The 230,686-nt window shown below is 37.3% G+C and carries 194 protein-coding genes, 5 tRNA genes and 1 pseudogene; 133 read left to right on the top strand and 67 right to left on the bottom strand.

All coding sequences use genetic code 11. The features are described 5' to 3' along the window. Positions 1–56: 56 nt before the first annotated feature. The 11 genes from BXY58_RS10400 (at position 57) to BXY58_RS17085 (ending at position 16,660) form a co-directional block, all read left to right on the top strand. Positions 57–2,822, top strand: coding sequence for a substrate-binding domain-containing protein (locus BXY58_RS10400; protein ID WP_120213788.1), 2,766 nt, complete (start codon positions 57–59; stop codon positions 2,820–2,822). Between the two features lie 448 nt (positions 2,823–3,270). After that, a complete protein-coding gene (locus tag BXY58_RS10395; RefSeq protein ID WP_120213787.1) occupies positions 3,271–4,584 on the top strand; it encodes a sugar porter family MFS transporter in 1,314 nt (437 codons plus the stop codon). Between the two features lie 33 nt (positions 4,585–4,617). Beyond that, positions 4,618–6,168, top strand: coding sequence for a glycoside hydrolase family 32 protein (locus tag BXY58_RS10390; RefSeq protein WP_120213786.1), 1,551 nt, complete (start codon positions 4,618–4,620; stop codon positions 6,166–6,168). A 56-nt stretch (positions 6,169–6,224) separates the two neighbouring features. Next, a complete protein-coding gene (locus BXY58_RS10385; protein ID WP_120213785.1) occupies positions 6,225–9,326 on the top strand; it encodes a SusC/RagA family TonB-linked outer membrane protein in 3,102 nt (1,033 codons plus the stop codon). 101 nt (positions 9,327–9,427) lie between these two features. Next, positions 9,428–11,125, top strand: coding sequence for a RagB/SusD family nutrient uptake outer membrane protein (locus BXY58_RS10380; RefSeq protein WP_120213812.1), 1,698 nt, complete (start codon positions 9,428–9,430; stop codon positions 11,123–11,125). 12 nt (positions 11,126–11,137) lie between these two features. After that, positions 11,138–12,532 (top strand): DUF4960 domain-containing protein, encoded by a 1,395-nt coding sequence (locus BXY58_RS10375; RefSeq protein WP_120213784.1) that lies wholly within the window; start codon positions 11,138–11,140, stop codon positions 12,530–12,532. Positions 12,533–12,543: 11 nt separating this feature from the next. Then, positions 12,544–14,085: a glycoside hydrolase family 32 protein gene (locus BXY58_RS10370; RefSeq protein ID WP_120213783.1), complete on the top strand. Its 1,542-nt coding sequence runs from the start codon at positions 12,544–12,546 to the stop codon at positions 14,083–14,085. A gap of 3 nt (positions 14,086–14,088) precedes the next feature. Beyond that, a complete protein-coding gene (locus BXY58_RS10365; protein WP_120213782.1) occupies positions 14,089–15,000 on the top strand; it encodes a carbohydrate kinase family protein in 912 nt (303 codons plus the stop codon). A gap of 627 nt (positions 15,001–15,627) precedes the next feature. Continuing rightward, on the top strand, positions 15,628–16,041 hold the full coding sequence (locus BXY58_RS10360; protein ID WP_120213781.1) for a MarR family winged helix-turn-helix transcriptional regulator: 414 nt from the start codon (positions 15,628–15,630) through the stop codon (positions 16,039–16,041). Positions 16,042–16,056: 15 nt separating this feature from the next. Beyond that, entirely contained in the window at positions 16,057–16,401 is a 345-nt protein-coding gene (locus BXY58_RS10355) for a GIY-YIG nuclease family protein (RefSeq protein ID WP_120213780.1), read from the top strand. 1 nt (position 16,402) lies between these two features. Beyond that, positions 16,403–16,660, top strand: coding sequence for a hypothetical protein (locus BXY58_RS17085; protein WP_229728429.1), 258 nt, complete (start codon positions 16,403–16,405; stop codon positions 16,658–16,660). Positions 16,661–17,165: 505 nt separating this feature from the next. Here BXY58_RS17085 and BXY58_RS10345 read toward each other — a convergent pair. Continuing rightward, positions 17,166–17,615: a PA2169 family four-helix-bundle protein gene (locus BXY58_RS10345; RefSeq protein WP_120213779.1), complete on the bottom strand. Its 450-nt coding sequence runs from the start codon at positions 17,613–17,615 to the stop codon at positions 17,166–17,168. Between the two features lie 203 nt (positions 17,616–17,818). Between BXY58_RS10345 and BXY58_RS10340 the strand changes: the two genes are divergently transcribed. Then, entirely contained in the window at positions 17,819–21,427 is a 3,609-nt protein-coding gene (locus tag BXY58_RS10340; protein WP_120213778.1) for a T9SS type A sorting domain-containing protein, read from the top strand. A gap of 56 nt (positions 21,428–21,483) precedes the next feature. Here BXY58_RS10340 and BXY58_RS10335 read toward each other — a convergent pair whose 3' ends face one another. Together BXY58_RS10335 and BXY58_RS10330 are read right to left on the bottom strand one after the other, a co-directional pair. Further along, on the bottom strand, positions 21,484–22,293 hold the full coding sequence (locus BXY58_RS10335) for an anti-sigma factor (protein WP_120213777.1): 810 nt from the start codon (positions 22,291–22,293) through the stop codon (positions 21,484–21,486). Between the two features lies 1 nt (position 22,294). Continuing rightward, the gene (locus tag BXY58_RS10330; RefSeq protein ID WP_120213776.1) at positions 22,295–22,771 is read right to left on the bottom strand and encodes an RNA polymerase sigma factor; all 477 of its coding nucleotides are present in this window, start codon (positions 22,769–22,771) and stop codon (positions 22,295–22,297) included. A 333-nt stretch (positions 22,772–23,104) separates the two neighbouring features. Between BXY58_RS10330 and BXY58_RS10325 the strand changes: the two genes are divergently transcribed. The 4 genes from BXY58_RS10325 to BXY58_RS10310 all read left to right on the top strand — a co-directional run bounded on the left by BXY58_RS10325 (position 23,105) and on the right by BXY58_RS10310 (position 26,212). After that, positions 23,105–23,674, top strand: coding sequence for a fasciclin domain-containing protein (locus BXY58_RS10325; protein ID WP_120213775.1), 570 nt, complete (start codon positions 23,105–23,107; stop codon positions 23,672–23,674). 78 nt (positions 23,675–23,752) lie between these two features. Beyond that, positions 23,753–24,469, top strand: a complete 717-nt coding sequence (locus BXY58_RS10320; protein WP_120213774.1) for a ferritin-like domain-containing protein — start codon at positions 23,753–23,755, stop codon at positions 24,467–24,469. Positions 24,470–24,496: 27 nt separating this feature from the next. Beyond that, positions 24,497–25,309, top strand: a complete 813-nt coding sequence (locus BXY58_RS10315; protein WP_120213773.1) for a ferritin-like domain-containing protein — start codon at positions 24,497–24,499, stop codon at positions 25,307–25,309. A gap of 375 nt (positions 25,310–25,684) precedes the next feature. After that, a complete protein-coding gene (locus BXY58_RS10310) occupies positions 25,685–26,212 on the top strand; it encodes a DUF421 domain-containing protein (RefSeq protein ID WP_120213772.1) in 528 nt (175 codons plus the stop codon). Positions 26,213–26,240: 28 nt separating this feature from the next. Here the strand turns inward: BXY58_RS10310 and BXY58_RS10305 are convergent, their stop codons facing one another. After that, a complete protein-coding gene (locus BXY58_RS10305; protein WP_120213771.1) occupies positions 26,241–26,876 on the bottom strand; it encodes a CPBP family intramembrane glutamic endopeptidase in 636 nt (211 codons plus the stop codon). 552 nt (positions 26,877–27,428) lie between these two features. Here BXY58_RS10305 and BXY58_RS10300 point away from each other — a divergent pair. Next, on the top strand, positions 27,429–28,001 hold the full coding sequence (locus BXY58_RS10300; protein WP_120213770.1) for an HD domain-containing protein: 573 nt from the start codon (positions 27,429–27,431) through the stop codon (positions 27,999–28,001). A gap of 25 nt (positions 28,002–28,026) precedes the next feature. Here the strand turns inward: BXY58_RS10300 and BXY58_RS10295 are convergent, their stop codons facing one another. The 3 genes from BXY58_RS10295 to BXY58_RS10285 form a co-directional block, all read right to left on the bottom strand. Beyond that, entirely contained in the window at positions 28,027–28,461 is a 435-nt protein-coding gene (locus tag BXY58_RS10295; RefSeq protein ID WP_120213769.1) for a hypothetical protein, read from the bottom strand. Positions 28,462–28,646: 185 nt separating this feature from the next. Then, complete coding sequence (locus BXY58_RS10290) at positions 28,647–29,540, bottom strand: cation diffusion facilitator family transporter (RefSeq protein WP_120213768.1); 894 nt, start codon at positions 29,538–29,540, stop codon at positions 28,647–28,649. Positions 29,541–29,628: 88 nt separating this feature from the next. Continuing rightward, entirely contained in the window at positions 29,629–31,428 is a 1,800-nt protein-coding gene (locus BXY58_RS10285) for a sensor histidine kinase (protein ID WP_120213767.1), read from the bottom strand. Between the two features lie 596 nt (positions 31,429–32,024). On the opposite strand from BXY58_RS10285, the gene BXY58_RS10280 reads away from it, so the two are divergent. Then, positions 32,025–34,574 carry a T9SS type A sorting domain-containing protein gene (locus BXY58_RS10280; RefSeq protein ID WP_120213766.1) on the top strand — a complete coding sequence of 850 codons (2,550 nt, stop codon included), beginning with the start codon at positions 32,025–32,027 and terminating at the stop codon, positions 34,572–34,574. 108 nt (positions 34,575–34,682) lie between these two features. On the opposite strand, the gene BXY58_RS10275 is transcribed toward BXY58_RS10280, so the two are convergent. The 4 genes from BXY58_RS10275 to ccoN form a co-directional block, all read right to left on the bottom strand. Then, a complete protein-coding gene (locus BXY58_RS10275) occupies positions 34,683–35,636 on the bottom strand; it encodes an SDR family oxidoreductase (RefSeq protein WP_120213765.1) in 954 nt (317 codons plus the stop codon). Between the two features lie 233 nt (positions 35,637–35,869). Next, positions 35,870–37,657 (bottom strand): hypothetical protein, encoded by a 1,788-nt coding sequence (locus BXY58_RS10270; RefSeq protein ID WP_120213764.1) that lies wholly within the window; start codon positions 37,655–37,657, stop codon positions 35,870–35,872. Between the two features lie 56 nt (positions 37,658–37,713). Continuing rightward, entirely contained in the window at positions 37,714–38,589 is an 876-nt protein-coding gene (locus tag BXY58_RS10265; RefSeq protein WP_120213763.1) for a cytochrome c, read from the bottom strand. A 23-nt stretch (positions 38,590–38,612) separates the two neighbouring features. Then, the gene (gene ccoN / locus BXY58_RS10260) at positions 38,613–40,892 is read right to left on the bottom strand and encodes a cytochrome-c oxidase, cbb3-type subunit I (RefSeq protein WP_120213762.1); all 2,280 of its coding nucleotides are present in this window, start codon (positions 40,890–40,892) and stop codon (positions 38,613–38,615) included. Positions 40,893–41,069: 177 nt separating this feature from the next. Here ccoN and BXY58_RS10255 point away from each other — a divergent pair, with 177 nt between their 5' ends. Continuing rightward, positions 41,070–41,360 carry a helix-turn-helix domain-containing protein gene (locus tag BXY58_RS10255; RefSeq protein ID WP_120213761.1) on the top strand — a complete coding sequence of 97 codons (291 nt, stop codon included), beginning with the start codon at positions 41,070–41,072 and terminating at the stop codon, positions 41,358–41,360. Between the two features lie 355 nt (positions 41,361–41,715). Here the strand turns inward: BXY58_RS10255 and BXY58_RS10250 are convergent, their stop codons facing one another. The 4 genes from BXY58_RS10250 to BXY58_RS10235 all read right to left on the bottom strand — a co-directional run bounded on the left by BXY58_RS10250 (position 41,716) and on the right by BXY58_RS10235 (position 46,355). Then, a complete protein-coding gene (locus BXY58_RS10250) occupies positions 41,716–44,706 on the bottom strand; it encodes a LamG-like jellyroll fold domain-containing protein (protein ID WP_120213760.1) in 2,991 nt (996 codons plus the stop codon). Positions 44,707–45,192: 486 nt separating this feature from the next. Continuing rightward, a complete protein-coding gene (locus BXY58_RS10245) occupies positions 45,193–45,414 on the bottom strand; it encodes a hypothetical protein (RefSeq protein ID WP_120213759.1) in 222 nt (73 codons plus the stop codon). A gap of 159 nt (positions 45,415–45,573) precedes the next feature. Further along, positions 45,574–45,876, bottom strand: coding sequence for a hypothetical protein (locus BXY58_RS10240; protein WP_120213758.1), 303 nt, complete (start codon positions 45,874–45,876; stop codon positions 45,574–45,576). A gap of 152 nt (positions 45,877–46,028) precedes the next feature. After that, positions 46,029–46,355, bottom strand: coding sequence for a hypothetical protein (locus tag BXY58_RS10235; RefSeq protein WP_147366833.1), 327 nt, complete (start codon positions 46,353–46,355; stop codon positions 46,029–46,031). Positions 46,356–46,521: 166 nt separating this feature from the next. Here BXY58_RS10235 and BXY58_RS10230 point away from each other — a divergent pair, with 166 nt between their 5' ends. Then, positions 46,522–46,878: a nitroreductase family protein gene (locus tag BXY58_RS10230; RefSeq protein WP_221408292.1), complete on the top strand. Its 357-nt coding sequence runs from the start codon at positions 46,522–46,524 to the stop codon at positions 46,876–46,878. A 219-nt stretch (positions 46,879–47,097) separates the two neighbouring features. Here the strand turns inward: BXY58_RS10230 and BXY58_RS10225 are convergent, their stop codons facing one another. The 5 genes and pseudogenes from BXY58_RS10225 to BXY58_RS10205 form a co-directional block, all read right to left on the bottom strand. Further along, entirely contained in the window at positions 47,098–47,997 is a 900-nt protein-coding gene (locus tag BXY58_RS10225) for a S41 family peptidase (protein ID WP_170144219.1), read from the bottom strand. 313 nt (positions 47,998–48,310) lie between these two features. Beyond that, positions 48,311–49,042, bottom strand: coding sequence for a helix-turn-helix domain-containing protein (locus tag BXY58_RS10220; protein ID WP_229728428.1), 732 nt, complete (start codon positions 49,040–49,042; stop codon positions 48,311–48,313). A gap of 39 nt (positions 49,043–49,081) precedes the next feature. Next, positions 49,082–49,834, bottom strand: a pseudogene (locus BXY58_RS10215) (integrase core domain-containing protein); the annotation flags it as partial. A gap of 496 nt (positions 49,835–50,330) precedes the next feature. Next, positions 50,331–50,657, bottom strand: a complete 327-nt coding sequence (locus tag BXY58_RS10210) for a hypothetical protein (RefSeq protein ID WP_185140469.1) — start codon at positions 50,655–50,657, stop codon at positions 50,331–50,333. A gap of 24 nt (positions 50,658–50,681) precedes the next feature. After that, a complete protein-coding gene (locus tag BXY58_RS10205; protein ID WP_120213754.1) occupies positions 50,682–50,948 on the bottom strand; it encodes a helix-turn-helix domain-containing protein in 267 nt (88 codons plus the stop codon). Positions 50,949–51,322: 374 nt separating this feature from the next. Between BXY58_RS10205 and BXY58_RS10200 the strand changes: the two genes are divergently transcribed. From BXY58_RS10200 to BXY58_RS10175, 6 genes are all read left to right on the top strand, one after another. Further along, positions 51,323–51,730 (top strand): Crp/Fnr family transcriptional regulator, encoded by a 408-nt coding sequence (locus BXY58_RS10200; RefSeq protein ID WP_120213753.1) that lies wholly within the window; start codon positions 51,323–51,325, stop codon positions 51,728–51,730. Between the two features lie 21 nt (positions 51,731–51,751). Next, positions 51,752–51,919, top strand: a complete 168-nt coding sequence (locus BXY58_RS17220; protein ID WP_120213752.1) for a helix-turn-helix domain-containing protein — start codon at positions 51,752–51,754, stop codon at positions 51,917–51,919. Between the two features lie 184 nt (positions 51,920–52,103). Continuing rightward, positions 52,104–52,451, top strand: a complete 348-nt coding sequence (locus tag BXY58_RS10190) for a nuclear transport factor 2 family protein (protein WP_120213751.1) — start codon at positions 52,104–52,106, stop codon at positions 52,449–52,451. 400 nt (positions 52,452–52,851) lie between these two features. Further along, positions 52,852–53,058 carry a hypothetical protein gene (locus BXY58_RS10185; RefSeq protein ID WP_147366832.1) on the top strand — a complete coding sequence of 69 codons (207 nt, stop codon included), beginning with the start codon at positions 52,852–52,854 and terminating at the stop codon, positions 53,056–53,058. Next, positions 53,016–53,159 carry a helix-turn-helix domain-containing protein gene (locus BXY58_RS17215; protein ID WP_120213810.1) on the top strand — a complete coding sequence of 48 codons (144 nt, stop codon included), beginning with the start codon at positions 53,016–53,018 and terminating at the stop codon, positions 53,157–53,159. Before BXY58_RS10185 ends, BXY58_RS17215 begins: the two co-directional genes overlap by 43 nt. A gap of 236 nt (positions 53,160–53,395) precedes the next feature. Further along, positions 53,396–54,103 (top strand): hypothetical protein, encoded by a 708-nt coding sequence (locus BXY58_RS10175; RefSeq protein WP_120213749.1) that lies wholly within the window; start codon positions 53,396–53,398, stop codon positions 54,101–54,103. A 300-nt stretch (positions 54,104–54,403) separates the two neighbouring features. On the opposite strand, the gene BXY58_RS10170 is transcribed toward BXY58_RS10175, so the two are convergent. Continuing rightward, entirely contained in the window at positions 54,404–54,967 is a 564-nt protein-coding gene (locus BXY58_RS10170; protein ID WP_120213748.1) for a Crp/Fnr family transcriptional regulator, read from the bottom strand. Positions 54,968–55,044: 77 nt separating this feature from the next. On the opposite strand from BXY58_RS10170, the gene BXY58_RS10165 reads away from it, so the two are divergent. The 5 genes from BXY58_RS10165 (at position 55,045) to BXY58_RS10145 (ending at position 58,478) form a co-directional block, all read left to right on the top strand. Then, positions 55,045–55,734, top strand: coding sequence for an HAD family hydrolase (locus BXY58_RS10165; protein ID WP_120213809.1), 690 nt, complete (start codon positions 55,045–55,047; stop codon positions 55,732–55,734). A gap of 154 nt (positions 55,735–55,888) precedes the next feature. Beyond that, on the top strand, positions 55,889–56,356 hold the full coding sequence (locus BXY58_RS10160) for a YbaK/EbsC family protein (RefSeq protein WP_120213747.1): 468 nt from the start codon (positions 55,889–55,891) through the stop codon (positions 56,354–56,356). 118 nt (positions 56,357–56,474) lie between these two features. Next, a complete protein-coding gene (gene catB, locus BXY58_RS10155) occupies positions 56,475–57,119 on the top strand; it encodes a type B chloramphenicol O-acetyltransferase (protein ID WP_120213746.1) in 645 nt (214 codons plus the stop codon). A gap of 48 nt (positions 57,120–57,167) precedes the next feature. Further along, positions 57,168–57,809: an alanine--tRNA ligase-related protein gene (locus BXY58_RS10150; RefSeq protein WP_120213745.1), complete on the top strand. Its 642-nt coding sequence runs from the start codon at positions 57,168–57,170 to the stop codon at positions 57,807–57,809. 45 nt (positions 57,810–57,854) lie between these two features. Then, on the top strand, positions 57,855–58,478 hold the full coding sequence (locus tag BXY58_RS10145; RefSeq protein WP_120213744.1) for a histidine phosphatase family protein: 624 nt from the start codon (positions 57,855–57,857) through the stop codon (positions 58,476–58,478). Positions 58,479–58,492: 14 nt separating this feature from the next. Here BXY58_RS10145 and BXY58_RS10140 read toward each other — a convergent pair whose 3' ends face one another. After that, entirely contained in the window at positions 58,493–58,927 is a 435-nt protein-coding gene (locus BXY58_RS10140) for an Lrp/AsnC family transcriptional regulator (RefSeq protein ID WP_120213743.1), read from the bottom strand. 110 nt (positions 58,928–59,037) lie between these two features. Here BXY58_RS10140 and BXY58_RS10135 point away from each other — a divergent pair, with 110 nt between their 5' ends. From BXY58_RS10135 to BXY58_RS10120, 4 genes are all read left to right on the top strand, one after another. Further along, positions 59,038–59,490: a carboxymuconolactone decarboxylase family protein gene (locus BXY58_RS10135; protein ID WP_120213742.1), complete on the top strand. Its 453-nt coding sequence runs from the start codon at positions 59,038–59,040 to the stop codon at positions 59,488–59,490. Then, the gene (locus BXY58_RS10130; RefSeq protein WP_120213741.1) at positions 59,490–59,924 is read left to right on the top strand and encodes a GNAT family N-acetyltransferase; all 435 of its coding nucleotides are present in this window, start codon (positions 59,490–59,492) and stop codon (positions 59,922–59,924) included. Before BXY58_RS10135 ends, BXY58_RS10130 begins: the two co-directional genes overlap by 1 nt. Before the next feature lie 174 nt (positions 59,925–60,098). Further along, positions 60,099–60,935 (top strand): sigma-70 family RNA polymerase sigma factor, encoded by an 837-nt coding sequence (locus BXY58_RS10125; protein ID WP_120213740.1) that lies wholly within the window; start codon positions 60,099–60,101, stop codon positions 60,933–60,935. A gap of 71 nt (positions 60,936–61,006) precedes the next feature. Further along, on the top strand, positions 61,007–61,351 hold the full coding sequence (locus tag BXY58_RS10120) for a YciI family protein (protein ID WP_120213739.1): 345 nt from the start codon (positions 61,007–61,009) through the stop codon (positions 61,349–61,351). 196 nt (positions 61,352–61,547) lie between these two features. Here BXY58_RS10120 and BXY58_RS10115 read toward each other — a convergent pair whose 3' ends face one another. Then, complete coding sequence (locus BXY58_RS10115) at positions 61,548–62,072, bottom strand: LytR/AlgR family response regulator transcription factor (RefSeq protein ID WP_120213738.1); 525 nt, start codon at positions 62,070–62,072, stop codon at positions 61,548–61,550. 276 nt (positions 62,073–62,348) lie between these two features. On the opposite strand from BXY58_RS10115, the gene BXY58_RS10110 reads away from it, so the two are divergent. The 6 genes from BXY58_RS10110 to BXY58_RS10085 all read left to right on the top strand — a co-directional run bounded on the left by BXY58_RS10110 (position 62,349) and on the right by BXY58_RS10085 (position 70,767). Then, positions 62,349–63,137, top strand: a complete 789-nt coding sequence (locus BXY58_RS10110; RefSeq protein ID WP_120213737.1) for a hypothetical protein — start codon at positions 62,349–62,351, stop codon at positions 63,135–63,137. A 50-nt stretch (positions 63,138–63,187) separates the two neighbouring features. Continuing rightward, on the top strand, positions 63,188–64,945 hold the full coding sequence (locus BXY58_RS10105) for a serine hydrolase domain-containing protein (RefSeq protein WP_120213736.1): 1,758 nt from the start codon (positions 63,188–63,190) through the stop codon (positions 64,943–64,945). Positions 64,946–65,043: 98 nt separating this feature from the next. Next, positions 65,044–66,120 carry a PDDEXK nuclease domain-containing protein gene (locus tag BXY58_RS10100; protein ID WP_120213735.1) on the top strand — a complete coding sequence of 359 codons (1,077 nt, stop codon included), beginning with the start codon at positions 65,044–65,046 and terminating at the stop codon, positions 66,118–66,120. 533 nt (positions 66,121–66,653) lie between these two features. Continuing rightward, a complete protein-coding gene (locus BXY58_RS10095; RefSeq protein WP_120213734.1) occupies positions 66,654–67,658 on the top strand; it encodes an SDR family oxidoreductase in 1,005 nt (334 codons plus the stop codon). A 392-nt stretch (positions 67,659–68,050) separates the two neighbouring features. Continuing rightward, positions 68,051–69,115: a serine hydrolase domain-containing protein gene (locus tag BXY58_RS10090; protein ID WP_120213733.1), complete on the top strand. Its 1,065-nt coding sequence runs from the start codon at positions 68,051–68,053 to the stop codon at positions 69,113–69,115. A gap of 17 nt (positions 69,116–69,132) precedes the next feature. After that, positions 69,133–70,767, top strand: a complete 1,635-nt coding sequence (locus BXY58_RS10085) for a M1 family metallopeptidase (protein WP_120213732.1) — start codon at positions 69,133–69,135, stop codon at positions 70,765–70,767. 595 nt (positions 70,768–71,362) lie between these two features. Here the strand turns inward: BXY58_RS10085 and BXY58_RS10080 are convergent. The 5 genes from BXY58_RS10080 to BXY58_RS17075 form a co-directional block, all read right to left on the bottom strand. After that, positions 71,363–72,037, bottom strand: coding sequence for a peroxiredoxin-like family protein (locus BXY58_RS10080; RefSeq protein WP_120213731.1), 675 nt, complete (start codon positions 72,035–72,037; stop codon positions 71,363–71,365). 22 nt (positions 72,038–72,059) lie between these two features. Continuing rightward, the gene (locus BXY58_RS10075) at positions 72,060–72,608 is read right to left on the bottom strand and encodes a carboxymuconolactone decarboxylase family protein (protein WP_100375168.1); all 549 of its coding nucleotides are present in this window, start codon (positions 72,606–72,608) and stop codon (positions 72,060–72,062) included. 129 nt (positions 72,609–72,737) lie between these two features. Continuing rightward, positions 72,738–73,328 (bottom strand): Crp/Fnr family transcriptional regulator, encoded by a 591-nt coding sequence (locus BXY58_RS10070; RefSeq protein WP_120213730.1) that lies wholly within the window; start codon positions 73,326–73,328, stop codon positions 72,738–72,740. Between the two features lie 167 nt (positions 73,329–73,495). Continuing rightward, a complete protein-coding gene (locus BXY58_RS17080) occupies positions 73,496–73,678 on the bottom strand; it encodes a cyclic nucleotide-binding domain-containing protein (RefSeq protein ID WP_229728426.1) in 183 nt (60 codons plus the stop codon). A 14-nt stretch (positions 73,679–73,692) separates the two neighbouring features. Then, positions 73,693–74,019 (bottom strand): Crp/Fnr family transcriptional regulator, encoded by a 327-nt coding sequence (locus BXY58_RS17075; RefSeq protein ID WP_229728425.1) that lies wholly within the window; start codon positions 74,017–74,019, stop codon positions 73,693–73,695. A 171-nt stretch (positions 74,020–74,190) separates the two neighbouring features. Between BXY58_RS17075 and BXY58_RS10060 the strand changes: the two genes are divergently transcribed. The 3 genes from BXY58_RS10060 to BXY58_RS10050 all read left to right on the top strand — a co-directional run bounded on the left by BXY58_RS10060 (position 74,191) and on the right by BXY58_RS10050 (position 76,386). Then, the gene (locus BXY58_RS10060; RefSeq protein ID WP_100375170.1) at positions 74,191–75,066 is read left to right on the top strand and encodes an AraC family transcriptional regulator; all 876 of its coding nucleotides are present in this window, start codon (positions 74,191–74,193) and stop codon (positions 75,064–75,066) included. Between the two features lie 112 nt (positions 75,067–75,178). Beyond that, positions 75,179–75,604: a YybH family protein gene (locus BXY58_RS10055; RefSeq protein WP_100375171.1), complete on the top strand. Its 426-nt coding sequence runs from the start codon at positions 75,179–75,181 to the stop codon at positions 75,602–75,604. A gap of 29 nt (positions 75,605–75,633) precedes the next feature. Next, on the top strand, positions 75,634–76,386 hold the full coding sequence (locus BXY58_RS10050; RefSeq protein ID WP_120213729.1) for an SDR family oxidoreductase: 753 nt from the start codon (positions 75,634–75,636) through the stop codon (positions 76,384–76,386). A gap of 47 nt (positions 76,387–76,433) precedes the next feature. On the opposite strand, the gene BXY58_RS10045 is transcribed toward BXY58_RS10050, so the two are convergent. Continuing rightward, the gene (locus BXY58_RS10045; RefSeq protein WP_120213728.1) at positions 76,434–77,024 is read right to left on the bottom strand and encodes a Crp/Fnr family transcriptional regulator; all 591 of its coding nucleotides are present in this window, start codon (positions 77,022–77,024) and stop codon (positions 76,434–76,436) included. A gap of 196 nt (positions 77,025–77,220) precedes the next feature. Here BXY58_RS10045 and BXY58_RS10040 point away from each other — a divergent pair, with 196 nt between their 5' ends. Continuing rightward, positions 77,221–77,733, top strand: coding sequence for a YceI family protein (locus tag BXY58_RS10040; protein WP_100375174.1), 513 nt, complete (start codon positions 77,221–77,223; stop codon positions 77,731–77,733). A 64-nt stretch (positions 77,734–77,797) separates the two neighbouring features. On the opposite strand, the gene BXY58_RS10035 is transcribed toward BXY58_RS10040, so the two are convergent. Both BXY58_RS10035 and BXY58_RS10030 read right to left on the bottom strand, forming a co-directional pair. Next, complete coding sequence (locus tag BXY58_RS10035) at positions 77,798–78,526, bottom strand: pirin family protein (protein ID WP_120213727.1); 729 nt, start codon at positions 78,524–78,526, stop codon at positions 77,798–77,800. A 75-nt stretch (positions 78,527–78,601) separates the two neighbouring features. Next, positions 78,602–79,177 (bottom strand): isochorismatase family protein, encoded by a 576-nt coding sequence (locus tag BXY58_RS10030; RefSeq protein WP_120213726.1) that lies wholly within the window; start codon positions 79,175–79,177, stop codon positions 78,602–78,604. A 300-nt stretch (positions 79,178–79,477) separates the two neighbouring features. On the opposite strand from BXY58_RS10030, the gene BXY58_RS10025 reads away from it, so the two are divergent. The 4 genes from BXY58_RS10025 to BXY58_RS10010 all read left to right on the top strand — a co-directional run bounded on the left by BXY58_RS10025 (position 79,478) and on the right by BXY58_RS10010 (position 83,874). Further along, complete coding sequence (locus BXY58_RS10025; RefSeq protein WP_120213725.1) at positions 79,478–80,056, top strand: Crp/Fnr family transcriptional regulator; 579 nt, start codon at positions 79,478–79,480, stop codon at positions 80,054–80,056. Positions 80,057–80,150: 94 nt separating this feature from the next. Continuing rightward, positions 80,151–80,642: a cupin domain-containing protein gene (locus BXY58_RS10020; protein WP_120213724.1), complete on the top strand. Its 492-nt coding sequence runs from the start codon at positions 80,151–80,153 to the stop codon at positions 80,640–80,642. A 941-nt stretch (positions 80,643–81,583) separates the two neighbouring features. Next, positions 81,584–82,186 carry a helix-turn-helix transcriptional regulator gene (locus tag BXY58_RS10015; RefSeq protein WP_170144218.1) on the top strand — a complete coding sequence of 201 codons (603 nt, stop codon included), beginning with the start codon at positions 81,584–81,586 and terminating at the stop codon, positions 82,184–82,186. A gap of 251 nt (positions 82,187–82,437) precedes the next feature. Further along, positions 82,438–83,874, top strand: coding sequence for a serine hydrolase (locus BXY58_RS10010; protein WP_120213722.1), 1,437 nt, complete (start codon positions 82,438–82,440; stop codon positions 83,872–83,874). Between the two features lie 109 nt (positions 83,875–83,983). Here BXY58_RS10010 and BXY58_RS10005 read toward each other — a convergent pair whose 3' ends face one another. Beyond that, positions 83,984–84,682, bottom strand: coding sequence for a DUF1826 domain-containing protein (locus tag BXY58_RS10005; RefSeq protein WP_120213721.1), 699 nt, complete (start codon positions 84,680–84,682; stop codon positions 83,984–83,986). 12 nt (positions 84,683–84,694) lie between these two features. After that, positions 84,695–85,198 (bottom strand): DUF6702 family protein, encoded by a 504-nt coding sequence (locus tag BXY58_RS10000; RefSeq protein ID WP_120213808.1) that lies wholly within the window; start codon positions 85,196–85,198, stop codon positions 84,695–84,697. A 60-nt stretch (positions 85,199–85,258) separates the two neighbouring features. Between BXY58_RS10000 and BXY58_RS09995 the strand changes: the two genes are divergently transcribed. Together BXY58_RS09995 and BXY58_RS09990 are read left to right on the top strand one after the other, a co-directional pair. Continuing rightward, positions 85,259–85,837, top strand: a complete 579-nt coding sequence (locus BXY58_RS09995; protein ID WP_120213720.1) for a HupE/UreJ family protein — start codon at positions 85,259–85,261, stop codon at positions 85,835–85,837. Positions 85,838–86,079: 242 nt separating this feature from the next. Continuing rightward, positions 86,080–88,452 (top strand): M1 family metallopeptidase, encoded by a 2,373-nt coding sequence (locus BXY58_RS09990; protein ID WP_120213719.1) that lies wholly within the window; start codon positions 86,080–86,082, stop codon positions 88,450–88,452. Positions 88,453–88,558: 106 nt separating this feature from the next. Here the strand turns inward: BXY58_RS09990 and BXY58_RS09985 are convergent, their stop codons facing one another. The 4 genes from BXY58_RS09985 to BXY58_RS09970 all read right to left on the bottom strand — a co-directional run bounded on the left by BXY58_RS09985 (position 88,559) and on the right by BXY58_RS09970 (position 95,372). Continuing rightward, on the bottom strand, positions 88,559–89,980 hold the full coding sequence (locus BXY58_RS09985) for an efflux transporter outer membrane subunit (RefSeq protein ID WP_229728424.1): 1,422 nt from the start codon (positions 89,978–89,980) through the stop codon (positions 88,559–88,561). A gap of 141 nt (positions 89,981–90,121) precedes the next feature. Further along, positions 90,122–93,292 (bottom strand): efflux RND transporter permease subunit, encoded by a 3,171-nt coding sequence (locus BXY58_RS09980; RefSeq protein ID WP_120213718.1) that lies wholly within the window; start codon positions 93,290–93,292, stop codon positions 90,122–90,124. Positions 93,293–93,324: 32 nt separating this feature from the next. Next, positions 93,325–94,485, bottom strand: a complete 1,161-nt coding sequence (locus BXY58_RS09975) for an efflux RND transporter periplasmic adaptor subunit (protein ID WP_120213717.1) — start codon at positions 94,483–94,485, stop codon at positions 93,325–93,327. Positions 94,486–94,775: 290 nt separating this feature from the next. Continuing rightward, entirely contained in the window at positions 94,776–95,372 is a 597-nt protein-coding gene (locus tag BXY58_RS09970) for a TetR/AcrR family transcriptional regulator (RefSeq protein ID WP_120213716.1), read from the bottom strand. A gap of 172 nt (positions 95,373–95,544) precedes the next feature. On the opposite strand from BXY58_RS09970, the gene BXY58_RS16855 reads away from it, so the two are divergent. The 4 genes from BXY58_RS16855 (at position 95,545) to BXY58_RS09950 (ending at position 99,775) form a co-directional block, all read left to right on the top strand. After that, positions 95,545–95,790 (top strand): hypothetical protein, encoded by a 246-nt coding sequence (locus BXY58_RS16855; RefSeq protein WP_147366831.1) that lies wholly within the window; start codon positions 95,545–95,547, stop codon positions 95,788–95,790. Between the two features lie 176 nt (positions 95,791–95,966). Next, a complete protein-coding gene (locus BXY58_RS09960; protein ID WP_120213714.1) occupies positions 95,967–98,111 on the top strand; it encodes a catalase in 2,145 nt (714 codons plus the stop codon). Positions 98,112–98,121: 10 nt separating this feature from the next. After that, positions 98,122–98,574 carry a low affinity iron permease family protein gene (locus BXY58_RS09955; protein ID WP_120213806.1) on the top strand — a complete coding sequence of 151 codons (453 nt, stop codon included), beginning with the start codon at positions 98,122–98,124 and terminating at the stop codon, positions 98,572–98,574. Positions 98,575–98,608: 34 nt separating this feature from the next. After that, positions 98,609–99,775, top strand: a complete 1,167-nt coding sequence (locus tag BXY58_RS09950) for a zinc-dependent alcohol dehydrogenase (protein ID WP_120213805.1) — start codon at positions 98,609–98,611, stop codon at positions 99,773–99,775. A 60-nt stretch (positions 99,776–99,835) separates the two neighbouring features. Here the strand turns inward: BXY58_RS09950 and BXY58_RS09945 are convergent, their stop codons facing one another. Beyond that, complete coding sequence (locus tag BXY58_RS09945; protein ID WP_120213713.1) at positions 99,836–100,291, bottom strand: PA2169 family four-helix-bundle protein; 456 nt, start codon at positions 100,289–100,291, stop codon at positions 99,836–99,838. A gap of 401 nt (positions 100,292–100,692) precedes the next feature. Between BXY58_RS09945 and BXY58_RS17035 the strand changes: the two genes are divergently transcribed. The 4 genes from BXY58_RS17035 to BXY58_RS09920 all read left to right on the top strand — a co-directional run bounded on the left by BXY58_RS17035 (position 100,693) and on the right by BXY58_RS09920 (position 104,360). After that, positions 100,693–101,733 carry a KGG domain-containing protein gene (locus BXY58_RS17035; protein ID WP_229728423.1) on the top strand — a complete coding sequence of 347 codons (1,041 nt, stop codon included), beginning with the start codon at positions 100,693–100,695 and terminating at the stop codon, positions 101,731–101,733. Positions 101,734–101,814: 81 nt separating this feature from the next. Then, entirely contained in the window at positions 101,815–102,423 is a 609-nt protein-coding gene (locus tag BXY58_RS09930) for a YciE/YciF ferroxidase family protein (protein ID WP_120213710.1), read from the top strand. Between the two features lie 88 nt (positions 102,424–102,511). Continuing rightward, positions 102,512–103,345, top strand: a complete 834-nt coding sequence (locus BXY58_RS09925) for a cyanophycinase (RefSeq protein WP_120213709.1) — start codon at positions 102,512–102,514, stop codon at positions 103,343–103,345. Positions 103,346–103,763: 418 nt separating this feature from the next. Further along, on the top strand, positions 103,764–104,360 hold the full coding sequence (locus tag BXY58_RS09920) for a Crp/Fnr family transcriptional regulator (protein WP_120213708.1): 597 nt from the start codon (positions 103,764–103,766) through the stop codon (positions 104,358–104,360). 13 nt (positions 104,361–104,373) lie between these two features. Here the strand turns inward: BXY58_RS09920 and BXY58_RS09915 are convergent, their stop codons facing one another. Beyond that, positions 104,374–104,970 (bottom strand): Crp/Fnr family transcriptional regulator, encoded by a 597-nt coding sequence (locus BXY58_RS09915; protein WP_120213707.1) that lies wholly within the window; start codon positions 104,968–104,970, stop codon positions 104,374–104,376. Between the two features lie 418 nt (positions 104,971–105,388). On the opposite strand from BXY58_RS09915, the gene BXY58_RS09910 reads away from it, so the two are divergent. The 13 genes from BXY58_RS09910 (at position 105,389) to BXY58_RS09850 (ending at position 114,867) form a co-directional block, all read left to right on the top strand. Continuing rightward, positions 105,389–105,694 carry a hypothetical protein gene (locus tag BXY58_RS09910; RefSeq protein WP_120213706.1) on the top strand — a complete coding sequence of 102 codons (306 nt, stop codon included), beginning with the start codon at positions 105,389–105,391 and terminating at the stop codon, positions 105,692–105,694. A gap of 71 nt (positions 105,695–105,765) precedes the next feature. After that, a complete protein-coding gene (locus BXY58_RS09905) occupies positions 105,766–106,272 on the top strand; it encodes a CinA family protein (protein WP_120213705.1) in 507 nt (168 codons plus the stop codon). Between the two features lie 12 nt (positions 106,273–106,284). Continuing rightward, a complete protein-coding gene (locus BXY58_RS09900; RefSeq protein ID WP_120213704.1) occupies positions 106,285–107,076 on the top strand; it encodes an SDR family NAD(P)-dependent oxidoreductase in 792 nt (263 codons plus the stop codon). Between the two features lie 6 nt (positions 107,077–107,082). Further along, positions 107,083–107,844 carry an SDR family oxidoreductase gene (locus BXY58_RS09895; protein WP_120213703.1) on the top strand — a complete coding sequence of 254 codons (762 nt, stop codon included), beginning with the start codon at positions 107,083–107,085 and terminating at the stop codon, positions 107,842–107,844. Between the two features lie 17 nt (positions 107,845–107,861). Then, positions 107,862–109,349 carry an alpha-amylase gene (locus tag BXY58_RS09890; protein WP_120213702.1) on the top strand — a complete coding sequence of 496 codons (1,488 nt, stop codon included), beginning with the start codon at positions 107,862–107,864 and terminating at the stop codon, positions 109,347–109,349. 13 nt (positions 109,350–109,362) lie between these two features. After that, positions 109,363–110,880, top strand: a complete 1,518-nt coding sequence (locus BXY58_RS09885; protein ID WP_120213701.1) for an FAD-dependent oxidoreductase — start codon at positions 109,363–109,365, stop codon at positions 110,878–110,880. Between the two features lie 15 nt (positions 110,881–110,895). After that, complete coding sequence (locus BXY58_RS09880; protein WP_120213700.1) at positions 110,896–111,552, top strand: DUF6766 family protein; 657 nt, start codon at positions 110,896–110,898, stop codon at positions 111,550–111,552. A gap of 195 nt (positions 111,553–111,747) precedes the next feature. Then, the gene (locus BXY58_RS09875; protein ID WP_120213699.1) at positions 111,748–112,326 is read left to right on the top strand and encodes a YciE/YciF ferroxidase family protein; all 579 of its coding nucleotides are present in this window, start codon (positions 111,748–111,750) and stop codon (positions 112,324–112,326) included. A gap of 47 nt (positions 112,327–112,373) precedes the next feature. After that, positions 112,374–112,769: a hypothetical protein gene (locus BXY58_RS09870; RefSeq protein WP_120213698.1), complete on the top strand. Its 396-nt coding sequence runs from the start codon at positions 112,374–112,376 to the stop codon at positions 112,767–112,769. A gap of 89 nt (positions 112,770–112,858) precedes the next feature. After that, a complete protein-coding gene (locus BXY58_RS09865) occupies positions 112,859–113,056 on the top strand; it encodes a hypothetical protein (protein ID WP_120213697.1) in 198 nt (65 codons plus the stop codon). 8 nt (positions 113,057–113,064) lie between these two features. Further along, a complete protein-coding gene (locus BXY58_RS09860; protein ID WP_120213696.1) occupies positions 113,065–113,682 on the top strand; it encodes a hypothetical protein in 618 nt (205 codons plus the stop codon). A gap of 30 nt (positions 113,683–113,712) precedes the next feature. Then, on the top strand, positions 113,713–114,243 hold the full coding sequence (locus tag BXY58_RS09855; protein ID WP_120213695.1) for a hypothetical protein: 531 nt from the start codon (positions 113,713–113,715) through the stop codon (positions 114,241–114,243). A gap of 108 nt (positions 114,244–114,351) precedes the next feature. Then, the gene (locus BXY58_RS09850; RefSeq protein ID WP_120213694.1) at positions 114,352–114,867 is read left to right on the top strand and encodes a hypothetical protein; all 516 of its coding nucleotides are present in this window, start codon (positions 114,352–114,354) and stop codon (positions 114,865–114,867) included. A 67-nt stretch (positions 114,868–114,934) separates the two neighbouring features. Here the strand turns inward: BXY58_RS09850 and BXY58_RS09845 are convergent, their stop codons facing one another. Continuing rightward, the gene (locus BXY58_RS09845; RefSeq protein WP_120213693.1) at positions 114,935–116,362 is read right to left on the bottom strand and encodes a sigma 54-interacting transcriptional regulator; all 1,428 of its coding nucleotides are present in this window, start codon (positions 116,360–116,362) and stop codon (positions 114,935–114,937) included. 8 nt (positions 116,363–116,370) lie between these two features. Continuing rightward, positions 116,371–117,513, bottom strand: a complete 1,143-nt coding sequence (locus BXY58_RS09840) for a vWA domain-containing protein (RefSeq protein ID WP_120213692.1) — start codon at positions 117,511–117,513, stop codon at positions 116,371–116,373. A 255-nt stretch (positions 117,514–117,768) separates the two neighbouring features. Here BXY58_RS09840 and BXY58_RS09835 point away from each other — a divergent pair, with 255 nt between their 5' ends. After that, the gene (locus tag BXY58_RS09835; RefSeq protein ID WP_120213691.1) at positions 117,769–118,647 is read left to right on the top strand and encodes an AraC family transcriptional regulator; all 879 of its coding nucleotides are present in this window, start codon (positions 117,769–117,771) and stop codon (positions 118,645–118,647) included. Here the strand turns inward: BXY58_RS09835 and ccoG are convergent. Beyond that, positions 118,644–120,083 (bottom strand): cytochrome c oxidase accessory protein CcoG, encoded by a 1,440-nt coding sequence (ccoG, locus tag BXY58_RS09830; protein ID WP_120213690.1) that lies wholly within the window; start codon positions 120,081–120,083, stop codon positions 118,644–118,646. The two genes, BXY58_RS09835 and ccoG, sit on opposite strands and share 4 nt — an antisense overlap. A gap of 262 nt (positions 120,084–120,345) precedes the next feature. Here ccoG and BXY58_RS09825 point away from each other — a divergent pair, with 262 nt between their 5' ends. The 7 genes from BXY58_RS09825 to tamL all read left to right on the top strand — a co-directional run bounded on the left by BXY58_RS09825 (position 120,346) and on the right by tamL (position 131,138). Beyond that, positions 120,346–120,579: a hypothetical protein gene (locus tag BXY58_RS09825; protein ID WP_120213689.1), complete on the top strand. Its 234-nt coding sequence runs from the start codon at positions 120,346–120,348 to the stop codon at positions 120,577–120,579. Between the two features lie 23 nt (positions 120,580–120,602). Continuing rightward, positions 120,603–121,100 (top strand): CinA family protein, encoded by a 498-nt coding sequence (locus BXY58_RS09820; protein WP_120213688.1) that lies wholly within the window; start codon positions 120,603–120,605, stop codon positions 121,098–121,100. A 15-nt stretch (positions 121,101–121,115) separates the two neighbouring features. Continuing rightward, complete coding sequence (locus BXY58_RS17145; protein WP_262891351.1) at positions 121,116–121,238, top strand: hypothetical protein; 123 nt, start codon at positions 121,116–121,118, stop codon at positions 121,236–121,238. Between the two features lie 221 nt (positions 121,239–121,459). Next, positions 121,460–122,062, top strand: a complete 603-nt coding sequence (locus BXY58_RS09815) for a Crp/Fnr family transcriptional regulator (protein ID WP_120213687.1) — start codon at positions 121,460–121,462, stop codon at positions 122,060–122,062. Positions 122,063–122,120: 58 nt separating this feature from the next. Continuing rightward, positions 122,121–123,392: an NAD(P)/FAD-dependent oxidoreductase gene (locus BXY58_RS09810; protein ID WP_120213686.1), complete on the top strand. Its 1,272-nt coding sequence runs from the start codon at positions 122,121–122,123 to the stop codon at positions 123,390–123,392. Positions 123,393–123,738: 346 nt separating this feature from the next. Next, a complete protein-coding gene (locus BXY58_RS09805; protein WP_120213685.1) occupies positions 123,739–128,769 on the top strand; it encodes a translocation/assembly module TamB domain-containing protein in 5,031 nt (1,676 codons plus the stop codon). A 2-nt stretch (positions 128,770–128,771) separates the two neighbouring features. Continuing rightward, positions 128,772–131,138 (top strand): translocation and assembly module lipoprotein TamL, encoded by a 2,367-nt coding sequence (gene tamL / locus BXY58_RS09800; RefSeq protein ID WP_120213804.1) that lies wholly within the window; start codon positions 128,772–128,774, stop codon positions 131,136–131,138. A 21-nt stretch (positions 131,139–131,159) separates the two neighbouring features. Here tamL and BXY58_RS09795 read toward each other — a convergent pair whose 3' ends face one another. Continuing rightward, positions 131,160–131,756, bottom strand: a complete 597-nt coding sequence (locus tag BXY58_RS09795; RefSeq protein WP_120213684.1) for a Crp/Fnr family transcriptional regulator — start codon at positions 131,754–131,756, stop codon at positions 131,160–131,162. A gap of 149 nt (positions 131,757–131,905) precedes the next feature. Between BXY58_RS09795 and BXY58_RS09790 the strand changes: the two genes are divergently transcribed. The 10 genes from BXY58_RS09790 (at position 131,906) to BXY58_RS09750 (ending at position 136,435) form a co-directional block, all read left to right on the top strand. Further along, the gene (locus BXY58_RS09790; protein ID WP_120213683.1) at positions 131,906–132,103 is read left to right on the top strand and encodes a hypothetical protein; all 198 of its coding nucleotides are present in this window, start codon (positions 131,906–131,908) and stop codon (positions 132,101–132,103) included. 71 nt (positions 132,104–132,174) lie between these two features. Next, a complete protein-coding gene (locus BXY58_RS16925; protein WP_170144217.1) occupies positions 132,175–132,345 on the top strand; it encodes a hypothetical protein in 171 nt (56 codons plus the stop codon). 783 nt (positions 132,346–133,128) lie between these two features. Then, a tRNA-His gene (locus BXY58_RS09775) sits at positions 133,129–133,201 on the top strand. A 69-nt stretch (positions 133,202–133,270) separates the two neighbouring features. Next, positions 133,271–133,342, top strand: a tRNA-Pro gene (locus BXY58_RS16920). Between the two features lie 5 nt (positions 133,343–133,347). After that, positions 133,348–133,419, top strand: a tRNA-Glu gene (locus tag BXY58_RS09770). Positions 133,420–133,584: 165 nt separating this feature from the next. After that, positions 133,585–133,666, top strand: a tRNA-Cys gene (locus BXY58_RS16915). A 141-nt stretch (positions 133,667–133,807) separates the two neighbouring features. After that, positions 133,808–133,881, top strand: a tRNA-Leu gene (locus tag BXY58_RS09765). Between the two features lie 61 nt (positions 133,882–133,942). Continuing rightward, positions 133,943–134,428, top strand: a complete 486-nt coding sequence (locus BXY58_RS09760) for a ribonuclease H-like YkuK family protein (protein WP_120213680.1) — start codon at positions 133,943–133,945, stop codon at positions 134,426–134,428. 118 nt (positions 134,429–134,546) lie between these two features. Beyond that, on the top strand, positions 134,547–136,064 hold the full coding sequence (locus BXY58_RS09755; RefSeq protein ID WP_120213679.1) for a TROVE domain-containing protein: 1,518 nt from the start codon (positions 134,547–134,549) through the stop codon (positions 136,062–136,064). Positions 136,065–136,102: 38 nt separating this feature from the next. Then, positions 136,103–136,435 (top strand): hypothetical protein, encoded by a 333-nt coding sequence (locus BXY58_RS09750; RefSeq protein WP_120213678.1) that lies wholly within the window; start codon positions 136,103–136,105, stop codon positions 136,433–136,435. 611 nt (positions 136,436–137,046) lie between these two features. Here the strand turns inward: BXY58_RS09750 and BXY58_RS09745 are convergent. The 3 genes from BXY58_RS09745 to BXY58_RS17070 form a co-directional block, all read right to left on the bottom strand. Then, positions 137,047–137,247, bottom strand: coding sequence for a hypervirulence associated TUDOR domain-containing protein (locus BXY58_RS09745; protein WP_170144216.1), 201 nt, complete (start codon positions 137,245–137,247; stop codon positions 137,047–137,049). A 78-nt stretch (positions 137,248–137,325) separates the two neighbouring features. Continuing rightward, entirely contained in the window at positions 137,326–139,182 is a 1,857-nt protein-coding gene (locus BXY58_RS09740) for a glycoside hydrolase family 13 protein (RefSeq protein ID WP_120213676.1), read from the bottom strand. Between the two features lie 21 nt (positions 139,183–139,203). After that, positions 139,204–141,201, bottom strand: a complete 1,998-nt coding sequence (locus tag BXY58_RS17070; RefSeq protein WP_229728422.1) for an alpha/beta hydrolase — start codon at positions 141,199–141,201, stop codon at positions 139,204–139,206. 144 nt (positions 141,202–141,345) lie between these two features. Here BXY58_RS17070 and BXY58_RS09730 point away from each other — a divergent pair, with 144 nt between their 5' ends. Further along, complete coding sequence (locus BXY58_RS09730; RefSeq protein WP_120213675.1) at positions 141,346–142,206, top strand: LytR/AlgR family response regulator transcription factor; 861 nt, start codon at positions 141,346–141,348, stop codon at positions 142,204–142,206. Between the two features lie 3 nt (positions 142,207–142,209). Here BXY58_RS09730 and BXY58_RS09725 read toward each other — a convergent pair whose 3' ends face one another. Then, complete coding sequence (locus BXY58_RS09725) at positions 142,210–143,535, bottom strand: alpha-amylase family glycosyl hydrolase (protein WP_120213674.1); 1,326 nt, start codon at positions 143,533–143,535, stop codon at positions 142,210–142,212. Positions 143,536–143,733: 198 nt separating this feature from the next. Here BXY58_RS09725 and BXY58_RS09720 point away from each other — a divergent pair, with 198 nt between their 5' ends. Both BXY58_RS09720 and BXY58_RS09715 read left to right on the top strand, forming a co-directional pair. Next, on the top strand, positions 143,734–144,534 hold the full coding sequence (locus BXY58_RS09720) for a glycosyltransferase family 32 protein (protein WP_120213673.1): 801 nt from the start codon (positions 143,734–143,736) through the stop codon (positions 144,532–144,534). Positions 144,535–144,835: 301 nt separating this feature from the next. Further along, positions 144,836–145,333 carry an SRPBCC family protein gene (locus BXY58_RS09715; protein WP_120213672.1) on the top strand — a complete coding sequence of 166 codons (498 nt, stop codon included), beginning with the start codon at positions 144,836–144,838 and terminating at the stop codon, positions 145,331–145,333. 82 nt (positions 145,334–145,415) lie between these two features. Here the strand turns inward: BXY58_RS09715 and BXY58_RS09710 are convergent, their stop codons facing one another. The 9 genes from BXY58_RS09710 to BXY58_RS09670 form a co-directional block, all read right to left on the bottom strand. Beyond that, on the bottom strand, positions 145,416–146,843 hold the full coding sequence (locus tag BXY58_RS09710; RefSeq protein ID WP_120213671.1) for an SDR family oxidoreductase: 1,428 nt from the start codon (positions 146,841–146,843) through the stop codon (positions 145,416–145,418). A 16-nt stretch (positions 146,844–146,859) separates the two neighbouring features. Beyond that, positions 146,860–147,234 carry a response regulator gene (locus BXY58_RS09705; RefSeq protein WP_120213670.1) on the bottom strand — a complete coding sequence of 125 codons (375 nt, stop codon included), beginning with the start codon at positions 147,232–147,234 and terminating at the stop codon, positions 146,860–146,862. Continuing rightward, positions 147,224–148,768 carry a sensor histidine kinase gene (locus BXY58_RS09700; protein ID WP_221408291.1) on the bottom strand — a complete coding sequence of 515 codons (1,545 nt, stop codon included), beginning with the start codon at positions 148,766–148,768 and terminating at the stop codon, positions 147,224–147,226. The genes BXY58_RS09705 and BXY58_RS09700 overlap by 11 nt, the downstream gene beginning before the upstream one ends. 257 nt (positions 148,769–149,025) lie before the next feature. After that, positions 149,026–149,673, bottom strand: a complete 648-nt coding sequence (locus BXY58_RS09695; RefSeq protein WP_120213668.1) for an alpha/beta hydrolase — start codon at positions 149,671–149,673, stop codon at positions 149,026–149,028. Positions 149,674–149,720: 47 nt separating this feature from the next. After that, a complete protein-coding gene (locus tag BXY58_RS09690) occupies positions 149,721–150,542 on the bottom strand; it encodes a class I SAM-dependent methyltransferase (protein ID WP_120213667.1) in 822 nt (273 codons plus the stop codon). 9 nt (positions 150,543–150,551) lie between these two features. After that, positions 150,552–151,007 (bottom strand): VOC family protein, encoded by a 456-nt coding sequence (locus BXY58_RS09685; RefSeq protein ID WP_120213666.1) that lies wholly within the window; start codon positions 151,005–151,007, stop codon positions 150,552–150,554. A gap of 53 nt (positions 151,008–151,060) precedes the next feature. Continuing rightward, entirely contained in the window at positions 151,061–151,495 is a 435-nt protein-coding gene (locus BXY58_RS09680) for a GNAT family N-acetyltransferase (protein ID WP_120213665.1), read from the bottom strand. 30 nt (positions 151,496–151,525) lie between these two features. Then, entirely contained in the window at positions 151,526–152,929 is a 1,404-nt protein-coding gene (lpdA, locus tag BXY58_RS09675) for a dihydrolipoyl dehydrogenase (RefSeq protein WP_120213664.1), read from the bottom strand. Positions 152,930–152,995: 66 nt separating this feature from the next. Then, positions 152,996–153,592, bottom strand: a complete 597-nt coding sequence (locus tag BXY58_RS09670) for a TetR/AcrR family transcriptional regulator (RefSeq protein WP_229728421.1) — start codon at positions 153,590–153,592, stop codon at positions 152,996–152,998. 160 nt (positions 153,593–153,752) lie between these two features. Between BXY58_RS09670 and BXY58_RS09665 the strand changes: the two genes are divergently transcribed. The 12 genes from BXY58_RS09665 (at position 153,753) to BXY58_RS09610 (ending at position 167,991) form a co-directional block, all read left to right on the top strand. Next, a complete protein-coding gene (locus BXY58_RS09665; RefSeq protein WP_120213662.1) occupies positions 153,753–154,583 on the top strand; it encodes a GLPGLI family protein in 831 nt (276 codons plus the stop codon). A gap of 113 nt (positions 154,584–154,696) precedes the next feature. Continuing rightward, complete coding sequence (locus BXY58_RS09660; RefSeq protein WP_120213661.1) at positions 154,697–155,278, top strand: Crp/Fnr family transcriptional regulator; 582 nt, start codon at positions 154,697–154,699, stop codon at positions 155,276–155,278. Between the two features lie 69 nt (positions 155,279–155,347). Further along, on the top strand, positions 155,348–156,034 hold the full coding sequence (locus BXY58_RS09655; protein ID WP_170144215.1) for a CPBP family intramembrane glutamic endopeptidase: 687 nt from the start codon (positions 155,348–155,350) through the stop codon (positions 156,032–156,034). Positions 156,035–156,051: 17 nt separating this feature from the next. Then, positions 156,052–157,575, top strand: a complete 1,524-nt coding sequence (locus tag BXY58_RS09650; protein WP_120213659.1) for a serine hydrolase domain-containing protein — start codon at positions 156,052–156,054, stop codon at positions 157,573–157,575. A 67-nt stretch (positions 157,576–157,642) separates the two neighbouring features. Next, the gene (locus BXY58_RS09645) at positions 157,643–158,185 is read left to right on the top strand and encodes a helix-turn-helix domain-containing protein (protein ID WP_120213658.1); all 543 of its coding nucleotides are present in this window, start codon (positions 157,643–157,645) and stop codon (positions 158,183–158,185) included. Between the two features lie 100 nt (positions 158,186–158,285). Continuing rightward, complete coding sequence (locus BXY58_RS09640) at positions 158,286–159,482, top strand: retropepsin-like aspartic protease (protein ID WP_120213657.1); 1,197 nt, start codon at positions 158,286–158,288, stop codon at positions 159,480–159,482. 101 nt (positions 159,483–159,583) lie between these two features. Further along, positions 159,584–160,606: a helix-turn-helix domain-containing protein gene (locus BXY58_RS09635; RefSeq protein ID WP_120213656.1), complete on the top strand. Its 1,023-nt coding sequence runs from the start codon at positions 159,584–159,586 to the stop codon at positions 160,604–160,606. 96 nt (positions 160,607–160,702) lie between these two features. Beyond that, complete coding sequence (locus BXY58_RS09630; RefSeq protein WP_120213655.1) at positions 160,703–161,845, top strand: nuclear transport factor 2 family protein; 1,143 nt, start codon at positions 160,703–160,705, stop codon at positions 161,843–161,845. A 269-nt stretch (positions 161,846–162,114) separates the two neighbouring features. Then, on the top strand, positions 162,115–163,554 hold the full coding sequence (locus BXY58_RS09625) for a serine hydrolase (RefSeq protein ID WP_120213654.1): 1,440 nt from the start codon (positions 162,115–162,117) through the stop codon (positions 163,552–163,554). Between the two features lie 2 nt (positions 163,555–163,556). Further along, a complete protein-coding gene (locus BXY58_RS09620) occupies positions 163,557–165,005 on the top strand; it encodes a S41 family peptidase (protein ID WP_120213653.1) in 1,449 nt (482 codons plus the stop codon). A gap of 148 nt (positions 165,006–165,153) precedes the next feature. Beyond that, a complete protein-coding gene (locus tag BXY58_RS09615; protein ID WP_120213652.1) occupies positions 165,154–166,170 on the top strand; it encodes a serine hydrolase domain-containing protein in 1,017 nt (338 codons plus the stop codon). 75 nt (positions 166,171–166,245) lie between these two features. Beyond that, on the top strand, positions 166,246–167,991 hold the full coding sequence (locus BXY58_RS09610) for a CocE/NonD family hydrolase (RefSeq protein ID WP_120213651.1): 1,746 nt from the start codon (positions 166,246–166,248) through the stop codon (positions 167,989–167,991). Positions 167,992–168,089: 98 nt separating this feature from the next. Here the strand turns inward: BXY58_RS09610 and BXY58_RS09605 are convergent, their stop codons facing one another. Then, complete coding sequence (locus BXY58_RS09605; protein ID WP_120213650.1) at positions 168,090–169,778, bottom strand: helix-turn-helix domain-containing protein; 1,689 nt, start codon at positions 169,776–169,778, stop codon at positions 168,090–168,092. A 192-nt stretch (positions 169,779–169,970) separates the two neighbouring features. On the opposite strand from BXY58_RS09605, the gene BXY58_RS09600 reads away from it, so the two are divergent. Then, positions 169,971–172,286 carry an outer membrane beta-barrel family protein gene (locus BXY58_RS09600; RefSeq protein WP_120213649.1) on the top strand — a complete coding sequence of 772 codons (2,316 nt, stop codon included), beginning with the start codon at positions 169,971–169,973 and terminating at the stop codon, positions 172,284–172,286. Between the two features lie 93 nt (positions 172,287–172,379). Here the strand turns inward: BXY58_RS09600 and BXY58_RS09595 are convergent, their stop codons facing one another. Then, positions 172,380–174,062 carry a T9SS type A sorting domain-containing protein gene (locus tag BXY58_RS09595; protein WP_120213648.1) on the bottom strand — a complete coding sequence of 561 codons (1,683 nt, stop codon included), beginning with the start codon at positions 174,060–174,062 and terminating at the stop codon, positions 172,380–172,382. Between the two features lie 192 nt (positions 174,063–174,254). Here BXY58_RS09595 and BXY58_RS09590 point away from each other — a divergent pair, with 192 nt between their 5' ends. The 17 genes from BXY58_RS09590 (at position 174,255) to BXY58_RS09510 (ending at position 205,410) form a co-directional block, all read left to right on the top strand. Next, complete coding sequence (locus BXY58_RS09590) at positions 174,255–176,207, top strand: tetratricopeptide repeat-containing sensor histidine kinase (RefSeq protein WP_120213647.1); 1,953 nt, start codon at positions 174,255–174,257, stop codon at positions 176,205–176,207. Positions 176,208–176,210: 3 nt separating this feature from the next. Continuing rightward, the gene (locus BXY58_RS09585) at positions 176,211–176,876 is read left to right on the top strand and encodes a response regulator (RefSeq protein ID WP_120213646.1); all 666 of its coding nucleotides are present in this window, start codon (positions 176,211–176,213) and stop codon (positions 176,874–176,876) included. 309 nt (positions 176,877–177,185) lie between these two features. Further along, positions 177,186–178,559 (top strand): rhamnogalacturonidase, encoded by a 1,374-nt coding sequence (locus BXY58_RS09580; protein WP_120213645.1) that lies wholly within the window; start codon positions 177,186–177,188, stop codon positions 178,557–178,559. Next, a complete protein-coding gene (locus BXY58_RS09575) occupies positions 178,559–181,414 on the top strand; it encodes a glycoside hydrolase family 2 protein (protein WP_120213644.1) in 2,856 nt (951 codons plus the stop codon). Before BXY58_RS09580 ends, BXY58_RS09575 begins: the two co-directional genes overlap by 1 nt. 2 nt (positions 181,415–181,416) lie before the next feature. Then, complete coding sequence (locus tag BXY58_RS09570; protein WP_120213643.1) at positions 181,417–182,739, top strand: rhamnogalacturonan acetylesterase; 1,323 nt, start codon at positions 181,417–181,419, stop codon at positions 182,737–182,739. Between the two features lie 285 nt (positions 182,740–183,024). Continuing rightward, the gene (locus BXY58_RS09565; RefSeq protein ID WP_120213642.1) at positions 183,025–185,796 is read left to right on the top strand and encodes a glycosyl hydrolase; all 2,772 of its coding nucleotides are present in this window, start codon (positions 183,025–183,027) and stop codon (positions 185,794–185,796) included. Positions 185,797–185,951: 155 nt separating this feature from the next. Continuing rightward, entirely contained in the window at positions 185,952–186,755 is an 804-nt protein-coding gene (locus BXY58_RS09560; RefSeq protein WP_229728420.1) for a DUF4350 domain-containing protein, read from the top strand. Positions 186,756–187,027: 272 nt separating this feature from the next. Next, positions 187,028–188,905, top strand: coding sequence for a rhamnogalacturonan lyase (locus tag BXY58_RS09555; RefSeq protein WP_120213640.1), 1,878 nt, complete (start codon positions 187,028–187,030; stop codon positions 188,903–188,905). A gap of 45 nt (positions 188,906–188,950) precedes the next feature. Continuing rightward, positions 188,951–190,111 carry a glycoside hydrolase family 88/105 protein gene (locus tag BXY58_RS09550; RefSeq protein WP_120213639.1) on the top strand — a complete coding sequence of 387 codons (1,161 nt, stop codon included), beginning with the start codon at positions 188,951–188,953 and terminating at the stop codon, positions 190,109–190,111. A 299-nt stretch (positions 190,112–190,410) separates the two neighbouring features. Next, positions 190,411–192,084 carry a hypothetical protein gene (locus BXY58_RS09545; protein ID WP_147366830.1) on the top strand — a complete coding sequence of 558 codons (1,674 nt, stop codon included), beginning with the start codon at positions 190,411–190,413 and terminating at the stop codon, positions 192,082–192,084. Positions 192,085–192,207: 123 nt separating this feature from the next. Beyond that, complete coding sequence (rhaT, locus tag BXY58_RS09540) at positions 192,208–193,296, top strand: L-rhamnose/proton symporter RhaT (protein ID WP_120213637.1); 1,089 nt, start codon at positions 192,208–192,210, stop codon at positions 193,294–193,296. Between the two features lie 371 nt (positions 193,297–193,667). Continuing rightward, entirely contained in the window at positions 193,668–196,712 is a 3,045-nt protein-coding gene (locus BXY58_RS09535; protein WP_120213636.1) for a SusC/RagA family TonB-linked outer membrane protein, read from the top strand. Positions 196,713–196,732: 20 nt separating this feature from the next. Beyond that, the gene (locus BXY58_RS09530; protein WP_120213635.1) at positions 196,733–198,802 is read left to right on the top strand and encodes a RagB/SusD family nutrient uptake outer membrane protein; all 2,070 of its coding nucleotides are present in this window, start codon (positions 196,733–196,735) and stop codon (positions 198,800–198,802) included. A gap of 161 nt (positions 198,803–198,963) precedes the next feature. Then, entirely contained in the window at positions 198,964–201,066 is a 2,103-nt protein-coding gene (locus BXY58_RS09525) for a bifunctional aldolase/short-chain dehydrogenase (RefSeq protein WP_120213802.1), read from the top strand. A 221-nt stretch (positions 201,067–201,287) separates the two neighbouring features. Beyond that, complete coding sequence (locus BXY58_RS09520; protein WP_120213801.1) at positions 201,288–202,568, top strand: sugar isomerase; 1,281 nt, start codon at positions 201,288–201,290, stop codon at positions 202,566–202,568. A gap of 223 nt (positions 202,569–202,791) precedes the next feature. Then, a complete protein-coding gene (locus tag BXY58_RS09515; protein WP_120213634.1) occupies positions 202,792–204,177 on the top strand; it encodes an FGGY-family carbohydrate kinase in 1,386 nt (461 codons plus the stop codon). A gap of 81 nt (positions 204,178–204,258) precedes the next feature. Further along, positions 204,259–205,410, top strand: coding sequence for an alpha-hydroxy acid oxidase (locus BXY58_RS09510; protein WP_120213800.1), 1,152 nt, complete (start codon positions 204,259–204,261; stop codon positions 205,408–205,410). A 125-nt stretch (positions 205,411–205,535) separates the two neighbouring features. Here the strand turns inward: BXY58_RS09510 and BXY58_RS09505 are convergent, their stop codons facing one another. From BXY58_RS09505 to BXY58_RS09470, 8 genes are all read right to left on the bottom strand, one after another. Then, complete coding sequence (locus tag BXY58_RS09505) at positions 205,536–206,582, bottom strand: GntR family transcriptional regulator (RefSeq protein WP_120213633.1); 1,047 nt, start codon at positions 206,580–206,582, stop codon at positions 205,536–205,538. Positions 206,583–206,700: 118 nt separating this feature from the next. Next, positions 206,701–208,089 (bottom strand): pectate lyase family protein, encoded by a 1,389-nt coding sequence (locus BXY58_RS09500; protein WP_120213632.1) that lies wholly within the window; start codon positions 208,087–208,089, stop codon positions 206,701–206,703. 128 nt (positions 208,090–208,217) lie between these two features. Next, positions 208,218–210,353 carry a hypothetical protein gene (locus tag BXY58_RS09495; protein WP_120213631.1) on the bottom strand — a complete coding sequence of 712 codons (2,136 nt, stop codon included), beginning with the start codon at positions 210,351–210,353 and terminating at the stop codon, positions 208,218–208,220. 239 nt (positions 210,354–210,592) lie between these two features. Then, a complete protein-coding gene (locus BXY58_RS09490) occupies positions 210,593–214,201 on the bottom strand; it encodes a DUF4450 domain-containing protein (RefSeq protein ID WP_120213630.1) in 3,609 nt (1,202 codons plus the stop codon). Positions 214,202–214,438: 237 nt separating this feature from the next. Then, on the bottom strand, positions 214,439–215,842 hold the full coding sequence (locus BXY58_RS09485; protein ID WP_120213629.1) for a glycoside hydrolase family 28 protein: 1,404 nt from the start codon (positions 215,840–215,842) through the stop codon (positions 214,439–214,441). 92 nt (positions 215,843–215,934) lie between these two features. Then, a complete protein-coding gene (locus tag BXY58_RS09480) occupies positions 215,935–216,840 on the bottom strand; it encodes an alpha/beta hydrolase (RefSeq protein WP_120213628.1) in 906 nt (301 codons plus the stop codon). Positions 216,841–216,865: 25 nt separating this feature from the next. Next, entirely contained in the window at positions 216,866–217,600 is a 735-nt protein-coding gene (locus BXY58_RS09475) for a rhamnogalacturonan acetylesterase (RefSeq protein ID WP_120213799.1), read from the bottom strand. A gap of 127 nt (positions 217,601–217,727) precedes the next feature. Continuing rightward, entirely contained in the window at positions 217,728–218,981 is a 1,254-nt protein-coding gene (locus BXY58_RS09470; protein ID WP_120213627.1) for a glycoside hydrolase family 88/105 protein, read from the bottom strand. 184 nt (positions 218,982–219,165) lie between these two features. Between BXY58_RS09470 and BXY58_RS09465 the strand changes: the two genes are divergently transcribed. From BXY58_RS09465 to BXY58_RS09425, 10 genes are all read left to right on the top strand, one after another. Beyond that, positions 219,166–220,515, top strand: a complete 1,350-nt coding sequence (locus BXY58_RS09465) for a sigma-54-dependent transcriptional regulator (RefSeq protein WP_120213626.1) — start codon at positions 219,166–219,168, stop codon at positions 220,513–220,515. 158 nt (positions 220,516–220,673) lie between these two features. Then, a complete protein-coding gene (locus BXY58_RS09460) occupies positions 220,674–221,033 on the top strand; it encodes a DUF7674 family protein (protein WP_120213625.1) in 360 nt (119 codons plus the stop codon). An 11-nt stretch (positions 221,034–221,044) separates the two neighbouring features. Next, positions 221,045–221,179, top strand: coding sequence for a hypothetical protein (locus tag BXY58_RS17140; protein WP_262891350.1), 135 nt, complete (start codon positions 221,045–221,047; stop codon positions 221,177–221,179). Positions 221,180–221,265: 86 nt separating this feature from the next. Next, entirely contained in the window at positions 221,266–221,343 is a 78-nt protein-coding gene (locus BXY58_RS09455; RefSeq protein ID WP_120213798.1) for a potassium-transporting ATPase subunit F, read from the top strand. A 94-nt stretch (positions 221,344–221,437) separates the two neighbouring features. Beyond that, positions 221,438–223,135, top strand: a complete 1,698-nt coding sequence (kdpA, locus tag BXY58_RS09450) for a potassium-transporting ATPase subunit KdpA (RefSeq protein ID WP_120213624.1) — start codon at positions 221,438–221,440, stop codon at positions 223,133–223,135. A 12-nt stretch (positions 223,136–223,147) separates the two neighbouring features. Beyond that, entirely contained in the window at positions 223,148–225,208 is a 2,061-nt protein-coding gene (kdpB, locus tag BXY58_RS09445; protein WP_120213623.1) for a potassium-transporting ATPase subunit KdpB, read from the top strand. 150 nt (positions 225,209–225,358) lie between these two features. Further along, the gene (locus BXY58_RS09440; protein ID WP_120213622.1) at positions 225,359–225,919 is read left to right on the top strand and encodes a K(+)-transporting ATPase subunit C; all 561 of its coding nucleotides are present in this window, start codon (positions 225,359–225,361) and stop codon (positions 225,917–225,919) included. 17 nt (positions 225,920–225,936) lie between these two features. Continuing rightward, positions 225,937–227,016 (top strand): porin, encoded by a 1,080-nt coding sequence (locus BXY58_RS09435; protein WP_120213621.1) that lies wholly within the window; start codon positions 225,937–225,939, stop codon positions 227,014–227,016. 74 nt (positions 227,017–227,090) lie between these two features. Continuing rightward, positions 227,091–228,212 (top strand): sensor protein KdpD, encoded by a 1,122-nt coding sequence (locus BXY58_RS09430; RefSeq protein WP_120213620.1) that lies wholly within the window; start codon positions 227,091–227,093, stop codon positions 228,210–228,212. Continuing rightward, a complete protein-coding gene (locus BXY58_RS09425) occupies positions 228,212–229,960 on the top strand; it encodes an ATP-binding protein (protein ID WP_120213619.1) in 1,749 nt (582 codons plus the stop codon). The genes BXY58_RS09430 and BXY58_RS09425 overlap by 1 nt, the downstream gene beginning before the upstream one ends. 196 nt (positions 229,961–230,156) lie before the next feature. On the opposite strand, the gene BXY58_RS09420 is transcribed toward BXY58_RS09425, so the two are convergent. Beyond that, positions 230,157–230,686, bottom strand: a 530-nt coding sequence (locus tag BXY58_RS09420) for an integrase core domain-containing protein (protein ID WP_147366829.1), incomplete at its 5' end; no start/stop codon positions are given.

The following is a 230,686-nucleotide window of genomic DNA, read 5'->3' as shown; positions in this document are numbered from 1 at the left end:
AAATACTCTCACCAAAAATTGTAGGTGTAAAACATCTTTATTAATATTGTGTTCATATGTCCACAAAAAAAGCTTTTAGAACGTTTGGTTTTCCCAAGGTTAGTACCGTTTTATTTTTGTTGCTGATGATTTTGCATGGTTGCAAGGATGCTTCAACAAAGTCGGATAAAATAAATATCGGCTTCTCGCAAGGTTTGGGAAATCATCCCTGGAGACAGGCCATGAATCATTCCATGGAGATTCAGGCGTCTTTGCATTCTGTGGTTCAGCTAAGCATTAGCAAAGCAGAAGGTTCGGTTCAGAAACAGATCGGTGATATTCAGAAGATGATAGATAATGAAGCGGATATCATCATTATTTCACCTATTGATCCGAATTCGCTGGTTCCTGTGGTGGAAAAAGCCTTTGCAAAAAAGATTCCCGTGATTTTGGTGGATAGAAAAATCAATTCTGATAAATATGCCACTTATATCGGTGCTGATAATATAGAGATTGGCAAAGAGGCAGCGCAGTATATTATTTCGGATTCTAAAAATTTAAAAAAAGTCATTGAAATAAAAGGCGATGATAATTCTTCACCCACAACAGAAAGGAGTGTGGGATTCCGGCAAACTATTAAAAATAATTCCAATACAGAACTGATAAAAACCTTCAAAGGTCTTCCCGCTGAAGCATTCAGAAAAACTCTGGATTCATTGGGAAATCAGGCTCTTTATGTTTTTGCTTTCAATGACCAACTCGCAACGCAAGCATGGCAAATAGCGAGAAACGCCGGTGTGGAAAATCAAATTAAATTCATCGGTGTGGATGGTCTGAATACCAAAGATGGTGGAATCCAGATGGTTCTGGATGGTAAATTGAATGCCACTTTGCTTTATCCTACCGGCGGAACGGAAGCCATTGAAACTGCTATTAAAATCTACAACGGACAAATTCCACTGAAACGAATCAAGCTCAGTACAACCATTATCGACAGGCTGAATGCTGAAATTATGCGTAACCAGTTCGATAAAATCATCGAACAGCAGGGAGTAATTGAAAATCAGGTGAATGCCGTGAAAAAGCAGACCGAACTCTATTCTTCCCAAAGAGAATTGTTCCGGTGGTCAGTTGTCCTTCTAATTATGATGTTTTGCCTGATTGCCTATGCTATTTACCTGATTTATACCATTAAAATTAAAAATAAACAGCTTACCCTCACCAACGAACGTGTGACGATTCAGCGGAATCAGATTGAAACCATTGCCAATGAACTCAAGGAAAGTAATGAAGCAAGAGTAAACTTTTTCACGGGTTTGTCCCACGAATTCAAAACACCGATAACCCTCATTTTAAGTTCTTTGGAATCATTGAAAAATACTTTTAAAAGTAAGGGTGCAAAGCCGTCTTATGAGCTGGAACTGATTAATAAAAATTCAAACCGTTTGCTAAGGTTGGTAGATAATCTTTTGGATTTCAGGAAAATAGAAAATAAAACCTTCAATCTAAGGGTTTCCAAAACCAATATCTACGATTTCACTTATGGCATTTTCAGGGATTTTGAAAATGAAGCCAAAAAAAGGAATATTAAGTTTGAAATTCATTCCGCAAACAAAAATCTGGAACTGTATATTGACAGAAACCTGATGGATAAAGTATATTTTAACCTTTTGTCAAATGCTTTTAAGTTCACGCCGGACAATGGAAAAATTGAAATTACAATTCAGGAAAAAGGAAATCAGGCGGTTATCAGCTTCAAAGACAATGGTATAGGAATCCCGGAAAAAGAGATCAGCAACGTTTTCGAACCCTATTTTAAAGGTTCCAACAACCGGAAAAACAGTTCAGGAATCGGGCTTCATCTCAGCCGTCAGTTTGTGGAGCTTCATCTCGGGAAAATCGAGGTGAGTTCTTTTCAGGGAACGGAATTTATCATCAGTCTTTACAAAGGAAACAAGCATTTCAATGAAGATCAGATGATAAAAGAACCGAGTGTTATGGATGCGGAAACGCTGGCAAAAGATAGTGTTTTTGGCGTGGTGGAAGAAGGAAGTTTTATGCAAAATCAGGAAAATTCTGGTGATCGGTATTCTTTGCTTTTGGTGGAGGATAATTCGGATTTGTCGTTTTTCCTCAGCAATAAGCTTCAGACGGAATTTGATGTAATGGTTTCCGACGGTACGGATGCAATTGATAAGGCGCTAAGCGAAATTCCCGACATCATTGTGTGCGATGTGAATCTTCCTGAAAAAAACGGATTTGAAATTTGCGAAATTCTTAAAAATGACCTTAGAACATCTCATATTCCGGTCATTCTTCTCACAGCTTTGGATAATAAGGAATCTTATCTTCAGGGACTGAAATCCGGGGTTGATCTTTACCTTACGAAGCCATTCAGCTATCCGATTCTGACACAGTCGTTGCGTTCATTGCTTTACAACCGCGAAAAGCTACGTTATTATTACACCAACAACATCGGAAGAATTGTGGACAGCAAATCCTTCGGAAGTATGGAGCAGACGTTCGTGAACAAATTGAATCAGATCATCAACACCAATATTGACAATCCCGATTTTTCAGTGGAAAATCTTGCAGATTTACTGAATATTTCAAGAATCCAGCTTTACAGAAAAATAAAGGCAATGTTTGACGTGAATGTAAGCGACTACATCAATAATATCCGTCTGGAACAGGCAAAATCAATGCTGCAAAATCCAGGACTGACGATTTCCGAAATTGCTTATAAAACCGGCTTCTCTTCCCCGAATTATTTCTCCACAGTATTCAAAAATAAGTTTGGGGTTTCTCCAAACGTGTTTAGGAGGAGTAGTGGTGAGGAATAATAATTAATCCCTATATATTTTTTTTCCTTTCTTTTCCGAATAAAGAGTAGCAATATCCGTGCGAACTAGATATCGTTGTCAGCACTAATAAGACCTCTTTGTTCGGGTGAACAATGATGTATTGCTTACTCGAAGTATATATCTTATAAAAACTAGAGCCGTCGCTTCCGAAACCCGACCTCAAATTTCGGTCAATCTTCTCATACTAACATTCGTTCATCCTTATAAAAATTCTCCTAATCTACGTAACATTTTTATAGAATGGTGTTACATTTTTGAAACATCATTATCATATTTTGAAATCGCATCAATTTTAAAATCTTAATTTTCAGTTAATTAAAATAAGTTAACAAATAATTAACCTTGACGAAATATTTTGTTACATAATTAGACCTGTGCATTCCTGTCACGGGATATATTAGCCACAAACAAATTAATAATTCTATATATGAATAAAATTTTGATGTGGTCTGTCACTGCGGCTTTGGCAGGATTTCTTTTCGGGTTTGATGTGGTGGTGATTTCCGGAGCCGACAAAAAACTACAGGCGCTTTGGCAGAGTTCAGACGCATTCCACGGTGCGGTAGTAATGGGAATGGCATTGTGGGGAACTGTTATCGGCGCCATCTTTGGTGGAATCCCGACCAATACATTCGGGCGTAAAAAAACACTTTTGGCAATAGGTGTCTTATACGCACTTTCAGCAATCGGAACAGCGCTTTCCAATGATCCTTATATCTTCGCATTCTTCAGATTTATAGGCGGCTTAGGCGTTGGAGCATCTACTATCGCTGCACCGGCTTATATTTCCGAAATCGCTCCTGCAAAAGACCGCGGAAGATTGGTTTCCTTGTATCAGTTCAATATTGTGCTGGGGATTTTGGTTGCCTTTTTATCCAATTATCTACTCAGCGGAATCGGAGATAACGACTGGAGATGGATGCTTGGTGTTCAGGCAATTCCGGCAACTATCTACACCTTATGTGTACTTATAATTCCGGAAAGCCCGAGATGGCTCGTTTCCAAAGGCAGAATAAATGAAGCCAAAAATGTAGTTAAAATCGTAAACCCGGATCAGGATTCTGACCTACTCATTTCTCAGATGGAAGACGATCACGCCGAAGCACCAAAGGAAAATATCTTTATGAAAAAATATCGTTTTCCGCTGATGCTCGCTTTCCTTGTCGCATTTTTCAATCAGATGTCGGGCATCAATGCATTCTTATATTATGCACCGAGAATTTTTGGTGAGGCTGGATTGGGCGAGAAAACCGCACTTCTCAGCAGTATCGGAATTGGAGTTGTTAATATGGTTTTCACGTTGGTTGGCGTTAATCTTATCGACAAAGTTGGCAGAAGAACTTTGATGTACATTGGTTCCATCGGTTATATCATTTCGTTGGGGCTCGTTTCTATGGCTTTTTATTTCCATTGGTCGGGCTTGGCGATTCCTGTGTTTTTATTCCTGTTTATCGCTTCTCACGCCATCGGACAGGGAACGGTGATCTGGGTTTTTATCTCCGAGATTTTTCCGAACCATCTCCGTGCATCAGGACAGGCATTCGGGAGTTCTACGCATTGGGTTTTGGCAGCTATCATTCCATCCCTTATTCCGACATTATTTTCTACGATTGGCGCCGGAACGGTATTTCTGGTATTTACGATCGCAATGGTATTCCAGCTGTTATTTGTGATTTTTATGATGCCGGAAACAAAAGGAGTCTCACTGGAAAAATTAAGCAAAACACTTACAAAAGAATAAACCCTTCAAAAATCTTCGAGAAAAAATAATTCAATGAAAAAAATAATATCAAGTTTAATTGTCGCTTCTATCTTTTTTTCGAATCTCAACGCTCAGTCGGATTCTAAGGAAGAACAGCTTTACCGTCCCAATTTCCATTTTAGCCCCAAAAAAGGATGGATGAATGATCCGAACGGACTCTATTACAAAGACGGTGTTTATCACCTGTTCTTCCAGCATTATCCCGATGGAAACAAATGGGGACCGATGCATTGGGGACACGCCACAAGCAAAGACCTTGTCAAGTGGGAAGAGCAGCCGATTGCACTTTACCCGGATGATTTGGGATATATTTTCTCAGGAAGTGCGGTGGTCGATAAAAACAATACTTCAGGTTTCGGAGATTCCAAAAATAATCCTGTCGTTGCGGTGTACACGTATCACAATCCCAATCGGGAAAAAGACGGAAAAATAGATGTAGAATCTCAGGGAATTGCTTACTCTTTGGATAATAGCAAAACTTGGACAAAATATAGTTCAAATCCAGTTCTTAAAAACCCGGGAATCCGTGATTTTCGTGACCCAAAGGTGTTTTGGGACAGCAAAAGACAGCAATGGATTATGGTTTTGGCGGCTCAGGACAGAACGCACTTTTACGCCTCAAAAAACCTGAAAGAATGGGCGTTCCAATCCGAATTTGGAAAAGATCTGGGCGGTCACGGCGGCGTTTGGGAATGCCCTGATCTATTTCCGTTAAAAGTAGAAGGCTCCAACGAAGAAAAGTGGGTTCTGATCGTCAATATCAATCCGGGAGGACCGAATAATGGCTCTGCAGGACAATATTTTGTCGGCGATTTTGACGGAAAAACATTTAAGATTGATGAACTTTTCACAAAACAGCTTCAGAAAGAAAAAGCAGCCTGGCTCGATTGGGGAAAAGACAATTATGCCAGTGTTTCATTTGATAATGTTCCGCAGGGAAAACGGGTGGTTATCGGCTGGATGAGCAATTGGGAATATGCACAGGAAGTTCCTACGGAAGCGTGGAGAAGCAGTACGACAATGGCGAGGGAAGTTTCACTTAAAAAAACAAAAGAGGGCTATATCCTTAAAAATATTCCGGTTGCCGGACTGAAAAATTATCAAGGAAAATCTATCTGGAAAAAAATCGATCTGAAAAGTGAAAATAAATTAATAGATAAATCAGAAATTGACCTGACTAAAGCCGTTCTTGATTTAAATTTAAAGAAGATGACTGCCGGAACTTATAGCTTTTCTCTGAAAAATTCTTTGGGAGAAGAAGTCGTTTTTGGAATTGATAATAAAACAAAAGAATTGTTTGTCGATCGTTCCAAATCAGGAAAAACAGGCTTTGGAAACCATTACGCCACGCCGGTTACCAAAGCGCCTTTGAATCAGATCTATTCCGAAGCCAAAATGAAACTGGTCATCGATAAGACCTCCATTGAAATCTTCTTCAACGACGGCGAAAAAGTACTGACCGAAATCTTCTTCCCGAACGAACATCTCTCAGAACTGACCTTATCAACAGACACGAAAGGAAGTTCATTAAATATCAATGCACATCAGCTTAATATTAAATAAACAATATCTGTGTAGAACATTCCGTAGACAATTAATTAAAATTAAAACTATATGATATGAAGAAATATAAAATTGCAGTCGCCTTTTGCCTTCTTCCGTTTTCCTACCTTTTTGCGCAGGAAATTGTGAAAGGAAAGGTGCTGTCTCCCAATCAGAAACCGTTGAGCGGCGTGACTGTCACTGTTTCCGAAACGGGAGTTACTACAACGACTGATAACAGCGGAACATTTCAGATCAATGATTTGAAGAAAGGAAACACGCTGGTTTTTACCTATCCCGATTATACTACAAAAGAAGTGGTGGTGGATGAGAAAACTGTCCTCAACATCGTTTTGGCAGCCGATAAGGTGAAGAACATTGACGAAGTTGTGGTGACCGGATATACCAAGCAGAAAAAAGCCGACATCACCGGAGCAGTTTCCATTGTTGATATGAAAGATCTTAACAAACAGGCGGAACCGAATCCCATCAAATCACTACAGGGAAGAGTAGCTGGGGTGAATATCTCCGCCGATGGCTCGCCTTCAGGAGGAAGTACCAAAGTTCTGATTCGTGGTGTCGGGACACTGAACAATACCGACCCGCTTTATGTCATAGACGGTGTACCAACAAAAGCAGGAATGCACGAGCTGAATCCGGGTGACATCGAAACGATGCAGGTACTGAAAGATGCTTCCTCCGCAAGTATCTATGGTTCCAGAGCGGCAAACGGTGTGATTATCATTACCACCAAAAAAGGAAAAAAAGGCAAGATGAGAATCGACCTGAATTATTACACGGCTTTTTCCCAATATGCGAAAAAAACGCCTGTTCTCAATGCAAAACAATTTGGGCAGGTGCTTTGGCAGGCTAATATCAATGACGGTCTGAATCCGAACAATAATAACCTGAGCTACAGCTTCGACTGGGGCGTTCAGAACGGAATTCCGACCTTGTACAACAGCTACGTTCCGGAATATCTGGATGCGGCAAAAACCATCAAATCTGCCAATACCAATTGGTATGATGAGGTTTCCCAGACCGGCGTTGCCAATTCTTTGGATGTGGCGGCTTCAAGCGCGTCAGACAAAGGTTCTTATTATTTCTCGATGGGGTATTATGACAATGACGGTATCGTAAAGCTGACCAATTTCAAGAGACTATCTGCCCGTGTGAATACATCTTATAATTTTTTCGATGGTAAGTTGAAAATCGGGGAAAATTTTACATATAATAAAACCAACGAATTGATGGATCCGGGTGTTCTTGATCCGGCTTTGAGAGCGTTGCCGATTATTCCTGTTCATACTGTGGATGGAATCGGGTGGGGTGGTCCGGTTGGCGGGATGAATGACCGTCAGAATCCTGTCCGTCTTTTGGAATATAACAAAGACAACGGCTACCGTTACCAGCGTCTTTTCGGAAACGTCTATGCCGAATTACAACCTGTGAAAAATTTGACATTGAAATCAAGTTTTGGTGTAGATTTTTCCAACTATTATAAAAGAATCTTACAGAGAAGCTATGTTTCCGGCTATCTTCAGAATAAAACCAACGCCGTGAACATCGACCAGTCCGATACGGAAAAATGGACCTGGACCAATACAGCTCAATACACAGCCAAAGCAGGAAATCACCACTTCGATTTACTTGGCGGGATGGAAATGTATAAAGATACCTACAACAATACATGGCTAAGAAAAGAAGGCTTCCTGATTGAAACTCCCGATTATATGTATCCTGATGCCGGGACGGGAGATGCATTCAACGGTGGAAGCTCTACCTATTACAGCTTGTTGTCATACTTCGGAAAATTCTCTTATGATTATGACAACCGTTACCTGTTCTCTGCAACAGTGCGCTATGACGGCTCTTCAAGATTTGGGAAAAACAACCGTTTCGGAACATTCCCGGCATTTTCGGCTGGATGGAGAATCAACAAAGAAGATTTTGCAGAGAAATGGATTCCGTTTTTCTCAGATTTGAGGCTGAGAGCAGGTTGGGGACAGACCGGAAACCAGGAAATCAGCAACTCGGCAGTATATTCTCTTTACATTGCTAATTATGCAGGCGGAAATCCGACCTGGGCAACTTCCTACGGAACGGCTTATGATATTTCTGGAGTGGGAAGCGGTTTATTGCCTTCAGGATTCATTGCAACACAAACTAAAAATGATGATCTGAAATGGGAAACTACCACGCAAACCAACCTAGGTCTGGATTTCGGATTTTTTAATCAGAAACTGACGGGAAGCGTGGATATTTATAAAAAAGCAACCAAAGATATTCTCGTTTTACCTCCCTATCTGGGCGTAATTGGCGAAGGTGGAAACCGCTGGATCAACGGCGCATCTATGGAAAATAAAGGGATTGAAGTCGCTTTGGGTTATCAGGATAAAACTTCCGGCGGATTCGGATACGAGATTTCAGGAAATTTCTCAATGAACCGGAACAAAATCACGGAATTACCACAATCCGTTATCAACAATTATGGCGGAAACGGAACCACGGATAATATTCTCGGAAGACCGATCAATTCAATGTATGGATATGTTGCCGACGGACTTTTCAGAACGCAGGCTGAAGTAGATAATTCCGCTACTCAACCGGGCAAAGGATTGGGAAGGATTCGTTATGCCGATTTAAATAATGATGGAATTATTGATGACAAAGACAGAACATGGATCGGAAATCCGAATCCGGGATTTATGTATGGCGTTAATCTTAACTTTTCATATAAAAACTTCGATTTGTCGACATTCTGGCAAGGTATAGGCGATGTGGATGTCATCAATGTCAAAAAATACCAGACCGATTTCTGGAGCGTAGACGATATTGGTTCCAACAAAGGAACAAGATTGCTCAATGCCTGGTCGCCGCAGAACCCGAATTCCGATATTCCGGCGCTTACAACGGTGGACAGCAACGGGGAGAGTAGATTTTCATCTTATTATGTAGAGAACGGAAGTTATCTGAAACTAAGGGTTTTACAGCTAGGTTACAGCATTCCCAAAAATCTATTGGAGCAGTATAAAATTACCAATTTTAGAATCTATATCAGCGCACAGAATCTTCTGACTATCAAATCCAAAAGCTTCACGGGCATCGATCCGGAAACGCCTGCTTTTGGTTATCCGCTACCACTGACGTTTAATTTTGGAGTCAATTTATCATTATAAGATTTAAATAAACCTCGCGCAAATTTTAACGGATTAAAAATAAAATCAGCTTGATTAGCGGAATCAGCGAGAGATTAAACTTTAAAAATAATATTAAAACAATGAAAAAATATATACTATTAACAGTTGCCTGTTCATTTCTGTTGGGAACAACTTCCTGCAACGATTTTCTGGACAATGAGCCAAGAGGCGTGCTTTCCGAAGCCGATGTTGTAACGCCTGAGAATGTGGACGGTTTTGTGATTGCAGCTTATGCAGCACTTGGAAATGACCATTATGACACCCCTTTCAGCCTTTGGCCATACGGAAATGTACGTTCGGATGATGCTTACAAAGGTGGAAGCGGAACTAATGATATTCAGGCATTCCATTTTTTTGAAATTTCCAACAATATCCGTTCGGATTTTGGTGAATTGGACCGTCTCTGGTATCTGCATTATGTGGGAATCGGAAGATGCAACAAAGCAATTGCAGCGCTTAACCAGCTTTCTGAAGCGCAATACCCAAACAAGAAAAAACGTATTGCCGAGATGAAATTCGTGAGAGGACATTTTTATTTTATGTTGAAAATCCTTTTCAAATATGTGCCTTACGTAGATGAAAATACACCGATTGATGATTACCCGAAAATCTCCAACCGTGCGAAAACCGACCAGCAACTGTGGGACGCCATCGCTTCCAATTTTGAAGATGCTGCTGCCAATTTGCCGTCAACGCAATCCGAAGTCGGAAGGCCAAAGAAAAGTGCGGCTTATGCATATTTGGCAAAAGTGAGATTGTATCAGGCTTATGAGCAGGACGACAATTATACGGTGACTCAGATTAATCCGGCAACGCTTCAGAAATCCATTGACGCAGCTAATCAGGTGATCGGAAATTATACTCTGGAATCAGATTTCGGGTACAATTTTCTTCCGGGAACGCACGAGAATGGTCCGGAATCGGTTTTCTCAATTCAATATTCCGACAATGACGGAACGCTTTTCGGAAGACTGAATTACGGGGATGTGCTTTCTCTGCCGCAAGGTTTGGGATGCTGCGATTTCCACAAACCAAGTCAGAATCTGGTGAACGCTTTCAAGACAACGCCACAAGGTTTGCCAATGTTTGATACGTATAATGATACGGATTTGAATTACAATCAGCTCAATAATTACAAAGTAGATCCAAGACTTTACCACACGGTTGCTTTGCCGGGATTGCCTTGGAAATACGAGGAAAACAAAATCTATCAGGAAAGCTGGAACAGGAGCCCGGGAACGTATGGTTATTATGCTTCGTTAAAGGAAAATGTACCCGTAGGATGTGGTTGTACGGTGAATGTAGACCCGTTTTATGCCAATTCTAAAAACAGGATCATTATCCGTTATTCCGATGTATTGTTGATGAAGGCAGAAGCTTTAATAGAGCTTGGACAGATCAACGAGGCGTTGCCTTTAATTAATCAGGTGAGACAACGTGCGGCGAACAGTACCGTTTTGACCGGAAGTTATACTTCAAACAACCTTATCAGCAAATATGAACCGGGTGTGAACTGTACTTGGAATCAGGATTTTGCAAGAAAAGCCTTGAGATGGGAGCGCAGAATGGAATTTGCAATGGAAGGCAGCCGTTTCTTCGACCTTGTGAGATGGGGAACCGCAGCAGGTACGATGAATACCTATTATTCCGGAGAAAAAACGAAAAGATCTTACTACTCTCAGGCAGGATTTGACCACGGAATTGAAGAATACTGCCCGATTCCATTGGCTCAGATCAATTTCAGCCAGGGATTGTACAAGCAAAATAACGGTTATTAAAACTAAAGATTTATGAAAACAATATTTAATAAACTCCCAATATTTTTTCTGCTGTTGGTTTCGACAATGTTGATCTGGTCTTGCGACAACAATATGGAAGACAGTCTGGTAACAGATGTTTCGGTGAATGTTTCTTCCTTTAAAGTAAACGGCGTTTCTGGAGACATTGATAATAAAAATGATAAAATCACGGTAACGTTGCCTTACGGAACGAGCGTGAAAGCTTTATCGCCAATAATAGAAATTCCGCAAGGTGCAGTGATTTCCCCGGCTTCGGGAACTGTAATTGATTTTTCGCAGCCTGTCAAATTCAGAGTAAAGAATGGTAATATTTATAAAGATTATCAGGTGACGGTTCAGGCCCAGGTTCCGATTATCAGTTTTAAAATCAACGGATTATCGGCAACCATCAACCATTCCAGCAAAACGATTTCACTCACAATGCCGGAAGGAACGAATCTTACTGCATTGCAGCCTGTGATAGAAATGGCAAGCGGTGTGAGTATCAATCCTGCATCAGGAACTATGATTAATTTCAGTAGCCCTGTACAGTTTACTGTTTCCAATGCGAATCTGACTGAAATCTATACGGCAAAAGTAACCACTCCGGTTTCTGGACCAACAGTGGCATTCCTCGGAACGGCAGCAACCAGAACAGGTCTAACCAATCCTGATGAAATTGCAGCTTCTGACTGGCTTTTTGGAAAATTTTCCGGAGCGGTTTATGTTTCAATGGCAGATGTGGCGAGTGGTGCAGCTAACCTGACGGGCATCAATGTGATTTGGTGGCATTTTGATTCGGCTACCGCTTTGCCTGGTGAAGCATTGAATACGAATGTTACTTCCAAAATCAAAACCTATCTGAATGCTGGCGGAAATATTCTTTTAACGGGATTTGCTGCTCAATATGTGGATGCTTTGGGAATTGTGCCTTCGGGAAAAGGTCCGAACAATGTTTTCGGGGATTTCTTACCGAATGGGTTTGTAGATGCAAACAACGATTGGGGAATTTCCTTCAAAGGTAATGAAGCACATCCTGTTTTTGATGGGCTACAGACCTACGAATCCGGGAAAGCTAATTTTCTTCAGAAAGGAACCTTTCGATTAAATCATACGGCGTGGTGGTTCTTGCCGGATTGGGGCGGCTATGTGAACGGAGCTGGATGGAGAACGCAGACAGGAGGAAATAATCTTGCTAGTGAAGCCTGGGACAATACTTTGGACGGACGTGTTGCTGTGGCAGAATTTCCGGGAGGAACTGCCAATAAAATTTGTATCACTATCTCAATGGGTGCTTACGACTGGTACAACGAAACCGCGAACGGAACACCAAGCCAGCCGAACGGATTTTTGGATAACATCAAAAAAATCACGGAGAACAGCCTTAATTATCTTGTAACGAATTAATATCATAATCAATGACAATCAGAAAAATATATTTAGCCGCTGTGATGGCTTTGGCAACTTATTCCTGCCAGAATCATGATTCGGTGGCCGATGTGAATCCGGAAGATATTTTCAGACAGACGAACATCTTTCCGCAACCGCCTAGTCAATGGATGGGAAGCACTAATCCATATTATACTGCCGGTTATGTGGGTGATGTGATGCCTTATTATGAAAACGGAAAATTCCATCTTTTTTTCCTGCATGATGCTAAAACCAAACCTGCAGGCGAAGGATTTCACGACATTCACAGCTTTGAGACGACTAATTTTAAGGATTTTACTTATCAAGGGAGACAAATTCCCTACGGAACGGCTTCCGAACCAGATTTTGGTGTAGGAACGGGAAGCCTAGTGAAAGTCGGAAATACTTATTATTACTATTACACCGGCCACAATGAAATTGCTTCGTTTTTGTCTAATAATCCGAGAGAAAGTGTGCTTTTGGCGACCAGTACCGATATGAAAAACTGGACGAAGGTCAAAAATTTTAAAATCACGGCTCCGGCAGGGTATTATGATTATGAATTCCGTGATCCGCATGTTTTCTTTAATGCGGAGGATGGAAAATATTGGATGCTGGTTTCTGCACAAACTTCAGCCAAAAAAGCTGTTGTTCTTAAATTTACCACAACTAATCCTGCAAGCGGAAATTGGGCGGTTGAAAACCCGATTTACACGACAACTTCGTCAGAAAATTACATTATGCTGGAATGTCCCGACCTTTTCAAAATGGGCAATTACTGGTATCTTGTTTTCTCTGAAAACTGGAGCAACAACAGCGGAACACATTACAGAATAGCTAGTTCACCAAACGGACCTTGGACAACGCCAGCTAATGACCGATTGGACGGCTCTTATCTCTATGCTGCAAAAACCGTTTCAGACAATGCCAACCGTTATCTGGTGGGTTGGACTGCAAGAAAAGTCCCTGAAAGCAACACCGGTGGAAAAGACTGGGCGGGAAATCTTGTAACACATCAATTAGTTCAGAATCCGGATGGGACTTTGGCGGTAAAACCTGTTTCTACCTTGCAATCTGTATTCGGGCAAAATGCTCCGCTTTCCGTAGATAATATTACAGGAAATGCTTCTCAGAACGGGAATAGCTTTAACCTTTCTGCGAATTCCCAGGTAATGTTCGGGAAGCTTCAGAAGGCCAATCAGATCAGCTTTACGTTGAACGCCTCTGCTAACGGGAAATCAGGATTGATTCTGGCGCAGGATAATGACGGGAAAAATGGTTTTAAAATTTCATTCGAACCTTCCTCCAAAAGAATAGCAAGTTATGTAATGAACAGCGGAAGTGAGGATTTTGCCAATGCCTATTCTTTGTCCGGAATCTCGGGAACTAGCTATAATGTAACGGTTTTCATCAGCAATGATGTTTGTGTGGTTTATGTGAATGATAAGTTGGCGTTCAGCAATCGTGTATATGATGTTGTTAACAAAAAATGGAGTATTTTTGGTACTGCAGACAGTTCATTCAGTAATATTAATGTCAAAAATCCTTAATTAATGTTCCTTAATAAAAAAATAAATGCAGTCAGTTTCGGAGAGGTGCTCTTCGATGTGTTTGGTGAAGAAAAGAAAATTGGCGGTGCTCCGCTCAATCTGGCACTCAGAACGGCGTCTTTCGGATTTCCGGTAGCGATGATAAGTGCCGTTGGGAATGATGAGGACGGAAAAATTATTTGCGATTATGTCAAGGAAAATCAGCTTGATACCAGCGGAATTATTACGACAGAAGATTATGATACGGGTATTGTCCAGGTAACACTGAATGAGCGTGGTTCTGCAACTTATGAAATCAAATTTCCGTCTGCCTGGGATTTTATTGAAACCAATAATGATACTTTGAATATCGTTAAAAATGCCGATGTCTTTTTTTACGGAAGCCTTGTTTGCAGGAATGATGCTTCAAGAAATACACTTTTCAGGCTACTGGATTTCAACCCTGGAATGTTCAAGGTTTTTGATGTGAATTTGAGAAAACCTTTCTACCACATTGGGCTTCTGGAAGAATTGATGAATATAGCCGATTTTATTAAATTTAATGATGAAGAAATCCTGGAAATTGCTGCTGAGCTAGGTTTTAAATCAGATGATTTGGAAGAAAATATCCGTTACATTTCAGAAAAAACAAATACAGGTTCTGTCTGTGTCACGTTGGGAAAACACGGCTCATTACTATTATGGGAAAATAAAATCTATCAACACGGCGGTTATCCGGTAAAAGTTGCTGACACCGTTGGTGCAGGTGATTCGTTTCTGGCAAGTTTGATCGCCTACTTGTTATCGAATAGAAAACCGGACGAGGCTATGAATTTTGCCAGCGCTGTGGGAGCTATTGTAGCAAGTAAATCAGGCGCAAATCCCATAATTACTTCATCTGATATTGATATGTGTACAGGAAAGATCTTTTCGTGATCTTAATTTTGTTCCATTGATGATTGAATATAATGTCCGTTGACTGCAAGGTAGCTTTGAACAATAAAATAAAAAATTCGCATAAAAGCAGTCTATCATTTGACATCGAATTATGAAGTGTTCCTGTACAAATTCAGATGAGGTTTTATTACTCTAAAAAGGACTAATCTAACACAAAAAACAAAAAAATGGCTCAATTTGGATTCAATTGGAGCCATTTGGATGTTTGTGAACTTGACTCTATTCAAATCATTTATTAGCTGATATTGAAAATATTTTGGAGGTTTTAAATGATGTGTAGAGGACAAAAAGAAAATTTAATATAGCAGATATTAAAATGTGCCAGATGTGGGGATAAGTTAAGAAGATATTATTTTTAATAATAGATAAAGCAGGTACCATTAAAGTTAGGAACCAACATTTTTATTTTTTGATTTAGTACATTTGATATATAGTTGCCTAAATAAGTTGTTATAACTGCTTCTAAAAATTATGTGTGATTATTATGTGCCACTATCAAAGCTTTCTCAAAATGTATTCTAAAAGATGTCCATTTTTTTGTTTTTAAAAGAAGATGTATTATATTTGCAAAATACTTGATCATTCAAGTATTTTGCAAATTAAATTATGGAAATAGAAATCATACTGAACATTTTAAAAGTACAGTCTGTTATTGCGAAAAAGTTCGATGGCCTGAGCCTGCATGGAATAAGTCTTACCGATTTTATGATCCTGCAAATTTTAAGTAATGTCCCGGGTAAGCGATTAAAGAGAATAGATTTGGCTGAAAGCACAGGATTGACGGCATCAGGTATTACCAGGATTATTTTACCGATGGAAAAAATGGGTCTTGTGGTAAAAGAGAGTAATGATAGAGATGCAAGGGTGAGTTATGTAAAGATAACAGATGCGGGTCAACGGGTGTTTAAAGAAGCAACTGTTACAGCGAGTTACATTTCTAAAAATCTGTTAGACGGGATAACTACAGATGAATTGAAAGCGTTTGCTTCTAAGTTGAAAGTTTTGGGAGGCGATATTTGATTTAAAAACATGCATATGGACAAAAATTATAAAAAACAATTAAGAGCGCAGTTCTTAGAAAATAAGCCTTTGATGGGAGTCTTGACGATTCTCAATAAAGCAGAAAATAAAATATATATTGCTGAAAGCATGCATTTAACTGCTCTTTCAAATAAAATAAAATTCGTTTTAGGAAGCGGGCAATTTGATAATAAGATTTTACAGGAAGATTGGAACCGATTGGGAAAGGACAATTTTGTGTTTGAAAATGCCATAGTTATTCCATTCGAAGAGAATAAGATGATCGACTATAAAAAGCAGATATTGAAGACCGGAAATGATTTGAAAAAAGAGTTAAGCAAAACAGTAATTTTATACTGATATGTCAGAGAAAACTTATTTATACCCTACTTATGAGACTGGGCGAGATCTGGTTTTAAAAAAAATTGAAGGGCCGATTGTAAATCTGAATCTGATCCGGCTAAAAGAATTTGCCGATTATTCCGATTTTCACGATATAGCACCGGAAACATCAATTTCCGGATCTGATGCCTTTATGAATATGTACACTTTGCCAAACCATTTTTGGCGCAGAATGGAGGAGAAATACATTTTATCGGAAAGAGAGACCGTTTTCTGATAGGTCCGGAAAATGAGCAGTGGGATATCTGCATGTTGGTCAGACAAAGAAGTGTATCAGACTTTTTCGCTTTCGAGAAGAACGCGGATTATATGAAAATTACGCAACATCGTGCCGCTGCCATCTTGGATTCCAGAATTTTGCCATTAGAAATGACATCACTTTAAATAATTGATGGGCTATATTAAACTAAAAATTCATATACTATGAAATATACGGCACAGAAAATAAGGGTACCATTGTACTGGTCAATGGGCTGGATACCCAAATGGCGATATTGGAAGTTTCATTCTTTAAGATGCTTGCAGACGAAAGGTTTCGTGTGATTTTGTTTGATAACCGGGAAGTTCAGCTTTTTTTGTGATGTTAATATTCTTGTTATAGGTTCGATAACCTATGTTTTTCATAAATTGTTTTTAGTGATTCTCTGTTTAATATTATGAATTATATTCTTACTGAATTCAAAAAAAAGAGAGTCAATTTTGACTCTCTTTTTTAACATCAATCAACTGCGATTTTCAAGATGTTCAAATTTAGAATGTGAAGCTTTTAGATGATGCAGGTGGTCTAACACAACCTGAGAGCTTTCAGGACAGAGATCTCCACTGTCTAATGCATTTTGATAGGCTTTAATTGCAGCATTTTCTCCAAATACTACATTTTCAAGTGTTGCCTCGTCATTATCAAAAGACAATTCGTTTTTAACATCAATCCAGGCACGGTGTATCGCACCCGCTGTGCTTCCTGTATTGTCCGGCTGACCACCGCGTTCAGTAATGAGTCTGATGAGATCGTTTTTCATGTCCTGCGATCTTGATACCATTTGATCATAATCATTTCTTAAAGTAGGATGGGTCTCCCATACCTTATCTTCAACTTTAGAGAAACCTTGAATTCTGTCGTTTGTAATGTTCAGCAAATCGTTTAGAGCTGATACTGTTTTTTCGTTATTCATAATAAAAAATTGTTTGGTGAGCGAGGTATGTTGCAATAAATATGCCTCGACCTTTTAATTGGATTAAGATCGATCGAAAGATGCAGATTAATTTTCCATACTATTATTTATGGTCAGAATTAATTATGATATTGTTATTCATAATTAATTAATTTAAAATTATTTGCACATATTTTGTAATATGAATAATAAAATATTCAGCTATGTTTAAAATATACAACTTATTTATGTTTTTTTGTACTGTATTTTTTTACGGACAAAAGCCTGATCTTCAGCATAGAGTTGCTATTGTAGATTCAGGTTTGATAACATCTTTTTTTGCATCTGATATTGGGTTTTACAGTACCGAACTTAATTCCGATCAAAAAAAGCAAATCACATATCATGTAAATCATAATACGCAGAAAGCAGAAGGTGATTATACACGTGCTCCTAATAGCTATATTTTTTACAAAGATGGAGTCCTGCCGGATGGCACGAGGACCGATGGGTTGTATATACCTGTTGCAAAAGCGTATCAAATGTGGAAAAAGGGCAGATATATGCAAAATGATACTGGTTCGTTCACACCAATCAGTGAAAATGGGCAGCAGACTGCAACTGTATATTGGGAAGATGTCAATGGATTAGTAACTTCAGCTTCCATCGTCGGAACGGGCGAGGATGCTAAAATTAAAGTTTTAATTGATAAAACAAAAGGTGAAGGTAATGCAAGTATAGCTTTTAAGGTTAATAATGTAATCTACTGGACCTGGCATATTTGGGTTACAGATAATCCTGAGGACGGTGCTCTTTATGGGCAAGGTTTTGAAACCAATGTTCAGAATCAGGCATTCACTCCTAAATATATGGATCGTAATCTTGGCGCAACCAACGCTCACTTTCTTGGTCATAATTGGAACAAATCGGGAGGTTTAATGTACCAGTGGGGCAGAAAGGATCCGGTTCCTCCACTGCAATATAAGGATGGAACATTTTATGAAATCACAGGCGATGTGGGAAGCAGAAGACATGCTTATGCAACTCTGCAATCTGCGCCAATATCTGTAAAGCAAAGAGGTATAGATACCGGTACCAATAATATCAATGGAAATATAAGATATTCCATTAATAATCCTATCGACATTATCAGCCATGCTACTAACGATGGCACTTGGTTTTCAAGCCAGGAATACAGAGTCAGTAATTCTAGTCCTGATCTGATAGAAACCTGGGATTTATGGAGCGATAACAGAAAAGGGCTGCACAGTAATGCATCCAGTGGGAATACGACTGTTGCAACAGATAGTAAATCCTATGAACTCAAATCAGAGTTTGATCCTTGCCCCAATGGATGGCGGATTTCTTCTCACTACGGAAGGAATACCGTTAATAATAATCTTAATCCTTTAGGAAGAAAAAACAGTGGTTTTAATGATGATACAAATACTGCCTATAGTCAAATATTACCGAACTCAATTAATGAAGCATTGATAGGAGTCAAAGTCTATCCTGGCAGAGGGATAGATTTTAACGGAACCGATAACAGAAAGATAGGATTGATGCCAACTAGCGGAAACTATATTTATTATCAATCAAATGTTGGTACACCTACATCGGTTGTTTACCAGGATCCGGCATCTGATGCTTTTTTACTGATTGGCACTTATGGTATTGGCGGTAATAGAGGAACGATTATCCGGAGTGATCCTCAAAGAGCAGATGTCTCTACTACTGGCTGGAATGGGATCTATGTTAATCAAACCTTTAAAACAAATGCTTTGGGAGCGGTAAGATGTATGAAAGATCCGAACCTGGCATTATTACCAGCATTTTATAATACGGAATATATCTTATCAACCGATAGTGATAACACCGATTATAAAGCCTGGATAAAAGAACCCAATAGTTTTGTAGTAATGACCGGTGAAGTTAGTGATCCGGTTTCGCAAGACAAAGAGCTGTTGATAAGTCTTAAAAAAGCTTACGCAATGCACAAGCTTTACCTCTCCGATAATAAACAACTTCCGTCTGGTAATATCAATACTGGGAGTGTAGTATGGACCGATAACCCGGATTTGATTAGAAAAATTCAAATTGTCGGTACGTATCCGGATCAACAAATGAAAGTTACGATAGCTGCGAAGAAAAAAGGCAATGCAGTCATTGCTTTTCATAAAGGTAATAATGGCGTTTGGGGGACATCCAATCCTGATAAAATACTATGGAGCTGGCACATCTGGGCACCGGTTACGAACCCATTGTCTGAGGAAAATCAAATAACTTATACAACCGAATCGATTCAGAATGGTGGCATCATTCCTACAACAAATGGTCAAATAATTTTTCCTGCTAAAGGTGGTACAGCTATGACCACCACTTTTATGGACAGAAATCTTGGCGCATTGCAGGCTTTGCCATCATCATTGATCAGACCTGATTTAGCCACTGAATTACGATCCAAAACGCAAGTTCAACAGTCTGGCGGACTTCATTATCAATGGGGAAGAAAAGATCCCTTGCCAACATTCCATAATCCAGGCGGAACTCAATATATTGCCGCCCACGCTAATAGTGTTCAAGTTGCCGCCACATATAGTGTTTACAAGCAGACAGGTGTGGACGCTAACGGAAATGTTGTTTTAGGAATATCAAATCCTATCACGGATGAAATCTTCTCTTCAACAGACAATGCTTCCGGATACTCCAGAGAATGGAATGTTTACAGATCATCTGCAGGCATTGCAGCTTCTGATCCTAAAAATGAAAAAATCAGAAAAATAATAAAATATGCTACTGAGAATCCGCTGTATTTCTTTTTCAGATCTAAAACGGGGCAGGAATTAGCAATAGAAGATGCAGGAACATTACTCGCAAAATCTTTACAAGTAAAAGATTGGATCTCTGATGAAAACGGACTTGCTCAAGACAGATGGGGACATGCTACAGAAAAATCAGTTTATGATCCTTGCCCGGCAGGATGGAGAGTTCCCGATACTGCGAACGCCAATTTATTTGCTGCAGGTAACAACGGCACTTATGCGAAGGGATCATCTCCGTGGTTTTATAATGGATATAACACCACCGGCAGTTTTGCAAATTACGGTGTGGTTCAAAGTACAGTTGCAGATTTAACAGCGGCGGCAATTAACAATGCTGTAAATGTCAGACAATATCCGGGTTTCACACTTTCAATTACCTCAGAAAGTGCAACGCCTGGCAGTAGGTCCGGTTGGGTATTCAATTTCCCCGATTCCAAATATAATATAGGAAACATTCCGGCAACCGGCATACGGGGAATTCTTGGTGGGAATGATTGGAAAAATATCAGAAGCGGATCGCCTGATACCGATAATTACAAGTACCAAACAGGACTATGGACTAGTTCTCCTGCAGATTTCTATACCGGCTATGCCATTGGGCTTAACCTTAGCAGCGTATCTGGCTATGGAGGTAAACTTGCATCTGGTACTGGCTTTTATCCGCAGGCAGCTATGGGAGTAAGGTGCTCAAGGGATACTGAGAGATATATGGGAGATTTACCATATACAGTTAACCCAGATGGAACAACCCTAAGTTCCGTTATTACCATTAAGGATTATAATAATGATGATATTCGAATTCATCCAAATCCCGTCAAAGATGTTCTTCACATTGTTTCAAAAAATAATGACTGGGTAGATCCCGCATTTGTAATCTATAATACTGGCGGAGGTATTGTTCAGCAAGGCTATTTTAATAATGGTAGCATTAATATTTCAAAATTACCTTCTGGTGTTTATATGCTAAAAGTTGAAAATTCTGAGAAAGCCTTTAAAATCATTAAAAAGTAATGTCCTTCAAAAGTGTGCTTGGTAATGATCTCATTTATATCTTGAAAGAAGGAGTATCATATATTTCCAATCACAAGCATATTTTCCATTGTAGGAACAGCACTTCCGCCTTCCTTTTCAAGCGTTATGGCAAACGCCTGAGCATTCGGAATATTGGATAGTGCAATTTTGCTGTCTTTATCTTCAGAATATAGTCCCGCACTTACAGGTTTTCCATCTACAATGGCCCAAAGCTGATACTGTGTACCGTCTTTTGTTTTCGGTAGGCTATTTGCGCTGAGATAAACATCTTTAGACGTTTTGTCCCAATAGACAATAGCCTTGGATTCAGGGTGTTTTTCAACGCCAGCCAATACAATTTTGATCATATTAGGGTTGGAAGAAATATCTAATCTCTGCTCCAGATCCTTCATCGCCAGATTCTGAGATTCTTTCTGGGATTGGAGTTCAGCGATCTGTTGTTCATTTTTGGACTGAATATTTATCCAGAAAACATTAGCTGCCAAACTGAAAAGTAATAGAAGCGATGCTGCGATAGTGATAATCTTCCAGCTGTTGATATTTCTGATTTTACGGTCTGGCTCATTTCTGACCTCATTGATATCTGTTGGGATTCCGGAAAGATTGGATTCAATAGTTTGTTCTTGTTGAATTTTGTTCCAAATCTTCGATTTCAAATCATCAGGAGGTTTTACAGCCTGAGCGGTTGCAAGATCTTCCAATGTTTTTTGTGCTTCTTCGAAAGCCGCTTTTACTTCAGCATTGTTCTTCATCACACACTCCAAAATACCTGCTTCCTCGGTAGAAGCAAAACCTAGAATATAAGATTCTATAATTCCGGATGATATGTATTCTTTAGTGTTCAATTTATTGATAATCTTTTAGCAAGTCCTTTAATTTCATCAGTGCGTTCCTCATTTTGGTTTTTACAGTGCCGAGAGGTATTTTTAGCTTTTCAGATATTTCGTTTTGAGTGAATCCTTGATAATAGGCTAAATTAATCAATTCCTGCTTATCTGTTTCAAGAGTTTCCAACACATTTTTAATTCCGATAAAATCAGATTCTTCATTAGTTGTTGAAAGTTCTGCAGTGTTATATACGAAATCCGGCAGAGGTTGGTTTTTGAGTTCATTCTGAAATCCTTTAGACTTCAGATAATCAATTGCTGTATTTCGGGCGATATTGATCATCCAGGTATAAAAACGACCTTTCGAAGCATCATATTGATGAATCGAATTCCAAATTTTCACAAAAACTTCCTGGATGACATCTTCAGTATATTCTTTAGAGCAGACGATCCGGAGGATAACACCATACAAAGCACCCGAATAGTGATCATACAAATGATGAAAACCATTTTCGTTTTTCTCTCTTAGTAAGACGAGAAGTTGCTCTTCCGAATAGTTTGTTTTGATAAATGACGATTTAGTAATTCAAATGTAACAAAATAAAAGCCAACATAAATAAAATGTGAAAATATTTTTAAATCATTAATTATAATCTATATCTATTCAAAATTTTTTAAAGAAAATATGAATGTGTTTTGAATTGATTTAAAAATAATTGACTGATTAACAATGATTTAAAATAAAATATGAAAATTTTTAAATCCAAAAGATCATCGCTGTCGTAAATCATTTTATCAGTGAATAATATTAATCAAAAAATAAACTAAAATGAACAAACAATCAAAAATCGCAGTGCTGGGAATGATGGCTTTATCATTCGCCTTTAGTGGAAATCTTACTGCACAGACAATGAAGGAAAAAACAGTAATGGTGGGCGGAGCAGCAATGTATCCTTCCAAAAACATTATAGAAAACGCAATGAATTCTAAAGACCACAAGACTTTGGTAGCTGCTGTAAAAGCAGCGGGTTTGGCAGAAACATTGGAAGGCAAAGGACCATTTACGGTTTTGGCACCAACAGATGAAGCGTTCGCAAAATTACCAAAAGGAACGGTTGAAAATCTGGTCAAGCCCGAAAATAAAACGATGTTAAAAAAAATCCTGACTTATCACGTACTGTCAGGAAAATACAATGCGAAACAAATCTGGGCTGCTGTAAAAGCAGGTAACGGAAAAGCAATGATGAAAACAGTAGAAGGACAGGATGTTACTTTTTGGACAAAAGGTAAAGATCTCTATGTGCGGGATGCTAAAGGTATGGACGCGAAAGTGACTATTGCTGATGTTAACCAGTCCAATGGTGTGATCCATGTGATTGATACGGTTTTGATGCCGTAAGTAGTTGATAAGGCGGCGTAATATTTATGCTGCCTTTTCTGATTTCTTAATAGATACCAAATACTAAAAAATAATATTATGAGAAAAACGATTAATGTATCCAATCAGGGAGCAACCCTAGATACAGGAAGAAGAAACTTTTTAAAATTAAGTGGTGTAGGATTAGCTATTGCTGGACTTACGCTTGTAGGTTGTAACGATGATGATATGATCATTGGTGGAAACAACGGTAATGTTTTCGACCTTGGAAAAGGCGATGTCGGAGTTCTTAATTATGCTTATGCTTTGGAACAGCTGGAAGCAGATTTTTATACCAAGGTGGTAAATAATTTTTACTCAGGGATATCCAGTGTAGAAAAGGAACTTTTCACAGATTTATACCATCATGAGGTAATTCACAGAGATTTTTTCAAAGCGGCAATTGGTGGTGCTGCTCCGAACAGTATACTTCCAACTCTGGAATTCCAATATCCGAACGTCAACTTTAGTGATAGAAATTCGGTGTTGGCAACAGCAAAAGCTTTAGAAGATACAGGTGTAGCGGCTTATAATGGTGCCGGCAAATATATTACCAATGCAGATTATCTTGTGATTGCAGGTAAAATTGTTTCTGTGGAAGCAAGACACGCTTCGGCCATCAGAAACCTGATTAATCCTGGTTCTGCAGATTTCTCAGGAGACGATGTAATCGATGCTAACGGATTGGATTTGGCAAAAGAACCAAAAGATATTGTGATGGCTGCGGGCGGATTCATCAAAACACCATTTACCTGGAAAGAAAGAAACATCGGTTAATTTATTCATCTTTTAAATTCAATTATTATGAACATTCTTAAAATACTAGATAAGCTTTCTGATGACAAATTCTTTACTACAGAAGCTTCAAGATTAGATACAATTACTAATATTACTAACTTTGGGAAAAAAGCGGCAGTGGCTGCAATTCCTTTGGGGTTAGGCACCTTAATGACAACACCTGTAAAAGGCGAAACCACAAAAGCTGAAAATTCTATGGCTTTCAAAAGTACATTAACAGATGCTTTGCAACTGGCCTTGATTTTGGAATATCTTGAGGACGAGTACTACAGAATGGGATTGGGAACTTCGGGGCTAATCCCAAATGTCGACAGAACTGTTTTTATGCAGATCTCAAAACACGAGACGGCTCACGTTGCATTTTTGAAAACGGCTTTAACATCCTTAGGGCAAACTCCTGGTGCCAAACCAACTTTTGATTTTACAGCTAAAGGCAATTTCTCGCCGTTTACAGATTACAACCAGTTTTTGATTTTGGCTCAGGCTTTCGAAGATACGGGAGTGAGAGCTTACAAAGGCCAGGCTGGAAATGTGATGTCGAACAAAGATGTGTTGACCGCCGCTTTGCAAATCCACTCTGTGGAGGCAAGACACGCTTCTCAGGTCAGAAGAATGAGAGCGAATAAAGGTTGGATAGAATTGGCTAATGGTGGCAATATGCCCTCTGCTACCAATCCAGTCTATGCCGGGGAACAAAATACCAATCAGGCTGGCTTCAATACAGCTACTGCTTTTGGTGCTGAGGCAGGTTCTGCATCTTATGATGAACCAATGAGCGGCAGTGATGCGCAGACTATTGCATCTTTATTTATTGCGTAAACTTCCATAATAGTTATTTTTTCAAAATCATTTTTCAGTTTTGGCTGAGAAATGATTTTTTTGTTTTATTATTTAAACTGGTAATACACTTGCTTAAAATATTGATTATCAAAAACAAAAAAGCTTCTGTCTGCGGCTAGTAGTGTGACTTTTCTTTGAATATCTTACAAGAAAGAAAATGATGTCGTTTTCTATAACAACTTCTGACGAAATTACGAGCACAAGACATTATAATATGCACCACAAATACAAACCTATCCCTTTCTGGAATGCCTACTGTCTCGCCCGGCGAGGATTTTTTGTTATCAGCACCGTTACCATATCAAGCCTAATTGCTTCTGGCATTATTTTGTCAATAACTAGGAAAAGATAAAAATGAAAGCATTGCTATTTGATAACTGGGAAAAAATAGGACAAGTTGCATTAATGACAGTTACTTCGTTTGTCATACTGTTCTTATTCATTCGAATTTCGGGTAAACGGACCTTAGCAAAATTTAATGCATTTGATTTTGTGGTAACAGTAGCGCTGGGGTCAACCTTATCTTATATGATGCTCGCTATGGTACCACTGCTGGAGGGCGTATTGGTCTTGCTATTAATTATCGCCCTCCAATACTTCTTCGCAAAATTAGCCAGCACTTCCGATAGGATGGAGCACTTGATTAATTCCTCACCTCGTTTACTCTTCTATAAAGGGCACTACATTAAGGAAAACATGAGCAAAGAAGCCATCACAGTTGACGAAATCTATGCTGTCGTACGCCAATCCGGCATCGAAAAATTAGATGATGTTCTGGCAGTCGTTATAGAGTTAAATGGCGAAATCAGTGTTATTAAAAAATCTAATATTTCAGGAGGAACAAGTTCATTAAAGGATCTGTCAGTTCCTGACCAGAAATGAATAAGTTTGCCGCCGTGATATAGTGCGTTCAGTGACCAGCTTTAAAAAGATTCAGAAATGCCGGTGCTGAAAGGTTGAGAAAATCCACCAAAAAATGGGAGAGTATAACCCATCTCAGGCTGTTTGTTTTTCTGTATGTGACAGCCCATACGATACCCATTACAAAGGTTGAAACGAGCACTTCAAAACCACGGAACAATTCTGAATTGATACCGAAAACAACATGATTAGCAGCAAACAGCACACTTGCATAAATGATGGAATCCACTGTCTTCCAATTTGCTGTAACATCGGCCAGCAGCCCCCGCCAGTAGAACTCTTCAAGAAATGGATTAATGACAGCTAAGGTGATCCACGGTAGCCCAATCTGCCAATTATCCAACAGGCTATAATGCTTGACAAAAATAGGAAGAGGCAGCAGCCCTGCTAACAGCGATATAATGGGCCAAAGCCGATTTTTAACCGGTTTTTCCAACCAGGCGCGCATTAAATCTGTTCCGCCATTAAGGTATATAAAGTATAAGAACATCAACCATTCAACAAGAATTATAGGAATAAATGCCCATTTTCCTACAAAGTGCCCAAATACTACAGCAGTAACTACATTAATAGCAATAATAATAAACGGGGAAAATACCGCAATGCGGTCATAATTTTTTTTCATCAATAGTAATAGTTAATAAAGATAAATAAATATGATTGAATTTTTTATAAAATCTACAATGTCCTGCTATTTTTTTTCATTCAGTCTTTATTATGCTTACCACTTCATATAAAAGATGCCAGCTTATGAGCTTTTTCATAATCTATTCTTATCTAACCTGCAGCAGTCCTTACCGTAACCTCTTCAATAAATCGTGTGAACCATGCAGTAAATTGATACGAACAATCCCAAAGCAATTCAGTTCCTAAACACTGAGTCGACTTATGATTCAGTAAAAAGAGATTAAGCGCTTGATATACGATTAAAACTACAGGCTAACTCGTAGTCATCAAAGTGGAATATTTTTTGTTTTTCCGTAGCAGATCATTGTCTTAAGGTATTTCAAATCAATAATGAGAATCGGAGACATTATTAAACTTTAATACTGCAAGCAGTATCAACGCAAACACAAGTGCATTTATAGCCTTTTGGCATGATCCTGCCGGAGAGGTCCGGTCTATAATAATGTTTCTGTGAGGAGGCGATGCCTCCTTTTTTAATCCCAGTCATTTAATGGAACAGTTAGGGGTCTTAAATACGGTATTAGATTTCGCAAGGAAGGCGCACGGTGGTCAGATGAGAAAATACAGCCCTGACCCTTATATCGTTCATCCAATCAGAGTGATGGAAATTTGTAAGCAATTCACCGGGAATCTCTCAGTATTGTCTGCTGCATTGCTTCACGATGTCTTAGAAGATACAGAATATACAGCAACCGAATTAAGTATATTTCTTTCAAATTATATGAGTAAAGATGAGATGCTGCTGACGCTCCAGCTGGTCACGGAACTGACTGATGTTTATGATAGGAAGAATTATCCAGAGCTCAACCGGTTCACCAGAAAAAAGAAAGAGTTGCAACGTCTTAGCACGATAAGTCCGTTAGCTCAGACCATCAAATATGCCGATATCGTTGACAATGCTGGTGAGATATTCCTTAGTGACCCTGATTTTGCACCACGTTATCTTCAGGAATGCTTAGATATTGTCACTGCTTTGCAAGGTGGGCATCCCATTCTTAGAACACAAGCCATAGCCATAATCGAAATGGAACAGCAGAAAATAAAACGTACGAGCCAGTCTTGATTATAAGGGTTTACGATAGCACAGCTTATTCAACATTCCCTTTATATTTCTGAACACCGTTGATGTACAGTACAGAGTGTTTGTTATCGTATTTGTAATTAGCGTATGCGTAAGTATCCTTATCAAGCTGGTTTAGTATCATCTGACCGGAATCATTGCCATCAGGCAGAAAAAGTTCAATCCTGGACAGGTCGTCACTAAAAATGACAAAGGCACTGATAACGGTCTGACCACTCGCCGGTTCGATGGGATTTAATCTAAACCCGATGTTAAAAACCTGTATGCAGTCTTGTTTCAGTTCGCTCCAACGCTCCCCTGCGGAAGAAAGGCATCCGGGATTATTTTTTTCACCACCTGAGACAGGCCGATTACTATGAGTCTCCGTATGAGAAGGGCCTGCAGATTTATTGCAAGCGACAATTGTGGCAATACAAAATACATCGAACAGAAGTCTTTTCATATCAGTTTGATTTATAGAGTATAGTTAAACAATAGAAGTGCCATGGATTGCAATGCTTTTCTACCTGCTTACAGCAAACTGCTTATGATGGGTAGTAGCAAGATCAAAAATGGACAAATAAAAGCCCAATATCAACAGAATCCTTTTTTAGGGATGAACAAAAAACTACTTAATCGATTATCTTATTACTCGGGTTGAATTATCACAAAGCGCACTAATGGAAACAGTTGCTTTATAACCGCCCGGATGCGTTGTATGGCATCGGTAATCTCCTCCGTGTCAAGATGGTCTTCAAAATCGATAATGAGCATTAATACAACTTCTTCAGGCGACTGATAAGTGGATAATATATTTTTTGTTTTAAGCACGGCAGGATCACTTTCAGCCAATTCAACTATTTTTTGTTTTGTTTCCGGAGCGATACCTTCACCCATCAACAGGCTTCTGCTTTCCCTAGCGAGGATGAAAGAAACAAAAACCAGGATCAGTCCTACGATAACAGAAGCTAATCCGTCTAGCTCGGGAATCTGGAGTGAATGACTCATCCCCATAAGTATCATCACTACCAGAAGTCCTGCCACGGCAGCGCCATCTTCAAAAACGACCAGAAAGCTGGAAGGATCTTTACTTTTAATGATGGCATCCCACCAATTCAATCCCTGCCGTGTTTTATTAAATTCTTTCACAGCAATAAACAAAGAAGAACCCTCGAAGATTAAAGAAAGTATTAAGACAATGTAATTCCAGAGCGGATCTCTCATTACTTCGGGCTCTATCATATGCTTAATGCCCTGATAAATTGATAAAGCACCACCCAATGCAAAAATTAATATCGAAACCACAAAAGACCAGAAGTAGAGTTCTTTCCCGTAGCCAAAAGGATGAGACTCATCAGGCGCTTTTTTGCTCCTTTTCAAACCATATAATAGCAGCAGTTGGTTGGTTGTGTCGACTGTGGAGTGGATTCCTTCGGATATCATAGAAGCACTATTGGTAAAACCGCCTGCAATAAACTTGGTTAATGCGATCAGCAGGTTGGCAACCAGTGCACTGTAAATTGATTTGCGGTTATTGGCCATTGACTGTAATGATTATTGTACTGTTAAAGCGAATTTATAACCAATCAATACCAAATTGTTTGCCTTTCAAATTGATTTAATCATTTTCTTAACCTTCCAACGGTAAAAAGAATCTGAATACGGTGCCTTTATCCGGAATACTTTGGACTTCTATAGTGCCACTGTGTAATTCAACGATTTCTCTAGAGAGATATAAGCCTATTCCAAAACCTGCTATGGAAGCACTGTTGCCGTCTTTCACTCTGTAATAGCGTTCAAATATCCGCTTTTGATCTTCCGGGGAGATACCTTTGCCTTGATCCTCGACAGTAATTTGTAAACTGTGATTCTGAACAATACTATAACTGATTACAATGGAACTGCCATTAGGTGAATATTTAACCGAATTGCCAATCAGGTTGTAAAGGACCTGTGATATTTTTTCCCGATCAGCACAAACTGATATCTGTCCAGATCCCTTAAATATAAACTGATGGGTTGATACCGTTGACCGCATTTCCTCCTCAACTTCCGAAAATAATACCTTAAAATCAAAAGTCGTTTTTTCCAAATGAAGTTGTCCCGAATCCAGCCTCGAAACATTAAGAAAACCGTTGATCATCCCCGTCATATGATCTACTTGCTTTAAGGATTTCTCAAGGGTATTTTGCTGGAAGATATTGTCTGCTTTGACAGCCTCCCGCTGCAAAAGCTGCAGGTAGATTTTGAGTGAGGTGATAGGGGTTTTAAGTTCATGGCTTACCATACCCATAAAATCATCTTTACGCTGTTCCTCTTTTTTCTGCTGCGTAATATCCCTCAACGTACCATTTAGACTCAAAGGATTGCCTTTCTGGTCATAAAAAACCCTGCCATTGGCCTGAAGCAGCCTTGGCTTTTGGTCTGTACTGTTTTGAATTTGGTATTCAACAAAATAGTGGCCATCAGATTCTTTTTTAAGCACGGACGAAATCGCTTGAACCACCCGATCCCGATCTTCAGGAACAATCACCGATAATGCCAAAGATAAGTCCAGATTTTCTTCTGATGATAATCCAAACCACGTTTTAAGCAGTGGGTTTCCTGAAAATAGATTGGTGGCGGGCTGATAATAAAAGTTTGCGAGTTCCCCTGCATCGATAGCCAGTGCCAGCATCTGCTGACTGTTTTCATGCCTTCTCCTTGCAAGCACCTGTTCGGTAATCTCTTCCAATATAACCAAAACACCATTAATATTACCATCTTCAGAAAATATAGGCTGATAAATTGAATTGACGATAGCTTCTCTCAGGCCTTCCTTTTGACGCAGCTTCACTGCGAATTCTTTATTGATCTTCGGTTTGCCACTAAAATATACATCCCTAAGCCAACGATTGACGGGCTGGCCTATCAGTTCAGGGCGAGCCATCTCATGCGCAAAGCCGATTACTTCAAACTCTTTACGTCCCCATATCTTCAGGATCATTGGATTAGCGATTTCTATGATATGGTCATGTCCTTTCAGCATCGCAATACCAACAGGAGCCTGCTCAATAATTGTTCGAATATATTCTCTGCTTTGTGCCAGCTGAGTCAGGGATCTGCTCAGCTCTTCATTGGTGTCAGTCAGTTCCTCCAGTGTAGCGGCCATCGCTTCATTGAGTGAACTTTCCCGTTCCTCTTTCTCTTTAATCTGATCCAGAAATTCCAGGCGCGCAGTCACATTCAATGCTGTATTAAGAATAGCCCAGGTCTTACCATGCTGATCAACCAGTGCTTTGTATTCATAATCAAAATAATCAAGCGTTTCCTTTCCATTTTTAATCAATTTTGCAGGGGCCGCTGAAATTGAAAAGCTTTTGCCGGTACGCCAGACTTCCTGTAACAAACCGAAAAAAGGCTGCCCTTCCAGTTCAGGAATCGCCTCCATTAGTGGTTTTCCTATCGCGGAGGCCTCTTTTCGACTTAACTGCTATATTGCAGCGGACTAAAAACAGTTAATTTTTTTTATTTTACTTGCTAATAAGAAATTCATTGCTTGCAAGTAAGCCAATAATGTCTCACCTAGTGATCACATAAAGACTATCTCCTATAGGTATACAATTACATGTTCCAAACTTTTAGGATGAACTGCAGTGTCGCATGTATTTCTATTTAATCAAAACAGAGTGTCTCAATTAACTGTCTGTGTATATTAATATGATCAGTAAATATTTCCAAAGTATAAGTCGCATATTCTATTATTATTCAAAGAAATTTAGTTGCTGATGCTTATGCTTTAGATTGATTTGGCGGTCAGGACTGAAATATAGCACGGTATAATAATCATTAATTAAATATTTCTGGTAAAATCTTTTTAAAAAATCGTCAATCATAATGTAATTAATTATCATTAATTGTATTCATAATAGAATATTATCGATATTTTATAATTATCAGCGTATTTTTTTTAGATTTGCAAAAAAGCTGAACATCTTAAATTCTTAAAAAAGATGTTTATAAAATCCATGAATAAAGGTTAAACTTATGAGAAAATTCTACCCCAGTCCCTCTGATACATTAAAGCTGTCAGAGCTACAATTCCAAAGGAAGTTTTTGCTTGATTACATCAAGTCATCCATTAATTCGATAAAAAGAGCAAGTTTTATATTGATTCTGCTTATTTTATTCTTCACAAATTTCGCAAAGTCACAGACTATTCTGTCACCAGGAGATATTTTAATTACGTCATTTGATGCTTCAAAACCTGTTGCTGATGACAAATTTTCATTTGTTTCATTGAAAGATCTGCAACCTAACACCGTGATTTACTTCACGGACAGGGGATACTATGGTGGTTCCAGTTGGCAAGCTGCTAATGGAAGCACAGAAGGCGCTATTGAATGGCATTTAGGTAGTGATATTGTTGCTGCCGGTACAGAAGTAGTCATTCAAGGTCTATCTGCGAAGGTAAACGGTGCTGCGAAAGGGACAGTATCTTCTGTGCCAGGAAGTAACGTTTCCGGACTTTCTCTCTCTCAGCCGTCAGGAGATCAAATCATCATTTTCCAAGGTGGTGGGGGAAATCCTGCGGCTGGAACGATGGTTGGTGGTTTTCACTATAATTACTGTCCTAACGGCTATTATGCATCTTTTACCACTGACAACGGCTGGGATAATATTGGTTCAGGTAGTAGCTGCTCGCAAAGTCCCAGTTCTTCCAATATGCCTCCTGGCTTAACCTCTGAGAGTACATTTTGGATTGGGTTTTATAAACCTACAGCACCACAACAAGATATTATGAGTTACACAAGGGGCCAATTCAATGGAAATGGTGCGCCTTTCACTTCACTAGCAGCTCTAAAAGCGGCTATACAAAATAGAAATAACTGGATAGCGACGAAAGCGACAGATTTATCTACACCTATTAATGTTCCTACTGGCATATCTTACTATACATCTTGTACAGCACCTACCTTTACTTTTCAGCCGAGTAACGGTACAATCTGCTCAGGAAGTAATACTGGGTTCACAGCAACAGCAAGCAATGCGACAGGTTATCAATGGCAGGTCAATACAGGGGCTGGTTTTAATAATATTTCAGACAACGCAACTTATTCAGGCGCAACAACTACAACCTTAATTATTACCGGTGCAACATCTGCAATGAATGGATACTTGTATAGAGTGGTAGCAACAGGAGCTTGTACGCCCAATGCGACCTCTACCAGTGCTTCATTAACCGTGAATGCTTCACCGGCAATCACTTCTCAGCCAGGTGCAGCTACCATTTGTTCTGGAGCTAATACAACCTTTACAGCAACAGCAAGCAATGCGACAGGCTATCGATGGCAGGTAGACCAGGGCGCTGGTTTTAATAATATTTCAAACAATGCAACTTATTCAGGCTCAACAACTGCAACCTTAACCATCACAGGTGCAACATCTGCAATGAATGGTTACTTGTATAGAGTTGTAGCAACAGGTGCTTGTACGCCTAATGCGACCTCTACCAGTGCTTCATTAACTGTGAATGCTTCACCGGCAATCACTTCTCAGCCAGGTGCAGCTACCATCTGTGCGGGAGCTAATACAACCTTTACAGCAACAGCAAGCAATGCGACAGGTTACCAATGGCAGGTAGACCAGGGTGCTGGTTTTACAAATATTAGCAATGGCGGTTTTTATTCAGGCGCAACAACTGCAATCTTAACCATCACAGGTGCAACGTCTGCAATGAATGGATACTTGTATAGAGTGGTAGCAACAGGAGTTTGTACGCCTAATGCGACCTCTACCAGTGCTTCATTAACTGTGAATGCTTCACCGGCAATCACTTCTCAGCCAGGTGCAGCTACCATTTGTGCCGGAGCTAATACAACCTTTACAGCAACAGCAAGCAATGCGACAGGTTACCAATGGCAGGTAGACCAGGGCGCTGGTTTTAATAATATTTCAAACAATGCAACTTATTCAGGCTCAACAACTGCAACCTTAACCATCACAGGTGCAACATCTGCAATGAATGGTTATTTGTATAGAGTTGTAGTAAGCGGAGCTTGCACTCCTGCGGTAACATCGAATGCTGCTTCATTAGCAATAAGTACTACTCAGGCCCCAACTGGTGCTTCGGTTCAAAGTTTTGAAGCAGGTGATGCATTAAATGTTTTGGTCGTTAACGGTCAAAATATCAAATGGTATGCGACTGAGAACAATGCAGCTACCCATACAGATCCATTGCCATCAACTACGTCAATAGTTAATAACACTATTTACTACGCTACACAGACATTCAATGGTTGTGAATCTTCAGCAGCATTAGCAATAAAAGCATATAACGAAACTTTAGGAGCTAATGATATTAAAAAGTCTGTAACAATCAATATTTATCCAAACCCTGCAAAAGAAGTATTACACTTTAGCGGAAAAGATAAAATCAATAAAATTGTTATTTTATCGATTGATGGCAAGAAAGTATCTGAGAAAACTATGAATAGTGAAAGAAAATTAAATATTCATACACTGATTCAGGGAACCTACCTTCTTAATATCTTCACAGATAATGGTGTACAGACAATTAAGTTTATTAAGAATTAACCAAAAGTTAATTTAATTTAAAGAGCCATCGCAATTTTCTGCGATGGCTTTTATTTGTAATTAAAGAGCCATTCATTATCAATGGCTGTTTTAAGGATAATTATTAATTTACGGCTGGCCGCTGCCACCTGCAGAACCATAAATCTGCCCGGTCGCGAAACTGCCGCTGTTATCTGCCAGCTGAACAAATATCGATGCTAATTCAGCAGGCTGTCCCGGTCTTCCCAAAGGCGTGTCTTCTCCAAACTTGACCAGATTTTCCTGCGTTTGTCCTCCGCTGACTTCCAAAGCGGTCCAAACTGGTCCTGGTGCAACACCATTGACCCGAATGCCTTTAGGACCCAATTGTTTAGCTAACGATTTCACATAGCTGGTGGTTGCCGCTTTAGTCTGTGCATAATCATACAAATCTGCTGAAGGGTCGTAAGCCTGTACTGAAGACAAGCCAATGATGCTAGACCCGGGTTTTAAATAGGGGAGTGCAGCCTTGATAATCCAGAAGGGCGCATAGATGTTAGTTTTCATCGTCCGGTCAAATGCCTCCGTCGAAATATCCAGGATGGATTCATTACTCTTTTGGTGGCCTGCATTATTAACCAGAATGTCTATACCACCCAGCCTGGAAACCGCCTCAGAAACCAGCTTTTGACAGAAGGACTCGTCTCTGATATCACCAGGAATTGCAGCAGCAATCCTTCCTTCGTCTTCTATCAGTTTAATCACCTCTTTAGCATCTTCCTCTTCTTCCGGAAGATAATTAATCGCCACATCAGCACCTTCTCTTGCAAAAGCAATAGCAGCCGCCCTACCTATCCCGGAGTCCCCGCCAGTCACCAATGCTTTCCTACCTTTTAATCTCCCAGAGCCGACATAACTCGTTTCCCCGTGGTCCGGCACGGGTTCCATCTTTCCTGCCAGACCCGGAAAAGGTTGAAACTGCTTATTAAATGGCGGTTTAGGATGTTTTGTTGTAGGATCTTCTAAGTGATTATGATCTTCTGATGTAATAATGTGAGCCAATTTATCGATGGCTTCTCTTCTGTTCATTTTGTTATCTTCCATAATGTAATATTTTAGTGGTTTGGTATGAATCCGTACCACTGCAATCTGTATTCCAACTTAAAATACCATAAAGAAAACTTCATGCGATATAAAAGAAAAGGTATTTAATAAACGCTCATTATCAAGACATTTATAAGCATTGTTGAATACGCCTTCAAATGATTTAAACTATTTAAAGACTTGCTTCAAATATATTTTGTAAGCAAATTCAATGATAATTCTTTTCAAATTCATTAACTCTTGCAAAGTCTATCACTGGTTAAAATGAATTCAAATTCTTTTTTAATTGCTTTGACTTCATCTAAAGTCTGGTGTTTACCGTTAAACAATTTTTCATAGTAGGCAATTCCCGTAAAAATGTTTTGCTTGAAGTTCTGCCATTTCTTTTGGTCCGATAAGCTCATCTCGATATTCTTCTCCGGAGCTTTATGTTTATAGTAATCAATATACATTCTGAGCTCATTAATAAACAGATGAGATCTTTGTTTTGAAATCACATTTCTGTAACCGTAAATATGCTGTACCATTTCAGCAAGGGAGAGCACCTGGTCAAAGTAGGCCAGGTTAGGACCAGGGCAAATAACCACGCCCTGCTGTTCTCCTTTGATTTCCATATTGTGCTCCAGATAGGTTGCGTTAGCAAGACCAACACATAAACAGGCTTTTTGAATAATCTTTTCTCTATTTCTAACGACTTTATCATCAGTCATAGTGTAGCTCTGGTCACTAAGTTCGTTCAGTTTTAATTTCTGGTATTTACTGGAAGCAGTACATAAACCCTGAGCTGAATATCCTTTATGGAGAGCCAGAAGCTTTTTAGGGCAGGAACTGCCGCTTCTACCGTTAGCATCTCTTAATTGACGTATAGCTTCATTCGTGGTGCCCTTGATGGTGTTAAATTCAATTCCCAAAGGTGAAATGTCGCTAAGATAAAAATCATCCCCGGATGACTTCTGAAGTAGCATTCTGGTGTCAATATCAACAGATGTTGCCTCTGGCACCAGTAGAAATGGAGAACCCCATCCAATGCTGTTGAGCTGGTAATTAGAAAGTAAAAATTCATGCTCTTCAGAAGTTCCGACACCGCCCTGAACTGTAATTTTAAGTTCGGGGGCATCTTTTGGAATTGGTCTGGATTTAGATTGAAGCGCTTTCTTAAATAAATCATAGGCTGAGTCAAGCAATTCAGATCTTCTATGTTTAAATTCGGACAAAACAGTACCTAATAAAATGCCTTCAGTAGCAAACGCGTGCCCACCGCAATTTAAGCCAGATTCTATACGATATTCGGATACCCATAATCCTTTTTTTGCCAGAAAGTTTCCCTGAATCATTGCAGAGCGGAAATCACTGACTTTTAAAATAATTTTTTTCTTAATGTAGCTATTCGCATCCGGATAAAAGTCTTCAAACTCTTCGATATAACTATAGAGTTTTGGATTCATTCCTGCAGAAAAAACCACAGATGAAGAAAGTTGGCTTTTTGCAAAGCCGCGTAAAGATGCATGGGCATCATTATGAATAACCGGGAGCTTTTTTTTATTTTTAAAATTTTCCTTATCCACCTTGGTCATGATATTGACATCAATTGAGCCTGGAAAAAAATGTTGATCCAAAAAATGTTTCAGTTCCGAACCAATTGATTTAAGCGAAGAAAACCGCTTTAGTTCTTTCCTTAAAAAAGAATGACTGGGAAGCATTTCAATAAATTTCAGGAGCGTCTCTCTGGTTGTGGATAATTCTTTTTTAAAACCAATGAAATTACGATTGACGATCTCATCCATCATATCCAGATACGCGGTAATCCTTCTGGATCGGTAATCATCGGCTTTGACCGATATGGCGGTATAGTTAAAATTAAATTTTCTGCTGTAAAGCTCCCGCATTCGTTCTATGAGGTCATCGTCAATAATAGAGATCACTGATGAAATACCATAATGCGCCACACGTATTGGTGTATCTATTGTGTATGCCAGTCCCATCACGGGAATATGAAAATTATGAATGGTCTTATTGGTCATTTTAGAAGATAATATTGTAGATTTTAATTAATGAAAAGCAAGACAAATTTGATCAATTACTCGTCCCAGGTTGCTTCAGTACCCTGTGGTGCAGCGCCTCCCTCAGCTACAGTAATAGTTGATTTCTCCTGATTGATATGGTAGATGTATGCGGCAAGTTTTTCAGCATCTCTTCCTGTAATGATCCCGTCCTTGATAAAGGGCCTCATGGTCGGATTGTTCGGAGAACCATTCTCCAGCATCCAAAACACATTTCTAAAAAGCGTTTTTTGCTTAATATTAATCCACTTGTTATCAGTTAAATTAGGTCCTATTCCGCCCTTTCCGTTATCAGAATGGCAAGATATGCAGTTGGTTTTAAAAATTTGTTCCCCCTCGATGATATTATCCTGAGAATAAACAGCTGTTTCCAGATCTACAGAAGGGGCAGTTTTTTCATACTCTTTAATCGAAGCTATTTGAATTCTAGATTCTTCCAGATACTCAACGTCGGGATGGGCATAATCCGTAAATGTAAATGCAATCAGATAAGCCAGACAGTAAATAATTGTCACGTAAAAAAGACCGATCCACCATTTTGGTAGCGCATTATCGAGCTCCGTGATACCATCAAAGCCATGATCGATCAGAAGACTTTTTTCCTCGCTAGGTGTTTGTTTTTTAAATGCAGATTCCCATAGTCTTTTCCAATAGGGTGTACCTTTACTTTTTAGGTAGGTCTGTTTATCCTCATCTGACAAATTGATAAAACGGGCATTTTCGACAAGGTCACCGATGGCATGGCTGATTAAAAGAAGGAGGATCTGGATGATCAATAAGCCCCAGAAATAAAGTGTCGTGTAATATCTGGTCTCGCCAAACATCTGAAAGGCGGCTATGGTTCCGGCTATTGCAGCGGTTAAGTATAAGGTGAGTGGGATTCGGGTTTTCATCTTTGTAATGCTTCAAATTGTTTTTACTTAATACTTGCGGTCTTAACATCAGTTGTTCTGATGTCGGTTCCCAATCTTTGCAGATAGGCAATCATAGCTATAATTTCACGTTGTTCGAATGGTATAAACTCGGTCCCCTTCGCCTTTTTTTCCTGCTCCATCTGATCTTTCAAATCAGATGCTTCATCAAAAATGCGCTTGACGATGGCCGCTGACTGATGATCGGCCCATTGATCGGCAGAATCAATTTCAGCTTTTGTGTACGGTATATCAAAAGCGTTTTTCATTAGTTTTAATTTTGCGGTCATCTGTGATCGATCCAGTCTGTTGCTGATCAGCCAGGGAAAACGTGGCATAATAGACCCTGCCGAAGTAATCCGTGGATTGTACATATGTTTGAAGTGCCAGGAATCCGGATTTTTCATGCCTTCGCGCTGAAGATCAGGCCCGGTTCTCTTGGAACCCCACAAGAAAGGTCTGTCATAAGTAAATTCGCCTGCTTTTGAATATTGACCATTCTTTCCATCAAATCGCATGACTTCGTCCCGGAAAGGCCTGATCATTTGGGAATGGCAAGCATTGCATCCCTCTCTGATATATAGATCCCTACCTTCCAGTTCCAGTGGTGAATAAGGTTTTACCGCAGATATCTGCGGGACATTGGACTTTATCAGCAATGTTGGCACGATTTCAACAATTCCGCCTATAGCAATAGCAATAAAAGCCATCACAGACAATAGATGAGGCATCCTTTCCAGCCACAGATGAAATGTTTCTCCCTGTTTTCTCGACGATTTTACAGCACTTAAAGCTGGTGCTTCTGCGGCGACATTCCTATGAAATGATCCGGCACTGATGGTTTTGTATATATTAATCACCATTAAAACAGCGCCGCCGAAATAAAGAATGCCTCCTAAAAATCTCATTTTAAAATAGGGCAGAATCGCCGTTACCGTATCCAGCCAATTTTTATAGACCAATGTTCCGTCAGGATTAAATTGTTTCCACATCAGACCTTGGGTAAATCCCGCAATATACATGGGAACTGCATAAAATATGATGCCTAGTGTCCCCAACCAGAAATGCCAGTTGGCTAGTTTTTTTGACCATAGTTCGCTCTTCCACATTACAGGAACCAGATAATATACTACTCCAAATGCCATAAAACCGTTCCATCCTAAAGCACCAAGATGCACGTGACCAATCACCCAATCTGTATAGTGACCAATCTTGTTTAAAGATTTAGTTGCCAAGAGCGGCCCTTCAAAGGTCGCCATACCATAACAGGTAACAGCCACCACAAAAAACTTAAGGATAGGATTTTCCCTTACTTTGTCCCAAGCACCTCTTAAAGTCAAAAGGCCATTCAGCATTCCTCCCCAAGAGGGTGCAATCAACATTATAGAAAACCCGGTACCGACAGCCTGCGCCCAGCCGGGCAGCGCAGTATATTGAAGATGATGAGGACCAGCCCACAAGTATACAAAGATGAGCGACCAAAAGTGAATAATTGATAATTTGTAGGAAAATACCGGACGTTCTGCAGCTTTGGGCAAAAAGTAATACATCAGACCCAGTACAGGCGTTGTCAGTACAAATGCCACCGCATTATGACCGTACCACCATTGAACCAGGGCATCCTTAACACCGGCATAAGCCGAATATGATTTCCATCCGGTAAATGATAAGGGAATTTCCAGATTATTAAAGACATGGAGCATCGCTACGGCAATCCAGGTACCGATATAAAACCAAATAGCGACATAAAGGTGCCTTACTCTTCTTTTAAGAATAGTTCCGAACATATTAATTCCAAAAACAACCCAGGAAAAAGTGATAAGTATATCAATTGGCCATTCGTGTTCAGCATATTCTTTAGAAGTATTGATGCCCATCAGGAAGGTTATGACCACTGTAAGAATCATGAGCTGCCATGTCCAGAAATGGATCCAGGAAAGGATGTCACTGTACATCCTTGTCTTTAAAAGTCTCTGCATACTGTAATAGGCGCCACAAAAAAACGAATTACACACAAATGCAAAAATAACAGCGCTGGTATGAAGCATTCTGATTCTTCCAAATCCCATTGCACCTTGAGAGTTAATCAATCCCTGAATATTGCCGCTTCTTAAACTCTGAATGGTTGTATCATCAGTTCCCAGCAAAAATTCAGGAAGTTCAGGGTAGAAAAGCATAAGAGCCGCTGTAATTCCCAGGATAAAACCAATTAATCCGAAAATAACAGTAGCGTAGAGGAAAGCTCTGACAATAGTATTGTCATAATAAAATTTTTCTGTCGTCATATACAGGGATTGAGTAAAAACTGATTCTATTTCCGAAAATGGCTGTCAGATTACCTTTGCGTTCATTTAGAAATATCATATTGCAGTTTTTATGTTTTGACAAAGGTATTTTGTAGCTTTGTGTACTGCTAATAGATTTCCTTCTAAAATATACCGAAAACTACTAAACATTGAGCAATGGAATTATGTGGAAAAAATATCAGAAAAATACGAAGAGATCGTGATCTGACCCAGGAATACATGGCCTTTGAAATGGGAATTTCACAGAAAGCTTACTCGGACATAGAAAATTCCAAGGTTAAGATCAATCTTGAAATATTAAACAAGATTTCTGCAATCCTATCAATCAAACCATCTGAAGTTTGCAGTATTGCCGACCAGTGCGGTGATGGTGTTTATAAGACTAAATATGAAGAGCTTATTGGGTATTTGAATAAGCATAATATCAACATTCCTTCCGAGCTATAATAACCTTTACGCGTAGTCAGCTTCATCTCTGTTACATTGCTTCGTATGGACCACTGTTGTTGGTACGGAATGGTTGGTACGGATTACAGATCCGCGGCATCTTGAGAACCTCCTTATTGCGCGGGATGAAAAGCAGATCAGGCAAAGCATTCGATGCTTATATTGTAGTGAACAGCAATGCTGAAAGCAATTTTTGAATTTCCAAAGCCTGTTGAGTTTGCTCATTAGATCCATTATATCGTTGTACACAAAAGTTGGTTATGGCTCAATTAAATAAGTTAGGCTCAGATAAAAAGACCCAAGCCTAATTTTTTAATGCTGATAGTTAGTGATACAGGATCTGTAGTCAGAAATTTTACTCTATAATAACTTTAAAACTACTATTCAGGTTTTCTCCCGAAACGTTTAAGATGTAAGTTCCTGATGATTTTCTATTCTTAATATTCAAAATGAAAATTCCTTTTTCGTTAGAATTTAGCTCTTCACTGAAAACAATCTTTCCTGACATATCCCGTAATATTGCAGTTACATTAGATTTTTTATAATCACTAAGCTGTATTGAGATCTGGTCTTTTACAGGATTTGGATAGATAATCCCTTTTTTAGAAAGGAATTGATCAGTACCTAAAGTTGCCTGGCTGTATAAAGCCTGTACTTCGGAAAGTGATAATGCATAGTTGAACATCTTTAGTTCATCAAATGCACCTTTGAAGGGCGCCGGAGCTGTGGTTGACATCAATTCCAGTTCACCAATGTTGCCAATGATCAGATCACTGGCTTCTCCAATTCCGGTAACAGCGGTCTCATCGCCTTCTGCACTCAAAACACCATTGGTATAAATTCTCATTTTATGGGCAACAATGTCTCTCATAATTACAACATTTACCCAATCTCCTGTAAAATAATTGGCAATAGGAGAGACGATCTCTTTTTTGGTTTTATCATCATCTATGGCAAAACGTAATTGTCCGCCTTTAATCTCTATATTATAACGTTTTCCTGTCGCTCCCGTCGTTGTATTTTTCGTAAATGAGCCTTTACAAAGTACATAAAGACTTGTAGATGATGAAGAAGGAATCATACTTGCAGGAGCTTTCATCCAAAAAGAAACGGTGAAGGAGTTTTTATCAAAGAAGATATGGTCTTGATTTGGTACGCTTGCTATATATGTATTGCCAGGTGAGGTCGCTAAATCAAGAGCGTAATTTTCCTTTCCTTGGATTCTGACATTAGAATTATCATAGGCAATATCCAGTATTCCGTCATTTTCATAATCGGTTACATCGGCAATTTTTTCTCCTTCAAAAGGCGCTTCTTTGAAAGGCCAATGTCCAACGAGAGTGGGGGTCAATGTATAAAAGTTCCAAATATCACCGGTGGCAGTTCCTTTTTCGTTTGAGGCATCGATTCTCCAGTAATAAATGGTTGCTGGACTCAATCCTGTCAATTGGTAGGATGACGAAGTTGAATAATTAACATCCGCAATTTTACTTAGGTTTGAAGCATTTGTGCCAAAATAAAGTGAATATTTTGATGTATTTGTACTTCCGGCCCATTTCACTGTCAAGCTTCCGTTAGACAATTCTACATTGGTATTTCCCGTTGTTGGATTAGGATTTGTAGCTTTAGTCGGAGCTGAAGGAACCGGCGGCGTTATAATGGATCCAACAGAAGTATAAACGGAAGATTCTGTGGCGTTAATGGCTTTAACTCTATAATAGTATTGAGTGTTGGGAGTTAAACCCGTTTCATTATAACTTACAATATTGGCTCCCAATGTTGCTATTTCTGAAAAATTAGCTCCATCTGTCGAACGTTCCAAAATAAAGTTGGTTTCGTTTGTTGAATTGTCACTCCAATTAACTGTGAAAGAACTTGCTGGCGGAACTTCTGTTGTCGCAACATTCGTGAAATTGACATCTGTTGGTGGAATAATAAAATCCGGCGGAGTTTGAGAGGGCAAGCTGTTGATATAGACTTCAATATTTAAATAGGGAGCATTTGTATTGCTTACATTTAATGCATCAGGCGTATATTTATCCAATCCGTTTGCATCTTCCCAGACATCTGGCATCCCGTCATTATCCGAATCCAATGGAGCCGGAGCACCATAAACATGTCCCGCGCCGCCATTGGTAAAACCAAATTGAGATGTAAGGTCAGATTGAACATAAACATAAGTCGCTGTTGTTCCTTTTGACTGCAAATCAGAAATCATCAGATTCTCGACCTGGTCACGTCTAGGATAGGATGCACCAACATTTAAAATCGCTTTGTCATAGGCCTGTTGAGCTGTCAAAGTTGGATTTTTCATTGGATAATCATAAGGCTCTGATTTGATGGAATTAATATCACCAGTAGGAAAACCTGTCAAATCCGAAGGTACCAAAGTTCCGTTCAGGATTCCATCTTTGTTATTATCCAAATAATTTCCAGAACCGTACAAAGAAAAATTGTCATTTCCTCTGTTGAAAGGTGTTGTAACCGTATTGCTTGTATTTGGTCCGCCAATAAAATAATTATTAATGATATTCACATCCGAAGTTCCTGCTGAATCTCCGCCCATAATGTAAGCGTCGCCCGATTCTGTATGACCGTACGTATTGCCATAATTTCCCCAATTGTAAACAATGTTATTGACGAATTCGTTGATTCCTTTTACTTTGTTGTTTCGGGTTTTGTTGCAGATATACAAGTTTCCAATTAAACTGATTTTCCCGCCAGAAGGCTGCATCAATCCTCCGGCCGAATGATTATGACGATGCAAACCTTGCCCAATAATAGAATTCTGAATCGTTATGTTATCCGGGCTTTCACCTTTGTTATCCCAATTTATAGAGAAAACTTCGTCTGTCCCCCAAGTAAAGGACATATGATCGAGGATGATATTCGCACCATTAGACAGACCTGATGTATCCTGACCTTGTGTTGTATTTCCGTAGCGGATACGCACATAACGGGCAATCGTATTACTAGCACCGGTGAAGGTAACTTTTGCCCCTAATAAGACAATGCCTTCTCCCGGAGCCGTTTGCCCTGCAATAGTCGTGTTTTTTGCAATTACGATTTGGGATTGAGTGTTTATAATACCTCCAACTTTGAATATAACAAATCGTCCTTCTTTGCTAACAGCATCACGAAAAGAACCAGGTCCGCTGTCATTTAGATTGGTTACTAAGTAAATCTCAGGATTGGCAGACCCTCTTGCGCCTGTTGTATATCTTCCAAAACCGGTAGCTTCCGGAAAGGCCAATGTTTGCGCATCAAGATGAGTAGTTATCGAAATTGCTGCACAAAACATATAAAACTTGAGCACTTGCTTAATAGGTAGAATTTTTTCTTTCATAATAATTCTGATTAATTAGAAATAGGGCTTTTTGATGTGACGGAAAATTAGAAACAACCCCCAAGACGACTGTCCTGTCGAATCCTGTTAATTATCAGTTTGTTATGATGTGTTGTAATAAATATATTAATTGAATGTAAACAAATATTCAGATTTAATCAGTAATTGAAGATAATTGATATGGTCTTCGAAAAATAGTTTTTGAGGTTAAAATTTAACATTTTGTATGATAAATGTTTGTATTTTACATTCATTCATATTTTATTGAAAAGATATAGATGTACAAATCGTAATGTAGGAGTGACTTCTTTGCAATGCTGCGGCATTGGTCATTCCCACAACCATATAAAGATAGTTTATTGCTCTTATCAATGGAAAGACTGTTTCGGCGTATTTGAAGAAAACCTCGTTCAGCCTTGCGTAACCAAAGCAGGCACTAATAATCTGGTAAAAAAGCTTCAGAGTAACTATACCCTGAAGCTTTTTTCAGAAATTAATCCTAATATCTTCAGGATTTTTCATCTTAATCGTGACTTTATCCCTGTCATCTACCAGTTCATAATCTGCTTCTTCCAGCTGATCACCCTCTGTTTTTTTATGTACACTGACTGTTCCAAATCCTATTTCATCCTTTGGAACTTCCAGCAAATAAGAATTGGTATTTTCATCTTTCGTAAAATGTTCTTTTTTAAAATCGATAAACTGCATAATAATTTGTTTTGGTGAAATTAAAAATGAACAAATTTTATGCAATTCTGATAAAAGACTTCGCAACTATATTGGTTAGCATCTAAATAACTGTAGAGTTCCTTTTTTCTGAATTAAAAATACTAATTCTAAATCGTGATTTGTAAACAGTTATATTATTTAATACATTGTTACAATTACTCCTGTGCCAATGACGTTCGAATTAATCACCATTTCGAAATCAATGCCTTCATAAAGCCTCTCTATAATCTGATCTGCATTGACTAATTGCATATCAACATTAGCAATGTCTCCCGAAAAAATGAGTTGGCCATCAGGAAATATTTGTATTCCTATAAATTCCTGGCTGTCAAAAGGGAATCTAATTCCAGTTCGATAGCCTGGAGAAACCGGCGTCACGAGACCCCCTTCTTCTGAACTATAGTAATTAAGGAGGGCTTTGAAATGAGGCTTCCTCTTCATACAGCAAACTTACTAATATTTACTTAATATTGTTTCTTACAACAAAAATCCCCTCACTCATTAAAGTGTGGGGGATTTATTTCATATATAGAGTGTGATTTGGCAATTGCTTACATTCAAATGTTGTGCCGCTAAGGCTTAACATTTGAATATTACTTAATTTGGTCATAGATGAGCTTGGTCACCAAAGCTCCAAAAAGATAATAACCTATGGTCATCATTTTCTTCCTGGTATTTTCCGCAACAGGAGCATCGTCTAAACCTATTTTGCCCGGGATCAATACCGTTCCCACGCCCATAGCCAGACCTGAAAGCAGTCCCGCATTATTGGTAGCAGTTCCTGCGTAATAGATGCCGTTGCCTAACACATCTCCGGCTAATGTCGCCGCATAAAGCTTATCAGGGTTGTCAATGGCTGCATCAAAATGATCAAGTGCCTTTTCAAGTGCTTCCTCACCCAGTTTATTGACCTCCGGCACATTACTGCAATTTTTTCTGACGGTTTCGTGCAGTATAGTCAGGGCTATTGCGCCTCCGAGACCTGCAATGAATCTTTTATACATAACAAATATTTTTTTGGTGAGTCAAAGCTTGTACAGAAATTAAGCCACGATAGTATTGAGCAATAAATCCCTTTGGATCTTTTTGTCATCATGCGTTTCATATATAGACACGTCAAATAATATTGTCGTACGAAGACAAAGAAATTTTGCCAAACAATTCTTTGGAAATATGAGTCTGGATGAGAATTTTCATCACGCAGCAAAGCAGGCGAACATTGCTTTAGGTTTGGCAATTACTGCCGCCGCATCATTGGAAATCGACACCACACCAATGGAAGGTTTTGATGCTGCAGCTTTGGATCAATTTCTAAATCTTCATGCCAAAGGTCTTAGAAGTTCGATGCTTTTGGCAGTGGGTTACCGTGACACGGAAAATGACTGGAACCTCAAGAATGAAAAGGTATGCAAACCAACGGAGGAATTTATTACTTTTCTATAATTATCAAATTAAATCAATCAAAATGAAAAATACCATAAAGACAAGAACGTCCAATAACCATGACAAAACACAGAAAACAGAAATCAAGCAAAACCGAAAAATACATCAAGCATTTTCTAAAACATACTAATAAAAAAATAAATCCCAACGAAGTTGGGATTTAGATATATATTCATAAAGTCTCAAGACAATACTAATACTAAAATTAAAGATACACCTTTAATTATTAAGCATTTCCAAAGCTTTTATGATTTTTCTGTCTTTCATTAAAGCTTCCAGATTGTCACCTTCCAAAATCACAAAGTCAGGCTGGATATTGTTTTTATAGACTTTAAGATTCCTGTCCACTACATAATCCGTTGACAGATTAATTCCGGCATCTGCATTAATTTTGTAACCCTGAACTGCCGTCGTGTAATCTGCTGTTGGTTCTCCAACAACATAAGTATTCTTTCTTCCAATCAATGATATAGCGGTCATTTCACCTGCACTGGCTGTATAACAGCTGGTCAGAATAACAATTGGTATATCCTTTTTAACTGGTGCTTTTAGCTGCACCTGCCTAACCAGCTCAATCCCATCAATCAGCATTTTACCATCTTTGATTTCCCATTGCCCTGACGATTCACCTTTAGAATTTCTAAAGCCACCAAATACAACATTGTCACTTCCGATAAATTCTTTCAAGCCCAGTAAAATCGGATACATATTACCGCCTGTATTCGTTCTCAGGTCTATAATCCAGGCATTAACCTTAGCCGAATTAATCCCATTAATATGTGTAGTAATATCATTGGCAATACTGTCCACTTTCTTAAAAGCAAAATCAGTGTTACCAGGAATCCTGATATACCCAATCTTTTTATTAATCAATTGACTGACGACCTTTTTCTCCGACTTTAACTGAGATTTTAGATAAGCATTACCGGCACCAAGCGGTTTATTCCATCCATAAGATTTGCCTTTATACTTCAAACCACCGTGATAATCGCCCAACAGTTCAAACACTTCAGCATACAATGGAGCTAGCTCAGAAACGTTAGCAAGATTCTGTCCCTTGCTGTACAGGTCATTTCTGATGATATCTATCTTAGACGTATCAACCGCATTTGTTTTCATCAGATCAATGGATTTATCAACAAATACTTTAACACTGTCATTTTTAAAATTCTGAGAAAATACAGTACTAGAAAAGAATAGAAAGACTAATAAGAAAGAAGCTTTGCACATAAATAAAATACCAATTCTCAAATATAATCAATAATTCACGAACTGCTACTTAGAGCATATTCCCAAGCATTTTTATGATCATAAATTTCTATATAAAATAATACCATAGTATCACCAGCAAATACACTAACAAGCTTATAAAAATAATCTGTCAAACAATTAGAGCGAGTACCAAAGTTATAGTTTCTTATAAGAACCGATATCATTCAAACGAGTTACGAAATTCCACAGGCGACAGACCCGTCCTTACCCTAAACATCTTGCTTAAAGACTGCGGGTGTTCAAAGCCTAATTCATAAGCAATCTCGGCCACCGTCAGGTCGGTATTGGTTAATCGCTCTTTCGCTTTTTCGATGATCTTGTTTCGTATATACTGCTGTGCATTCTGACCAATGAGTGATCGTAGCAGATCGCTCAGGTATCCGGCTGAGATTTTAAGCTGATCCGCAATATATTGTACTGTCGGCAGACCGTGCTGCAATGACAGCTGATTATTAAGATAATCATCAAGGATACTTTCAGTTCTTTGTAGTATATCATTACTAACCACTTTTCTTGTTATAAACTGCCTTTTATAAAACCTGTTGACATAGCGCAGCAATAATTCCAATTGGGCAATTACCACTTCCTGACTGAACTCATCGACACGGCTGTTCAATTCCTGCTCCATAATTCCATAAACTGACTGGATGATCGCCCTTTCACTTTCTGATAGATGGAGCGCCTCATTGGAAGCATAAGAAAAGTAGCCGTATTGCTTTATTTTTCGTGCGATAGGATGACCCAGCAGGAAATCAGGATGAATCAGTAAAATATAGCAATAGGTCTCGCTGTTATAATCTGTGCTTCCTACCAGCTGGTCAGGTGCCAGGAACAACATACTGCCTTCATCATAGTCATAATAGTTCCTGCCATATTTGAGTGTAATAGCCACGACTTTATCTGACAGTTAGGGTTAAAAAATAATTGTCAGTTATTCAATACTGTCCTTACTTCCAAAAGTAAGGATTTTTTGTTCCTCTGCAAGAGTTTCCAATAATTTCTCTTTTGCCATAGGCTTACTGTCCAAAAACGTCTGCATCGGTGTTTTACCGTAACAATGTTTTCCTGTATGCGTTCTTTCATTGTTGTAATATGACAGCCAGCTGTTCAGGTCTAATTGCAGTTCCTCAATGCTTCTGTAAATTTTCTTTCTGAAAGCTATGGCATAAAATTCTTCCTGAATCGTTCTGTGAAAGCGTTCACAGATGCCATTGGTCTGGGGACTTTTAGCCTTGCTCTTTGTGTGATCGATATCTTCAATGGCCAAATAGAGCTGGTATTCATGCTGCTCTCTTATTCCACAGTACTCAGTTCCCCGGTCTGTCAAAATTCTGAGTAAACGAAGTTCATGCTGCTCAAAGAAAGGAACCACCTGATCATTAAGCATATCGGCAGCAATAAGGGCATTTTTACGGTCATACAGCTTTGCAAATACTACTTTAGAATATGTGTCAATAAAAGTTTGCTGATAAATAGGTCCGACTCCTTTGATATTGCCTACATAATAAGTGTCCTGAGCTCCTAAATATCCAGGATGATGAGTTTCAATTTCTCCATGAGCTTTTTTCTCCTCCTTAGCCTTCTCTAATGCTGAAAGCTGAGATTCGGTAAGAACTATACCATCTTGAGCTGATTTTGCTTCCAGAGCTTTTAATCTTAGTTTAAATGTATGTAGTGAGGATTTTGTACCCATTTCTCATCGCTTTATGGATAAGATTTTCGCTGTAACATCTCTGTGAATGGCCTCAAATAGGACATTGGCAAAAAAGTGGTAAAATCCTAATTTAAATTTTACGTAGTAAAAGTAAAAATTTTTGCTGAAATCTGCAAGTAAAAAAAGATCAAAAATTGAACAGGTTATGTTAATGTTCAATCTCTACAAATAATTAAAATCGAATTAAAATTAAATTTTGTGAAAACTATGAACTTCAAAAAATACGCTACACTATTTAAGTTTGTACACAATTCAAATAAGTCTATAAAGAGATATAAATTATTATAATTTTATTACAACTTTTATCTGTTGAATTTATATATGAGAACAGTTTTAGGCTAATTACATTAATCGAATCTTAAAATAGAACTCAGCATTGATTTAACTTAAGGTTTTATTTGAGAAATCCCAATCACTGTTTGGGATTTTCTATTTAAGAAAAGCTAATAAATTAATTTTTTATTTTTTATTTTTTATTTCTTTTTCCGGTAGCCTTCAACTCCCTGCCAAAATCCAACATCACCACCTTACTTCCCTGAAACGGATTATAGGACGGCTGATAATCAATATAGCCCGAAGAGTGAAGATTCTTCAGGCATTTATGATAGGTGGCTTTTGAACGGATTTTACTGATACGCATCACTTCATCGCGGGAAATATTGACCGGATTACGGAAACGGCTGAAATTCCAGAACTGGAATAAGGCTAAATAGAGGCTAATGTGTGATGGATTAAGCGTATTATCCTGAGCCACCTTTTCATAGAAAGCTGTAAGATGTTTAATATAATTCATAAATTACAGTGGTGTTTTGGATTATCATTGTTTATCCTTCTTCTTCAGCATTTCTTCGATGTCTTCGTAGTTGTAATATAGCGTTCCGCCAACACGTGTATAATTTAATTTGCCCTCGTTTCGTAAATTTTGCAATGTTCCAGACGAGATATTTAGAAGTTCTTTAACCTCTGAAGATCTTAGCCACAATTTTTGCTCAGAAATCTTAATATTAAACAAATTTTTAATGTCTTTTAGCAGATCGTCTTTAAATTCCTGAAGATCTTCTTTAGTGATGATGTTTACTATCATGGTATTGCTGTAGTTTATTTGATAAAATTTTCCTGTAAAATTGAAAAATTAATATTCCAAAATCAATAGTCTATAGAATCGGAAAAATAAATACGATTAATTACTAATATTTTAGATAACATACACACTGTTAAATACTAAAAGAAATAATTTAAGAAAGATTATAGTTAATTTTCTTAGTAGGTATTCAAAAAGTGACAAGTTTGAGATTTCTTTACTCTGTACACTAAAACGTGATAGAAGTGTTGGTACTTTCATCGTATCCTAGCACGATGTGCTATTGAGTGATAATTAATAATTATTGTCTTAATACCTATTTAAGCTATTGACCTAGATCATAAATTCGTAATGCTTTGTAACAATAACTTTAGGAAATGGTAATAAACGAAAGCGTTCTTATGCAAAATGGTGGCGAGATAGTTGAATATCAGTCCAATGAATCTATTTTTCTTCAAGATACCCATGCAAAGCATTACTTACAGGTTAAAAGCGGAACGACAAAGATGGTCTCTTACAATCTTGACGGCAAAGAATTTCTATATGGCTTACCCTATGATGGTCACTGCATTGTAGAATCTTATCTATTCAGTGGCAAGAAGTATCCTTTTAATGCTAGTGCAGTTTCGAGGTGTGAGATAATAAAGCTTGAAAAGTCAAAATTTATTGATCTTATGGAAATGACTCCGAAACTCCTGCTGGATTTGTTTGCATATACTTCCGAAAGAATACATTACAAGAATATAATGCTTGGATGCCTAGGCATTATAAGTTCTGTGGAATGATTGACAATTCTACTGGATTACATGAAAGAATTTTATATGCTTGGAAATGATAAACCTTTTATAGTTCCATATACTCGACAACAACTTGCATGTCTAACGGGGATGACTGTAGAAACGGTCATTAGAACGGTTAAAAAAATGGAATCAGACGAACTCCTTATCATATTTAAGGGGAAAATTATGTACTAATCAGCCATTACACCTTTGCTCGCTAAGCATTGTTTGATATTGTCAATGTACCTAATGCTCAAATTTCTTCCGAAGGCGAGAAGAGGTAAAAATTGAGTTTTTTTTGATTTAGTCAAATAATTTATATTTGTTTAGAACATGCAATGCGAATACAGTGTCAGAAATGATCAATTAAATAATAGAAATGAGAAATACAACAATCCTGCATGAAGCCAATGAATTTGTGAAAAATGGCGACTATGAAAAATTTTTAGCTTATTGTACCTCAGATACAAAATGGGTGTTTGTTGGCGACCGTATCCTTAATGGGAAAGAAGAAGTGCGGACTTATATGAAAGAATTCTATTTGGAGCCACCGGTGTTCAATGTCGAAAAGGCAATTGAAGAAGGTGATTTTGTAATGGTGACAGGGGAAATCCGATTAAAATCTGCGGAAGGAAAGTATGAACACTTTGATTATTGTGATATCTGGCGATTTGAGAATGGCAAAATTGCAGAGTTGAAAGCATTTGTTATTCAGAAGGAGCCTTAACCTACAGTTTTGACTCGGTACAATAAAAGAATGTAGCGACTACTTTTGCTTTTAAAAATGAATAATAAATACTGACATATATAAAATCAGTATTATTATTGAAATTATAAACTATGATTATTTCAAATGATATTCTTTTGTCAAAAGGAGCAGAAATTGTCTGTTTTAACACCGACGAAAAGATATTTGAAGAGGGATCTATTGCCTTAAATTATTACCAAATCCTTGCGGGACTGTGAAACTAAACAACTGTTTTGATGTTGGTAAAGAGTTTATTCATGGTTTCCCTTTCCAGGGGCATTGCTTTGGATAAAGATAGATGTTTTGCGAAAATTCATATGCTGTCAATACAATTGCTACTAATAATTGTAAAATTTACAAACTTTCAAAAAGTAAGTTTATGAATTTAATGAGAGAAAACCCGGATCTGCATTTTGCTATTAATGAGTATAGCGTGGAAAGACTGCACTTCAGATTCATCATTTCGTCAGTCCTGGCAATTTCTGATCCTACTGTCAAAACTCTGAAACTTCTGGAGCATTTAAAAGGTATTTTAAATCATCTATCAACTTTGATTTTGAGATTCCTTACACCAGAAAACAACTAGCTGCATTAATAGGTTTAAGGGTCGAAACTATAATCCGAGCAATTAAGAGTTTGGAGAGTCAAAATAAACTCTTAATAGTTGGAGGAAAAATATATGTATAGCAAACATAAATCAGAAAATATCAAAAAGGATAAAATTTCTTCTCCATAAGCCTTATTTTGCTAGTATGATAATGGCAAACCAGAAAATAGTTGAATGTATAAAGAACAACTGCTTTACTCCTTTGGATTACACAGTACATTTGCAACCGAACACAATCTTGACGGAAAACTGTTCGTTTTATTTAAAGGAGATCACTCTTATCAAATAAGATAGAATTTAAACAAACTACATCGTAATGGCAAAAGAAATTTGGAATCCAAAAGGTCGGGAAGCATTAAGAAAAGAGAGATTGCTTGCGAGAAAAGTTTTAAAAGCTATTGACAAAGTTGATTTTAAACCTGAAACTTCAGCAAAGTGGACCAATATCACAAAGCATTGGAACGGTGCACTTCGAGTACAGATTCAACATCAGGATATGGTAGGGGTTAGCCCGAAAATGTTGAAATGGTGGTTTGAGAATTTAGGACAGAAGACCACATGGAATGGTATTGATTTTAGTGGAGAGGAAGTCAGTTTTTACCATTTGTGGCATCACAGGGACCATATCTCTGTTACTCCATTAACCCAGCCTCAAAATGGGATCAATAGAGGATTTGCTGTCGGAGCATACAGTAAAATTCATGAGCAGTTCAATGATTATAACGAAGTGATTAATAATACGATGCTGACAACGGTCCTTGACGAAACAGAATTTTCTTTTTTAATTAAAGTCGGAAGTCTGACCGTAGGTAGGATCAATCACTATTATGAACCAACAGAAACCGGATCAACATTTTATGCGGAAACATATCTTGGTGTAGATATTCCAATTATAGGATGGTTTATCAATTGGATAATACTACCCATGTTTTTCTCCAAAACAACTGCGATGCACTGGATCAGACATAATATAGAAGAGACCGGGCAAACTGATAAGATATTACTTATTATACAATTTTTATAATGGATAGTTGTTATCATCTTCTAAATTCTATGTAGTGTTAAACAAGCAATAAAGATGACGATATAATTGTAGGCAACTATACTTTAGTGTACCAAATCAAAAAAATAAAATTCTACATGCCAAAATTCAATATAAATTGTTTATATCTCGTCTTAAACGTGATGTTTCAGATAAAAGTTATAGCTGGTACATTTAAGTAAATTATCACCTAAAGAAAATATGCTTTACATGGTATGTTAATTAGGTTTTCTAACTCCAAAATACTAGAATCCAAATAACCAATACTAATGCATTCATTTATTAGACATGTTTTTTCAATATCCTGTTAAGACTTCTCACGGTAACCCCAAGATAGGAGGCCATATCTTCTTTTGAAATATAAATTTCCTGTTTGGATTGAAGGTCTAAAAGCTTAGTCAGACTGTGTTCAATAGTGTAGACCTGCTGATAGGAAGCTCTGCTTGACGTATCGATAATACGTTTGGCAAATACATCCAGCAACAGTTTGTTCAGTTGAAGACTGTTATTAATAAGCTGTGAAAAATAAGCGGTACTGATGGCATAAACCGTGACGTCTGTTACCGCTTCAATGCTGCATAAGCATGCGATCTGCCGGATAAGCTCAATTTCACCGATGATCTCGCCAGTGCCTAAAAATTCGACGATATATTCCTTATCGTTATGTTCCGTAAAAAAACATTTGGTAATGCCATCTCTGATGACCATTATCTTTGTTGCGTTTTCATTTTGAGAAAACAACCTCTGTCCTTTGGCATATTGCCTTATCATAATATTTTCCTTACGTACCTGCTGTTCGTAAAGTTCCTGGACATAGGTCAAAAAAGATTGGTTGGTTCGTAACATATCGGTCGGGACAAATGTCCTTTTTTCAGGTTATTGCTTTTCTGAATTTTGCTTTTTCAAAATACAAAAATAAAGAAATGAAAAACAAGATTAAAACGATCGCTTTTGATGCAGATGATACATTGTGGATCAATGAACCCTATTTTCAGGAAGCTGAGAAACAATTCTGCAGATTACTGGAAGACTATTTGCCTCAACATTCCGTGTCGCAGGAACTGTTTAAAACTGAAATGAAAAACCTGCACCTTTACGGCTATGGTGTGAAAGGATTTATTCTGTGCATGATCGAGACTGCAAGCAGAATTTCCAACGCTACGATTCCGGTGAAATTAATTGATGAAATCGTCTCTATAGGACATGAATTATTGCAGAAACCCATCGAATTGCTATCCGGCGTATCTGAAACTCTGGATAAGCTGAAAGGCAATTACAGGTTAATCGTAGCTACTAAAGGTGATCTGCTGGATCAGGAACGAAAACTGAAAAACTCGGGACTAGAAGGTTATTTTCATCATATCGAAATCATGAGTGATAAAAAAGTAGGCGATTACCAGAAATTATTAAAACATCTCGACTGCAAACCGGAAAATTTTCTGATGCTGGGGAATTCCATTAAATCCGACATATTGCCTGTTATGGAGTTGGGTGGCTATGCAGCACATATTCCTTACCACGTCACCTGGGCTCACGAGCGGCATGAACCTGTTTTGAAGCACGAAAATTTTATGGAGTTGAAAAGTATTGCCGATATTCTAAGTTATTTATAGAAAATGGGAATTTATAAGACAAATTAAGAAATATCATGGCAGGTTCGGCTGGTTTTCAAAAATCGTTTTTTTATTTTTGTTTAATCAGCATACTTAGCAATCTGGAACAATGCTTTATTTAACAAAAAGGAAAAATTAAAATTCGATCAAAGCAATGAGCATAGAAACTGCAAAAGAGCATTTAAGTAAATGGAAGAAAGATAACGATATCATAATCCTTGATCAGTCAAGTGCAACCGTCGAACTTGCTGCTAAAGCATTGGGAGTGATAGGCAGCGAAATTGCAAAGTCGGTCAGCTTTTATGATAAAAGCGGCGGTGTTATCCTGATCGTTACTTCCGGCACAGCCAGAATAGACGGCAGGAAGTTTAAAGATGAGTTTGGGCTAAAGGCAAAAATGCTTTCCTCCGAAGATGTAGAGCCATTGGTAGGGCATCCTGTCGGCGGCGTTTGTCCTTTTGGCGTAAAGCAGGGAGTCAATGTTTATCTTGACGATTCTCTAAAGCATTTTGAATGGGTCTATCCTGCTTGCGGCAGTGGCAATTCTGCTATAAAACTTTCAATTGCAGAGCTGGAACAGAGTTCTGAATATGTAAGATGGGTCAACGTTACCAAAGAATGATAAATTTAACTGGCCAAACCATTGGAAATGGAATATAGCATTGACTTATGGAAGCGGTCCGGCAGGATGGATTTTTTGTTTTTGTAAATTTGCATAACTACAATAAAGCGATCTCATCATGGAAAATGTCTTCGAGAGTCCTTTCAAGGGAAAAATCATCAAGGATCATATTAAAAACCCGAATATCATCGCAGGTAAATATTCTTACTATTCGGGATACTACCACGGTCATTCCTTTGATGATTGTGCAAGATATCTGATTCCCGACCGGGACGATGTGGACAAGCTCATTATAGGCTCCTTTTGTTCGATAGGCAGCGGTGCCAGTTTTATCATGGCCGGAAACCAGGGACACCGGCACGATTGGATCTCAACATTCCCGTTTTTCTATATGTCAGAAGAAGATTTTAGAAATGCTGCTGACGGATTTCAAAGAACGGGAGATACCGTCATCGGAAATGATGTGTGGATCGGAGGTGAGGCCATGATCATGCCTGGTATAACGGTCGGAGATGGGGCCGTTATCGGCAGCAGGGCCTTAGTAACCAAAGATGTTGAAGCTTATGCGATCGTCGGTGGAAATCCCGCAAAACAGATCAAGAAAAGATTTTCCGAGGAACATATTGATAAGCTCCTGGAGATGCAATGGTGGCATTGGGATGAAGAGCTTCTGAAAAAAGCAATACCTTTGCTATGTGATAGCAATATCGACGGCCTGTATGATTTTTATAAAATGCATTTTAGTGCGCGAGAGATTTTTTAATACTTGGAAACAGATGTATTTTAATCAACTTTAATAAAGAATCTAACAATGACGGCACGAAAAATATTCTGGGAAGATCCCTACCAGACTGAGCTGACAACAAGTGTAGCCGGAATATCCGGTAATGTGGTAACATTAAAGGAGACCATCGCGTATGCATTTTCCGGTGGACAACAGTCAGACGACGGGACGATCAACGGCTTTAAAATCGTTAAGGCTCAAAAATCCGACAAAGAAATCTTCTACACAATCGAAGAAAGGCATAATCTGAAACCTGGCGATATTGTAGAAGTAAAAATAGACTGGGACAAGCGTTATAAAATTATGAAGCTTCATTTTGCTGCGGAACTCGTTTTGGAACTTGTCAATCAGCACTTCGACAGCCCTCAGAAAATAGGCGCAAACATAACGTCAGAAAAATCGAGGATCGACTTTATATGGCCCAATAATATCTCCGGGATGTTTCCGGTATTGGAACAAAAATTAGAAGAGATCATTCTCGCAGATAAGGTCATCATAAGTGCGTTCAGTGACGAAGCGGAAGAAAGGCGATACTGGAAAATTGAAGGTTTTGGCCAGGTAGCCTGTGGTGGAACGCATATCAAAAAGACCGGTGAGCTTGGTTCTTTAAAATTAAAGAGGAGCGGGCAGGGAAAGAATAAAGAACGGATCGAAATTTATCTGGCCTGAAAATTTGCATATAGTTCTAATTTTGTTTTAAACGGCAATAGATCAATGCTATTAAATAAAAATATAATCACGATCCAACACCCTGAATCCATCCATCATACAAATGGTATGATCGGTTCATGGACTGACTGGGAACTGACTGAAATGGGAATCGTTCAGGCGGAAAACATCGCACGCAATATCAGGAAAGAATTTCCGGACATCAGGTTTGCAATCTATTCATCACCTCTCAAAAGAACAAGACAAACAGCCGAGATTCTTGGCAGGGAGATACACAGCATGCCCAAGCTGAGAGATGAACTAAAAGAGAGAAGCCTCGGCAAGGCTATCGGAAGGTCTGTCCAATGGCTGAGAGAGAATATTGAGAACGAAGAAAAAACAATCTACGATAAGTGCTTCAGCGATGCGGAATCCAGATTTGATGCCTGGAACAGACTCTTTCCTTTCTTCAATGAGATCATGTCAAGTGACAATGAAAATATCATCATTGTTTCGCACGGCGATACGCTGAGCATCTTTAATGTGATGTGGTTAGGCTTGGATCCGGAAATGCTCAATGATATTGACCTATCCGGAGTGAGCGGTGGTGTTTCTTTCCTATACCGAAAGTCAAGTGGCAAGAAAATCATTAAAAGGTTGAGCGATACTTCATATATGCTGCCTTTGTAGTCTTTTCTTCGGTTTTAAATTTTCTGCCGGTTTATTTCTGAAAGTTGAATGGATGTCGTTGGGATCCCATAGGGAATTAGCCTGTCTATAAGGTTTTCAAGGTGAGAACTGTCCCGTAAGATACATTCGGTAATCAGGCAATATTCGCCCGTAACTCTTTTGCAGTTCAGAACTTCCGGAAATTTCTCCAGATCTGCAGTAAATTTTCTGAAATCATCATTTTTAAATTTCATACTGATCAGTACCTTCAGATCATAACCTAACTTCTGATGGTCTATCTCCACGCTGAACTGGCGTATGATCCCATTATCTACCAAATTCATCACGCGCTCTTTGGTTGCAGATTGTGACAGCGAAATTAGTCTTCCTATTTCGGCATAACTAAGCCTTGAATTCTGGCTTAAAATCTGAAGAATCTTTTGGTCAAAATCATCTAAAGTTATTTTCATTTTAAAATTAAATATTGACAATTAAATCAATCAAAATTACGAAATAATTCCATTAATTCCGCTTCATCACGTATGATTAAATTTTGAAATTTGTGATATAAATAAAAAATATGACAAGAATAAAATTTTCGAACAATGGAAACACTCCATTTGAAAAACTCATAGGACACAACGCCGATTTTCTGAAAAAGTGGAATGATCTGGAGGACACCTTATGGAAGAAAACGTTGCTGGACCAGGATTTGTTAGAGCAGGTTCGAAGAACAATGGCTTTTGGAAATGGTTGTGAATACTGCATGGTAAAAGGCGGAAAACCTGATTTTGCCGAATCCCAGATAAAGATCTCTACAGCGGCTTCTTTTGCCGAATTATTTTGCATAGACCACCGTTCTATCTCGGATGCACATTTTGAGATGCTCCAGGAATATTTTTCGGATGAAGAAATTTCGGAATTATGTGTTTTCATTACCTTTATAAATGCGTCACAAAAGCTGGGGAAAACGCTGAACCTAACAGAGGACCTACAAGCAGAAGCAGTTGTAAAATTAAAAGATATAGAATAATGCAGATCATCGTTTTAAATAAAATCAGTCTCAACGCAAATGTCCAGCCTCAGGTTTATGAGCTATTTAAACAACTGAGTCCTGACAAAGAACAGCTTAAACTGGATGAAATTTTAATGGAGAACAACCCAGTGACATTGCTTGGATGTTTCATAGAGGATAGAATCGTGGGAATTGCTTCCATGGCCATCTATAAGGTAATATCGGGTAATAAAGGTTGGATCGAAGATGTGATCGTGGATGAGAATTATCGTGGAATGGGAATCGGGATGAGGCTCATCGAAAAACTGCTGTTAATTTCCAACGAGCAGCAGCTGAGTGAAGTATTCCTCTTTACCGAAGAGCACCGAACTCCGGCCATCAGTTTGTATGAAAGGATGGGCTTCATTAGAAAGGAAAGCAATATTTATACACTCAGAAAACATAGGAACTAAAGGTTTTTGTTAATGAGAAAAGGATATATGGTAGCAATCATATTGTCTGCTATATTTGATAGTTGGGTTCTGCTTAACTGTTCTTAATTCCTGATTTGGCAAAGATTTCTGTAGATTTACCTCAAAATCTGTCACGTTATTACCTTTCAAATTGTCTAACTCTAAAATCAAAAAATGGACGATTTAGTATCATTGAATAAAAAATTATTTCCTTACGCGTACAACATTTTGGGAAATATTGACGACAGTCAAGACGTAATTCAGGACGTTTTGATAAAATTCAATGAAAAAGATATTAGTTCAATTTCCAATCAAAATGCGTATTTGATAAAATCGGTTATCAACCAATCCATAAACTTAAAAAAGAAAAACGACAGAGAAAGGCAACAAAAAATAACATTGCCCGAGCCAATCGTTACCAATCAAGGCGAAAGTAAAATTGAGTTAGACGAAATACTTAACTATTCAATGTTCGTTTTGCTCGACACCTTGAATACCAAAGAAAGAGCTGTATTCCTGCTAAAAGAAGCGTTTGATTACGAACACGATGAAATTGCTGAAATATTAGAAATTTCCGTAGAAAATTCCCGACAACTACTCACAAGAGCCAAAAAGAAACTGAAATTACGGAAACTCGAAATCGCAACTTCTTCCACAAAAGATAGAAAATATTTAGAAAAATATTTGAACGTAATCCGTAAAGGCGATGTCAAAGCTTTGGAGCAAATGCTGTCTGACGAAGTTCAAGTTTTGGCAGATGCCGGAAATAAATTACAGGTAATTGCTGAACTGACTTCGGGAATTGAGAATACAATTAGATTGATGACCTATGTTTATGAAAATCATCAAAAAGACCTTGATATCAAAATCGAGGAAATCAATCATCAATGTGCATTACTGTTCTACAGAGATACAACGTTGATAAACTGTCAGATATTTGAGCTAACTCCGGACGGAAAGATCACAAGTATCTTTTCTGTCGTTGATCCGGATAAATTGATGAAAATTTGAAATTTTTTCTACTTTCTGTCACGTTGCCTGATCTGAAATTGTCTTGTAAAAACAATTAAATTTTATAAACAATGAAAGATTTCGTATTGATTTTCAGATTAAAAGGCATTTCCGATTTCAGATCAACACCTGAACAAATGCAGGAACGTATGAATTGGTTGGCAGGAATTGCTTCACAAAACAGATTGACGGACAAAGGTAACACGCTCTTGCCATTTGAAGGAAGTGCAAAAACCTTAAACTCCAACAAGGAAGTAACTGACGGAGTTTACACCGAGAATAAAGAATTTGTTAGTGGTTATGTTGTGGTAAAAGCCGAAACCATTGATGAAGCGGTAGAGATCGCAAAAGCTAATCCTATTTTTGACCAGTTTGTCGGAAACATTGAAATAAGGGAAGTTTTGAAAAGAGATTAGCATCTAACAAAGCCTTGTAATAGAAATTATTGCAAGGCTTTGTTTTTTATTTATGGGTACAGGAAAAACGATAGAATATAATATCCAACCAATAAAATCAAAAACGGTCAAGAATACTGATTCTATGGAATAGTAATTATAAAGATCCTTACTGATGTGGCTATCTCATATAGTAGTATCTCACAAACTGTGTAAGTTAAAAATCTACTCTGGAAATTTCTTTAATGACTTTTTCCTTACAGCTTCTGGAAATTGGGATATGGTTTTTACCAACAAATAATTGATTGCCTTCTACAGACCTTATATGCTGGATGTTGACAACAAAAGACCTGTGTACCTGTAGGAAAAGTTTTTCCGGCAGTGAATTCAGCATCTGCTTCAATGTGGTGTATATAATTTCCCGGGTGTTCAACATGTGGATGATCACATAATTTTCCATGCTTTCTATAAAAAGAAGCTCCTGCATATTGATCTTTTTCAACTGCTTTCCCGATTTCACAAAGAAATAATCTTTCTCATCAGTCCTTTTTTCCTGTTCAAAAATATGGTGTACCTTATTGACTGATTTTAAGAACCTGTCAAAGGAAACCGGCTTAATGAGATAATCGACTACATTGTATTCATAGCCTTTCAGGGCATATTGTTCATAAGCAGAGACAATGACCACTTTCGGTGGGTCTTTTATGGTGTTGAGCCAATCTATCCCTGTGACCTCCGGCATTTCAATGGAAACTGGACCTTTCCTTCATTTTTGCCCGCACTTCTAAAAATAGTTAACTGAGCAAAAAATTGACGATGGGTAATTTCGTACGTGTTAATTCACTTTTTCCCTATTCGGCTTCTTTAAATAACTATATTTGAGTTTGAAACCTTCAAAAACAAATAGTTATGAGAATAATAATGTTGATTTGAATGCTCATCGGAAGTCTCTTTCTGGCACTTTGTTAATTCTTTTTCCATTATCTGCAAGCTAATACAAATTCTATACACATCTGAAATGATAAGATCGATCAGCTTTTTGAGTCTAATACTATTACTGAACTCCTGCATTTCATCTAAAGGTATTTTTATTGAGAATCCACAAAATAATGAAAATGAAAACCCATATAATTACGATAATAAAATATATTTATCCAATAGAGAATACTTTTATACTTATCAGATAGTTAAAGGAAATGATACATTGAAGTATAAAATTGACAACGACAGTATTTTTTCGTTAATAAAGGATAATTCAAAAGATGATAAAGCAATTGATCTATTGAGTATCAAAACACTGAAAACAAAAGGTCCGATATTCCAAGACCACCCGGATTATAGCCAAACAGAAATTATTTTATCTCATTTAAATTCTGATCAAAAAGCAATAACCAGTGAACTTACCGGTGTTATAGAAAATAAGACAAATGTCTGGTTGCATCCTTTCCGAATGAATGCTTTCCAAATATTACAATTTTCGCCATTTCCATACGTAAAACCTAATGAGTCTAAAAAATACAAATGGAATTTAAAAATTGGTGAACATTGGAAAGAATTAAATGACATTACCTGGAAAGGTGAATTGATCCTGAAATGTGTTTATGAAAACACGTTAAAAGATAAAAAGATCATATTACCATTTGGTACCATAAATACAATTGAGACAAAATCGAGTTGTTCCTCAAAAATTGGAAAAACTTTTTTAACATCGTATTTCAATGAACAATTGGGATTTGTACGTTTACAATATTTACTTCCTAAAGATGAAAAAATTATAATTAGCTTGGAAAAAATTGAGAATAAATAAAGCCTTTAGCTAATGAGAGTTATTATAAAACCGCTGAAACCTGAATAAAGATGGCATTCAAAAAATTAAGTAGATCATCAATTATACTTTTTGTGTTTTTTATTTTTTCAAAGGCTGAAGCACAGATAGATAGCAGCGTCAGTATTAGGAAACTCGTGCAATCATCTGACGAATTCTTTAATAAGAATCTACAGCAAAACAAAAATATCGTTGGTATAAGTGCTGCGATCATCGTCAATGATTCAGTGATCTGGTCAAACGGATTTGGATACGCAGACAAATTTAACAACGTACCCATGACAACCAATACGATTGTCAATATGGGCTCAATAACCAAAACATTTACTTCGTTAAGCGTGATGCAGCTTCAGCAAAGAGGATCATTAAATATAAACGATCCATTAAACAGCTATCTCACTGATTTCAGACCTAAAACAAAAAATATTGACATAAAGGATATTACGGTAAGATCCGTTCTTACCCACACATCAGGTATTCAACCCGACATCTGGAAGAATTCAGATCTGAAATCTGGAAAGTACACAGACGTATTAGGTTATATCAATGATACCTATATTACCTATCCACCAGGTATGGTAGGCCTATATTCAAATGCAGGTTATAATATTTTAGGAACTTTGGTGAAAACGGTTAGCAAACAAGATTATGCGGCCTATGTCCATCAAAATATTTTTGCTCCACTTGGCATGAGCCAATCCGGATTTGCAATGGATGGCTTAAAATATCGTTCGAAGATCTATCTGGGTGGAAATGAAGTGGAAGAATATGAATTGCGGGATATTGCATCCGGCGGAATTTATACCAATATCAATGACTTTTCCAAATATGCGATCGAACTGATGAAAGCCTATAACGGGGAAAGTTCTTCGATAATAGATTCCCCAACTATTCGTGAAATGTTTTCACTGCAAAACCAGAATGTACCTATTGAAAGTAATAAGAAAGGTCTAGGCTGGTTTATGTTTAAGAATGATTCCAATTTTGCTGTTTATCACGCGGGAAGTGCCGGATTTGCACAAGCAAAACTGCTATTGATCCCCAAAAGCAAATTTGCGGTAATTGTAATGACAAATTCAGCAGAAGGTGGCGCTATCGCAGAAGAATTTTGTTTCAGTTTCCTGAAAAAGTACCAATTGAGTATCACCGACCTGTTTCCTGCTCCCATAACAGGAAAGATCCATAGTTCTTCAACTCCTATCAAATTATCCCGACACAGCCTGAAAAGGTATCTAGGTAATTATGCCCAAGAAGAAGGTTATATAAAGGTCATTTTAGAAAAAGACCGTCTTAGGCTTATTGATGGGGAAAGACAATATTTTCTCACTCCTTTATCCAGGGATGAATTTCTACCTACTGAAATATTTCCAAATGATAGCTTAGCGGAAAGGAGCAACAAAAGATTTGTATTTAAGAAAATTAACAACGAAAATTTTTTATTTCAAAGAATTGGAGATCGTGAGTACGAATCCGGACTAAAACTCAAAAACGTTGATCGCTCTGTGTGGGAGAACAAAACTGGTAAATACAGGCATTTCGGATATCAAATGCTGATTGGGGATACAAAATTCAAAGAAGCTGAAATTTATATATCGGAAGACAACGTTTTGATGATGAAGCTTACAACATTTGGTAGTGTAAGACATATACCTTTACGTATAATAACACATGATCATGCTGTTACTTGTGGCATAAATGCGGGTTTCGGAGGATTTAATGTTAGCTTCTTTGAAAAAGATGATCAAAAAGTAGTTGACTTTGCGGGTTTAACATTTAGAAAGGATAGATGAAACATCAATAGCTATCATTGTATTGGTTCACACAGAGTCGGAAAAACAACTATAGCGGTAAGTTTATTTTGTATTTTTGTAAATATATTCACAATTGTATGGAACAACGTTTTGCAGGCATAATAGATTTAATTAAGGAGTCCCGTAATAACGCAATAAAAAGCGTTAATAAGGAATTGATTAATTTATACTGGAATGTTGGGGGCTATATTAGGCAAAAATTATCAGCATCCGAATGGGGTGATAAAACCGTTGATGAATTAGCTATCTATATTAAGAATAATAATCCTGAACTTAAGGGATTTGATCGCAGAGGATTGTATAGAATGATGCAGTTTTATGAGACTTACGCTTCACAGTCAATAGTGTCCTCAGCGAGGACATATATACATGGTGTTGATAATCAATCTGATAAAATTGTGTCCTCACTGGGGACACAATTTGAAATACAAGATATAAGAAACACTATTTTAACACAACTGAGCTGGACACATCACCGCACAATCTTCTCACGTTGCAAAACTGACGAGGAACGTGAGTTTTACTTAAAGATAAGCATCAAGGAAAATTATACTGTGCGCGAACTGGAAAGGCAGATCTCAGCCGGCCTTTTCGAGCGTACAATGATTGGAAATACAACTTTATCTACAACGCTGAAAGAGATTCATTCAGACATCAATAAAACATTTAAAGATAATTACATTTTTGAATTCCTGAATTTACCTGAGCCGCACAATGAGAGCGATCTTCAAAAAGGGCTGATCAAGCAGATCAAAAAATTTATTCTTGAATTGGGTAAGGACTTTCTTTTTATTGATGAAGAATATAAGATTCAGGTTGGTAACAGTGATTTTTTTGTAGATCTATTATTTTACCATCGTGGTTTGCAATGCCTGGTCGTTTTTGAATTAAAAGCAGATAAGTTTAAGCCGGAACACTTGGGACAACTTAATTTTTATTTAGAAGCGCTAGATCGCACCGTTAAAAAAGAGAATGAAAAGCCTAGTATCGGGATTTTGCTGTGTAAGGATAAGGATAATGAAGTAGTGGAGTATGCTTTAAGCAGAAGCCTTTCGCCAACAATGGTTTCAGAGTACAAATTGCAACTACCTGATAAAGATATGCTGCAGCGTAAACTCCATGAAATTTTCGCGAATGAGAGTAGCAATCAATAACAGCTCTTGTTGATTGCAATAGAAACTTAGCCCTGCATCATTGTCTAAAAATGAAAATAGCGGGATTTCGAAAAGAATAGATTCGTAAGTCAATAGGAAAAGATATACCCTGTGAGTGAACATAGCCGCTGGTCATAGCCGCTACTCATAATTAATCACTAAATTGACGGTGCTATTAATCAATCACACTTTTTCTTATTTTCCGGTGCTCTTGGAAAAAATGGCAAAACTTAAAATTAGTAATATTACTAGTCAAGCATCCTAAAACAATTATCATTTATATCACAAATATATTTCAGGATTTACCGGCAGCATTTTGCTAGGAACAAGTTACTTCCGCTTTCCATCTAATTAAATTATATTACCACTGATTTGCTTGAACAACTTTCAGATAGGTTTTAAACTTCAATCTTAAGAGAGTCATTGAATTATGATTTGTATCATAAAACCTTTGTTGAGTAGTCCACTAATTTTACATATGGTACCCATTTTACAAATTACAGAATTCTAAAACACCAAATAAGCATATTGATATGGAAAGTAAAATAACAAGGAGAGATGCTATCGGAAAGATAGCTGCAACCGTTGCCATAGCAGCGGTTGCTCCAGGCGCTTTAGCGCAGTCACAGAACAGCAATACAGGTAAAGCGAATGCAAAGGAGCTCACTGATCCGCGTAACAAATATCCCAAACCACCCTTTAATAAACAGTCGCAACCTTTTCCGGGATTGGCAGGCAAAATGACGCCGGTGCCTGACCATGGAGAGAAAAGCTATATAGGTTCAGGAAGATTACAAGGAAGAAAAGCATTAATCACCGGTGGTGATTCAGGTATCGGCCGGGCTGCTGCCATTGCCTATGCAAGAGAAGGAGCAGATGTAGCCATTAATTACCTTCCTGATGAAGAAGAAGATGCCAAACAGGTGATCGACCTCATCAGAAAGGAAGGCCGTAAAGGAATAGCTATTCCGGGGGATATTCGTAGCGAAGCCTTCTGCAAGCAATTGGTTAGTCAGGCTGTGCAGCAACTCGGAGGGCTGGATATTCTGATCAATAATGCAGGGCATCAGAAAGCGAATGAATCTATACTTGATCTCAGTTCCAACGACTTCGACTGGACCATGAAAACAAATATCTATGCGCCTTTTTGGATCACAAAAGCAGCTTTGCCTCATATGAAGCCTGGATCTTCTATTATTGGATTGTCCTCCATTCAGGCCTATGATCCCTCTGCTGATCTTTATGATTATGCACAAACGAAGGCAGCAACGACTAACTATGTGAAATCTCTTGCCAAGCAGCTCGGTCCGAAGGGCATACGAGTTAATGGTGTTGCACCCGGACCTGTCTGGACACCTCTTCAGGTAAGCGGAGGCCAGACACAGGAAAACCTGCAAAAATTTGGCGGTGATACGCCTCTTGGAAGACCGGGACAGCCCGCAGAACTAGCTTCTATATTTGTTCAGTTAGCCGCTGATGATGCGAGTTTTGCAACAGGACAGATTTACGGAGCAGCCGGTGGTAACGGACAACCGTAATACTTAACAATAATAGGAAAATGAGAATTCTTTTTTGGAAGTAAGATCGTTTTACAGTAACTCAAAGAATAATGAGTGCGTTTTATAGCTAAAGCGCACTTATTTTGATAAAGATAGATAAGCGAACAAAAAATTGACGATGGGTAATTTCGTACCTGTCAGTGCACTTTTTCATTATTCAGTTTTCTATAAATAATTATATTTGAATTTAAAAAGTCTTTTTCCGACTCACAAATACATTTGAAAATCAATAAAAACGAAACCAAATTTTATGGAAGAAATCTAAGTAATTATATTGTCAATAAGCTTTAGAGTTTAACTAGACCTTAAGTCAAATAAAAAGAGTATTAAATAGTATTTCCTTCTTTAACACAGATTGCATTTTTAAGCAAATGAAAGTAAAACTTCAATTCATTTTGACCTTCCTGATAGCCTGTAGTTTAAATGCCCAAACTATTTCAGATAAGATTGACAGTATCAGAATTAGATACCAAATTCCCGCTTTGGAAATTGCCGTAATATCTTCTGATTCAATCTTAATGAAAGCTTTAGGAACAAATAAAGTTAATTCTAATGTAAAGGTTACTCTACAAAATAGATTTCATTTGGGTTCAAATACAAAAGCAATTACATCATTTATTGCTGCTGATCTGGTATTACAAGGAAAAATTAACTGGAATACTGATTTTTTTAATCTGTTTCCGGAATTGAAAACAAAGCAAAATCATGGTAAAGATTTAACACTACTTAATCTTCTGAACTTTAAAGCGCCACTTGCTTCGTTTTCTTATGATACGCATATCCCTGAATCTGTAGTAATCACGGGAACCAATCAGGAACAACGGTATAATATAGTAAGATATTTACTCACCCAAAAAGCGGTTGAGAAAAATAAGGATGATTTGTACTTAACAAACCTTGGCTATGTTTTAGCTGGACTTATGTTAGAAAAAGTTAGCAATAAAAATTATAATGAATTGGTCAACGATCTCAATAAAAAATTAAATATTGATTTCAGATTTGGTAGTCCAAATATCCAAGATGAACAACAGACTTACGGACATAATGAAAAATTAATTCCACTTACAGAAGAGAATATAAAATTAAGTTGGTTGCTGTCAGCGGGTAATATAAACATCACTTTACCCGATTATTCATTATATATTCAAAATTATTTAAAAGGATTAGAAGGAAATGGAAAACCATTTCAGAAAAAAACTTTTGAACAGCTTCTCTTTGAATTTCCCACTTTTTCTTTTGGTTGGTTCAACAAAATCGGAAAAAATGGAAACAATTATATAAATAATTTTGGAAATGCTAATGGTTATATGTCCTCTGTATCAATATTTAAAGAGAAAAAAATTGCTATCATTATTTTCAGCAATTTATCTTCAGAGTCAGCAAATGAAGGCATAGAACTGATCCTTGAAATGTTGGCGAAAAAATACTGTGACTAGATCGTTGTGAAATCAATATGAATGCGTTAAAATTTATTTTTATACTATTTGTCGCGAACTGGACTGCTGCACAACAGCCATCCAAAGAAGATTCTTTGATCGGTTCTATAACAGCGGAGAAAAGCTGGTGGGACTTAATGTCATATAGCATTACCATTAAACCCGATTACCATACAAAAACGATTACAGGAAATAATAAAATTAGATATAAAGTAATTTCGGAAGAACCTGCTGAACTCATGCAGATCGACCTGATAAAACCATTGGTCATTGACAGTGTTATTCAAAATGGTAAAAAGCTCAACTTCCAAAATAAAGGTAATATCTGGTATCTTTCAGGAGTCAGGAAACGTAAAAATAGGAAATACAACATAACTGTTTATTATTCGGGTAAACCTGTAGAATCTCAATCCCCACCATGGGACGGAGGTTTTGTATGGGGCAAAGATTCTTTAAACCTTCCCTGGGTTTCAGTGGCCTGTCAGTACAAAGGAGCCAGCTTATGGTATCCATGCAAAAATATGCTGTATGATGAACCAGATGAGGGCGCTTCCATTTCAGTGATTGCGTGTCCATCATTAAAGGCGATAGGTAATGGACGTTTGGTGAAACAGCAACGGACATTAGATGGCAATATGCAATATACCTGGAAAGTTGTTAATCCGATCAATCATTATGGCATATCTTTCTACATGGGTAATTACGTCAATATTAAAAGAAATTATACTGGAAGTAAAGGGAAGCTAAGCATGGATTATTGGGTTCTCGACTATAATAAACAAAAGGCTGAAGATCATTTAATACCTGAATCCATAAAGGCAATGAAGTCACTGGAACATTGGTTTGGTCCATATCCGTTCTATGAAGACGGATTTAAGATTGTAGAAGCACCTTATATAGGAATGGAGCATCAGAGTGCGATTGCATATGGTAATAATTTTACAAAAGGGACATACAAAGGAAATGATGTGTCAAAAACAGGCTGGGGTAAAAAAACAGACAGAATCGTTATTCATGAGATGTCACATGAATGGTTCGGAAATAGTATTACTGCCGGGGATATTGCAGACCGATGGATCCAAGAAGGATTTGCAGGTCTGGCTGAAGAGCTTGTACTTTCGGATCTGTTTGGAAAAAAAGCAGGGGAGGAGTTTCTTTCAGGCAGATACAGAACCATTGAAAATGATAAACCTATTATTGGCAGATACGGTATTAATGAAGATGGAAGCTCGGATGGGTATGTAAAAGGTTGGGCCGTCATTCACATGATCAAGACTGTTATCAATGATGACGAAAAATTTTTGCAAATACTACGTAGGCTTAATAAACAGTTCTATCACAAGGTTGTCACAACAAAAGAAATTGAAAATTACATTAATATTCATTCAGGAATAAACTTTAATGCTGTGTATGATCAGTATCTGAGAACCTCTCAGGTTCCAGTATTGGAATATTTTATAACAGATCATAAACTACAGTATCGATTTACAAACTGTATCAATAATTTTACAATGCCGATTAAGATCATTGGTATTGAAGACTGGATTTCTCCAACTACTTCCTGGCAATCCTATGATCTGAAAAATAATTTTATTAATCAGGTTGATATTGATCCTAATTTTTACATAAAAAGTTATAAAAGCAAAGAATAAATTGGGAAATGTATGGTACTTATTTTAACGTTAGGGGGTAACGTATCAAACTTAGTGGTGAACCAATTTGCATAATCAACTGTTGAAAATCAATTAAATAATAATAGATAATATAAAAGCGAGAGCAAGGATTACATGATCTCGTTCATTTTTTGTAGAAAGAAATAGCTTAAATTATTGAGACTCATTATTGGTGTATTAAACTTAGTGATATAAGCTTTTAAGATTGACACGGTTCAATCCGATAAAGCGCAGTTCAGAATATTAGAATACGATGTCAAAGGAAATATTACCAAGATGCAGGAAAAAGGTATGTTTAATATTATCTATACTACTTAATCTGTCGATAGATTATGGAAGGTAATTACTTAGTTACTAGAAATTCTAGCCACCATTTTGACCACCCTTTAAAATAAAAATCCTCTGATAACAGCGGTTTCAGAGGATTTTTTTATACCCAGGACCGAAGAAATATCGAAACATTTAGTGGAAGATTTGGAAAGAATTTTAGAAATTCGTAATCCTGCCATGTGACCAGGATGAGCTTATCTTCAAACACTCTCATAGATTTGATTCGATTGAACCAAATTAAATGCTACGGCTTCTCTAAGTTTTTGATAAATGTTAATGTGGCATAAGGTTCCGGCCGGAAACGGTAATCAGGATCTGCCAATACGTCCAGAATCTTTCCGTCCTGCCCGATTACGAACCGGGCGGGAATTGGAAGTTCCCAGGCAGAACCCTCATTGATCTTCTGGATATTATTATTAAATCTTTCCATATACAGATCTTTTAAATATTGAGGAAATTCGTACACCAATCCGAATGCTTTTCCGGTTTTGTTGTCATCATCAACAAGAAGATTATATTTCAAATGCAATTCTTCAGCTTGCTTTTCTGTTCGGCTAAAACTTTGTGGCGACAATACGACCAAATCTGCTCCGTTGGCCTGAATTTCAGGATAAAACAGGTCTAAAGCTTTTACTTCTTCGACACAATATGGACACCAGCTTCCTCTGTAGAAGCTAACGACCAACGGTCCCTTTTTTAATAATTCGTAGGATGAGATGATCTCTCCGTTTTGATTTTTAAGATTAAATTCAGGAGCGTGATCGCCTTTTTTCAACACTTTATCCAACGCTCCTGAATCACGGAGAAACTCAATATGTCTTTCCATTGTTTCATTTTGTGCAGCTGTTAATTTGGAACCCCAAAAATCTCTGTGCTTTTTAAGACGTGTTTCTAACTGAAAGTTTTCTGTATTTTTCATTGTTTTGATGATTAAAGGTTAGTTATAATTGATCAGCTAAAGGAAAATCAATTTCAAGGTTCGTAAGATTGTGAATGTAATTGCTAATGATCTTGTCGCCAACGACCATAATGACGTCGATCAGATTAGCTTCAGTATATCCGGCTTCAAAAAACGCGTCAACGCTTTCCTGAGCGGCCTTACCACGATTTTCAACGACAGAAGCCGTGAATTTTGCCAAAGCATCTAATTTTGTATCAAAGGAAGCTTTACCACTGCGGATCTCTAAAATATTTTCTTCTGAAAAACCATTCATTTTACCTAAAACCGTATGGGCAGATTGGCAGTAACGGCATCCGTTGATCTGGCTCGTTACCAGATTGATCACTTCTCTTTCTTTAGGTCTTAATGTGCTTTTACGATTCTGGAATCCAAGATAATCGCTTAATGCAGTTTCATTCTTCCCAAAATAGGCGTATAGATTCGGCACAAAGCCAAGACCTTTCTGAAGATTCTCGAAAATGTTTTGATTGTTGGAAGAAACTTCGTTGCGTGTAGGAACTGTAAATGTTCTGTTGTCTGTTGTACTCATATTCTTTCTTTATATATAAATTATTTGTCATTATTGACATTACAAAGGTGCGGCAATCACCGCTGCGAGTACAATCAACTAGATTAGGAAATCAACAGAAACCAGTTGAACATAAAAAGTGAAACTGGATTAACTTTTTTTGGAGACCCTTATGTTTCTTAGCTTAGACAGATATTGCGTGGTCATTCCAAGGTATGAGGCAAGCGCATACTGGGGTACACGCTGAGTGATAGAAGGATACTTTTTTTCGAATTCCTCATAACGCTGCTCTGCAGTTTTTGTAAGATTGCTGATTAGTCTTCTCTGCATTGCCGCAACAGAACCTTCCGCCATTTTCCTGAAAAAGCTTTCGAATTTATGGTTGGCTGCTTTTAAGTTTTGTTCACTTTCGTAATCGATCTGCAGTATAATGCTGTCTTCCAATGCCATCACGAACATTGATGCCGGCTGCTGGAAGATATATCCGTTGTAATCTGAAATCCACCAATCCTCAATGGCAAACTGGACAGTATGTTCCTCGCCTTCATCAGCGACAACATATGCTCTGAATGCACCTTGTACCACATAATTTCTATATTTTGGAATAAAATCCGGCTGGATGATGAATTGTCTTTTCTTGATTTTGGCTACTTTGAAATAGGAAATAAACTCCTTCATTTCATCCTCGGTAAGGGATACTTTTTTACTGATGTGATCGATAAGCGGCTGAAATGAATCCATATCTATTTCTAAAATTTACATTGCTAATATAAGATATAAAGTTTTATTTGAAAAAATGTAGCGTGTTATGTCGTTCTATTTGGAAAAAATAATATTGTTGATAGATACTTTGTAATCTATATTCCGGGCATCTCCTTGAATTATTTAGTTATAAAAATTATCCCCATCTATTTTTGTTTTCGAATACGGCTCAATGTTTCTTTTGTAATTCCCAGATACGATGCTATCAGGTGCTGCGGGAATCTCTGCAGAAACGCCGGATGAGTTTTAAAAAGATTATTGTACCGCTCAACAGCAGGAAGACTTATCGCATTATTTACGCGGTTTTGCATTGCTATTCCGTAGTTCATGTCCAGTCGTTTTGTCAATTCGTGAAAGCAGTAACTTTTGTCATTTCTTTAATGCCTTCTTGCGAAATCATCAGTATTTTGGTGTCTTCACAAGCTTCAATGTTATAAATAGTCGGCTTGGAGCCCAAAAGACTTTCCCGATCCGCAACCCACCAGTTTTCCAGATAAAGATTGATAACATTTTCTTTGCCTAAGTCATCTCCAGAATATTGTTTCATTGAGCCTTTGATGATAAAACCACAGTATTTGCAGATTTCTCCCTGTTTCAGAAAGAACTGTTTTCTGCCAATTTTTTTGTAAACAAACAACTCTCTTATAAATTCTTTGTCTTCGGAACTCAATGGTGATGTGCTGTGTTCTTCTATGTAACTTAGATAACTGTTAAAAATGGATGTTTTTTAATTTTGTGACGGATGAAAAATTGCACATTTAGTTAGCTTCTTTAATTTAGTCTTGAATAATACACACTATTAAATAAAGAAAAACTAAATTAGTTGTGCAAAGAAATTGTTATGCCTAAAAACGATTCAATTACATTAAATAGAATGGATTACAGCAGTGGGATTGCTGTTGGTATTTGGAACGGATCTACACCAGGTATTATAAAAGCACTTTCACCTCACAGGCACGATCATTATACTTGCATGCTAATTGAAGCTGATCAGCTTGAAGTTGTATTTGATTTTAAGCATTTAACAATGCCGGTGGGGACACTTTTTATCTCTCCTCCTGGACAAGTTCATCAGATTCTAGAGACTCTTAGCGCAACCGGTTGTTATCTGTCTTTTGAAAGCCGTCATATCGGTAGAACGGCACAGACCAGATTGGATAATTTGTTAGAGGAAACCTTGATTATCGCTCTCTCTAATAATGAGCGTGATTGGTTTAGAACAATCTTTGATTCAATGATGAAATTACAAGATCTGAATGATAGCGCTTACAGGCAAGTTGAAGAACCATTGCTTTCAGCTTTTATTGAACAGGCAGTTTTATGCTACAAACGCCAATCATTCATTAATTCCGAAAGTATCAGTCTACGTTCTATCAGTCTCACGAAGGAATTCAGGAATCTTGTAAAATCACATTTCCGGAGTATAAAGCGTCCATCTGAATTTGCAGAAATGCTTAATATAACTGTTGGACATCTAAGCGATACAGTAAAAAAAGTAACTGGTTTATCCGCTTCCGAACATATACAAAAGGAAGTGATGAATGAAGCGCAAAGATTGCTCTACTATACGGAAATAAGCATCAAGGAAATTTCCTATCAGCTAGGATATCAAGATACCAAATATTTCATCAGGCTGTTTAGTAAAAAAGCAGGTTGCTCGCCAAGTGAATATCGGAAGAAATACGCTGAAAACTCAGACCAAACCTTAGATCATTAAGATTGTTCCTTATTTTGTCCACCTTTTACCTTAATTTGTGAGTGGCGTTGCATATGCCAATTGCTCAATTTTGTAAGACAAAAAAATTACTTCTAAAGAAAATTTAAGTCTTATGATTGGACAGAATTTTGTTGAAAGCTCAGTATACTCATTGTCAAAAACTCCCGAGGGAATAGTCGACTCTTTTCTTGCTCATATGAATTCTTTCCATACGGAGACTATGCTTCGTTTCTATGAGGAAGATGCAATCTTTATTAATGATAACGGTGAGCCTAGGAGAGGAAGATTGGAGATTGCGCGAGAATTGGACTGCTTCTTTAAATTCGGTTTGCCAATCAAAATTACAACAAGGAATGTTTATGTAGATGGTAATCTAGCATCACTAATCTTGGGCTGGAGTATAGCAGGTATTGCGAATAATGGTGAAAAAATATGTATGCGAGGAACATCTAATGATTATGCTAAAAGAGGAACCGATGGATATTGGAGATACTGGTTTGAAAATCCCTTTGGTGTTCAAGTGCGCAGCTTATTTTAAAAAACTTTACAATATTAAAAAAATCAGATATGAAAATTTTAGTAGTAGGAGGTACAGGTCTAACAGGGAGGCTTGTAACTAACAAATTGGAAAAACTTGGTCATAAAGTAGTAATTGGTTCGCCATCACAAGGTGTAAATATCCTTACTAGTGAAGGGCTTCAGGAAGCATTGACCGGAACTGAAATAGTAATCGATCTATCAAATTCATCTTCTCCCGAAGGAGAAAATGCACTTCGATTTTTTGAGACTGCGGGAAAGAATCTTGTCAAAGCAGAATTGAATGCTAGTGTTAAGCATCATATCGTTCTATCAATTGTAGGAACAGATGATGCATTGGAAATCGGTTATCTTAGAGCAAAAAAACTTCAAGAGGATACTATTAAAAACTCAGGTATACCTTACACTATAATTAGGTCAACACAATTTCACGAACATGTGGAAGCCATCATCCAAGTTCAGGGAGAAGGGGATAAAGTTTTTGTTTCAAACTTAGACTATCAACCAATTGCACTTGATGATGTTGCCGATTTCATAGTACAATTTTCTTTGGAAGAACCTAAAAATAACACCATTGAAATTGCAGGACCAAGACGTGGCAAAATGGAGGCTTTTGTCTCTGAGTATATTCAAATTACCGGTCAGGATAAAAAAGTGATTATAGACAATGAAAATAAGTATATGCATTTTGTTGTTCCTACTTCACTTTTAGTCCCCGCTGGTCAGTACTCCGTTGGTCAGGTACTTTTTGAGGATTGGGCACTTGAAACATTTAAAAGCTAAATTTCACCTTTGGAAATCAGGAAATGGTTTAATTAAGATTTTGAAAATTATTTTTGTTTTCGGATACGACTCAATGTTTCTTTTGTAATTCCCAGATACGATGCTATCAGGTGCTGCGGGAATCTCTGAAGAAACGCAGGATGAGTTTTAAAAAGATTATTGTAACGCTCAACTGCAGGAAGGCTAATTGCATTGTTAACGCGGTTTTGCATTGCAATTCCGTGGTTCATGTCCAGTCGTTTTGTCAATTCGTTGAAAGCCGGAACTTTTGTCATTTCTTTAATGCCTTCCTGCGAAATCATCAGTATTTCGGTGTCTTCACAAGCTTCAATGTTATAAATAGTCGGCTTGGAGCCCAAAAGACTTTCCCGATCCGCAACCCACCAATTTTCCAGATAAAGATTGATGACATTTTCTTTACCCAAATCATCCACAGAATATTGTTTCATTGCTCCGTTACTAATAAAACCGCAATATTTGCAGATTTCTCCCTGTTTCAGAAAAAACTGTTTTCTGCCAATTTTTTTGTAAACAAACAACTCTCTTATAAATTCTTTGTCTTCGGAGCTCAATGGTGATGTGCTGTGTTCTTCTATGTAACTAAAAAGGATTAAAAAACTGTCTTGATTGATATTCATATGAAATGCTAACCTTATTCTAGATTGACGAATTTAATGAAAATAATGTAGTCGTTATTGACTATTATAAAGTCCAAATCAAAAATTAATTGTTGAATTTATCCGATACAATATATTTATTATCAAATATCAACAATTTCCGTTCGGTACTCCCTATAGATTTGCAGTATAAATAACAATTTAAAACATAATTACAATGGCAACAAAATGGAACCTGGATCCGACACACAGTGAATTGACTTTCAAAGTTAGACATATGATGATATCAAATGTCAAAGGAAATTTCACCAATTTTGATGTACAGCTGGAAGCGGAGGACGATACTTTTGCAAACGTAAAAACAGTGGCAACCATTCAGACAGATTCTATCTCTACGTATAATTCCGACAGAGACAATCACCTGAAGTCTGCAGACTTTTTTAACGTTGAAGTACATCCTACAATCACTTTCGAAGCTTCAGCGCTTAGTGACGATGTAACCGGAAATCTTACCATCAACGGAATTACAAAACCAATTACCCTTGATGTAGATTTCAACGGAATCAAGACAGATCCTTACGGAAATATAAGGGCGGGATTTTCTTTCGAAGGAAAAATCAATAGGAAAGATTTCGGACTTACTTGGCACGCTGCACTTGAAGGTGGAGGAGTAATGGTAAGTGATGAGGTAAAATTGGCAGGTGAATTACAGTTTGTAAAACAGCAATAAGCAGACTTGAATATAATAGAAAAGCCTTTGGAACTTCAAAGGCTTTTCCATTTTGTAGGTGTGATCAATGGAATTTATTTCCGCTGAACATTCCCGTCTCACTGTATTTGGCATCTTTTTTTATCTGAAATAAAACCAGGTCACTTTCTGTAGTCGCTTTTAGAGGAAGATTTTCTTCAAGAATCACGCTGTCGCCTTTTGCAATGATCTCGTTTCCGATTTTAATTCCTCCGTTGAAACAGTAAATAAAATTGATGAATTCTTCATTCCATTCTGGGATTTCCACAACTTTATCTTTTTGTAGTCTGATGTCGAAAATATTGGTTTCTACCCTTAATTTCAATGGTGAATCAGCTCTGTTTCCGGCGACCAATCTCCAGATATTTTCACTGAAAACATTTTCAAATTGATGAAACTGAACCTGCGGTGGCAAATCATTTTCAGAAGGTCGCATAAAGATTTGGAGCATTTCCACATCTTCTTCGGCACTTTCTTCGTGTGAAATTCCGCTTCCGGAATTCATCAACATCATATAAGAATTATTCAGATGTTCCTTTTTGCCGGTGCTGTCCATATGAATCATCTTTCCGGAACGGATGTATGAAAATATTTCGTCATCCTGATGCGGATGCATCGGAACTAAACCGGGAGGTTTAAATAAGGCGTGGTCAATTCTTCCAATGGTTAAAAATCCCGTATCATTTTTTCCTAGATTCGTTCCCGGATATAATATTTCAACGTGAAATGTCTGGTTTCCGTGGGTATGCTTTTCTGAAGCTCTGATGATTTTCATAATGTAGGTTTTAATATTAAAAAAGAAACACCGCTTTTATATTTTGCAACGATGTTTCTTTTTGTAAATCAAATTTTAATGATAGTTTAAAATACCAACCAGTTTTTGCCCGTTCGGACTGGTCCAGTCAATCGCCAGTTCAGAAATAATCTGGTCAACTGTCGTGATAATTGCTCCCGCTTGTCTCATTCTTTCTAAAGCCAAATTATCGCCATATTGGGTATAAGAAGCTGATGCGTCTGCAGAAACCTGCACTTCATATCCTTCATCCAGCATCTGTAAAACCGGAAAAGTGACACAAATTTCAGTAGTAACGCCTGCTACAAAAAGTTTTTTTCTACCTAACGCTTTTACCGCTTTATTGAAACCTTCGTGGTGCATAGCATTTACTATTCCCGGACGTTTGATTCGGGCTTTATACGCTTCAGGTAATATTTCCTGTAGTTCGGGAATCAATGGTCCCTGAACTTGGTCTTCCATACTTGATGTTAAAATAACAGGAAGATTTAAGGCTTTTGCAATTTTTGCCAGCTTAATGGCATTTTGTTTTACCAAATTAATGTCGTGAGAATGTGTCCACGCCATTGTTCCTACTTGGTGGTCGATAAGTAGTATCGCTGCGTTTTCCGGATTGAATGCTTTTGTGTGCATAATAAATGTATTTAAGTTAATATTATTTTATTCTGTACTTCAGCCGTGTAATTGCTTATTGTACAGGACAAAATTAGGCTGAGTTGATTCGTGAAAACGGTGATATTTGATACAAAAAAACTGTGACAAATGTCAATAAATTTTATTTAATGATTGATTTTTAGGTAGTTAATGTTTTGTTTTTTATAGTAGTAGCTTTTAGTAAATAATAATAAGATTAAATATAATTAATGACAATCGAACGAAATTTTTTAAATTTGATAAATAACGATTTTCGTTATCGCCTTTTAAAAAACTAAAATGTACGAACCACTTTTTGACTACATAGAACGCTACAGTAATTCGAGTCTTTCATCTGAAGAGAAAGAGAAGATTCAGTCATTATTGTTGCCGAAAAAATTAAGGAAAAAACAATACTTTCTTGAGGAAGGAAATGTTTGTCCGTACACAGGTTTTGTACTAAAAGGTGCGATGAGACAGTTCAGTGTAGACAGTCACGGGATTGAGTACATTTTACAATTGGCACTGGAAAACTGGTGGATTGTTGACAGACAAAGTTTTATGAATCAGACTCCTTCAAAATATTATATCGAAGCTTGGGAAAATACGGAATTACTGATTTTACCAAGACCCAATCTTGATGCTTTTCTGGAAATTCCGTCAGTGAGAGATATGTTCTGGAAAATGAGCGAAAACAATCATATTGCTTCGCAAAAACGTGTCGATGATGCAATTAGTCTCAGTGCTTTAGAGCGTTATGAAAGTTTTGTTCAGCTGCATCCGGATATGATTCAAAGATTTCCTTTGCACCAGATTGCTTCTTATTTGGGAATTTCCCGTGAAACGCTCAGCAGAATCAGAAAGCAGAGTTTTCGTTAATTAATATCTGTTGCATTAATTGTGACAAATGTCAACGATTCCAAAAGTTTTGCCAGTGTAAATTTGTTTCATTAATAATTTTAAGACAAAAACTATGCATGCAGATATCAAAATTATAGACCAGGTAAGTGGCAAAAGATTGGCTGTTGCTGGAGGAAATTATCGAATTATTATTTCTGGTGAAGAAACGGAAAATCGTTTTGCTGTTATCGAAATGACCGTCCCACCTAATGGAGGCCCGCCACCGCATGCTCATCCAAATACGCACGAAACTTTCTACATTTTGGAAGGCGAAGTTGAATTTAAAACAGAGAATGGAAAAACTGTTGTTTCCAAAGGAGGATTTGTGGAAATTCCTTTTGGTGGTGCTGTTCATTGTTTTAAAAATACTTCTGGTTCTTTCGCCAAACTTCTCTGTACTGTAATGCCGGCAGGATTGGAAAAAATCTTCGAAGCGATTGGGCAACCAGTTTCCGAAGGTGAGTTTTTGCCAGTTCCGGAGATGACTGAAGAACGGAAAATTTTCCTGCAAAATCTGGATGAGAAGTTCGGACAGAAAACCTTTCCCCCTGATTATTTAGAGTAATTATTCAAATTTATCAATAAAGAAGATTTCTATCAATTTGTATTTGATAATCTTCATATTTTGAGAGTCATGGATTAGAGATCTGATTTAAGTAGAATCCTAGAATTGCGCAAAGTACACAATAATAAATTGCAGAGAATGATAAGAAGAAAGCTGAGTGTCAAAGCTGTCAAAAGTTTTGAATCTGGCAAATACAGTAGAGAACTAATTTTCACTCAAAAAATAAATGAAAATTGAGATTCACTGGCAAAATGTACTAATTATCGTAGTTCAATCGGGAACTGTTAATGTGTTGATTTACATTGAAATATAAGGTTGGAGGTGTACAAAAGTAGTACAATTGTACATTTAAATTTATCGTCAAATATTGTAAAATATTGGTTCACAAGTGTTTAATGTGACGAGATGCGTTCGGAAAAGTAGAAAAAAAAGATGTTGCAGCATCTTAATTCTGTACCACTTTTGTACACCTTGTATTGAGTAAACTACCATTAATAACCACTTCTTTAGATACTGTATCGGGAAATAATCGCCATTTCTAAGCCATTTGTTGACATATTTATATCACTACAAAAAGAATGCAGAGTTAATAGGTCGTATAATTACAAAATTATAGCACCTAAAAACAATCTTCCCAGATTTATAAACTCTTTAATGAGATGGCGTTATCTTTTCGACTGTTTTTCAATCATGTGAAATTTGAGGACCGTTTGTCACATAATGTTTTCAGATAAAGTATGAATATCACTTTTTATAAGCCAAAATCAGATCTGTTAAGCCGGTATATTGAGGGATTTTATTTTATTTCTGAGAATGATACCCTAAAATCAAATCAATATTGGACATTTCCCAGTAATTTCTGTCTTGCAACCATTTGTCAGGACACAGAATTAATTCCTGAAGAAAACAAAATCACAATAAGGAAATCAATCATTAAAAGGATGGATTCATTTCTCTTCTATAACATTTCCAAACCAGTTAACGTTACCTACGAAGAGCCTAGAAATGAACTGACGATATACTTCAAACCTCTTGCTATTTTTCATTTTTTTCCTGAAGTGTCTTTATCATCAACTGCAGACCATTTGGAGAATTTCAAACCATATCCTGATTATCAATCTGAAATTCAGGATCTATTGAAAATGAATAACAAAGATGAACAGGCAAATATTTTAGAAAATTATCTTATCTCCAAACTTTTTAGTCCGAAACTCGAAATGATTCAAGACATCCTGCAAAAAGCTGAAGAAGGATGGAAATTAAATGACATTGCTGAATCAATGGGTATATCCAGACAATATCTTCATAGGACATTTTTAAAATATATGGGAAAGTCTCCGTCTCTGTATAAAAGAATACACCGCTTCAGGCAGGTTACCTCTTCTCTGCAAACCAATGAAAAATTCATTTCATTGTCACACGAAAATTCATTTTTTGATCAGCCCCATTTTAACAGAGAGTTCAAAGCGCTAACTGGTGTTGTTCCTACCATATTTTTCAAAAACATTAATGATTCAAAAGATATGCTCTGGCTTTTTGTTTAATGGTTTACATTCATACAATGTTCAAGGTATTTGTATCTATAATTTTGTACTCATAAACAATAGGCAAGAAAACCTTTATGAAATTAAATTATAATCTTCCACCAAAATCTTGTGGTCATCTTATAAGGAATTTTACAGCAACTGCAATATTGTTGGTTAAAAGACAAAATCAGATGATTACTTTTCAATAAATATTACAAAAAGAAAAGGGAAATAATACATAATGAAACAACCGCTATAATTTTTTTATAATGATAAGATACTTTCTGGTAAGATTACTATTTATTCTTTTGGGAACATTAGCTTTTGGACAATCGGTTAACCTGCCTGCCATAAGAAAACAACTGCATATTCTTGAGAAGGAGAATTACTTTAGTGGTGTTGTTTTGATTGCCAAAGGTGATAAAACGATCTATAAGAAAGCTTTTGGATATGCTAATATGGCCGACAAAATTCCCAATAAAACAAATACCAAATTTAATTTGGCTTCTATGAACAAAATGTTTACGGGTTTAGCCATTATGCAATTAGCAGAAAAGGGAAAGCTTTCGCTAAATGACAAACTCGGTAAATATTTACCGGATTTCCCCAATAAACTCATAGCCGATTCCGTCACCATTCATCAATTATTGACACACACTTCCGGAATGGGAAACTTTTGGGCTGAACACGACAAACTGGCGAAAGAAAAATTTAAAACGGTAAGTGATTATTTGCCGCTTTACGTACATCAAGAATTACTATTTTCTCCCGGGAAAGGTTTTCAATACAGCAATTCGGGGTATATGGTTTTAGGACTGATCATCGAAAAAATCTCCAAGTTAAATTATTTCGATTATGTAAGAACTTATATTTTCGAACCCGCAAAAATGAAGGATACAGATTCTTATGATTTGGAAGAAGCAATCCCGAATATGGCAACAGGATATACAATGCTATTAGAAAAGCCAGGACATTGGAAAAACAATATGTACAGTAATGTAATCAAAGGTACACCAGCAGGTGGAGGATATTCGACAGCGGAGGATCTCCTGAGATTTTCTATCGCCCTTCAACAAAACAAAATACTGAATAAAGAATTTACACACCTGTATTCCACCGGCCAAGTGAAATATAAAGAAGGCTTTTACGCTCATGGTGTCGTTGAGAATTTTTTAAACGGTCAAAGAATGCTTGGACATACGGGCGGACATTTCGGAATAGCAAATGAACTGATGATTTTCCCGGAGTCCGGCTATACCGTTGTAATTTTAACAAACGGAGAAGTTGAAAATTATTGGGAAGCTTCCAATCTCATTAAAAAGGAATTAACCGGAAGTACCAATGCAACAGATAACTTTTTCTATACAAAAGATGTTATCCGGACAGTGGAACAAAATGGCCTTGCTGACGGAATAAAAAAGTTAAAAGCCGATTCAAGCAAAAAATATATCCTTAAGGAGAATTTAATAGAAAGATACGGGCAAAAGTTCCTTTTCGAAAAAAAATATAATCAGGCAATTCATCTGTTTCAACTGTGTACTATTCAGTTCCCTGATTCTGCCACACCTTACTACAACCTGAGCGAAGCTTACAGATTATCCCATCAAACGGAAAAAGCCATCGAATCGTTGAAAATCTATCTAAAAAAAGAGCCATTGGATAAGGAAGCTGAGATAAAGTATGAAATTTTAAAAAACAGTAAATAGTTATTCTATTAATTTAAAGATGGTATTAAATCTTTTCCCATATTACCCAGATATGTTGATGGATTGAAAATCGGATATGTCACAATTGCAATCTAAGTAAAGCTATTTACTAGCAAATCAAAAGCAATCGATATTCACCATCGTTTTCTGTTGGTGCACGATGAACACACGGCGGGACTTTCTGTTCCGGATGATCTACAGATAGTCTCCACAGATGACCTAATCCCAGGTTAATGGATTTTGCGTTAGCTTTTGGCTGATAGTGCAAATCAAAATAGTTGTCTTTTAAGAAGTCTTCAAAATCTCCATCTTGGTCGTTGTGTAACTCTTTAAGCCTATCTCTGATTTCAGGAATCAGAACTTTTTGTTCAGCCTGATCATTGGGAAGAATATCACTTGCTGCACCGTAATAGGTGCACAAAAAAGTATCTGTTCCAAAGGGTGAACGATCAACGTGGTAAGAGTAAACATCCGTAGAAATAAAATCAAATTCATCATCTCGCTCATACTTTTTAAGTAAATTAAGAGAAGGTGATGCTCCAAAATCAGTCAGCAATCTTAAATCACTTAAAATGATTTCTCTGGCAAGGACGCCGTTGGCGGACAGATTTAGAGTTAAAAGATCGTCAATAGAAATTTCGGTAATATTGTCTTTCAATTCCAATTTGGATACGATTTCTTTGAAATCACCAACCAGATGTCTTTCCCAGCAAATGGCGTTCATCGTTCCAGAAAAATTCGTCTCTACAAGTTGGGAAAAACCAGAAACGACTTTAATTTGGCTGTTATTGGAAAATTCGTTCTTCATAATTTTAATTCATCAAAACTCCTGAAACAGATAACGGTCTGGATAATTCAGCTTTTCACTTTTTCGTTGACCATTTATGACGATGTGGATGATATTCATTTGGTCATCAAAAAGATTATAAAGAAAACTGACAGCAGTTTCCACTTTTTTAGGATTAGTTACAGTTTCTGATTCCAGAAAAATATCCACACTTTCCTTATCTTCTTCATATCCAATGAATTTAACTTTTACAAACTGATTATTCACTTTCAGTTTTACATATTCGGAAGCGTAATTTTTCAAAGCTTCATTCATTTCTTTTTCAGATTTTGGATTAAGGAAATGGAGATTTTTTCCATATTTTTTATTAATGGCGTTCTCCAAATCATCCATAAAAAATCGTCCGGAAATTTCAAATGCTTTTGACTTTTGGTTATAATTAAATTCCATAGAACCAACGTGATAAGGATGAACCTTGAACGAGAAAAGTGCTACAAACAAAAACAGAAAAACAACTGCAGAAAAAAAGTTCTTCATCAGACCAAAATTTAAGTCGAAATTAATCATTATTTTCGTAATTCTTTTTAAAATGATAGGATGCAGGATTTTATTTTTTACCTGAAATTGGGTTGGGAACACATTATTTCTTTGGATGCGCTGGATCATCAGCTTTTTATTTTGGCTTTGATCGCCGTTTATTCTTACAACGATTTCAAAAAAATCCTGATTCTCGTAACAGCCTTTACTATCGGGCATTCCATCACTTTGGCGCTCAGCTCACTTAATGTTTTAAGAGTTCCGGGCAACTGGGTAGAGTTTCTCATTCCTTTGACTATTGTCATCACGTCGTTAGATAATATTCTGATGAAAAATAATCAGAAAACGCTGATGAGAATGAACTATTATCTGGCAATGATTTTCGGACTCATCCACGGAATGGGATTTGCAAACACGGCCAGAATGATGTTGGCAAAAGAGCAGAGCATTTTCGTTCCGCTTTTAGGCTTCAATATTGGTTTGGAACTGGGGCAGATTGCTTTGGTCGTTGCGATTCTGATTCTACTTTTTATTTTGCTAAAGATTTTCCGTGTCAACAGAAAAGACTGGATTCTATTCGTTTCCTCGGGCGTTTTCGCATTGGCGCTCAAAATGACTTTGGAAAGACTTCCTTTTTAATTATTAATCTCTTTTTGATTTGGGCAGCTATTCCGCGCTCCGTTCCCGCTATTTTTTACCTTCCAAAAGTCCTCGCAAAAAATGAGCTCCACTCAGCTCGGGCTGCGTGTGATTCTATGTTTAAGATTCTTATTTAGAATTAATCTTTACTGCTAAAAATAGTTGCCAATCTTTATTTCATTCGTAACAATTTCCTAAATTTGATTACTTGTAAAGAATTATTATCTAATTGTTTTGAAAAAATGAAGTTAAAAGTTTTAGGACTTTTATTCTGTTCTGCTGTGGTGTCGGCACAGAATATCCAGAATAATCCGGGAAGCAACCACGGAAATAAATTTGAACAACTCGGAACGATCCTTCCAACACCCAATGTTTACAGAACCGCCTCTGGTTCGCCGGGACAAGCCTACTGGCAGCAACGTGCAGATTATGACATCGAAGCTTATCTGGACGAAGATAAGAGAAATCTGAAAGGCTCAGAAACCATCACTTATTACAACAATTCTCCGGACGATTTGGATTATCTCTGGCTTCAGCTGGACGAAAATCAGCAATCAACTGTGAAAAATGCGGATTATCCTTTTTCTTCAATGTTACCGAAAATAACGGTCTTAGAAAACTTAAAAGCATCAGAACTTCCTGTTTCAGATAATGGTTATGGTGTTAATTTGGAGAAAGTAACCGATGCTTCCGGCAATCCGTTGAAATATGTGGTCAACAAAACAATGATGCGTATTGACCTTCCAAAAGCATTGAAGAAAGGAGAAAAATTCGTTTTCAAAGTTAATTGGAATTACAACATCCCAAATCGTATCGAAATGGGCGGAAGAGGTGGTTATGAAAATTTTCCTGAAGATGGAAACGATCTTTACACAATGACGCAATGGTTCCCAAGAATGTGTGTTTACAGTGATTTCCACGGTTGGCAGAACCATCAGTTCACAGGACGTGGCGAGTTTGCTTTGGTTTTCGGAAATTATAAAGTCAAAATGAATGTTCCTGCTGACCACATTGTTGGCGGAACTGGAGAATGTAAGAACTATGAACAGGTTTTAACGTCTGAGCAATTAGCAAGATATAGAAAAGCCGAATCTGCAAACGAACCAGTTGAAATTGTGACTTTGGACGAAGCTAAGAAAGCAGAAAAAAATCATTCAAAGCAAAGAAAAATCTGGATTTTCGAGGCGAATGACGTTCGTGATTTTGCCTGGACTTCTTCACGAAAATTTATTTGGGACGGAATGCGCGTTACGATTCCTGAAAACAATAACAAAGTAATGGCGATGAGTTTCTACGGAAAAGAAGCTTACGGATTGTACAGAAAATTCTCTACAAAAGCTGTTGCACATACGATTAAAACTTATTCAGAATTCACGATTCCTTATCCATATCCGGTAGCACAATCTGTAGAAGCGGCGAACGGAATGGAATATCCGATGATCTGTTTCAATTACGGAAGAACAGAAAAAGACGGAACTTATTCCGAAGCGATTAAAAACGGAATGTTGGGAGTAATCATTCACGAAGTGGGACATAACTTTTTCCCAATGATCATCAATTCTGACGAGAGACAATGGAGCTGGATGGATGAAGGTCTCAATACTTTTGTTGAATATCTGACTGAGGAAAAATGGGATAATAAATTCCCATCGAAACGTGGTCCGGCCTGGACAATTGTGGATTATATGAAACTTCCGAAAGACGAATTAGAACCGATAATGTCTAATTCGGAAAACATTGCGAGATTTGGTCCGAATGCTTACTCAAAGCCGGCAACGGGACTTAACATTCTTCGTGAAACGATTATGGGAAGAGAGTTGTTTGATAAAGCGTTCAAGACTTATGCGAAAAGATGGGCGTTCCGTCATCCTGAACCGGCAGATTTTTTCAGAACAATGGAAGATGCGAGTGGAGAAGACCTGGATTGGTTCTGGAGAGGTTGGTTCTACGGAACAGACCCAGTTGATATTTCGCTAGATAAAGTGACGATTGCAACGCCTGATTTTGGCGCCGTTCCAAAATCTGAAACGGTGAAATATACTGTCGAAAAACCTGTGCTAAATGAGTTTGAAGATGTTTCTAAAATCAGAAATAGAGAAGATAAGAATATCAAGTTTTATGCTGATACCGACAAAGATGTTCAGGATTTCTATTACAGATATGACCGCGGACAGGAGAAAGTGGATACTTCAAAAGAGTATAATCTGACAACCGGAAATCTCGAAAAATTAGGTGCGAAAGACATTAAAAAAGAAAATAATGTTACCGCTTATCAAATCGATTTTTCTAACAAAGGCGGATTGGTAATGCCGATTATTTTAGAATTCACCTTTGAAGATGGTTCAAAACTGAATGATAAAATCAGTGTTCAAATCTGGAGACATAATGAGCAAAAAGCTTCAAAAACTTATTATTTTGATAAGAAACTGAAGTCTGTTCAACTGGACCCAATGAGAGAAACGGCCGATATTGATACGTCTAACAACTTCTGGACCGCTTCAAGCTCATCAGAAGCACCAAGCAAGTTCCAGGTTTTTAAACAAAAGCAAAAAGATGCAGCCAGAGGTGCTTCCAACGGAAAAGTGAATCCAATGCAAGCTGCTGGAAAGAAATAAATAAAAAAATAGTAATTCTGAATTTCAGAGCTTTTTTATTGATGTTAATCAAAAATGCAGTCCCAAAAGACTGCATTTTTTTAACAATTTAATTTAAATATAGAAATTATTTCCAACCGCCACCCAAAGCGCGGTACAAATCAACAATACTGCTTAGTCGCTGTCTTTTTATGGAAGCAAGATTCAACTCGGCTTGTAGAGAATTTCCCTGAGCTGTGATGACTTCCAGGTAATTAACCAAACCGCTTTTATAAAGCTTTTCAGCACTTTGGATTCCTGATTTTAAGGTTGTCACTTGTTCTGCAGCTTTCTGTTCCTGAACTTTCAGACTTTCGTTAGACACTAATGCATCGGAAACTTCACCAACGGCATTCAGAACAGATTGACGAAAGGCCAGAACATTTTTCTCTCTTTGGATTTTCGCTACATTCAGGTTGGTTTTCAATTGTCTTTTCTGGAAAACCGGTTGTGTGATTCCTCCTAAAGCAGAACCAAACAAAGAAGCCGGAATCTGAAACCAGTTATCAATTTTGAAAGAATTCACACCGCCATTAGCAGTGATTTTCAAAGAAGGATACATATTCGCCTGGGCAATGCCGATCAAAGCATTGGATTCTAACAAAACCAATTCCTGCTGACGAACATCCGGACGGCGGCTTATCATTGCTGCAGGCAATCCGGCAGAGAAATTCTGAGGTAACGATGTATCAGACATCTCAATCGTTCTGTTGATTTTAGTCGGATTTTCGCCTACCAAAATACTTAACGCATTTTCCTGGATTTTAATATTCTGTTCCAGTTGCGTAATCAGGAGTTCTGTATATTCCTTTTGCGCTTTGGATTGCTGAACACCTAAAGAGGTTGCATCGCCGCTTTGCCAGATTTTTTCTGTTATGTTTAATGTGTTTTTGCTTAATTCCAGGTTCGATTTGGCGATTTCCAATTGTTTATCCAGCATCAAAAGGTTGTAATAACCTTGTGCAATGGCTGCAACAACTTGCGTTTGAATTGCCTTTGTCGCTTCATAGGTCTGCAGATATTGCATTTTCGAAACTTCCTGCTGATTCTTGATTTTGCCCCAGATGTCGGCTTCCCAAGACAGATTGAACGCTGCATTATAATCTTCAACATAACTTTTTCCAAGGAACAAGTTGATGCTTTGTCCGTTCAAACTATTATCAGAAGGTCTTGTAATTTGACCTGTAACGCCAAAACCAACTTCTGGATATTGCATATATTTTGCCTGTTTCAATCGTTCCTGCGAAGAGGCAACCTGTTTCAAGGCAATCTGCAAGTCATAATTATTTTTGATGCCCTTTTCGATCAGACCTTGTAAAATCGGATCATTGAAAAACTGTCGCCATTCCAGGTTGGCGACACTTGCTGTGTCAGCTGTTGCCGTGTATTGGAAAGTTTCCGGCAGTTCCGGGCTCACTTTGTCCAATGCTAATTTGGGCATACAGGAAACTGCACTTGCTACGACTGCTGTGGAAACTACAATCTCTTTTATTTTTTTTATAATGTTCATTGAGTGTTATTTTTTATCGCAAAGGCGCAAATAATCTTTATTGTCAAAAGCTCTAAGTCACAAAATAAAATCGGAATTTTAAATCTTTGTGCCTTATAAATAGAGGTTATGGAAAAAATCTTTGTGCCTTTGCGTTTAAATTTAAATTAAATTCAAAGCTGCTTTTTCTTTTTTCAGCTTGCGTTTCTTTTTGCTTGGCATTTGCTCGTGCAGATATTGAAAAATTACATACATCACCGGAATAATGAAAATCCCGAATACAACACCTGTAAACATTCCGCCAACCGTACTGATGCCAATAGAGTGGTTTCCTTTAGCCGCAGCTCCTTGCGTCCAAACCAATGGTAACATCCCAATAATGAAGGCAAAAGATGTCATCAGAATTGGTCTTAATCTTAATCTCGAAGCTTGTAAAGCCGATTCAATCAAGGTTTTGCCTGCTTTTCTTCTCTGAACTGCAAATTCTACAATCAAAATGGCATTTTTCGCCAATAATCCGACGAGCATTATCAATCCAACCTGAACATAAATATTATTGTCAATCCCTGCCAGTCCGGTAAAAGCAAACACTCCGAAAATCCCGGTAGGAACGGTTAAAATAACCGCAAATGGAAGAATGTAACTTTCGTATTGAGCCGCTAACAAAAAGTAAACAAACAAAATACTCAAAAGGAAAACGAAAGCCGTCTGTCCACCGGTCTTGATTTCTTCACGCGTGATTCCCGTCCATTCGTAGCCGTAACCTCTCGGTAAAGATTGTTTCGCCGTTTCTTCCACCGCTCTAATCGCATCACCTGTACTATAACCAGGTTTTGGTGTTCCATTAATTGTGACAGCGTTGAACAAGTTGTTTCTTGTAACCGTTTCCGGTCCGAAAGTTCTTTTCAAAGTCACCAACGTTTTGACAGGAACCATTTCGTTCTGATTATTTTTGACATAGATGCCATCCAAAGAATTCGTGTCAGTACGGTAAGGGATATCCGCCTGAGCCATCACTCTGTAATATTTTCCAAATCTGTTGAAATCCGAAACGAAACTACTTCCGTAATAGATCTGCATCGTCTGCATCAATTCTGTAATTGAAACACCTAACTGGTTGGCTTTATCGGTATCGACATCGATTGTATATTGAGGATTTCCTGCTGCGTACGTTGTGAAAGCAAAAGCAATCTCGGGACGTTTCATCAGTTCTCCGATGAAAGCCTGAGTTGTTGTTCCCAATTGTTCAAAAGAACCGTTGGTTTTATCCTGAAGCATAAACTCGAAACCAGAAACGTTACCAAATCCTTGAACCGTCGGGAAGTTGAAGAAGAATGCATTCGCATCTTTTACCTGAGACACTTTTCCTGTTAAAGCTGCTGCAATCTGGTCTGGGTCTTTCATATCGCCGCGGTCTTCATAATCTTTCAGTTTGATGAAACCTGCAGAGTAAGGCGAAGCATTCGCATTACTGATGAAATTCAGTCCGTCTGCTACCCAAAGGTGATTGGTCGCGCTTTCACCTTTTACAATTTTATCGATTTGTTCAGTCGCTTTGTGTGTTCTTTCTAATGAGCTTCCCGGCGGCGTGTTCACAGCATACAAAACAAAACCTTGGTCTTCAGTCGGGATAAAACCGGTTGGTGCTTTTTTGATCAGGAGAATACTCGCAGCGATAATGATTCCCAAACCACCAATTGCAACCCATTTATTCTTAATTAAAAACTTAAGACTATAAATGTATTTTCTGGTCATATTGTTGAACGCCACATTGAAAGCATTGAAAAATCTTGCTCCAAAACCTTTCTTAGGACCGTGTTCACCGTGCTCTCCCTGAGGGTCGTTCAGGAATAATGCGCACAAAGCTGGACTTAATGTCAATGCATTAACTGCAGAAATCATAATGGCAATCGCCAATGTGAAAGCAAATTGTCTATAGAAAACGCCTGCAGGACCTTGCATAAAACCAACCGGAATAAATACCGCACACATTACCAAAGTAATCGAAATAATGGCGCCTGAAATTTCTGACATTGAGCTCATTGTGGCTTGTTCCACAGGCATTCCTGTATGTTCCATTTTGGAATGGACGGCTTCTACAACGACGATTGCATCATCGACGACAATTCCAATGGCGAGAACCAATGCGAACAATGTCAACATATTGATACTGAATCCAAATAGCTGAAGGAAGAAGAATGTTCCGATAATCGCAACGGGAACTGCAATCGCCGGAATCAATGTCGAGCGGAAATCCTGAAGGAAAATAAATACAACAATGAAAACGAGAATAAATGCAATCACCAAAGTCTCAACAACCTGATGAATGGATGCATCCAAAAAGTCTTTGGAATTGTACATAATAATCGGTTTCACACCTTTTGGCAAAGTTGTTTTGAATTCCTCAACCTGTTTTTCGATTTCAGTTAAGATTTCGTTGGCATTAGAACCTGCAGTTTGTAAAATGGCGAAACCTGAAACCGGTTTTCCATCAACTCTGTTCGCTGCAGTGTAAGTGTAAGAACCAAATTCTACTCTGGCTACGTCTTTCAATCTTAGGAAAGAGCCGTCGTTATTGGCTTTTATGGCAATATTTTCGTAATCCTCATTCTTGCTGAGTTTACCTTTATATTTTAAAATATATTCGTAAGTTTCTTTACTTCCTTGTCCAAGACGACCTGGCGCTGCTTCAAGATTGTGGTCTTTAACAGCATTCAGAACTTCCTGAGGCGAAAGATTGTTAGCCGCCAGACGGTCTGGTTTCAGCCAAAGTCTCATCGAATAATCCCGCGTTCCGAAAACCTGCGCCTGCGCAACTCCCGGAATACGCTGCAACTGCGGGATGATATTAATTTTCATATAGTTCTGCAGGAATAATTCATCATATTCTTTCGGATCTTCACTATATAATCCCATAAACATAATGAAACTGTTCTGAACTTTCTGAGTAGAGATTCCCGCCTGAACAACTTCTTGTGGAAGCTGACTCATCGCTTTGGAAACGCGATTCTGAACATTCACAGCAGCATTGTCCGCATCTGAACCTTGCTTGAAAAATACGCTCAAGGTCATCGTTCCGTCGTTACTGGAATTGGATGTCATATAGGTCATATTTTCAACACCATTCACTGCTTCCTCAATAGGAACAGCAACAGAACGTGCTACAACTTCGGCGTTTGCACCCGGATAAAATGCCGTTACCTGGACACTTGGTGGTGCAATATCAGGAAACAAGGTGATCGGCAGATTGAACACCGACAATGCTCCCAACAGCAATAATATAATGGAGATGACCGTTGAAAGGACCGGTCTTTCTATAAATTGTTTTAACATACTAGTTTAATTTTTAATCTTCTGAATAATTTTTACAAAGGATTGGCTTTCAATAAGCTATCAGAAGAGATCGTTTTTGGTTTGATAAGCGCACCGTCTTTCAAGTTTCCGATGCCGGTGAATACGATTTTTTCACCTTTATTCAATCCTTCGGAAATAAAGTAATAGTGTTCTGTCTTGCCGGAGATTTTCACAGGTTTTCCAGTCACTTTGTTATCTTTTCCAAGAACATAGACGTAAGTTTTATCCTGAATTTCGAAAGTAGATTCTTGTGGAATTACAACTGCATCTGATAATAATTGCGGCATACGGACACGACCTGTATTGCCGGTTCTCAAAGTTCCGTTTGGATTCGGGAATACGGCACGAACGCTGATGGCTCCGGTTGTTTTATCGAATTGTCCGTCAATGATGCTCATTTTTCCTTTTTCAGAATAATTGCTACCATCTGCGATAACCAAATCGACCGCCGGCATATTCTTCAATTTTTCTTCAAGCGTTGCGCCTGCATATTTCTTTTGGAACGCAATGAAATCCAGTTCACTCAGTGAAAAATAAGCGTAGATCTGGCTGATGTCCGATAACAAAGTCAAAGGCGTAGGGTCGGTTCTGGAAATCAGGCTTCCTTTTTTATAAGGAATCCTTCCTATGTAACCACTCACAGGTGCTGTGATCGTAGTAAATCCAACATTGATTTTACTTCCGCCCAAAGATGCTTTTGCCTGAGCGGCTGCTGCAACGGCTGCTGCATAATTGGCTTTTGCCGTTTTCAGTTGTACATCAGAAACGACTTTGTCAGCAACCAAAGGCTGAAGTCTGTCTACTTCTACTTTTGCTTTTTGAATATTGGCATTGGCAGCCTGAAGGTTAGCAGAAGCCATATTCATCTGTTCGCCGTAAACTCGCGGATCAATTTTGAATAACGGCTGTCCGGCTCTTACAAAAGAACCTTCTTCAACATAGATCTTATCCAGATAACCATCCACTTGTGAACGGATTTCTACATTGTTTTTACCTTCCAGAGAAGTTGGGAATTCCTGGTAAGTCGTAGCAGGTGAGGTAATAACGGTATAAACAGGAAGTTCAGGCGTTGGGAAAGCCATTGCCGTATTATCTGCCGCTTTTGTACAACTTTGTAAAAAGATAATACTCGAGATCAGTACAATAAGTTTAGAATTGTTAGTTATTTTCATTTCAAGTTTTTAAGTGTGTTAATTTTAAGTAATAGTGCAATAGAATTGAATATTGTTAATTTATCTAACATTGTTAGTTTTAAAATCAAAAATATTAGCATTTGAGTTTACATTGTTTCCATATTTTAAAAGTTATTATATGATTAATTAATTCTCTGAACCGTGTTCTTTTTTCTAACAGCGTTAATGTAAACAAACAATTATATCAGAAATTCTTTGTTTTATATTAAATTATAATTAATACTGTGTTAATATTCCTAACAGTGTTAATTTAAAATTTAAAAAAAAATTTACAACGATTTGATATAAGCAGCAACAGTCTCATCAAGTGTTGTCTTATTCATCGTAGAAGGGATATCATCATTACGCATCATCATAATTGAGATCAAGCCGTGAACCGCTGAAAACAAAGCGTGTGAGGAATGACAGGCATTATCAGGGTTGGAACCTTTTTTTATGATAATGTCATAGGTACAGTCAAACAACAATTCCTGAAATGATGAGAATTCTTCCTTCATCAATCCTTTTCCGCTGCATTGCATTCCCAGTCCGAACATCAGCTGATAATACTCTTTATTCTTAAAAGCAAAATTCCAGTAAGCATCAACGATGGCAACCAATTGTTCCTCTGGTGTGTCGTGTTTCTTCTGAGCTTTTAGCAGTTCTATGTGTAATTTATGAAACCCATTCAGAGAGATCTCGAAGAGAATAGCTTCTTTGTTTTCGAAATAATCATAAACCACAGGCGCACTGTATTCTATGGCATCGGCAATCTTTCTGATGGAAAGAGAGGCCCAACCTTCTGTTTTAGCCAAAGAGAAAGCCGCATCCAAGATATTGGCGCGTATCGATTCTTTTTCTCTTTGTCGGCGTTCGTGTACTCCCATTTTAGTTTTCCTAACAGCGTTAGCAAAATTATAAACTTTTTGGTTTAAGTTCCAAATAAAATTTAAAATTAATTTTTCTAAAATGTAAATTATCGCTTATGACTCAGATCATAAACCATCCATAATCTTCTGTCTAACTTTGAGAATACCAAATACCAAAAAATAAATTATTATGAAAAAATTATTCTTAATCTTCGCTACGGGATTGCTGTTTAGTTGTAACAGCAATAAGTCTTCTGAAACTTCAGAGTCGGTATCACCGGACAGTACGTCTATGGATACACAACCTTCTTCATCTACGAACGGCGGAACGTCTATAGATAGTGCAGCTGCTTCGTCCAATAATGCTACAGGTACAACATCTTCTCGAACAGATAGTGCTTCTACATCCAATCGAGATTCGGTGAGAGTACGCTAAGTGTACTGATTACTTTAGTTTTTGCATACGTCGTTTGAGAGGTATGTGAACTTTTTTTAAATAAATTTTTCCTATTTATTGATATCAGGGTTCTAATCTTGGTATCAATTGTTTTCTACCGATCTCCTAAATTATTTGGGACAAGGAAAAATATACCCATTACCAAAATTTACAATATGAAAAACGATAAAAATTTTAAAAATATAAAACTGGACCAGCTTCAAAATCATACAACGGATAATACTGATGAAAAACTCACGACCAACCAAGGTCTGAAAATCAACAACAATCAGGATTCTCTCAAAGCTGGAGAGAGAGGACCTAGCTTATTGGAAGATTTTATTCTGAGAGAAAAAATTACGCATTTTGACCACGAAAGGATTCCGGAAAGAATTGTCCATGCCAGAGGCTCCGGCGCACATGGTGTTTTCAAACTAAATCAAAGTCTGGAAAAATATACCAAAGCCAAATTCCTGACAGAAGTTGGAAAAGAAACGCCAGTTTTTGTAAGATTTTCCACAGTTGCGGGATTTAGAGGCAGTACAGATCTGGCTAGAGATGTGAGAGGATTTGCGGTTAAATTTTACACTGAGGAAGGTAATTATGATTTAGTTGCGAATAATATGCCTGTGTTTTTTATTCAGGATGCGATTAAGTTTCCGGATCTTGTTCACGCAGTTAAGCCCGAACCTGATAACGAAATACCTCAGGCTGCTTCTGCTCACGATACTTTTTGGGATTTCATTTCATTGATGCCGGAAAGCATGCATATGATTATGTGGTTGATGAGTGACAGAGCCATCCCGAGAAGTTACCGAATGATGGAAGGTTTCGGCGTTCATTCTTTCAAATTTATCAATAGCGAAGGCGATTCTCATTTTGTTAAGTTTCATTTCAAACCGAAGTTAGGCGTTCATTCCGTTGCTTGGGACGAAGCCACGAAAATTTCAGGTAAAGATCCGGATTTCCACCGGCGGGATCTTTGGGAAGCAATTGAAAATGGTGCTTTTCCGGAGTGGGATTTTGGTGTACAATTGATTCCTGAAGAGAATGAGCATGATTTCGATTTTGACCTTCTCGACCCAACTAAAATTGTTCCTGAAGAATTAGTCCCCGTCCAACTCATCGGAACATTGACTTTGAATAAAAATCCGGATAACTTCTTTGCTGAAACGGAACAAGTGGCTTTCCATCCGGGACATTTGGTTCCGGGAATCGACTTCAGTAATGATCCACTATTACAAGGTCGATTATTTTCTTATACCGATACGCAGCTATCAAGATTAGGTTCACCAAATTTCCATGAAATCCCCATTAACAGATCTATCAATACAGTTCATAATAACCAGCGAGATGGACATATGCGTCAGCAAATTGCTAAAGGTAAAGTCAGCTACGAACCGAATTCCATCGGTGGCGGATGTCCTTTCCAGGCGATGATGAAAGAAGGCGGATTTGTATCGCAGGCAGAACGTGTGGACGGAAACAAAGTCCGTGCGAGAAGCCAAAGTTTCGTAGATCATTATTCTCAAGCCAAATTATTTTACAACAGTCAATCGGAGCCGGAAAAAATTCATCTTCAAAATGCATTGATCTTTGAATTGTCCAAAGTGACGATTCCAGCCATCAGAGAAAGATTGGTTGGTCAGTTATTATTCATTAACAAAGATTTAGCTTCAACTGTTGCTAAGAAAGTTGGTGTTGATGTGATTAGGCTAAAACAACCGAACGCCAGTATCCCCGCGGATGCCGATCCGAAAACTTTACAGAGCAAGGAAAGAGAACCGAACGTTCCAAGTTCCGAAGCTTTGAGTATGGCTAATACTATTAAAGATACCATTAAAAGCAGAATTATCGGTTTTATTATGGAGCAAGGCGTGAATGGAAAAGAAGTGAGCCAATTGCAATCCAAACTGGAAAAAGAAGGAGCAATGGTGCAGGTTATTTCCGGAAGTCTTGCGCCTGTAAAAGCAGATGACGGAACGGTTTACGAGCCAAAGCATACTTTGACCAACACAGCCAGTGTTTGCTTCGATGCTTTGTATCTCTGTGGTGGAAAAGAGTCAGCTAAAAATCTGCTAAATCCGGAGAATAAAGCCGGGACATTACTTTTTGTGAATGAGGCTTACAAACATTGCAAAGCTATTTATTTCGGTTCTGATACAGATCAGATTTATATCGAAAGTAATATCAGTCTGAAACAGCACGAAGATTCTGCCATTATTCATGCTACGGAAAAAAATAACGATAATCTCTTTATAAAAGCTGTTGCCAATCACAGAGTCTGGGAATTTGAACAGCAAAGAAATAATCCTGCATAATGGAAATGCTATGGAGCAGAAGAAAAATAAATTTGAATGGCTTGCGGATAAAGTAACGCAATGGTCAGGCAGTTCCTACGCTTTCGGCTTTGCATCCGGAATGATAGTAGTCTGGTTGATCTGCGGACCTATTTTCAAGTATTCGGATACGTGGCAATTGGTCATCAATACCAGTACTACAATCATTACTTTTCTGATGGTTTTTGTAATTCAGAAGTCTCAAAACAAAGATTCCAAAGCCATTCAATTAAAATTAAATGAACTGATTGCAGCCAGCAAAGAAGCGAGCAACAGACTTGTAGATGTGGAAGATATGGATGAAGAAGATATTGATACGCTGCATACATTTTATGAGAAAATCTCTTCTGAGTATGAGAATGATGAAGATATTCATACATCCCATTCAATAGATCGTGCCGAAGAAAATATCGAAGGAAAGAAGTCTAAAAGGAAAACACAATGAAACCATTACACCAACCAATCAAAATATTAAAGTTATGAAAGCAGCAGTTTTCCATATGCCGGGTAAGATTACCTGCGACACAGTAGATGATCCCATTATCGAGGATCCCAATGATATTATTCTTAAGGTGACTTCCACAGCCATTTGTGGTAGCGATCTCCATATGTATTCCGGAGGAATGCCTCAGCTCAAACCAATGGTTATGGGGCATGAATTTATGGGAATTGTGGAAGAAGTCGGAGCTAATATTTCCCATCTTCAAAGAGGAGATAGAGTCGTTGTTCCATTCCCGATTGCCTGTGGCGGCTGTTATTTTTGCCAGCACAATCTTCCGTCGGCTTGTGAAAACAGCAATCCTGATCATTACGGACCAGAAGGTGGAATATTAACAGAAAAAGGCGGTGGAATGTTCGGTTATACAGATTTGTATGGCGGTTACAGTGGCGGACAGGCACAATATGTTCGTGTGCCTTATGCTAATTTTGGTCCCCGAAAAGTTCCCGATATTTTAACCGATGAACAGGTTCTTTTCCTGACCGATATTTTCCCAACAGGCTATACCGGCGTAATGTGGGGCGAATTGAAGGGCGGCGAATCTGTTGCAATTTTTGGTGCGGGACCAGTTGGGTCTATGGCGGTGAAAAGTGCTATTCTGCACAATGCAGGAAAAGTGATTGTAATTGATACTCTGCAATACAGACTGGACCAAATCAAAAAACTGACAGGCTGCGAAACCATTCTTTGGGAAGATGCAGAACAAACTGTGGAGCAAATTCGGGATTTGACAGAAGGCAGAGGTGCCGATCTTTGTATCGATGCGGTCGGGTTTGAGCCTGAAAGAAATTTATTGGATAAAGCTAAAGCCGTTCTCAATTTCGAAAAAGGTTCCATTAAAGTTCTGGAAGCTTGTATGAGCGGCGTGCGCCGTGGCGGAACTGTTTCTATTCTGGGAGTTTACCCTGTTAATTATGACAATTTTGCTGTAGGTCAGATTTTCGATAAAGGAATTACTCTGAAAGCCGGTCAATCACCGGTTCACGCTATTGTTGACAAGCTTCTGAAATATGTAGAAACCGGACAGGTAAAACTAGACGATATCATCACGCACAGACTTTCTCTGGACGACGTTGCAAAAGGTTATGAAATCTTTCATAAGAAAGAAGACAATTGCGTTAAAGTTGTGTTGGATCCTTGGAAATAATTTACATCTAATAAAACAGGAGACCTCAAAAGTCTCCTGTTTTTTATTGAGATATCTCTATTATTTTTTAAGTTCCAATTTTCCTTTGAACTCGTGGGAAGAATCTTTGATTTTTTTCAATTGTTCGGATACTACTTCTTTACTTGCTTCATCTAATTCTCCAGTATCAAGTGCTTCCTGATATGCTTGTATGGCAGCATTTTCACCAAACAAAACATTTTCTAAGGTAGAAGATTCCAGACTACTAAGTAAGACAGAATTTTTAATATCAATCCACGCTCTGTGAATCGTTCCTGCTACCGATGCAGAATCATCCGGTTTTCCGCCTCGTTCGATAATCAGGTTCATCAGCTCATTTTTGAAAACTTTTGTTTGGGAGGTCATATGCTCATAATCGTCCTGCAGATCGTGATTCATTTCCCATATTTTGCCTTCTACTTTTTCAAAACCTTCCAGCCTGTCATTGGTAATGTGAAGAAGGTCATTCAGTACTTCAATTGTCTTTTGATTTTCCATTTTAATATTGATTTAGTATAAAGTGAAACTTACAAGAATAATGCCTTTGATTTAACATAATATTTTTAATGAAAATGAAATTAAATTTTTTAATGGAATGTTAAAAATGAAATTTATTATGTTAAATGTTGGATTAATTAATTTAAATCTAAATGGTTTTTATTTTTTATTTAATTAATTGATTTATAGATAACTAATTCTATTGTTGTAAGTTAATTATTAACCTTTGAAAATTTAAAAATTTAAAACAGAACTAACATATATGACTCAAATCATATGCTGACCAATGTCATAGTGTTTAGCTTTGGATTACCACTTTTCACAAACAAAGTTGCTGTTCTAAATACTAGTCACGGATCAGCAATTTTATCACTAAATATTAATATAAAAAATTCAAAGTTATGAACACTAGAAATTCAAACAGCCGTTCAAACAATTCGTCCAATTCTTCAAACGATGCAAGATCAGTTTTCGAAGAAATTTATCAACTAGGTTACGACCACGGTTTCAACGATGCCTCGGAAGATGAGGATTATGATGATGATTTCTCAGACTATGAGGACGAATATGACGATTACGAAATATCGAATTATGATGGTGACGATGAAGAAGATTATGATGATGAGGAATATGACGACGACGAAGACTATGATGATGAGGAATATGACGACGACGAAGATTATGATGATGAAGAATATGAGGATGATGACGACGACGAAGATGGTCGTGGCGGATCACGAGGCGGAAGAGGCAATCAGCAGCGTGACAGCCAGGGAAGATTTACATCCGGTGGAGGACGTTCTGGCGGATCGCAAGGTTCCAGAGGTGGATCACGCTCTGGTTCACGGGGCGGCAATTCCGGTTCAGGAAGCGGAACATCCAGAAGAGGATTTGCGTCTATGAGTAAATCAGAACGTACAAGAATTGCAAGAATGGGCGGTGAAGCGTCTCACGGTGGCGGCAGATCATCAGGCTCAGGAAGGTCGGGTTCTGGTTCTTCCAATTCAGGTCGAGGTGGTAACTCAGGCTCTGGTCGAGGAAGATCCAGTTCTGGAAGATCAGGCGGGAACTCCGGGTCAGGAAACGGAACGTCCAGAAGAGGATTTGCGTCTATGAGCAAAGCAGAACGTACAAGAATCGCAAGAATGGGTGGCGAAGCGTCTCACGGTGGAGGCAGATCTTCCGGCTCAGGAAGATCGGGTTCTGGTTCTTCCAATTCAGGTCGAGGCGGTAACTCCGGATCCAATTCTGGAAGATCAGGCGGAAACTCTGGTTCTGGAAGCGGAACATCCAGAAGAGGATTTGCATCTATGAGCAAAGCAGAACGTACACGAATCGCAAGAATGGGAGGTGAAGCGTCTCACGGTGGTGGACGATCTTCTGGCTCAGGAAGATCAGGATCTGGCAGATCTGGTTTCGGAGGTAGAAGAAATAATTCTTAATTTTTAATCTTCACTTCATTATAGGCTTGATTACCTCTCTTGGGAGGTAATCATTTTTAAACTTATTAAAAATAAATCATTATGGCTACCAAAACAGAAAATAATACAAGCTCTACAGTTAAAAAAGATATTGTAGAAAATCTAACGCAAACACCCTTACAATCTCAGTACAAAGATAAAGATCAAAGTATGGCAGATTCGCCTTTGCACAAGCTTTTTGTAGATGCTTTGAAAGATATCTATTACGCAGAAAATGCAATTGTGGACGCTTTGGAAAAGATGGAAGCAGCCGCTACAACCGAAGAACTGAAAGATGCCTTTGAAGATCATCAGCTCCAAACCAAAAAACACGTCAGCCGATTGGAAAAAGTATTCAAGCTCATTGGTGAACAACCGGAGAAAAAAGAATGCAAAGCTATTGTAGGCATCATCAAAGAAGGTGAAGAGATTATCAAATCTACAGAAGAAGGATCTATGACCCGGGATGTAGGACTGATTATCGCTGCACAAAAAGTGGAACATTATGAGATCGCAACTTATGGCGGTCTTGTTCAGTTGGCAATTACAATGGGACACGACAAAGCTGCCGATCTCCTGGAAAGAACTTTACAGGAAGAAGAAGATACCGATTTGTTATTGACAGATATTGCAGAGTCTTCTATCAATATCAACGCGGAGCAGGAAGATTAATTTTAAATTTTACAATGTTGAGCCATACAGAGTCATTTTTGTATGGCTTTTTATATCTAAAAATTTTGTGAATTAAAATCAATTAAAAATGACACCAAAAGGCAGATTAATAATTATTGGCGGCAAAGAGGACAAAAGCGAAACCGATTCTGAAATGGAAGATGTTAATCAAGGTTTTATATCAAAGGAAATACTTAAACTGATTGCAGAATCCAAAGATGACCGCATCGAGGTCATTACAACGGCTACGTCTGATCCGGATGATATGGAAAAAACATATACGGATACTTTTAAAGGGCTAGGATACAGTAACTTTGGATTTCTCTACATCACCGGAAAAACCAATAAAGAAAGCTTACAAAGAATTGAGGATGCCAAAACGATATTCTTCTCGGGTGGTGATCAGTCAAAAATATGTGATGTTTTCAGAAATTCTGAAATTATTGAACGGATCCATAAAAGATATTTATTTGAAAAAGATTTCACAATTGCCGGTACGAGCGCTGGAGCAATGTGCATGTCATCGGTTATGATTGCTGATGCGATTAATGGAGAAGCGATTGTCGGTTACGATCTGAAACTGGATAAAGGTCTCGGTTTTCTGAATTGCATTATTGATACACATTTTGTTCATCGTGGTCGTTTCGGAAGGTTGGCTCATGCTGCGATTTTGCATCCCGAACTTTTAGGGATTGGCCTGGGAGAAGATACTTCTTTGGTGATTGAACAGGGTAAAGTCGCTACTTGTAAAGGTTCGGGAATGGTAATTATCATCAATTCCAAACATATCAAACAAACCAATGTTGAAACGGTTAAAAAAGGTTGCCCGGTTTATGCGGAGAATCTTGTGATTGATATTTTGACAGAAGATTGTAAGATCAATTTGGAAACGGGTGAGATTGATGTTTCTGAAAATCTATAATCATTATTATCACATTTTAAAGCAAAACAGTTTATTATTATCAAGTTTCATTACTTTTGACTTTTCTTACAAATTTGATACGGGAAATATTCCTTTATTTTATATTAATCATTTCAATATGACTCAGGTCATAAAGTCGTATCGAAGTTCTGTATAATTTTGAGGTCAATATTAAAAATAGACTATGAAATCTTTGTTTTTTTACAGAAGTTTTACTTTGGTTGAGGGCTAATCTTCAACATTCATTAATTACAATTTTAATCACTGTCATTTATTACTCAAAACGTATAAGTTTTAAGTGTGAATTGATGCGTGAATTGGATATGAGCCGAGTGGAAATTCATCAGGAATAAGGATCGATTAAAAGTGATTTTTGAAGGGTAAAAACTTTTAAAATCATAAGAGAGTTACTGTAAATATGGTTATAGAAGAATTTATTATAAAATCGTTAGGCGCAAAAGTTAAGGAGTATAATATCGGAGATGTTATTTTTTCAGAAGGTGGAACTCCTCTTTATTATTATCAGATTATAGAAGGCGATGTAAAGCTTAATAATTATAATGAAGACGGAAAAGAGATGATACAGAGTATCTTGACAAAAGGACAGAGTATCGGGGAATTTTTGCTTTTTATGAACAAGCCATATCCTGCTAATGCCATTGCTTTATCGCCTTGTAGAATCCTGATTTTATCCAGGTCCAAGTTTCTTCTGATGCTAGAAAAATACCCGGAAACACGTATGGACCTCATACAAAGTCTATCGGATTCTATGTATTTTAAATTTGTGATGGGACAGATTTTTTCTACTCAAAATCCGGCAACAAAACTGAAAGCTCTCATGGATTATCTCAAAAGTTTCGAAACCGATATGACGCCTTTCTCTTTTCAGATCCCGTTGACCAGACAACAGATGGCAAGTCTCACCGGGTTGCGGGTCGAGACAACCATTAGAACCTTAAAACTCATGGAAAAAGAAAATATCGTAAAAATCCGTAACCGCAAGATTTTGTATTAATATTCATTTATCATTAATAAAAGATTTTCCCCTGGATGATCCTGACTTCACCTTGTTTCTCAAGCTTTTTTATCGTCCGGATAACAGTTTCTACGCGCAAACCTGTCAATGATGCTAATTGCTGCCGGGTTAACGGAATCTCAAAAGAAAAAGGATTTTGATCCGGACAGAAGCTTTTATGGTAATCAAATACGCCTTTTAATCTGACATCGGGATGTAATGATGAATTGTTCTCCAGCATTATAAATTTGTAATAAAGTCTTTCTGATAAGAAAGCATTGATGTCTCTCGATATTTTGGGATGGTCGTCCAAGAGCTTCTTAAATTGTGCCTTATGAAGCTTAATAATTATGCAGGCTTCAAAAACAATAGCATTCACAGGGTAAGTTTTATCAATGAAAAGTAACAGTTCACAAACGCTGAGACCAGCATGTAAAATAGCCAGAATCAATTCTTTGCCATCTTCGTTATAATGATTGAGCTTGATTCTTCCGGAAATGATCTGATAATAAAACTTTGGGATATCTCCTTCTCGGAAAATGATGTCACCTGCATCGTGATGCTCAATTTTTGCGCCGTAGGATAACAGCAGGTCTTTTGAAATTAACATAGAATCGATTTTTAATTAAATAAGTATCAGAACACATCGGTTATCCAATTGTTCCCGCTTAGAAATCTAAAGTGAATATTTAAATCTCCATTTAGATCGCTATATGAATAATCTGGAAAATTGATTTTATTAAAGTACGCTCTTATTTTTTTAATAGCATTATGATTCAGATCATATCCAGATAGTGATGACATTGCTTAGCTTTGAGTTATCACATCACAAAAACTGCAGATTGATCACCAAACGATCTGCAATAATCACTAAATATTAATATAAAAAGTCAACATTATGAACATCAAGAATTCAATTCGAAGGAGTTTCACGAGTAATTCTAACTACCATTTCATTTTTGAATAAGCTTATCTCCAGTTGCGATCATTTTAAGAAACTGTATTGCTAATCCGATAAGATATCGATTATGGATGTTGAAAAAATAACGACGATTTTGCTCGAAAATGACTTTGTGAAGATCAGTAACAAAAGTCGAAAATTTGAACAAGGCTCAATAATATATTCTAAAAAAATTGAGGATAATCTTTTTTTGCTATTCGTTATTCTGAAGGATAAAAAACCGAAAGATATCCATGCCTTTATTGCAAGGTTTGATCGCTTCGAAAGCATTGGGGTAGAGGAACCCGGTGAAATAATGTTCTATCTTCTGATTTCTACGAATGAGGATTTTCATTATTTCGAAAAATACCTCACCGTTTCTAATTTGGGATAATAATCTGGCAACAAGTTTGATTTGCCACAATCAGAGGTTCTTTTATCCAATAACATTTAAAGTCAAAAATTATGGAATTTCCAAAAATATTATTGGACAAGATCAGCTATTACCTGAGAGATAGAAAAGAGTCCATTTCTATTGCAGAGAGTGTCACTTCCGGCTTTCTACAGTTGGCATTTTCACAGATGCCGAGTGCGGAAGAATTTTATAAAGGCGGGATCACAGCTTATACTATTGAACAAAAAGTAAAACATCTTAATATTGATTATGATGAAGCCAAGGTGGTCAACTGTGTATCAAGGCCTATCAGCGAAGCAATGGCGCAAAATGTAGCCTTATTATTCGATACCGAATGGTCCTTGGCGACAACGGGTTATGCAACGCCTGTTGAGGAATCGGGAGACGAGATTTTTGCTTATTACTGTATCGCTTACCGCGGAACTGTTATCCGGAGTGATCGTATTGAGCTGCATCCAATGACCAAAGCTCTGGATGCTCAGAGCTATTTTATGGAGTACATACTGGGTTGTCTCAGATGCGAAGTCAAAAGGAATCATGAACATATTAATATCTAAAAATTAACAAAAATGAAAAGTAAATATGCCTTAGTAACAGGTGCTACGAGTGGTATTGGCTATGAACTTGCCAAGCTTCTTGCACAAGACGGCTATAATCTTGTCATTGTTTCAAGGAATCATGATGAGTTGTACAGGAAAGAAAAAGAATTCAGAGAATATGGTGTAGATGTGATATCTATGGCTAAGAATCTTTTCCAGGCAGACGATGTATATTCTCTTTACGCAGATCTAACGTTGAACGGGATTAGTCCGGAGATTTTGGTCAATGATGCAGGTCAAGGGTTATACGGGAAATTTCAGGATACAGATATCCACCGTGAGATAGATCTGATTAACCTTAATATCGTTGCAGTCATTATTCTTAGCAAATTGTTTATCAAAGACAGACTGGAAAAAGGTTCGGGTAAAATTCTCAATCTTTCTTCTGTTGCCAGTAAATCGCCCGGACCTTGGCATTCTGTATATCACGGTACCAAGGCTTTTATCCAGTCTTGGTCAGAAGGGATCCGTGAGGAGCTTAAAGATTCAGGAATTACGGTTACAGCATTATTACCAGGCCCGACTGATACGGACTTTTTCAACAAAGCAAATATGAATCAAAGTAAAATTTTAAAAGATAGAGATGATCTCGCCAATCCTGCAGATGTTGCAAAAGATGGTTATGATGCAATGATGAATGGTGATGATAAAATTGTTTCCGGTCTTAATAACAAATTAACCGTAGCGATGGCTAATATGACCACCGACAGTATGGCGGCATACAGGATGTCGGAGATGCAAAAACCTATGAACGAAAAATAAAAAATTATGACGAAGGAAAATCATTTACAATTAGAAGGAAAATCGGTATTGATCTCTGGAGCTGACAGCGGTATCGGAAAAGCGGTAGCATTATTTTTTGCAAAACAAGGTGCTGATATTGCGATCATTTATCACAGCGATGACAAAGATGCCGAAAAGACAAAAAAAGAAATCGAACAGTTGGGAAGAAAAGTAATCTTGTTTTCAGGTGATGTCAACAATTCGCAGTTTTGTAATGCTTCCGTCAACAAAACAATTTCCGAATTTGGGAAGCTGGATATTTTAATTAATAATGCCGGCGTTCAGTTTCCTGCGGATGATATTCTGGATCTTGATGAGGAAAATATCAGAACGACTTTCAATGCTAATATTATCGGGATGATATTGTTAACTAAAGCAGCATTTCCACATCTTAAAAAAGGCGATTGTATCATCAACACAACTTCTGCAACTGCTTATCAGGGTCATAAAGAACTTTTGGATTATTCTGCAACCAAAGGTGCTATTGTTTCTTTCACAAGGTCTTTAGCGCTGCAATCCAAACCAAAAGGAATTCGTGTTAATGCTGTTGCGCCGGGTCCGGTTGCGACACCGCTTACCAAAGAAACTTTCGGTGAAGAAGAGGAAGATTCGAATAAGCCGCCTTTGGAAAGAAACGCAACGCCTGAAGAGGTGGCTGCAAGTTTCCTTTTTCTCGCGACTGATGCTTCATCTCAGATTACCGGGCAGGTCTTGCATCCGAACGGTGGATTGATTGTAAATGGCTAATTAAATTATTTAAAACTATGAACGGCGTTATCTTGCAGTTTTTCCATTGGTATCACCCTGGGGAATTATGGAATGAATTTATTGATAAAGCAGAATATCTAAAAAGCCTCGGTTTCACATCGGTTTGGTTTCCGCCGGCAATCAAATGTGCTTTGGGACAAGAAGGGCGTGGTTATGATGTATATGATCTGTATGATCTTGGTGAATTTGATCAGAAAGGTGGGATTTCTACAAGATATGGAACCAAGGAAGAATATCTCAGAGCAATAGAAAAAACACACGAAGTTGGAATGGAGGTTTATGCAGATATTGTTCTCAATCACAGGATGGGAGCAGATGAGATGGAAACTGTAACGGTTCATCAGGTGAATGAGGAAAATCGGAATGAAATTATTCGTGAGGCTTTCCAGGCAGATGCGATGACCAGGTTTACATTTCCCGGGAGAGATGGTAAATATTCTGATTTCATTTGGGATCATCAGTGTTTTAGCGGTATTGATAAAGTTAAGACCGGAGATGAAGAACATAATGGGATTTTCAAAATCTATAACGAGTATGGAACTGTGTGGAACGAGCACGTGAGTCATCAATTCGGAAATTATGATTATCTGATGGGCGCTGATGTCGAATTCCGTAATCCTTATGTTGTGGATGAGCTGAAACGCTGGATCAAATGGTATATCGACACAACCAAAGTTGATGGTTTGAGAATGGACGCATTGAAACACATATCAACCGAATTCCTTAAAGAATGGATCGATTACATCAAATCCGAAATCAACGAAAATTTCTTTATGGTCGGCGAATTCTGGAAAGATAATGTTGACAAGATCACAGGATTTTCAGAAAAGATGGATCATCGGATCTGTTCATTCGATGTGCCTTTACATTTCAATTTTTTCAGAGCATCACAGGAAAAGCAGAATTACAACCTGAGTGAAATCCTGAAAGGAACTTTCCTGGATTGCAACCCGGAATGCTCGGTGTCCTTCGTGGGAAATCACGATACGCAAAAACTTCAGGCTTTGGAATCAACAGTGGAAGACTGGTTCAGACCGATGGCCTATGCAATTATTCTGTTATCAGAAAATGCCTATCCGTGTGTGTTCTATCCGGATTTGTTCGGAGCGGAATATATCGATAAAAATGCAGATGGCGTTGATGAAAAAATTGTAATGCCGAAAGTAGAAATTCTTCCACTTTTGATGCAGGCTCGTCGGGAGTTTGCTTACGGAGAGCAGATCAATTATTTCGATCATCCGAATTGCATTGCCTGGATCAGGAAAGGAAATGAAAATCACAACGGTTGTGTTGTTCTGATTTCGAACAGCGAAGAAGGTTATAAAGAAATGGATCTCGGAAAAGAAAATGCATCAGCAAAGTTTACGGATTTTCTGGGATTTCGAAAAGAAATCATTGAGTTGGATGAGAATGGCAAAGGAACTTTTTGGGTTAATGCGGCATCGGTAAGTATCTGGGTAAAAAATCAGGATCAATCAATCTAAAAAATAAAAAGTTATGAACAGAGACGGCGTTAGAAAAAGTATCTGGCAGGAAGAGATCAAACCTTTTCCTGCAGCTATTAATTTTGAAACCGAATATGATGTCGCTATTATTGGCGGTGGAATTACAGGCGTTTCTACAGCTTACGAACTTCAAAAATCCGGAAAAAAATGCATCTTAGTCGAAGCGGCTAATATCGGATTTGGAACTACTGGAGGAACTACGGCTCATATCAATAATTTCCTGGACACAACCTATTCAGAAGCGATCAGTAAATTTGGTTTAGATGATGCAAAACTTCTTTTCCAATCGGTAAATGATGCGATAGCTGTTATTGAAAAGAATATCAATGACAATCAAATCAATTGTGATTTCGAAAAGAAAACGGCGCAGTTATTTGCTTTGGATGAGAAGCAGTCAAAACAGCTGGACGATATTTTGGAAGGCGCCGAAAAAGTCGGTTGCCAGATGAATTTAATTAACAATATCTCCTTTCCGGTTCCATTTGTGAAAGCTGTGGAAATTGCCGGTCAGGCACAATTTCATCCGATTAAATATATTGATGCATTATGTCATAAGTTTCTGGACTTGGGAGGAACTATAGTAGATAATTGCTTTTGTAAAAGTCATTCGGAAGAAGAGGAGTGGATTGTGATCAAAACTTCAAAAGGAACTATCAGAGCCAGAAATCTGGTTTATGCAACCCACATTCCACCAGGTGTTAATAGGTTGCATTTTACCAATGCGCCTTACCGGAGTTATGCAATGGCTTTCAATTTAAAAAGTCAGGATTATCCCAAGGAACTCGGTTATGATCTGATGGAGCCTTACCATTATTACAGAGTTCACGAGATTAACGGAGAAAAACTCCTGATCGCCGGTGGTGAAGACCACAAAACGGGACATTCCGAAGATACGGGCGTTTGCTTTACCAATCTGGAAAATTATGTCAGACAATATTTTGATGTTGATGTTGTAAAGTACAGTTGGTCCAGTCAATATTACGAACCAGTGGATGGCTTTCCTTACATCGGAAAAATGCCGGGAGCGTCCAATGTCTATACGGCAACAGGTTTCCGCGGGAACGGAATGATATTCGGGACAATATCGTCAAAAATTATTTCTGAATTAATTCTGACCGGAAATAGTCCCTATGAAAAATTATTCAGTCCGTCCAGGATTACACCTATTGCAGGTTTTACCGAATTTGTGAGGGAAACGGCAACAGTTGTAACAGATTTTATCAAGGATAAATTATTTGTTGAAAAAGTTTCGTCTTTGGCGGAAATCAATGAGGGCGAAGGAAAAGTTGTGACTTACGAAGGTGACTCCTATGCGGTTTACAAAGAAAAAGGCGGACGGGTTCATTTGCTGAAAAGTACCTGTCCGCATGCCAAATGCGAGGTGCGGTGGAATAGTGCGGAAATCTCTTGGGATTGCCCTTGTCACGGGTCTCGCTTCAGTGTGAATGGTAAAGTTTTGACGGCGCCTTCTGTGACTGATCTTGCTAGAATCAGAGAAAAAGATTTATAACTAAAATTTAAAACGATGTCTAAAAATAGTTTCTTTTACCGAAATAGTTTAAGCATTGTATTGATTTCACTGATGCTTATTTTCTGGGTAGGACAATTTTTCACAGGTTGGAAAACTGAAAATAAGGAACTGGCAGAAGAAGGGCAGAGGTTATTAAGTTTTGGACAATACATCAAGAGCGGCCATTTTATACAGGCAACGTTTGAGAATTGGGAAAGCGAATTTCTGCAGATGATGCTTTATATTTTGCTGACAGTTTCCTTAAGACAGAAAGGTTCCAGCGAATCCAAATCCTTAACCGAACAGGAAGATGTCGATAAAGAACCAAAACCGCATCCAGACGCACCCTGGGCTGTGAGAAAAGGTGGAATTTGGTTGAAGATTTACAAACATTCTTTATCTCTGGCTTTTGGCGTTTTATTTCTGATCAGTTTTGTACTGCATTTTTACGGTAGCTATAAAGATTTCAATTCGGAGCAGATGATAAAAAATCAACCACCAGTTGGTATGAGCGATTATTTTTTTGAATCCAGGTTTTGGTTCGAATCATTCCAGAATTGGCAAAGCGAATTTCTGGCTGTGGCATCTATAGTTCTTTTGTCAATCTGGCTTAGGGAAAAAGGCTCGCCCGAATCCAAGCCTGTTGATATGGCTCACAACGAAACACCTTGATGTGTTTTAATTGAGTTTCATTTTACCTGATGTTCTTAGGAGTTATTTTTTAATGACTTCTGATGCGTTATGTTTAATTATTAGATATTTAGTTTGTTAATAATTTATTTGTATTAAGTTATATGTGTATTATTTTGGTATAATGATTGTAATAATTGATTTATTCACAATTATTAATATTAAAAAATAAAAATTATGGCAACTACAAAAACTGCTACAGCTACCAAGACAAAGACAGCTGCAAAAAGTACAACTTCAACAACAAGAAAAGCACCGGCAAAAAAAGATGCAGCCAAAGATCTGAACGATCTTTTTGAAGATAGCTTAAAGGATATCTATTGGGCAGAAAAAGCGTTGGTAAAAGCACTTCCCAAAATGATGAAAAATGCAACTAACGAGAAATTGAAAGCTGCCATCGACAAACATCTTGGAGAAACAGAAACCCACGTGGCTCGTTTAGAAGAGATCTTCGAAGCTATGGGTAAAAAAGCGCAGGCTAAAAAATGCGATGCAATGCAAGGTCTTCTGGATGAAGGTAACAGCATTATAGAAGAAACTGAACCTGGCACTGTAAGAGATGCGGGAATCATTGCTGCAGCACAAAAAGTAGAGCATTATGAGATTGCAACGTATGGTACTTTAGCGGCTTTTGCAAAAATTCTTAAGGAGTCACAAGCTTTAAAAATTCTTCTGCAAACCCTGGAAGAAGAGAAAAAATGCGACGAATTGCTAACAGGACTCGCAGATGTTAACCTGAATTCCAAAGCTGTATAACATAATGTCACAATCGAATATAATGTTAAAATTTTAATTTGTTAGTTATGAAAGTGCAAGAACTCAGACTTCACAATCTACTTCAGTATGAGGATAATGTGGTACCGGTGGTTGGACTTAACTTAGAAAAAGATAATGATCATTCGTTGGTCCAGATTCAACAGGGTAATACCAGGATTCCCATACATTCACAACAATTAAAACCAATTCGTTTGACAAGCGAATGGCTTTCCAAATTTGGTTTTGTAGAGAGTTATCGGTCAGATTCTAGAATCCGTTACGATCTTCCCAATTTTGGAAAATATGATTTTGATCTTTCGAAAGATAAGATATTAGAAGGTTTCTTATACTTTGGAAATTATATTCGATGTCACTATATCCATCAGCTGCAGAATCTACATTTTGTACTGACTGGAAAAGAACTAAAAGTGGAGAGCAATTAACTGCTCTCTTCTTTTTATAAAGCATATGACTCAGATCATAAATTCAGAAAGTTTTACTTCAATAGATTTGAACTTATTGAAGTATAATAATGAAAAAACTATTATTGATATTAATTCTTGGATCGATTTTCAGTTGTTCAAAAAACACCAATACACTTGATGTTAAAAATGTTAATGATATGATGATGGATGACGTAATCGTTTCTGATACAAGCCTTACACAGATCAACGATACAATCTCAAAATCGAAAGTAAAACGCCTGCAATCAATAAGACACCGAAAATAATTAAAGAAATGAAAAAAGCTAAAAAAATACCGGGAATTCCTGAACAGACCAGAGGTGCTTTTCACGATACTGAAGATAGAAAAGATTTTATGGTTCCGGAATTAGCGGTTCAGAAATTTGAAATCCTGAAAGAACGGTTTTTTTCTATTAATTACTGGAAAGATTATTGTGGTGGGCTGTCTGCAGAATTTAAGCTTTATGACCAATCCGGATCTTTTGTTGATCGTAAGCCAAAAACCGGGGATTATGTAAGGATCAATATTCCGGCGCCGGACAATACGGATGCCAATTATGATTGGGTGAAGATTGTCAATATGGACGACCAGACTTATAATGATGATGAGTTGGAAAGGTATCTTATTACTTGCAGACCGTCAAAAGCTCCGGGAAGCAGGAATAATCACATTGCACATTTCTATTCTGCTGAATCTACTTCTAACTTTGTTATTACGCTGGGACAGGATTATATCAAGATAGGTGTATATGGACGAAACGAAATTCCAAACACGTCAAGGACAGGATTCTGGGGAAAAATCAGAAACTTTTTGATTTCTCTCTTTGGTGGATACACAAGACTGGCAAAGATCCAATGGAAAAGCCTTACGGAAGGTTTGCTTGATTTTTAAAAATTAAAGTTGTTATTTAACATAATAATTATGTTTAAAGCCATTTTAAGTTTTTCGATTTTAAGTTCATTTTGTTTTGGTCAGAGCCACGAGCAGTTGATGCACTATTCCCGTTATTACAACCAGGATATTGATTCTTTCAAAGATTTTATGAAAGTTGAACCCTCTGTTGTTCAGACCAATTCCGGCATCCAGCAGATGGTTTATGAGCTGAATAATCATAATATCGGAATAGAAGAACACCCGAGTAATAATAACAGGATCGGCGAGCTCTATGTTTTTCAAACCAATGACAGCCACAGCCATGCTCAGTCAGAATGGAATAAATATTTCAGTGCCATGAACAATGATCAATCCTTGACTTTTGTAAAAGGTATCTTCGATGACGGAATTGTCAAAGAAAATAATCTGAGCTTTGATGAACTAATCACATTGCTCAATTCGCGAAACCTGAATACCAATCGCAGTTATGGTGTAAGATACACGAAAAATAATACCTACTTTTCTTTGTTTGTAATTAAAGGAAAGTTGGTTTTTACAGTGGATGATAAGAATTTTTGATTTGTTTCTAAAATTATCTCACTTTTTCGGCACATTATTTTAATTGGTTTTATTGCCAATAAATAGAATAGGTATGTTTGAAATTTGATTTTTTAAAAATATTGTTTTATGAAATCGAAGTTTTTTATAATAATAAGTTTGTTCTTTCTGGTTTCCTGTCAACAAAGAGATGCGGTCGATTTTAAAACTAAAGTTCTGGCTCAGGAAAAATCCGCATTCAACATTGTTTTAGCAAAGGATGGTTCCGGATCCAGGAAGCTGGAATATCTGATAAAAGATAATTATGAAGCGGCATTAAAAATGGTGGCAGCGCAAGAAAAGGAATTTGATCAAATGATAAATGATATTAAAGTAATTCCTGAAAATGATATTAGAGAAGCAAGTGTTTTGAAAAGATCTGCAGTCGCCTATTATTCCGCACTGAAGAATCTGCATCTATATGAACGTAAGGAGATTGAACAACGTGCAATCATCCAAAAACTGAAAAATAAAAATTCGGAAGCTGAACAGAAAAAACTTCTGGATTTGGCAATTCAAAAAAAAGGCTTGTATGCAAAAGTGTACCAGCAGGAAGCTATTCTAAGTGCGGCTTTGAAGAAGTTTGACAATGCAAACGGATTGTAAATATTAATCGGATATTCGAAAATAAAAAAACACCAACGCAATTGTTGGTGTTTTTTATTAAATCCTATCATGAATCAAAAATGAATGACTGCTGATTTTCAAATTTGTCAAGTTTTTTATTGATGGTTAAAGCCCATAACACCAGTTCCTTGCAGAAGTTTTTATCCTCATCGCTCAGGGTGGACGTATTATCTTCTACCAAAGCCGATAGTGGTTTCACTCCATTTAGTTTTTCATAAAACTCTTTATCAGAATCTGTATAGTTCAGTTGAAGCTGATTATTCTGGAACCATTTTATCAGATCTGTGTAAGCCGTTTTCAGTCCTTCTTTTTCCAATTTTGGAATTCGCGGAAACAGGCGTTCAAATTGCAACATCACCGCTTGATCGATCAGGATTTTTGCAACATATTCTGCACCTTCCTGTTCACCTTCATAGACCAATTCGATTTTCCCTGTTATGGACGGAATAATTGATAAAAAATCCAACAAACGGATTGTAGTTGTTTCATCACCGGTTTCCAAAAGACGCAGTTTTGCAGCAGCAACCAGATTTTCCATGGCACTAATAGTCAGACGGGCGCTCACGCCACTTTTGGCGTCGACATATTCGCTGTCTCTGGCGGCAAAAGCTACTTCTTCCAAAAGATCTTTGGCAAGATCCGGAATAGTGATTCTTGCCTGATCCTCAGGTTTGATCTTGGCTTCTTGTTCCGTAATCTCTCTGGCAAGGGCAATAGTTTTGGGATAATGGGTGAAGATCTGTGAGCCGATTCTGTCCTTCAGCGGTGTTACAATGCTTCCTCTGTTCGTGTAATCTTCCGGATTGGCAGTGAATATAAACTGGATATCCAAAGGCATTCTCAGCTGAAAACCACGAATCTGGATATCGCCTTCTTGCAAAATGTTAAACAAAGAAACCTGTATTCTAGCCTGTAGGTCCGGAAGCTCATTCAATACAAAAATACAGCGGTTTGCACGTGGAATCATTCCGTAATGCAAGACTCTTTCGTCGGAATATGGAAGTTTCAGCGTTGCAGCCTTGATCGGATCGATGTCACCAATCAGATCGGCTACATTAACATCGGGCGTTGCCAGCTTTTCAAAAAAACGGTCGGAGCGGTGCACCCAAGTAATCGGCATTTCGTCTCCTAATTCATTTAATAGATCTTTAGCAAATTTCGAAATTGGATTGAATGGACTATCATTGATTTCAGAGCCTTTTACAATCGGCATATAGTCGTCTAATAGACTGACCATACTTCTTGCGATTCTTGTTTTAGCCTGTCCTCGCAAACCTAACAGATTGATGTGATGTCCTGCCAGAATTGCTTTTTTTAATTGAGGAATAACCGTGTCTTCATACCCCCAGAGTCCTTCGAAAACAGGTTCTTTAGCTTTTATTTTTGAAATCAGATTAGCCTGGATTTCTTCATTGATCGTTTTCTCTACGTAACCGGAATTTTTTAATTCTCTGAATGTGATATCGTTCTTCATTTTTTTATTTAAATTCTCTTAATTCTGTTTTTTTCATAATCTTCAAAAATCATTTGTCCCAGATTTGATAATCCGGTAAGAAAGGCTTTCCCTTTGTTTTCCGCTGTGAAGGCTTTTACAAATTGACGCAGATAAGGATCCTGAGCGATCATAAAAGTAGTGATGGGAATTCTTAGTCTTCTGGCTTGTGCAGCTCTGTTGAGACATTGCGAAACGATTTTTTCATCCAGACCTACACTGTTCATATAAAACTCGCCGGATGGCAGTTGGATGCAGCTGGGCTTTCCATCGGTAATCATAAAAATCTGCTTGTTGCTGTTTCTCTTTCTTCTCAGGATGTCCATTGCCAGTTCCAGCCCTGCAACTGTGTTCGTGTGATAAGGTCCAACTTTCAGATAAGGAAGGTCTTTGATTTTGATCGGCCACGCTTCATTTCCAAATACAATAATATCTATGGAGTCTTTTGGATATTTTCTTTTGATTAATTCTACCAAGGCCATCGCTACTTTTTTGGCAGGAGTTATTCTGTCTTCACCATACAAAATCATAGAATGGCTGATGTCAATCATCAGAACCGTGCTCATTTGAGCTTTGTGTCTGGTTTCTTCCACAACAAGATCATCCTCTGTCATTCTGAGGTCAGAGATTCCGTTGTTGATCTGGGAGTTCTTCAGGCTTTCGGTCATATTGATTCTTGAAAGCTCATCGCCGTATTGGAAGGCTCTGTTTTCGCCATCCCGTTCGTCGCCGCTGCCAGCTTTAGCCGTCTGATGATTGCCGATACCGCTTTTTTTCAGCTTTCCGAAAATCTGATCCAAAGCATATTCCCGCAATGCAGCTTCCAATTTGGCAGTCAGGATATTCTTGCCTTTTCCGGTTCCAGTATTGCCGTCTTCCGGCTCTTCTTCTTCTTTGATGTAACCACGTTTTTTGAGATCATTTTCAAAATCTTCCAGCGTATATTCTTCATTGAAAATATCATACTCCTGATCCAGCATTTCCAGCCAGTTAAAGGCTTCTTCCAGATCGCCAGAAGTATGTGTCAATATATCCCGAAAAATATCGAAAACGCGATCAAAATTGGATATTTCCTCAGGTGTGTGCTTTTTAAAAGTTAAACCATTTTGAAAATTAAAATTTTTATTGATCATTGATATTGATTGTTATTTTTGACTGACAATAAGCATCAAGATTAAAGCCAGAATTTGAATTACAAGTTATGGAATTCTGTTTTAACTGATCATTAACAACAAATAGAAATAATCAATCGTGTGAAATCGTAAAAAAAATAAAAATGACTTTAAAACTGATATTGAAAAGATTTGTAACCAATTAATGATAACTTTACAATTCGGATTCGATTATATTGTATCTCCGATTTTTTAAAAAATACTTAAAAACTAAAAATGACTTCTTTCGCAGTTCTACATACGCATCTTTTCCAAAACGATAAAAAAGATTCGGATTTCTATTTCAATACATTGGAAAAACATTTGAAAAAGAATAAGAAGCATATAGAAAATCCTCATCGCCACGACAGCTATGTGACTGTTTTGTTTACAAACGGTACAGGAACTCACGAAATCGATTTTAATACATACGATGTTTCTGCCGGGAGTTTATTTTTCCTTTTGCCGGGCCAGGTTCACAGTTGGAAATTATCTGATGATGCCAAAGGCTTTATTTTTTTTACATCGCCTGAATATTATGATCTTCACTACATCAATCTCAAACTGAAAGATTATCCTTTTTTTGGATCACCAAATATCTCCAGGAAAATCAATATTGAAAACCAGGATATGAACAAAATAGTTTCGCTGCTGCAGGTTATAGAATCTGAGAATAACCATTCTGATGTCATGAAAGACTGTCTGATTATTGCTTTGCTGACTGTAATGTATATCTACGCAACGCGCCATTATACAGAGCAGGAAACGGCTAAGTCAGATTTGAGATTGTCTTATTTCAGACATTATTATGATTACGAAAACTTAATTGAAAAGAATTTTAAAACCATCAAATCTGTTTCAGAATTTGCCGCCAAGCTTCACATTACGGCAAAGCATCTCAACAGGATTACCCAGTCAGTGATCAATAAAAAAGCATCCGAAATACTTGTGGACAGAGTAGTCCTGGAAGCAAAACGGATGCTGATCTTTTTAGATGACAGTGTCGTGGATATTGCTTTTAGCTTGGGTTATGAGGATTACTCTTATTTTGCTAGACTTTTCAAAAAACATTCTGGTTACAGTCCTGTCAATTTTCGTCAAAAGTATAAGGTCTAAAGCTGAATCTTATAAGGGCCTTCAAATACTGTCTGATAAGAATCCAAAAGCTTTCCATCTTTATCAAATACGCCAAGTTCGACATTTTGTTTGTAAAACTTGATTTCATGTTCTGGGAGGCTGATATTGACGTTGCCTTTCAGCATTTGATTACCTTTTATTTTCATAATATTTCCGTTAGGTGAAGAGATTTCGCCATGTTGAGGTTTTAGTACTTTTACTGTAACTGATTGATCTTTGTAAGATTTATTAAGAAATGTATAAGTGAATGTATTGGTAATCTTACCATCGTGGCTGATATAGGTACTTCCGGCAGGTTTGATGAACTTCGCTTCCATGCTCCCTCTGTCCTGAAACAGAAATCCTGAGAATCCTAATAGGAGTAACAATACAAAAGCTGAAACTTTCATACGGTTGGTAAATTTAAATTTTTCCTGTTTTTCTATTTCAGCTTCTGTGGCATATCGGATTAGCCCTTTCGGAAGACCAACTTTTACCATTACTTCATCACAGGCGTCTATACAAGCCGTACAGTTGATACATTCCAATTGCTGCCCGTTTCTGATATCGATTCCTGTTGGGCAGACAACGACACATTGCTGGCAATCGATACAATCGCCTTTGCCTGCGGCTTTTCTGTCTTCGTCTTTTCTCCATTTGGCACGGCCTTCGCCTCTTTTGAAGTCATAGAGAACATTAATGGTCTTTTTATCAATCAAAACGCCCTGTAGTCTTCCATAGGGACAAATCAGTGTACAAACCTGCTCCCGGAGCCAGGCAAATACAAAATAGAAGATTCCTGTAAAAATAATCATTGTAACAAAATTGGCTGGATGTTGCGCAGGACCTTCTGTCATTATTCGGATCACCGCATTATAACCTACGATGTACATAAACATAATGTGGCTAATTACGATTGATATCAACAAAAATACAGACCATTTTAGAGCTCTCTTTTTTATCTTTTCGCTGTCCCAGGCTTGTCTTTCCAATTTCATTTGTTTGTTTCGGTCACCTTCAATCCAATATTCAATTTTTCTGAAGACCGATTCCATGAAAATGGTTTGGGGACAAAGCCAGCCACAAAACAACCTGCCAAACACCACCGTGAAGATCATGATGAAGATGACGGATAAGACCGCAGCCAAAGCTAATATGTAAAAATCCTGCGGATAAAACGGCTGTCCTGCAATAAAAAACTGCCTGTCTATAATGTTAATCAACAAAAAAGGATTGCCATTAATTTTGACAAAAGGCAGAACGAAAAATATGAAAAGAAGGACATAACTCGTATAGTTTCTTTTGGTTGTATATTTTCCTTTAGGCTTTCTGGGGAAAACCCATTTTCTTTTTCCGGTTTTATCCATAGTTCCTACAGAATCCCGGAATGTTTCCTCTTCCTGATGAAGATTTTCTAATGTATGTGATATGTTCATTTTAAAATTGGTACTGATAAATATTTGTGTTAATAGGACTTCAAAGCTATTTTAACACAGCACAAATTTCCGACACAAAACGTATCAATAATAGTAATAAAAAGAAGTGGGGTAGGATAAAAAGGACATTTTGTTGTTTTTAGAAATGATATTTGTCATTAGGGTTTCAGGGATGGTAAATTATATCAAGCCGTTATGACTCAAATCATAAGACGGGTGGATGAGTTGTGTCTAACTTTGAAATACACAAAATAAAAGTATTATGAAAAGTTTAATATTAATCTCCACAATCGGATTATTGCTGGCTTGTAACGAGAACAAAACCTCGCATAATGACAGGACACAGTCTATCTCAGCCGACACTACAGGAATGATGCAAACCGCGCCATCTAATAGCAATCCTCAGTCAGACAGTGTCTCGTCGGCAACCAGAGATGCTGCAGGCTCTGGCGCTACGAGTACAACACCAACACAAGATTCTACAAGACAGCGTTAGATCTTATTTAATCTTTTAACGAAATGGATTTCTTTAATCAAAGCGTTCTTAACGCCATTGGTCAGAAGCTCATTATCGATGATCAAACGGTTTCTGTTGCAGAAGAAGTTACTGCTGGACTTTTACAGTTGGCTTTTGCGCAAATAGATAATTCTCTATTGTTTTATAAGGGAGGACTGACGGTCGTTAATCTGGATGATGCAGCTGATTTTCTTGATCTCAAAGACAGGGCAACAAGAACTTGTTCGGAGCTTATTGATGAAATGGTTCATACTGCGGCAATAAAGGCGTCTGCATTCTTAAGTAGTGACTGGTCCATTGCGGTCGCTGGATTTGGCAGTCCAAAACGGGGATCCGGATACAAGGTTTTTGCTAATTACGTATTCTCTTTTAAAGGTGAAATTGTTCTATCTAATCATTTCGAAATAGAAGATCCTGTCCAACCCTTCGAAGCGCAATTGACTTTTGCCCGACATATTCTGGAACATTTTAATAGTATAATTAACAGTACTGAGGTTTAATTTAAAAATTTAGTTATGAAAATATTAATAACATTATTAGCCACTTTTGTGATGTCAAGCTGTGTTTGTGATCCCGAAGATAGAGATGTTGAAAAACGGGATAGAGAAATGAAGGAAAAAGCGGAAGCCAATTCATAAAATCTCAAACAATAGCTTTAAATTATTAGGTACGAAAATAAAACGGTAAGGTTTTTGCTATTTTGTTTTTTCATATTATTCTTATTATCAACTGATTGTGTTTAATGCGCATTCAATTTTTTTGTGAAACTATTTCTTTTCTTACAATAAAACGTAACCGTTAAAAAAAAAACATAAGTGTCATAACTGTATGATTAACAGTTTAATATTATGCAATAGAAATGAATTTAGTAGTTGACGAAATTATTTTTACACCTTCGGGCGCGCAAATAGAAGACTATGAAGTCAAAAGCTTGATTTTTGCTGAAGGTGCAAAGCCGCAATATTATTACCAGATTGTTGAGGGGGAAGTTAAGCTGAGCAACTATGGCGAGGATGGCAAAGAAATCATACAGGATATACTGGAAGAAGGGCAGAGTATAGGTGAGTTTATGCTCTTTATGGATAAAACATATCCGGTTAATGCAATCGCCATGACGCCATGTAAAATTCTGAAAATCTCAAAATTCAGTTTTCTTGAATTTCTGGATAAACATCCCGAAGTTTATGCAACCATGACGAGCAATCTTTCCAGCGCAATGTATTTCAAATTTGTGATGGGACAGGTGATCTCTTCTCAAAGTCCCGCCGCAAAGCTTATTATTCTAATGGATTATCTCAAAAGTTTCCAATCAGATCATCGTCCGTTTTCCTTCAAGATTCCGCTCACCCGCCAGCAAATGGCAAGTCTCACCGGTCTGTGTGTGGAAACAGCCATTCGTACAATCAAAAATATGGAGAAAGAAAATATTATCAAGATCAGAAATCGTAAAATTTTTTATTAGCTAAATAATAATGGCTTGATTATAGATTGTACTAAAATTTTACATTATCATTATTAATATGGAAAATCATGACAATATAGTTATCATAGGCGGAGGATTTGCAGGTGTTGAACTAGCAGAACAATTACTTAAATCGAATATAAAAAGTCAAATTATTCTGGTAGATAAGAATAATTATAATTTTTTTCCACCCTTGATTTATCAGGTTGCGACAGGTTTTTTAGATGTTTCAAATATCAGTTATCCCTTCAGAAAGCATTTCAGATCACATCCTAACTTTTCTTTTGTAATGGGAGAATTGCAGGAGATTGTTCCTGCAGAAAACAAAATTATCTTGAACTGTGGCGAGATTTTTTATTCCAAATTAATCATAGCAACAGGAACCGTAACCAATTATTTTGGGAATGAAAGCATCCGGAAAAATGCGCTTCCTATGAAAACGATTACGGATGCGATCAACCTTAAAAATAAAATCCTAGAACGTCTCGAGAAAGCATCTAAAACCTCGGATGACGAATTACGGGCCAAGCTAACAACTTTTGTCATTGCGGGCGGAGGTCCAACAGGCGTGGAAGTAGCAGGAATGTTGAGCGAATTAAGAAAAAATATTCTATTCAAAGATTATCCCGAACTGGAAAGCGTTGCATTTGACATTTATCTGATCGACGGTCTGCCAACTATATTGGCACCAATGAGTAAAAAATCCCAACATTATGCCCAAAAATCTCTTGAGAAAAGTGGTGTGATTATCAAGTTGGGACAGGTTGTTAAGGATTATGTTGACGGCGTTGTACATCTCGCAGACGGAACTGCAATTGCCAGTGAAAACCTGATTTGGACAGCAGGTGTAACGTCGCAAGCCTTCCAAGGATTGCCCGAGGAGTCGTTTGGTAAAGGTAAAAGGCTACGTGTAGACTCTTTTAACAAAGTGATTGGTACACCCAATATCTATGCGGTTGGAGATACTTGTTTGATGACTACTGATCCGGCATTTCCGCAAGGACATCCACAACTGGCGCAGGTTGCCATACAACAGGCGAAGCTTCTCGCAAAAAATATCATTGCAAAAGAAAACGGAAAAGATCAAAAGCCCTTTATTTACAATGATAAAGGATCTATGGCGATTATCAAGAGAAATCGTGCTGTAGCGGATTTGCCAGAACCATTCAAACATTTTAATGGTTTTGTTGCCTGGCTGATCTGGATCTTCGTTCACCTGATGTCGTTGATTAATGTTAGAAATAAGGTGACTACTTTTTTCAATTGGCTCAATTCTTACACCACCAAAGATCAACCATTAAGAATGATAATTGACCCCTCTAAAAAATAATCGATTATGATTATTAATTTTTTAATGGCATAATTTTTAATCTGAATTCTAAAATTCTTAAAATATGTTCATCAAAGTATTTACGTCGGTCAATAATTTTGTCTTAGTTAATGTAGATCATATCGCATACATTAATCCTGGTACTGCTAACAGAGGCTGTTCACTGATTCTAGATACAGGGATCAGGCTCAATTCTATTGATGATTATGATGCTCTTCTGGCGCAGATAGCACGATAATATGATCGGATTTGTCATTATTAATTTGTTTATGATAAATCAATATAAATTCACAATTAAAAGGGTTTAGTACAATATTTGTATTTTGCTTTTAAATAAACTATTCTTTTGAAATTAAAACTCAACTGGCGCAAAATTCTTCGACGAACCATTATCACCATTGCTAGTATAGTGGTTTTTTTGATATTATTGATATTCAGTATTCGTATTCCTGCAGTTCAGAACCTGATCAAAGACAAATTAATTGTTTATCTCGAGGGCAAGATTAAAACGAAAGTTGCTTTGGATAAGGTTTACATTGGCTTTCCAAACAGCTTGGTCATGGAAAATCTGTATTTGCAAGGTCAGGATGTGGATACGCTTTTATCAGCAAAGAGGCTAGATGTAGGACTCGATATGTGGCAGTTGATTAAGTCCAAAGCTGATCTTACGTCAATTGATTTGGAAGGCGTTCGTGCGAATGTTGTCCGTAATCCACAAGGAAAATTCAATTTCGATTATATTATTGATGCTTTTGCAACTTCGGAAAAGGAAGAAAGTCCATCAAAGCCTTTCATTATTTCTTTGGATAAAATTAAATTGAAAGATATTGGATTATCGTTCAATGATCAGCAATCCAAAAATGATATCAATCTTTACTTCAAATCTTTTGATACCAGAGTTAAAACATTCGACCTTCAAAATAATTCCTACGCTGTTAATGACATCAATCTTGATGGTTTAAAATTAAAACTGAAGCAGGATTTGATAGAGGAAGTTTCTAAAAATGTCGAGAAAAAAGTTGATTCCCTCAACCAGAAAAAGCCGATGAAATTAGGTCTTAACGGAATAAAACTGACCAATTTCAATATCGATTATGGAGATGATAATACGAAGACATTTGCTAAAGTTTTATTTAAAGAATTAAGCACAAAAGTGAACAGTATTGATCTTGATAATAGTAATTATGACGTTGGTAATGTTTATTTAACCGGAGCTAATATCAATGCGAATTTATTTCTTCCATCTTCAAACGCAAATTCTCAAAAAGAAGAAAAACCTGAAGTTTCAAAAAGTTCTGACAAGGAAAAAGCGATGAAAGTCCTTCTCGGAAAATTGATTCTGGATGATGTTAAAGTCGCTTATAACAATACAGCGGTTGCGCCAATCAAAAGCGGTATGGATTTCAATCATCTTAATTTTGGAAAACTCAATCTTGATGTCCGCGATTTCAAAATGGAAAACAACGGTTTTGCAGGAAGTGTAAAATCTGCAGAAATTCAGGAAGAGAGAGGTTTGGATGTTCAGAAATTCAATACAGATTTTGTGTATGCCGAGAAAGAAGCTTATCTGAAAAATCTTTATCTGCAAACATCAAAAACCATTTTGAGGGACGAAGTAGTTTTGAATTACAATTCGATAGAACAATTATCAGCCAATCCTGGCGCTGTGAAAATTTCAGCCAATATAGAAAATTCCAAAATAGGATTTTCTGATATTTTGAATCTCGTTCCAACGCTTAAAAATACAGCGCCTTTCAACAAATACCCCAATGCAGTTCTCAATGTGAATGCCAATGTTAAAGGCTTGGTCAATGATTTATTGATTAACGATTTGAAAGTTTCCGGCTTGGATCAATTGCGTGTTGCAGCTTCCGGAAGAATCAAAAATGCAATGAATCCTGATAACCTTTATTACGATTTTAAAATTGGCGAGCTGGCTTCATCCGGAAAAACGATTTTCAATCTGGTTCCTAAGGGAACTATTCCGTCAAACATCTCTTTGCCACCGCACTTCAGCGTCAAAGGTTTTGCAAAAGGAACTACGAAAGTTGTGAATACGAATCTGACTTTATATTCAACTTTGGGAAATGCGGGAATTATTGCCAATGTTGATATGCGCAGAAAAAATCGTGAATTGTACGATGTAAAAGCCAATCTTCAGAATTTGCAAATCGGAAAGATTATTCAGAATAAAGATTTGGGGCCAATCACGGCTCAGATTGCTGCCAAAGGCGAAAGTTTTGATTTCAAAAATGCCAATGCGGATTTGAAAGGCAATGTTCAATCTGCAGTTTATAAAGGTTATCGCTACCAAAATATGAATTTGGTTGGAAAAATTAACCGCGGCGCTTACAACATCAATTTAGTTTCAAAAGATCCGAATGCGAATCTTCATCTCACAGCTTCAGGGGTATATGATGACAAAAATCCGACAGTTAAAATCAATGGAAATATCAACAAATTAGATTTAAATAAATTAGGGTTTTACAGTTCACCAATGATTATCGCGGGTGGAATTGACGGCGATTTCAAAAGTTTGGATCCAGATAATCTCAACGGTTATCTCAATCTACAGGACTTTGCAATTTCTGATACCAAAGAAATCTATCCAATTCAGGAAATTAAACTGAATGCTATTTCTACTGCGGATTCAACCAAGATTCAATTCAATTCTCAGATTGCAGATGTTGAACTGAATGGAAAATATAAGCTGACTCAGATTTTCGGAGCATTGTCTCAGACAATTAATCAATATTATCAATTCCAAAAACCTGGTAAAGTTGAAAAAGTAGATCCGGGGCAATATTTTACACTGAATGCAACCATCAAAAATGATGACTTAATCAGAAAATTTGTTCCCGATTTGAAAAGCTTCGAAACGATTAATATCACAGGGAATTACAATGCAGATTCTCAAATAATCGAACTTAATGCGAAAATTCCGCAGGTGGTTTATGGAACCAATACTTTGGAAAATACGAATTTGAAGGTAACCAATCAGAATCAGGCATTGCAATATAATCTGGATGTTGCTGCCTTGAAAAGTGAAAGTTTTGCTTTGAATAAAGTGAATATCAATGGCGATGTTGCGGATAACATCATCAATTATAATATAACGACTAAAGACGAAAAAGATGCAACACAATTCCTGATTGCCGGAAACGCTAAGTCAATGAATGACATTACAGAAATTTCACTCAATCCAAATGGTTTAAAACTGAATTATATGGATTGGACAGTTGCTGAAGATAACAAAATCCAAATTGGAAGTCAGGGGATTTTAGCGGATAATTTCAGATTGTCAAATGCCGGAAGTGAGATTCTGTTACAATCTGAAAGCAATTCTCCAAACAGTCCGCTGAACGTTTCGCTGAAGGATTTTAAGATTGAAACCATTACCGAGATCATTAAAAAAGATTCACTTTTAGCGAAAGGTAATATCAACGGAACAGCTCAACTGAGAAATTTGACGAAGGATATGACATTCACATCGGATATTAATGTTTCAGATCTGTTTGTTTTTGGAAGTCCGGTAGGAAATCTTGATATCAAAGTCAACAATCAGTCTGCTAATATTCTGAATGCTGATATTGCACTCTCTGGCAATGACAATGATGTGAAAATTACAGGAAATTATGATACTTCCGCAAGTTCTTTTGATATGAATCTGGCAATGAATCAGCTTCAGATGAAAACGCTGCAAGGCTTCACAATGAATGCCATTACGAATACGGAAGGATATCTTTCTGGTGATTTGAAAATCTCTGGTACAACCACTGAACCGAGAATTCTTGGTGATGTTAAAATGAATAACGTTGGACTGATGATCACACAAACGGGAAGTGATTTCAGGAAGATTAATGATAAAATTTCATTCACCAATAGAGGGATTGAGTTTGATGATTTCAAAATCAATGATAAAGATGGTAATTCTTTAAAAATTGATGGACAAGTTTTAACTCAGACCTACAGAGATTTTGCTTTCAATCTTGATGTTAATGCCAAAGATTTCAAAGTCGTGAATTCTGAAAAATCCAATGATGCAATGATGTATGGAATTTTAGCAATCGATGCAGCGCTAAAAGTTCGAGGAAACTTGGATTTGCCAAAAGTAGATGGTAGATTGGCGGTTTCTGATGATACGGATTTCACATTTGTTTTGCCTCAATCAAGTCCGGCTTTGCAGGAAAGAGATGGGATTGTGGAATTCATCGATCAGGATCAGATTGCTTTGAACAAAACCATTGTCGCAGATTCTTTGAAAACGGAAAACAAAATCAAAGGAATGGACGTGAGCGTGAATATCGAGGTGAGCAAAGAAGCGAAAATGTCTGTGATTATCGACAAAGCGAATGGCGATTTTGTAAATATTCAAGGTGATGCCGAACTGACAGGTGGCATTGATCCTTCTGGAAAAGTAACTTTAGTCGGTGTTTATGAAGTTGATAAAGGAAGCTATGATATGACGGTGAGTTTGCTGAAACGCCAATTCGAAATTCAAAAAGGAAGTACGATTACCTGGACTGGCGAACCGACAGCAGCAACGCTCGATATTACCGCCGTTTATAAAACTGAGACGGCGCCGTTAGACTTGGTTCAGCAACAAATCAGTGGAGAAAGTGCAGCCAATCTGAATCAATACAAACAAAGAATGGAGTTCAATACTTTGCTGAAAATGAAAGGCGAATTGTTGAAACCGGTTATCTCTTTTGATATCACAACTGCTGAAAAGAATAATGCAGTTTCATCTACAGTGAAAGATGTTGTAGATCAAAAACTGACTCAATTACGAACTGATGAAAACGAAATGAACAAGCAGGTTTTTGCTTTGCTTCTATTGAACAGATTCATCGGGGAAAATCCATTTGAAAACAGTGCCGGACTTTCTACAGAGGCGATGGCTAGACAAAGTGTGAGTAAAATTCTTTCTCAACAACTGAATAATCTGGCTTCTGATTTGGTAAAAGGTGTTGATCTTAATTTGGATTTAGAATCTTCCGAAGATTATTCTACAGGAAACAAAAATACCAGAACAGATTTGAATGTCGATATCAGCAAAAGATTACTGAATGACCGATTGAAAGTCTCTGTGGGAAGTAATTTCGGATTGGAAGGTGACGCCAGACAAAATGAAAATACAACCAATATCGCAGGCGATGTGACTGTGGATTACAGCCTTTCCAAAGATGGAAGATACATGCTGAGAGCTTACCGTAAAAACGAATATCAGGTGGCACTGCAAGGGCAAATTGTGGAAACTGGATTAGGTTTTATCATCACTTTGGATTATGATAAATTCCGTGAGATTTTCCAGAGCGCTAAAAAGGAAAAGAGAAGAAGAGAAAGAAATAATAACCAAGCTGTAGAATTTAAATAATGATGATTAAGAATACGATTAAGTTCAGATCCGTAATTGCTGTTTCAGCACTGGCCATATTTTCTTCCTGCAGCAATACCAAATTTCTGAAGGAAGGTCAATTGCTCTACACAGGTGCAGAAGTGAAAGTGGAAGGTGACAGCATTTCAAAAAAACAAAAAAAAGCGCTGAAGTCTGAATTAGAAGATAACCTCACGCCAAAACCCAACTCCAGTTTTCTGGGATTAAGGCCAAAATTGTACGCCTATAATATTGCCAAGGAACCGAAAAAAGATAAGGGATTCAATTATTGGCTCAAGTATAAATTCGGAGAAAAACCGGTTCTGTTGGGCGATGTTGACAGAGAATTCAACAAAGACATTATTGTGAATTATTCTGAGAACAAAGGTTATTTTAACGCTCAGGCAAAATATGATACGGTTTCGAAGAATAAAAAAGCGCAGGTTATTTATACGCTTAAACCAGGAAATCAATATCTCATCAGTCAGGTGAAGTTTCAGGAAGATTCTACTTTGATTAATAAAGAAATTCAGAATCTGAAAGATAAATCACTTTTGAAAGTGGGGAATCCGTTTGATCTTGGTGTTATCAAAGCCGAGAGAGAAAGAATTGATAATGGTCTGAAGGAAAAAGGGTTCTATTATTTTAATGCGGATAACATCATTGTTCAAGCAGATAGTACTGTTGCAAAAAATCATAAGGTTGAATTGAATGTCAAGCTTAAAGAGCAGACTCCGGACTTGGCAAAGGAACAATTCACTATTGATAATGTCATTGTTTTTCCTAACTATAATATCCGTGATGTGAAAGAAGGGAAATACCAAATCCCGATGGATAAAGATTCTCTTTCCAAATATGCCTACGGAGATATCTATGTCATCGATCCCGAACATAAATTCAAACCAAAGATTTTCGACCGTGCTTTGTACTTTAAAAAAGGTGATATTTATAATAGAGCAGACCACAATCTGACTTTGAACCGATTGATCAGTTTAGGTGTTTTCAAATTTGTAAAAAATGATTTTATCGTTTCCGATTCTTTGAATCATAAATTTGATGCTTATTATTCCTTAACCCCTAGACAAATTCAGTCTTTGAGATTAGAAACACTGGGAAGAACCAATTCCGCTAATTACGGTGGAGGCGAAGTCAATCTCAACTGGACACATCGGAATTTTTTCCGCGGAGCAGAACAGTTCAAAGCTTCGGTTTACGGTGCTTTTGATGTTCAAATGGGTGGCGCAAAAGATGCCAATAATATCATCCGTGTGGGTGCGAAAACGGAACTTTCGATTCCGAGAATCGTTGCACCTTTCCGTTTCAATTCTTCCAGTGCGTTTGTGCCAAGAACCAATATCGCACTAGGTTACGAATACCAAAGCCGTACGGAGTTGTACACTTTGCATAATTTCAATGCATCTTTTGGCTATGTTTGGAAAGAAAACGTGCGAAAAGAACACGATCTGAAGGTTATTGATATCACAATGGTAGCGCCTCAAACAATTACCGACAAGTATAGAGAACAAATTAACGGAAATCCGGAAAAAGGGATTCCACCGAATCCAACTTTGGGAAGAGTTGTGGTAAAACAATTGATTTTCGGTCCAACTTATACTTATACTTATACGAATACAACTTCGCCACAAGCCAATACAATCTACTACCGTGGAATGTTAGATCTGGCAGGAAATTTAACAGGACTTCTGACCGGTGCTAATGCAAAAAAAGGCGATCAGAAAGATATTTTCGGCGTGCCTTTCAGCCAGTATGCGAAGATGGAGCACGATTTCAGATTTTATCATAAATTCAATGAAAAAACATCTTTGGCATCCAGAGTAATTGCAGGAATTGCTTATCCTTACGGGAATTCAGAATTTGTGCCTTATTCCAGACAGTTTTTTGTGGGTGGAAGTAATAGTATCAGAGCTTTCCGTGCAAGAACGCTTGGACCTGGAAGTTATGATCCGAGAACGCAGAAAGCCAGTTTCTTTTTTGACCAGGCCGGCGATGTCAAGCTGGAACTGAATGCCGAATACCGAGCTAATATTGTTAAGTTCCTGAATGTAGCTGCTTTTGTGGACGCTGGGAATATCTGGCTGATCAATAATGAGATCAATGCTCAAGGACAAATTACAAGACCTGGAGGAAAATTTTCAAAAGATTTCCTGAATGAGTTAGCTGTTGGAGCAGGAGTTGGATTAAGGTTAGATTTTTCAATATTAATTTTGAGATTGGATTTGGCAATGCCTTTAAGAGTTCCTTACTATGAAAAAGGGGATCGTTGGGTTCTGGACAGGATCAAATTCGGTGACAGCTCTTGGCGAAAAGATAATTTGATTTTGAATATTGCGATTGGATATCCGTTTTAGAATATAAGAATTGATTTTAGTTTAATAATAAATTTTCCGATTGATGATTTTGAGCACATCTTTCTGCTCAAGTTTTTTGATCGTTCTGATAACCGTTTCAACGCGCAGTCCGGTCATTGCAGCAAGTTGTTGTCTTGTGATGGGCAATTCAAACGCAAACTGGTCCTGCTCTGAACTGAAGCTTTTATGATAGTCCAAAACACCGTTGATACGGACTTCTGCGCTGGGAGAAGAGTTGTTTTCCAACATTATGTACTTGGAATACAAACGTTCTGACAGGAATTTATTGATGTCTCGGGATATCTTCGGATGATCGTCCAGCAGTTGTATGAATTTAGATTTTGGTAATCTCAAAACTACGCTTGGTTCAAAAACAACCGCATTTACAGGATAACGTTCATCAATAAAAAGTAATAATTCACAAACGCTGAAACCTTTGGTTAATAGAGCTAAAATCAATTCTCTGCCTTCCTCATCGTAATGATTAAGTTTGATTCTGCCAGACTCGATCTGATAATAAAATTTTGGTATTTCGCCTTCTTCGAAAATAACGTCACCGGCCACAAAAGTGACGGTTTCTGCTCCATATGACAGCAGTAATTCTGGATCTACAAGCATAGTTTAATTTGTAAATTTGGTGTTAATAATTAGTTATTTCATATTAAATTTTAATGATACAAGTTTATGATCTAGATCATATGTTTTAATAGTCAATTAATGATACTTTTGAGAATACTCATCAATAGTCATTCCTAAAATTTGACCAAATGAAAAGGATCATCATAAACTATCTCAAAGATAACGTAAAAAATAACGGGAGACAATCGGGAGTTTTTATCGATCGTCTTTCGGAAGAACTGAATATTCCTACATCCGACTTGCTCGGCGTTCTTGTCGAGTTAGAAAAAGATGATCAGTTAACAATTCATCAGGGTATCAATGGGCCAATGATCTACTTAAAATAATCTTTTGTTTTAGCAACCTGTAATGCGACGGATGAACTGATATGAGAGAAGTTATATTGAATTATCTCAAAATGAAGTGCCGCAACCACGGTCCGTCCGTAGGAACACTTTTTGTCGAACTCAGGATGACGCTTCAGATTCCCGAAGAAACACTAACTGCTATTCTTGATCAATTGGTTCAGGAAAAAAAAATTACGATCAAAGATAGTTTGAATGGTTTGGTAGTTTTTGTAAACCATTAGAATATATAAGTTACAAGTAGCTAACATTGTGTTTTTTATTAAAAACATTTAATTTAAATAAGAATATTTATCTTTGCCTCAGAAAAATTATGACAATACAAAGAGCACATATCAATGTAAATCTATGCGGTAGCCCTTCAACAAAGGGACTATTCGGATGTGAATGGATGATATGGAATGAGGCGAAATGTGCTTGCTTTGAAAGTTATTTACTGTAAACTCGTAAAAATTTAATCAAAATACAACCTAAACGCCTCAATAATCGGGGCGTTTTTTGTGTTTTTAGAGTAGAAATTATTTAGAATGAAAAAAAATAACCATAAAAGTGAAAATAATTTAATTATAGATGAACAAATAATTAGAAAATAAGTGTGATAGGAAAACCAATGAGAGACAGTCATTTAGGTGAAATTGATATCTGTAACATATTACGGACAGGAATTCTCTATTTTAAAATCAATATTTAATTAACTGATAATCAGTAATTTAATTCAATAATAAATTTGCGGATTCGAAAAATTCATATTTACTTTGCAACCGAAAATTAAAAACAACACGATTTTAATATTTCAAAAAACATTTTTAAAACAACAAGAATATAATGAAACAATTACATCACATAGCTAATCAATATTCAAGACTACACGGACAAGAGCCGAAAAGATTGGTGTGTATTCTTGGGAGTGAATTTTTGGAGGAAAGGTGCTTATATAAATGGGTCAGCTAATGTACTGACACGTCGAAAAATAAAGAGCGCCTCCCAAAAAGAGGCGCTTTTTTTATGGTTTCTTTAGCTTATTTGGTAAAGCATCGGTTTGTGGCACCGAAGAACAGGGTTCGATTCCCGGAGAAACCCCAAAGATTCACGGAAAAAAATTTGGCTCCGACTGTCTCTCGGAAAAGAATTTTGAAGTGAATCTGAAAACTGGAAAGATAACGGTGGTTGTTTACCCGCCTTGGACGCGGGAGGTCATAGGTTCGAATCCTATTTTCCAGACAATTGCTCCATTCGTCTAGCGGTTAGGACGTCTGCCTTTCGAGCAGAGAACAAGGGTTCGATTCCCTTATGGAGTACAATTAATTAATGTTAATTGTTTCAAAGAGAGAAAGAAAAGGTTTGTCAAGAGCAGGAGTTCTTTATACAAAACACAAATTACAATAGACGGACTTTTTCTTAACTCGAAATTAAAATGTAATTGAGAAATCTATTATCGTTCATCGATTATCATTTATAAAACTGATGGTTCGCCGAAGTGGGAGAGTCGGGGCGGTCTGCAACACCGTTGTGAAAACTGAGTGGGTTCGAATCCCATAGCCATCTCAATAACTAAAATGAGATTAGTTCCGAAGAAAAAAAAGTTTGTCGAGCGCAGAAGTTCTTATATCAAACCAAAAATTAAAGACAGGCTTTGTTTTTCTTCAAAAAAATAGTTGGATAAAATTACTTATCAACTTTCAATATGCGGAGGTGGCGGAACTGGCAGACGCACTTGATTTAGGCTCAAGAAATTGAGGGTTCGATTCCCTCTCTCCGTACAATTTTGTGGAAATAGAAAATAAAAACTAAAAATTAAACAAATTCAAAAAATCTAGAAAAATGGAAACGCAACAACAAAAATGGCAGAATATGAATGGAAAAATCTTCCGAAATTCTATCACCAATTTGGTAGAAGAAGCCATCATCCGCGAACTAGCCAACGGACACCGACTGAAAGTTTGTGTGGGTTCAGATTCCCACGTTTACGGCGATACAATCAGTTATGCAACGGCAGTCGTTGTTATTCGTGAGGGAAAAGGAGCGTTTACATTTATCAGAAAACAAAGAGAATTTCAAACAATCAGTATCAAAGAACGAATGCTGAACGAGGTTAACAAATCTGTAGAAATCGCTTACTCAATCTGTTCTATTTTGGAAACTTATGATGTGGAAATGGAAGTTCACGCCGATATCAATACCGACCCAGACTTCAAATCCAATGTCGCTTTGAAAGATGCAATGGGATATATTTTGGGAATGGGTTACACTTTTAAAGCAAAACCTTTCGCTTTTGCAAGTTCCAACTGTGCTGATATGATGGTGTAAATAATTCAAAACATTTTTTTTCTACGCAAAAAGATTGCGCACTAGCATTTTTACTTTGCATCAGAAATCAGAGAGGGAGCGATAATCTTCCGAATGTTTAACTAAAAAAACAGTAATTATGAAATTTAATTTTTTAAGAAAATCAAATAGAGTAGTAACCAACTACGAAGGTGAAAAGGCTTATACAATGACGCCTGCCGAAGAACTATACAGTGCTGTTGTTACAGCAGGATTATCAAACGCAACCTATGAAAAAGGAAATGACAGATTGGCGAGAATCCAATCTCTGATTCAGAAAAACGACCAGGATTTCGTAGCGAAATTAGCAGTTTATGCAAGAAAAGATATGTATTTGCGTTCGATTCCGCTGGTTTTGACAACCGAATTGGCGAAGCAGACTTCAGGTACAGACTTGGTCAGCAGAACAGTTAACGGCGTTATCCAAAGAGCAGATGAAATCACAGAACTATTGGCATATTACCAATTAGCAAACGAAAGAACAGATGCTAAAAAGTTGAACAAGCTTTCAAAACAAATCCAGAAAGGTTTGGTGAAATCTTTCAATAAATTTGATGAATACCAGTTCGCAAAATACAACAGAAAAGCGGAAGTCACTTTGAAAGATGCTTTGTTCCTGGTTCACCCAAAAGCAAAAGATGAAAATCAACAAGCAATTTTCAACAAAATCGTAAACGACTCGTTGGAAACGCCTTACACTTGGGAAGTTGAACTTTCAGTTTTAGGTCAGACAAAATTTGCTGATGATGCGGAAAGAAAATCAGCTTTCAAAAACAAATGGGAAGAACTGATTTTCAGTAACAAACTGGGTTATATGGCAACATTGAGAAACCTTAGAAATATCTTGGAAGCCAACGTTTCTTCCGATGCGATTTATAAAGTTTGCAATTATTTGTCGGATGAAAAAGCGGTTAGAAACTCAAAACAATTGCCATTCAGATTTTTGTCAGCGTACAGAGAATTGAAAAACATTGATTCAAAGTACATCTCATCAATCTTGGAAGCATTGGAAGATGCGGTGATGTTGAGTGCAAAAAACATCAGAGGTTTTGGTTTCGAAACTTCGGTTGTGATTGCGACAGACGTTTCAGGTTCGATGCAGAAGGCAATTTCTCCAAAATCTAAAGTATTGTTATACGATATCGGTTTGCTGATGGCGATGATGTTACAGTCGCAATGCAAAAACGTGATTACGGGTATGTTTGGTGACATTTGGAAAAGAGTTCCGATGCCGAAAAATGGTATCTTGAGAAACGTGGATGCATTTTACAAAAGAGAAGGTGAAGTAGGTTACTCCACAAACGGTTATCTGGTGATTGAGGATTTAATCAGAAGAAATGAAAAAGTGGACAAAGTAATGTTATTCACCGATACTCAATTGTGGAACAGTAACTTAACCAATGATTCTTTTGAATATTCCTGGAATCGATATAAAAAAATCAATCCAAATGCGAAATTGTATATTTTTGATTTGGCTGGTTACGGAAAACAGCCGTTGGATGTCAGAAAAAATAATGTCTATCTTATCGCAGGCTGGTCCGACAAAATCTTCGATGTACTGAACGCTTTGGAAGACCGAAAATCTGCAGTAGAAATGATTAAAAAAGTAGTGCTGTAAAAAGCACTGCTTTTAAAATAAAAAAGATTTAACTAAAGATGAAAATTATTAATCAATATCCAGTCTTGTCAAATTTGGTAATTACTGATGATAATAACATTGAGTTTGAATTTTTGTGTAGCCCAGAACAATCAAGTGTTTTTGTGGTGACAATTTATGGATTTAAAATCGATAGTGACAATTTAGTAGAATTAGTAGAAGTATTAAAAAAATATCATCTTGATAGGGAAACTGTACTTATAGAAGAAGATAATTGTATACAAATATTTTCTGGAAATATTGAAGAAAACCCAGATGCAGGAGATTGGTCGAGTTATTTTGGCTCATTTGGATTTGAAAATTACAAAACAGAAATAATTAAGAAAAATTAAAAAAAACAAACCGATGCTGTAAGAAAAGAAATCCTTCGACTTCCAATTGAAAAATGAGTCTTTTCGCAAATTGCTCGGTTTTAACCAATGTCGTATGTAAGAGTTCCATCGTCAAGCTCAAAATTTGAAAATAAAAAAACTCTTACAGCTTATAACTTGGTTTTACAAAATAAAAACAATAACCATAAAAACTTAAAAAAAGTAAGTGTCGTAAAAACAGAGTTACTTCGTTGGATGATAAAGCAGGTTCGAATCCTGTAGGTCTCTGTTTGACTTTTTACCTTACTTATAATCGATGCCGTAAGAAAGAGTTACTTCGAATCCAAATTGTAAAGCCTCTTTCTGATTTGTTGCTCGATTTTTAAAAAAAATAAAAAATAATCAAGTGTCGTCTTAGAGTCATACTTCGATATGCAACCATTGTGTCGCAGGTTCGATTCCTGCCTTCTCTTCTGGAAAGTAGCTCAGCTGGTAGAGCAAATGAAGATTCTTAACTTATTACCTTGATTAATCTAAAGCACCATCAATACAATGGTGCTTTTTTGATTTTCAAAACCGCCTTCTCAAAAATTTTTTGAGCGACAGAAAAATTAGAGTCAATTAATGTCAAACTAAATTCTCTTCAGTGCGGAAGCTTTGTGAACTGCCTTTTTTCCGGTCTTTTCGCTCATAACTTCATATTGTGGTTCCTCTTCGGATGCTCTTCTTTGACGTTCCATAAAGACAAAATCTTTGGTGTGGATTTTAATAATGACACCGTGGGTTTCTCCATATCTAAACTTCCATTTTACGTGATCTCCTTTTTTGAACATATTTTGGTATTTGCTTATAGCAATAGCAATTACCATACAAAATTCTTGAACAATGAATATTTGTTGAGATAATCGGAATTAATTTTTGACTTCCAGAATCATCGGTGTTTTTGCCGGAATATCTATTGTATTCTCAAAACTGAAATCTTGTCCGGAGATAATATCTTTAGCATTGAAGTGGTTAGGAATCATCTCCTTATATCGACTAAGATCAAGCTTTACTTTATTAGTGTTTTTATTGAGTAAAATCATCACTTTTTGATTGTCAGTATAGCGGAAGTAAACATAAACATCATTATTGGTAGGCGCATAATGTTTGAATTTTCCATTGGCAATCGCATCGCTCGTTTTTCTCCAGTTAAGTAAAGTTGAAAAATACTTCTTGGCTTCCTTTTCCTCATTAGTTAATCCTGCTTCGGTTACAGCATTTTTGGAATCGCCTTTCCAACCGCCGTAGAAATCGCTTCGTCGTTGGCCGTCGCTTCCGGCTTTGTCATTGGTCATCAGAACTTCGGTTCCATAGAAAAATTGAGGCGTTCCGCGTATTGTCATATACATCGCAATTCCGAGTTTCCAGTTCTCAAAGTTTTTGTTGAGACGGGAATAAAACCTGTCCAAATCGTGATTGTCCGGAAAAATCAATTGATTTTCAGGATGCGGAAAAAGGAAATCATTGGCCACACTTTCATAGACTTTTCGCCAGGTGGAAAACCAACCACTTTTCTCATTGAGCGCAGAAACGATATTGTCATTAATAGAGAAATCCATCATCATCGGCATATAACTTTTGTAACCATCTGTATTTTTCTTGTCGATTTGCCAATAGGAAGTCTGCGCAATATTTCTTGACATTTCTTCGGCAACGATGTTCATTTTCGGATATTCTTCGAGAATGGTTTTGGTCCAATCAGCTAGAAATTTTTTGTCAGAATAAGAATAGGTGTCAACACGCAATCCGGAAAGTCCGGCATATTCTATCCACCAAATGATATTCTGAGTCAGATATTTTGCCAATAGAGGATTTTTCTGATTGAGGTCCGTCATATGACCATCAAACCAGCCATTGAGGTATTCTTCCTTATCAATTTCTGTGGCGTAGAGATCTGTGATGGTGGTTTTTAGATGATTGGTTCTGACTCTGTTTTCCGAATCAGGATAATTGATCCAGCTTTTCTCTGGTAAGTCTTTGACGAAATAATACTCTGATCCACAATGATTAAGCACAACATCCCAAATCAAACCAATATTTCTTTTCTTGGCTTCTGTGGATAGTTTTTTCAAATCTTCATTCGTTCCAAATCTCGGGTCAATCTTGTAAAAATCTGTCGCTGCATAACCGTGATAAGAATAAGTCGGCTCATCATTTTCTATCAAAGGCGTGTTCCAGATCTGAGTGTAACCCAAAGATTTGATATAATCCAAATGATTGATAATCCCCTGAATATCACCGCCGTGTCTGGCGTCTTCATTATTCCTGTCAAGTTTTTGTTCCAGTGTTGTTTTGACGATGTCATTCTTTTCATCGCCATTCGAAAATCTATCAGGAACAATCAGTAGAATCGCATCTTTTGAACCGTAACTTTCTCGATTGGCACTGTTAGTTTCCCGGGCATAGATTGGAAAATCTTTAGTCAGAATAACTTTATTGTCCTTCGAAAATTTGATTTTTACAGTTCCGGCTTTTGCATCAGGATTGATTTGCAAAGTTAGAAAAAGGTAGTTTTTATTTTCCACCGTTTTATTTTCAGTCATGGTAACACCGGGATAAGAAATTGCAGGCTGTAAATCTGAAATGTCTTTACCATAAATTAATAAAGTGACCGAATTGTTTTTCATCCCAACCCACCAATTGGCTGGTTCTATTCTTTCGATCTTTTGAGAAAGAATGAGATTGAAACTGAAGAAAAATAAAAGTATTGCAAGTGATTTTTTCATTGATTAATAGATTTAGATTAGTTATTTTTTCAGAAGAAATTCTAATGGAATTGATAACCGTTTGCTCCAGGAATTTTCGCTGTGGTCAGCCGATTCAAATTTTCTTGTTGTCCAGTTATTTTTGTTAAAGTCTTTTTCCTTCATTATCAAATCGACTTTGTTCTGATGTTTTTCATAACGACTGTCCAATCCTTCCGTTCCAAAATCGAAATAGATTTTGTGCGTTTTCGGATTCGGGAGTTTTTGTTTGAGATAATTTTCGAAAGCGATTGGGATTTCGTCATCAGAAAGGTCTGTGATTCCAACCCAATGTGTGGATAGGCAAGCTGCGCCGCCGAAAACTTCGGGATACTCGCAAATCGCGTACATCGATATGAGTCCGCCCATACTGGAACCGGCGATGAAAGTATTTTCCCTGTCTTTTAGCGTTGGATAATTTTTATCGATAAAAGGTTTTACCTCTTCTACAATGAATTTCAAATAGTTATCCGACTGCACTTTTCCTAGAAAGTATTTTTCAAGTGTTTGATTTTGTAACTCTTTAGATAAACTTTCAAAAGCTTTTTGTGGAAAATACTCCGAATGTCGGGTTGCGCCAGTATTCCAAAGTCCGACAATGATGCAATCTTTCAGTTTAATTTTTTTGCTGAGTTCTGTATAATTTTCATCCACTTTCCATTCGGAATTGTTCCAGTTGATTTTTGGGTAAAAAAGCATCTGACCGTCGTGCATATAGAGAACCGCATATTTTTTATTGGGATTGAAGTTTTCCGGCAACCAGATATCAACATTTCTGGACGCCACATATTTCGAAGGGAATTGATTAATTCTGATGATTTTACCGGAACTCACATCAGGAACCGAAGTCTGAATCACATCTCTGTAACGGTCTTTGATATTGACATACTTCTTAATTTCTGTTTTGTAATCTTCCAGATTTTTAGGTTTTCTCCAATCCGGGTCCGGAAAATTATTCTCAACATAAGTCCAATCCTTTCCAGCGAAAAAATCATCATCGTAAGTACAACCAGTCAAATCTTTGAAAGGTTTGAGGAAAATATAACCATCAAAAAAATCTTCCATTTTAAAATCAGGATGACAGAAGCTGAAAAAACTATTATCCTTTAATTTTCCAACTGGCGTATTAATCAAATCAAAGCCAATCTGTGGATAATTGAGTTTTTGAAGTGCATTTTCCAATTCTCCATTCGCAGGCGAAACATAAGCCGGATTGTACTGCGTTTTGGAAAACATAGGTGTGTGAAACATAATGTTGAAAATCTTATCAGGCATTGATTTATACAGACGATTTCCGACCATTCCTTCGTCATAATCACAAAAATCATCGTTGTTCACTTTCAGGATCGGCATTTTGTACTTGGTGAAAACGTGAACGTGTCCCATATAGATCAAGGCTTTTTCATTTTTATTGATGATTTCCTTTTTGATGATTTCAGTTCGGAATTGGTCCGGCGTTCCCAGATTGAAAACGGCTTTCATATTCTCGGGCGTTCTTGCGCCACCTTTGAAGTTTTCCCAACGGTATTGATAACTCAGATTGACGATTCGGAATTTTTTAGCATCAGATTTTAAGGTTTTATTGAATTCCCAAACCGCTTTATAGATGTCAAAATATTCCTTATAAGCCCAACCTACATTGTAATAGAAGAACATATCTTTTGCTTTTCTCTCATTGAATTTTTCAGAATTCAGTAATTCATCCAGCTCTTTCTGCTTTTCGAAAGCACCGAATTCCATACAGAGATTGTAAACGCCGGCCTGATATAGTTCCGGAATAAGGCTTTTGACAAAATCTAGATTTTCTTTCACAGCGTGGTCTTCACCCAAAAGTACAAGAGGATAATTTTTGAATTTCGAAACGAGATAATCTTTCGGACTTTTTGGATGTTGCTTCAGATATTCTACGGCTTCAAGAGTGGCTTTGTTTTCCTGACCGAATCCTAAAAGCGGAAAGAGAAATGCTAAAAACAGAAGTGAAAAAGAAATTGAAAGTTTCATTTTTTAGTTTGAATTTTGAACAAAACTATTTCTACTTTCCTTTTGTTACAAGCCTTTTGGACAAACGACAGGTTATTCTGTACAAAAAGCAAATCACTGGAAATGATTTCAGATAAATAATTAAATTTGAGCAACCTTAAAAATATGAATCAATCCATTCTTGAACATTTCAAATCCAAATTTTGGATGAAACACGTTTTCTACTGGATAGCGTTTGTCCTGTTTTTTGGATTGGTTTGGGGTATTTCTGATGACAATTATCTGCGGAATATTATGATTCAGATTTGCTGTCTTCCTTCGCGGATGTTGTTGGTTTATGTCACGCTTTTTTATCTGTTTCCCAAGTTTTTCAATCAGAAAAAATATTTCAGCTTCTTTATTTCGTATTGCGTTTTGGTTGCTCTAACAAGTGTTTTTATCCAGCGACCGCTATTTCTTTATTTCATTCAACCGAATTTTCTTCCGGAATTTAAGAATAACGGTTTTTTCATTCTTTCAGAAATAATGAATACCGCTCTGGATATCAATATCGCAGCGATGATTCCGATTGCCTACACTTATCTGACTACAATTGAAAATCTTGAAAAAAACAATTCGAAGTTGAATGAAGAGAATAAATTGTTAAAAGAGGACACTGTAATTCATGATAATAATGATGATGCTTACATCAATCTGAAAGTCGATAAAAGTGTAAGGAAAATCAAAATCAATGATATTGTTTTTGTGGAAAGTCTCAGAAATTACTGCAAGATAAAACTGAACGATTCCGAAATCACGGTTCTTAAAACATTGACATCGGTTCAGGAACTATTACCCGAATCCAAATTTGTCAGAATCCATCGCTCATTTTTGATTAATAAAGATCATATGACCTCGGTTTCTCCCAGCAAGATTGAAATCAATCAAATGACGATTCCTGTTGGGAGAAAATATAAAGATGAGGTGAAAGAGAAGTTGCTGTTAATTCATACCAGAAAGCAGGAACGCAATTATTCGGATATTTAAATTTCATAAGGTATGGTGTAGGACAACGTAATCCCAAGGCGCCATCTCGATTACCAAAGTGTCATCTACCAATTGCTCAGCTTCTGAAAAAAGATTGACATACAAACCTTTGTCAAAGGACGTATCAAACTGTGCTATTACAGTATCCTGGCTGAGATTAATAAATACCAAAACCTTGTGACCGTTTTTTTCTCTTACAAACGAGATGACCTGATCCATTTTATCATTCATAATTCTCACCATTTCTCCACCAAAACAGCCGTTCCAAAGCGCTTGGTTTCGATGTTTCAGTGCAAAGATGGTAGAGTAGAGCCTGGCGTTATCGTGAGCCTGCCAATTGATAGCATCTTTCTCAAAAAACTCCAGCGAACGGTTAAGCCCAGCTTCCTGACCATTGTAGACGAGTGGTATCCCATCCATCATAAAGGTAAAAATGGTGGCAGCATTAAGTGCAGCTCCAAAGTTGCTGTACGGGGTTCCTTCCCAGGAGTTTTTATCGTGGTTGTCAATGAAATTCATTCTTATGGCCTCTTTTGGAAATATGGAGACGTGTTCTGCAAGATAAGCTTCGGTTAAAGTTTTAACGCTGTAATGGTTAACGGCAATCTGATGGAGAATGTTCCATAAAGACCAGTTGTATGTCGCATCAAATGCTCTCTTGTGTAGATCCTTGTCTTCTGCCTCTGCCAGCATAAAAACAGGTTTCAGCCCATCTAGTTCGGATCTGACGTTTTCCCAAAAATCAATGGGCACAAAACTCGCAATATCACAGCGGTAACCATCAATGTCGAATTCTTTTATCCAGTATTTCAAAGCGTCTGTCATATAACGGCGCAGCTCTGGATGACTGTAATCAAACTCGATAATGTCATCATAATCCCGCCATCGGGTGGATTGAAAGGTGTTTTTTCTTGATCGTCTGTACCAATCCGGATGCTCTGTTACCAGATTGTTGTCCCAACTTGTGTGATTCGCAACCCAATCCAAAATGACAAACATACCTTCCTCATGAATCGCCCGGACAAGATTTCTGAAATCATCCTTTGTTCCAAATTCCGGATTAACGTCCAGATAATCTTTAACAGAATAATAACTACCCAGACTTCCTTTACGATGTAGTTCGCCAATTGGATGGATGGGCATCAGCCAGATGATATCGATCCCGAGTTTTTTAAGTCTTGGCAATTGTTTTATAACCGCTTCAAAAGTACCTTCTTCCGAAAATTGCCTGACATTGAGTTCATAAAGTGTTGCACTTTTTACCCATTCGGGTGTTGTAATTTCAACATAAGACTTAGGCTGGTATCGTTGATCGGAAGCTGGATGCATAACAATAGTTTATTATTTGGAAAATCTCTATCGAATATCATACCTATTAGCCATCTGATCTACAGAATTAGCAAAAATTTAAAACTGCTTTTTACCAGAATTGCATAAAATCAAATTTTATTCAATCTTGAGTACTATAAAGGTTTGATGTTTGTATGGCTATAAAACTCAGACACCAAATTAATTTAATATTACATTATGATACCAAAAAAAATACACTACTGTTGGTTCGGGGGCCAACCCAAAAGCGAATTAGCTGAACATTGCATTGCGACATGGAAAAAAGTACATCCGGATTACGAGATCATCGAATGGAATGAAGGCAATGCGCCGCTGGAAGATAATAATTATGTAAAGGAAGCATTCGAACAAAAAAAATGGGCGTTCGTCTCCGATTATGTAAGATCAAAAGTAATGTATGAATACGGCGGCATCTATATGGACACCGATATGGAGCTCAAACTACCTCTGGATGAATTCCTTGTTGAAAAAGCAGTTTGTGGTTTTGAAGTCAAAGGCGTGCCGTATTCTGCGTTCTGGATGGCTGAGCCCAAACATCAGTTATCCAAAGATTTCGTAGACTATTATAACAGACAGGAAGGTTTTGAAGAACGTATCAATACAGATATTTTTTCAGAAATGCTGGAGAAAGAATATGGGGCTGACCGGTACAAAGATCACATTCAAAAACTGAAACACGATGTTACGCTGTATCCGTCAGTTTATTTTTCGCAAGATCTGCCAAAAAATTATGTGAGTCATCATTTCAACGGGTCGTGGTTTGGCGGTGATGAAGAAAATACACACAAAAAGATGGTCAATGTTTACGGGCTGTTAGAACAATTAACCACTTATCCCGGAGCAGCTAAAGCTGTAAAAAGCATTCTTGATGAGCATAAAACGATCAATGTGGAGAATCTGCTTGATTTGATTCCTGTAAACTATATTAATGCCTATGTTCAGAAAAAGATGGCCGCTGAGAAAAAGATTAGTAATTAATAACTTGATATGATCCAGGTCATAAAATAGAATTTGTTAAAACTATATTTTTGAAATATTAAAGTTCCTAAAAAATAGGTCTTGAATTTAATTTCAATTTCATAGTTATTCCGGTTGTATTCTTTTACAACCGGATTTTTATTACAATGCAGTCAGTAATTTCGATTAGTTTTGATTAAGGTTAAAATCTATTCACTGCAATTAATTTTTTCTATATTTATTTAAAATAGGTAGAAAATCAAGCATCTTCTATAATTGGTACACAACTTGAAACTGCTGTTAAGAATTAAACTATTGCACTATGATCTATGAGTTATACCGTGAACAGCAGCTCCATTGCAGTCTAGACGAAGCTTGGGATTTTTTCAGTTCCCCTAATAATTTACCAATGATTGCGCCACCAGAGATGGATTTCACGGTGATTACAAAACTTGATGATAAGCGTATTTTCGAAGGGATGCAGGTTGATTACAGGTTAAAACCCTTGTTTGGCATCCCGCTCAAATGGAAATCAGAAGTCAGATCTGTTGATGATAAAAGATGCTTTGTGGATTACCAATTGGAAGGTCCTTACAAGATGTGGCATCATTACCACGAATTTGTATCGAACGAAGGAGGTGTCCTGATGAAAGATCTTCTAAAATATGAAATGAAATACGGCCTTTTTGGAAGAGTTATCAATCGTTTGATTGTGAGAGACAAGTTGGAGTATATTTTTGATAATAGAAGAAATATTGTTGAACAATTATTCAATGAAAGAATTTCGGTGCAGCAGGATTTAGCAATTGCCAATCTATAAAAGAACCATTAAAATTTTAATACGAATCAAATTAATCGAATGTTTAATGGAATAGAGTAGAAATAACTTATTGGAAAACAACCTATTTTTCGGTAGCTAATTTTTTAATCATCCCTTTGAAAATATAGCCGTGGAAAGGTAGTACGGCGTACCAATAGAGTCGTCCCCAGAGTCCGAGCGGCCTAAAGGTGGCTTCCTGTATTAAAATATCATTAACGATCTTAAACTCTAACCAGGCTTCACCTGGCAACCTCATCTCAGCAAACAACAGTAATCTTTTCTCTTTCCGGCTTGCGTATAAAACTCTCCAAAAATCCAGCGAATCGCCTGCATCCAAATTGCTGGTGTTTTTCCGTCCTCTTTTGAGTCCTACGCCTCCAAACAACTTGTCTATACTGCCCCGAAGCGTCCACAGAAAATTAGCATGATACCAACCATTTTTGCCTCCAATACCAAATATCTTATCTAATGTAGTTTTCTCATTTTTGATTTTTATAGATTGCCGGTCTTTAAAAACTCCCATTTTAGGAATTTCCAAAAAGTTCCATACATCTTTGGAATAACGATAATTACCAAAAGAATCATACCAGGTGGAGAGAACATCATTTTGTTCAATCTTATCAAAACTTAACCGAAGACTTTCCCTGTAAGTTAGAAGCTTTAATCCCAAATCATTTGCAAGGCTGTTCTTTTGCGCAACGACATTGATCTTCATACTATCCACCAGATTTTTAGCTAACACATATGATGTTGAAGTGATGAAGTAAAGCCAGTAGGAAGACAATCTCGGACTGAGAACCGGGACGGAAATGATGGTTCTTTTGAGGCTACGTTCCTGCGCATAGATCTTGAGCATCTGATTGTAAGACAAAACATCGGGACCTGCGATATCAAAATGCTGATTATAAGTCGACTCTTTTTCCATTACGCCTGTTAGAAATTCAATGACATTACGGATGGCGATCGGCTGACATAATGTTTTGAGCCATTTGGGTGCAATCATCACCGGCAGCTTCTCAACCAAATCTCTTATAATCTCAAAAGAAGCGGAACCGGACCCGATAATAATGCCGGCTCTGAGAACTGTAAGCGCATAATGATCAGATTTTAATTGCTCTTCTACATCTTTTCGGGATTGCAGATGTTTTGACAAATCTTTCTCATTAACAATACCTGTAAGATAAATTACCTGCTTGCAATTGGTTTTTTCCAGAGCTTTTGAAAAATTATTAGCGCTGACTTTTTCAGCCTTACTGAAATCAGCATTAGAAGACATAGAATGAATCAGATAAAATGCGATGTCAATATCCCGAGGGATATTTTGCAAACTGGAATCATCATTAAAATCATTCTCAATCACACTGATCTGATCCCCGAAAGAATCATAAGCTGACAAATCAAAACGTTTATGATCTCTTACCGAGCACAACACACGGTGTCCGTTATTCAAAAGTTGAATTAACAGTCTCTTTCCAATATATCCTGTAGCGCCGGTTAAAAAAATCGTCATAAAGTTTTGTTTTGGATTATGCTTTGGATTGAGTAATCACTTTTTCAATAACACTTGTCAGTTGTATCATATCAAATGGCTTGGAAAGGAAGGCGTTAGCCCCTGCATTATCTGCTATTGACGCACCATCTATACTGGCTGAAAAAATAATAACCGGCAGGTCGCCTAATGTAGAGCTGGACCGCACAGATTTTAAAATATGTTCACCTGAGACAATTGGCATCCAGAGATCCAATAACAGCAGATCAGGACGATTACTAATCAGTTGTTCTTCTAATGTTGTGCTGTCAAGAACTTTAATTACCCGGTATCCTTCGATCTCCAGCATCAGTTCAACAACATCCAGGATGCCTTGGTCATCATCACAGACCATTATTGTTTTATTCTTCATTTTCCTGTATTTTCATAATTGGTAGTGTGAAATTAAAAGTTGCTCCGCGGCCTTCTTCGCTTTCTACCCACAATGTACCATCATGTGAAACAATTATCTGTTGACAGATATACAAGCCAATACCCAGCCCAGCGAACTTTTGTTGGATATCCTGTGCACGGTAAAAACGATCAAAGATTTTTGCCTGATCACTTCGGCTGATTCCGATGCCGTAATCGGTAACAGAGACCTTTACATAATTAGAAACCTTGTCAGACTGTACATCAATAACTTTGTCTTCCGGGGAATACTTGATTGCGTTGGACAGCAGATTATTAATGACCTGACTGATTTGTAAATCATCACCGTGGATAATCGCATTCGTTTTTCCTCTCAGATTGATGCGGTGATTTGAATCTCCGTATTTGAAGTTGCTTATTGTATCACTCAACAGCTGATCTATTTCAAAAGGTTCTTTGTGCAGTTCTATATGTCCGGATTGGATCTTGGAAGTGTCCAGTAATTGGTTGATTAATAAATTAAGGCGGTCTGCCTGGCCTGCAACCTTATCTAAAATTGAAATAAATTTCTCAGAAGAATTTTCTGGCTTCAGGCGCTGTAATACTTCTATAAGGCCTTTGATGCTGGTCAAAGGTGTTTTTAGCTCGTGACTTGCAACGGATAAAAAGTCATCTTTTCTCTGCTCAATTTCTTTTCGGTCTGTGATATCTTCAATCGCTATCAGTATCCGATCTTTGAAATGTCCGTCAAACTCTATGCGGTAGGCATTAACCAGCATTACTTTTCTGCCAATGTAGGGAAAGTCGTGTGTTACCTCAAAATCGATAACAGGATTATTGGTAGGAAGAATTTTCATCAACAATTGTTTTAGCGCTTCGATATCCCACTGATGGTTACCGAGTTCAAACAGTATCTTGCCGACCGTACTAGTTTCTGTAACTTGAAAAGATGATAGAAAATGTTTGTTGGCACTTAGAACCCTGTAATCAGAATCCAGAACCAGCAAGCTTTCCCGTACAGTCTGTATGATGCTGGAAAGAAAAGCCTCGTTATCCTGAAGTTCCTTTGTTCTGGCAGCTATTTTTTCTTCGGTTGATGCTTTTTCGTCTCTTAGCTGGATCTCAGCATTTTTTCGCTCCGTAATATCGTTTTGTACACCGATAAAATGCGTGATTTCCCCCATATTGTTTTTTACCGGGGAAACAAACAATTCATTCCAAAATAGAGTGCCGTCTTTTTTGTAATTTCTGATTTCTACCCTGCATTCTTTACTGTTTTCTATCGCATCTCTAAGCTTTTCTCTTTCAGGCTGTGAACGATCGTGTGACTGCAAAAACCGGCAGTTATGGCCTATGATTTCGTCATAATGGTAACCCGTAATATTTTCAAATGCTTTGTTGCAGTAGATGATAGGATTGTCTGGCAGTGCGTTGTCCGTTATAATAATTCCCGAATTGGAGGAGTTGAGTGCCTGCAAGTAGATCTGATAGTCCAGGCTTTCATTCCGATTAATATGATAATTGGATCGATTCACAGTATTCAATTTTAAGATAATATTTTAATCATAATGGTCTTATCTAAAATCATACCTAGAAACGTTTATTGTACACAGATGAACAGAATTAACATATAAGAATTGTGATATTTGTTATTAATGGTAGAGCTAAATACAGCAGTTTCAATAATATTATCAAGAAAAAACTAAATATTCAGCCAAGAAAAAAGAAGATTGATCGGTTTATTATGTTGTATAATCAGCAGGGAAGCTATTTGACTCTAAAAACGATTTTATCACAGATCTTTATCACGATTGATCCATTCTTTCGCAGGTATGATCCACTCATCTAATGCCCTGAACAGAAAGCCGTGTTCCAGGCCTGTGTTGAGGGTAATTTCTTTAAAAGATTTCAAATCAGAATTTTTAAACCTAAGTTGCCTTGATAATGGTTCTGCACCAACATCGGTTTTTTCATTAATTGATAAAATCTTCCCATAGAGCTGAAACTTTCGATCTTCATTCATTGAATCATTTTTAAAGCTTGAGCCAATAAAAACAAATTTCAAATCTGGATTTTTAGCATAATAGGATATATATTGAGCTATATAACCTCCCTGAGATGTTCCGACAATTGAAATATGGTCATAAGGAACTCCATAGTTGTGTAAGCTGTCAATTTTAAGAATCAACTTTTTTGCATATATCTTGGGATCAGTGCCGGGCTTTCTTTTTTCAGATAGTATGACAGAATTTGTGGATTGAAGTTTTTCTAAAATAGCTGTATATGCCGCTGGTCCATATTTAGGATGGTAGGCATTTAACTGATGTTCTTCTAAAAATTTATTATGCAAAAAAAATATATACTTTTTTTGAGTACTATTTTGAGCATTAGTAGCAAACGGAAGAAATGACAGATAAAGAATTATTAATCTAAGAAACATATAATTTGAATAACCAGAGTATTTTAAGTTAGAAACAATATAAAATTTTATTGTTCCGTATCTACAAGATGATTTTTTGAGGCTGTCAATGCATACACCATAGGGATTTTGTCTCCCAGATGAGCAATTCTGAACTTACCGGGTTCAAATTCAATTGAATTATTGAAATTATTGTATGGTGAATAATCAAATTCTTCAATGGAAGTCATTTCTAAACCATTGTGCATCAAACTACCTATCACTTCGGCTAAGCCGTGATTCCAGCCAATTGATTTGACTTCAAATTCCGCATTTTTATCTGCATAAGTTCCTTTTTCGGTTTCTATAATGGCTCCGGAATTAAAATATCTGTATTCAATCTTTTTAAACCCCGAATCAAACATCCAGACAACCGGATGAAATTCTACAAAAACAAATCTACCGCCGGGTTTCAGGAATTTCGAAATGATCTTTGCCCATCGGTCTAGATCCGGAAGCCAGCCGATGGTCCCGTAACTTGTAAAGACAATATCAAACTGACGGTCCAGATGATTGGGCAGATCATAAACATCGCTGCAGATAAAAGTTGTTGAAACATTACTCTGTTTTGCCAGTTCCCGTGCACGATCTATTGCTACATCCGAAAGATCAACGCCGACTACGTCCGCTCCCAGGCGACTTAAAGAGATACTGTCCTGTCCGAAATGGCACTGTAAATGCAATACGGATTTGCCTGTCAAATCTCCAAGTAAATTAAGCTCTATATCTTTTAATGAATTTTTCCCCTTCAAGAAGGCATCCAGGTTATAAAAATCAGAATTGATATGTGCTTCTGTTCTGGTATTCCAAGATTCCCTGTTTATTTCTAAATAATTGTCTTCTGCATTCATATGTATTATCTAATGAGGTAAATTGATTTTTTGCCATTCCTCATAGCTGAGTACGCCAAGTTCTGGCTGACTTTTACCGTTCAGAATATGGATAAACTCCAGTTGATTTCCGTCTGGATCGTCAAAATAAAGAGCAAGTGCGGGCATCCAGGCAAAAACCATTGGTTCATTGCTGCCATTTTTGAGAAAATTATACGCCTTTAATTCGTTTTTCTCTAAAAAAGTATTTGCATCTTTTAAAATAAAATCTTTGGAACAGCTGAATGCAAAATGTCTTTTATGGAGATTGCCTTCTTGTTCCCAAAGTCCGAGCATTGCCTTTTTATTTTCTCCGATCCAAAGAAACGCAATCGGCCTGGTGTCATCATAGTGTGCAAGCTGCAGACCCAATATTTGAGTATAGAACTGAACTGCATTTTCCAAGTTGCTTACTTGAATGTGTGTCTCATATAATCCTTCAATCATTTTTTATATTTTTTTATTAATAATTATTGTGTGGTGATAATTATGATCATTTATCATCTTAGCATATGAATAATCGGATAATCTTTACCAGAGCCATCTTTTTCGGATCGTCCTGATTTTCTGAACCCTAATTTTTCATAAAATCCGATAGCCTGATAATTTTGCTCATTAACGTCAACCTTTGTAATGCCTTTCGTTTCATCCATAAATTGAAATAGGCTCTTTCCATAGCCTTTGCCACGGTAGTCATTGTGAACAAAAAGCATTTCCAGATTTCCTTCTGATACCGATGAAAATCCGACAGGTTCCCCATTTTCAATAAGGAGAAATACTTCGAGGTTGGGCAGATAATCTTTTGGGATGACTTCTTTAAAATAAATAAAATCTTCTTCGGCAAGAAAGTCGTGAGTAGCTTTAACCGCAGATTCCCAAATTTCCATAATTCTGGGATAATCTTCTAGGGTTGCGAGCCTGATTTGTGTTGACATAATTCTAAAAAAATAATAGCTATAAATATATTAAATATTCAGTGATGGTTTTCCGGATGCAATTGTATAAGCCTCTTTCATTACCTCAGAATAGGTTGGATGGGCATAACTCATTGTAGCCATATCATTTGCGGTTACTTCATATTCCAGTCCTACGACGGCCTGTGCAATCAAATCCGCCGCGCGGGCGCCGATGATATGCACTCCCAAAAGTTCGCCATATTTCGGGTCGGAAAGCACCTTTACGAAACCTTCCGTTTCCATTCCCGCTCTGGCTCTGGCATTCACGGCAAACGGAAATTTACCGATATTATATTCCACTCCCTGTTTCTTTAATTGCTCCTCGGTGGCGCCTACAGAAGCCACTTCCGGCCAGGTGTAAACTACCGAAGGGATACGGTCATAATTGATATGAGGTTTCTGACCATTGATTCTTTCCACTACAAATACTGCTTCTTCTTCTGCTTTGTGGGCCAGCATTGCGCCACCCACGACATCTCCAATCGCATAAATGTTTGGAGCTGTTGTCTGAAGCAATTCATTGACTTTCACCGTACCATTGTTATTCAATTCAACGTTAGTATTTTCTAGACCCAGACCGGTTACATAAGGTTTTCTGCCGACAGCCACCAGAATATAATCAGCGGTTAGATCTTGTTCTTCTCCTTTTTTATTTTTGAAATAGACCTTAGCTGTATTTCCAAGATTTTCAGCTTTGTAAACGGCTTGCTGAAGTTTGATTTCCACACCTTCTTTGGTTAATATCTTCGTTAAAGCTTTTCCTAATTCACTATCCATTGTAGCAATAAGATTATCAGCATATTCTAAGATAGTTACTTTGGTTCCGATCCTGTTGAATATGGAAGCCATTTCCACACCGATTACGCCGCCGCCAATAATTACGATGCTCTCGGGCTTTTCCTGCAGTTCCAAAGCTTCGGTAGAAGTGATGATCCTCTTTTTGTCGATAGTAATACCCGGTATTGTGGACGGTTTTGATCCTGTAGCAATAATAAACTTATCTGAATTAATAACAGTTTCAGTCTGATCATCGTGTACAATTTTCAAGGTTTCATTATTAACAAAAGAACCTGAGCCGTGGAAAACCGTGATCTTATTTTTTCTCATCAGAAAATCCAGACCTTGTGTGTTTTTGGTCACTACTTCGCTTTTTCGCTTAAAAAGCTGTTCAACATTCAACCTGAGATCCGAATATTCAATACCGTGTGCTCCGAAACTATTAAGTGCATCTGAATAATGGTGAGTGCTGTCTAGCAACGCTTTGGTAGGAATGCAACCTACATTGGTACAAGTGCCGCCCAAAGTATTATACTTTTCAATAATTGCAGTTTTATATCCTAATTGAGCGCTTCTGATAGCAGCTACATATCCGCCGGGACCTGACCCTATTACGGTAATATCAAATGTTTCCATTGTATTGTTTAAATATTTTAATTGTCAAAAAAAATAAACCGATCGGTCTTTTTGTAAGCAAAAAAATTATGCTTTCAAATTTTTGATCAGTTTCTCTAAAAAAGACATCGCTATATTCAGCTCTGCCATATGGTTGTTGACCTTTGCCTGCATAAACGCACCTTCGATCATCGAGATCATTACTACTGCAATTTCTACGGGGTTGGTATCTGCTTTTATTTCGTTTCTTTCTATCCCGCGTTTGATTTGATTTTCGATGGATGTTTTCCAAAAATCCAGGGCTTTTTGTACACGTTTCTGAAGTGATGGATGCGTATCATCAGCCTCCGTAGCAGTATTTAAAATCGGGCAGCCTGCCTGTAAATACGGATATCTGAAATAGTTTTTGTACGTGTGGGGATAAACCAGCAATCTTTCGATAGAATCTTCAGTGGCTAAAATTCGTTCTTTCATATGCTGCGTTACCTTACCAAAATTGTAGTCGAACACGCTTAATGCAATCTCATCCTTATTCTCAAAATTACCGTAGATGCAACCTTTTGAAAGTCCGGTGGCGCTCATTACATCATTTATCGATGTACCTGCGTAACCTTTTACGTTAAAAACGGTCGAAGTTTTTTCGATGATCAGCTGCTTGGTATTTTCGGATTTTTGAGTTTTCATCAGCAATAATTCTTATCCTTGACAAAGTTAAATAAAAAATAGAACAATCGGTCTTTTTTTTGAACAAATAAAAAAGGATGCAGGTTTGCACGTGCAAATGCTTTTTTTCTTTATTCGACGTTCTATAAATAATTATATTTGATTTGAAATATCCAATAGTATGAAAACAATAATATTATTTTGCTTATTAATCGGAAGTCTTTTTCAGGCTCAAACACATAGGTATATTTATGAATTACAATTAAAACTGGATTCTACTGAAAATGAGCATCAGAAATTCTATATGATACTCGATATCAATAAAAACGAAACCAAATTCTATGGAAGAAATCTTTTGATCGCGGATTCCTTAAATAAAAAATTTGGAAACATGGATAATAAGCATGTGGATATGACCGGACAGATTGTCAAGAGAAAAAACGGTTCTTCTGAAAACGAAAATTTCATTAATATCAAATTTGGCTATTATACTTATAAAACAACCGATATCATCAATTGGAAAATTGAAAATGAAACCAAAAAATATAACGATTATAATCTTCAAAAAGCAACAGCTGATTTTGGAGGACGGCATTGGATTGCGTGGTTCAATAAGGATATTCCTTTTAATGAAGGTCCTTATAAATTTCGTGGGTTACCGGGTTTAATTTTTGAAATTCAGGATAACAAGAGTAATTTTATCTACAAGCTTGTTAAAAATCAGAACTTTCCAGAAAATTTTGTAACGGATGATTTTCTGGAATCGAATTTTGGAAATAAAGCTGTTGTTATCAATGAAAAACAAAAGAAAAAATTATTGATGGATTTTTACAACGATCCTTTTTCTTTTGAAAGAACCAATTTGAAAAACAGCTCTAATCTGAATATTAATATCGGAGGAAAACAAATCAGCAATGTCGAAGAATTGAATGCCCAGGTAAAGAACCTGCAGGCCATTATAAGAAAATATAATAATCCTATTGAAGTTGATAAAGCCATAAAATATAAGTAATTGTTTGATAATTAGATTTATAATTTTATTAATGACACTGTAATGATGATCTCATTAATAGATAAACTGATACGTGAATTATTCGAAATATTTAATTAAGTAAATTCTTATCAATGCCTACACCACAAGATATTCAAAATGTTTTTTCTCCATTTTATAATGCTGAAACCAATATCTGGGAGCGTTTTTCGGAAAAAATAACGGTCAGAGAATTTCAGAAAAATGAAGTAATAAAAGATTATCATAGTGTAGAAAAATATTTGAATATTGTAGCTAAAGGTTCTGTAGGTTTATTCGTTTGGAACGGAAAAAAGGACATCTGTATCAATTTACTGTATGAAAACAGTTTTATGAGCGATTATTTTTCTTTCCTCAAGCAGCAGCCTTCAGGTATTAAAACACAGGCATTGGAAGACTGTACTTTATGGTCGATCAGCTATCCAGACCTTAATGAGCTCTATTCCCGTAATGAAACAGGATTAAGGATTGGCAAAGCGATCCCCGAAATATTGTTCCTGCGAAAACAACAGGATCAGATCAACCTTCTGACCCTTAGTCCGGAAGAACGTTATCTCAACCTCATCAGCCAGCGTCCCGAAATTTTCCAGCGTACACCTCTCAAAATAATCGCTTCTTATCTGGGATTAACTGCGGAAAGCCTGAGCCGCCTCAGAAAAAGAGTTACCGGGAAGTAAAACTTACCCATCGTCAAGTGGATTTATCTTTCTTATAATTAATTTTGGATGATTCTAATTCAAAAAACTATGAAAGAAAGAAAAGGACTTGGGAGCATTATCGTTTTTTATGCTATTGCCATTCTGTTTCGCTTTTTGGCGGTGAAAACCCATCTGTTTGATTTTACTGACAACGAATTTATAAAAATTTTGCTCCGGGGAATTGGCCCCGCTATCGGTGCTTTGGTTTCGGTTAAATTGTTTAATATTTCTTTAAAGCTTTCCCTGAAAGGAAATTACCGAAACTTATTTTTGCCTTTGCTTGTTTTCTGGATTTTTCCGGTCGTTCTCATTGGAACAGTCAGCTATATTCAACAGGGACAATTTCCTTTTGTACTTCTTTTCACGGTTTTGATCTATGGTTTATTGGAAGAGATCGGTTGGCGTGGATTTTTGCAGGAACAGCTGAAAGATCTGCCGAAACTCCAAAGTATAATCATTATTGCCGTTTTATGGTTTATCTGGCATCTGAATTTCGAATTCACTGCTTCCAATATGATTTTTCTTGGTGTATTGTTTTTAGGTACCTGGGGAATCGGCAAAGTCTATAGTAAAACCTATTCATTACTGTCTGTAGCCGGATTTCATTCGCTGAATAATTTTTTCAGAAATGGCCTCTATCAGACAGAATTGATACTAATTGCTGTTTTGCTTGTCATCTGGATAGGCTTTATCATACGCTATGATTCTTACAAAAAATATCAGGATATACAATAATCCAAAATACTGTGGATATGCATAAAAAACTGCTTTTAACCAGCTTTCTTCTTTTATTATTGGTCAAAATTTCCGGACAATCAAAAGAAAAGGTAATCGATGATTATTTCAATGCATTGGTTAAAAATCAACAATTCAGTGGCAATGTTTTAGTGGTTGATAACAATACGATTGTGTATGAAAGATCTTTCGGGTTTTCAGATCACGTAACCAAAGCGCCAAATACATCCGGCATCACTTTTCCTATTGCGAGCATCTCAAAAATCTTTACAGCAACCGCTATTTTGCAGCTCAAGGAAAAGGGTTTGCTGAAAATAACAGATCCTGTTACGAAGTATCTGTCGGGGTTTCCTTACCCGGAAATAAAGATCAGGCACTTACTTTCGCATACTTCCGGACTTCCGCCTTACAATGCTTTTTTTGACAAAGAGCAAAAAGAAAATCCCGATAAAGTTTTCACCAACAAAGACTTTCTTCCGGGAGTTATTGCAAACAGGCAACCGATCGCTTATCAGCCGGGCGAAAAAGGAAATTATGATAATATCAACTACCTTATCCTGGCTTTGATCGTTGAAAAGGTCTCGGGAATGCCCTATGAAAAATACATTAAAAGAAATATTCTTAAACCTGCAAGGATGAAAGAAACTGTGCTTTTTCCCTTACCGGAACAATTCAACAGAGTTGAAATAAAAAATTTTGCATTTCCTCACATCTATCTTCATTTATATGATGATGAACCTGTAAAATCCAATTCAATACCTTATGTGAAAGGATACTGGCATTCGTATGCTTTCAGAGGATTTGCCGATTATATAAGTACGATCCGGGATTTATGGAAATTTGACAAAGCGCTTTATAATAACACTTTGCTAAAACAAGAGACTCTGGAAGAAGCATTCGTTCCGGTAAAATTAAATAACGGTAAAAATAATCCCGATGAATTCGGGTTAGGCTGGGAAATTGAAAAAGACTCCACAATGGGAAAATTGGTGTATCACAGCGGAGCAGCTATGGGTTTGAGCTCCAATATCCTCAGAAATGTCACCAAACATCAAACCGTTATCCTGTTTGATAATGCTCATTTCAATGCCCACGAAAATGCTACAAAAGTTATGATGCTTCTGAACGGCAAAAAAGTGGAGACACCCAAAAAAAGTATTGCCAAAATTTATGGGAATATTTTACTTAACAAAGACAAAACAGAAGCGAGAGAGACATTGGAAAGGTTAAGAAAAGATACGCTTAATTATTATCTGAGCGAGAATGAAATGAATACACTCGGGTACGATTTTATGGGGAGCAGTAATCCTTATCATTTGCCGGAGAAACATTTCTATAAGCAAGCTGTTGAGACATTCAAAACGAATGTTGATCTGTTTCCCCACAGCTGGAATGTTTATGACAGTTATGCAGAAGCACTTCTGGAAAACGGACAAAAAGAAGAAGCCATTAATATGTATCGAAAGTCGATTGAACTCAATCCCGATAACGAAAATGGGAAAAAAGTGTTGGAAGGACTTTTGGGAAAACAGAAAAAGTAACTGAGTTAGGATCAAACAAAACATATACGATCAAAGAGCGTTATAAAATCATAAAAGGTTAGAAAAAATGTCAAGATTAACGGAACAACGGGAAAAGCTTCGTCTGACACAAGGCGAATTATCCACAAAATCCGGTATTTCCCTAAGAACTATTCAGCGGATAGAATCCGGACAGACGCCAAAAGGTTTTACACTCAAGGCTCTTGCTCATGCTCTGGAAGTGGATGAATCTTACTTTGAAGAGAAAGAAATTTCTGATGAAAATCAAAATACGCTAAAATGGAATAAGATCATAAATCTTTCTACACTACCTTTTATTTGCTTCCCGCCATTAAATATTCTTATCCCACTTGCCCTTGTCCTTTGGAAAAAACAACAGAATCCGGCTAACAAACAGCTTCTCTCGATACAGATCATCTGGACATTGATTGGTATCGTATTGTTTATTGTTGTTTTGATTTTGAATGACTGGTTTGGAGTAGAAAGTAACTTGAAAATGCTAATTCCAATAGTATGGATTGGTACAAATGCGTTTATTATCATCCGAAACTCACTCGTTTTAGGAAAAGGGAATTCAAATTGTATTTTACCTAATATCAATATGTTATGAATGGTGGCGTATCTTTGGCGGGTTGTTGGCGTAACATTGGCAGGCTTTATTTTCGTATTTTTATAGACAGGCTGCATTTCTTTGCTTCAAAATATATATAATGAACACAATAAATTTGAAGCATCAGTTTTTAAAATCTTTAATACTACTTATTTTAGGAATAAATGCCTGCTATGCGCAGCAAAAAATCAGGACGATAAAATCAGGTTCAGAAAAAGCCTCGATCAGTGATGGAAAAAACGTTAAACTGGATTGGCATTTGGAACCTAGAGCTAATCCTGATGTTTATTACGTCAATATTCCTTCCAAAAAAAGTGTCATAAAATTTAAAACAGACCAAGGCAAAGTGACTATTCGGACGAGGCCTCAAAAAAAATATGATTTTGTGGTTTTACTGAATGGAAAAGACAGCTGTCATATTCAGATTGCTTCTGTTTTGCCTCCCGATATTCCTCATCTCGAAACAAAAAGTACCTATCCGGTTAAAGTGCCTTTCAAGTTGATTAATTCCAAGATTTTTTTTGATGGAAAGATCAACGACAAAAATGTACTCGCGCAGTTTGATCTGGGAGCCGGAACCAGTGTTGTCAACAGAAATTCTTCTGAGAAAATCGGTTTGGAATTTTCTTCGCACAAGATGGTCAGCAATACTCAAGGACTTAATAAAGAGAGAACGAGCCTTAATAATCAAATGACGATATCCGGTTTGGCTTGGGGTGGCATTGAACTAACCGAAGTTGGAAATATGAATAATTTTGAAGACGTTATCATCGGAAACGGACTTTTCAGGGATAAAATCATTGAAATTGATTATGATAAGCAGGAATTCACGATTTATGAAAACCTGCCCAATAAAATCAGAGACTATAAAAAAATGCCTGTTTATTATGTGCAGAACCGGCCAATGTTTGAGGTGGAAATAGTACATAACAACAAAAAATATAACTCGTGGTTTCTTTTTGATACCGGCAGAGATGGTTCAATGTTGATCGGAAATGATTTTACGGGATTGAAAAACAATTGGCAAGAATTGCAACCTCTTACCATAGTTAATGGACGGAAAATAGTTCGATTGGATGCTTTTATTGCTGGCGTAGAATTTAAAGATATTGTTACGAATGCTTCTGACCCGGCAATTCCTAACACCAAAGCAAGCTTATTCGGCAATCAGATTTTGAAACACTTTAATGTGATTTTAGACAATAAATCGGGCACATTATATCTGAAACCAAATTCACTTATCAATGAACCTTATTTTAACTATGAAAGTTATTTAAAACAAATGTCAAATAAATAAAAACTATTATCCGATCTATTGGTAATTGCCAGGTAAAAGATTTAGATTTGTTCAACGCATTTTTATTGATTTTAAATAGCAAATAATTAAGAGTTCAATCATTGAATCGGGGAAACGACATATTATTTTTTTTCAGCCTTTTAGGCGCTTTCAACGGATTATTGCTTGCGGTCTATTTCGGTCTGGCTGCCAGAAAAAAAGGAAACCGTTATTATTTTTTAGCTCTTCTGATCCTGATGCTAAGCATTCGGGTCATTAAATCCGTTTTCTTCCATTTCAACCCTCATCTGTCAGATATTTTCATTCAGATAGGCCTTTCAGCGTGCATTCTTGTTGGTCCTTTTTTGTACTTATATGTCGCTTATGAACGAACAAAACTCAGGATATTCCATATTGCCCCATTTTTGATCGTTGTTATTCTTCTTGGGATCTTATATCCTTATTTTGAATATCGGGAACTTTGGAGTCAATGGATTGTGAGAGGGATCTATTTGCAGTGGTTAATATACATCATAGTGTCTCTACGATATATAAAACCAATTGTCGGCAAGATAAGAGGCCGGCAGAGATTAGATAATATCGATGTATGGCAGCTCAGCATTGTAATGTGTGTTTTCCTGATATGGCTGGCTTACAGCACGGCGGCTTACACCTCGTATATTGTAGGGGCTTTGTCTTTTTCATTTTTATTTTACCTTGTTTTTTTATTGGTCATATTCAGGAATTCAGAACAACCTGTTTTGTATCAGGAAAAAGAGCGGTATAAAAACAAAATAATCAGTGAGGAAAATATCCTTAAAATTGAACAGTTACTGCCTTCTGTTATTGAGAGAGAAATGTTCCTTAACCCTGATTTTACACTTGATCAGGCTGCAAAAGAACTGAAAATATCCAAACACGTGCTTTCTCAGTATCTTAATGAGAAGCTTAACAAGTCCTTTTCCTCCTTTATCAATGAATGCAGAATCGAAAAAGCAAAAGTGCTTCTGCAGAACAAAAGCAATTATTCCGTAGAAAGTGTTGGTTATGAAAGTGGTTTTAGTTCCAAGTCTTCATTTTTTACAGCATTTAAAAAAATAACAGGGCAAACTCCTTCGGAATTTCAGAAATCCAGTAAAAATTAAGTACAGTTTTATAAATCAGAACTACGAATTGATAGAGTAAAACTGCTGTTGAGGCATACTTTATCAGTTTTGTGAAGAATTTAAATTTATGAAACTATGATCAAGTGTACCTACTTCAATATCCTGAAGAAAAAATCTTTAATACTTTTTTTATTACTGATATTATCACACCTTCAGGCTCAGAAAAAGATTCTCTTTGTCACTTCCAATCAGGATCATTATGGCAATACAAAAATCAGTACTTCCAATCATTTTGAAGAGATCATTGTTCCGTATGATGAATTTACAAGAGCAGGTTACCTTGTTGATTTCGTAAGTCCAAAAGGTGGTGCAGTCCCGGTCGGATATATCAATACCTCCGACAGTTTACAGAAACAGTATTTATATGATGGCTGGTTCATGGATAAGTTGGAACATACGATGAATCCAAGAGAAATAATCGCCGAAAACTACGCCGCTATTTTTTATAGTGGAGGTGGCGCAGCAATGTATAGTATTCCGGAAGATGAAAATATTCAGAAAATAGCTGTACAGATTTATAACGAAAATGGGGTGATTTCCACGATTTGTCATGGTACTGCGGGTATTGCTTTCCTAAAGGATGAAAACGGCAAACCATTGTATGCAGGAAAAAAAATCACGGGCTATCCAGATCATCTGGAAAAGAAGGAATTGGAATATTACAAAGCATTTCCGTTTTCAATAGATCAGGCCATTAAAAATAATAAAGGAAAATTTGTCTATTCTGAAAAAGGAAGTGATGGGTTTTATGTTGTAGATAGTCGTTTTGTAACTGGACAGGATCCAAGTTCAGCAGCCCATGTGGCTCGTGAGGTTGTTTCTCTGTTAAAGAAAAATTTCACTTCGGTTCAAGCTGAAAAAAGTGATTATGAACAGATCAGGGAAGTACTTTTGGATTATATCGAAGGCACTGCAAACGGACAGCCGGAGAGGTTAAGAAAAGCATTTCATCCTGATTTCAATCTATACACCGTAACAAAAGATACTTTATGGATTCGTTCTGGCCAACAGTATATTTCGAACTTCAAAGAAGGAGAAAAGAACAATCGGAAAGGCCAGATAGTTTCTATTGATATTGAAAATGATACGGCTATTGCAAAGGCAAAAATTTCCATACCCGGCAGAGTTTTCACAGATTATTTCCTGATTCTGAAATACCAGGGCGCATGGAAAATCGTACAAAAGAGTTATAGCTGGAGAGAAGTCCCCAAAGAATGATCAATAGAGGATGAACTATGTTCGCAATTTTAAATTCAGAGCGATTACCAAAAAGATTAGTGTCAAAGTTAAAACTTACCTATCGTCAATTTTTGTTAAGAGACTTATACATAGCTTTGAAAAGTAAAATTTACAGATCGTCTGATGAATAATACAAATCATATATTGGAGGTCTCATCATATTTTAAAGGTATTGTAAGCTGGTTTTTTGTCATTAGCATTGAGTGTCATTCTGTCTTTACATTTAAAAATAAAATATATAATCGCTTATGAATTACCGTATTTTAATTGCTTTACTGATGATTGGGACATCTTTATTTGCCCAGGATAGAACTGCTGCAATGGATGTCATTATTAAAAGAGAAATGGCGGAGCGGAAAATACCGGGATTACAAATTGCAGTCGTACAAAACGGAAAGATTGTATTGAATAAATCCTTTGGTGTCGCCAATATCCAGGACCATATTCCTGTAGATAACCAAACAATTTTCGCCATCAATTCATGTACAAAGGTTTTTACCAGCGTAGCCGTGATGCAGCTGGTTGAAGACGGAAAGATTGATCTGTCAACACCCGTTTCCAAATATTTGGAAAATCTTCCTTTGGAGTGGGGAAAGGTAACTGTTAAACAGTTACTGACACATTGCTCAGGATTACCAGACCTGCTAAAATTGCTTGACCCATATACGGGCGGCTTGGGAAGTCTGAAAAATGAGGAAACTGTATGGGAAAAATTAAAAGCCAGCCCTCTGGAATTTCAACCTGGCGAGCGCTTTAGTTATAATCAAACTAATACTTACTTATTGGGGAAATTAATAGATAAATTCAGTGCGAAACCTTTTGCTGAAGTTTTTTTGGAACAACAATTTGAGCCTGCGTTTATCCATAATACCATTTTTGGTGATTCTCGTGATGTGATATCGCATTTTGCGCCAACTTATTTTCACAGAAAAGAATTGGACGGACAACAATTTGAAGAGTTAAAAATGGTAAATAACTATTATGAATTTCCCTATTTCACAAGAGCTGCCGCTGGTCTTAACAGTACTGCAGAAGATATGGCAAAATGGATTATCGCATTGCAAAACGGTAAACTCTTAAAATCTAAATCAACTTTAGAAACTATGTGGTCACCAATTCAATTTAATAATGGTGAAAATACGCCGTGGGCACTTGGTTGGGGACTGGCAAAATTTCGGAACCATCATAGAGCTGTAGGCATGTCAGGTGGCGGACGGGCTGCTTTTCTTATCTATCCCGATGACAATCTTGCGGTAATTGTATTAACCAATCTCGGCGGCGGTTCGCCTGAAGATTATCTGGAAGAGTTAGCGACTTGTTATATCCCCGATATTTTAAATGCGGATCCGTTGACTTTTCTGAGAATCAAATTACAAGAATCAGGTTTCGACCAGGCTATTAACATTGCCAAAGATCAACTGAAAAAGAATCCTGATTTTAAACCAAATGAATTTGAAATCAACGAATGGGCATACAGAATGATGCAAAGAGGGGAAATTAAGAATGCTTTGCAGATTTTCAAGTTAAATGTATTCTTATTTCCAAACAGCTGGAATGTTTATGACAGTTATGGAGAAGCATTATTAAAGGATAATAATAAAGCGGAAGCCATCAAAATGTATAAAAAATCCATCGAACTCAACCCAAACAATGAGAACGGTACTAAAGTTTTAAAAAGCCTACGGTAAATATGATAAAGAGACCACTGCTATTACTTTTAGCCACTTTTTTTATTGGACAGATTTCGTTTGCGCAAACACAGACGTTTCAATTTACTAATGCAAAATTTTCCGCTGAAACTGTAAAAAATACCATTGATGATGTACAGAAAGAACTCAGCGCAAAGCATCCTGGTTTTTACAGATATACCAAAAAAGCCGAATTTGATATATACATCGATTCAGTAAAAAGTACGATCAAAGATTCAATGACGATGTTCGAATCATTCCAGAAACTGAAGCCGATTGTTGCAAAAATAAACTGTCTCCATACAGGTATTGCGCTACCAAAGTCGTTTTCGGACCAACTTAATATGCAACCTGACTTATTTCCTTTTCAGCTTTTCTTTTCCGAGAACAAAGCTTTTGTGGTCCATAATTTTTCGAACAACAGAGATATTGTGCAGGGAGATGAAATCAAGGAAATCAATGGGAAGAGTATTCCTGAAATTACCAAACTGCTGTTCCAGCTCATTCCATCGGATGGTTATAACCAAACATTGAAATGGAGAGCATTGAATCTTCAGTTTCCAACCTGGTACAGGATTATCGATCCAAACACTAATTTCACGATAATTGTTAATAGAAATAACGCATCGAAATCATATTCCATACCTGGGGCAAGGTTCAAAGATCTTGCCGGAAACGGATTTTTGGAAGAACCAATAAGACCGAAGCAATTGGAATTTCATATGGAGGACAATGTGGCTATTCTGACCATCCATTCTTTCGGACAGACTGATATAAAAAATGCAAAACAAGATTTCAGAAAATTCATAGATGAGACTTTTGATGATCTTAAAACCAAAAACGTCCAAAACCTTATTATTGATCTTCGTGATAACACCGGCGGTTCAGATCCTAATGCGGCGTATTTTGCCAGTTATTTCTTTGACCAGCCATTTCGCTATTGGGATAGAATTGAAGTTACAGAAACCGTAGCGAAAGAAATAAAAGGCGTATCGCTAACTCTTTTTTACAGAAAACCCGTCGAAAAAAATGGTGTATGGTTGTGGCAGAAAGCAAAACATAACCATGAATTTGACTTTTACGAAATACAAAAACCTGCAAAAAATAATTACAAGGGTAATGTCTATGCCCTCATTAATGGATTCTGTATGTCTTCCTGTGCAGATGTTGCAGCAATATTATCTTACAATAAAAAAGCCATATTTATCGGGCAAGAAACGGGCGGCGGCTACCAGGGAAATAATAGCGGAATGATGCCGGAAAGCGCGGTACAGCCATTTGGATTTACGCTTAGTGTCCCACTGCAAAAATATGTCAACGCAGTTGATCCGAATAAAAACTTTGGCCACGGCACAATACCGGATCACGAAATAGCAACGACATTCGAAAATTGGATCAATAAACAAGATGTGGAATTAGATTATACCATTCAATTAATAAATAGAAAGTAATTGAATTTAGATAGGCAAAACATATACGAGCAAACCGAAATGTAATAGTTCTAAAATGACAATTGTCTTAGTTATAGACTAAAAACTTTTAATCAATTTCTTATTTCGAGGCGGAAAATATAAAATTTACTAAAATGAAAAAATTAATATGAAACATTTTTATATCATCTTCTTTTTAATATTAATAGGGTGTCAAACTACGAGTCAGACTCCGGGTGAAGTGATTGACAACTATTACCGGAAAGGAAAATTCAATGGAAGTATATTAATCGCTCAAAATGATAAAGTCATTATGGATACTGTTTTTGGATACCGGGATTTACATCAAAAAGTGGTTCTGAAAAAAGGAACTCCATTTTATATTGCCTCATTAAGTAAATCCTTCACTGCCATTGCCATTTTTCAACTGGCAGAAAAAGGATTTCTTTCACTCGATGATAATGCCGTAAAGTTTGTCGACGATCTTCCTGCCTACGCCCATTACGTTACCATCAGGCAATTGCTGAATCACACTTCAGGAATAAGAGATTATGAAAATAAGCTGACTCAAAAAGGTTTGACCAATAATAATGTTATCCATTGGCTTCAAAGTCAGTCTGGATTAGACTTTAAACCCGGAACAAAATTTCAGTACAGCAATTCCGGCTACATTATCCTGTCCTTAATTATCGAAAAGATTTCCGGAATATCTTATGCTCAATTTTTGAAAAAGAATATTTTCTATCCTCTGCAAATGAACCATACCACAGTTTATGAATCGAATACAGTCATTCCCGATAAAGCTATAGGGTACAACAAGGATAAAAAAGTGGATGACTATTCCATTCTTACGACAGGGGACGGAGGCATTTATGCTACAGCGGAAGATCTTTTCCAATTGGACAGAGCGCTAAGAACCAACCAATTATTATCAGAAGAAAGCATCAAGTTACTGTATCAGACGCCGATTCTTGAAGACGGAACCCATTCTGAATATGGATCAGGCTGGTTTATCGAGAAATCTGCCGGGACGATGATTGCCCAGCATACGGGTGGATTGGCAGGTTTCAGAAGCCTGTTCTGGAGAGATCTGGAAAACGGCAATACGATCATTGCATTGACCAATCAAGGGGATGCCTTTCCTGTATTTGATTTTCTGAACGACATAAAAAAGACTTTGAAATAACAGTGCCGGAATAAAGTGGATAACAGCAAAGCACCTGCAAATTGTTAATAAATGTTCAACTCAAAAAAAATAAATATGTTAAATAAAATTGTGTTAGCTGTTATTCTTGTATGGCTGTCATTCTTTTCAATACAGGCTCAACAAACATTATGGGGCAGTCAACAGGAAAAGGAAAGTATATACAGCATTCAGGATAGTGTGATGATCCGCACAAGAGGTGGAGCGGAGATTTCTGCAATGGTTGTACGCAAAAAGAACGACAATGTTCCCCGACCTGTCGTATTACAGTTTACAATCTATGTGCGGGATCAGGGACGCGATATGCAGTCGCTTAAAGAAGCTGTAGATAGGGGATATGTAGGTGTTATGGCTTATACGAGAGGAAAACGCTTTAGCAAATCTGAGATTTATCCTTATGAAACCGATGGAAAAGATGCTTATGATGTCATTGATTGGATCAGCAAACAGCCGTGGTGTAATGGCAAAATAGGAATGTACGGAGGAAGCTACAACGGCTTTACACAGTGGGCGGCAGCTAAAAATCTTCATCCTGCACTGAAAACGATTGTTCCTTATGTTGCCAACCGTCCGGGAATGGGGCTTCCTATGGAAAATAATATTTTCATCAATCCCAATTACGAATGGTCTTTTTACGTAGGAAACAATAAATATCTGGATAATAAAACAGGTGATGACCGCCAAAGGTTCAGAAATATGATGTTCAAATGGTGGGAAACCGGAGTTGCATATAACAAGATGGACAGCATTGACGGCACACCGAACCGACTTTTTCAGCGTTGGATCAATCATCCTGCATTCGACAAATATTGGCAAGATATGGCTCCGTATAAGGAAGATTTTGCCAAGATTAATATTCCTGTATTGGCATTTGACGGTTATTATAATGATTCCCAGAATTCAGGAATTTATTACCTGCGTGAGCTCAATAAATACAGCCCTAAGACGCCGGCTTATCTGGTGATCGGTCCTTACGGGCATTTCGGAACACAAATGGGCGGACAGGAAGTTGTCAACGGATATACAGTAAGTAAAAATGCTTTGTTTCCAATCAAGGAATACACGTACCAATGGCTGGATTATATTCTGAAAGGCGCAGAAAAACCTTCTTTTCTGAAAGATAAGGTCAATTATCAGGTTATGGGAACAGATGAATGGCGAAGTGCAGCTTCACTGGAGGCTATGCATAATAGTTATTTGAAATTTTATCTAGGTTCTGTTAAAGTCAGTGATAACGAATATTTATTGAGCCCAAATAAACCTGAGCCTAATAAATATTTGGTTCAGAAAGTAGATTTTGCAGACCGTACAACCAGCAATAATGATTATTATCCGGATCCTGTTATTCGGGAAAGTGTGGCTGGTAACGGCTATGTTTTTATAAGTGAACCTCTGGATGCTATGCTGGTGAACGGATCATTCCTTGGAAATATAAAACTGAGCATCAACAAAAAAGACGTAGATCTGGGACTAACCCTTTACGAACTCACACCAGAGGGCCAATATTTTCATCTTTCCTACTATATCGGTCGTGCAAGCTATGCCAAAGACAATACCAAAAGACAATTGCTGACTCCCGGTAAAAAAGAAACCATTGCATTTGAAAATACGCATCTGATCAGCAAACAACTGCAGAAAGGAAGCCGGCTGGTCATTATTCTGAATGTCAATAAAAATGCTTTTTCAGAACTGAATTACGGAAGCGGGAAAACAGTAACTTCCGAAACGATTGCCGATGCAAAAGAACCGTTAATGATATATTGGTTTAATGATAGTTTTGTGGAGATTCCTGTTTTGAAATAATTAAATGTATGTTTTTTGATTATTATGGTTTTAAATCAAGAAAGATACAATTCCCGGCAACGCTTCGTTTTCTATTTATGGCTTTGAATAGATTTTTGTTAAATCGTTGTTTTGAGATCTCGGATAAAATCTGTAGGTCTTATCCCATTGATATCAAAGAACAAATCAGAAAAGTTTTGTCTGGAAGCAATACCACATTCATGAGCTAAGGTCTCTACACTGTATTTTCTAAATACACTGTTTTTATGCAGCTGTTCTGTGATATAACCAATTCTCAACGTGCCAAGATACTTATTAAAATTAGAGCCTTTGTATTCATTGATCACCTGTGAGAGATAATTAACATTGGTTTGTAGCTGAGAAGCCAGTTTCTGTTGCGTCAGGCCTTTTTGTAAAAAGCCTTGCTCTTTTTCGAATATCTCTAATTTCAGTAAGATCTGCTCTGTAATATCTTTGGGTATTTGGAGCTTTGGTTTTTCAAGTGGTTCAGAAGCAATATCCTTTATAGCATTCAGTTCATTTTCCATCTGTTGCAACTGATTTTTTAATGCAAAATATTCCCGTCTGGAACGGCGATGCTCCAGTAATTTATAAACCCCGAATGTCATGGAAAATACCAATAATATAGCTACAAAAAGCAGTATGTACAATGTCTTTTTCTCCTGATCTCTTAACAGTTGCTGCTGTACTTCGAGCGAATGTTTATCATATTCTTTGTGGATTTTGCCGGATAGATATTGGAAATTTTCATTTAAATTTCCGTCCACTTTTAGGAGTTGCCTTGTGTAATATAATTCGTTTTTTACATCCATCTTGCTCTGTTCGTTTTTCAGAAGATATTCAAAGGCTGGCCGGACTTCGGGCAGAACAAATTGATGTCTGTTGAAAATAGAATCTACTTTTTTGAAAGATTCCAAAGCCAGATGCTTTTGATTTTCTTTATCAAACAGAAGACCTTGGTAAAAATGGATGATAGAAATATTGATGAAATCGTTGTGCGAAATTAATCCCGGAAGTGCTTTTTCAAAATAATTTCCTGCTGATTGATAATTACCCCGATGCAGCTCTGATATGCCTTTGGACTTATAAAATAAACTTTTTTGTAATGTGTTGCCCGCATCTTTTTCTATATATAGTGCTTTTGTGAGATAGGTATCGGCTTCTTGGAATTGATCCAGTTTCTGAAAGCATACTATGATCTGGTGCAGGCTATTTAGATAATCTTTTGAGTAAGATTCCGACTTCTTATGATCATTACCAAAGAAAGCCAGACATTTTTTGAATAGGAGCAGAGCTTCTTCATTATAACCCAGATAAGCTTTCATCTCAGCAATATGATAGAGATTTTGATGAGTCAAGACTTTATTATTTGAACTTTCTAAATATCTGTAAGCCAGCAAATATTCGTTAAGTGCTTTTTTGAATTGTCTAAAATGATTATAATAAATAACACCTTTCCTGAGATAAGCACTGCCGATCGTATCCTTGTTTTTGGAAATTAATGCATTCTTAATGGCTTCATTGGCATAGTTTAATTTTTGATTTCTGTCAGAGGTGAAAAAGATAGCATCATCATATCCCTGAGCCATCTTTTCGTAATTTTTTTCTTTTATGGCTTTAGCAATAAAAGCATCAAGGCCATTGTCAAAAGCTGCAGCGTCATTTTCCTGCAGAGAGATATATTGTTGTCTCAAAGCATTATAATCCTTTTCCGGAACAGCTTTTTCCCAAACCAAACCGAGCACCAGAAAAGAAAAGAAAATTAGAAACTTGTTGAATAATTTCATCTCTAAAAGTTATTACACACAAAAATAAACTATTTTTCCAAGGAAGTTCAGATGATAGATGAGATACGACTGGCAGCTATTCTACAAATTGAAAGATCAGGACCTTAGAGTGGTCTTAATTCATCAATTGGGACGTCAAATGTTTCGGTGATTTGATACCGGAAGCTATTTTTGGCAAAAATTATTGTTAGTATGAAAAGCATTATTATGCTTCTTTGCCTGTTTTCGATTGGTCTTGCTGCTCAGAGCCGTTTCAGAATTTCAGGTGAGATCGTGGATCAGAAAAATCAAAGACTTGAGTTGTCTGAAGTTAATTTATTCGATAATCAAAATCATTTGATCAAGACCACTGTTTCGCAAGACGGTACATTTGAATTCAAAGATGTTGATGTCAATAGTTATTACATCCAGATCATCAGCCATTCCAGGATACAGAATGAGCCGATCTTTACTTTAAACTCAGATTACAGGACCAAAATCATTTTCAATTCTGATGTGACTGAGCTGGAAGAACTGAAGATCATTAAAAACAGAAATAATATAAAAGTTCAGAACGGCAATCTAAACATTGATATTACCAATTCAGCCCTGAGCAAAGTGGCAAATTCTACAGATCTGTTATCAAGGCTTCCTTTTGTAAGAATTGATTCCAATGGTGAAGGTATCTCATTTGTTGGCAAAGGCGTTCCCTTATTATATATCGATAATCAGAGAGTTGATTTTTCCGTCGTAAGTTCGCTTTCCGTAGATGATATCAAGTCAGTAGAACTGATCCGAAATCCATCGATAAAATATGAAGCTGAAGGCAAAGCTCTTATAAAGATCAACCTTAAAAAAAGCAAAAAAGACGGCCAGAAATTAACTTTGACAGAAACAGCAATGTTCCAAAAGAAATACAGCAATTATCTCTCAGCCAATTACCAGGCAAAGAAAAATAAATCTGAATGGAAACTAAATGCTTCCTATAACCAGATCAATCATTGGGAGAGTAACGGCTTTGATTATAAGGTCGATACAAAAGCAATTGCCTCAGACTATGTGATAAAATCTATCACCAAGCGTCCACAGTTGATCTTTGGAGCCAATTTCTATCAGGAATTAGACAATGACGGAGATTATATTTCTATGGCTCTCAACAGCAATATGCGACCGGATAAAGGCGATAATAATACGATTACAAATTATACCGAGGATATGATACGTTCCAATGTACAGACGATGAACAGGCAGGACAGGAATCGAATAACGATCAATGCGATGTTTAATTTCAATAAAAATCTTCCAAAATTAAATGCCAGTATTTTCACAGGTTTCCAGTATAAAAGAGAGAGCGACAATGTCAAATATGATTTTTATGATAACAGGGATTTTTCAGGTTTTGAATTCAGCCAGTTTCGGCATCAGCTTTATTCAGGGAATGTCTATTCAGGACGAATGGATATAGAAAAGAAATTTTCAGATCTGTTGAAACTGGAACTTGGAGGTAGCTATAACAGCGCCGAAACATTGACAGATAATACCACCCGGTTTGCTACAACCCAGGAATTGGGACATTTGGAATACCACTTTCAAGAATCGAATACGGCAACTTATGTTAATCTGGACATCATTTTGAAAAAATTTGCTCTGAAGGGTGGTGTCAGAATGGAAAATACCATTGCCAAGGGAAAAAATAAATTTAAAGAGGCAGATAACATAATGCGAGAGTATACTGATTGGTTTCCGTCCGCTCAGCTGAGTTTTGAGCCTAATGAGAATTTTAACTTTAGCTTGGATTATCGGAGGAGCATTACAAGACCCAGTTATGGTAATCTTTCGTCAGGAGGATTGTACGGAAGCCCCTACATCGAGTACAGAGGAAATCCATTCTTGCTACCGTCATACTCCAATACACTGGCACTGAATGCCAAATTGAAAAAATGGTCATTAACCGCCTCTCTTTATGAAGATAAAAATCCTATGGGATACACGTTGGTATTTGACGAAGAAAAGAATATATCAACATTTACAATTGTTAATTTCGACAGGGCAGTTGGAGGTAATCTGGGTGTAGACTATGAACTGGTCTATAAAAAGTGGACATCTCAGAACGATCTTAGCCTTAATATTGACAAGATCGAAGATGCTATGGCGATCTCTGGAAAAGTCACGCCTTACATTTATTTCTCCACCAACAACAGTTACAGCTTCAGGAAAAATATCAGCTTTTTACTTGATGCTTCATACATCGCCAAACGCACGCAGGGTATTTTTGATTACAATGCAATGTGTCTGGTAAACCTGGGATTGAATGCGAGTTTTGGCCGATTTGATATTACTGCAAGGTATAATGATATTTTCAAACAAATGGACTACATTCAAAAATTGACTTATAAAAAAATAGCTTCTACAGGTATTTTTTATGGTAATACACCTACAGTATCTTTGACTTTAAAATACAACCTAGGCAATATCGGTAAATCCAATTACAAAGAAAAGGCAGTCAATGAAAGTGCTGACCGACTATAAATATCAAGATCTCTATTTTAATAAATTCAATTATTAATCTAATAAAAAACCAGACGTTTAAGCCGTCTGGTTTTTAAATTTATCTAAGTCCAATTAATGCTTGACTAGAATTTTCTTATTTACTATTCCGGAAGTAGTTTTGATTTGAGCTATATAATAACCCGGAGGAAGACTTTTGACATTCAGTTCAGGATTGTTTTGATCCAGTTTTTGTTCCAATACGATTTGTCCGGCAGCATCAATAAGTACAATCTTCTGCAATGAACCGGCTGAGTCTGATTTGATCTTCAGTATATCGCTGACAGGATTCGGGTAAACCTGTACCAGTGATGACTTATTAGCATCATCAATCACAGACATCGTACCATCTTCATAGAAAATTGTCAGATTCGGTACATACAGTACAGGAAAGCCCTCAGGCGGATTCATCGCATCAAACGGCTGATCATCTCCATCCCTGTTTCTGGAATAGATCGGCTCCTCATAAAAAGTACTGATAAATGTGGACCAAAGCACCATTTGCGGATGACTCTTATTAGTGTAAACCACAAGATTTTTACCGGTGTAATTGAACGAATTCTGAAGCGGAATATACAATTGATTAAATCCCTTCTTAAAGTTCATTTTGCCGTCATAGACTTTTGTAAAAGATGACGGTGCTAACCAATCCGAAGACAGATCCTGCTGATCAGTTTCTGCTAAGAAAATCTGAATAGGAATATCATTGTTATCTTCATCAAATTGACAGGTATATTGGAGTCCTGTTATTTTAGCATTGCTTTTGCCAATCTGTTGAGATGTGTAAAGGCTCTGTCCAATGCTGTACAGATTAAAAAAGTTAAACGGAATGGAATGCTGCAGTGTAAAAGAGCCGGAGCCTATCGGAACATTTTTGGTGCCGTCTTTTAAAATATTTAAAGTCAAATTTTTAGACTGATCATTGCTGATATTTTGATCTCCGGCGAGTTCTACCACCGCAAATACAGACTGTTGAGGCATATCACCTGCCTGTGGCGTCCAGAACAATATTTTCTGTGATTTTTCACCAAAGCCGATCGGATCACCGGCTACCGATGCCAGCTCTGTACCGTTACTGGATTTTAGTTTGATTGTATAATTACTCTGTGTCAATTGGCCGCCATTAGTCACTTCCACCATTGCCATTGCCTGCTGTCCGGCATTCACGGTATTATTGCCGCTTATCTGGCTTACCAAAAGATCTTTATCAGCCACGACATCTATTTTTACGTCATCTACTGCCCAGCCGTTGATAAAAAAATTATTGCCATCATACCGGAATGCGTACTGCATCTCTGTTGCATTCTCAGGTACTGTTATGAAGTAAGTAAAACGATCCTGGGGAATGTTAAGCGTTCCTAAAGGTCTTTCCCAAAGTGGCTGCCAGGTTTGTCCGCCGTCAAATGTGACGTCCGCACCTATAGTTTCTCCGGCATCGCCTAAAAAGTTAATAAGATACTGATTGTATGATAACGCCAGGTGCTTATGCCCTGATATATTAATCACAGGTGAAACCATACGGCTTAAACCCACCTGCATACCATAAGTCATATAAAGCTCAGGTGCTGTTCCACCGGAGATCTGCGAGTTGTTAACAGACCAACCTGGCGGCTGATCGGCTTTAATTTCCCAGCCTGGTGGGAGCGCACCCGGAGGATATGAAAAATTTTCTGTGTAGATTGTCTGCTGTGCTGATAGGTTTCCTCCGAATATCAGATAAGCAGGAAGTACTGAAAGCAAGGTTAAAATTTTCTTCATAAGGATAATGTTATATGGTTAACTATTACAAATTAACTTCATTATCATTATTAAAACAATCCGTGACAGTTGCTAAATTTAAGATTGTCAGCTAAGTGCTGGCACTTATTTTTATTAGTAGGGTTTAAAAAAAACATCAATGTTCGGGATTAAATACCATATTTGTATAACGCTTTTTGAAATGCTCCTGTAATGAACCTTTATCAAGTTGGCACCCTTTTCAGATCAAGCAGGTGGTACGTATTAACTACCGCGCTGATAATATTCTCATCCTTCCTGTCATGTAAAGATTCATCTAAAGACAATGTACAGAATCCTTTAGCACCTTATGAAAAACAATTTGATGAGATACATCGTCTTGTCTACGAGAATCCGTCCCTTGCACGTCAGAAATCATCAGATATTCTGAAAACCCTTTCGCAGGATAAGCCAGAAGCCAGAGTTTTGTGTCTCAAATATATAGGCTCTTCTTATGCATTTGAAACCCAGTATTCGAAAGCTATTAAATATTATAAACAGGCTTTGTCTTTGGCAGAACAGCTCAAATATTATTATGAAATCGCTAATCTTAATAATAATCTCGGTACCATTTACAATGAATTTGGCAATTACAGGGGTGCTTATATTTATTTTATAAAAGCCCTTCAGAACTATGACTTATCAGGAAACCGGCAAAAAAAAACCGGAACCCTTAATAATATCGGCTTGACTTATCTTAATCTGAACCATCAGGATAAAGCTTTGGGATATTTCAAGAAAGCCTTAAACTCAAGTACGATTAATAAAGACAGTATTCTTGCGGCAACAATTCTTAACAATATTGCGATCTGTAATTTTGCCAAAAAAGATATTGAAAAAGGGATGAGCAGCCTTAAGCGCTCTCTGTCAATATCTGAAAAGACCAATAATTTGTACGGAACCTGTGTATCTTATCAGATCATGGGTAATAATTATCTTTCACTTAATGATAAGGCTAATGCTTACAATGCTTATTTGAAAAGTGTTGCTATCGCTGAGAAAGCTGGTCTTGTAAATCTTCTTGCGATATCCAAAGTTGGACTGGCAAGACTTGCATTGTCCGAAGGCCTGCCTGATAAAGCTTTGAAATATGCTAATGAAGTGATGGCGGTTTCAAATGATAAGAACAGCCAATCTCTAAAAGCTGATGCAATGCAACTTCTGGCAAGTATTTATGAAGATAAAAATGATTATAAAGAAAGTCTTAAGAATTTCAAAACTCATGTCAAGCTAAGAGAGGAAATGACCAACAATACGGTTGTCAACCAGATCTATGATGTGGAAGTCGAGTATCTAAATCAGCTCAATCAGCTGCAAAAACTTGAGCTTGAGAAAAAGGAGTTGGCTATCAGTAACAAAAATATAATTCTGCTGTTGATGTCATTGGTGTTTTTGATCATCTTCGGGGGACTCTATTTTATTTACAGAAATCATCAGAACAGGCAGAAAGTCAAACTTCAGGATACTATTATAGAGCTCACCAAGAGAAAATCCAAAGCAGCATTGGAAGCTGAATTCAGAGAAAGAAAAAGAATAGGACGGGAGCTGCACGACAGTCTCGGTTATCTTTTATCGCTCGCTGGTCTCAATGCCAGCGTGCTAAAGAAGCGTGGCGATCTATCGGAAACCAAAAAGAATGAGCTGCTCAATGCATTAATGGAGAATATTAATGAAGCGTTTGATGAGGTAAGGAATATTTCCCATAATCTGGCACCTTCATTATTGTCAGAACAGGGTATAAAAGGCGCTTTAAAGAATATAGCCGATAAAGTCAATCAGAGCGGTAAAATAAAGATGAGTTTTGACACATTTGGCCTGCAGGGACAGCTGGACGACCTAATAGACAACGCACTTTACCGGACAATACAGGAGATTGTCAATAATACAATTAAGCATGCCAATGCTTCTGAGCTGTTTATCCAGATTGCAAGAGACAGTCATCAGATTACATTGATATCAGAAGATAACGGCAAAGGATTCGATTCTGAAAATCTGAAAAACCAGTCAAGCTTTGGTTTGACTCATATCCGGTCGTGGATTGAAAATCTGAACGGAAGTTTACATATCGACTCGAAAATAAACCGTGGAACCATTATCAGTATTCTGATACCAATCCAAAAGACATAGACTATGACACATCAGATAATAAAAGTTTTAATAGTCGACGATCACCAGCTGATGATCGAGGGCTTGAGAGTGCTTCTTGAAGATGAGGACTGCATCAAAGTTGTTTCCGGGGCAACATCAATGACCGAAGCACTTGATTTTCTGAAACATTATCCGGTAGATATTATTCTTATGGATATCAATATGCCAGAAGCATCAGGAATAGAAATCACAAAAAATGTCAAGATGCTGTATCCTTCCGTTAAGATTATAGCTTTGACTATGCACGAAGATATCTCAATTATTTCAAAAATGATCAAGGCTGGCGCTTCCGGTTATATCCTGAAACGAACCAATATGCAGGAAGTGATCGACGCCATCAAAACGGTACATCAGAACGGGCGTTATCTAAGCAGTAACGTCCAAAATGTCATCATGGATAACCTCATGAGCCCGATTGACCTGCTGGATGCTGCCGAAGAAGGCAAAGCAGTACTCTCTGCCAGAGAAATAGAAGTGCTGCAGTTGATTGCAAAAGAGTATAATAATGAACAGATCGGCGAAGCGCTTTACATCAGTGAGAGAACGGTAGAGGCTCACCGCAGAAATATTTTTATCAAAACAAAAACCAAGTCTATTGTGGGACTTATCAAATACGCACTCAACGAAGGGCTTGTCTCTTTGGATTAAATCCAATAGGCTGTAAAGGAAAATACAAATTATAAGTTTTGTTGTTTCTTTGGCTGCATATCAGAAATCATAAGGTTGCGATTAAATTTAAGATTCCGACTTTATTATTATCACCAATATCTAAAGCTAAACAAAGAAAATCATCATTTTCTTTGCTAAAAGGCGTTATGACGGCGCTTTATTTCTCTTGTAACATCACAAATTGTTTGTAAAAACTTATCTGATTTTTATTGTCAGGAGAGCGCAGGATACCTTTCAATCAGAAAACTTCTACTTTTAAATTCGTTTATTAGCTATACAAAATCGATTATGACATTTCAAAATATATCAAAGCTTTTCTTAACTTTTTCACTTCTTTTTTCTTTTTCAGGATTAAAAAGTCAGGACAAATTTCCCGACGGAACCGCCATTCCGAAATGGTTTAAAGAAAACAAACCAACAGATATCAATAAATTAGGCAAGAAATACATCATCACAGATTTTGGAGTAAAGAACGATAGCACAATTCTTCAGACAAAACAGGTTCAAAATATCATTGATGAAGCTTCAAAAAACGGAGGTGTCATTGTCATACCAAAAGGAACCTTCCTCATCAGTTCCCTTTTCTTTAAACAGGGAACGCATTTACATTTAGAAACCGGAGCAAAATTAAAAGGAAGCGATGATATCAACGATTTTCCTGTGGTGACAACAAGAATGGAAGGTCAGACCGTAAAATATTTTCCGGCTTTGATTAATGCAGACGGATTAGACGGCTTTACAATTTCAGGAAAAGGAACTTTGGACGGAAATGGTTTAAGATTCTGGAAATCATTCTGGAAAAGAAGAGAATGGAATCCTAAATGTACCAATATGGACGAAATGCGACCTAGGATTATCTACGTTTCCAATTCAAAAAATATTCAGATTGAAGGAATTACAGTGAAAAATTCACCCTTCTGGAGCACGCATTATTATAAGTCCCAATTCGTAAAATTATTAAACTTAACAATTTTAGCGCCGAAAGGACCTGTAAAAGCACCAAGTACAGACGCTATTGACATCGATGCCTGTTCAAATTTCTTGGTGAAAAACTGTTATATGTCGGTGAATGACGATGCGATTGCTTTAAAAGGTGGAAAAGGTCCAAAAGCAGATACAGACCCAAATAACGGAGAAAATAGAAACATTTTAATTGAAGACAACACTTTCGGATTCTGTCATTCTGCATTGACTTGCGGAAGCGAATCGATTCACAATTACAACGTTATTTTCAGAAATTCTACCGTGAAAGACGCTTCAAGATTATTACACTTGAAAATGCGTCCGGACACGCCTCAGCACTACGAATACATCACTTTAGACAATATCAAAGGAAACGTAAAAACTTTCATTTACGCTAAAGGCTGGAATCAGTTTTTTGATTTGAAAGGCGAAGCAAGACCGAGAAAAGGATTGGCAAATAATATTACCATCAAAAATATAGATTTAAGTTGCGAAACAGCATTCTCTATTGAAAAATCTGATTTGTTTGATTTAAAGGATTTCACTTTTGAGAACTTAAAAATCAAAGCTTTAAAGCCCGAAATAGAAAATTTAAGCAACATTCAAAATTTAAAGCAAACCAAAGTCAATGTGACGAAAGTAGCTTCTCTTACACAATCCTACGATAAAAAAGATGACTCCGACATCGCTGCAAAATAATGAGTTTTTCTTTCAAAATATTAGCTCTGTTATGTGTCTGTTCACAGTTTTTGTTTTCTCAGTCTAAAGAAATTCAATTCTTAACTGGGAAAGATGCTGAACACACCAAAGAATGGGATTTTTGGATAAACTCCGGTAGAAAATCGGGAAGCTGGAGCAAAATCAATGTGCCTTCACATTGGGAACAGCAAGGTTTCGGTTCCTATAATTACGGTCGGGATTATGTAACGTATGGCAAAAACTTCAAGTTTCACGAAGAAACAGGTTTGTACAAACACAAATTCACCGTTCCCAATTCGTGGAAAGGAAAAAGCATTAACATCGTTTTTGAAGGTTCAATGACCGACACCGAAGTGAAAATCAATGGAAAATCGGCAGGAGCCATTCATCAGGGTGCTTTTTATGAATTTAAATATGATATTTCGGATAAAATTCAGTTCGGAAAAGAAAATATTCTCGAAGTAAAAGTTTCCAAAATGTCGGCTGATAAATCGGTCAACAATGCAGAAAGATTAGCAGATTACTGGATTTTAGGCGGAATTTTTCGACCCGTTTATTTGGAAGCAACTTCGAAAGAACATATTTCATCAACGGTAATTGATGCTAAAGCAGACGGAACTTTCCGTTCGAATATTAGCTTGAAAGGAATTAATTCCACAAATAATTTGAAAGTAGAATTATTTGATGTTAAAAATAATCTGGTTGGCGAATCTCAGGTTCAGATTCAAAAAGGAGATACTTTAAAACTGATTCAGCTTTCGGTTAAAAATCCAAAACTTTGGACGGCCGAAACACCGAATTTATACAAAGCTAAATTCACTTTAAATAAAAACAAAAAAACAATCAGTCAAACCGAAGAAAAATTCGGTTTCAGAACCATAGAAATCCGAAAAGGCGACGGAATTTTCATCAACGGAATAAAGGTCAAAATGAAAGGCATCAATCGTCACGTTTGGTGGCCGGAAACGGGTAGAGCAGTTACGGAAAATATCGATTTAATGGACGTTCAGCTCATCAAAGAAATGAATATGAATGCCGTTCGTTGCTCTCATTATCCGCCGAATAAATCATTTTTAAAGATTTGCGATTCACTAGGTTTATATGTTTTGGATGAATTGGCGGGTTGGCAAAAAAAATACAGCACAGAAGTCGGGAAAAAGCTCGTGAAAGAAATGGTTACGAGAGATGCCAATCATCCTTCTATTATTTTCTGGAGCAACGGAAATGAAGGCGGACATAATTTTGATTTGGATGCAGAATTTGCAAAATACGACTTATCGAATCGTCCAGTCATTCACGCGCATCACAAACCTGGAAATGCTTTCAACGGCATCGACTGCAATCATTACGAAGATTATTACAGCACAAAAAATATCCTCGAAGGCGAAAATATTTATATGCCGACCGAGTTTTTACACGCACAGGACGACGGTGGTGGCGGAACTTCTTTAGCCGATTATTGGGAACTTCACTGGAATTCCAAAAAAGGTGCGGGAGGTTTTTTATGGGCATTTGTAGATGAAGGTTTGGTACGAACGGATTTCAATAATCAGATTGATGTTAACGCCATCAACGCTCCCGATGGAGTTTTAGGGCCACATCGTGAAAAAGAAGGAAGTTTTTACGCCATTCGTGAAATTTACAGTCCGGTAAAAATTGATTTGAAATCGTTACCAAACGATTTTAACGGAAATATTCCTGTTGAAAACCGTTATCATTTTACGAATTTAAAAGATTGTCAGTTTGAATGGAAATTAATTAAGTTTAAAACTCCATTTTCTTCTGAATCAGGTTTTGATATTATTAAAACAGGAAAAGCAGAATCCCCAAATATTCAACCGACAGAAAAAGGAACTATCAATTTAAATCTTCCTTCAAACTGGAAAGAAAATGAAGGTTTGTTATTAACGGCAACCGATTCTTTCGGAAAAGAAATTTATACCTGGACTTGGAAATTAAAAGCTAATGATGAAATTTCAAAACAGTTTTCAAAATCTTTAATTAAAGAATTTCCGGTTTCTGTGACTGAAAATGATGCTGAATTTATTTTAAAATCAGACGAAAAAGAATTTGCCATCGGAAAAAAGGACGGCTTATTAAAATCTGTGATTATCGATAAAAAAGGCAAAAAAATGACCTTCAAAAACGGTCCTGTTTTCGTGAACGGCACAATGGAATTATCATCGATAAAATCTTTTGCAGAAGGAAAAAATCAACTGATTGAAGTTAATTACAAAAACGGAAATAAAATCATTTGGAAGCTCAATCCAAACGGAGTTTTAGAATTAAATTATGAATATTCTTTGTCGGGAGATTACCAATTTTCAGGTGTAAGTTTTGACTATCCTGAAAATTACGTCATCAATGCAAAATGGCTCGGAAAAGGCCCTTATCACGTTTGGAAAAACAGAACTCAGGGACAGACTTACAATGTTTGGCAGAATTTGAAAAACTCAACAAGAACCGGACAATCTCCTTGGCTTTATACTGAATTTAAAGGCTATTTTGATGATGTTTCGTGGTTGCAATTGGATACAGCCGAAGGAAAAATTACGATTGGAACCAAAGAAGAAAAAATGTTCGCCAGACTTTTCGATTTTTACGGAATTTATGGAGCTGAAGGTTATCCGAAATTGCCAGGCGGGAATATTTCTTTCCTCGATGCGATTCCGCCGTTGGGAACTGTTTTGGCGTTTAACATTAACGATAAAACCGAATCTTTAGGACGGGAAAGCGAACCGAATCATTTGAACGGAACGTTTAAAAGAACCTTATATTTCTATTTTGGATTGCCGGATTTAGGCGATGAAAATAAACAGTTTACAATGCCAAAAGAAAATATTTTGACGGATTAATAATGAAAAAAGAATTATCATTTTTAGTAATGCTTATCTGTTCATTATATTTTGGACAGCAAACCAGCTTCAAATTTGATTTTGGCGGAGAAAGAGTAGAAAAAGGTTTTATTCCAATTCATTCGACTTCAAAATTTGACAGGAAAATTGGCTATGGTTTTATGGATATTTCGGGTTTAAAATCTGTTGACAACGGCGGGAATGCTTTGACGGGAGATTTTATCACGAGCGACAAACCTTTCTATTTTTCGGTAGCAATTCCTGAAGGGAACTATGATATTCAACTGAATTTAGGTGATACAAAAGGAACTTCAGAAACAACAGTCCGTGTAGAAAACCGCCGATTGATGTTAAATGATATCAAAACCAAGCAAGGCGAAATTGTTGAAAAAACAATCACCGTTCACGTAAAAGATAGCATTATCAGAAATCAAAACGGCGAAAAAATCGGAATGGTAAAATTAAAACCAAGAGAAACAAAATATTTGCATTGGGATAATTTGCTGACGATTGAATTCAATGATAAAGCTCCGAAAGTGTGTTCGATCATTATTCAACCCAACAAAACAGCAAAAACCATTTATTTAACGGGTGATTCAACGGTTGTTGATGCACAATACGAGCCGTGGGCTTCTTGGGGACAAATGTTACCGTACTTTTTCGTTCCGAATGAAGTGGTGATTGCTAATTATGCCGAGAGCGGTGAAACCTTAAAAGCATTCGAAGACCGCCACCGAATCGATAAAATCTGGACTCAAATAAAATCGGGAGATTATTTATTTATCCAATTCGGTCACAATGACCAAAAAGCGGGAAACAGCACAAAATCGGGTTACAGAAAAAGATTAAAAGAATGGATTCAGAAGGCTAAACAATTGGGTGCAATTCCGGTTTTGGTCACTTCGATGAACCGCAGAGTTTTTGATGACAATAATAAAATTGTCAACACTTTAGACGATTTTCCTGATGCAATGCGGGAGATTGCAAAAGAAGAAAGAGTGGATTTAATAGATTTAAATGCATCAAGCAAAACATTGTTCGAAGCAATGGGACCGGAAGCGGCGAAAAAAGCATTTGTCTATTATCCCGCAAACGCTTACCCCAATCAACCGAATGCTTTGGCGGACGATACACATTTTAATCCGTACGGAGCTTATGAATTGGCGAAATGTGTCGTAAAATCTATTGTCGACCAAAACTTACCTTTAAAGAAATACATTTCAAAAAATTATAAAAATTTTAACCTCAACAAACCCGATGATGTCGAAAAATTCCATTGGCCAGAATCTGTTTTTATGGAATCTTTAAAACCTGATGGAAATTAAAATTTTGGACTTAATAAGCTTAATCAAATAAACAAAGTTTATTCTTTTTAACATTAAGGATTTAAGAATTGACATAAATATTAAAATTAAGAACTAATAAATTGATTTAGATAAGAATCATTAAGAAGAATCTTAAAATCTTAATTTCTTAATGTTGAAATAAAGAAAAAAATCTTTGAATTTTTAAAACTTATGTGTTCTTTTCAAAAGTCGAATCACAAACTTAAAAATAACTAAAGTGTCAAACTTTTGTGCCTTTTGTGGTTAAAAAATAAAAGTTAAAAAATGAAAATTAAAAATATAGTCAAACTCAGCGTTCTCTGTTTTGCCTTCGGAAATCTTTCCGCACAAAATCCGTGGCCAAAAGCGACCAATACCGCTCAACCGTGGACGCGTTGGTGGTGGATGGGAAGTGCCGTTGACGAAAAAGGTTTAGACAAGCAATTGACAACCCTTTCCAAGGCAGGTTTCGGTGGAGTAGAAATTGTCCCGATTTATGGCGCAAAAGGGTTTGAAAATAAATACATCAATTATCTTTCTCCGGAATGGATGAAAATGCTGCAGTTCACGACAGATAAAGCAAAAAGTCTGAAAATGGGCGTTGATATGGCAGTCGGAACAGGTTGGCCAATTGGCGGACCGCAGGTTGATGAAAATGATGCTGCAACCAAAATGATTGTTCAGACTTACAGCATTCAGCCCAATGAAAAATTTTCTGAGAAGATTGTTTTAAAAGACGAAAAACAGAAGAATTTAAAAACCATAAACTTGGATATCGTTACCGCTTACAACGAGAAAAATGAAGCGGTTGTCTTAACAGATAAAGTAGCTCAAGACGGAACTTTAAACTGGAAACCGACTTCAGGAAAATGGACTATTTACGCAGTTTTTGTTGGCAAAACCTTACAGAAAGTAAAACGTGCCGCTCCGGGTGGCGATGGCTATACGTTAGACCATTTTTCTCCCGATGCAACGAAAGATTATCTGAAAACATTTGACAAAGCTTTTGGAAATTCAAACTATGGAATCCGTTCGTTTTTCAATGACAGTTATGAGGTTTACGGTGCCGACTGGACTGCCGATTTTAAAGAACAATTTAAGAAAAGAAGAGGTTACGATTTAAGTCAGTATATCAAATATTTGGTGAGCGATGAAGAAAGCGAATTGGCAGGAAGAATAAAATCAGATTATCGTGAAACAATGAGTGAACTGATTTTACATAATTTCACAGAAAACTTTACGAATTGGGCGCATTCAAAAAACTCCCAAAATACCAATCAGGCACACGGTTCGCCGGGGAATTTGCTGGATTTATATGCTGCAGTCGATATTCCTGAATCTGAAACTTTCGGAAGTACAAAATTTGATATTGAAGGTTTAAAACGAAATCTGGAAGACATTAATACAAAGGAAGTTCCCGATATCAATATGTTGAAATTTGCTTCTTCGGCGGCAAATATTACCGGAAAGCCTTTGATTTCCAATGAATCTTTTACTTGGCTAACGGAACATTTCAAAACGTCTTGGTCACAGGTAAAACCGGAAGCTGAGCAGATTTTTTTATCAGGAATCAATCACATTTTTTATCACGGAACGACGTATACGCCCGCTAATGTTCAGTTTCCGGGCTGGTTGTTTTATGCTTCGACGAATTTCGTTCCGGAGAATTCTTTGTGGCCGAATATTAAAGGTTTAAATTCTTACGTCGAAAGAACACAATCGGTTTTACAAAGTGGAAAATCGGATAATGAAATCCTGATGTATTGGCCGATTTATGACCAATGGGCAAATCCAAAAGGGAAAGATATGGCTTTCAAAATTCATAATATTGAAAAGTGGCTGCATCCGACTGTATTTTATGAAAATCTTGAGAAATTAGGAAAATCCGGCTATTCTCTCGATATGATTTCGGATAAAATGATTGGTGAAGCGAAGTTTGAAAATCAGAATATTCAGGTTTCGGAAAATGGTGGTTCTTATAAAGTTTTGATTATTCCTCAACTGAATTATTTTTCAGAACCAACGTTGAAAAATATTTTAAATTTAGCTCAGAATGGAGCTTCGGTAATTTTTCAAAGTGAGCCAAAAGACGTTCCGGGATTTTTTGAATTTGAAAAAAGAAGAAACGAATTGCAGTCTTTATGGACTAAAATTCCTTTTCAGCAAGACGGAAATTTAAAATCGGCAACATTCGGAAAAGGAAAAATTGTATTGAGTTCTGATGTTGAAAAAGCTTTAGAATATTTAAAAATTGAAAGAGAAAAGCTGACGGATACAGGATTAAAATTTATCAGAAAAAAGTTCGATGGCGGAAAATATTATTACATTGTCAATCATACTTCAAAAGAAATTAATCAAAATATTCCATTAAATTATTCAGGAAAACAAGTTGCTTTGATGAATCCTGAAAACGGAGAATTTGGAATTGCTGAAACGCAGAACAATTCCGTTAAAGTTCAACTGAAATCAGGAGAATCTTTGATTATAAAAGCTTCGGAAACTCCAGATAATTCAATTCCAAAATGGAAATATGTTGAAAAAACAGATGCTCCGATTGTTTTAAACCAACCTTGGCAACTGACTTTCAAAGAAGGCGGACCCGAACTTCCGAAATCAAAAACATTGGATAAACTTCAACCTTGGACGAATTTCACAGAAGATACATCCACACAGAGTTTTTCAGGAACAGGAGTTTACGCAACTTCATTCAAATTAAATAAAAAAGCCGACGATTTTATACTGAAATTTGACAAATTATATGAAAGTGCAAAAGTCATCATCAACGGACAAGATGCGGGAATGGTTTGGAGTCTTCCGTTTGAAATCAACGTTGGAAAATATTTGAAAAAAGGAAAAAATACCATTCAGATTGAGGTTTCCAACCTGATGGCCAACCGAATCCGTTATATGGACCAGAATAAAATCCAATGGCGAAATTACCACGAAATTAATTTTGTCAACATCGATTACAAGACGTTCGATGCTTCCAACTGGAAAGTACAACCTTCAGGTTTAGATGGCGAAATTCAATTAATTCCTGTATATTTCTCAAAATAATTTTAATGACAGTCTGCAATTAACAATTTTTGTATTCTTATTTAAGTGAAACGCCTTTGCGAACTTAAAAACAGTTAGTAGTTAAAAAAACTTTGCGGACTTTGCGTTAAAAATTGTAGAGAAATAGATTGAATTAAAATATTAAATAAATATTTATGAAGCAGAATATCGTAAAAACATTAGCATTAGGAACACTTTTCACATTCGGATTTACCAATGCCCAAAACAAACCGAAAGTTGTTTTGGATAACTTTTTCAACAACGAAAAAAAGGAAAATAAAGAAACCAAAGTTCTGGAATCTTGGCATTACACGTGGAACGACACTTCCAACGGAGGATTTTCTTTGCTCGGCGAAATCTTCCAAAAACAAGGTGCAGAAATCAGTACTTTAACGACGGCTCCTTCCAAAAAAGACTTGAAAAACGCTAATATTTATATCATCGTTGATCCCGATATCGACAAAGAAGCGTACGGAGGAAAAGCCAATTTGATTGACGCTAATTCCATCAAAAACCTTACAGAATGGGTGAAAAAAGGCGGTGTTTTGGTTTTGATGAGCAACGACAACGGCAATTCTGAGTTTGAACATTTCAACAAATTGGCGGGAGAATTCGGGATTCATTTTAATGATGACAGTTACAACCGCGTTCAGAAAAGGGAATTTGAGCAGGGAAAAGTAATGGTTCCGGCTGGAAACGAGATTTTCTCCGAGCAAAAATTATATATGAAAGAAGTAAGTTCGATGGACGTAAAAGCTCCTGCCAAAGCCATTTTGACGGCAGAAGGTAAAAGCATAGGAGCGATTGCAAAAGTCGGTAAGGGAACCGTTTTCGCATTGGGAGATCCGTGGTGCTACAACGAGTATATCGACGGCAAAAAACTTCCGGCAGATTTTACCAATTATCAGGGAACTGAAGAGTGGGTGAAGTGGTTGCTGAAACAAGTTTCCAAAAAATAAAGCGATATGCGCAATCGATTGAATTTGTGTAATTAGAATTATTTGGGCAGCTTTTTCCGCCTTCCGCTCCCAATCTTTTTGTTCCGCTTTGCTACACAAAAAGGATTTCCGCTCAAGTCGGGCTGCGAGAGATTCTACTTAAAAATCCTTGTCAAGGTTCAAAACCTTGACAAGGATTAGAATCAATAACAATTAAATCAATAGAAACGGGCTTCAGCCCGTTTAAAAAAATGAGGTTTCAAATTCGGCTTTAGCCAAAACTTATAAGGTTTATGAAAATCAAATATATCTTCATTACATCCGCTATTTTTCTTTCGCAAACATTCTTTGCGCAAAGACAAATGGAGTACCTGAAAAGAGGAATCGTTGCGATTCCTGCAGAATCAGGCGTTTTTATAAGTTGGCGTTTGCTGGGAACGGAAGCTCAGAATACTCATTTTGATGTGTATCGCACAGAAAATAATCAGACCAAAAAGCTGAATGAAAAGCCGTTACTCAACGAAACCAATTTTTTAGATAAAACCGCTGACAAAGGAAAGAATTACACTTATTTCGTAAAATCAAATACGCAACATCAGGACGTTGACCAAGATTTTGCAAAGTACACAGCCAATCAAAAACCTTATTTTTCAATTCCATTGAAAACACCTGAAGGTTACACTCCGAATGACGCTTCAATTGCGGATTTAGATGGCGACGGCGAATACGAAATCATCCTTCATCAAACCGGAAGATCTCACGACAACAGTCAGAAAGGAGAAACAGATCCGCCGATTATTCAGGCTTATAAACTGAACGGACAGTTTTTGTGGGAAATCAATTTAGGTAAAAATATCAGGGAAGGAGCGCATTATACGCAGTTTTTGGTGTATGATTTAGATCAAGATGGGAAAGCGGAAATCGTGATGAAAACCGCCGACGGAAGCAAAGACGGAAAAGGAAAATTTATTGGAGATCCAACCAAAAATTACGTCAACGAAAACGGAATGATTCTTTCCGGACCGGAATTTCTAACGGTTTTTAATGGAGAAACAGGTGAAGAAATAAACACAGTCAATTATCAGGTTCCCAGATTTGCAGGAAGTTTAAATCCTACCAATGAAGAAATGACCGAAACTTGGGGCGACGCCAAAGGAAACCGCATCGACCGGTTTTTGGGAGCTGTCGCTTATCTCGACGGAAAAACGCCGAGTGTGATTATGTCGAGAGGTTATTACACGAGAACTGCGATTGCAGCCTGGGATTTTAAAGACGGAAAACTCAGTCTTCGCTGGCTTTTTGATACCGAAAGTTCAGAAGAAAACAAACAATACCGCGGACAGGGAAATCATAATCTGAGCATTGCCGATGTCGATAATGACGGAAAAGATGAAATTATTTTCGGAGCAATGACGGTTGATGATGACGGAAAAGTATTGAACAGCACAGGTTATGGTCACGGGGATGCTTTGCACGTTGGAGATTTGGATCCTTCAAATCCGGGATTGGAAATTTTTGATATTCAGGAGAGGTTTGATGATGCGGGAGCGCATTTCAGAGATGGGAAAACCGGAAAGGTTTTGTGGAAATTACCATCAACAGTTTACAGTCAGGCAAGTAAATTTCAGGGTCCGGGAAGAGGTTTGTCATTAAACATCGATCCCCGTTATGAAGGTTCGGAATGTTGGGCGACAGGAGCCGGATTGAAAGGAGTTTATAGCTCAAAAGGAAAAAAAATTAGCGATAAAAATCCACCTGCAAATATGGGGATTTATTGGGATGGTGATTTTTTGAGCGAAATCTTAGATGGAACGGTTGTTTCAAAATGGGACTGGAAAAAAGAGAAATCAAATGTGATGTTTGATGCTAAAAATTTCCAATGCGAATCGAATAACGGAACAAAGAAAAACCCGGGTCTGGTTGCCGATTTATTCGGAGATTGGAGGGAAGAAGTGATATATAGAACAGCCGATAATCAGGAATTAAGGATTTTCAGTACAACGATTCCGACAAAACATCGTTTGTATACTTTGATGCATAATCCTCAGTATCGATTGAGTATCGTCTGGCAAAATGTAGGATATAATCAACCGCCACATACGGATTATTATTTGGATGAATCGGTGAAAAGTGTTCCTAATCCGAACATTTTTAATGTAAAAGCAAAGTAATTATCATCAATTCAAAATCGACTTAATAAAAATAAAATAAATATAATGAAAAAGCTATTCACAACAGGTTTCTTGGTACTCATCATCGGAGGCTTAACTTCCTGTTCGGTTCAAAACCAGAGCACTGCATCAAAGGTTGAACTTCCTAACAAAAAAGAAGTTCTGGAAGTTTCAAGACGCGCCAATCAATACTTTATGAACAAGTGGCCCGACACTAAAAAAGAAATTGTCGGGAAAAAAGTCTGGCCCAGTAATCTTTGGACAAGAGCGGTTTACTACGAAGGTTTGATGGCTTTATATTCCGTAGACCCGAAAAAGGAATATTACGATTATGCAATGTCTTGGGCAAACAACCACAACTGGGAATTGCAGCGTGGAACATATACCCGAAATGCCGACCACCAAGCTTGCGGACAAACCTATATTGACCTTTACGAAATCGACGGAAAAAAAAATCCGGAAAGAATTAAAAACGTGAAAGCTGCGATGGACAGTATGATTGCGACCAATAAAGCGGATGATTGGTGGTGGATTGATGCACTTCAGATGTCGATGCCGATTTTCACAAAGTTGGGCAGAATCACTGGCGAGCAAAAATATTTTGACAAAAACTACGAAATGTATGCCCACACCAAATATAAAGAAGGTGGAAACGGTCTTTACAATCAGGCAGACAAAATCTGGTGGCGAGACAAAAGTTTTCTTCCACCGTACAAAGAACCGAATGGTGAAGACTGTTACTGGAGCCGTGGAAACGGTTGGGTAGTGGCGGCTTTGGCAAAAACACTTCACGACACTCCGAAAACTGACCCTCATTATCAGGAATATCTGCAGGATTACAAAGATTTGTTGGCGGCTTTGTTGCCGATTCAGCGGGAAGACGGTTTCTGGAATGTGAGTCTTCACGACCCGACGAATTTTGGCGGAAAAGAAACAACGGGAACGGCACTTTTTGTTTACGGAATGGCGTATGGCGTGAATAATAATTTAATCGACAGAGAGACATATCTTCCAGTTTTGGTAAAAGCGTGGAACGCTATGGTAAAAGATTCTGTTCAGCCGAACGGATTTTTAGGCTGGGTTCAGGGAACCGGAAAAGAACCGAAAGACGGCCAGCCATTAGCGGTAGATAAAGTCCCGGATTTTGAAGATTACGGTTTAGGTTGTTTTTTATTGGCCGGTAGTGAGGTTTATAAATTAAAATAATTAAGCATTAAATTAAATATCAATAGAATAAGGCTTTAGTTAAAACCAATAATAAGTTTTGATTAAAGCCTTTTTTAAATAACAATTGTATTCGGATTAAGTCCGTTCATTTTAAAAACAACAGTCTATGAATATTAAATCAATAGTATGCATTTATGGAAAATCCCAGATATGTTTCTCAATTTTTTAGAATTGAATTAAAAATCAGCCTGTTGCTTTTTTACTTAAAAGTTATTTTAATGTGGAATTTTTCGATTTTCAGGGTATGCACTTTAGCAATTTTTTTACTTTCAATTTCATTGATTAAATCACAGACTAACACTGATTTCACGATTATTGTTCCGGCATCCGACTTTGTAGATGAAATTCCGAAAGGAAATTATCTCACCAATGCGAAAGAGCAAAAACAGGAATGGCTGTTCAACAATACCGGTATTTTACTCAATTCTGAAACCAATTTAATGACCAAACTCACTGTTCCGGATACAGGCGATTATCATCTTTTTGTCCGAAGCAGTGGCAATGAAAAAAGCTCCTTCAAAGTAATTGTTAATGATCAAATTACTTCAGGAATTTTTGGACGTGATAAAATTAGTTGGCAGAATGGGGGTGTTTTTAAGCTGAGAAAAGGTATTAACGACATTAAAATTACCAGAATCCGTGGCGGAGCAATGGTCGATGTTTTGGCATTCAGTAAAAATCCGAATCTTAAAATTGAAGATATTCAGCAGAAACAGTTGAATGAAGATGTTGTTCTCATCAAAGAATATAAAATTCCGGAAAGCAATGCTGTGAAATTCGGTGATGTAAATGGCGACAGAAAAACAGATTTTCTGGTTTTGGAAAGAGATTTTTCAGCAACGGTTTATGACAATTCAGGAAAAGAACTTTGGCATTGGAAAGCGCCCGAAGAATATTCGAAGGAACGTTCTGAGTTCGAAGCACCGGGCGTTCTTTGGGATTTTGATAATGACGGAAGGGCAGAAGTTGCGCATTGGCGAATGATTGGAGGGAAAGAATTTCTCGTCATTGCCGACGGAATAACAGGGAGAATAAAGCATAAAACAGAATGGCCTACTCAGCCACTGCCACATGTTTACAATAATTTCCGTCTGGCGGTTGGAAAACTCACCAAAAACCGTCCGAATGAATTGGCCGTTTTTACCGATATGGGAAATACGATTAACATTACGGCTTATGATAATCGATTAAAAAAACTTTGGCAACATACCGAGAAGCGCAAAAAAGATAATCTCGGACATTATATTTATCCGATTGATTTGGACAAAGACGGCATTGATGAAGTTCTTGTCGGTTCACTTTTGCTGAATGCAAATGGAAAAGAAATCTGGAATAAATTTGATTTGCTGCCGGATAATCACGACCACGCCGACAGTTATAAGTTTGCTGACATCAATGGGGACGGCAAAACAGACCTCGTCACTGCCAACAGCGAAACTGGGATTTTTATCTATGATGGGATGACGGCAAACATCATCTGGCAGAATGTTGCAGAACATACGCAGCAGATTCAGGTTGGGAATTTTCTGAAAAATATGCCAGGATTGCAGGTCGTAGCAGGTGCAAGAACTTATGGCAACCGAAAGTTTGGAGAACCTTATCTCTCAAGTCAGTTATATTGGTTCAATCAGTCGGGAGATTTTCTGTTTAAATGGCCGGGAAACCCTGTCAACGGTAATCCTGATTTTGTAAAAGGCTATTGGAATGGTAGAACAGAACAACTTTTCTGGTACAAATTTCTGATTAATGACAACGGAAAAGGACAACTTTATTTTCCCGAACCGGTTTTTCATATGTTCGATTTTACGGGCAACGGTGCGGAAGAAGTGATAACACTGGGTTCAGGATATCTGAGGATTTGGGGTAGTAAATCTGCTGAAAAATCAGGAAAGGATAGAAAGAAAGATGAATTGTACCTGAAAAATACCGTGGTAAATCATACGCATTATTAAGATCATCAGCTTTTTCGGATTATTTTTATACATTTCTCAACTCTTTTTTTACTTTGCAGGACAGAACAAGATGCGCAATCGGTTTCGTCTTGTTAATTTTCAGATTCAACAATCAGATTAATTATGAATGCACTATTAGGCGTTATTTTCCATTTTTTAGGAGGCTTTTCATCAGGAAGCTTTTATTTACCTTATAAAAAAGTTAAAGGCTGGCAATGGGAAACATTCTGGTTAATCGGTGGTGTTTTTTCCTGGATTATTGTTCCGCCGCTGGCTGCATTTCTTACCATCCCTAATTTCTGGGCAATCATTCAGAATGAATCTTCATCCATTTTGGGACTCACATTTTTATTTGGAGCCCTTTGGGGAATTGGCGGTTTTATGTATGGTTTGGGCGTTCGTTATCTGGGCGTTGCGCTCGGAAGCAGTATTATGCTGGGCTTGACAATGGTCATCGGTTCGCTCGTTCCTTCTATTTATTACGAATTTTCTCCTGAGTCAGGAAAAGATAATATCGGATTAATGTTTTCAAATACTTGGGGACAGTTTGTTTTGCTCGGACTTTTAGTCTGCGTGGTTGGAATTATCATTAGCGGAAAAGCCGGAGTGATGAAAGACAAGGAACTTCAGACCGAATCTGTAGATCCACACGGTGTTCAGACAAAAACGGAATATAAATTCGGGTTAGGATTAACGGTTGCGATTATTTCAGGAGTTTTAAGTGCATGTTTCAATTTCGGTCTGGAAGCAGGAAAACCAATGGCATCTGTAGCCAACGAAGCCTGGAAACTGGCAAATCCTGGGCAGGGAGAATTTTTGTTCCAGAATAACGTAACGTATATCGTTGTCCTTTGGGGAGGAATGGCTTCCAATCTTATCGGTTGTCTTTATCTTTCATTTAAAAATAAATCTTATACCGATTATACCAAGAAAAATGTACCTGTTTTAAAAAATATCATTTTCTGTGCACTAGCGGGGACGATGTGGTTTTTACAATTTTTCTTCTACGGAATGGGAGAAAGCAAAATGGGGAACGGCCCAAGTTCGTGGATTCTTCATATGGCCTTTATCATTCTGATTGCCAATCTTTGGGGCGTGATCATCAAAGAGTGGAGAGGCGTTTCACGCAAAACCATTTCTACCATTATTGTCGGGATGCTTGTGATGTTTATTTCGATTCTGATTGTAGGATATGGTAACTCATTGAGATAAGAATACATAATGATAATCAATTTGAACAATTTTTTCTTATATATTGTATAAATGACTTATACAAATTCATTTTCAAATTAAATGAAAACTGAGCACTGATTTTTGTCAGTGTTCTTTTTTTATAATTAATGTAGATTTCAGAAAAATAATCCGAAAATTATTTATAAAATTAAAAATTGAAACAATTTTACATTAACAAATTTATTTTGAATATTTAAATATAATTCTCAATATTTTGAATATGTATTTAAAATAATCATTAGAAATTATGATAAATTATTAAATTAATAATGCAGGACAATGCAGGATGCCAAACTTTTCCTAACAATGTACTTTGGCAGTATTAATTTAATATTACTAAAAATTAACATATGTCTTTAATCATTAAACACAAAGCAATAAAGGGAATCGTTTTTCCGGCATTTTTGCTGTCCTCTGCTTTTCTTGCTGGTCAACAAGAGACTGTCAGCGATACTGCGAAGGTCAGTACCAAAGTTATTGATGAAGTGGTGGTCATCGGTTACGGAACGGTTAAGAAGTCTGACCTTACAGGTTCGGTTTCATCGGTTTCTGCGAAAGAGCTGGCAGCAACGCCAGCGATGAACGCTTTGCAGGCTTTACAGGGTAGAGCAGCAGGTCTTAACATTGTGACGGCAAGCGGTGCACCAGGTGCCAATGCCAATGTCACCATCCGTGGTGGTGCATCTATTACCCAGGGAACAGAACCTCTTTACATTGTGGACGGTTTCCAGTTGGATAATGCGCTTAATGTCATCAACCCGAACGATATCGAAAGTATTGATGTGTTGAAGGGCGCTTCTGCAATCGCTATATATGGTGCGCGTGGTTCCAATGGTATCATCGTTATCAAAACGAAAGGCGGGAAGAAGGGCAAAACGATTATTAACTATAATAATTTTACTTCATTCGATACATTGTCCAAAAAACTGGATATGATGTCCAACGCAGAAGATTATGTAAAGTATCAGTACGAGATGGCTAACCTGGCTGGCAGAACGGCTCAGTGGAGCAATTATTTCGATAATAATCTTCCACCGGAAACTCCGGGTTTCTACACAGGTGTTTTTAACAGAATTAATGAAAGATATGCTAATGCACCTACGCTGGACTGGCAGAAGAAAATGCTTGGCGGTTCGGGTTTGACTACGAACCATAACTTCAATTTTTCTGTAGGAACGGAAAAGACACAGGCTTTCGTAAGTTATAACTATAACAAGCAGGATGGTTTGTTGAGTAATTTTAGCGAGACCAGAAACTCGTTGAGAACCAACATTACTTCTGAGTTGTATAAAGGGATTAGAGTAGATTTCAATTCTGTGTTCAACACCAATTCATTGAATGGTGGCGGAGCTTACTCCGGGATGAAGAAGATTTTGCTTCAGCCGATAAGCGGTGGGACACGTTTCAGTCTGGATCAGCTTTTCAATACACAGACTTACGGCGATTTTACAGCGTTGGATCCAAGTTTTGATACAGAAAACCCGTTTGTGGAGCTTCAGGCTTCTACATCTAACGCCCGCACCAGAAACTTCGTAGCCAACACAGGTTTGGAAATCGATTTCCTGAAGAATTTCACATTCAGAACGGCGGGACAATATAATTGGAGAAGCGTTAAGTCTACATCTTTCTCCGATGAAAATTCAAGAGCCAATCTTACAGACCCTACGACTACGGGAATCAACGGAAAAATCGGAAACAGCGAATCTTACGGCTATCAGATTACCAATACTGTAACTTATAACAATACATTCGGTGATAAGCATAAATTGAATGCCTTAATTGGTCAGGAACTCGTGTATTCTCAGTCAGAAAGTAATAATATGACTTTGATAAAATTCCCTTTTCCTAACTTCGGATTAGATGATATTTCTACAGCAACAGTTTCCGATAAATCAACCGACAGAAGCAGTACAAGTCTTTTGTCTTACTTCGGAAGGGTAACTTACAATTATGATGACAGATATCTACTAACTGCCACAGTGAGAAGAGATGGTTCTTCGAAATTTGGAGAGAAAAATAAATGGGGCTTTTTCCCATCAGTAGCTGCTGCCTGGAGAACTTCGCAAGAAAGCTTTTGGCAGAATTCTAAAATCAATAATGTGATTAATGATTTGAAATTCAGAGTGGAATATGGTGTGACAGGGAATAACGATATCGGAAATAATCTTTTTCTGACGACTTATTCCATCACGGATTATCCAATGAACAATACACCAGGAACGCCTGCTTATGTTACAAGTTCCAATCTTGGAAATCCTTTTCTAAAGTGGGAAGAACTGAAATCCACTAACATTGGAGTAGATTTGGCATTATTCAACAGCAGAATCAGACTAACGTCCGAGTGGTATAACAACAATGTGAGTGATATGCTTTTGCAGGCCGTTCTTCCGGCATCATCGGGCTACTCCAGACAATATCAGAATATTGGTAATATGAGAAACCGTGGTATCGAGTTTACATTGAACACGATTAACTGGAGGTCAGAAAATTTTAGATGGTCTACAGATTTTAACATTGGTCATAACCGTTCCAAAGTACTTTCATTAGAGCGAGGAAGAGACTCCAGAACTTTCAGTGTTGGAAGTAACAGAGCTGGTGTGGTAACGTATTATGCAACGGTTGGTGAGCAGCTTGGAGAGATGTACGGTTATGTTTACCAGGGAATCTATACAACAGATGATTTTATCCAGAACGCCAACGGTTCATTGACTCTTAAAGATGGAGTGGTAAAACCGGCGACTGGAACACCAAAGCCTGGAGACATCAAGTTTGCAGCAGATAACGAAGCAGGAGATCAGTTTACAAGAAAGATGGTAAAGATTGGTGATGCAACGCCTGATTTCATTGGGGGTATCAGTAATAATTTTTCATACAAAGGTTTTGACTTGGCTGTATTTATGAAATTCAGTGTTGGTGGTGATGTTTACAATGCAACAAAGCATAGCTTAAGTCCTTACGCTTTGTTTCAAAATGTCCCATCAGAATTTGGAAATAATTTCTATCATCTGATTGATCCGAATACGGGACAGCAAACAATGAATCTGGCAAGGTTGAAAGAACTTAATCCTAATGAAGATTCAAGACTTTGGAGCCTTAGTAACACCAATACACAGACCATTACATATCCGTCATCCTATTATGTAGAAGATGGTTCCTATCTTAGAATTGCCCAGTTGACTTTAGGCTATTCTTTACCGAAAAACTTCCTTAGAGACATTATGGTGACCAATGCCAGAATCTATGTTACCGTTAATAACTTGGCTACAATAACAGGTTATTCGGGCTTTGACCCGGAGGTTTCTGCAGCAAGTGGTGTGGCTGTGACGCCTGGCTATGACAGTTCTACTTATCCAAGGTCCAGAAGTTATGTACTTGGAATTAACTTAACATTTTAATTTTTTTAAATTGATTTAAAATGAAAAATATATTTAACCAACATAAATTTTTAAAGAAGACAGTCCTATTGTCCTCAATGGTTTTAGCTGTTTTAGCAACCAATTCCTGTAATGAAGATTTTCTGGACCAGCCAGCTTACAATACAACAGATGCAGATGTGGTTTTTCAAAATCTACAGACCGCCGAGATGTTCGTATTGGGATGTTACAGAGGTCTGGTTCCGACAGAAATGTTCTATCAGCTGGGCGCCGGTGACACAGTGAACCATTCTGTTGAAGCGCTCAATAATTCAAAATATAATGTTTGTAATTACAATTATGACGCTTACACACCATTTACGGTAACAGGGATTTACTCTGCAATGTATGCTGTTATTGAGCGTACCAATATTGCAGTTTATCAATTAGGCAAAATGCCCGCAAGTGAAAAGCGCGACGCCCTGATTGGCGAGGCTAAGTCTATCCGCGCATTTTGTTATTATAACCTGATTCGGATTTATGGCGATGTTCCTTCGGTGTTCGAGCCATTGGAGACATTAGATCCGAATGATGAAAATACATTCTACCCAAAACGTGCTTCACGTGACGAAATCTATGACAGGATTGTAGGTGATTTGCAGGAAGCAGCTGTGACTGTTCCTACTTTAGCCGCCAGCGGTTTCGGAACTACAGAGCGCTTGTCAAAAGAAGGAATCAACGCACTTTTAGCTAAAGTTGCACTTTACGCTGCTGGATATTCATTACGTTGGGAGTTGAACACATCCAATCCGGGTGTGGTTTCCCGTCGTTCAGACAATGCGAGAGTTAGGGAACTTTACCAAATTGCAGATAATGCTTGCGCAGCAGTAATTAACGGTGGAACAAAAAGTCTTGTTCAAAGTCAAAGCGGAAAAAGTGGCTTTGAAGCTTTATGGTTTAACTTTGACCGCAGAAATTTTGCTGCAGTCAATTCCGAAATGCTTTGGCATGTGGCATCATTAGGTCAGAATACCAATTCAGCATTCCAGGTTTATGCACATCCTGGATATAAGAATGGGGTATTCGGTTCTCGTTCTTCTCAACAAATGATATTACCATCTTACTATCTTTCATTCGACCAAAATGATACACGTAGAGATGTCACTTGTACTTCTTACAGTGTTTATTTCCTGGAAGCTGGAGCTGCAGGTGATACTTTCGTAGATGTAGGAACTACTTATTCTGCAATAATGCCAGGCAAATTCAGATTATCCTGGTGTGTTGAACCGCAGGCTGCTGCTGACAGAAACCTTAATATTCCATTGTTGAGATATGCTGATGTTCTATTGATGTATGCAGAGACTCAAAATTATCTTAATAATGGTCCTACAGCTGCTGCTAATGCTGCTTTGACAGCCGTGCGTACAAGGGCTGGTATTGGATCATTGCCTTTACCATCCGGACAAGCCGATTTTTTAAAAGCGATTGTTCAGGAAAGAAAATGGGAATTTGCCGGCGAGTTTATGTTAAGAACAGACCTTATCAGAACCAATAGCTTAACAACTGAAATCGAAGCTACGAGACAGGATATGAAAGATCTGACCAGAAGACTTGGAAAATATGCAAATGTTGCTACTTACAGATTGTACAAATTCCATAAAAATTCGCAGGTGTATGGTGATCCGTTTTTAGCTTTACCGTACATTGACATAACTGACCCATCGGAAATTGCCACCATCAAAAATGTTCCTACCAACTCAGCAAATTATGCAGCTTACCAAACAGCATTGAGAGCGATTGTGGCTGCGCACGGACAGCCAACTTCAACGGACGATAAATGGTATCCTACACAAATGTTCGAGGCTTATACCAGCACATTTAACGGGAATGCGAGGAAAGCTGTAGGATTTGGCGCGGGATTCAACGTTTTGGGAATGGGTAACAATATGTATTCTAAGCCTTTTGGTTATGTCGAGAATGGGAATGCATATCCAGGTTGGGTAGAATCTGCTAATGATGGTTTATTCTTTGGATTCCAAACCAATAAAACAGAATTGTTGCCATTTGCAGCAGCCTCTGCAGGACACCCAATGATAGATAACCCAAACCTAACCCAATTGCCAGGCTATTAATCTTTTACAAATTAGGAAAGGTTGGATTTAATCTCAATCATCTTCGTTTTAATGTTGATTGTTATTTAAATTAACTTTAAATCTAGGATTCATCAGTATAGTACGGGATGCCGTTGACAATCCAACCTTCTAATTTTGAAGAAAAATTTAGAAATATAATAATGGAAAAAGTAAAAACATTCAAATACGTAGACTATTTGTGGGATGATGAAAAAGCAGCATCTTTCGGAGATGACCAGGTTGCTTTATTTTTATACCGTTCAAACATCTTGGGAGCAGACCTTAGAATCACCAATTATGGAGGCGGAAACACAAGCTGTAAAACCATCGAGAAAGACCCTTTAACGAATGAAGATGTTGAGGTAATGTGGGTAAAAGGTTCAGGTGGTGACATCGGAACGCTGACGAGAAAAGGGATTGCTGGTTTGTACACAGAAAGATTGAGAAATCTTAAAAATGTATACGAAGGTTTGGCAGACGAAGACAGAATGGTTGGCCTTTTCAATCACTGTATTTATGATTTGGACAGCAAAGCGCCTTCTATTGATACGCCACTTCACGGACTTCTTCCATTCAAACATATCGATCACCTTCACCCGGATGCTTTAATTGCCGTAGCTGCAGCAAAAGACAGTCAGGCGGTAACTAAAGAAATCTGGGGCGATACAATGGGGTGGGTTCCTTGGCAAAAACCAGGTTTTGACTTAGGTTTACAGTTAGAAAAATGTTTAAACGATAATCCTGGAATCAGAGGAATCGTTTTGGGAAGTCACGGTCTGTTCACTTGGGGAGACACTTCTTACGAATCTTATATCAACAGTTTGGAAGTTATCGAAATGGCTTCTGAATATATCGCTAAAAAAATCGAAGAAAAAGGTCAGGTTTTTGGCGGACAAAAAGTAGAATCTTTACCAGCTGACGAACGTAAAGAAAAAGCAGCTCAGATTATGCCTTTACTAAGAGGTTTAGCTTCTTCCGAAAACAGAATGGTGGGTCATTTCACAGACAGCGATGTGGTGTTGGAATACATCAATAGTAACGACTTGGAAAGATTGGCTCCTCTTGGAACCTCTTGTCCAGATCACTTTTTAAGAACTAAGATTCAACCTTTAGTTTTAACCTTAGATAAAAACGAAGATTTAACAGATTCTAAAGCGATTTTAGAAAAATTAAATCCACTTTTCGAGCAATACAGACAGGAATACAAAGACTATTACGAAACTTGTAAGCATCCAAACAGCCCTGCAATGCGTGATCCGAATCCGGTGATTATCATTTATCCGGGAGTGGGAATGTTCAGTTTCTCGAAAGATAAGCAAACAACACGTGTTGCAAGTGAATTCTACGTCAATGCAATCAACGTAATGAGAGGTGCAGAAGCCATTTCTGAATACACTTCATTACCAAGACAGGAAGCGTTCGACATCGAATATTGGTTATTGGAAGAAGCAAAACTTCAGAGAATGCCGAAAGAAAAGCCATTATCAAGAAAAGTGGCAATCGTAACCGGAGCCGGAGGTGGAATCGGACAGGCAATTGCTGATAAAATGGTTGCTGAAGGGGCAGTTGTCGTTTATACCGATTTAAATACAGAAGCGGTAGAATCTGCAACTTCAAAATACAACAAAGATCAGGCGGTTGCTGTTCAGTGTGATGTAACGAGCGAAGAAGCGATTGCCAATGCTTTCAAAGAAACAGTTTTGGCTTTCGGTGGAGTAGATATTATCGTTCATTCAGCTGGTTTGGCGATTTCTAAATCGTTGGAAGACACGACCACAAAAGACTGGGATTTACTGGAAAATGTTTTGGTAAAAGGTCAGTTCCTAATGTCAAAAAGCGGTGTCGAAATTATGAAAAAGCAAAATTTAGGTGGCGACATTGTAAATATTGCAAGTAAAAATGGTTTGGTTGCGGGCCCAAATAACGTGGCTTACGGAACGGCAAAAGCAGCGCAACAGCATATGACGAGACTATTGGCGGCAGAATTGGCAGCAGATAAAATCCGTGTGAATGTGGTAAATCCTGACGGCGTAATCGTTGGAAGCAAAATCTGGGAAGGTTCTTGGGCAGAAGGCCGTGCAAAAGCAAACGGAATCACCGTTGAAGAATTGCCTGCATTTTACGCAAAAAGAAATCTTTTAAACGAAATCATTCTTCCGGAAGATATCGCCAACGGAGTGTTTGCGTGTGTTGCGATTTTAGATAAAAGTACAGGAAATATCATCAATGTAGACGGCGGAATGGCAAATGCATTCCCAAGATAATTATTTATAAATATTTTTTATTTGGGCAGCTTTATCCGCCCTCCGTTCCCGCTTTTTTGTCTCCGCTTCGCTACGACAAAAAGAGCTCCACTCAGGTCGGGCTGCGAGCGATTTCGAAAGCAATTGAAGAAACGAAAATAAAATATTTAGTACTAATTTAGACAATAAATTTATCCTTGTCAAGGTTCAAAACCTTGACAAGGATAATCAAAAATCAAAATATGATTATAGGAAAAGATATCATTGAACAAAACAATAAAAGCGAGGTTGAAAATTTCAATTCAGACTACGCTTATTTATCAGATAAATTAACAAAATCAGGAGCCAACGTTTCTGAAATTGTCAACAAAATTGCTGACTTCCAAGTAGCAATTCCAAGTTGGGCTTTGGGAGCAGGCGGAACACGTTTCGGAAGATTTTCTTACGGCGGCGAACCCTCTTCTTTAGAACAAAAATTAGATGATGTAGGATTAATTCACGCTTTAACACATTCTGCAGGAGCTATTTCATTACATATTCCTTGGGATATTCCGAGTGATGTTGCAGCGATTAAAGAAAAAGCAGCTTCTCACGGATTGATTTTCGATGCAATGAATTCAAACACATTCCAGGATCAGCCGAACGCAAAACAATCGTACAAATTTGGTTCGTTAAATGCGGTAAATGAAGATGCAAGAGCTTACGCAGTAGAGCATAACAAAGAAGTCATCAGAATCGGGAAAGAATTAGACTCAAAAAGTTTAACCGTTTGGTTGGCGGACGGAGCAAGTTTTCCGGGACAATTAAATTTCCAGACAGCTTTGTCAAAAACCGAACAGAGTTTAAAAGAAATCTACGCAGGAATGCCGGAAGACTGGAAATTATTCATCGAATATAAACCATACGAACCGAATTTCTATTCAACAACCATCCAGGATTGGGGAACTTCGTTTATGTTAGCAAATGCTTGTGGTGACAGAGCGTATACTTTGGTAGATTTAGGTCACCATTTACCAAACTCAAACATCGAACAAATCGTTGCAACCTTGATGTACAAAGGTAAATTAGGAGGTTTCCATTTCAACGACAGCAAATATGGAGATGATGATTTAACGGTAGGTTCAATCAAACCTTATGCATTATTCCTAATTTTCAACGAATTGGTGTACGGAATCGAGAACAATCCTCAAAACCCTTATCCGGCTTGGATGATCGATGCGAGTCATAACATAAAAGATCCTTTGGAAGATTTAATTCAGTCTTTGGAAGCGATTCTAATTGCTTATGCACAGGCTCTTTTGGTCGACCAAAAAGCATTGAAAGATGCTCAATTGAACAATGACGTAGTTCGTGCACAGGAAATTTTGCAGAATGCTTACAGAACAGACGTGCGTCCATTATTAAAAGCGGCAAGATTACAGACAGGTGCTGCATTAGACCCAATTGCAGCGTACAGAAACCTTAAAGTAAGAGAAACATTAATCTCCGAAAGAGGTCTGAATGTAAAAGCAACAGGATTATAAAGTCCTACCTAATATGATAGAAATAACTTTCATCTTATAATTTGAAAGTTTGAAAAATAAACCACTTATTTTTATTTTAATTAAGGGTGTTTAGGATACTAAGTTTCACTAGTAATGATTTTCCTTAATTCTAAACACTCCTTAATTGTTTTTAATTTGAAAGCATAAGATTCGGAAATTCCATTTTTATACTTTCATACAATTATTAAATTCATTTTCAGGAATGTCCAAAAAGAAAGTAACCATCGTATTTGATATTGGAAAGACCAATAAAAAATTCTTTTTATTTGATAAGAATTATCAAGAAGTTGTTAGGGAATATACAGAATTGCCTCTGACAACGGACGAAGATGGTTATCCCACAGAAGATCTTCCGGCTTTGCAAAATTGGATCAAAGAAAATTTTCATAACATCCTTGAAAATGATGAATATGAAGTAAAAGCTATTAATTTTTCGACGTACGGAGCAAGTTTTGTACATCTGGATCAAAAAGGAAATGTTCTCACTCCTTTATACAATTACACAAAACCAATGGATCAGGAGATTCTTGATCTGTTCTATGAAAAGCACGGTGACAAATTGAAAATTTCCCGTGAAACAGCTTCTCCACAAGCAGGAATGTTGAATTCCGGTTTACAGTTGTTTTGGTTAAAATATAAGCATCCTGAAGTTTTTAAGAAAATCCGTTACAGTCTGCATTTGCCACAATATTTATCCTATTTATTTACGGGAATTTGTGTGTCGGAATTTACTTCAATCGGCTGTCATACCAATCTTTGGGATTATGATAAAAATGATTACCACAATTGGGTTTATGAAGAAGAAATTGATGTTTTGTTACCACCAATTGTACCAACTTCTGCGAGTATAAATACGTCTTACAGAAATAAAAAAATTAAAATTGGTGTTGGGATCCACGATAGTTCTTCAGCATTGTTGCCATACATTTTAAGTAAAAAAGAACCGTTTTTATTGTTATCAACAGGAACCTGGAGCATTTCTCTCAATCCTTTTAACGATGAAAGTCTGACTGATGATGACATCGAAAATAATTGTCTCAATTATATGCGAATCGACGGAAAACGTGTGAAAGCTTCTCGTTTTTTTATGGGAAATGAATATAGGATTCAGGTTGAGAAGTTGTGTGCTTACTATGGCAAAGAATATGGGGCTCACAGAGAAGTTCAGTTTGACCAGGATTTGTATCTGCATTTGATGAAGCACAAAGCGGTTTATTTCCGTTTCGAAGGTATTATTTTGAAAAGAAAAATGATTACAGAAACCGACCTGAATTCGTTTTCAACATTTGAAGAAGCTTATCATCAACTGATGATAGAACTGATGGATTTACAGATTCACACAATAACGAATGCTATTGGAAACTCAGAAATCAAAAATATTTATATCGATGGCGGATTCACGGATAATGATGTCTTTATGAAACTGATGTCGCATCATTTCCAGCATTACAATGTGATGTCCACGCATTCTCCGCTTGGGTCAGCTTTGGGTGCTTCGATGGTCATCTCGAACAAAAAAATAGACGAAACATTTCTACAGCAACATTATCAGATGAAAGTGCTTCAACCGTTAATTTTTAATTTATAAATTTTGTTGTTGGTTGATAGTTGTCAGTTGATAGCAAATCTCAAAAACCAACAACAATCAACCAACAACCACCAACCAATTATGTCATTTCCATTTGATACCAAATATGCATCGCTTGAACTTTTAATTGAAAAGGCAAAAAAAAGAATGCCTCGTTTCGCTTTCGAATATCTGGATGGCGGTTGTAATGAGAATATCAACCGGGATAGAAATACAACTGAATTAAGAGAAGTCTTACTTCGTCCGCGCTATTTGGATAACAATTTTGCTGAAGCCAATATGGAAACGGAATTATTTGGTGTCAAATATTCTGCACCATTCGGGATTTCACCTGTTGGATTGCAAGGTTTGATGTGGCCCAATGCTCCGGAGATTTTGGCGAAAGCCGCTTTCAAACATAATATTCCATTCATTCTAAGTACCGTTACGACAAGCAGTATCGAAAGAATTGCTGAATTGACCGAAGGAAAAGCGTGGTATCAGTTATATCATCCAAGAGAAGAATGGTTACGTGACGACATTCTCAACCGTTGCGAAGCTTCTGGTTATGATGTGCTTTGCGTATTGTCCGATGTTCCGACGTTTGGTTACAGAGCCAAAGAAATCAGAAACGGTTTGGCGATGCCTCCACAATTGAATTTCAGAAATGTTTCTCAGGCTTTGGCAAAACCTCAATGGTGTCTTGAAATGCTGAAACACGGTGTTCCGAGTTTCAAAACGATGGAGAAATATATGGACAAGAATATGAACGTGAAACAGTTGGGACAGTTTATGAACTCGACTTTTTCCGGCAGATTGAATTCAGATAGATTAAAACAAATCCGTGATAAATGGAAGGGAAAATTGGTGATTAAAGGTGTTGCTTCCGATGAAGATGCGGCGGAAGCTGTTCGTCTTGGTTTCGACGGAATGATTATTTCCAACCACGGTGGAAGGCAGTTGGACGCTGGGGAATCTACAATTGCTGTGGTGAAAGAAATCAGTGAAAAATATAAAAATCAAATCAAAGTAATGATGGATAGCGGTGTAAGAACCGGTCCTGATGTGGCACGTGCCTTGAGTTGTGGCGCCGAATTTACCTTTATGGGCAGAACGTTTATGTACGCAGTTGGTGCTTTAGGAGAAAAAGGCGGTGATCATATTATCGAGATGCTCAAGATGCAATTCCGACAAGTGATGGAACAGGTTTGCTGTGAGAAACCGGAAGATTTACAAAATTTCAGAGTAAAATAGTTGTTTGTTTAAGTTTTACTTGAAAAGAACGGACTTTTGTAGTTCGTTTTTTTGTATATATCTTTTTTGAAATTTTGTCCTCAATACTTTTGTGAAAATCTTTTGTGACTTTTGTGGTTTAATCGCTACAAGGATTCCCTTTCAATAAATTTGAAAACATTATTCACCTGTTCTTTTTTATTCTTCAAAACCATATAAGCTGCAGACTCCGCCATCGCTTTGAAATCCGTTGTGACGACGGTGATGCCCAATAGTTCTTTCAGCGGTGTTTCGTTATAGGAAATGATGCCAATGTCTTCACCCAATTTCAGATTTTTCTGTCTGATTTGCTTAACGAGATTTACCAAATCTCTTTCCTGAATGGTGATGAAAAGGTCTTTGTCCTGCAACTCCATATCAGGATAAATTTCGTCCAATATTTCGTAATCCAGTTTATAATCTTTGCAGAATTTCTCAAACCCGTGAACAATGCGGAAAGGGTAGGGATGAACCGACTTTGCAGGATAAACAAGGATCAGTTTTTCATATTTTTTTATTTTTTCGAGGCCTTCCTTCAGTGCATTGTAAATGTCGTGTTCAAAATCCTGGAAAATCGTTCCGTATTCGCCGGAGATGTTCGGTTTGGTATTATCCAGAAGCAGAAGTTTGTTCTTCGGTATTTTTTCGATGATGTCAATAACTTCTTTTGTAGAGCTGGTATGCTTGGAGTTTTCGTCGCGGAAGTGAGGCATTATCACATAATAATCATAGACGCCGAGATTCTTTTTCAAGGCATTGATGAAGAGTGTTTCGTCGCAGTGGTAAATATACATTTCCACATTGCCTTTGCTCCCAATCGCATCCACAAAATAATTATAAATCATCATTTTGTAAGTACTGGACTTATTAATCAGGAAAAAAATGTTGATGCTGTCGCTCTTATTGATTCTCGAGATATAGTAGCCTTTTCCTTTTACAGACTCGATAATCTGCCTTTTTCTCAGTTCTTTATAAGCTTTTTCTACAGTGTCTCTGGAGAGAAAGCAGGATTCGCTGAGCTCATTAATAGACGGGATTTTTTCCCCGATTTTGATGTCTCCAGCGTCAATTCCGTTGAGTATAGAGTCCACAATCTGTTTGTATTTTGGCACTCTGGAACTTTCATTAATATGAACTTCGAATATTTCAGACATCGGATTAAGCAATGATAATTATGTGTTTATGAATTAAATTGAGTTATTAGTGTTTCAAAATCTAAGACAAGTTACAAATTTTATATCAATTGGTTAAATTTCTATTTTAATTAAATGATTAACGTACCAAGTCATTGACATAAACTTCGATATTGAGATAATTGCTTTGTGTTTTATTGAATTTCAATGCATCCGATGAGTCATTAGGATTAAGTCCCATTTTGAGTTCAGCAACATCCGGAATGCCATCAGAATCCGAATCTTTAAGCGCAACAGTTTTCGGGAAATTTCCAACGCCATTATTAGCCAAAGGCAAATCATTTTCTGTAAAGACATAAATTCCCTTTTTTCCCAGAGATTTGACTTCCGAGATGATGAGCTCATCTACATCATCCCGCTTTGGAAAGCTGGCGCCGGCATTTTTGACGACATAGTCAAAAGCTTGTTTAGCAGATAAATCGGTTTTGGAATCAGGATAATGAAATGGCGAATCCATAAAAACTACAGGCGCTTCACCAGGAAAACCGATGGAATTATGTGGAACTAACTGACCATCCAAAATGCCGTTTTTATTGTTGTCAAAATAATTCCCGGATTCATAAAGATGAAAAGTATTCGTTCCTCTGCTGAACGGTGTTTTATGGTCTTCCAAAGTCAGTGGTCCTCCTATAAAATAATTGTTGATGATATTGACTTCAGAATTCTGCACAGAACCTCCCATAATGTAGCCATCACCCGAAACAGTATGACCTTTTGTATTACCTAGATTTCCGAAATTGTAAATTATATTATTGACAAACTCATTTTTACCTTTCACTTTCGGATTTCGGGTTTTGTTGCTGGCATAGAGAGATTTTATAATACTAATGCTGCCATTCGTCTGAATCAATCCACCTGCAGAATGGTTATACAAATGCAATCCCTGCGCAATAATCGAGTTTTGAAGCGTAATACTGTCAGGTTCTGTGCCGCGCTTGTCCCAATTGATGGAAAAAACCTCGTCCATTGACCAGGAAATTGAAAGGTGGTCCAGCATAATGTTTTTCCCGTTCGATATTCCGGAAGCATCTGTATTATTGGATGGTTTATTCTTATTGCCGAGACGTATTTTCAAATATCTGGCAATGGTATCATCGGCTCCGCTGAAAGACACTTTTTCACCATAGAGAAAAATACCTTTTCCCGGAGCAGTCTGTCCTGCAATTGTAATGTTTTTAGAAACCGTAACCGGACTTTTCAACTCGACAATTCCACCAACAGAGAAAACTACAAATCGCCCTGGCTGGCTCACAGCGTCGCGAAAAGAACCTTTACCACTATCATTCAGATTGCTAACAATATAAACTTCTGGTTTTGCTGACGCTTTCGCACCTTTTGCAAATTTTCCAAAACCTTCCGCTCCGGGGAAAGCAATCGTTTTTGGACGGATTGTCCTGGCATTCTCAAGATTTTGGGATTGACAACAAATAGATAAATACGAAATGACGATGATTGCTATTTTTTTCATAACTGTTAATGAATGAACAAGTTATTATCTTAGTCCTATTAAATCGTCCTGCACTGTGCTGTAAAGAAAAAGTCTGCCATTGCTGACAGACTTCAAATTAAAAATATGAACGTAAATTAAAGTGATGTTTAAGGCATCTTTTTAAAACCTTCTGCTTTTATTTTCCAAGTCCCATCTTTTGGGAATCCTGGGAATTGTCCTGTCGAACTGTCCCAACCTTCAAGCATCATCGCAACGGTTGTCAAAACACCACCATTTCCGGGAAGATAAATTCTCAGTCTTCCATCCTGAAAATTATGTCCGTTTTTCAAATAAGTATTGGTCTGAACATCCATAAATAAAGCATCCAACGCTTTGTTCGGAAGTCCCAATCTTGCAGCATTCATCGCTGTCATCGGAAAATCCCAACCCCAAGTGTGACCCCAGTTCCATCTTTCCCAAACGATGTCGAGCGTATTTTTCATAATCTTTTTATCCAATTTCGGAGATTCAGGAACCATTCCCAAAGCTCCTAAAACTGCGGGGTGATCCGTCATCCATTTTGGAAATGTGAAAGAATCTTTCGCCGATTCTGTCGATAAATATACTCCATCCTGAACAGGAAGCGGAGCTAATTTATTAATCACATCATCCCATTTTTTATCTCTCGATTCACCCAATCTTTCTTTCCATTGCTGAGCCACTTTCAAAGCCCAATCCCAATACGCCACTTCGTAAGTCGGATTATAAGTATCTTTCGCAGGGAAAACTTCCTGTGCTGGAATGACACCTTTTCCTAAATTATAACGGTTTTTCTCTTTATCGTAAGTTGCAAAATCAGCCATAAATTCTGCTGTTTCGTACACCAAATCTTTATATTTTTCTAAAACTTTTTTGTCTTTGTTGTGACGGTACAAAAGCTCAGTCATATAAATCAAATGCGGTTGTTCCCAAATCAAAAATGCGGCTACGGAAGAAGGACTTTCGTTTCCTTCATTATCCGACATTTTAATCCAACGAACACCTTTATAACCTTGTCTTTCCGCTAATTTTTTTGCTTTTTCAAACGACCTGAAATAATAATCCAATTGCTTTTCCAAAATCTCCGGTCTTCCCCACAATGCGAAGTGAACACCGTGCCACCAATGCATTTCGGTGTGTGGTTTTCCATACCAACTGTTGAATGTCAAACCTGTTTCCTGCGGCGGATTGCTTCCTCCACACTGAACTTTTGTTAAATATTCAGACAAAACAATTCTGCGCTCCAATTCGTTGGCTCTTTTATCAGTGCTTCCTTCAAAATCAACGGCAGCACCGCTTTCCCAGAAGTTTTTCCAGCCTGAAATACTTTCTTTTTCAGCATCAGCAAATAAGCTTTTTGAAGTTTTCTGATTTTTTTCTGAAAATTCAACCGTCAATTCTAAATTTTTACTTTTTGAAGAAGGTTCGAATACAAAATAATGTTTTCCAGCCTCGCTCAATTTTCCATCGGTGAAATATAATTGAGTAAAATAATCAGCACTTTGCAATTTATGCTCAATCAATCCCTGAGTTGAGTTTGAAGAAATAATTTTTGTTGAATGTTTATCAGCATTCCCGTAAAAAGCCGCTTCATCCAAAAACTGTCCGCTCGGATAAGGATATTTTGCAAAAACTTTTAATCTTTTTTGAGAAATTAAATCAGACTCGATTTTAACCCCGATTTTATCTGAATTTTGGAAAGAAGCCGTCCAGACTTTTACCGGAGTACCTTCTAATGAAAACTCACTTGTAATAATTCCAGTCCATAAATCAATTTTTTGATTGATGTTTTGCAAATCTGAAACCTGCGCTTTTTGTCCGTTCTTTTTAATCAGTTCAATCCCGACATTTCCTAATTGCAAACGATGTTGGTTAACTCTGAAATATTCAACGGCTTTTTTGTTGCGTTCCGGTTCTTTGATTTGAACACTGTACAACGCTTTTCTTCCGTCGTTATTGAAATCATAAGGTTTTAAAGTCTCCTCAAATTTGAAATTTTCAGTATTCGGAAAACTGTTCCAGCCCCATTCCGACTGCGTTCCCAAAGAAACTCCGTTTTTGTAATATTCTGGGAACGACTGCATTCCGGTGATGTCAACGGTGTAGGCAAATTTTCCGTTTCCAACCGTTAAAGTTGATAAAGTATCTGCTTTTACATTGACGATATTATGTCGCTGAACGACTTTTTTACGGTCGATTTTCTGAGCATTCAGGGATGAAAACCCGATACAGAAAAGACTCAGATATATTGCAATTTTCTTCATTTTTAAATTTATTTTGTTTTTAACCGCAAAAGAGACAAAAGATTTCTCTTATTATCTAGCTATTCAAAAGGTGGCAAAAACGAGAATGGAAAATCATACATTTTGCAAACTTTTGAATTTCTTATTTTCAAACATTTCTTTTGAACCTTTTACGGTTAAATTATTTAATCATTTATTTTTTATTAGCCACCAATCCACAAAATTTTCATTCAACTATTCGTGCATTCGTGGCATTTAATTTATTTCAAAACAGTCGCACTCATCATTCCAATCACCACATCATTGCTCACTGCCGTTAATTTTATCGATTTTAATTCTTTATTTTGGTCAATCGGCAAATCCAGAATCGTTGCAGCACCACCATCAATTTGACGGTCTGTAAATCCTTTAATGCTCGAATATTTACTCAAAGTTCCGCCTTTGTACAATTCACCGGTTTTTAATTTTACACGATAAGGAATTTTATCATCCGGAATTTCAAAAGCAAAATTGTCATCAAACAAATCCTGCTCAATCGGCCACCAATTCACTGGATTTTTCAATTCCAATTCTGAAGTTGAACCATCAACATATTGAACGGTAATTGTTCCGTTCACAATCTGCGACTGCATCGGATTGGTAGAACCAGCCATCAGGAAATAGATTTTCTTTCCTTTTCCTGTCAAAGGAATTTCAATTGAATCAGGATAGTTGTCCCACTGACTTGCAAAAGCTATATTTTTATCTGCTTTATCAATTAAAAATGGAATTCCAAAGAAATCAACTTTGTTGTTTTTTCTCTTATTCATCAATCCGCTGTCATCGATTTGAGCAGTAATCAACGGATAACACCAGTTTCCGATTCCCTGCCACGGAAGTTGTAAAGTAGGGACTTTCAGTCTTGGCGAAAGGTATTTTTGATTAAAAATTTCGGTTACTTTTTCATTGTATTTTGAAGCCAAAGAAATGTTGCTGAACTGACCTTGGTTTTCAATTTCCCAATCTGTGATTTCAATATTTTGTTTAATTCCGTTGTATTCAAGCGCAATAGAATTCGTTCCTTTACTTAAATAATTTACAGGAATTTCGATTGTGCTATTTTGATTTTTCTGAATGTTAAAAGTTTTATTTAATCCATTAATATTCAATTTTCCATTAATTGGATTGAATGATTTTGACTGAATTTGTAGTTTTTTATTCACCCATTTTGTCTCCAAAGGAAAACGGATATCTACATTTACAGGTTGCCACCAACTTGTTCTGTTTTGCTCAACTTGGACGAAGAAAGTTCCTTTTCTTTCTTCCTGAACTAAATTAAATTTTTTAACCACCCCGTCTTCTCCCTTCGGTCGAATCCACCCTTCCAGAGGAGGGGAATTTTTGATTAGTCCCTGCGGATCGTAGACTTGCTTTATTTTCTTTTTTGAATCAAAATTTAACTGTAGATTTTCAGAAATATAACTGATATAATCTGTCTGTTCTTCTCTTAATTCTTCTCCTCCCGAATAATTGATTTCAATCTTAAAATCCTTCCCTTTCGGCGTTTCAAACTGGATAATCGGCTGTAAAATAGAATTAGGTTTAATCTTCCAATCTACTTTTTTACCATTTACTTGTACCGATTTGATGTTGGAATAATTTACCGGAATCTGCATTTCCAAAACCACCGATTTAGAATAATTTGATTTGAAAAAATATTCTATTTTCTTTGAATTTCGGCTAAATTTAAACTCCCAATCCGGAATTTTCAGCTCGGCAGAATTCCAGTCCTTCGGAAATCCGGGTTTGATGCTGATTTTATTTTCCAGCAAATTCGGATAAACTCCAAACAGTCCTTCCGTTAAAGTTCTTGAAGCCACACCAATCGGATCTGCAAAATCTCTGTACAATTCTCCACGAAACGCATCGTAGTGAGAAAGCTGTTCAAAATTACCCGGACTGATGCCGTAATACATCGATTCAACCAAATTTCCCTTCCAAAGTTGGTAGGCATCTTCATTTCTTCCGGCTTGCCAATATGCCAAAGCGGTCTGTAAATTTTCCGCCAAAGCCACATTGTTAATCGACCAGTCGTAAGGTTGCCAATTGGTGGTCGCTAACGTAAAATAGCCTTTATGAGCCGCACCTTTCACCGTAATCGGAATTTTCGGGGTGTGATTGTTGATGTATTGTAAGTTCTGATAATCCTCAAATTCATTCAGAATAAACGCATCCGAAACGTGATAAATCGACCATATTCCCGGTTTGTCGTGAACGATTTGATTACCCAAAGCATCTTTATATTCAGCAAAATAGCCTTTGTTCTTAATCCAAAGTTGGCTTTTCATTGCCTTTAAAATCGCATTGGCTTCCTGTTCATAAGGTTGAGGGTTTTCGCCAATGACTTTCGCCAATTTCGCCATTTCACGGTTGGCTCTGTAATTATACGCCGAAGTGTGCGTCACTTTTCCACCCGAATACTGAAGCGCATCACTTGCCCAAATTGCAGCGTATGCATCGTATAAATCGCCACGTTTAAAATTTCGTTTTTCCCAATCCATATGACGAACCATTGTTGGCCACATTTTCTTCAGAAATTCTTTGTCTCCTGTGTAATTAAAATGCGAAAAAAGCTGATCAAAAAAGACCAGGTTCATATCGTAATGATGTGGTTTTGTATTGTCGTTCGGATTTCTCGAAATGTATCCGCTCGAAAAAACCGAAGTCCCGATTTTTTCGGCACTTCTCGCCAAATGCAATAGAGTGTCCATTTCCACAGGCGCAGAATCCGGTTTCAAAACCTGCGAATTGGCGTAACTTTCAAAGTGTTCTTTTGCTCTGTTGTGCCAACTTAAGGCATCGGCTGTATAAGCTCCGCGCCACGCGTTCAATCTCATCCTCCACGCAACGGCACCGTGTAAAAAGGTTGGGCTTTCCCAAATTCCATCTGCAGCAACGGCCAGATTGGCTCCGAAATTATTTAAATCTGCATCCGGAGTTTTTAACTGAATTCTATTCGTTAATGTTAAACGGGATTTTTCAGCTTCATTAAATATGTTTTTTAAGTCTTCGTCCGAAAAGTTTTTAGCTGATTTTCCTTTCGCAATTTGAATATAAACCGGATTTTTTTGTGAAGAATAGGAAGCGTAAACAATCGGAGATTTGTCTGTTTTATTTTGAGTAAACTCAGTCAGTTTTTCTAAAGTTTGAGCATCGGTTTGCTGTAATAAATTTACATTTGAAAAACTTCCACTGACAATTTGAGTTTCTTTTTTCTTATTTAAATAATTAAGCTGGAATTGATTTTTATTAATCTTATACTGGTTATTCAGGCAATATTCAGGCAACAAGTAAAATCCGGATTCCGGGTCTGCGCCGATGTCTCCGTTTCTGCTGAAAGTCGTTCCGCTCGCACCGCCATACACCGCATAGATTTTCGTTGACGAATCTATATTGACCGTTTCCATTTTTAAAACCAAACCTTCTTCTTTCGCTTGAGCCAAAACGGTTAATTTCAAAATTCCGGTTCCAAGAATCGGGTCTTTGATTTCATACAACATTATTCCCGGACGATAACGGGTTTCAATTTTATCAGCCTGAATTAATTTTTTAATGGAATTTCCTTTCTGAATGACAAACTGAAGATTTCCGCCCATTCCCGGAAGATACAATGCAAATTCCGGCAAATCTCCCGCCTCAACTCTTGATGCACGGTTGTCTCCGTACAAAGCTCGATTGAAACGGTATTTTCCGTTGACCAATAAGAAATCGCCTTTGTCTTCTTTATAGTGCAGTTCACGCTCTTTGTTCTGCCAATGTTTTGATTGGGCAAAAGAATGGGAGAGTGCTGATAAAATGATGAGTCCGGCGAAAATGGGTTTCCTGCGCATTTTAATTGTTAAAATATTTTGTAATCATTTCTGTCACATTGATTTTTTGAACACTAAGCTTACAAAGAGTTTTGATAATCATCTAATAATTTTAGTCTCACAAAGCCGCTTCGCTTATAAAAGATTCTTTGTGAAAAACTTATAATGCTTTTATAAGCGAAGCGGCTTTGTGGACTTTTAAACAATATAATTTTTAAAAACATTGTGTTCTTTGTGTTCACTTATACAAAATCTGAATTACGGTTTTAACTCAGTTAATGGTAGTCCGTTAACGGTTACATTTTTCAGCGTCACGTTTTTCATATAATCCACTTTGTAAGGAATCTGAACGCCCACCATTTTAGCATTAATCATTGTGAAATCGGTTACTGGGGAGGATTCGTAAGCATCAGAAAATACGGCATATTTTCCACCTTTGTCAACGGTTAGATTTTCAACCCATATATTTCTCATCGTCGGAATGTGATTTCCCGGCTTTTCATAATGCATATTGAAACGAATGGCTGCTTCTTTGTAAGCACCTACTTTTGTATTGTAGAAAAATACATTTTCGATAATTCCGCCACGGCTTGAGCTGGTTTTAATTCTTAAAGCACGATCAAGATTTTTACTGTCCATCACATTTCCGATGGCATAAATGTTTTTTGCTCCACCTGCGATTTCGCTTCCGATAACGACTCCGCCGTGACCATCTTTCATTTCGCAGTTTTCGATGATGTGGTTTTCGGCAGGTCTTCCGATGTCTCTTCCGTCTTCGTCTCGTCCTGATTTAATGGCGATACAGTCATCACCTGTGTCGAAATAGGAATCTTTAATCCAGACATTTTTACAGGCTTCAGGGTCGAAACCGTCGTTGTTTGGTCCGTGACTGATGACTTTTACTCTTTCAATTAAAACATTTTCACACAAAACAGGATTCAAATTCCACATTGGAGAATTTTTAACCAAAACATCCGCCATATAAAAGTTTTTCGACTTGTAAGGCTGAACAAAATTCGGTCTTAAATACCATCCATCCCCGAAAACTCTTTCTCTTGCAGGTTTTCTCTGCGCCATATATTCGTGAAGTTTTGCTCGTGCAGGATTTTGTCTTCCCGGACGAGATTCATTATAACCATATTTTGTAGCGCCACACCAAAACCACCAATTGTCATTATCAGAATTTCCATCTAAAGTTCCTTTTCCGGTTACGGCAATGTTTTCTTCTTCGTAAGCGTAAATCAAAGATGAATAATTCATACATTCCATTCCTTCCCAACGTGTGAAAACGATAGGGTAGTCGTTGCTGTCCTGACTGAATAAAATCGTAGAACCATCGCTCAAATGAAGATTCACATTCGATTTAAGATAAATTGCTCCCGTTAAGAAAACGCCGTTTGGAACGACAACTCTTCCGCCGCCTTCTGCATTACATTTTTCAATCGCTTTTTTGAAAGCTTCCGTATTTTTTGTTTTTCCATCTCCAACCGCACCGAAATCGGTAATCAGGTAATCAACTTTCCTGAATTCGGGTTTTTTGATTTGCTTTTTTAAAGCTTTGATTTCTTTTAAAGGCTGTTTTGCGGAAGTCCAGGGTTTGTATTGTGCCGAAAGGGCCACGGACAAAACCAATGCGAACAAGAATGGAATATATTTTTTCATAAGGATTTAGATTCAAAATATCAGATTATTTATATGTACTGCAATCTAAAATAAATATAAGAATTGATTATCCTGCACTGTCGGTTGTGAAATTATTTGTTTGAAAATAAGGTTTTCAGCCAGTCATAGCATAATTTTTTCCAATTGTCCGTCAGTTCAGATTTATTGGTTATTCCGATTTTATGTTCACCTTCAGGAAAAACGAATAATGCTCCTTTTACCTTATTTTTGGTCATTGCCTGATAGTATAAAAGGCTGTTCATCACTGGAACGGTTTTATCATTTTGGGCGTGGAAAAGAATTGTAGGTGGCGTTTTGTCAGTCACTCGATTTTGCATAGAGTATTCGCTGATTTTTTCCTTAGAAGCATTCTCTCCCAGCAAACTATTGCGACTTCCAACGTGTGCAAATTCGCCCAAGTCGATGACAGGAGAAACTAAAATTGCAAAATTCGGAATAGTGGAAATTGACGTCCAATCGTCTTTTAATTCTGTATAATCTGCTGAGATGTTACTCACTGATGCTGCTAAATGTCCACCAGCTGAAGTTCCAATTACTCCAATTTGTTCTGGTGAAATCCCGTATTGTACAGCATTTTTTCTAAGGTATTTTATAGCTGCCTGTATATCCTGTAACGGCGCGATTTCTCTTTGTTTCACATCAGGAGAAATCGGTAAGCGGTAATTCAATACAAAAGCTGAAACTCCCATTATGTTAAACCATTTTGCAATCTGAAAACCTCCCAAATCATAAGTCAATTTGTAATAACCGCCGCCGGGAATGACAATCACTGCCATTAGTTTTCGTTCTTCTTTTGGAGGTAAAAATGCAAAAAGTTCGGGTTCTTTTATTTGTACAATTCGTCCGTCTTTTTCTTCGGTTTTTAATTGTAATCCTTTAGAGTTCGGCATCTGATCTTTTGGCCAGAGCGTAATTTTTTCCTGAGCTGAAATTAAATTTACAATTAATATCAATAAAAGAAATCCGAATTTTTTCATTGTCAATCGGTTAATGATAATGAAGTTATTTGATGTGTTTTTCTAATCCAGTATTTAAGGTTTTCAGAGCGTTGACAGCAAGCTTTGCAACAGTTTCTGCACCTAACCTGGACAAGTGCGTGTCATCAGCTTTATCTTTGGTGTAGTAAGGGTTTTCGCCTGCTTTGAAATGCAGGTGAAGCTGTTTTGATTTTTCCGGCCCGGCCGAAATTTCCATTTGCTCGGTCAATAATTGCATATCGACAAAAGGCACTTTCATCGCATCAGCAACCAATCTTACAACCAAAGGATATTCTTTGTGCGTATCGACTAAAACACCATTTTCGTTGAAATTTCTTCTTGTGATTGAGGTCATCAGAATCGGCGTTGCACCTTTGGCTCTGGTTTCATTCACATATCTTTCCAGATTAGCTCTGTATTGTGTGTAAGGATTTGTAAATTTTGTTGAATCTTTTAGCTTTTGGTCGTTATGCCCAAATTGAATAATCACGAAATCTCCTTTTTTAAGCTGCTTTTCCACTTTGTCCCAGCGACCTTCCGTTCTGAAACTTTTTGAGCTTCTGCCGTTCATCGCGTGATTTTGGATTTCGATTCCTGATGTGAAAAACTGAGGAAGCACTTGTCCCCAGCCGTGTTCGGGATTTTTTTCAAGATTGTCTTTGTTGGACATTGTCGAATCGCCAATTAAAAATAATGTCGGTTTCTGAGCCCCAATCATTAATGACAGAAACAGAAATATGATAGAAAGTTTTTTGTTCATTTGATTGATTTTAATGTTGAATCGCACGCAGCCCGACTTGAGCGGAAATCCTTTTTACGCAACGAAGTGGAGTGAAAAGATTGGGAGCGGAAGGCGGATTAAGCTGCCCTAAATTAAATAATTATAGTTATTTCTCGAATTCTAGACTTGCCAAAATAAATGGACCAGTTCCTTTACCGTCATTGGAACGGATTTTTTCATTGACATAGTATTCGTAAGAACCATCTCTGTACGGCTTTCCACCTAAGCCTGCAACAGCACAGCATTTATTAAGATTGACGACACCATTTTCGTCGACTGTGATTAAGTTTTTGATAATCCCATCATAACCTTTTTTAGCAGCAGCTTTGTAAGATTGTGGCAAATAGCCTTCGTTCACAGACTTTATAATGGTATAAACAAACATTGCAGAAGCGCTGGCTTCTTCATAATTACCTTTTTCCAAAGGCTTATCCAAAACCTGATACCAAAGTCCGGAGTTCTTGTCCTGAACTTTGATTACAGCATCTGCGTAAGATTTGATATAAGATATGATTCTTGCTCTTCCAGGATGATCTTTAGGCAAAAAATCCAGAACGTCAACCATCGCCATCCCATACCAACCCATCGCTCTGCCCCAAAAATTAGGAGACAATCCTGTTTCTTTATTGGCCCAAGCTTGTTCTTTGCTCTCGTCCCAAGCGTGATAAAGCAATCCTGTTTTTTTGTCTAAAAGATTTTTCTGAACGGAATCAAACTGAAAAACAATGTCATCATATGCTTTAAGAGCATCTGAGCCTTTTGTGAAATCTTTTGTATAATGCGTGTAGAAAGGCATTCCCATATAAAGACCGTCCAACCAGACCTGATAAGGATAAATTTTTTTGTGCCAGAAAGAACCTTCTTTAGTTCTTGGCTGTCCATCGATTTGTAAGCGTAAGGTTTGAAGCGCTTTCAGATATTTTTCTTTTTTCTCTTTTTCGTAAAGATAAAGCAATACGTTTCCGCTATTCAGCATATCGATGTTGTACTTTTCTAACTCATAGGTGAGAATTGTTCCGTCATCTTTAATCAATTTTTCTCCAAATTCGCTGATGTAATCATAGTATTCTTTCTTCCCGGTTTTTGCATAGAGTTTTTCTGCGCCGTCTAATACAATTGCAGAAGGATAAGTCCATTTTGGACTTTTGCTGAAATCTAACATCCAAGCTTCCGGGAAACGATGCATCTCGGAAAGCATCATTCTCTCTGACCATTTTAGATTGGTGGGAACAACTTTTACTGATTGTGATTTTGGAGTTTCTGTTTTTGTCGAAATTTTTGATTGAGCAGAAATAAAGAATAATCCCGAACTTAAAGTTATGAAAGAAAGGATTTTGATTTTATGATTTATGATATTCATTATTTTAAATTTTGACATTGATCTATCGCAATTTAAAATAAATGGGAGTTGTGATTGTCCTGTGGTGTCTGGAATAGAAATACCAATTTTATAATTGCTTCCAATTATATTTTTCTATATAAATTCAAATATTATGTAATTATTTCTAAAGACAATATTTACATTTGCATCATAATCTCAGCCATTGAACAAAATCCTAATCATAGACGACGAAGAAAAAATCAGGACTTTACTTTCCAGAATTATCAGTTTGGAATGTTTTGAAGTTTTTCAGGCCTCTGATTTGAAAAATGCAAAAAAGCGATTAGAAGTTTCTGATATTGATGTTGTTATAAGCGATGTCAAACTTCCCGATGGAAGCGGTGTTGAGTTTTCTAAAATTATTAAAGAGAAATATCCTTCAGTAGAAACTATTCTTTTGACGGCTTACGGCAATATTCCGGATGGTGTTCAGGCAATTAAAAACGGCGCTTTCGATTATATTACAAAAGGTGATGACAACAACAAAATTATTCCTCTTGTTTACAAAGCATTAGAAAAAGTTGTTCTCAATAGGAGAGTTTTACAGTTGGAAAAACAACTAGACAACAAGCAATCTTTTGACAATGTCATCGGAAAATCAAGACTGATTCAGTTCGCTATCGATTCAGCTAAAAAAGTGGCTGGAACTGACGCAACAGTTTTGCTAAATGGGGAAACCGGAACTGGAAAAGAAGTTTTTGCGCAGGCTATTCATAATGCAAGTAATCGCAATAAGCAAAATTTTGTAGCCATCAACTGCTCGGCTTTCAGCAAAGAATTATTGGAAAACGAATTGTTTGGTCACAAAGCGGGAGCGTTCACTGGCGCAATGAAAGATTCAAAAGGAATTTTTGAAGAAGCCAACAACGGAACTGTTTTTCTTGATGAGATAGGAGAGATGCCATTGGATTTACAGGCAAAATTACTTCGTGTTTTAGAATCTGGCGAGTTTCTGAAAGTTGGAGACAGCAAACCTACCAAAGTTGATGTAAGAATAATTGCTGCAACGAACCGAGATTTGCAAAATGAAATTGAGAAAGGAAATTTCCGTGAAGACTTGTTTTATCGAATTAATATATTCAGTATTGTTCTGCCATCCTTGCGTGAGAGAACTTCAGATATTGAGGAACTTGCTAATTATTTTCTGAGAAAATTCACACAAAAAATCGGAAAGAAAATTACATCAATTTCCAAAGAATATTTGGATGTGTTGAAAAAGCATACTTGGAAAGGAAACATTCGTGAACTTAGGAATGTTATAGAGAGAAGCGTAATTCTGGAAGATAGTCAGGAATTAACAATTCAAAGCTTACCTTTCGATTTGCAGCAATTGTCGACATCTGATACTTCTAGCAACAAATCCTTGTCAGCATTTTCTATGGCAAGTGCGGAGAAAATTCATATTCAGAAAACTCTTAATTATACTAAAGGAAATAAAGCTGAAGCTGCACGTTTGCTGGAAATAGGAATTGCAACTTTATATCGCAAAATAGAGGAATACAAAATATCTTAAATTAATTATCATATTGAGAAAAAGCCTATCATTTTGATAGGCTTTTTTGTTGTCCAAATTTCAAAAATAAATTTTAATTAATTGATTTGCAATTGATAGGATGATTAAGTTCTTAAAGGGAATATATCTTGGCATAACTGGTTCAAAATAATAATAAAATGAATCACACAGAAGCCATTCAGGAAATCATCAAAGTTGCACCTGAGTCCGAAGAAGAGTTCAAAGAAATCTACAAGACCAAAAATTCTTTTATGGTCATCAATGTTTTCACAAAACAAATCCAGAAACTGATACAAAGAAAAGACAAAATCGTATTGATAAATTGTCTCAACAAAATGAATGAGATCTACAGAAAAGGAGACGAAACATTGAAGAATGCGGTAGAGTCTATTTTTATTTATTCTTTGGATAGACTCACTTTTTCTTGCGACAGAGTTTACAAAAATCTCATTTTCGAGAAAATTCCTGTTGGGCTACAGAAAGCTTATTTCCGTCAGGTTTACAAATCCGGATTATAAATTTCCAAACAATGAAAAACCGAAATCAAGGGAATTGGGAACAGTGGAAAGCTTCCAACTCAAAACATAATCTTCAGATTCTAATCGTCAATCTAGCCGTGATTCTCAGCGTTTTTGTATTTGCGGCAATTATTCAATTTTCATAAAAATTTAAAATGACAACACTATTAATCATTACAGGACTATTTCTGTTCATAATCTTTTTTCTAACCGTCAAATACTTCGAAAAAATATGACTGCATTATTTATCATTGCTATTGCCGTCTTCGCATATATGTGTTACGTGCTTGTAAAACCGGAAAAATTTTAAAAAGGTGAAAAGTTTATGGTAAAAAGTCAGAAGGTCTGTGCCGCTTTCTTTTACCTCTCACTTCTTACTTCTCACTCACTTCAAATTAAAAAAAATGAACTCAGAAATTTTAGGAATTATATTAATGTTCTTTCTCGCTGTTTCTCTTGCGATACCATTGGGAAGATACATTGGCAAAATATTCAGTAATGAAAAAACTTGGCTGGATAAAATTTTAAATCCCATAGACAACATTTTCTACAAACTTTCAGGTATCGATCCGGAAAAGAAAATGACTTGGAAACAACATTTGCTCGCTCTATTAACTATTAATCTAGTTTGGTTTCTAGTGGCAATGTTTGTTCTAACCAATATGAACTGGCTTCCATTGAATCCCGACAACAATCCGTCAATGAGCGGTGATTTAGCATTTAATACAGCGGTAAGCTTTGTGACCAATACCAATCTTCAGCATTATTCAGGCGAAACAGGAATGTCATATTTAGGACAATTGACATTGATGCTTTGGCAATTCATTTCTGCAGGTTGCGGAATGGCTGTGGCGGCAGTTGTTTTTATAGCGATGAAGGAAAGAACTACGGAGAGATTAGGAAATTTTTACTTCTTTTTTATAAGAAGTTGTACAAGAATTTTGTTACCAATTGCAATCATAGTTGCCTCTCTGTTGGCATTCAACGGAACGCCTATGACTTTTGAAGGCAAAGATTCGATTGTTAATTTACAAGGTGATAAAGTCGAAGTCAGCCGCGGTCCAGTTGCTGCATTTGTGGCCATCAAACATTTGGGAACAAATGGAGGTGGATTTTTTGGTCCCAACTCAGCTCATCCACTAGAAAATCCAAATTACTTTACCAATATTGTTGAGATTGTTACCCAAATGCTGATTCCGTTAGCAATGATTTTTGCGATGGGATATGTAATCAAAAGGAGAAAATTGGCGTGGACAGTCTTTGGTGTAATGACGATTGGTTTTCTGATTCTTACGATTCCTACAGTTGTCTCAGAAGTCAATGGAAATCCAAATATTTCTCAAATGGGAATTTCTCAAACGATGGGCAATATGGAAGGAAAAGAAATTCGTTTTGGTTCTGCAGCTTCGGCTTATTGGAGCATCGCAACTACCGTCATTTCTACAGGAAGTATCAATTCTATGCACGACAGTTTTATGCCGATTAGTGGAATGAATCAACTGCTCGGAATGATGGTCAACTGTTTCTACGGTGGTGTTGGTGTTGGGTTTCTCAATTTCTATATATTTATTATTCTCGCTGTCTTCATCAGTGGATTGATGGTTGGCCGAACACCAGAATTCCTCGGAAAAAAAATTGAAGCTAAAGAAATGAAAATCGCAATGATGATTGCACTTCTTCATCCATTTTTGATTCTTGCAGGAACAGCGATTGCAAGTTACACTTATGCCGATAATCCTGAAGCTTATGCAAGCTGGCTCAACAATCCTGGGTTCCACGGTTTCAGCGAAATGCTTTATGAATTCACGTCATCAAGTGCCAATAACGGTAGCGGTTTCGAAGGTTTGGGAGACAATACACCCTTCTGGAATATTGCCTGTGGAATCGTGATGTTGATGGCAAGATATCTTCCAATTATTGGTCCGGTTGCGATTGCAGGAAGTTTAGCTGCTAAAAAATACATTCCCGAAAGTGCAGGAACTTTGAAAACCGATACTTCCACATTCGGATTAATGGTTTTTGCGGTCATTGCATTGGTTGCAGCTTTATCTTTCTTTCCGGCTTTGGCACTAGGTCCAATCGCAGAATATTTTTCACTTTAATTTTTATTGATAATGAAAGGAAATAATAACAATTTGTTTCAGGCAGAACTCGTCAACGAAGCTTTGAAACAATCTTTTATAAAACTAAATCCAGCTAAAATGTTCCGTAACCCGGTAATGTTTATGGTTTGGGTAGGAACGCTGGTAATGGCTGGCGTTTGTATCTGGATTGCCGCAGGAGAACAAAATCAGGGAAGTTTGATTTACAATATTGTCGTGACTGCAGTTCTTTTTATCACTTTGCTTTTTGCCAATTTTGCAGAAGCTATCGCTGAAGCTAGAGGAAAAGCTCAAGCCGATTCACTTAGAAAAACAAGGGAAGAAACGCCCGCAAAAATGGTGAAAAGAGAGATGTTGAATGTAAAAAGTGTTTTCGATTTGAATTCTTCTGACTTCTTACTTACAACTTCTAACTCGCTAAAAAAAGGTGATGTGTTTCTATGTGAACCTGGAGATATTATTCCTTCAGACGGAGAAATTATCGAAGGTCTCGCAACTATCGATGAAAGTGCCATCACAGGAGAAAGTGCACCCGTCATCCGAGAATCTGGTGGTGACAAAAGCAGTGTGACAGGCGGAACAAAAGTTCTGTCTGACAGAATAAAAGTAAAAGTAACCACAGAACCTGGCGAAAGTTTTCTGGATAAAATGATTGCTTTGGTAGAAGGTGCTTCCAGACAAAAAACACCAAACGAAATTGCTTTGACGATTTTGTTGGCAGGTTTTACTTTAGTTTTCATCATCGTAACTGTGACATTGAAACCATTCGGAGATTATGCACACACACCCATTACAATTGCGGCTTTTATCTCATTATTTGTTTGTTTAATTCCAACTACCATCGGTGGATTATTATCAGCCATCGGAATTGCAGGAATGGATAGAGCTTTGCGAGCCAACGTGATTACGAAAAGTGGAAAAGCGGTAGAAACGGCTGGCGACGTAGATGTTCTTTTGTTAGACAAAACAGGAACCATCACCATCGGAAACAGAAAAGCAACTCACTTTCATTTGGTTAACGGAACTAATGAACAAGATTTCACGAAAGCTGTTGTATTAAGTTCAATGGCGGATGAAACACCGGAAGGAAAATCCATAATAGAGCTAGCTGGTGTTAATCCTTTAAGTTATGAAATCAACAATTCGGAATTCATCAAGTTTACGGCGGAAACAAGAAGTTCAGGTATCAATTATGACAATATCCGAATCCGAAAAGGTGCTTCTGATGCGATTAGAAATTTGGTTGAAAAAGCAGGAAATCCATTTCCGAAAGAAACAGAAGAAGCCGTAAAAAATATTTCAAGCAATGGTGGGACACCTTTAGTCGTTTCGGAAAACGAAAAAGTTTTAGGTGTTGTAGAGCTGCAGGATATTATCAAACCGGGCATTCAGGAACGTTTTGAACGCTTGAGAAAAATGGGAATTAAAACGGTGATGGTAACTGGGGATAATCCTTTGACTGCTAAATACATCGCTGAAAAAGCTGGTGTGGATGATTTCATTGCGGAAGCTAAACCGGAAGATAAGATGAACTACATCAAGAAAGAACAGTCAGAAGGCCGTTTGGTCGCAATGATGGGCGACGGAACCAATGATGCTCCCGCACTCGCTCAAGCCGATGTCGGTGTAGCAATGAACAGTGGAACTCAGGCGGCGAAAGAAGCCGGAAATATGGTGGATTTGGACAACGACCCAACCAAACTGATTGAAATCGTGGAAATCGGAAAACAGCTTTTGATGACCCGCGGAACCTTGACGACGTTCAGTATTGCCAACGATGTCGCAAAATATTTTGCCATTGTTCCGGCGTTGTTCATCGCGTCGATTCCGGCGCTCCAAGGTCTTAATATTATGAATCTGCATTCTCCGGAAACCGCCATTTTATCAGCAGTTATCTTCAATGCGATTATCATTCCGATGCTGATTCCACTGGCTCTGAAAGGCGTTGCTTACAAACCAATTGGTGCCAGTGCATTGCTCAGAAGAAACCTTTTGATTTACGGTTTGGGAGGCGTTTTGATTCCTTTCATCGGGATAAAAATCATAGACCTTTTGGTGTCGTTATTCTTTTAGATGAGAGAAGTGAAAGGTAAAAGGTGAAAATTGGTGAGGTTGCTAGTTTTAGGGCAAAGCACTACAACATTATAAAAGTTAATTACTCATTCATCATCTAAATTCTCACATCTCACATCTGACTTCTAACTAAAATAAAAATCAATCATAATGAAACAAAATATATTACCAGCCATCAGACTCACAGCAGTTTGCCTCGTATTCTTTGCTGGATTCTATACCTTAATCGGTTTTGGAATCGCCCAGTTTTCTCCCGACAATGGAAAAGGCGAAATCGTGACTTTCAATAATAAAAAATATTACGCCAATATTGGTCAAGCCTTTACGGAAGACCAATATTTCTGGTCGCGTCCTTCCGCTGTAGATTATAATGCAGCCGGAGCAGGAGGAAGCAACAAAGGTCCGAACAATCCTGATTATCTTAAAACGGTTCAGGAAAGAATCGACAACTTTTTGAAACATAATCCGGATATCAAAAAATCAGAAATCCCTTCTGATTTGGTCACAGCAAGCGGAAGTGGATTGGACCCGAATATTTCTGTTCAAGCAGCTAATGTTCAAGCTAAACGAATTGCAAAAATCAGAAATCTTAATGAAAATCAAATTGAGAAATTAATCACTTCCAATACAGAAAAACCTTTTCTGGGAATATTCGGTACAGAAAAAATCAATGTTCTGAAACTCAATATTGCTTTAGACGGTTTGAAATAATTACGAAAAATTAAAGAATGAAAACAACTATAAAACTGGCATTTTCGATGCTTGGATTATCCACAATGCTTTTTGCACAGGAAGAAAACAAACCACTGAAAATATCTGGCTACGCAGAATTATATTATCAGTTCGATGCTAATAATCCTAAAAATAATTCACGTCCTTCATTTATTTACAGCCACAACAGAAACAATGAAGTCAATCTGAACTTAGGCTTCATCAAGGCCAATTATGAAACCGATAAATTCCGAGCCAATCTCTCATTAGCAACCGGAACTTATATGAATGCTAATTATTCTGCGGAATCTGGTGTGCTGAAAAATATCTATGAAGCCAATGTTGGCGTGAAAATTTCAAAATCAAAAAATCTTTGGATTGATGCAGGAATTTTACCTTCTCATATCGGTTTTGAAAGTGCGGTAAGCAAAGATTGCTGGGCGTTGACCAGGAGCCTGCAGGCGGAAAATTCGCCTTACTTTGAAAGTGGAGCCAAGATTTCTTACACCAGCAATTCAGGAAAATGGTTTTTAAGCGGTTTGGTGCTGAATGGTTGGCAAAGAATCCAGAGAATTGAAGGCAATTCTACTGTGGCGTTCGGTCATCAATTAACTTATAAACCGACCGAAAAAATCACCTTGAACAGCAGTTCATTCATCGGGAATGATAAACCGGATAGCCTCAGACAAATGCGATATTTTCATAATTTTTATGGCATTTTTCAATTGACGGATAAGTTGGCGTTGACAACAGGATTTGATGTTGGTGCGGAACAAAAAGCGAAAGAAAGTGAGCAATATAATGTTTGGTATTCGCCCGTGATTATTGCGAAATTCAGTCCGACAGGAAAGCTGAGTTTTGCTGTGAGAGGCGAGTATTACCAAGATAAAAAAGGTGTCATCATCGCAACTGGAACGGATAATGGTTTTCAAACGTTTGGATATTCTCTGAACGCCGATTACTGGATTCTTCCTAATTTGGTTTGGCGAACAGAAATCAAAAATTTGAAGAGCAAAGACCAAATTTTCCTGACCAGAAATGATGCTTTTAAGAACAATAATTTTTCGGCAGTGACATCGTTGGCCGTTAGTTTTTAACAATTTCCATATTATCATCCCTTACCGAAAATCTTGGTAAGGGATTTATTAACTTTGATAAAGATAATCTCCCTATGGATGAGAAAAAATCTGCGCAGGACTTCCTCGATTTAATCAAAAAATCAAGACGGGGAAAATTCAAAATTTACATCGGAATGAGCGCCGGTGTAGGAAAAACCTACCGAATGCTTCAGGAAGCGCATACACTTTTGTCAAACGGCATCGATGTAAAAATTGGATATATCGAGACTCATAATAGAAAAGAAACGCACGCTTTGCTGGACGGACTTCCGGTGATTCCCAGAAGAACATTGTTTTATAAAGGAAAAGAGTTGAATGAGTTGGATGTACAAGCGGTCATCAATCTACGTCCGGAAGTCGTGATTGTGGATGAGTTGGCGCACACCAACATCGAAGGTAGCAAAAACGAGAAACGCTGGCAGGATGTGATGGAGATTCTGGAATCTGGCATCAATGTCATCAGCGCAGTCAATATTCAGCATATCGAAAGTCTTAATGAAGACGTGAAAAATATTACTGATATTGAAGTCAAAGAAAGAATTCCTGACAGTGTTTTGGCTCAAGCTGATGAGGTCGTGAATATTGATTTGACAGCAGAAGAATTGATTGACCGATTGAAAGCAGGGAAAATCTATGACCAATCTAAGATCAATTCTGCACTTAGTAATTTTTTCAAAAGTGAAAATATCCTTCAACTGCGTGAATTGGCTTTGAAAGAAGTAGCTTCCCAAGTTCAGCGGAAGGTAGAAACCGAAGTTTCATCCATCAAAAATATCAGGAAAGAAAAGTTTTTGGCTTGCATTAGTTCCAACGAGAAAACGGCGAAAAATGTCATTAGAAAAACGGCGAGATTAGCCAATTATTATAACAGCCAATGGTGTTTGCTTTATGTTCAGATTCCTAGAGAACGTGCAGATAAAATAGCACTGGACAAGCAAAGACATTTGATTAATAATTTTAAATTAGCAACAGAATTAGGCGCTGAAATTATAAAGGTTGAAGGTACAAATATCGCTCACACCATAATGGAACAATGCGAAGAACGGAAAATCACGACAGTCTGCATCGGAAAACCGCATCTTAATCTTTGGAAAATAATTGTGGCGACGGATACTTTCAATTCTTTACTTAACAGATTGTCAAAAGAAAATATAGATTTAGTCATTCTTTCATAATGAAAATTAAAACAAAACTTAACATCGGTGTTGGTCTTCTTTTTATAATGATATTCATCCTGTCTGTTCTGAGCGGATGGTATATCAATCAATTGAAAAAAGATACGAATAACATTCTGAAAGCCAATTACAATACTCTGGAGTATTCCCGCAATATGCTTCTTGCTTTGGAAGAGATCAATACGGATCCACTCGCTTTCAATGTGTTTGAAAAACATTTGAAAAATCAACAAAAAAATGTGACTGAACCGGGAGAGAAAGAAGCTACAGATAATGTTGCGATTCATTTTCAGGCTTTAAAAAAAGATTCAAAAAATACGATTCTTCAATCATCGATAAGAAAAGATATTGCTGAATTGATGCAACTCAATATGAGTGCGATTGAACATAAAAGCAGTATTGCAGATTCTACGGCTAAAAGTGCGATTATGGTAATTTCAGTCGCTGGAATGTTATGTTTTATCATTGCCTTCATTTTGTTGGTAAATCTGCCTTCCAACATTGCAAATCCAATCAAGACACTTACTGAAAGTATCAGGCAAATAGCAAATCAGAATTATAAAGAACGGGTTCATTTTGAAAGCAGAAGTGAGTTCGGAGAATTGGCAAAATCCTTCAACACAATGGCTGAAAAGCTTCAGGAATACTCTGAGAGTAAACTGGATAAAATCATCAGAGGCAAAAAACGCATCGAGACTTTGATTGATAACATGCACGATCCTGTGATTGGTATTGATGAAAATAAAAAAGTACTTTTCGTAAATGACGAAGCGTTGAAAATTACAGGCCTTAGAAAAGAAAATTTTGTCGGGAAATTGATTCAGGATGTGGCGGTGAACAATGATTTAGTGCGGGATTTGATTAAAGAAATGATTCAATCTACAAACAATATTTCAGATAAAGAATCGATGAAAATTTATGCAGACGGAAAGGAAAGTTATTTTGAAAAAGAAATCATTGACATTAATGTTATTCCAACTGGTGAAAAAAACAGTCAATTTATTGGTCAAGTAATTATGCTTCGAAATATTACACCTTTCAAAGAATTGGATTTGGCTAAAACCAACTTTTTAGGAACGGTTTCGCACGAATTCAAAACACCAATTTCTTCCATCCAAATGGGACTTCAACTATTAGAAAATGAAAGAATCGGAAACCTGAATGATGAACAGAAAAACCTAGTGAACGGAATCAAAGAAGACTCTAACAGACTCTTAAAAATTACAGGTGAATTATTGAATATCGCTCAGGTAGAAAGTGGTTCTATACAAATCAATTCAAAATTTACTAATGTCCAAGATATCATTGATTATGCTGTAAATGCCAATAAATCAGCAGCTGAGCAAAAGCAAATTAATATCAAAATTAGAGTAGAAGATGGGTTGACAAATATTTTTGCCGATGAAGAAAAAACGTCTTGGATTCTCAATAATCTTTTGTCAAATGCCATCCGATATTCTTACGAAAACTCAGAAGTTGGGATAGATGTTCGGAATGAAAATGATAAAGTCAAATTTTCAGTTAGGGATTTTGGTCGTGGAATAGAAGAACAATATCTGGATAAAATTTTCGATCGATATTTCAGAATTCCGGGTACAAAAAAAGAAGGGACTGGATTGGGATTGAGTATCAGCAAGCAGTTTGTTGAAGCTCAAGGAGGACAAATTTCGGTTGAAAGTGATCTGGGTGTGGGGAGTTTGTTTTCGTTTTATTTACCCATAACCAAAGAAATATCGAAACATTTGTAAGAAATTTATATAGAATTTAGAGTTGCGTAATCCTGAGAGGTAAATTTAAATGTGCTATAACAATAGATTCGCTACAAATTAACAGAGGGTTTTCTTAGCCATAAAAGATACCGGAAATAAAAAGAGGAGACCTTTTTGGGTCTCCTTTTCCGTATATCTAAAAGCCTATTGCTGGTAGGTTGCTCCCCAGCAGAGCCTACTTCCTCTTGGGCTTTGAGACTAAATTAGTATTTTTTTGTCTTATGTAATTTAAATACGTATAATTTCTGGGCAATATTTCTTCATTTGAGTCCCAAAATTTAGCAGTAACATCAGGCTGAATAGGGATAAGATGTTCTAAAGACTGTAATTTTTCCCAAGGCGTTTTTCCATTCAAAGAAGAGTGTGGTCTTTTCTTATTGTAAAACTCCTGCCATTCAATAGCTAAAGTATTTAAATTAAGATCTGGATCAGATAAATCCACTAGTGACCAAAATTCGGATTTGTCAGTCTGTTGGGTTCTTTCTACTTTACCATTTAAATGAGGGGATCTGGGCTTTATAGGTCTGTATTTGATAAAATGTTCATGCAGCTCATATTGGAAGGAGTAATTAAAAAATTCCGTACCCCAATCGGTTTGAATATGCTGTATAGGAAAATAGAATGTATCCAAAATTTCACCTAAAAAATGTATCGTACTTTCTGCTTTTTTATTAGGGTAAACTCTAATAACTTTCATTCTTGTGC

This window comes from Epilithonimonas arachidiradicis, assembly GCF_003610695.1.
Taxonomy (GTDB): Bacteria; Bacteroidota; Bacteroidia; order Flavobacteriales; family Weeksellaceae; genus Epilithonimonas; species Epilithonimonas arachidiradicis.
This window is presented reverse-complemented; position numbering and strand designations above follow the sequence as displayed.

Bases quoted from the DNA above. Each gene is read 5' to 3' on its own strand.
- BXY58_RS17085 (WP_229728429.1), top strand. From the start codon at position 16,403: ATGTCAGAGAAAACTTATTTATACCCTACTTATGAGACTGGGCGAGAT.
- BXY58_RS09985 (WP_229728424.1), bottom strand. From the start codon at position 89,980: ATGAACATTATAAAAAAAATAAAAGAGATTGTAGTTTCCACAGCAGTC.
- BXY58_RS09855 (WP_120213695.1), top strand. From the start codon at position 113,713: ATGTTTAAAGCCATTTTAAGTTTTTCGATTTTAAGTTCATTTTGTTTT.
- BXY58_RS09845 (WP_120213693.1), bottom strand. From the start codon at position 116,362: ATGAAGAACGATATCACATTCAGAGAATTAAAAAATTCCGGTTACGTA.
- BXY58_RS09725 (WP_120213674.1), bottom strand. From the start codon at position 143,535: ATGCATCCAGCTTCCGATCAACGATACCAGCCTAAGTCTTATGTTGAA.
- BXY58_RS09895 (WP_120213703.1), top strand. From the start codon at position 107,083: ATGACGAAGGAAAATCATTTACAATTAGAAGGAAAATCGGTATTGATC.
- rhaT (WP_120213637.1), top strand. From the start codon at position 192,208: ATGAATGCACTATTAGGCGTTATTTTCCATTTTTTAGGAGGCTTTTCA.
- BXY58_RS10380 (WP_120213812.1), top strand. From the start codon at position 9,428: ATGAAAAAATATATACTATTAACAGTTGCCTGTTCATTTCTGTTGGGA.
- BXY58_RS10025 (WP_120213725.1), top strand. From the start codon at position 79,478: ATGTACGAACCACTTTTTGACTACATAGAACGCTACAGTAATTCGAGT.
- BXY58_RS10375 (WP_120213784.1), top strand. From the start codon at position 11,138: ATGAAAACAATATTTAATAAACTCCCAATATTTTTTCTGCTGTTGGTT.
- BXY58_RS09760 (WP_120213680.1), top strand. From the start codon at position 133,943: ATGGAAACGCAACAACAAAAATGGCAGAATATGAATGGAAAAATCTTC.
- BXY58_RS17070 (WP_229728422.1), bottom strand. From the start codon at position 141,201: ATGAAACTTTCAATTTCTTTTTCACTTCTGTTTTTAGCATTTCTCTTT.
- BXY58_RS09690 (WP_120213667.1), bottom strand. From the start codon at position 150,542: ATGAATGCAGAAGACAATTATTTAGAAATAAACAGGGAATCTTGGAAT.
- BXY58_RS10400 (WP_120213788.1), top strand. From the start codon at position 57: ATGTCCACAAAAAAAGCTTTTAGAACGTTTGGTTTTCCCAAGGTTAGT.
- BXY58_RS10280 (WP_120213766.1), top strand. From the start codon at position 32,025: ATGAGAAAATTCTACCCCAGTCCCTCTGATACATTAAAGCTGTCAGAG.
- BXY58_RS09595 (WP_120213648.1), bottom strand. From the start codon at position 174,062: ATGAAGAAAATTTTAACCTTGCTTTCAGTACTTCCTGCTTATCTGATA.
- BXY58_RS09860 (WP_120213696.1), top strand. From the start codon at position 113,065: ATGAAAAAAGCTAAAAAAATACCGGGAATTCCTGAACAGACCAGAGGT.
- ccoG (WP_120213690.1), bottom strand. From the start codon at position 120,083: ATGAACATATCACATACATTAGAAAATCTTCATCAGGAAGAGGAAACA.
- BXY58_RS09930 (WP_120213710.1), top strand. From the start codon at position 101,815: ATGGCTACCAAAACAGAAAATAATACAAGCTCTACAGTTAAAAAAGAT.
- BXY58_RS09580 (WP_120213645.1), top strand. From the start codon at position 177,186: ATGACATTTCAAAATATATCAAAGCTTTTCTTAACTTTTTCACTTCTT.
- BXY58_RS10210 (WP_185140469.1), bottom strand. From the start codon at position 50,657: ATGAATTATATTAAACATCTTACAGCTTTCTATGAAAAGGTGGCTCAG.
- BXY58_RS09455 (WP_120213798.1), top strand. From the start codon at position 221,266: ATGACTGCATTATTTATCATTGCTATTGCCGTCTTCGCATATATGTGT.
- BXY58_RS09440 (WP_120213622.1), top strand. From the start codon at position 225,359: ATGAAACAAAATATATTACCAGCCATCAGACTCACAGCAGTTTGCCTC.
- BXY58_RS10225 (WP_170144219.1), bottom strand. From the start codon at position 47,997: ATGAAAACAAATGCGGTTGATACGTCTAAGATAGATATCATCAGAAAT.
- BXY58_RS10170 (WP_120213748.1), bottom strand. From the start codon at position 54,967: ATGTTACGAACCAACCAATCTTTTTTGACCTATGTCCAGGAACTTTAC.
- BXY58_RS10085 (WP_120213732.1), top strand. From the start codon at position 69,133: ATGAATGCGTTAAAATTTATTTTTATACTATTTGTCGCGAACTGGACT.
- BXY58_RS09555 (WP_120213640.1), top strand. From the start codon at position 187,028: ATGAAAATCAAATATATCTTCATTACATCCGCTATTTTTCTTTCGCAA.
- BXY58_RS09655 (WP_170144215.1), top strand. From the start codon at position 155,348: ATGAAAGAAAGAAAAGGACTTGGGAGCATTATCGTTTTTTATGCTATT.
- BXY58_RS09665 (WP_120213662.1), top strand. From the start codon at position 153,753: ATGAAAACAATAATATTATTTTGCTTATTAATCGGAAGTCTTTTTCAG.
- BXY58_RS10250 (WP_120213760.1), bottom strand. From the start codon at position 44,706: ATGAAAGAAAAAATTCTACCTATTAAGCAAGTGCTCAAGTTTTATATG.
- BXY58_RS09905 (WP_120213705.1), top strand. From the start codon at position 105,766: ATGGAATTTCCAAAAATATTATTGGACAAGATCAGCTATTACCTGAGA.
- BXY58_RS09870 (WP_120213698.1), top strand. From the start codon at position 112,374: ATGAAAGTGCAAGAACTCAGACTTCACAATCTACTTCAGTATGAGGAT.
- BXY58_RS10020 (WP_120213724.1), top strand. From the start codon at position 80,151: ATGCATGCAGATATCAAAATTATAGACCAGGTAAGTGGCAAAAGATTG.
- BXY58_RS09720 (WP_120213673.1), top strand. From the start codon at position 143,734: ATGATACCAAAAAAAATACACTACTGTTGGTTCGGGGGCCAACCCAAA.
- BXY58_RS10305 (WP_120213771.1), bottom strand. From the start codon at position 26,876: ATGAAAAAAAATTATGACCGCATTGCGGTATTTTCCCCGTTTATTATT.
- BXY58_RS10040 (WP_100375174.1), top strand. From the start codon at position 77,221: ATGGCAACAAAATGGAACCTGGATCCGACACACAGTGAATTGACTTTC.
- BXY58_RS17140 (WP_262891350.1), top strand. From the start codon at position 221,045: ATGAAAAACCGAAATCAAGGGAATTGGGAACAGTGGAAAGCTTCCAAC.
- BXY58_RS10070 (WP_120213730.1), bottom strand. From the start codon at position 73,328: ATGGATTCATTTCAGCCGCTTATCGATCACATCAGTAAAAAAGTATCC.
- BXY58_RS10100 (WP_120213735.1), top strand. From the start codon at position 65,044: ATGGAACAACGTTTTGCAGGCATAATAGATTTAATTAAGGAGTCCCGT.
- BXY58_RS10340 (WP_120213778.1), top strand. From the start codon at position 17,819: ATGTTTAAAATATACAACTTATTTATGTTTTTTTGTACTGTATTTTTT.
- BXY58_RS09500 (WP_120213632.1), bottom strand. From the start codon at position 208,089: ATGAAAAAAATAGCAATCATCGTCATTTCGTATTTATCTATTTGTTGT.
- BXY58_RS09640 (WP_120213657.1), top strand. From the start codon at position 158,286: ATGAACACAATAAATTTGAAGCATCAGTTTTTAAAATCTTTAATACTA.
- BXY58_RS09925 (WP_120213709.1), top strand. From the start codon at position 102,512: ATGACACCAAAAGGCAGATTAATAATTATTGGCGGCAAAGAGGACAAA.
- BXY58_RS10125 (WP_120213740.1), top strand. From the start codon at position 60,099: ATGGACGATTTAGTATCATTGAATAAAAAATTATTTCCTTACGCGTAC.
- BXY58_RS10150 (WP_120213745.1), top strand. From the start codon at position 57,168: ATGACGGCACGAAAAATATTCTGGGAAGATCCCTACCAGACTGAGCTG.
- BXY58_RS09825 (WP_120213689.1), top strand. From the start codon at position 120,346: ATGAAAAGTTTAATATTAATCTCCACAATCGGATTATTGCTGGCTTGT.
- BXY58_RS10395 (WP_120213787.1), top strand. From the start codon at position 3,271: ATGAATAAAATTTTGATGTGGTCTGTCACTGCGGCTTTGGCAGGATTT.
- BXY58_RS10255 (WP_120213761.1), top strand. From the start codon at position 41,070: ATGGAATTATGTGGAAAAAATATCAGAAAAATACGAAGAGATCGTGAT.
- BXY58_RS10120 (WP_120213739.1), top strand. From the start codon at position 61,007: ATGAAAGATTTCGTATTGATTTTCAGATTAAAAGGCATTTCCGATTTC.
- BXY58_RS09975 (WP_120213717.1), bottom strand. From the start codon at position 94,485: ATGAAAATAACTAACAATTCTAAACTTATTGTACTGATCTCGAGTATT.
- BXY58_RS09475 (WP_120213799.1), bottom strand. From the start codon at position 217,600: ATGAACAAAAAACTTTCTATCATATTTCTGTTTCTGTCATTAATGATT.
- BXY58_RS17080 (WP_229728426.1), bottom strand. From the start codon at position 73,678: ATGAACTACGGAATAGCAATGCAAAACCGCGTAAATAATGCGATAAGT.
- BXY58_RS10110 (WP_120213737.1), top strand. From the start codon at position 62,349: ATGATAAGATCGATCAGCTTTTTGAGTCTAATACTATTACTGAACTCC.
- BXY58_RS09990 (WP_120213719.1), top strand. From the start codon at position 86,080: ATGAAGTTAAAAGTTTTAGGACTTTTATTCTGTTCTGCTGTGGTGTCG.
- BXY58_RS10015 (WP_170144218.1), top strand. From the start codon at position 81,584: ATGGATTCATTTCTCTTCTATAACATTTCCAAACCAGTTAACGTTACC.
- BXY58_RS10000 (WP_120213808.1), bottom strand. From the start codon at position 85,198: ATGAAGAACTTTTTTTCTGCAGTTGTTTTTCTGTTTTTGTTTGTAGCA.
- BXY58_RS10145 (WP_120213744.1), top strand. From the start codon at position 57,855: ATGCTATTAAATAAAAATATAATCACGATCCAACACCCTGAATCCATC.
- BXY58_RS10325 (WP_120213775.1), top strand. From the start codon at position 23,105: ATGAACAAACAATCAAAAATCGCAGTGCTGGGAATGATGGCTTTATCA.
- BXY58_RS10140 (WP_120213743.1), bottom strand. From the start codon at position 58,927: ATGAAAATAACTTTAGATGATTTTGACCAAAAGATTCTTCAGATTTTA.
- BXY58_RS09620 (WP_120213653.1), top strand. From the start codon at position 163,557: ATGATAAAGAGACCACTGCTATTACTTTTAGCCACTTTTTTTATTGGA.
- BXY58_RS10165 (WP_120213809.1), top strand. From the start codon at position 55,045: ATGAAAAACAAGATTAAAACGATCGCTTTTGATGCAGATGATACATTG.
- BXY58_RS09820 (WP_120213688.1), top strand. From the start codon at position 120,603: ATGGATTTCTTTAATCAAAGCGTTCTTAACGCCATTGGTCAGAAGCTC.
- BXY58_RS10290 (WP_120213768.1), bottom strand. From the start codon at position 29,540: ATGGCCAATAACCGCAAATCAATTTACAGTGCACTGGTTGCCAACCTG.
- BXY58_RS10270 (WP_120213764.1), bottom strand. From the start codon at position 37,657: ATGACCAATAAGACCATTCATAATTTTCATATTCCCGTGATGGGACTG.
- BXY58_RS09710 (WP_120213671.1), bottom strand. From the start codon at position 146,843: ATGACGATTTTTTTAACCGGCGCTACAGGATATATTGGAAAGAGACTG.
- BXY58_RS09995 (WP_120213720.1), top strand. From the start codon at position 85,259: ATGCAGGATTTTATTTTTTACCTGAAATTGGGTTGGGAACACATTATT.
- BXY58_RS09425 (WP_120213619.1), top strand. From the start codon at position 228,212: ATGAAAATTAAAACAAAACTTAACATCGGTGTTGGTCTTCTTTTTATA.
- catB (WP_120213746.1), top strand. From the start codon at position 56,475: ATGGAAAATGTCTTCGAGAGTCCTTTCAAGGGAAAAATCATCAAGGAT.
- BXY58_RS09430 (WP_120213620.1), top strand. From the start codon at position 227,091: ATGGATGAGAAAAAATCTGCGCAGGACTTCCTCGATTTAATCAAAAAA.
- BXY58_RS09880 (WP_120213700.1), top strand. From the start codon at position 110,896: ATGTCTAAAAATAGTTTCTTTTACCGAAATAGTTTAAGCATTGTATTG.
- BXY58_RS09470 (WP_120213627.1), bottom strand. From the start codon at position 218,981: ATGAATATCATAAATCATAAAATCAAAATCCTTTCTTTCATAACTTTA.
- BXY58_RS10035 (WP_120213727.1), bottom strand. From the start codon at position 78,526: ATGAAAATCATCAGAGCTTCAGAAAAGCATACCCACGGAAACCAGACA.
- BXY58_RS10275 (WP_120213765.1), bottom strand. From the start codon at position 35,636: ATGGAAGATAACAAAATGAACAGAAGAGAAGCCATCGATAAATTGGCT.
- BXY58_RS09795 (WP_120213684.1), bottom strand. From the start codon at position 131,756: ATGCTTGTAGATCCAGAATTACTGCTGTCATATGGAGCAGAAACCGTC.
- BXY58_RS10390 (WP_120213786.1), top strand. From the start codon at position 4,618: ATGAAAAAAATAATATCAAGTTTAATTGTCGCTTCTATCTTTTTTTCG.
- BXY58_RS10175 (WP_120213749.1), top strand. From the start codon at position 53,396: ATGGCAAAAGAAATTTGGAATCCAAAAGGTCGGGAAGCATTAAGAAAA.
- BXY58_RS09960 (WP_120213714.1), top strand. From the start codon at position 95,967: ATGAAAAACGATAAAAATTTTAAAAATATAAAACTGGACCAGCTTCAA.
- BXY58_RS09570 (WP_120213643.1), top strand. From the start codon at position 181,417: ATGAAAAAAGAATTATCATTTTTAGTAATGCTTATCTGTTCATTATAT.
- BXY58_RS09510 (WP_120213800.1), top strand. From the start codon at position 204,259: ATGTCATTTCCATTTGATACCAAATATGCATCGCTTGAACTTTTAATT.
- BXY58_RS09495 (WP_120213631.1), bottom strand. From the start codon at position 210,353: ATGAAGAAAATTGCAATATATCTGAGTCTTTTCTGTATCGGGTTTTCA.
- BXY58_RS10345 (WP_120213779.1), bottom strand. From the start codon at position 17,615: ATGAATAACGAAAAAACAGTATCAGCTCTAAACGATTTGCTGAACATT.
- BXY58_RS10385 (WP_120213785.1), top strand. From the start codon at position 6,225: ATGAAGAAATATAAAATTGCAGTCGCCTTTTGCCTTCTTCCGTTTTCC.
- BXY58_RS09980 (WP_120213718.1), bottom strand. From the start codon at position 93,292: ATGTTAAAACAATTTATAGAAAGACCGGTCCTTTCAACGGTCATCTCC.
- BXY58_RS09600 (WP_120213649.1), top strand. From the start codon at position 169,971: ATGAAAAGCATTATTATGCTTCTTTGCCTGTTTTCGATTGGTCTTGCT.
- BXY58_RS09815 (WP_120213687.1), top strand. From the start codon at position 121,460: ATGAATTTAGTAGTTGACGAAATTATTTTTACACCTTCGGGCGCGCAA.
- BXY58_RS09835 (WP_120213691.1), top strand. From the start codon at position 117,769: ATGACTTCTTTCGCAGTTCTACATACGCATCTTTTCCAAAACGATAAA.
- BXY58_RS10130 (WP_120213741.1), top strand. From the start codon at position 59,490: ATGCAGATCATCGTTTTAAATAAAATCAGTCTCAACGCAAATGTCCAG.
- BXY58_RS09590 (WP_120213647.1), top strand. From the start codon at position 174,255: ATGAACCTTTATCAAGTTGGCACCCTTTTCAGATCAAGCAGGTGGTAC.
- BXY58_RS09520 (WP_120213801.1), top strand. From the start codon at position 201,288: ATGATTATAGGAAAAGATATCATTGAACAAAACAATAAAAGCGAGGTT.
- kdpB (WP_120213623.1), top strand. From the start codon at position 223,148: ATGAAAGGAAATAATAACAATTTGTTTCAGGCAGAACTCGTCAACGAA.
- BXY58_RS10285 (WP_120213767.1), bottom strand. From the start codon at position 31,428: ATGGAGGCGATTCCTGAACTGGAAGGGCAGCCTTTTTTCGGTTTGTTA.
- BXY58_RS10295 (WP_120213769.1), bottom strand. From the start codon at position 28,461: ATGAAAAGACTTCTGTTCGATGTATTTTGTATTGCCACAATTGTCGCT.
- BXY58_RS10200 (WP_120213753.1), top strand. From the start codon at position 51,323: ATGGTAATAAACGAAAGCGTTCTTATGCAAAATGGTGGCGAGATAGTT.
- BXY58_RS09550 (WP_120213639.1), top strand. From the start codon at position 188,951: ATGAAAAAGCTATTCACAACAGGTTTCTTGGTACTCATCATCGGAGGC.
- BXY58_RS09605 (WP_120213650.1), bottom strand. From the start codon at position 169,778: ATGAAATTATTCAACAAGTTTCTAATTTTCTTTTCTTTTCTGGTGCTC.
- BXY58_RS10355 (WP_120213780.1), top strand. From the start codon at position 16,057: ATGGACAAAAATTATAAAAAACAATTAAGAGCGCAGTTCTTAGAAAAT.
- BXY58_RS09670 (WP_229728421.1), bottom strand. From the start codon at position 153,592: ATGAAAACTCAAAAATCCGAAAATACCAAGCAGCTGATCATCGAAAAA.
- BXY58_RS16925 (WP_170144217.1), top strand. From the start codon at position 132,175: ATGAAGTGCCGCAACCACGGTCCGTCCGTAGGAACACTTTTTGTCGAA.
- BXY58_RS09950 (WP_120213805.1), top strand. From the start codon at position 98,609: ATGAAAGCAGCAGTTTTCCATATGCCGGGTAAGATTACCTGCGACACA.
- BXY58_RS10105 (WP_120213736.1), top strand. From the start codon at position 63,188: ATGGCATTCAAAAAATTAAGTAGATCATCAATTATACTTTTTGTGTTT.
- BXY58_RS09750 (WP_120213678.1), top strand. From the start codon at position 136,103: ATGAAAATTATTAATCAATATCCAGTCTTGTCAAATTTGGTAATTACT.
- BXY58_RS10080 (WP_120213731.1), bottom strand. From the start codon at position 72,037: ATGAAAAATACAGAAAACTTTCAGTTAGAAACACGTCTTAAAAAGCAC.
- BXY58_RS09575 (WP_120213644.1), top strand. From the start codon at position 178,559: ATGAGTTTTTCTTTCAAAATATTAGCTCTGTTATGTGTCTGTTCACAG.
- BXY58_RS10005 (WP_120213721.1), bottom strand. From the start codon at position 84,682: ATGAAGAACGAATTTTCCAATAACAGCCAAATTAAAGTCGTTTCTGGT.
- lpdA (WP_120213664.1), bottom strand. From the start codon at position 152,929: ATGGAAACATTTGATATTACCGTAATAGGGTCAGGTCCCGGCGGATAT.
- BXY58_RS09740 (WP_120213676.1), bottom strand. From the start codon at position 139,182: ATGAAAAAATCACTTGCAATACTTTTATTTTTCTTCAGTTTCAATCTC.
- BXY58_RS16855 (WP_147366831.1), top strand. From the start codon at position 95,545: ATGAAAAAATTATTCTTAATCTTCGCTACGGGATTGCTGTTTAGTTGT.
- BXY58_RS09920 (WP_120213708.1), top strand. From the start codon at position 103,764: ATGGTTATAGAAGAATTTATTATAAAATCGTTAGGCGCAAAAGTTAAG.
- BXY58_RS09565 (WP_120213642.1), top strand. From the start codon at position 183,025: ATGAAAATTAAAAATATAGTCAAACTCAGCGTTCTCTGTTTTGCCTTC.
- BXY58_RS09625 (WP_120213654.1), top strand. From the start codon at position 162,115: ATGAATTACCGTATTTTAATTGCTTTACTGATGATTGGGACATCTTTA.
- BXY58_RS09910 (WP_120213706.1), top strand. From the start codon at position 105,389: ATGGATGTTGAAAAAATAACGACGATTTTGCTCGAAAATGACTTTGTG.
- BXY58_RS10360 (WP_120213781.1), top strand. From the start codon at position 15,628: ATGGAAATAGAAATCATACTGAACATTTTAAAAGTACAGTCTGTTATT.
- BXY58_RS09585 (WP_120213646.1), top strand. From the start codon at position 176,211: ATGACACATCAGATAATAAAAGTTTTAATAGTCGACGATCACCAGCTG.
- BXY58_RS09435 (WP_120213621.1), top strand. From the start codon at position 225,937: ATGAAAACAACTATAAAACTGGCATTTTCGATGCTTGGATTATCCACA.
- BXY58_RS10185 (WP_147366832.1), top strand. From the start codon at position 52,852: ATGAATTTAATGAGAGAAAACCCGGATCTGCATTTTGCTATTAATGAG.
- BXY58_RS09560 (WP_229728420.1), top strand. From the start codon at position 185,952: ATGAAGCAGAATATCGTAAAAACATTAGCATTAGGAACACTTTTCACA.
- BXY58_RS17145 (WP_262891351.1), top strand. From the start codon at position 121,116: ATGAAAATATTAATAACATTATTAGCCACTTTTGTGATGTCAAGCTGT.
- BXY58_RS09810 (WP_120213686.1), top strand. From the start codon at position 122,121: ATGGAAAATCATGACAATATAGTTATCATAGGCGGAGGATTTGCAGGT.
- BXY58_RS09630 (WP_120213655.1), top strand. From the start codon at position 160,703: ATGATCAAGTGTACCTACTTCAATATCCTGAAGAAAAAATCTTTAATA.
- BXY58_RS10205 (WP_120213754.1), bottom strand. From the start codon at position 50,948: ATGATAGTAAACATCATCACTAAAGAAGATCTTCAGGAATTTAAAGAC.
- BXY58_RS10090 (WP_120213733.1), top strand. From the start codon at position 68,051: ATGAAAGTAAAACTTCAATTCATTTTGACCTTCCTGATAGCCTGTAGT.
- tamL (WP_120213804.1), top strand. From the start codon at position 128,772: ATGATTAAGAATACGATTAAGTTCAGATCCGTAATTGCTGTTTCAGCA.
- BXY58_RS09480 (WP_120213628.1), bottom strand. From the start codon at position 216,840: ATGAAAAAATTCGGATTTCTTTTATTGATATTAATTGTAAATTTAATT.
- BXY58_RS09610 (WP_120213651.1), top strand. From the start codon at position 166,246: ATGTTAAATAAAATTGTGTTAGCTGTTATTCTTGTATGGCTGTCATTC.
- BXY58_RS09525 (WP_120213802.1), top strand. From the start codon at position 198,964: ATGGAAAAAGTAAAAACATTCAAATACGTAGACTATTTGTGGGATGAT.
- BXY58_RS09715 (WP_120213672.1), top strand. From the start codon at position 144,836: ATGATCTATGAGTTATACCGTGAACAGCAGCTCCATTGCAGTCTAGAC.
- BXY58_RS10190 (WP_120213751.1), top strand. From the start codon at position 52,104: ATGAGAAATACAACAATCCTGCATGAAGCCAATGAATTTGTGAAAAAT.
- BXY58_RS09790 (WP_120213683.1), top strand. From the start codon at position 131,906: ATGAAAAGGATCATCATAAACTATCTCAAAGATAACGTAAAAAATAAC.
- BXY58_RS09890 (WP_120213702.1), top strand. From the start codon at position 107,862: ATGAACGGCGTTATCTTGCAGTTTTTCCATTGGTATCACCCTGGGGAA.
- BXY58_RS09485 (WP_120213629.1), bottom strand. From the start codon at position 215,842: ATGAAAAAATATATTCCATTCTTGTTCGCATTGGTTTTGTCCGTGGCC.
- BXY58_RS09705 (WP_120213670.1), bottom strand. From the start codon at position 147,234: ATGAAGAATAAAACAATAATGGTCTGTGATGATGACCAAGGCATCCTG.
- BXY58_RS09685 (WP_120213666.1), bottom strand. From the start codon at position 151,007: ATGATTGAAGGATTATATGAGACACACATTCAAGTAAGCAACTTGGAA.
- BXY58_RS10050 (WP_120213729.1), top strand. From the start codon at position 75,634: ATGAAAATTTTAGTAGTAGGAGGTACAGGTCTAACAGGGAGGCTTGTA.
- BXY58_RS09460 (WP_120213625.1), top strand. From the start codon at position 220,674: ATGAATCACACAGAAGCCATTCAGGAAATCATCAAAGTTGCACCTGAG.
- BXY58_RS10095 (WP_120213734.1), top strand. From the start codon at position 66,654: ATGGAAAGTAAAATAACAAGGAGAGATGCTATCGGAAAGATAGCTGCA.
- BXY58_RS10240 (WP_120213758.1), bottom strand. From the start codon at position 45,876: ATGAAGAGGAAGCCTCATTTCAAAGCCCTCCTTAATTACTATAGTTCA.
- BXY58_RS10060 (WP_100375170.1), top strand. From the start codon at position 74,191: ATGCCTAAAAACGATTCAATTACATTAAATAGAATGGATTACAGCAGT.
- BXY58_RS09505 (WP_120213633.1), bottom strand. From the start codon at position 206,582: ATGTCTGAAATATTCGAAGTTCATATTAATGAAAGTTCCAGAGTGCCA.
- BXY58_RS10365 (WP_120213782.1), top strand. From the start codon at position 14,089: ATGTTCCTTAATAAAAAAATAAATGCAGTCAGTTTCGGAGAGGTGCTC.
- BXY58_RS09515 (WP_120213634.1), top strand. From the start codon at position 202,792: ATGTCCAAAAAGAAAGTAACCATCGTATTTGATATTGGAAAGACCAAT.
- BXY58_RS09660 (WP_120213661.1), top strand. From the start codon at position 154,697: ATGCCTACACCACAAGATATTCAAAATGTTTTTTCTCCATTTTATAAT.
- BXY58_RS09885 (WP_120213701.1), top strand. From the start codon at position 109,363: ATGAACAGAGACGGCGTTAGAAAAAGTATCTGGCAGGAAGAGATCAAA.
- BXY58_RS09945 (WP_120213713.1), bottom strand. From the start codon at position 100,291: ATGGAAAATCAAAAGACAATTGAAGTACTGAATGACCTTCTTCACATT.
- BXY58_RS10315 (WP_120213773.1), top strand. From the start codon at position 24,497: ATGAACATTCTTAAAATACTAGATAAGCTTTCTGATGACAAATTCTTT.
- BXY58_RS10045 (WP_120213728.1), bottom strand. From the start codon at position 77,024: ATGAATATCAATCAAGACAGTTTTTTAATCCTTTTTAGTTACATAGAA.
- BXY58_RS09915 (WP_120213707.1), bottom strand. From the start codon at position 104,970: ATGTTAATTTCAAAAGACCTGCTGTTATCCTACGGCGCAAAAATTGAG.
- BXY58_RS09695 (WP_120213668.1), bottom strand. From the start codon at position 149,673: ATGTTTCTTAGATTAATAATTCTTTATCTGTCATTTCTTCCGTTTGCT.
- BXY58_RS09970 (WP_120213716.1), bottom strand. From the start codon at position 95,372: ATGGGAGTACACGAACGCCGACAAAGAGAAAAAGAATCGATACGCGCC.
- BXY58_RS09755 (WP_120213679.1), top strand. From the start codon at position 134,547: ATGAAATTTAATTTTTTAAGAAAATCAAATAGAGTAGTAACCAACTAC.
- ccoN (WP_120213762.1), bottom strand. From the start codon at position 40,892: ATGACGACAGAAAAATTTTATTATGACAATACTATTGTCAGAGCTTTC.
- BXY58_RS09530 (WP_120213635.1), top strand. From the start codon at position 196,733: ATGAAAAATATATTTAACCAACATAAATTTTTAAAGAAGACAGTCCTA.
- BXY58_RS10055 (WP_100375171.1), top strand. From the start codon at position 75,179: ATGATTGGACAGAATTTTGTTGAAAGCTCAGTATACTCATTGTCAAAA.
- BXY58_RS10030 (WP_120213726.1), bottom strand. From the start codon at position 79,177: ATGCACACAAAAGCATTCAATCCGGAAAACGCAGCGATACTACTTATC.
- BXY58_RS09680 (WP_120213665.1), bottom strand. From the start codon at position 151,495: ATGTCAACACAAATCAGGCTCGCAACCCTAGAAGATTATCCCAGAATT.
- BXY58_RS09955 (WP_120213806.1), top strand. From the start codon at position 98,122: ATGGAGCAGAAGAAAAATAAATTTGAATGGCTTGCGGATAAAGTAACG.
- BXY58_RS10370 (WP_120213783.1), top strand. From the start codon at position 12,544: ATGACAATCAGAAAAATATATTTAGCCGCTGTGATGGCTTTGGCAACT.
- BXY58_RS09535 (WP_120213636.1), top strand. From the start codon at position 193,668: ATGTCTTTAATCATTAAACACAAAGCAATAAAGGGAATCGTTTTTCCG.
- BXY58_RS09490 (WP_120213630.1), bottom strand. From the start codon at position 214,201: ATGCGCAGGAAACCCATTTTCGCCGGACTCATCATTTTATCAGCACTC.
- BXY58_RS10010 (WP_120213722.1), top strand. From the start codon at position 82,438: ATGATAAGATACTTTCTGGTAAGATTACTATTTATTCTTTTGGGAACA.
- BXY58_RS09900 (WP_120213704.1), top strand. From the start codon at position 106,285: ATGAAAAGTAAATATGCCTTAGTAACAGGTGCTACGAGTGGTATTGGC.
- BXY58_RS10265 (WP_120213763.1), bottom strand. From the start codon at position 38,589: ATGAAAACCCGAATCCCACTCACCTTATACTTAACCGCTGCAATAGCC.
- BXY58_RS10310 (WP_120213772.1), top strand. From the start codon at position 25,685: ATGAAAGCATTGCTATTTGATAACTGGGAAAAAATAGGACAAGTTGCA.
- BXY58_RS09645 (WP_120213658.1), top strand. From the start codon at position 157,643: ATGTCAAGATTAACGGAACAACGGGAAAAGCTTCGTCTGACACAAGGC.
- BXY58_RS09865 (WP_120213697.1), top strand. From the start codon at position 112,859: ATGAAAAAACTATTATTGATATTAATTCTTGGATCGATTTTCAGTTGT.
- BXY58_RS10135 (WP_120213742.1), top strand. From the start codon at position 59,038: ATGACAAGAATAAAATTTTCGAACAATGGAAACACTCCATTTGAAAAA.
- BXY58_RS09730 (WP_120213675.1), top strand. From the start codon at position 141,346: ATGAATCAATCCATTCTTGAACATTTCAAATCCAAATTTTGGATGAAA.
- kdpA (WP_120213624.1), top strand. From the start codon at position 221,438: ATGAACTCAGAAATTTTAGGAATTATATTAATGTTCTTTCTCGCTGTT.
- BXY58_RS17220 (WP_120213752.1), top strand. From the start codon at position 51,752: ATGAAAGAATTTTATATGCTTGGAAATGATAAACCTTTTATAGTTCCA.
- BXY58_RS10075 (WP_100375168.1), bottom strand. From the start codon at position 72,608: ATGAGTACAACAGACAACAGAACATTTACAGTTCCTACACGCAACGAA.
- BXY58_RS10320 (WP_120213774.1), top strand. From the start codon at position 23,753: ATGAGAAAAACGATTAATGTATCCAATCAGGGAGCAACCCTAGATACA.
- BXY58_RS09840 (WP_120213692.1), bottom strand. From the start codon at position 117,513: ATGATCAATAAAAATTTTAATTTTCAAAATGGTTTAACTTTTAAAAAG.
- BXY58_RS09745 (WP_170144216.1), bottom strand. From the start codon at position 137,247: ATGTTCAAAAAAGGAGATCACGTAAAATGGAAGTTTAGATATGGAGAA.
- BXY58_RS10160 (WP_120213747.1), top strand. From the start codon at position 55,889: ATGAGCATAGAAACTGCAAAAGAGCATTTAAGTAAATGGAAGAAAGAT.
- BXY58_RS10245 (WP_120213759.1), bottom strand. From the start codon at position 45,414: ATGCAGTTTATCGATTTTAAAAAAGAACATTTTACGAAAGATGAAAAT.
- BXY58_RS09650 (WP_120213659.1), top strand. From the start codon at position 156,052: ATGCATAAAAAACTGCTTTTAACCAGCTTTCTTCTTTTATTATTGGTC.
- BXY58_RS10300 (WP_120213770.1), top strand. From the start codon at position 27,429: ATGGAACAGTTAGGGGTCTTAAATACGGTATTAGATTTCGCAAGGAAG.
- BXY58_RS09615 (WP_120213652.1), top strand. From the start codon at position 165,154: ATGAAACATTTTTATATCATCTTCTTTTTAATATTAATAGGGTGTCAA.
- BXY58_RS10115 (WP_120213738.1), bottom strand. From the start codon at position 62,072: ATGCCGGAGGTCACAGGGATAGATTGGCTCAACACCATAAAAGACCCA.
- BXY58_RS09875 (WP_120213699.1), top strand. From the start codon at position 111,748: ATGGCAACTACAAAAACTGCTACAGCTACCAAGACAAAGACAGCTGCA.
- BXY58_RS17035 (WP_229728423.1), top strand. From the start codon at position 100,693: ATGAACACTAGAAATTCAAACAGCCGTTCAAACAATTCGTCCAATTCT.
- BXY58_RS09850 (WP_120213694.1), top strand. From the start codon at position 114,352: ATGAAATCGAAGTTTTTTATAATAATAAGTTTGTTCTTTCTGGTTTCC.